Origin of the sequence: Flintibacter sp. HCN-6482, assembly GCF_037892565.1 — a bacterium.
Taxonomy (GTDB): domain Bacteria; phylum Bacillota; class Clostridia; order Oscillospirales; family Oscillospiraceae; genus Lawsonibacter; species Lawsonibacter aceti.
The window spans coordinates 575565-800794 of sequence record NZ_JBBKBK010000002.1 but is presented as its reverse complement, the minus strand read 5'-3'; the positions used below and the strand labels follow the sequence as shown (position 1 = coordinate 800794).

Here is a 225230-nt window from a genome sequence, read left to right as displayed (position 1 = left end):
AACGCTGGTGGACTGCGGCGGAGAGGGACAGCGAGACCCAGGGGATGTGGCCGCCGACTACATCCAGGCCCAGGGAATGGCCCGGCTGGATCTGCTGGTAGTGTCCCATTACCACACCGACCACGCTAACGGCATCCCCCAGCTGCTGCGCCGGATCCCCGTAGGGACAATTGCCCTGCCCGACGTGGAAGAGGGCGATCCGCTGCGGGAGGAGATCATCTCTCTGGCCCAGGAGCGGGGAATCGAGCTGTATTTTGTCCGCCAGGATACCAATTTTGACCTGGGTGAGGGGCGCTCCATAGAGATCTTTCCACCTGTGGGCCAGGGTGGGCAGACAAACGAGCTGGGACTGACTGTGCTGGCCTCCTCCGGCGGCTTTGCGGCCCTCATCACCGGGGATATGAGCGGGGAGTCGGAGAAAGAGCTGCTGGCCCACGCGGACCTTCCAGACATTGACCTGCTGGTGGCGGGGCACCACGGCTCACGGGATTCCACTACAGGAGAGCTGCTGGAGCGGGTGCGGCCAGAGCTGGCTGTCATCTCTGCGGGGAAGGGGAACAGCTACGGACATCCCGCCCCGGAAACGCTGGAGCGTCTGGACGGGGTGGGAGCCCTGATTTACCGCACGGACCTCCAGGGGACTGTGGTGGTCCGGGCAGATGGGCACGCTCCCGCCGAGGGGTGAACCAAACAGAAGAACAGGAGGGTGCGCCATGCCGCCCAAGGGAAAGCCGGATACTGCCGGCTACGAGAAATTTTTAAAAGATCTGGAGAGCGGAATTTTCGGTCAGCTCTATCTCTTTCACGGGGAGGAGACATATCTTCGGGACCACTATTTGGGCCAGTTGAAGGACAAACTTCTGGCTGGTGGGATGGGGGCCTTTAACCTCCATGAGATCGCCCCCAAGGATATCTCCCCTCACGCCATGGAGGAGGCGGTGGACTGCCTGCCCATGATGGGGGAGCGGACTGTCGTGCTGGTGACGGATTTTGACCTGTCAAAAACAGGTGAGAAGGACCGGGAGGACTATATCCGCATTTTTTCGCAGCTGCCGGAATACTGCTGTGTCGTGCTGGTCTATGACTTAATTCCTTACAAGCTGGACGCCCGGACCAAGCTCGCCTCGGCCATAAAGGAGCACGGTACTGTGGTAAACTTTGTCCGGCAGGAGGAAAATGAGCTGGTAAAGTGGGTGACCCGCCGATTCCGTGCCCTGGGCAAGCGGATCGACAGCCGTCTGGCGTCGGAGCTTATCTTTCTGTGCGGCGATCTGATGCACAACCTGGTGGGCGAGATCGAGAAGGTCGGGGCCTATGCCAAGGGGGAGCAGATCACCCGGCAGGACATTGAGGCGGTGGCCACTCCCCAGTTGGATACCGTGGTCTTTCGCATGACCGATGCCATTGGGGAGAAGAATTTTGACCGGGCTGCGGGTGTGCTGGGGGAGCTGTACCAGATGCAGGAGACGCCCTATGTCATTATGGCTTCTCTGGGCAGACAGATGCGGCAGCTGTACTCGGCCAGGCTGGCTCTGGAGCAGGGGAAAGGGGCCTCCTATGTGGCGGACCTGTGGAAGCTGAAGCCGTACCCGGCCGACAAGCTGATGACAAGCGCCAGGCGGTTTTCCCTAAAGTGGTGCCGGAAGGCCGTGGTCCGCTGCGGTCAGACCGATCTGGCGATGAAGTCCACTGGACAGGACGGCAAGGAGCTGCTGACTACCCTTCTGTTGGAACTGGCCGATCCGGCCTGAGAAACGGGGGCAGAGAGATCCATGCTTCGTATCAGAGAGGCCATCGTGGTAGAGGGCCGGTATGACAAGAATACGCTTTCCCAGGTGGTGGATACCCTGATTTTGGAGACCGGCGGCTTCCGGATCTTCAAGGACCCGGACCAACTGGCTCTGCTTAGGCGGGCTGCGGAAAAACGGGGGCTTGTCGTCCTCACCGATTCCGACGGGGCGGGATTTGTCATTCGAAACCACATCAAAAGCGTGATTCCGGGCTCTCTGCTGAAGCACGCCTATATCCCGGATGTGTATGGCAAGGAGCGGCGGAAGCGCCAGCGAGGGAAAGAGGGCAAGCTGGGAGTGGAAGGGATGCCGCCCCAGGTTCTGGAACAGGTCCTCCGCCGAGCGGGGGCGACCTTTCTGGATGAGGGAGCGCGTTCGGAGGAGGCGGGGCCGCCGCTGACTAAAGCGGATCTGTTCGCTGCCGGGCTGTCCGGAGGGGCAGACAGCGGAGCCCGGCGGCTGGCCCTGCTGAAAAGGCTGGAGCTGCCGGAGCATATGTCCGCCAACGGACTGCTGGCCGTCCTCAACGGCTGTTACAGCCGGGGGGAGGCGCTGGAACTGTTGAATCAGAAGGAGTGACAAGGCTGTGACCTTTATAGGTCACAGCCTTGCTTTTTCTTTATTGCACCATCTCCGCCAGCAGGTCCAAGTGGTCGGACAGCTTCTCCACCCCGGCGTAGCAGAACACCGCCACCCGGCCGCCACGGCCCACCGCCGCCATCTGCCAGGGGTCGTCCTCCACGGTGGCCAGGATGACAAAATCGGTGCCCGGCCAGTCCACCTCCTCATAGCTCCAGTACAGGTTGACCAGACGGTAGAGATCCATCTGGGCCCGTGCCACCGGCTTGGCCAGAGGGGGGAGGGTGTGGAAATAGGTCATGTCCAGGTTGGGGGAGTAGGTGTACTCGCCACCGTGGGGATCGGGGGAAAAGGTGGACGGTTTTCTCCCCGGCTGGAGGGCGTCCAGATCCTGACTGACCTCGTACCACACCGGGGACAGCAGAGAGAAGTACCGCTGGGCTACATTCTCACTGCTCAACCCGGAGTTTTTCCGGTATACGGTCTCATAGGGGCCCAGTGGGACCTGTTCCAGATCGTACAGGGAGATATAGGGGGCTGTAAACTCCTCCACCGGTCGGAGGGTCAGCCGGCTGTCGCCAAACTGATTGTACAGAACAAGGGCCACTAAAATAGGGCCCAGCACCAGCGCGGCGATGTTCTCCCGGACAATCCGCCTGCTGGGCCCCGGTGACGGGGGCGGCGGAAGCCCATCCTTCAGGGCGTTGTAGGTGGAGAACAGGGCCTTGCGGTCCCGGCGGTCGATAGGGCGGGAGTAGAAAAATATACCGGCCAGAAAGAGCAGGAGAATCGGATCGAAGGCGTAAAGCAGGATCAGGGGCAGGCGGACGAAGTTGTCCGGCTGTACATCGTATTGATGGCCCAGGAACAGGGCGGCCAGGAACAGGATACCCAGCAGGCTCCACAGCACGATCTTCCGTCTGTGGTAGGAGCGAAGGCTGTTGGCCAGCCGGTCCAGGGAGAGCCCCTGGCTCTGGTAATCGGAAAACAGCTCGGGTGTATGGGGGTCCGTAGTGTAAAACAGGAAATAGGCCCGGCCCACCCGGAAGGCATATTCCCACCCGGCCTGCCGGTACAGCTCCAGCTTTTCCTGGGTAGGCTCCAGCCCCTCGCCGGCCCGGTTGGCGAAGGGGTCCAGCCGGAAGCGGGTGCCGGGTACGCCCCGGTCCTCGAAGGTGGCCCAGGAGCCCAGGTGGGTGGGGAACAGCCCCTGGTTTGCCTGGCCCTCCAGCCACTGCTCCAGTCCGGGGATATCATAAAGGGAAAAGGGGATGATTTTTCTGATGGTTGACATAAAATTCACTCCCGATCAGTTATATTATATCAGACGGACGGTCAGGGCCCTTTGCCCTCTGCCATTTTGATGATATCCTCCAGATGGCCGGACAACTCTCCGTGTCCGGTGTAGCGGACCAGGACGACCTTATCCCCTATGGCCACAGCGGCGGTTTGGAACAGGGTCCCCTCCTTGAGGGCCGTGGACAAAAAATTCACACGGGAATCAGAGTGTTTTGATATCTGCCAGGTCCCGCCCTCCGGATCGGTCCACCAGATATCTTCATCTAACCGCATAGCTTTGGACAGCAGTTCGTTGGCCAGGGGGACGGAGAGGAAGGACAGGGGGGCGGGGATGTCATACCAGTCGATCTGCATCCAGTTCAGCTTTCCAGCCAGATCCGGCTGTCCGGCCTGAAATACCTCCCACTGGTTCCAGCACAGCAGATAGTGGTTCTTTCGGCTGTAATTGAAGTAGTCCGATTGGTCGTGATTCTCCGTTTCATAAGGGCGGTAGCCCTTCCCCTCCACCTGCGCCAGAGAGAGGGGAGAGAAGTCCGACACCTGGCTGACGGGCCTCATGTCGCCCCCCAGGAAGGGCAGGATGTAACGGGGAAGGATCAGCAGGACGATCAGAAGGATGCATAGAGTGAAGGACAGCAGAGGGACGAGCCGCCGCCGGGAATAGGGGGAGTGGTGGTCCATCGGCTCACCCGCCTCCAGGCGGCGCGCCAGTCTGGACAGGTTCCGCACATCGGCCCAGGCGGCGGGCAGGGCGCACAGCTGGTACAGCGCAAAGAGGAGCAGGGGGACGGCGGAGGTGGTCAATAGATTGAGAATGGGAGTGTCGTTCAGCAGAAGGGCGGTCAAAACAACTGCCAGGACAAGAAATGCCACATTCCCCACAAAGCCCCGGCGGGCGGAACGGTACAGCCTTTTCCACCGCTGGCTCTGGAGCTTCGGATCAGTGTGGAGCTCCGGGGCGTCCAGGTCCTGAGTGGAAAAAATCAGCATGGAGTTGTCCACCGTGTCTATATAGTCCCAGCCGAAGTCCTGGTACAGCTCCAGCATAGAGCGGGGCAGGTCGTCATCCAGGCGGAGCCGGTAAGGTTCCAGGCGGTAGCGGGTCTTTTTTGCCGGGCCGGGGGTAAAGGTGCAGAACAGGGGGCGAAACTTCTTGAGATAGAGCCCCTGAAGGGCCATATCCTCCAGCCAGCTCTCCAATCCCTCCCCGTCTGCGGAAGACACCGGGGTGATCTTTCTGACATATTTCATAATAGGGCGCCTCCTTTTGATGCTTTCAGGGGTCCAGCTGGGCCAGGAACAGCTCCAGACATTCCGCCTGGTCGGGGACGCCCCGGCAGAGCAGGCGAAAGACCTGATTGCCCCGGCGGCCCAGGTAGATGTAGTTGGGGGGAGCGTCGTCGTATTGCAGGATTGTGTATTCCAGACTGTCCAGGCCGGGGAGAGCCACCGCCTGGAGGGGCTGGTGAACCGTGAGGACAGTGGGGTGGATGAACTGCTCCTGATTTTTCCGGAACTGCTCCGGCTCATGGGCCTCCTCCGTCCGCAGGGAGGAAAACAGCCACTCTGCCGCCCAGTCTGTCCTGGCTCGATAGAAGTCCACGGCGACGATGGCATTACCGCTGTATCCATCGGAGCGGACCTCTCCGGAACTCCACCAGTCGTACTGCTCCGGGCACAGGAGGGAGGCGGTTCTGGTGTTATACCGGGTCATCATCTGGGGAGTGTCCAGGGTGATGTCCGCCTCCCCGTGGAAGGCTTGCTCCAGGGTGACATGAGGGAAGGTCCACTCCTCCGGGCCGGACAGCTTATGGACGGACTGGGCGCTGACCACACCCACCAGAATGGGAAGGGGAAGGAGCAGAGCGGCAGCGCACCAGCCCGTCACCACCCAGGGGACCCGGTTCCGGCGGCCCTCCTTCAGAGGGATACCGTTGGCCAACTGCCGCCACATCCGCTTCCAGCGCTTCATCATATTCGTCTGAGGCAGCAGGGAGAGTATGGCCCAGCCGGCCAGCAGGATCATCAGGGTGAGGAAAATTTCCGTTTCCAGTACCACATACTGCCCCAGCATCCAGGGCTGGGTGGCGATTTTTACCAGAGTCTTGCGAAAGCAGAAAAGAAGCCATAGCACCAGCAGGAAACGGCGGCGCCGGATTCGGCGGATTAGGGGGGTGAGGGTTTCGCTCTGGGTCACCGGGTCGGTGTGGAGGGGCGGGGCGTCCGCTCGCTCTGTCCGGTAGACATAATACAGATTGGAGAGGGTGGTCACGTAGGTCCAGCCCGCCTCCCCATAGGCCGCATTGCGCTCCGGATCGATGCCGTAGAAGCCGGCGATTTCCAGACCAAAGCGGGCGCCGGGGGTTGGTTCTCCCCGTCGGAACCGGGCGGTTTCCGAGGACAGCTTTACCAGATGGAGCCCCTGGGCCGCCATGTCGGCCAGCCAGCGCTCCAGACCGGCCATGTCATAAATCTCCACAGGGATGATCTTCCGGACCAGCTTTTCTCTTTGTTTCATATGGATGACCTCCTTTGGAACAAGACGTCAAAGAGCTTCCAGCATTTCCGCAAACCGAGGGAGAAATTGGGTCAGATTCTTGGAGCCCTCGTACTCTACCCGCATGACGAGGCCGCCTTTGCGGAGGACGAGGTAATAGAAGTCGGGGTTTCGTTCGCTCTGATAATACCAGATCTCCTCCAGGCCGTGAGCGGGCTCCAGAGCCCGATAGTTCTCATGTCCGCCCCAGGCCCTCCACTCCCAGGCCCGCCGCTCCGCCACGGCGGGGAGGAGATAACGGGTAATGTTGATTTCCAGATGGGGGATGTCAGCCAGAGAGCCGCCGGAGCCAAAGACCCGGTTTGACTCCCACTGCCAGAAGAACCATTCCTCCGGTGTGAGGGGGGTGTCGCCGCGGGAGATGTAATCCATGTTGTACATGGTATGCCCGGCGGGTCGGAACTCCGGCCCCTCGATCTCAGTCATGGTGACAAAGTTGGAGTCGGCCAGGTCATAGGGGAAATAGCCGTGGGTAAAAAAGACGAATACGATCTCCACCGTCACCAGCGCCAGGGGCAGGATGGAGAGGGAGGTCAAAACACCGCCCAGCCGACGGCCGGGGGCAGGGGAGAGAGGCAGACCCTTTTGACTCCGCCGGTGGAGCCGCCAGAGGGTGAACAGGCCGAGCAGATAGGCCAGGTCCACCAGCAGAAGGCCCAGCAGGGCCAGCAGCCAGGGGAGGGGGCCGTCCGCCAGCGCCTCCGCCCAGAAGTAGCGGAGATCGGACAGAGAAAAGGCGTTGGAAAAAGGATATAGGAATTTGTATAACAGAAAATTGACGATTGCCAAACCTATGCCGCCCAACAGCTTCTGCTTGAAAAAGCGGCGGATGGCGTAGTCCAGCACATCGGGGTCTGTGTGGGCCTGGGCCGCCCGGTCGGCGGTGGCGAACACAAAGAAGTTTTTACGGAAGATGCCCAGATAGCTCCAGCCCGCCGCCCGGAACAGGTCAGTCAACTCCGGGTCCTCCTGGTCTGTCTTGTTGTGGGCGGGCTCCAGATGGAAGCGGAGGGGAGCGGGCTCCTGTCGGGCAAAGAGGGTCAGAGGGCCCGCCGTACAGTCAAACACCAGACCCTTGCCAGCCATTTTTTCCAGCCAGATTTCCAGCGCCGGGATATCATATCCACCCACGGGGCAAAGGCGAAAGACAGTGCCGCTCATGTTCTTCTCCTTTCTGATTCAACCAATATGTCTGCGTACAGGTCCAGCCAGCGCTCCAGCCCTTTGAAGTCGTACAGGCCGCAGGGAAGATGCTTCTTGATGCGCTTATTCATCGTTCTTCCTCCTCTCCGTCCAGAACACAGGCCCGAAGCCGGTCCAGCTCCTCATGATAGGCCTGCCGCCCCTGATCTGTCAGCCGGTAGGTGCGCTTTCGTCCATCGACCTCCGTTTCCTGAATAAAGCCCTCGTCCTGAAATTTAGCCAGCAGGGTATACAGCGTGCCGGGACCCAGCCGTACTCTGCCGCGGGTACGGCGCTCGACAAATTCAGTGATCTCGGTCCCGCACATATCCCGGCGGAGAAATGACATCAGGACATAAAACATGGGTTCGGTCAGAGGGCCTCTTTCCTTACCGGCCACAGTAACATCCCCTCTCAATATTGAAATGCGATATCGACTATCGATATTATATGGGAAAAGAAGAAAAATGTCAATGGGAGAGGGGAGGGAAAGACGGTTTTCCGCAAATTCTTTCAACCGAAATCTGACCGGTTTTTTCCGGTCAAGCACCTATAATAGAGTCTGTCGCCCGCCTTTGGACAGGCGGAACTGGAGAGAGGGGAGCGGTCCGGCGTGACGGTCATCTATGTGGATACCCTGTTTCTGCTCAATGGGATCATTGACTATCTGCTGCTGCTGGCCGCCGCCCGCCTAGCGGGGGAGCCACTGCGTCGGCTGCGCTTCGGAGCGGCGGCCGCTCTGGGTGGAGCCTATGCTGTGGCCATCTTTCTGCCGGGCATGGCGTTTCTGGCAGGTCCCTGGTGTAAGTTGGCCTCCTGCGTTTTGATGCTGGTGGTGGCCTACGGCGGGAGCCGGAGGCTACTCCGCCAGGGGCTCATCTTTGTGGCTCTGGCCTGCGCGTTGGGAGGTGGAGTAGTGGCCATCGGGCTGCTGGACGGCCGGAGCCTGAGTTTGGGGAGCGGAGTGTTTTATTCCTCCCTGGACCTGAAGATGGTGCTCCTCTCTGCTGCGGTCTGCTATGTGGTCCTCACAGCTGTCTTTCAACGAATTGGCAGGCATAATTCCTTGACAGGAGAACTCCTTCAGGCGAAACTGCGGCTTGGGAAACGGACGGCGGAGTTCACCGCCCTGGTGGATACTGGGAATACCCTGACAGACCCGGTGTCGGGACGGCCTGTGATGGTGGCGGAGGGAGACAGTGTGTCCGGTCTGTTTCCAGAGTGCCGCAGGCCGCGGGCGGCCGACCTTATGGATCCAGCCGGTGCTATGGCCAGGCTTGGAACCGGGGAGTGGAAGGGACGTTTTCGCCTGTTACCCTACCGTGCGGTAGGGGTGGACAGAGGACTGCTGTTGGCCTTGAAGGTGGACAGCCTGAATCTGGGTGGAAAGGAGCGTGGGCCGCTTCTGGTGGCCCTGTCCCCCACTCCTGTGTCAGACGGAGGAGGGTACCGGGCTTTGATCGGGCCCCTGGATGGAAAGGACGAGTGCACATGAGCATGAGAGAGATTATTTGGAAACTGCGGGACCGTTTGGAAAGCCTGCTGACTAGTCTGGGGCTGTCCCTGCCCGGCAAGGTGATGTATATAGGGGGGAGCGACACCCTGCCCGCCCCCTTGGAAAGAGAGGCGGAGGCGGAGCTCATCGCCCGGCTGGAGCGGGGAGACCGGGGGGCGAGAGACCTGCTCATTGAGCACAATCTCCGGCTGGTGGCCTATATCGCCCGCCGGTTTGAGAATACCGGCATCAATATTGAGGACCTCATCTCCATTGGGACCATTGGGCTCATTAAGGCGGTGGGCACCTACCAGCCGGCCAAAAGCATCAAATTGGCAACTTATGCCAGCCGCTGCATTGAAAATGAAATCCTGATGTATTTGAGAAAGACAGCGAATCAGAAGACAGAGCTGTCCTTTGACGAGCCCTTGAATACCGACTGGGACGGAAACGAGCTGCTGCTGTCCGACATTCTGGGGACCGATGGGGACCTGGTCATGCGGCCCATCGAGGCGGACGTGGACCGCCAGCTGCTGCGCCAGGCCATGGACCGGCTGGAGCCCCGGGAGAGGCAGATTATTACCATGCGCTTTGGGCTGGACGGCCGCCCAGAGCGGACACAGAAGGAGGTGGCGGACCAGCTGGGCATCTCACAGTCCTATATCTCACGGCTGGAGAAGCGGATCATCGCCCGGCTGAAGAAGGAGATCGTCCGCATGATGTGAGGGCAAACTGTACAGAAGCTGGCTGCTTATCGTTGACCATTTTTATAAATTGTGAAAAACCTCTGGTAAAAGTCGGAGAGATGTGGTATAGTAAGGCCGAGAAATATCCCAGGAGATCTGAGGGGCGGAAGACTTTGATTTCCTGGGATATGTTCTGCTTCGCGCAAATTATGACAGGAAGAGAGAAAGGGAGATGTCGTTATGTATGATGCGTTCGCGGGCTTAATCAGTCAGATCAGCGGTTTCATGTACAGTTACCTGTTGATCGTCATGCTGCTGGGCGTAGGCCTGTACTTCACCTTCCGGAGCAAGTTTGTCCAGCTGCGCCTGCTGCCGGAGTCGATTCGCGTGGTAGGAGAAAAGACGGGGGATCAGCACTCGGTTTCCGCATTTGAGGCGCTGATGGTATCCACAGCCAGCCGCGTGGGTACCGGAAATATTGTAGGTGTGGCCAATGCCATCGCCATCGGCGGCTATGGCGCCGTGTTCTGGATGTGGCTGATCGCCATTGTGGGAGGCGCGACTGCCTTTGTAGAGAGCACGCTGGCCCAGATCTATAAGAAAAAGGACCCGGAGGGCGGCAGCTATGGTGGTCCGTCCTACTACATTCAGGCGGCTCTTAAGAGCCGGGTGCTGGGCGTTGTCTTCGCCATCGCCCTCATCGCCACCTATGCCGGTGGTTTCAATATGCTGGCCTCCTACAACCTGATTAGCAGCTTTACCAGCTATGACTTCTACGCCAGTGCCGGCACCTTTACCCTGGGCGGCAAAGAGTACAGCGTTGTGGCCGTGGTGGGCGGCGTGATCCTGGCCATCCTGGTGGCCATCTGTGTACTGGGCGGCGGCAAGCGGATCGTCAAGGTTACCGGCGTTTTGGTCCCTGTCATGGGTGTGTTGTATATCCTGATGGCCCTGGTGGTCATGGTGATGAATCTGAATATGATCCCCAGTGTCCTGGGCCGCATTTTCAGCGAGGCATTTGATTTCGGAGCCATGTTCGGCGGTGCCGTGGGCTTTGGTTCCTCGGCCATCATGCAGGGCATTAAGCGTGGCCTGTACTCCAACGAGGCCGGTGTGGGTTCCGCCCCCAACGCCGCCGCGGCCGCTGACGTATCCCACCCCGTCAAGCAGGGATTGGTCCAGATGCTGTCCGTCTTTATTGACACCATCCTGGTCTGTACCGCCACGGCCATGATGTGCCTGTGTACCGGCATCGATATCAAGGGCGGACTGGAGGGTGCGCCCCTGGTCCAGGCGTCTCTGGCTACTACCTTCGGCGCGGTAGGCCCCTACTTTATCACCTTTGCGCTGCTGCTCTTCGCTTTCACTACCCTGCTGGGCAACTTGTTCTACTGTGAGGGCTGTTTGAACTACATCGCTAACCGCAAGCTGGGAAGCGTGCCGATGACTGTGTTCCGGCTTATCGCTTGCGGGCTGGTTTTTGTAGGGGCCCAGTTGTCCTTTGGCTTGGTCTGGGACCTGGCCGATGTGCTCATGGGCATTATGGCCATCATCAACCTGCCGGTCATTGTCATTTTGGGCCGTACAGCTATGCGGGCCCTTCAGGACTACATGGAACAGCGCAGGGCGGGCAAGAACCCTGTATTCAAAGCCTCCAGCATCGGCCTGAAGGAAAAAACTGATTTTTGGAACTGAATCTGGCAGGCTTTCTGCCAATAAAAGGCCCAGGGACGACGAATCGTCCCTGGGTCTTTTGAGTCGTAAAAGGATTTGACACAAGGGGGGGCAATCAGGTAAACTATATAAAAACATCATATCCAGTGGCCTCCGCTGTATAGGGGAGGTTGTGCAGATGAGGCGAAAGCTATGAAACGAAATACCCGAGTATCAACGGCGGTGATACGCCGCCTGCCCAGATACTACCGACAGCTCTCAGAGCTTCAGGAGTCCGGCGTTGTCCGGATATCCTCCAATGCCTTAGGGAAATCCATGGGACTGACCGCTTCTCAAATCCGCCAAGATTTGTTCTGCTTCGGTGGTTTTGGGCAGCAGGGCTATGGATATAAGGTGGACAGCCTGAAAGAGGAGATCGGTGATATTTTGGGCATTAATCAGGGCCATACCATTGTGGTGCTGGGGACCGGCAACCTAGGCCGGGCTATCATAGAAAATTTTAAATTTTCCAGTAACGGCTTTCAGCTTTTGGCCGCTTTTGACGTAAATGAGCGGGTGGTGGGGACCAGAATCGCTGGGGTGCCTGTCTATCATGCGGATTCCCTGGAGGCCTTTTTGGGGGAAAACCAAGTGAGCGTAGGCCTGCTGACAGTGCCCATCGCCGCTGCCCAGGAGATGGGGGACCGGCTGGTGGCCGCCGGAGTTCGCGGCATCTGGAATTTTACAAACTATGAGATATCCTGTGTTCGGGATGATGTGGTGGTGGAATCGGTCCATTTTTCTGACAGCCTTTTGGCTCTGAGCTACATGATTACCCAGCGGGAGGATCGGGAGGAAGAGAAGAAGGGGGAGCCACAATGAGAAGGCCTGTGATCGGCCTGCTGTGCGGTGTGATGCTGCTGGGTATGCTGGCCTGCGGCGCTTATGCCCTTTCGGGGGGCGACAGCCTGATCAGCCTCAGCTATCTGACCGGGACTTTTGTGCCAAAGGCTGTGTCTACTGGAAACGAAGCTGCGGAAAAAGCCTTACAGGGCACTTACGAGGAGAGCAAAAAAGGCCTCGATAACCTGCATCAGGGCTATCTGGCGCAACTGGCCGGCGAAGAGAGCGGCGCATACAGCGCCACGCTCCAGGCCAGAGATTGGTCGGATGGCGATGAGATGACACTGACCACTGGGGCTGGAGTCATGTTGATGAACGGAGCCGCCTCCGTTTCTCACGACGGGGCTTTCATAGATGTGACAGACGGAATAGAGCTGGCCTCCGGGGCCCGCCTGACCTCCGGACACCGCTACCTGGTGGGAGAGAATACTGTGGCCAGTGTAACGGTCCTGTCCGGGGCGGCCCAGTTGGGGCTCCAGGGCGTCTATGCCCTGGAAGACGGCAGAGAGGATCCGACGCCCTTCTATGATGTGTGCCAGACGGATTGGTACTACGCTCCCGTAGATTATGTGTACCGAAACACACTGTTTTCTGGGATGGACGAGCACCACTTTGGACCGAGTTCAGCTATGAACCGAGCTATGCTGATGACGGTGCTCTACCAGATGGCTGGAGCGCCGAAAGAGGAACTGGAGCGCGCCAGTGTCACCTTTGCCGACGTGCCGGAGAGTGCCTGGTATGCCCCTTATGTGAAGTGGGGCGCGGAGCAGGGAATTACAGCTGGAACAGGAGCAGACACCTTCAGCCCGGAGCAGCAAGTGACCCGCCAGCAGGTGGCGGCGCTGCTGTACAGCTTCACCACGAGTTACCTTGGGCTGGAAGCGGCTGAGGGGGCCGACCTGTCCGGGTATCAGGACCTGGGGCAGGCCAGCGACTGGGCTCATAATGCCCTGTCCTGGGCTGTGGCGGAGGGAATCATCAGCAGTTCTTCTGCCGACAGCCTGACGCTCAGTCCACAAAAGAGCGCTAACCGGGCTGAAGTGGCCACGATGCTGCGTGCCTTCGCGGAAAAAATTATCTGACATAGGCAGAACCCATCCGCCCCCTCCGCATATGATGAGATTGAGAGCGGCAAACAGCCCCTCTCAGAACTTCATATCAGGAGGTACTTCAAATGGGGTGCTGCAATAACGGTTGGGGCGGCGGAGGCTGCCTGTGGATCATCATTCTGATCATCATCCTGTTCTGCTGCGGCGGCTGGGGCAATAGCTGTGGCTGCAACAATGGCTGTGGCTGTAACAATAACAACGGCTGCGGCTGTGGCTGCTGACCAGGCGATCCAGATTGATCGGGAGGCGCGGACCTGAGAGGGCCCGCGCCTTTTTTATGGTCAACGCGGACAAGCCTGTGCCTGGGGTGCGGCTATGGAAGAGAAGGAAATGCCGGTGGGGTGAAATCCTTTGGGAGAGGGGGAAGAATGCTCGGGAAACAGGTCGTTTTTTTCGAAATCAATCTTGCAATTTTTCCATAAAAGGTGTATGATAAAGCCCGCAAGCAGAACCGACGGACTTGTTTTACAGGAGAAACGGGGTCCGGCGGGTTTTGTCGTGCGTCCGCTGAACTCGGACGCCGCGGGGCATGGGTATGATAGAGGGGCGGGGTCCCCCAGTGGTTTCCAGTTCCTGTCAGGAGGGAAGAGGGGGACCGTATAAAATGCGTGTCCAGGCTCCACAGTTCCAGCGATTGCAGTATAGGGAGGTCGAAATCTGAATGAGTAAATTTCTCAAACGTTCCGCGCAAGGTGCGGGAGTCCCTCATGAAAAAAGGACTTCCAACCTTGAAACGGTAGTGATGCCGCTGCCGTCTAAGATCGTTCTGTCCATGGGACAGCACATTGGCGCTCCGGCTGCCCCCGCCGTGGCCAAGGGCGATCAGGTGTATGTAGGTACCGTGGTAGGCAAGGCCGGAGGCTTCGTGTCCAGCGACATCCACTCCGGCGTATCCGGCACCGTGGACAGCATCGTCACCATTACCGCTCCCAATGGCGCGGCCCAGACCGCCGTGGTCATCATTCCAGACGGGGAGCAGAAGGTGGACCCCGCCGTGGCGCCCCCGGTGGTGACAGACCTAAAGTCTTTCCAGGACGCCATCCGGGCCAGTGGCCTGGTTGGACTGGGCGGAGCCGGCTTCCCCACTGCGGTCAAGCTGGCGCCTAAGAATCTGGATGAGATCGACACTCTGGTGATCAATGGCGCTGAGTGTGAGCCGTACATCACTTCTGACAACCGCTGCCTGATCGAGGACACCCACTTCATCCTGGGCGGTATCAAGGCAGTCATGAAGTATCTGGATATCAAAAAGTGCATCATCGGCATCGAGGGCAATAAGCCCCAGGCAATCGCTAAGATGAAGGATGCCATTGATATGCCCGGTGTCGAGGTCAAGGAGCTGCCCTGCCGCTATCCCCAGGGCGCTGAGAAAGTCCTGATTGAGAATTGCACCGGACGGGAAGTTCCCTTCCCCGGCCTGCCCTCTGACGTGGGGGTTATCGTCATGAACGTTACCTCTGTGGCCTTTGTGGGCAAGTATCTGGAGACCGGCATGCCTCTGGTCACCAAGCGCCTCACGGTGGACGGCGACATCGTCAAAGAGCCCAAGAACGTCGAGGTCATCATCGGCACTCCTGTCCAGGAGCTGCTGGATTTCTGCGGCGGCTTTACCGACGAGCCCGGCAAGGTGCTCTATGGTGGCCCTATGATGGGCAACTGCATCGCTGATCTGTCCCAGCCGGTCCTGAAAAACAACAACGCTGTTCTGGCCTTCTCCAAGAAGTGGGCCCACATCCCCAAGGCCACAAACTGCATCCACTGTGGCCGGTGTACCAACGCCTGCCCTCTGGGCCTGTCCGCCAAGGAGATCGTCCAGGCCTATAACGACGGCAACGTGGAACTGCTCCAGCAGCTCAACGCCGACCTGTGCATGAGCTGCGGCACTTGTTCCTTTGTCTGCCCCGCAAAGCGGCCTCTGGCACCCTCCATCGCCCTGGCCAAGATCATGATGAAGAATGGAGGTAAGAAGTGATGGCCAACAAACTGATTGTCACCGCCGCGCCCCATATCACCAGCGCGGACTCCACCCAGAAGATCATGCAGCGGGTCTGTATTGCCCTGGTGCCCACGCTGATCGCTTCTGTGTTTATTTTTGGAATTAATTCCCTTATCCTTACCGCTATCACCGTAGCCGCCTGTGTTTTCTTTGAGTGGGGCTACTGCAAGATGGTGGGCCGTGAGGTACCCATCGCTGATTTCTCCGCCGTCGTGACTGGCCTCCTGCTGGCCTTTAACCTGCCCGCCAGCCTGCCTTGGTGGATGGCTATCGTGGGTGCCTTTATCGCCATCGTTATCGTGAAGCAGCTCTTCGGCGGCATGGGCTACAACTTCGCCAATCCCGCCATTGTGGCCCGTATCGCTCTTGCGGTTGGCTTTGCCAGCCGTATGGCCAGCTACCCCAAGCCTGAGAATGGGATTGACGCTCTGGCCTCCGCTACTCCGCTGGCCGTTTTTGACCAGCTGGGCTCCAGTGAGTATGTGACTTTGCTGCTGGGCAATCACGGCGGCGTCCTGGGCGAGACCTGCGCCATCACGATTCTGATCGGCGGCATCTATCTAATCGCTACCAAGGTCATTAGCCCGGTCATCCCGGTTACTTATCTGGCCACTGTGGCCGTCCTGTCCCTGGTCGCTGGCCGGGACCCCATCGTGCAGCTGCTCTCTGGCGGCCTGATGCTGGGCGCCTTCTTTATGGCCACTGACTATGTCACTTCCCCTACCACCAACAAGGGCAAGATAATCTTCGGCCTGGGCCTGGGCATCATCACCTGCGCGATCCGCTTCCTGGGTACGATGAATGAGGGCGTGTCCTTCGCCATTCTGCTGATGAATCTGCTGGTCCCCTATATCGAGGTCAACACCCGTCAGGATAAGCTGGGTATCGCCAAGGTGAAAAAGGGAGGTGCCGCGAAATGAGCAACTGGAATCGCGTATTTAAGCCCATCGTGGTGCTGGTGGTCATCTGTATCATCGTCACCGGGGCTCTGGCCGCTACGAACAAGGTAACAAAGCCCATCATTGACGAGGCCATCCGTGTGGCACAGGAGCAGGCCAGGAAGGAGCTGCTGCCTGACGCGGATAACTTCACCAAGGTGGAGGGTGTCGCGGTGGAGAACGTGTCTGACATCTACACCGCGGATAATGGAGTGGGCACTGTGATTACTTGCTCTGCCAAGGGCTACGGTGGGACGGTCACTGTCATGGTGGCCTTCAATCCCGATGACACCATCAAGCAGATCAAGGTCACCGAAGCCGCCGAGACCAAGGGCATCGGCAGCAATGTGACGGAAAACAGCGAGTATCAGGCCAATTACAGCGGCCTGCCTGCCACTCAGGCCCTGGTCCTGGGTACCGATGTGGACGCCTATTCCGGCGCCACTATTTCCAGTCGTGCGGTGAACAACGCTGTGAACTCCGCCATCGACGCCTATAACCAGATTCCTTGAAAGGCGGTGAGTCAAGATGAGTAGTAATAATAAACTTCATATTTTAACCAACGGTTTTTTGAATGAGAACCCTGTTCTCCGGTTGGTCTTGGGTACCTGCCCCACTTTGGCCACCTCTACTATGGCCTCCAATGGCATCGGTATGGGTCTGGCGGCTACCTTTGTGCTGCTGTGCTCCAACGTGGTTATTTCCGCTCTGCGGAAGGTCATCCCTGACCAGGTCCGTATCCCCTGCTATATTACTGTTATCGCCGGTTTCGTGTCTGTGGTGCAGATGTTGGTCAAGGCATTCGTGCCCGATTTGGATAAGGCGCTGGGTGTGTATCTGCCCCTGATCGTGGTCAACTGCATCATCCTGGGTCGTGCCGAGATGTTCGCCTCCAAGAACGGCATCGTGGACTCCGCTCTGGACGGTATCGGCATGGGCATCGGCTTTACCATTACCCTGACTATCATGGGCTCTATCCGTGAGATCCTGGGTTCCGGTACTTGGATGGCCGGCCTGGGCAGCCTGATTCCCGCTCTGGGCGCCGATTTTGCCATCCAGGTGATCCCGGAGTCCATCGATACCTTCTCTCTGATGACCAGCGCTCCCGGCGGTTTCTTCGTCTTTGGTGTCATGATGGCCGCCGCCACCTGGCTGACCACCCGTCCTAAGAAGGCCGCCGCGCCCGCTCAGGTCGAGGAAGGGGGTAATGCGTAATGGAAATGGCTCTGAAATTGGCCAGCATCTTCTTTACCATGATCCTGGTTGACAACTACGTTCTTGCTAAGTTCCTGGGTATCTGCCCCTTCCTGGGCGTCTCCAAGAAGCTGGACAGCGCCGTAGGCATGTCCCTGGCCGTTACCTTCGTCATGGTGGTGGCCACTGCCGCCACTTGGCCTATCCAGATGCTCCTGCTGACCCCTGCCAGCGGGGCCTGGGACCTGGGTTATCTACAGACCATCGTGTTCATCCTGATCATCGCCATCTTGGTACAGCTGCTGGAGAACTTCCTGAAGAAGTTTGTTCCCGCTCTGTATAAGGCACTGGGCGTATATCTGCCCCTGATCACCACTAACTGCACCATCCTGGGCGTCACCATTTTGAACATCGACAACGGCTACAACTTCATTGAGTCCATCGTCTGCGCCGCCGGCGCCGGCATCGGCTTCCTGGTAGCTATGGTCTTGTTCTCCGGCGTCCGCCGCCGTGTGGAGCAGGCCGTGACTCCTGCCTGCTTTAAGGGCCTGCCCATCACTCTGGTGGCTGCTGCCATGACCTCCCTGTCCTTTATGGGCTTCGGCGGTATCGTGGAAGCCATCTTCCGTGTCTGATAGGAGGGGGAGAGTAATATGGATCCAATTATCCTTGCAATCATTGTCGTCACCGTGATCGGTTTGATCGGCGCGGTGATCCTGGTGGCCGCCTCTATCTTCATGTATGTCCCTGTGGACGAGCGTGTTGAAAAGATTACCGCCGTTTTAGCTGGCGCCAACTGCGGCGCTTGCGGATGTGCTGGCTGTGCCGACTACGCCAAGAGCATCGTGGAGGACGGCAACGCCATCAATAAGTGTACCCCCGGTGGGGCGAAGTCCCTGGCCGCCATTGCGGAGATCATGGGTGTGGAGGCCGGTTCCGCCACTCCCATGAAAGCGGTGGTCGCCTGTTCCGGCACCTGTGAAAAGACCTCCAAACGCTACGAGTTCGAGGGCATCCACAGCTGCCAGGCCGTCAAGGGCCTCTATGGCGGCGATGGTATGTGTAAGTATGGCTGTCTGGGCTATGGGGACTGTACCCGTGCCTGCGCCTTTGACGCCATTCACATCGTGGACGGAATCGCTAAGGTGGACCGTGAGAAGTGTGTGGGCTGTGGCGCCTGTGCCGCTGTCTGCCCCAATGCGGTCATCTCTATCATCCCCGAGCATAAGCGTAAGCCCGTGGTCCTGTGCCAGAATAAGGATAAAGGCGCCGATACCCGGAAGGCCTGTACTGCCGGCTGTATCGGCTGCATGAAGTGTGCCAAGGCCTGCCCCAAGGAGGCCATCACTGTGGAGAACAACCTGGCGCGCATCGACCAGGACAAGTGTATTGGCTGTCAGCTGTGTGTCAAGGAGTGCCCTGTGGGCGTCATCCATGTCCCGGCTGCCGAGTAATCATAAGAAAAGAGCCATCCCGTCCGGGATGGCTCTTTTTATAGGCTTCGGTCCTTTAACCAACTGGGCAGCGCCCTCGCTTTTACACTGGAAACAAGGCCCAGGGCGGCATACAGAGTGACAATGGAGGAACCGCCGTAGCTGATGAAGGGGAGCGTCAGTCCCATGACAGGCAGGACAAAGAGACACATTCCCACATTCAATATGATTTGGACCAGCAGCATCCCGGCGACACCGATACAGACATAGGCGTCAAAGGGAGAGCTGGCGTGGCGTCCCACCCAGAGGCACCGGAAGACCACGGCGCCTAAGATCAGCAGCAGGAGCAGACAGCCTGCCATCCCCAGTTCCTCACCGCACACAGCGAAGATGAAGTCGTTGTACCGCTCGGGGAGGGCATCGCTGTTGGAGGCGTGGGTCTGGATGCCCTGGAGATAGCCCTGACCGAAGAGTTGACCCGAACCAATGGCCAGGATAGAGCGGCTCTGTTGATAGCCCTTTCCTAACGGGTCCAGGTCGTGGTCCAAGACCACCCGGAAGCGCATAATCCGGTAGTCGGTCCATAGGCTGGTCTCGGGCAGGACAAAGAGCCACAGAATGACTACCGCGGTCAGCAGGCCACCGCCCACAAGGAGAAACCACCGCAATTTGACGCCTGAGGCCCAGGCCATAAACACGAAGATCATCATATAGATGACGCACATTCCCATATCTCCACAGACAACGGCAATCAATCCCAGCATAAATACTGTGTGACCGCCGATTTGGATGAGAGAGGGGAGGGAACTAATGTCGCGGCCTTCCTCTTGAATCTGGGTGATCTGTAGCGAGAGGAGAAGGATGAAGGGCAGCTTGACGATCTCGTTTGGCTGAATATCCACCGGAAAACCGGGGATAGACAGCCAGTTTACATTTCCCATTCCATGGTCTGTCCCGAGGGGAGTGAGGAGCAGGAGGATAAACAGGACATTGAAGGCCAACAGCAGCCGCCAGTTTTTTTCGGTGAACAGCCGGAAATCCACAAGGGTTAGCAGCATATAGGCCACCACGCCCAGAAAAATAGCAGCTGTCTGCACCAGCATGAACCGTATAAACCGGTCATTGTCCAGATATTGAGTAGCTGAGTAGATTAGCAGCAGACCGTATCCGCTGGCTAAAAGGGCGAAAAACAGGAGCATCCGGTCTCCCTTTTTAAAAAATTCTCGAATAGGGGAAAAGAGAAGGGACAATGCCTCACCTCCTGCCAAATAATGTGACAATATATTCTAGCACATTTTAGTGGAAACGCAAACCATATCATGGTATAATCTTTTTTGTATGTGAAAATTTTTTGTGAACAGGGAGAGGTAAGCAATGGCAGAGCAGTTCGTGTCCAATTCAGAGGAGGAAACCGAGGCCCTGGGCCGTCGGCTGGGCGAGATACTGGACCAGAGCACTGTGGTGGCGTTTACCGGTGACCTGGGCGCGGGAAAGACCGCGTTTGCAAGAGGGCTGGCCAAAGGACTTGACATTCCGGACCGAGTGACCAGTCCTACCTTTACCATCGTAAACGAGTACGAGGGGGGGCGCCTTCCGTTGTTTCATTTTGATATGTACCGGTTGTCCTCTGCCGACGAGCTGTTCGACATCGGTTGGGAGGACTACCTGGCCCGAGGCGGCGTGTGTGCCGTGGAGTGGAGCGAGAATGTAAAAGAGGCTCTGGATCGTCACACCATATGGGTCGAGATCCGCCGGGGAGAGAGCCAGGACCAGCGTGTCATCCAGATCAAGGGGGTGGACCTTTGAATATCTTAGCGTTGGAATCCTCTGCCACGGCCTGTTCGGTGGCCCTGTGCAGAGATGGTGAGCTGGTGGCCCAGTCCTTCCAGAATAGCGGCCTCACCCACAGCAGGACGCTGCTGCCAATGGTACACGATCTGCTGAAGAACTGTGGAGAGAGTTTGGACAAGGTTGATGTGATTGCCGTAGCGGCCGGGCCTGGTTCATTCACGGGGCTTCGCATTGGGGTGGCTACGGCCAAAGGACTAGCCTGGGGCGAGGACAAGGACTGCGCTCCCTGCTCTACCCTGGAGTCTATGGCCTGGCCGCTGGCCCATATGGAGGGCGAGCTTATCGTCTGTGCCATGGATGCCCGGCGTGATCAGGTATACAACGCCCTATTTTTGGCGGAGGGAGACAAGCTGAGGCGGCTGTCTCCGGACCGGGCCATCTCCTTGGAGGAACTGGGAGAAGAACTGAAAAATTACAACAATTCGAAAATTGTCGTTGGAGATGGAGCCAAACTGTGCTATAATATCTTGACGGAAGCTGGTCTGACATTAAAATTGGCACCCCGGTATCTGAGAATGCAGTGCGCCTGGGGTGTGGCACGAGCGGCGGAGGAGTTAGCGGCTCAGGGCGCCCTGGTCAAGGGGCGGGAACTAGAGCCGGCATACCACCGACTTTCCCAAGCGGAACGGGAGCGTTTAGAGCGGGAACGTCAGACCAAAAAATAAAATGAAGGGGATCCTGCCAATGTTTAATGAGAAAGTACATATTCTAGACCACCCTCTGCTGCAGCACAAGGTAGCTATTCTCCGGGACGAAAAGACCGGCGTTAAGGAGTTCAGAGAGATCGTATCCGAGATCGCGGCTCTGGAATGCTACGAGGCCACAAGAGACCTGCCCCTGGAGGACGTGGAGATCAAGACGCCCATCGCTACCGGCACCTTTAAGCAACTGGCCGGGAAGAAGCTGGCCATCGTGCCTATTCTGCGGGCCGGTCTTGGAATGGTGGATGGTATCCTGGATTTGATCCCCTCCGCCAAGGTGGGCCACATCGGCCTGTACCGTGACCCTGAAACCCATCAGCCTGTGGAGTATTACTGCAAGATGCCCTCTGACATCGCGGAGCGTGACGTGATCATTCTCGACCCCATGCTGGCTACCGGCGGCTCTGCCTCTGCGGCGATCACATTTATCAAGGGATACGGCTGTAAGCATATCAAGCTAATGAACATTATCGCGGCGCCCGAGGGTATTGCGGTCATTCAGAAGGATCACCCTGACGTGGAAATCTATGTGGCCGCGGTAGACGAGAAGCTAAATGACCACGCCTATATCGTGCCAGGACTGGGCGATGCCGGCGACCGTATTTTTGGAACAAAATAAAGATAGTCCGTTAGATTCAGAATGAATGGGGATAACGGATATTTAACGGCTGATAAACAAGGCTTGACCTTGCTAAATTGCCGGAAACAGTAAGATCAACAAAGGACGCAAGCGGTGTTTCCGTTTGCGTCCTTTTGTCCCTCTATAAAGACAGATGGAAAAGAAACTTTGGAGAGAGAAGCGCAATATATGATCCTTTTCGCCAAGAGATACCACGCTTTTTTCAAGGCCTGTCTTGTGTATTTGGTCCAGGTGTGCTAAAATAATCCATTAGTGTATAAAATGTCATAAGTATGTCTACTGACCAAATGAGGTGTTTGATATGAAGATCGTGGTACTGGCCGGCGGCCTGAGTCCGGAGCGGAACGTATCCCTGTCCTCCGGTTCCAAGGTGTGCCAGGCCCTGCGGGACCGGGGACATCAGGTGGCCCTGGTGGACCTGTTTTTTGGGCTGGAGGATTGGAGCGGCAGTGAAGAAGAGCTGTACTCAGCCCCGATCCCGGAGAAATTCAAGAGGGTAGCTCGGCAGGCCCCTGACCTGAACCAGGTGCGGGCCAGCAGAAAGGATCAGGGCCCCTCCGCGATTGGCCGAGGTGTGCTGGAGCTATGCGCCCATGCGGATGTGGTCTATCTGGCCCTCCACGGGACCTGTGGCGAGGATGGTCGGATCCAGGCCGCTCTGGATCTGCTGGGAGTCCCCTATACCGGCTCCGGCTGTCTGGGCTCGGCTATTGCGATGGATAAGGATCTGACCAAGCGGCTGGTAGCCGATAGGGTAACCACGCCCAGTTGGAGGACCGTCACGGTCACGAAAGAGAATATTGGGGCACTGGTTGAGGAGACTTGCCTGCCTGTGGTGGTCAAACCCATCGCCAGCGGTTCCTCCATTGGCGTCTATATTGCCCATGACAGGGAAGAACTGGAGAAGGCGCTGTATGACAGCCTGAAACTGGGCGGCCGAACAGTTTTGGAACAGTACATTCAAGGCCGTGAGATCCAGGTGGCAGTATTGGATGGAAAGGCCCTGCCCTCCATTGAGATCATTCCCAAAGAAGGCTTTTACGACTATGAGAACAAATACCAGCCTGGTGCGGCAGAGGAGATCTGCCCCGCCCATATTCCAGAGGAGTGGGAGAAAAAAGTAGGAGAGGCGGCCCTGGCTGTGTTCCAGACTATCGGGCTGGCGGTATATGCTAGAGCCGATTTTATTGTCACGGAGGACGGTACTCCCTATTTTCTGGAGATCAATACACTTCCTGGCATGACGCCAACCAGTCTGGTCCCCCAGGAGGCGGCCGCTGTGGGGATCGATTATCCCTCATTGTGTGAGATCATTATCCAGAGATCTCTGGAAGCCAGAAAGGAAGGAATGTGATGGAAACCATCACTTTGGGCCAGCTGCTGGAGGCAGTGGGTGGAACGTTGCTGGGTGAATTTCAGGACCGGGAGGCCCTGATCCAACGTGTAGATACAGACAGCCGGAATATCCATGAGGGAGCCCTGTTTATCCCGCTGATCGGCGAGCGATTTGACGGGCACGCCTACATTAATGCCGCGCTGGAGGGAGGGGCAGTGGGCTGTATTACAGCCCGGGAACGAGAGAATTATCTGCCTGGAAAGTTCTATGTCAAGGTTTCCAATACCCAGAAGGCCCTGCGTGATCTGGCGGCATGGTACAAGGGAAGATTTGATATCCCATTTGTAGCCATTACCGGCAGTGTTGGCAAGACAACCGCGAAGGATATGGTGGCCGCTGTATTGGGTACAAAGTATAAGGTGCTGAAGACTGAAGGGAACTTCAACAACAATGTGGGACTGCCCCTTACCCTGTTGCGGCTCACCGGGGAGCATCAGATTTGTGTCCTGGAAATGGGCATGGACAAGGCCGGGGAGATTGACTATTTGGCAGAGATTGTCAAGCCGGACGTGGGAATCATCACCAATATCGGAGATGCCCACATTGAGCGCCTGGGCAGCCGGGAAAATATTTTTAAGGCAAAGTGTGAGCTTCTGCCTCATGTAAAGGGAAATGGTCTGCTGGTATTGAACGGAGATGATGAGCTGTTGTCCACTCTCCGGGGGCACACTACTGTGCCGGCGGTCTTTTACGGCAAAGAGGAGGGACTGGAATATCAGGCCCATATCACAGGAGGCGACAGCGTCAGCCATATTCTCTGTCGGCTGACCACGCCGGCTATGGACCGGGAAGTCCGCATCCCAGCACTGGGAGAACATATGATTTATCCCACGCTGGCCGCCACCGCTGTGGCAGAGCGATTTGGGCTGACTGCCGACGAGATCGAGCAGGGGCTGACCCAGTTTGTACCGACCCGCATGCGGATGAATGTCCTGCGCCGGGGGGAAGGAATTACCATTTTGGACGACACCTATAATGCCAATCCCCAGTCCATGCGGGCGGCTGTCAGCGTGCTGGCGGACAGTCTGGGGGAGTGGAAGGTGGCTGTGCTGGGTGATATGCTGGAGCTGGGCCCCTTTTCCCCCGCCCTCCACAGCGGCGTAGGCGAGTGTCTGGGCCGGGCTGGGATCCAATGCCTTGTGGCGGTGGGAGAGGAATCGGAGCATATTGCCCAGGGCGCCAGGGACTCTGGAGTTCCTCTGGTGTATCACTGCGCGGACAAAGAGGCGGCGAAAGTGGTGCTAGAGGAGCTGATCCGTCCCAACAGCACCTTCCTGGTCAAAGCGTCCAGGGGGATGAAGCTGGAGGACCTGACAGCCTTCCTGTTGGAGCATACCAAAGAAGCGTAGCATAGAGTTCTACCAAACCGAATCGGTCTGGTGGAGCGGAAATAGATAAACTAAGAGGATGTTATGATCGACATTTCGGTATCTAACCTGGTCAAGGAGTTTGAGGTTGGAAAGAAAATTTTAGATGGGCTCACCTTTCAGGTGGACTCAGGAGAGCGGGTAGGCCTGCTGGGCCCGAATGGGTGCGGCAAGACTACCCTGCTCCGCATCCTGACAGGCGTGGTGGACTGCGACGAGGGAGAGGTGGTCACTGCCCCTGGGAAGCGGATAGGACTCATCTCCCAAATTCCGGTCTATCCAGTGGGATACCGGGTGGAGGATGTGCTAGACACCGCGTTTCAATCTCTGCGCGACATGGAGGAGGAGATGGCTTCCATCGCCCAAAGAATGGCGGCCGGAGACCATGATCCTGCCCTGCTGGCCCGCTATGACAGGTTGAGCGCCTCGTTTCAGACAGGCGGCGGCTATGAGATGGATACCGCGAAAAATAAGGTGTGTAACGGCCTGTCCATTCCACGGGCGATGCGGGAGCAGCCCTTTGACAAGCTGTCCGGAGGGGAAAAGACCAGGGTAAACCTGGCCAGACTGATTCTGGAGGATACAGACATCCTCCTGTTGGATGAGCCCACCAACCACCTTGACCTACGGGCCACCGAGTGGTTGGAGGAGTACCTGGAAAAATTCAAGGGTACGGTCCTGGCTGTATCTCATGACCGCTATTTTCTGGATTCCGTGGTGGACCGGGTCATCGAGATCAAAGAGGGAAAGGCGGAGTTTTATTCTGGAAACTATTCCTTCTACGCGGTGGAAAAGGAGCGGCGCTATGAGGAGCAGCTCAGGCAGTATGAGAAGGAGCAGGCCAAGATCGAGCAGTTGGAGAAGGCTGCCCAGCAGCTGCGTATCTGGGCCTATTCGGGCAACGACAAGATATTCAAACGGGCCCAGTCCATGGAGAAGCGCATCGAGCGGATGCGTACCACCGACCGCCCCAAGAAGGAGCGGAAAATGGAGGTCCGCTTTGGGGAACGGGAGTTTCGAGGGGATGAGGTGCTGTCCATCAAAGGGCTGGAAAAGTCCTTTGGGGAGCGAAGGCTGTTTTCTGATGTAAATCTGGAAGTGGAGGGCGGCGAGCGCGTTGCTCTGCTGGGGGACAATGGAACCGGAAAATCTACCCTCATTAAAATTTTAATGGGGGAGGAGACGCCCGACGGCGGAAAGCTCCGCCTGGGCCCCACGGTACGGATTGGCTACCTTCCCCAGATCATCCATTTCAGCCACCCGGAGCGCAACCTGGTGGATACCATGATTTACGATTTGGACTGTACTGCTCAGACCGCCCGGAATCGATTGGCCGCCTTCAAATTCCGAGGGGAGGACGTGTTCAAGCCCGTGTCCGCCCTGTCCGGCGGGGAACAGTCACGGCTGCGGCTGTGCATGCTGATGGACTCCAAGATTAATCTGCTGATCCTGGACGAGCCCACCAACCATCTGGATATCCAGAGCCGGGAGTGGATCGAGGAGGCGGTGGAGGAATACGAGGGAAATCTTCTTTTTGTGTCCCACGACCGCTATTTTATCGACCGATTTGCCACCCGTATCTGGATGCTGGAGGGCGGCCGCATTACCGATTTTAAGGGCAGCTATCAGGAATTCCAGGCCGTCAGGCAGCGGCAGAAGCAGTCTGGTCAGGCAGCCCCGCACCATGCTCCAGTTCCAGAGGAGGGGGCAAAAGAGGAGAAACCCAAGCGGACAGGGGGCACCAAGGAACTGGAAAAGCAGGTCAACGCCGCGGAGCGTGCCGTAGCCAAGGCTGAGGAGAGGATGTACGACCTGTCCATTCAGATCGAGGAGGCCGCCGACGACTATTTGAAGCTCCAGGAGCTGTATGAACAGCGGGAGGCCTTGGAAGAGGAGATCTTGAAGCTGTACGGGACCTGGGAAGGTCTGTCCGCACAGCTGGAGGAGGCCAGGGGATGAGGGCGAGAAGGTCCAAAATAGAGGTAGCCAGTTACAAGGGCAAGCGTTTTGGTCTTGCCTTCAAAGTGATATTGGCTCTGATGCTGGCCGGAGCGCTCACTTTTGCCGCTCTGTTGGGGGCGGTTCTCTCCGGGGCCTATGACCACATCAGCGGCGAACCACAGGTGATGATCGTCCTGGGCTGCCAGGTGAAGGAGGACGGGCCCTCCATTCTTCTCCGAGATCGGTTGGATGAGGCCCTGAACTATTTGGAGGACCACCCTGATTTGACGGTGGTAGTTTCCGGCGGCCAGGGTCCAGACGAGCCTACAAGCGAGGCCCAGGCGATGGCGGACTATCTGATCGCCAATGGAGTGGACGGGGAAAAGGTTCTGTTGGAAACGGCTTCTCATAATACGGCCCAAAACTTTGCTTATTCCAAAAAGCAAATGGATGAGGCCCAGATAGATTACTCTGACGGGATTTTGGTCGTATCCAATGGGTTCCACCTGACTCGGGCCAGAATGCTGGCCCAGCGAGCGGGTTTTGAGGAGGTATATACTTTGGCCGCGCCTACCAGCCATCTGCCTTCTAGGTTGCATATGTATATCCGGGAGCCTCTGGCCCTGGTAAAGTCTTTTGTGTTTGACCGATAAGGAGTGACCTCATGCTGGACAAGCTTACCGCCATTGAGGCGAAATACAGCCAGATCGAGGCGCGGCTGGCCGCGCCGGAAACCTATGACGATCCGGCCAAGGTGGCGAAACTGAATAAGGAGCAGTCGGAGCTCCAGCCTCTGGTGGAGACCTTCCGTACCTATCGGCGGACCCTAGAGGCCCGGGACCAGGCTCGAGAACTGATGTCGGATTCTGAGATGAAGGAACTGGCCCAGGAGGAATATTCTCAGGCGATGGAGGACATCCCAAAGCTGGAAAGGGAGCTGCAGATATTGCTCCTCCCAAAGGATCCCAACGATGACAAAAACGTTATTGTGGAAATACGGGCCGGGGTAGGCGGAGAGGAGGCCGCCCTCTTTGCCCACTCCCTCTATCGGATGTACTCCATGTATGCCGAGAGCCAGCGATGGCACTGTGAGGTGGACTCGGCCAGTGAGACAGAGCTTGGAGGCATAAAGGAAATAACCTTTACGATTGAGGGGACAGGCGCTTTTTCCCGCCTGAAGTTCGAGAGTGGCGTTCACCGGGTCCAGCGGGTGCCCGAGACCGAGTCTGGAGGACGGGTCCATACCTCCACGGTGACAGTAGCGGTCCTGCCGGAGATGGAAAGTGCGGATGTGCGACTGAATCCGGCGGACATCGAAATGCAGGTTTTCCGCTCCTCCGGGGCCGGGGGCCAGCATGTGAACAAGACCTCCTCCGCTGTCCGCCTGATTCACAAGCCGACGGGGACCGTGGTGGAGTGTCAGCAGGAGCGCAGCCAGTTCCAAAATCGGGACAAGGCCATGCGTATCCTGGCTTCCCGACTGTATGAGGCCGAGCAAGAGAAGATATCCTCCGAATATACGGCACAGCGGCGCAGCCAGGTGGGCTCCGGCATGCGGAACGAGCGCATCCGTACCTACAATTTTCCCCAGGGCCGTGTTACGGACCACCGCATTGGGCTGACCCTCTATAAGATAGACAGCGTGATGGACGGCGGCCTGGACGAGCTGATCGATGCGCTGGCCGCCGCGGACCAGGCAGAAAAATTGAAACAACAAGAGTAGAAAGCAGGAGATAGGACTATGGAACTGTATATTCACTATACCAGCCTTCCCCAGGATAAGGAGCTACCCGATGTGGTGGAGGAACTAAACGAGGTGCTGGAGGAGGGCGGCGTCGTGTGCGGAGGGGAAGACGGCCGCATCGATCTGGAACTGGAGGATGAGAGGCACAACCCTAAATATGCCCAGATGGCGGTGAAGGCCTATCTCCAGCGGGCCGCGTTTGATAAAAATACCACCGTGGAGATCGGCGGCATGGAGATCGGCATTTACGAATGAGGAGCGAGCCATGTTTCACAATGTGATCTTTGATCTGGATGGTACGTTGCTGGATACTATTGACGACCTGGCTGACGCGGGCAACTACGTCTGCCGCCTCCATGGCTGGCCCACCTATACAGTGGAGGAGTACAAGCGGTTCGTGGGAAACGGGATGGCCAAACTGGTGGCCCGTTTTGTTCCGGAGGAGTGGCGCACCCCGGAGGGGGTGGCGGCTATCCTGGAGGAGTTTATGCCCTACTACGATGCCCATAAGGAGGACAAGACCGCACCCTATGCCGGACTTCCAGAGGTGGTCCGGATGCTGAAGGAGGCGGGCGTTTCTATGTCCGTACTGACCAACAAGGCGGACGAACTGGCAGGACCTGTGGTGGAAAGCTACTATCCGGGTGTCTTTTCTATCGTCCAGGGAGCCATTCCCGGTTATGAGCCCAAGCCGGACCCTGCCCTGCTCCAAAGGCTTATGGAGCGGATGGGAGCAGAGAGGGGAAATACCCTGTTCGTTGGGGACAGCAACGTGGATATCCGTACCGCAAAAAACGGTGGCCTGACCAGTTGTGGTGTCCTGTGGGGATTCCGTGGACGGGAGGAGCTGGAGAAAGAAGGAGCAGATCAGTTGGTTGAGGAACCTCAGGAGTTACTGGAAGTGATTCTCGGCCATGGATAAAACGATTTTGGAGACAGAGCGGCTCCTCCTCCGGGAGATGGGGGACAAAGACTTCCCGGCGCTGTGCCGGATGCTCCAGGACCCAGCGGTGATGTATGCCTACGAGCACGCCTTTTCAGATGAGGAGGCCTGGGAGTGGTTGCGCCGCCAGCAAGAGCGTTATGCTAGAGATGGGATTGGCCTGTGGGCGGCGGTGGAAAAGTCCAGTGGTAAAATGGTGGGCCAGTGTGGCCTGACTTGGCAGGACCGAGGCCAGGGAGACTTGGTAATGGAGGTTGGCTATCTATTGGAAAAAGCCGTCTGGCACAGGGGATATGCCACGGAGGCGGCCCAGGCGTGCCGGAACTATGCCTTCCAGAAGTTGGGCCAGAGAGAGGTTTTTTCCATCATCCGGGACAATAACTTGCCTTCTCAGGAGGTAGCCAGACGAAATGGTATGGAAATCCGGGGACAGTTTATCAAGCATTACTATGGAATAGACATGCCGCATCTGATCTTTTCGGTCAGACGGAAGGCTGAGGATGAGGAGTTTTTGCATTGAACACCCAACTGTTAAACGAGAAGAATATCCAACAGGCCGCCGCTATCCTTCGGGATGGGGGATTGGTTGGGATTCCCACAGAGACCGTATATGGCCTGGGCGCCAATGGACTGAATCCCCAGGCAGTGGCCCGTATTTTTCAGGCCAAGGGGCGGCCCCAGGATAATCCTCTGATTTTACATATTCCATCGATAGACCATCTGGACCGGTATTGCAAGGGGATTCCCCTTACAGCCTATCGGTTAGCAGAACGTTTCTGGCCAGGCCCGCTGACCATGATTCTCGCCCGGCGGGATGTAGTGCCGGATGTGGTCACCGCCGGCCTGGACACGGTGGGAATGCGTTGCCCCGCTCACGCTCTATGCCGGGCTATCCTCAGAGATGCGGATGTCCCCGTGGCCGCACCCTCAGGGAATACCTCTGGGCGGCCCAGTCCCACCTCCGCCGCCCATATGTGGGAGGATATGGATGGAAAGATTGATGCCATTGTAGACGGCGGTCCCTGTGCTGTGGGGGTGGAGTCCACCATTGTGGACTTGTCCTGTGACTCGCCCCGGCTGCTGCGGCCGGGGGGCGTCACCCTGGAGCAACTTGAGGCTGTCCTGGGGGATGTGGAAGTAGACCCTGCGGTGACCCGCTTGATGGGGGCGGGGGAGAAACCCCGCGCCCCCGGCATGAAGTACCGCCACTACGCCCCTAAGGCGCCAGTGACGGTAGTGGCGGGGGAGCCGTCCAAAAGTGCTGGGTACATACTGGACCATGCCGCCCCGGAGGACGGGATCATCTGTTTTGACGAGTTTGTGCCCCTGTTCACGAAACGGCACGAGATGAGGCCTGTCATGAACCTGGGCCCCTCTGTGGATAAGGCGGAGCAGGCCCGGCACATCTTCGACGCCCTGCGTTCCTTTGACCATACAGCGGTGAAGGCCATCTGGGCCCAATGCCCTGACGCTGCGGGCATCGGACTGGCTATCGCCAACCGTCTGAACAAGGCGGCCGGCTTCCATATCATTGAAGTGTAAGAGAAAGGTAACTTTATTTTATGCAATCTCAAATCATCAACAAAATTCCCATACTACGGAGCCTTGAGAGTCACATTACCAGCGGCCCCGCAGCCATGGATGTGATTGCGTCCCTGCGCTATGAAACGGGGGCCAGCGCTGTTGTGTTATACAAGGACTGTCTGGACGAGTCCTTCTTCCGCCTGTCCTCCAAGCTGGCTGGGGAGGTCTTACAGAAATTTGTCAATTACAAAATGCGTCTGGCCATTGTAGGCGATTTCTCCCATTACACCAGCAAGCCGTTGCGGGATTTCATTTGTGAAAGCAACAAGGGCAGTCAGGTAGGCTTCTGGCCTACTGAGGAGGAGGCCCTGGCATGGTTAAACAGATGACCGTTCTAGGCATCACCGGCCCCACTGGAGCGGGTAAGACAACCCTTCTGAAAGAGGTGGAGAAGCTAGGCGGTGCGGTCATTGACTGCGATGCCGTGTACCACGATCTGCTGGAAAGGGATGGTGCCTTACGGCATAGCTTGGAGAAAACCTTTGGGCCGCTCCGGGATGAGAGTGGAACAATCGACCGAAAGAAGCTGGGTACCATCGTCTTTGGCGACCCGGAGAAGCTGCGACAGCTCAATATCATTGCTCAAACCGCCACAGTGAGGCGCACCCAGGAATTGCTGGAGGGATACCGCCGCAAGGGGATAGCTCTGGCCGCCATCGATGCCATCGCCCTGCTGGAGAGTCCGCTGGCCAAGCTCTGTGACGTTACCCTGGCGGTGGTCGCACCCGCGGAGATACGGGTAAAACGGATCATGGATCGGGAGGGCATCACGGAGGAGTACGCCTGGTTACGGGTAAAGGCCCAGAAGAGTGACGAATATTTTGTGAAAGGGTGCGACCGCACCTTGGTGAACGACTGTGACCAGGTGGAGGAATTTGCCCTCCAGGCCAAGGCGTTGGTAGAATCGATTTTGCAGGAACACATACAATAGAGGTACAAAGGAGGTTTTCCCAATGGATGAAAAAAAAGAACTGACACGGGGCGAGCAGCTGCGCCGGGCCCTGACCTATCAGAAGAAAAACGGCTATGACCGGTTACAGACCGGTGAGCTGGAGGCCATAGAGGCTTACTGTTCCGGATACAAGCAGTTTCTGGACGGAGGCAAGACCGAGCGGGAGTGTGTGGACCGTACCATTGCACTGGCGGAGACCGCCGGCTTCCGTCCCTATGTCCGTGGCATGGAGCTCAAGCCTGGGGACAAGGTGTACCAGTCCAACCGGGGCAAGGCTGTTATGCTGGCCGTTATCGGCCGAAAAGATCTGGACCAGGGCGTCAACATCGGTGCGGCTCATATCGACTCCCCCCGGCTGGATCTTAAGCAGAACCCTGTGTATGAGGCGGAGGAGCTGGCCTTTTTCAAGACCCACTACTACGGCGGCATCCGCAAGTACCAGTGGGTGACCATTCCTCTGGAGCTCCATGGGGTGGTGGCCTTGAAGGGCGGTAATGTGGTCCGGGTATCCGTAGGAAACGGAGAGGGTGACCCCCTGTTTACCATTGACGACCTGCTTCCCCACTTGGGGGCAGAGCAATCTAAAAAAACCCTGGGAGAGGCCATTCCCGGTGAGAGCCTGAATATTCTGATAGGCAGCCGCCCCCTGGCTGATGACGAGGGCAGTGACCGGGTGAAGGTGGCTGTGCTGGAGCTGCTCAACCGGAAGTACGGCATCGTTGAGGAGGATTTTATTTCCGCCGAACTGTGCGCTGTCCCTGCCTTCCGGGCCTCTGATATCGGCTTTGACCGCTCCATGATCGGAGCCTACGGCCACGACGACCGGGTGTGCGCCTATGCGGCCCTGGCCGCCCTGCTCCAGTTGGATACCCCGGAGCGTACAGCGGTCTGTATGCTGGCTGACAAGGAAGAAATAGGCTCTGAAGGAGTTACGGGCATGAAGTCTGCCTCCTTTGACACCTTTATGGCGGACCTGTGCGCCGCCCAGGGGGTGCTGCCCAGAGCCTGCTATGAAAAATCCTTCTGCCTGTCCGCCGATGTGACGGCGGCCTATGACCCCAACTTTGCCGATGTATATGAAAAGCGCAACAGCGCCTTTGTGAACTACGGTATGGGGCTCTGCAAGTATACCGGAGCCCGAGGTAAGTCCGGCGCCTCTGACGCCTCCGCCGAGCTGGTGGCTTATGTCCGAAAGGTGTTGGACGGTGCCGGTGTGGCTTGGCAGATGGCCGAGCTGGGCAAGGTGGATGCCGGCGGCGGTGGGACCGTGGCCGCCTATATGGCGGAGCGGAACATCGACACCCTAGATGCCGGGGTTCCTGTCTTGTCCATGCACTCTCCCTTTGAAACGGTTGGAAAACTGGATTGTTATATGACCTATAAAGGCATGAAGGCCGTCTTCGAGGCCTGTTAGCCCCAAAAAGCAGATGAAAAAGACAGGGACCGCCCTCTGGCGGTCCCTGTCCTGTCCTAAGGAGGTATCTATGAAATTGGATGAAAAAGCCTGGATGGCCCAATTTTGCCAAGCGGTGAAAGACGAGTTTGGAGGCCGGATCGTCTGTATCGGACTGCAAGGCAGCCGTGGGCGAGGTGAGGAGAGGGAAGACAGCGATATCGACATGGTAGTCGTACTGGACCGGGTGGAGCTGGAGGACTTGGACAGGTATCGCCGGGTAGTGGCTAACCTGCCCTGCCGGGAGCTGCTTTGTGGCTTCGTATCTGGAAAGGAAGAGCTGCTGGCCTGGGAACCGGGCGACCTGTTCCAGTTTTATCACGACACAGCCCCTGTTGTGGGAGATTTGGAATTTTTACGGGGGACATTCGCCAGAGAGGACGCCAGTCGGGCAGTCCATACTGGCCTGTGCAATTTATACCACGGCTGTGTCCATAATTATCTTCACGAGCGAGATGAGGCGCTGCTGGCCGCGCTTTATAAATCCGCCGCTTTCACCCTTCAGGCGATATATTGGCTGAAAACCGGGGTGTACGTCAAAAAACATCGAGAGCTGTGGCTGGAGCTAACTGGAGAGGAGCGGTCAGTGCTGGAGCGGGTTCTGGCGTTCCGGGCCGGAGAGGGGCCTGATCTGGAAAAAGACAGCGCCCTCCTGCTTCAATGGGCGGGAGCAACATTGCGAGAGGGCGTGAAGCAGTACTAGACAGCCCTAAAAATGGATCTGCTCATTACGAGTGAACTGTGTTGCCATCGTGCCTGGGTTGTTTTGCCCGGTCTGGCAGTTATCAAAAAGGACAAGGCTCCTATTCCGGAAGGGAGACAGCAAGGCTAAGTGAGCTGCCTGAAGCGGCAACGCTGAGGGAAACCTCCCCATTATAAAAGAGCTCTCCAAGCGCAACCGCATTTTCCGTGGCAATACCAAGGGTATCATGTACGCTCTGAAACCCGGCTTCCTGGACCGCTTGGAGGTAGGCGTCAACCTCGGCCTCACCAATATCATCCAGATAGACCGCAAAGATTTGATAGCCGGCTGAGTTGCCCTCGGAGACGGCGGTCACGGTGCCAGAGGAAGGTTTGGGTATGGATTGGGTAAAGCGGTTGTCCGGCCATTGATCGGCGGGAGTCAAGGTGGGAGGGGAAGTGGCGCTGCCAACAGTCTGTTGGCCACAGGCGGCCAGCAACAGGATGGCCAGCGTCGATAAGGGGACAAGTATGGCTCGTATCCAATTTCTCATTTCAATTTCCTTTCTAATTTCCAGACTCGGAAGGCCAGAATAATACAGAGGACCAGAAGCAAAGTGGGCAGCCCGACGGACAGCCAGGTGGGAAGGGGTGCGGAGGACACAAAAATAGAGGTGGGGCCATCCACCCCGCCGATGTGTCCCATGTGGGAAGTCCCTGTGGCAAAAAGCTTAGATCCCGTGAAGAATAACTCCAAGGCAAGCGCCAGTTGAGTCAGAGGGCCAACAGCGCATATTGCCGCGATGGAGGTCAGCAGCCAACGCAGCAGCTTCAGATACCGGCGGGCGGTGATCCTCTGGGACTGGTCCATAGCCTGAGAAACAACAGCCTCCGCTTCGGCAGCTGTCAAGCTGTCCCTGGGGTCTTTTTCTCCTCGTATCAGTTCCACAAGTGAGATGCCGAGGGCCTGGGCCAGAGGTTCCAGAAGCTTTACGTCAGGAAACCCCTTTCCAGTCTCCCATTTGGACACGGCCTTGTCTGTGACATTGAGCCGGTCTGCCAACTCTTTCTGGGTCAGGCCCTGTTCTTTCCTCAACTGGGCCACAAAGGCCCCAAAGCGTATGTTATCCATGGGATGACCTCCTTGATCTTTCTCTATTATGAGCATTGCCGCCGCAAAAAGCAACCTACGAAAAGTAGAGAAGCGGTTTTTGACTAAGAAAGGCTCTTCCAGTACAACCTAGAAAGGAGTTTTCATAGGAGGGGTGCTTATTATGGATGAATCTCAAGAGAAAGAGGAACAGCAGACGAGCGAACCCATCATACAGCCAATCATAGATCTGGGGTCCTCCCTGATTCAGACGGACAAAGGGACCATCTACGTGCTGACTATCGTGGGACAGATCGAGGGCCACCAGATGCTGCCCCCCAGCAGCAAGAGTACGAAGTACGAGCATGTTCTCCCTCTGCTGGCCACAGTGGAGGAGAGCCCCCAGATAGATGGACTGCTCATCTTACTGAATAACGGCGGGGGAGATGTGGAGGCTGGGCTGGCCATCTCGGAACTTATCGCCTCTATGTCTAAGCCGACCGTTTCCCTTGTGCTGGGCGGGAGCCACTCGATCGGGGTTCCGCTGGCGGTTTCGGCCAAACGGTCTTTCATTGCGCCCTCGGCTGCTATGACGATCCACCCAGTTCGGCTCAACGGCTTGGTCATCGGTGTACCCCAGACGTTCTATTATTTTGAACGCATTCAGGATCGTATCACACAATTTATCACCGCCAACAGCGGGATCAAGCGGGAGGCGCTGACCAAACTGATGCTTCAGACAGGGGAACTGGCCGCCGACGTAGGCAGTGTGATCTACGGCGAGGAGGCGGTGGAACTTGGGCTGATTGACCAGATTGGCGGGCTGTCTGACGCGCTGTCCTGCCTGCATGGGATGATAGAGGATAGAAAGCAAGCAATAGAAACAGGCGGGCGGGAGTGATCCCGCCCGTTTACATAATGCAAATGAAAAAGACTGGAATTTCCTGTCCTGTTGTGTTAATATAGTATCAGTGATTTTATTGGCTTCTTGCCATTTAGGGGGTAAATACAGTGACCTATCCTATGTCCGCTATTCTGGGGTTTGTCCAGGGTGTAGCCGAGTTCCTGCCTATCTCCAGCTCTGGGCACCTGACCTTGTTTCAGCATTTTTTTGGCCTGGCGGAGCCAGATAATTTGTTCAACGTGCTGCTCCACTTTGCCACTCTGCTGGCTGTGTGCATCTACTACTTCCAGGATGTAGTGGAAATGATCGTTGAGTTTTTTCGAGGGATCGCGGCTCTTTTTTCCCGCCATCCTTCTCATGGGAATCCACCGGAGGCGCGCCGGCTGGTCCTCCTGGTCATCGTCGGTACGCTGCCGCTCTTTGCGGTGCTGCTGATCAAAAATAAGGTGGAGGCTCTTGGATCCAATCCTTATTTTGTCAGCTGTGCTCTGCTGGTGACAGGCTGTATCCTCTTCTGTTCTGACCGAATGGCGGGCGGAAGGAAGAACGCCCGAAATGCCACCCTGAAGGACGTATTGCTGGTGGGCGTGGCCCAGGGCTTTGCCACCATCCCAGGGCTGTCCCGCTCCGGTTGTACCATCTCCGCCGGTATGGCCAGAGGATTCGACCGCAAATTTGCCGTGCGCTACTCTTTCCTTATGTCTCTGCCCGCGGTGCTGGGCGCGACGATCCTGGAGGTCAAAGACGTGCTGGAGATGGAAGGCGGTCTGCCGGAAGGGAGACTACCCATATACCTGATGGGTATGGTCATCGCCGGCGTGGTGGGCTATTTCTCCATCGGACTGGTCAACCTGTTGGCATCCAAGGGCAAGTTTGGCGCGTTTGCCTACTATTGCTGGGGCGCCGGCCTGCTCTCTCTGGTCCTATGCGCCATGGGGTGGACGCTAACGTCGGGTACGATCTGATTTTCCTGGAAAGGTAGGAACCCTTAAGAATGGCAACGACACAAAAGAGATCCGGAGGGGGACGGTCGGCCTCCTCCGGCGGAAAACGGACTACTTCAGCGGCAAGATCCAAGCCAGCGGCCAAGAGTAGCCGTGCCGACATTTCCTCCCACCGCCCGTTCCGGCGTGAGGTAGGGGCGGTGGTCTGCCTGCTCCTGGCGATCTTCTCCTCCTTTGGATACTTCAAAATGGAGGCGATCTTCATCACCTTCTTTGTGGGGCTGGTCAAGGGACTGGTAGGCTATGGCTTTTGGCTGGTCCCTCCCGCCTTGCTTTTGGGAGCCTATATCCTGGCGTTCCACCGTGGACGGCCGGTCCGTCTAAGGCTGACCTGCGCCCTCCTCCTGCCCCTGATGGTGGCGGGCGTATTCCATGGTATGCTGTCAGATCCGCTTCCTTGGAACGGTGCGCTGGTCAAGGAGTTGTGGAACAGCGGCGAGGCGATGAGATCCGGTGGTGTGCTGGCCGGTGTGCTGGCCCAGGCCTGTGTATCCCTGTTTACCAGCTTGGGCTCCACGATCATCTTTGCCATGGGAGCGATTCTGATGGGACTGGCCGCCTTTGACCGTTCTCTGGTGGATGTGGCGGACTGGGTCTTTAACCGGCCGAAATATGAATATGAGCCAGAGCCGGAGCAGCCACGCCGGAGCCGGACTGAGGAGCGCCAGGGAGAGAGGGCGGCGGAATCGCTGTCCCAGACCCGGACGCGCCGCTCTGAAATCGATATCCCTGTGGATGAGGGACCGTTGGTGGGGAAAGAACCGCCGGCCCCCCAGGAGAAGAAACGGCTGGGATTTTTTGACCGCAAGGCCCGTGTGCCTGCCCCCGACCAACTGCTGAAGGGGTCTACAGAGCAGGAGAGCGTTCCCCCGACAGCAGAGCCCGAGGCTGTAGAGGAACAGCCGCCTGCCCCCGCGGCAGAGCGGCCCCGGCCGATCCCGGTGGTCCCGCCGGTCACTGTGGCGCCGCCGTCCGTACCAGAGGAGCGGCCTGCGGTGCCGCCCACTCCACGGAAGGACGAGCAGCCACAAAAGGTGACCCGCCAGGAGGCGGAAGAAGCGGCAGTTCAGGTGGCACAGGATATCCAGGAAACCATGGACCAGGGCAGCCCGCCTTACCAGTATCCGCCTCTATCCCTGCTCACTGAGGGGACAGGAGATATTGGTGGCGAGGCGCTGGTGGAGCTCAACGCCAACAGGCAGCGCCTCGCTGATACGATCCACTCCTTTGGAATCGACGCCAACATCGTCAACGTGACAAGGGGCCCCTCTGTGACCCGGTATGAGCTGGAACTGGACCAGGGAGTCCGGCTGAACAAGCTGACCAATCTGGCGGACGATATCGCCTTGGCGTTGGGCGCAACAGGGGTCCGCATCGCCCCAATCCCAGACCAGATATCCATGGTCGGGATTGAGGTGCCTAATAAGCTGGTTTCCCCGGTCAATATCCACTCGGTCATCGGCTCTACCGCCTTCACAAACAGCGCCTCTAAGGTATCCTTTGCCGTGGGCAAGGACATTGGAGGAAACTGTATCGTCGGAAACATCGCCAAGATGCCCCACCTGCTCATTGCGGGTACGACAGGCTCCGGTAAGTCGGTGTGTACCAATTCTCTGATCATCTCCCTGTTGTATAAGGCCACTCCAGAGGAAGTCCGTCTGATCATGGTGGATCCCAAGATGGTAGAGCTGGGCATCTACAACGGGATCCCCCATCTGTTGATTCCCGTGGTCACAGATCCCAAGAAAGCGGCGGGCGCCCTTCAATGGGCAGTCACGGAAATGATGAAGCGATACCGCTCCTTTGCCGAAGTTGGCGTGCGGGACCTGGCTTCGTACAATGCTAAGGCCGCAAAGACCGAGGGAATGGAAAAAATGCCCCAGATTGTGGTCATCATCGACGAGCTGGCCGACCTGATGCTAGTGGCGGCGAAGGAAGTGGAGGAGTCTATCTGCCGGGTGGCTCAGATGGGCCGTGCCAGCGGTATGCACCTGATTATTGCCACCCAGCGCCCCTCTGCTGACGTCATCACTGGTCTGATGAAGGCCAATATACCAAGTCGGATCGCCTTTGCCGTGGCCTCCAGCCTGGAGTCACGCATTATTTTGGACATTACTGGCGCAGAAAAGCTGGTCGGCCGGGGGGATATGCTCTATTTCCCGCTGGGCGCCGGGAAGCCAACCCGTGTACAGGGTTGCCTGATTAGCGACCAGGAGGTCGCTTCCGTAGTAGAGTTTGTCAAACGCAGCGGCTCCGCCCAGTATGATGACAACGTCATGCAGGAGATCGAGCAGCACGCCGCCGAGAAGGAGAAGGGAACAAAAGGTGTAGGCGGCTCCGCTCCGGATGAGGTCAGTGATGAGTATGACGAGCTCATCGATGCGGCGGCGGAGGTTGTGGTGGAAACAGGGATGGCCTCTGTTTCCATGCTCCAGCGCCGACTGAAGCTGGGCTATGCCCGTGCTGCCCGCCTGGTGGACCAGCTGGAGGAAAAGGGGATTGTAGGTCCCTTTGAGGGCAGCAAACCCCGCCAGGTTTTGATCACTAAGGAGCAGTGGCAGGAGCTGAAGTATCGGCAGGGGGTCGGGGCGCCTCCTCCTCAGACAGAAGCGGAAATACCAGATCGAACCGATTTAGACAGCACCCAGGTCAATCCGCCCTTTGACGTGGAGGAGTCTCTGGACCGAGCGGAAGAGGATACCCTATAACCCAGGATACGGACAGCAGACCGGATGACAGGCGGTGGACTGAATAGAGGGAGTGGGAGAGATGGAACCATCGAAAAAGCGGGCGGTCCGGCTGTTTACCCTGGTGATTGCCCTTACCGCTTTGGCCAATGGCCTGGGAAGCAGTATTTTTTCCAATTATTTTAATGAGGTCTATCATATCGATTCGATCCAGCGCGGATTCATTGAGATCCCCAGGGAGAGCCCCGGGGTACTGTGCATGGCACTGGTGGCGGCGCTGGGATCTCTGGGCAGCCTGTGGATGTCGGTAGTGGCGCAGCTGCTGCTGTTGACCGGTTTGGTTGTCATGGGTCTGTTTAGCCCCAGCTATGGGGTGATGCTGGTTTTCCTGTTTATCCATTCCTTGGGAATGCACCTGTTCATGCCTTTGAATGACGCCATCTCCATGGATCTGGCGGAAAAGGGGAAAGTGGGGACAGCCTTTGGAAAGTTCAAAGGAGTCAACACATTCTTTTCCATGGCGGCGGCGCTGATGGTCTTTTTAGGATTCCGGTTCGGCGTGTTCCACTTTGGGGAGGGCTTTATCCTGCCCTTTGCCATTGGGGCGGCGGCCACAGCGGCAGCGGTAGTATTGCTGGCCCGGATGGCAGTTAGTATACCTCGGCAGAGCGGCCATGTGAAAAGTCATAAACTTTTATTCCGGCGTGCCTATATGCCCTATTACATGGTTACTTTGGCCTACGGCTGCCAGAAGCGAATCAAAATTGTCTTTGCGCCATGGGTCATCATCAACCTGCTGGGTCAGGGGGCGGATACGGTCGCCCTGCTAACCATTGTGGTCCACTTTGTGGGGACCTGGTTTGCTCCCCTGATTGGCCGCCTGCTGGACCGGATGGGGGTGCGCAGGATGCTCTGGCTGGAGGCCGGGTATATTGTCCTGTCATTCACTGCTATGGGCCTGCTGGCGGGGCAACTGGCTGGTGGAGCTTTCTCTTCCGGCGGCTGGCAGACCTGGCTGGTGTTCGCGGCCTATATCCTCTGTGTCCTGTTTGAGCAGTTCAATATGGTCCATTCTTTCATGATGCGTTCCATGGCATTGGACCCGGGGGAGGTGACCCAGACACTGTCTGTGGGACTCAGTGTAGACCATGTGATGGCCATTGTCGCCTCGCCCATCATGGGGCTGATCTGGGAGGGCTGGGGAGTACAGTACGTCTTTTATCTGGCGGCGCTGTCCGCCATCCTGCAGCTGGCTGCAGCCGGTATGGTGGGAAAAACGGAGCTGTCTAGGGTATAAATATTTCATTTTTATTAAATTTGCCTTGTGCCCCTTTACAGGAGCGACTTTTTAGAGTAGACTATTATTAGGTTTTTAGACAGGAGGTGCCCAGAATGGAAGAAATGGATTTTACCAGAAAATTTAGTCTGGGGGACCAGCGGGACCTGGAGATCAAGGCCATCTTGGCCTCTGTCTATCAGGCGTTGCAGGAGAAGGGGTATAACCCCATTAACCAGATTGTGGGCTATATTTTGTCTGAGGACCCCACCTATATTACCAACCACAACAATGCCAGAGCTTTAATCCGCAAAGTGGACCGGGATGAGCTGCTCCAGACCTTGGTCAAATATTATCTGACACACTGATGACCGCACAGCGGCCCGCCGACTGGCGGGCCGCTTTTTTGATAGAAAAGGAGGGGGCATGATGAAGGACTTTTATAGAACCTATCCTCAAGTAGCGTTATGTGGCCTGAACTGCCTGCTCTGCCCTATGAACATCGGAGGCTGGTGTCCCGGATGTGGCGGGGGAGAGGGAAATCAGAGCTGTCCCCGTGCCCAGTGTGCCCGGGAGCGAAATATCGGTGATTTCTGTTACCGCTGTGAACAATACCCCTGTGAACTCTATGAGGGGATGGGGGACTATGATTCTTTTGTGCCCACACGGCGCAGGGGCGCGGACCTGGACAGAGTCCGTGAACTGGGGCCGGAAACCTATGTGCGGGAGCTGGAGGAGAAGCGGGCTATTTTGGAACTGCTAGTAGGGGAATGGAACGACGGACGGAAGAAAAGCTTTTACACCACAGCGGTCTACCTGTTGGAGCTGGATGACCTGCGCCATGCTGTCCAGCAAGTGACTTCCCTTTCCACAAAAGAGATGTCTGAAAAGGAGCGTGCGGCCTGTATGACACAGGCCCTTCAGAAAATCGCAGAGCAGCAGGGGTTAGTACTGAAGCTGAATAAAAAACAAAAGAGAAGAAGTAGAGGGAAGCATTTATGAATATTTTGGTGAGCTACTGTTTTTTAGGGGAACCCTGTCGGTATGACGGCTGCAGCCGTCTGGACCGCCAAGTCATCGAACTGCACAAAGCGGGACATACGCTGGTCCCGGTGTGTCCTGAGGTGCTAGGAGGTCTGGACACTCCCAGGGCGCCGGCCGAGGTGCAGGCGGATGGTAGGGTCATCACCGAAGATGGAGAGGATGTCACCGACGCATATCGGGCGGGGGCAGAGGCGGCCCTTAAAATCGCAAGAGAGCATAGCTGCACGGTGGCGGTGCTCAAAGCCAGATCTCCGTCCTGTGGCTGCGGCGAAATCTATGACGGCAGCTTTACCCACACCATCAAGGCCGGATGGGGCGTCACGGCCCGTCTGTTGGCAGAGGCGGGCCTTCGGGTCATGGACGAGGAAAATTTGGAGAGTTGGCTATATGATCCGACGGCGTGGCCATCTGAGATGTAACTGTATCGTACATCAGAGCAAAATCCATCGAAAAGGGTCAGACGATAAAAAATTTAAGGGCCATTGACCCCGTATGAAACCCTCCGCCCCGGAGATACTGGAAACACAGTATCACTGGGGCGGGAGGTTTTTATATGCAGCACAAGGTGGAAATTTGCGGTGTTAATACATCAAAGTTAAAGGTGCTGAAAAACGAGGAGACCCGTGCGCTGCTGTTGAAAGCGAAGGAGGGAGACCAGCAGGCCAGAGAGGAACTGATATCGGGGAATTTACGCTTGGTCCTGTCTGTGATACAGCGATTTTCCAACCGGGGCGAGAATGCTGATGACCTATTTCAGGTGGGCTGCATTGGGCTGATGAAGGCTATCGATAACTTCAACACGGACCTGGATGTTAAGTTTTCCACCTATGGAGTGCCTATGATCATCGGAGAGATTCGCCGCTACTTGCGGGACAACAGCACTATGCGGGTATCCAGAGCGATGCGGGATACGGCCTACAAGGTGTTGCAGGCCAAGGAGGCCTATATCGCTCAACACCAGAAAGAGCCCACAGTGGAGGAGATCGCCAACATCCTGGACATCAAACGGGAGGAGGTGGTCTTTGCGCTGGACGCAATTTTAGAGCCTGTGTCTCTCTATGAGCCAGTGTACTCCGACAGTGGGGATACCATATGTGTGATGGACCAGGTCAGGGACAGCAAAAATACAGATGAGATGTGGTTGGAGCGCATCGCACTGAAGGAAGCGGTGTCACACCTGTCTGAACGGGAGAAAAAGATTTTGTCTATGCGTTTTTTTCAGGGCAAAACTCAGATGGAGGTGTCTGCCGAGATCGGGATCTCGCAGGCGCAGGTATCTAGGCTGGAAAAGAATGCATTAAGGCAGATACGGAAAGAGATGTAAAGAGGCCGCCTGACAGATCCTGTCAGGCGGCCTCTTAAAAACAGTTGTGGAGAAAATACGTTTAGACAGTGGCGGGGTTGAGTACGTCGTTTTTACGCATGACCCATTCACGCCAAATAAAGATACCCAGGAACAGGGCGGCTACCAGGATGCCCAGCGGGTAGGCCAAGGTGGTGGACATATTCAGACATTCAGGAGCCTGGACAAAGTAGGTCACAGAGACAGCGGACATAAAGGTAGCGGGTAAAGCAGCCATGAAACAGGCTACAGGGGGGAAGCCGTTGCGATGCAGATAGACGGCGCCAGCCCACAGGACCATCATAGCCAGGGTCTGATTGGACCAAGAGAAGTACTTCCAGAGAGTAGCGAAGTCACCCCACTGGGTGATCAGGGCTCCTATGCCCAGCACAGGGACAGACAGGAGCAGACGGTTCTTCCAATTGCCCTGATCGATTTTGAACCAGTCGGCGATGGTCAACCGGGCGGAGCGGAAAGCGGTGTCGCCGGAAGTGATGGGACAGGCGATGACACCCAGCAGGGCCAAGACACCACCGACAGGGCCCATCATAGAGGAACAGATGTTCTCAACGACAACGGACTGACCACCAGCCAGCGCCTCGTTCAGAGCAGCCACATTGCCATAGAAGGTGACACCGGCAGCGGCCCAGACCAGAGCGATAGCGCCCTCAGCGACCATGGCGCCGTAAAATACCTTCCGCCCCTCTTTCTCAGAGGTCATGCAGCGGGCGACCATGGGGGACTGGGTAGCGTGGAAGCCGGAGATAGCGCCGCAGGCCACAGTGACAAACATCTGGGCCCAGATAGGAGTGTTGGTGGGGTGCCCCATCCCTTCCACGCCGATATACTGCCACATTTCAGGCATCGCGGCGCGGTAAGAGGGGTCGATTAGCATTACACCCATGAGGCCAAGGGCCATGATGATGAGGCAGGCCCCGAAGATGGGGTACAACTTGCCAATGACCTTGTCAATGGGCAGGAAGGTGGCGATAAAGTAGTAAATCAGCACGACAGCCAGCCAGAAGTTGGCATCCAGTGTTTCAGGAGTCAGAATAGCCAAAAGCTGGGCGGGGTTCTTGGAGAAGTTGACGCCGACCAGGATTAGCAGGACTACCGAGAAGACACGCATGACCTGCAGCATGAATTTGCCTAAGTAGATGCCCACGATTTCAGAGATGGAGGCGCCGTCGTGGCGCTCGCTCATCATGCCGGACAGGAAGTCGTGGACACCGCCGCCCAGGATAGTACCAAAGACGATCCACAAATAGACACGGGGCCCCCAGCAAGCGCCGGCCAGGGCACCAAAAATAGGGCCAAGACCTGCGATGTTCAAAAGCTGGATCAGGAACAGACGCCAAGTTTTCATTGGGGTGTAGTCCACGCCGTCCGGATGGGCGACCGCCGGGGTCTGACGGTCATCCACACGGAACACCCGCTCAATGAGACGGCTGTACAGTGCGAATCCCACCACAAGGACTACGAGGGAGATCAGGAACGTGATCATAAATTTCTCCTCCTCTTAATTTGCTTTTCCATGACGAAAGACATGAAAAAGGCCTTTATTTTCCACTAAAGGTCTGGGAAGCAAAGGAAACTTTGAGCTATCCCTTAAAAGGCGGCTTCATTATATCACGCTTCTTGAGAAAATCAACCCCCAAATCGAAATTTTTACTAAAATTTTGTGAACGAGGATTTTGTGAAAAAAGTGGGTCAACAGCGGACTTAGCCAAGAGCCACATCCAGGATCATCATAATGAGAAACCCTGCCATGACGCCTAGAGTGCCGGTATGTCCCCCTTCGGTGAGATTAGCTTCTGGGATGAGCTCCTCCACCACGACATAGAGCATGGCGCCGGCGGCAAAGGAGAGCAGCCACGGGAGCAGAGGCTGGATCGCCCCGGCAGCCAGTACAGTGAGCAGGGCAAAGATAGGCTCCACCACGCCGGAGGCCGCCCCGATGAGAAAAGCCTTTCTACGGCCCATTCCCTCCTGATGCAGGGGCAGGGAGATAGCGGCCCCTTCCGGAAAATTTTGGATGCCAATTCCCATGGCGAGGGCGGTAGCAGCGGGTAGGAGGGAGGGATCGCCACTGTGGGCAGCCAAAGCAAAGGAGATGCCGACCGCCATCCCCTCCGGGATGTTGTGCAGTGTTACGGCCAGTACCAGGAGGGCGGTGCGGCGGCGGGAGGTTTCGCCCTCTTTGCAGTGGAAGGATTCCGGTGTGAAGTGGGGGAGCAGATAGTCCATGGACAAAAGGAAAACGATGCCAAGGACAGATCCACCAGCGGCGGGCAGCCAACCGGGCATTCCCATGGCCTCCGCCTCCTCAATGGCTGGGATGAGCAGGGACCACATGCTGGCGGCAATCATCACGCCAGCGGCAAATCCAAGTAGGACGCGCTGAAGAGAGCGAGAGGACTGCTTGCGGAACAGAAAGACCATAGCGGCGCCGGAAGCGGTCATCAGGGCAGTGAACCCAGTTCCGCCGGCAGCCCATAAAAGTGCTTGTGTCACGATGTAATTTCCCTTTCTGAAAACGGCGGCGCGATGTCCGGAGCCGGTCCGCGCCTGTGCGGGTGCTTCCAGAATAGGCTATGCGCCGGATCAGAGAGGGGTGAGCCGGGTGACTGATATTCACCCGGCGCTCTATTCAAAAGACCGCCAGAAACACCTTGGCCATCCAGTAGCCGATGGCCATACAGCCAGGAAAGGTAAGGGCCCAGGCGAGAGCGATTTTGCCGGCAACGGACCAGTCCACAACACCGCCCCCCGCTGCTCCCACACCGAGCAGAGCGGCTGTGCGGGTATGGGTAGTTGAGACGGGAAGGCCCAGCAGAGTGGCGGTCATGAGGCAGAAAATATTGCCCAAATCGGCAGACAGCCCTTCTCGCGGGCCAATCGACACCATTTCACGCCCGACTGTTTCGATGATGCGCCTGCCCCCCATAAGGGTACCGGCGGCCATAAAGCCAGCACACAAAATCATAAGCCAGATAGGGATGAGAAAGGTCTGTTCATCTCCGCGACCCTGGGCCAATGCCGTCCCCAAGAGAAATACACCGAGAAACTTTTGACCATCTTGGGCACCGTGAAGAAAGGCAGTTCCTGCGGCTCCGGGAAGCTGGGCCAAAAGAAATGTATGGTTGGAAGCCTTTACATGTTTTAAGGCACTCTGAAACAACTGTCCAGCCCAGAATCCGGCGGCAGTGGACAGAATCAGACCGAGGAGAACCTTGGCCCAACTGTCCCAGCGGATACAGGAGAAGCCACCCTCCAGAGCCACCGCGGCGCCAGAGATACCAGCAATCAAGGCGTGGCTCTCACTGGTAGGAATGCCAAGTAGCCAGGCAGCCGCGGCCCAGAGCACGATGGCGGCCATGGCGGCACACAAAGCGGTAAGAGCCGCGCGGGAGCCGCCGCCAAAGCTGGCGATAGAATAGACGGTCTCCGCCACAGAAGTAGAGACAGCGGTGACACAAAGCACTCCCAGAAAGTTGCATACAGCCGCCAGCAGGACAGCCAAAGGGAAGGGGAGTGCTCCAGTCACCACTACCCCGGCGATGGCATTGGGTGCGTCGGTCCACCCGTTGACCAGCAGTACCGCGAGGGTGAGGAGAACAATCAGTGCCAGAGCTGGATCGCCCGTCAACTGGTCGAGGAAAGCAAAAAAAGACAGGGGCATGGGTTCACCTCCATGCCCCTGTTGTATGCTACTCCTCCTCCAGATATGACCGGGAGCCTCCAGGCGGGGGCGCATGGCCGCTGCCGCCGGCGGCCTGGGTGGAGGAGGCATGGGAGATGGAAGATTTTCCGTACTTGGCCCGAATGCTATCCATTGTTTCCTCCAGCTTTTCCAGCCGCTCTCTCTTTTTGTCCTGGCCGAAGGCCAACAGATCCAGCTGGGCCGAGACCTCCTCCTCCGGGACCAGAGAGAGTGCTGTTACAGTGAGGGCTCGGACGGGATGATCCATATTCCAGCAGCTTTTGGCCAATCCCATGGCGGCTTGACTGATTTCTCGGGCCAGATTGCTGGGGGAGTCCAGCCGCTGCTGCCGGATGATATCCCGAAAGGCAGGGTCCCGTATGGCAAGTGAAATACCATTACATTTCATGTGATACCGACGAAGGCGGGCAGCCACTTGGTCCGAAAGGCGGGTGATCCCAGCCTGTATATCTTCCTGCCCCCGCAGATCGTGAGAAAAGGTGAGACCATTGCCCACTGACTTCGGCGGGACGTACTGGGCGGCGGGTGTGACGGGGGAGCGGTCCTCCCCACTGGCAAAGTCATGGAGCTGGGCGCCATTTTTACCCAGCAGAAGAAAAAGTTGCTCCCGATCAAAGCGAGCCAGGTCGCCGATGGTGTGGATATCAAAGCGATCAAAAGTCCGGGAGGCGGCCCGCCCGACATAGAGCAGGTCGGTGACCGGCAGAGGCCATACAATCTGTTTAAAATTTTCCCGGGTGATGAGCGTGGTAGCATCTGGCTTTTTGTAATCGCTGCCTAATTTGGCAAAGACCTTGTTGAAGGACACTCCCACAGAGATGGTCAGCCCAAAGTTGCCCCGCACATGCTCTCTAAGCTGGTCCGCCAGCGCCTCCGGATCCCCGCCGAAGAGATGGAGGGTACCAGTGACATCCAGCCAGCTCTCATCGATCCCAAAGGACTCTACCAGGTCGGTGTAGTCCTGATATACCCGGTTGATCTGCCTGGATAGCTCACGGTATCGGTCATGGTGGGCGGGAAGAAGGACCAGTTCGGGGCATTTTTTTCTGGCCTGCCAGATGGTTTCAGCGGTCTTGACGCCAAAAAGCTTGGCGGGCTCATTTTTTGCCAGGATGATGCCGTGGCGGCTGTTCGGGTCTCCGCATACCGCCACCGGCAGGTGACGCAACTCCGGATGGTCCAGCAGCTCTACCGAGGCGTAAAAGCTATTTAAATCACAGTGAAAGATGACCCGTTCCACCGGACAGCGCCTCCTTTTCATTCAATAAAAAAATTATATTCCAGGCCAAGAAAAAAGTCAAACTAATGTTCGAATTTTCTTGACAGGAAAGGGGAGAGACTGGTAGGATAAGAAAAAAGGAGGGGAGAGGACATGGAATATATACCGGCTAAACATCTGCTCCATAGAAATAGAGGTACGGAGTGGTTTGGTACCGACCATACCATGAATATTTACCGTGGATGTTGTCATGGCTGCCTCTACTGTGACAGCCGAAGCAGCTGTTATCAAAATCCAGATTTTGATACCGTGAAAGCAAAGGCTGGGGCCCTCACTATTTTGCGGGATGACCTGGCCCGAAAGACGCGTCCGGCATTTATCAGTATGGGTTCCATGAGCGACCCCTATAACCCCTTCGAGGAGGAGCTGGAACTGACCCGTCATGCCCTAGAGTTGATAGACGCCTACGGATGTGGGGTGGCGGCTGCCACAAAAAGTGATCTGATCGTCCGGGATATCGACCTGTATCAGTTCATTCAGCGCCATTCCCCAGTGATCTGTAAACTGACGGTGACTACGACAGACGACGCGCTGGCAGCCAAGATCGAGCCGGGGGCTCCCTCACCCAGCCGCCGTTTGGCGGCGCTGAAGGAGCTGGCGGGAGCGGGGATCTTTTCCGGTGTCCTGCTTATGCCGGTCCTGCCCTGGCTGGAGGACAGCGTAGAAAATGTGCTGTCGGTGGCGGAGGCGGCTGCCGAGGCGGGAGCACGATTCGTCTATCCGGCCTTCGGTGTGACCATGCGGGATGGGCAGAGGGAGCATTTTCTAAACGGACTGGACCGGGCTTTTCCAGAACAGGGGCTGGGGGAGAAATACCGCCAGCGGTATGGAAACCGGTATACCTGCTCCAGTCCCAGAGCGGGGAAGTTGTGGGAACGATTTTCCAAACGCTGCGGGGAGCTGGGGCTGTTGTGTGAGATGCGCTCTATCATTTCCGCTGCCACCCGTGGATATCAGGATCGGCAGCTCACCTTTTTTGACTGATTTTTCCCCCGGTTGCCGGTTGGTTGCTGGACTTTCTCCTTCTGGTCTGCTACTATTTGACCAAGGAGGTGGGAAGAATGCCATTGGGAGAACGCCTGAAAGCACTGCGGAACCAAATCGGTTTTTCTCAGGAGATGGTGGCGGAGCGAGTGGGCGTGAGCCGCCAAGCGGTGACCAAATGGGAGTCAGGGCAGACGATACCCACCGGTGAGAATCTGGCCGCGTTGGCGGAGCTGTACGCCATCTCACTGGACGAGCTGATGGAGGACCGCTCCGGCTGGGTAAAAGATGGGGAGGACAACCCTATCCTGCGGGAAAACAGAACTGTGATGGCTATTTCTGCCCAACTGGGCGCACTCTATGCCTGTGTCTGGACATTACAGGATATGCCGCATGGAGAGCAGCTTGGGGGCGGCTACCTTTTGCCCCTGTTCGGAAATATCGTGATGTTGGCACTGTGCTCTATGTGGATGGTGTGGAACCTGTCCTTTGAGCTGGATTTGGACCGGCGGCGGAACAATTTGAAAATTGAGTTGCGCTATATGCTGGCACAGCTCCTTTTGACCGTCTTAAGCTTCTATTTTCATCTGGGCTTGGCCGGATTCCTGCTGTCTATAGCCATTCTGCTTTTTTATCTGCGTGTGATAAATCCCCGATATATGGGGAGAAAGCTGTGGTGGAAGAAACCAAAAAGAGCGGTCTGTAAGATGAAAAAGGGCTCAAGGGATGGCTCTTAATTGAGGTCCATCCCTTGAGCTTTTTTTGTTTTACCAACCAGGAACAAGCCAGCGCACAGGGCGGTAAAGGGAGCGACTGTTACCAGACCGAAGGAGCCGATGACGGTATGGATCATCTCGGCGGCTACATACTTATAGTTCAAAATATTGGAGATCGGCGTGCCTTGGGCCATAAATACCATCAGCAGTGCCACATAGCCACCGGAGTAGGCGAACAGCAAAGTGGTGGTCATGGTCCCCATGGCCGCTCTGCCTACGTTCATCCCGGATTTGGCCGCCTCCCACCAACTAAGGTCAGGTCGTTTCTCCACGACTTCGTGGACTGCGGAGGTGATATCTACGCTCAAATCCATGATCGCTCCGGAGGCCCCGATAAAAATGGAAGCCATGAAGATCCGGGTCAGATCCAGATGCTGATAGCCGGCATAGAGCAAACTTTCCGAGTAGGACATGACCGCCCCGTGGACCTGAAATAGGTCAGTGAACAGGATGCCCATGATACAGGTGACCAGAACACCAAGAGCGGAACCAGATGAGGCGGCCCAGCATCTCCGGTCGAAACCATAGACCAGGGCGATGATAAGCAGAGTGAGGGCCAGTGTTATGGCAAGGCCGACCCAGATAGGGTCCCAGCCTTTGAGATAGAGCGGGACCATCACCTTCCATATCATCAAGACAGTAAGGAGAAAGGAAAGCACAGCCCTTAGACCAGTCTTTCCCGCAAAGAGGACCAGCAGGAGGACAAATAGTCCGCCCATCAATAATTCCCAGGGCATCCGGTAGTGATCGATCATAGATACACTGAGGATCTGCTCCCCTTGGAAATTGATACGGACCAGAGCCTTATCACCGACAGAAAAGATCTTATCCTGTTCCAGAGAGCCGTTCAGGGTGTTTTTTCCCTCTACCGTCTGCCCTTTGAACTGTCCTCCTAGTACCTCAAGCTGACAGCGCTGCTCGCCGGACCGGACGAGCCCGGTATCAATAACGGTTGACTCATCGGTAGACAGTACCAGAGCCGGCTGAATATCAGATTCCTGAAAAACGATGTTATCCTCATATCCCGTGGGCAGGGCGAGCAGGACAACGGTGAGAAGAAGGCATACCCATACAGGGGCATGGTAACGAAGAAAATCAGCTTTCATCTGCTTTAACATATAGTGTTGCTCCTTGAAGAGAGAATATCACTGGGAAGTACCCGTATCTGGAGGGGGAGTGGAGGAGGAGAAGAAAAATGAAAACAAATTCGCCCGGTGAAAGGCGGATATCCGAAAGCTGCGGGGGTACCACCAAATGAAAATGCAGGGGTAAGCCCGCTCCAGTTGGATCGACTGGAGCGGGCCGTTGATATCGTGTTCTCAAGAGAGGGTTACCGAACCGCCAGCATCTGGGCCAGCTTATCGTAGATTGCAGTGTTGTCGTAGTAGCCCTTGAAGAGTTCGGCGTTGACACCATCCGCAAATACCGCCACGGGGAGTCCGGTGTGGCTGTACGAGGTAAAGGAAATACCGGATTTGTTGTTGAGGATGTGGGTGATGGTGACGGACAATGGTTCATAGGTGCCGTAGGCCACATATTCCTCCTGGTCGGCCATGCCGGTATCCTTCTCGTTGACAGATTTCTCATAGGCGGTCTTCAGCAGGCCCAGCTCATAGTCGGTGAGCACCAGACGATCGCCCGCCTCACCGTTGACTTTCAGGCCAAAAAGCGTTTCAATGTCCTTCAGAACAGTTTCAAAGGGAGTCTTATTCGCTTTGTAAGCGGCCACATAATCGCTGTCATACTTGGCATAGGAAATAGTTTGGCTGTTGAGCTGGCTGAGATAGGTGTCGTAATCAGTCCCGGCGAATCCAATGGACAAGCCGCCGGTCTCATGGTCTCCTGTGACCAGAATCAAAGTTTCTTCGGCGTGGTCCTTGGCGAAGTCGATGGCTACCTGTACCGCGTCGGCCAGGGCCAGGGTGTCATGAATCGAGGCGGCGGCATCGTTGGCATGGCAGGCCCAGTCGATTTTGCCCCCTTCGCACATCATGAAAAAGCCTTTGTCGTTGTCCAGTACCTGGATACCCTTTTTTACATAGTCTGCCAGGGACCACATATCGTCAGTCCTGTCCAGCTCATAGGCCATGGCGTCAGAGTCGGCCAGATGCTCATCCACGATGATAACGGGGCCGGAAGTGACCTGCTCCGCTTCCGCCTGAGTTTTTACCACAGTATAACCTGCCTCTTTGGCCAAATCATACAGGTTGTCCTTATCACCGTCTGCTCCGTCTGGCTTCAACAGGGCGCCGCCGGCAAAGTAATCAAATCCTGAGTCTATCAGCTCCAGACCGATTTCATAATAGCTGTTGCGGCTGGCCTGATGGGCATAGAAGGCGGCTGGGGTGGCGTGATTCAGATTGACAGAAGAAATGACGCCCACCTTCATACCAAGCTGCTCATGGACCTTTTCCGAAATGGTCTCATAAGAGATGGTAGCAGTTTCATCCACATTGATAGACCCAGAATAGGTCTTATGGCCGGTAGCAATGGATGTGGCTGTGGAGGCAGAATCAGGGGCGAAGGAGTTAGAGTCATAGGTCACAGCAGAGCCAGCTACGTCAAAGCCCATAAAATTCAGAGCGACAGGACCGTCCAGAATCGCGCCCTGGTTGTCATCCAGACTGGGCTCGGCCAGCAGGTAATCAGGATCGGCCATGGAGCCTAGATAGTCGGATGCGGCCTGGAACTGTGGATAGCTCATTCCATCACCAATAAACAGAAAGACATATTTCGGAAATTTTAAGGCTTCAGCAGTGGTCGACATGGGAGCGACCTGCGTGACCCCACTGGTTTGTACTGGGCTGCCTGCGGCATCCCTTGAAGATGTGCCGGAGCAGCCAGCCAAAGACAAAGCTGCCATGGCCAGCGCCAACGCGGCGGAAAAAAATCGTTTCATACTGTTTTCCTCCTGACTGTTTACACTTATTCTTGACATTGGGGACAGGTCTATTCTAAGGTCCGCCTGTTAAAACGGCTACAGCCTTTGGGTGAAAGATAGGTAAAAAGATAGATATGAAAAAACAGCGCGCTGCCAAGAAGCAGCGCGCTGTTGCTGTATCTTACATCATAACGCTCCCTTTGAGGAATGGGAAACGGAAAGAGGGGATCATCTTTTCTTCTTGGCCTTTCCGGAGAGATCATCCATATCTACCCGCCACACGGACGTGACAGAGAGGCTGTGCTGGATAGCGGCATTGAAAAGGCCCTCTGTCATATACTGTGGGGTGAGCTTCTGGCAGAGAGCCCGCAAGCCGTCGATCTTTTCCTGATCGTCCTCCACCAAAACTACAGTCCCGGTAACGATGGCGGACTGAAAATAGGTGGTATAGTTGTTGGGCGCCTCAAAATTGGGGTCGTCCTGGGCTACAAAGGTAATACATATGCGGGGACATCGTTTCAACAGCTCCACCTTGCGCCCCTCACGGGCACAATGAAAATAGAGGCTGTTACCCACACGGACAAAGGAGAGGGGAAGACAGTAGGGAGTATCCTCCCCGGTTGTCAGAGCGGCTACCCCGTGGGTGCAGCGGTCAATAACGGACAGACAAAAGTCCCGGTCCTGTGCGCGGTCTGCTCTTCTCATGATGACATTTTCTCCTTTACGAGTTTTGTGATCCATTCCGCTGGGTCAACAGTTGAATGATCTGCCGATAAAAGTCTGTGGGCTCATCCTGAAAGCACTGGGCCATGGTGTCCGCCTGTTTCCGTTCTGGGACCAGCAGCTCCAGATGGAGAAGCGGTGTGGTTTCATCATTGAAGTCAAGCTTGAGCGTACAGGTCCCGTCTTGATTCTCCGACACCTGGGAGCGGACCTGGGCTTCTCGGCGGAGAGCTTCGTTGACCTTGACCAGATTCTCGTCACAATGCATTCGGACCGAGTAGGGGAGGCTGCTCTCACAGATCTGACTGTTTCGCACCCCCTTTTCGGTGATAGAATAGCGGTCGCCTTCTTTGGACAACTGGCCGGTCTCCACCATATGTTCCACAGCCTTGGTCAGAGAAAAGTAGTCCACGCCCGCGTCGCACAGGGCCAGCTCCAGAAGCTGAAGAAAGGTAATGGGCCCGGCAGTCCGGGCCATGATATACAGAACTAAGAACTTCAGATCCAGCTCATTTTGAATAAAGCCGATGGGGGCCATGGTGTCCACTCCTTTTGCAAGAGGCATTAAGGTACACTCCATTATACCCGATTCAGAGGAAAGCCGCAAGAGTGGGATAGAAAAGAGATGGAGCCGCACAAAATACGGAGCGCCTCATAAGATGGAATGTAAGCGAAACCCAAAGGGGCGGCTTTGACCGTCCTTACCATCCAAATCTAGGAGGGAACCATATGCCAGAAAAGGTCGTGCCCGGCCCCGTCTGCGAAGACCGCAGTATCCGGGAGGCCGTGTGCATACACACGAAAAAAATCTTTGACTCCTGCAAAGACAAAGATTGTATTGAAGACATCCGCGTCTATCCTACCAGAAGTTCTCAGGCGGTCATCGACCGGGCCCAGTCGGTAAAAGCGGGGACTGCTGAACTACTGTATGCGTACATCGATGTGGAGCCCATCAATTTCAACCGGGGCTTCTATACGGTAGATGTGCGGTACTTCTACCGCATCACTGCTGACGCCTTCGTGGGAGCCGCCCGCCCGGTGGAAGTGACCGGGCTGGCCATCTTTGACAAGCGGGTTGTCCTCTTCGGAAGTGAGGGAAGCTCCAAGATATTCTCGACTGGAGTAGTAGGAGAAGGGCCAGAAATCCAAAACCTGCCTCAAACTAATCTGCCCAGCGCGGTAGTAGAGGCGGTAGACCCCATTATCCTAAACCTGAAGTTGATGGACGCCTGTAACTGCCACTGCTGCGACAATAGTTATCTGGATATCCCACCCGCTATTACCGCTGTCTTCCAAGAGGATCTGATCGTAGACGGCGATATACACAGAATGTTCGTAACACTGGGCCAGTTCTCCATCATCCGCTTGGAGCGGGATACCCAGCTTCTGATCCCAGTCTATGACTACTGCCTGCCGGAGAAGGAGTGCACCTGTGGCTGCGGCTGCGAGTGCCAGGAGGACCCCTGCGAGATGTTCCGTAAGGTTCAGTTCCCCTTCAACGAATTTTTCCCACCCAACAGCATCCAGAGCAAGGGGAATACCACCTATCAAGAGGTACGCTCCGGCTGTTGTAGCTAAAGCGGCAGGGTGCCGATAAAAAGGGCCGCCGCCACTCCAAACAGGAGGGCGGCGGCTCTTCCGCCTTTTTATTCTCACATCAGAGGAGCAAAGATACGCAGGATGCTGCGGTAGAGCTGGAGCAGGATGTTCAAATGTTTGAACCTTCGTGGAGTAATTGGCTCTGAACAGGTCAACGTCCGTTCAAAGTCCGCGCGGATATCTCGGATACAGGGCGCTTCGCACAACCAGACACCGTCCTCAAAGTGAAGAAACAGGCTGCGATAGTCCAGATTGACGGTGCCAACGGTAGCAAAACGGTCGTCTACCACAAAGTTTTTGGCGTGGATAAAGCCGGGGGTATACTCATAAATCTCTACTCCCGCATCCAGCAGAGGGGGATAGTGGGCTCGGGTCACCTCAAAAACGTAGCGTTTGTCCGGGATATGGGGCGTGATGATTTTTACGTTTACCCCTGACTTGGCGGCGTTGCACAGGGCGGTGTTGGTCGCCACATCTACCACCAGATAGGGGGTGGTGATATAGATGTAGTTTTTGGCCTTGGAGATCATATTGAGATAGACGGCCTGTCCCACCGCCTCACGGTCCAGAGGGGTATCCGTGTAGGGCTGTACATAGCCGGTCCAGGGCCGGACAGGAGAGGCCGGGGGACGAAACCGGTCAAAATTTTCATCCCAGCCACAGCAGTAATCCCATAGGGTCAAAAACATGACGGCCATAGACCAGACCGCGTCTCCCTCCAATAGGATCGCGCTGTCCTTCCAGTGCCCGAATCGCTTACGAATGTTGATATACTCATCAGCCAGATTGAGTCCACCGGTGAAGCCAACCTTCCCATCAATTACCATCAGCTTCCGATGGTCCCGGTTGTTCAGACGGAGGGACATCACCGGCAGGAAGCGATTAAATACCCGGCACTGGATTCCCTTCTTCATTAACACCTGGTCATAGTCCCGGGGAAGGGTGAACATACAGCCCATATCATCATACATCACACGCACTTCAACGCCCTGGGCCGCTTTTCGTTCCAGGATGGCCAGGATGCTGTCCCAAAAAATACCGGGCTGTATAATGAAGTATTCCAGAAAAATATAGTGCTCCGCCTTTTCCAACTCCTCCAGCATACGCGGAAAGGCCTGGTCCCCCAGAGGGAAGTATTCTGTTTCTGTATTCGTGTAGGAGGGACAGGCGGCGTATTGCTCCATATAGTGGGCCTGGCTGGCGGCGTCGCCGCCAAGGGAGATAAGGTCGTCGGACTTAAAGTCATCTTGTAGGGCAAGGGCGGATTTTTTCAAGATTCCCTGCATCCGCTTTTGCGTCCGGCGGGGGATGGTGCCTCCCCCCACCAGCAGGTAAAAGATACCGCCAAACACAGGAAAGGGCAGAATCAGGATCAGCCAGGCAATTTTGTAGCCAGGCTCCATCCTGCTGCAGATGATAGCTAAGGCGGCTAGGATGCTGATCACGATACAGCACCAATAGAAGGACTCTGTATATTCGGAGAAAACGACTACCATAATGACTAGCGTGGCAAACTGGGCCAGCAGGGCCAGACAGACAAAAACAGAGCGGTGAAACAGAATATAGAGCAGCTTTTTCACTTGACAGCCTTACCTCCTTTACGGCTAAAAATCAGTTTACAGGAAATATCTCACAGTGGAGAGTTCCATCCTTGATCTCAATAAACCCATAGCTGGAACGACTGGAACCCGGATTCATGACCCAAAGCCCGTCCTCCAGCTGATGGCACAGGGAGCGGTGGGTATGCCCAAAAAGAAGCACATCGACTTGAGCTGCTTTGGCGTCGGAAATTGCGTGGCTATATCCACTTTTTACACCCCACAGGTGGCCGTGGGAGAGAAGAAACTGTTTGCCGGCCAGAGTGATCTGGCGTTTCAGAGGCTCGGTAGTCCAGCCATCACAGTTACCGGGCACACGACAGATCGGGAGGCGCGGATAGATATCCGCCAGCATTTCAGCGTCCTGGAGCAGATCTCCCAGGTGAATGACCTGGTCTGGGAGATGTCTGTCAATGGCTGAATACATCCCGGACATGGACCGGTGGGAGTCGGAAAACACGAGAATTTTCAAATTTGTCACCTTACCATTCTAGCCGCATATACTGGAATGAAATCAAATCGGGAGTGAGCGATTGTGAATTTAAAACAGGGTCAAGACAATCTGAAAAAAGGGACTACTGCCGCTGATCTGGTGAAAAACCGTGAAGTGATCTCCAAACTGGCTAAATCCAGCGATGCCCAAAAGCTGATGTCGATTTTGAACCAGCAGGGAGGGGTGAAGGAGGCGGCCAAAGCGGCCGCTGACGGGGACCCCAGCGCCTTGATGTCTATGATGGACCGGCTGATGAGGAGCCAGGAGGGGGCGGAACTGGTAGATAGAATCGGACGCAAGGCAAAAGAGGCAGGGCTGGAATAGGAGAAACCACAGCCGGGTAGAAAGGTGGCGAGACCGTGGCCGAATTTGAGGAAAAATTGAACTCGATCCTGGGGAATGAAAAGGCCATGGGGCAGATCATGGCTCTAGCCCGGTCGTTATCAGGGGAGAACGGGCCCCAGGGGAATGGGACACAGAGCGCGGAAGAGGTCCCCGCCCAGTCTCCGGAACAGAGCGGCCCGTCCGATGGATCCTGGGACCTGTCCTCGCTGCTGGGGCAGATAGACCCGCGGATGCTCCAGATAGGGGTGCAGGTGCTGCGGGAGTATCAGAGTACCGATGATAGAAACGCGGCTCTGCTATCCGCGTTGCGCCCATTTTTACGAGAAGAACGGCGGGCCCGGCTGGACCGAGCCCAGCAGATAGCACGCATGACCCGCCTGATCCGGGTGGCCCTGACCGCTATGGGCAGGAAGGAGGAGGAGGGGAGTGTATAACCGCTACATATCAGAGGACACCCCTTATGTCCCTATCCAGGAGGCCGAGCACCCCCAAGGAGGGGGCAGATCCAACAGCGGAACAAAGGGCCATGGTCCGGCCTCCACAGGGGGCTTCAGGTTTTCCTCTCTATTTTCCGGAAAGGAGGGGCTGGGCGCTCTATTGGGCGGAAAAGAGGGGGCGGGAAGCCTCTTTTCATCTGGAGACGGCAGCGGGGGGCTATCCGGGCTATTGAAAGCCCTGAAGTTAGAAGACATCGACCCGGGGGATATCCTTCTGCTGCTTATCATCCTGTTTCTTTTGGTGGAAGGAGACGATCTGGAACTGGTGATAGCCCTGGGGCTGGTCCTGCTCATGGGACTTGGAGATCGGGAAGGTGAAGATTGAGGTATCAGGATGGGACGGCCTCCGGCCGTCCCATATTTTACCTGGTATATAATATGTCACCATTGGGCAGAGCGAAGGAGGCCTCCGCTGGACAGGGAGATATAACAGTGCCGTAGGAGGTCATCTGATAGACGAGCGCCCCCTCCTTTTCCAGCTCCGCGCAAATCAAAAGGCCGCTCTCCACGCTGACCCAGTATCTCTCCTGATAGGCAGGGTCTTCACGGGCCACTTCTACATAGACACAAGGAACTCCCTCACGAAGCTCATAGCCGGCGTGGGTGATCTCATCAGGATCTAATTCGGTCACGACCTCATAGGTCGGGATCCGCTGTGTCAAATCATGGGACAGGCTGTCCGCGGGAGTGGACTCCCAGCGGGAGGAGCCCTCATACCAGTAATAAAGAGTGCCATCCCCCACCAGATCGTGCCTGACCGCACCGGAGGGAAGCACCTGTCTGCTGTGGGACCAGCCGCCGTCTACCCAAGTCTGTACCGGAATAGAGGAGGAACCACCGTCCCAGAAGGTCGTGATGGTGAGTTCTCGGTAATAGCTGTCTTTGCGGGACAGAGTCCGAATCACGCTGCCAACAGTCTGAGGTGTGACCTCCACCGCCTGGTATTGTTCTAGACCAGTTTGAGGACCGCTGACATCGCCAGTCTGTCCGTCGCCGTTCACATTGGGCAGGACGACCGACGGAGTATTGAGGGCAAAAAGATTGCGCCCAAAACTGGTGAACATAGCAGCTACGATGAGGACGATCACAGTGATTGCGATTAAAAGACGATTTTTAGGTTCCACGTCCTCACCTCCAAGATTTTTTGGGATTAATAGAGCAGATGAGTCAAAACAGACTCAAATCAAAAATTCGTCCGGAGGCTCCTTGCGCTGGCCGAAGTGCCACTGGATAGCGTCCACAATCCGGCGGCAGGCCTGGCCATCTCCATAGGGATTGACGGCATGGGCCATCGCAGCGTAGGCGTCTGGGTTTTCCAGAAGTTCCTCGGCCATCGCTGTGATGCGGCTGTAATCCACGCCGGCCAGTCTAGCCGTGCCCGCCTTAACGGCTTCAGGTCGCTCGGTCTCCCGGCGGAGGACAAGAACGGGCTTACCAAGAGCGGGAGCCTCCTCCTGAAGACCGCCGGAGTCAGTCATGACCATATAACACCGGGCCATCAGATTGTGCATCTCCTCCACATTTAAGGGGGGGATCAGGTGGGCGTTTTCAACACCGTCTAGATGCCGATGGGCGCACTCCTGGACCACAGGGGAGAGGTGGACAGGGTAGACCAGAGATACCTCGGGATGAGTCCGGGCAATATAGGCCAGAGCAGCCATGATATCCTCCATGGGCTGACCATAGTTTTCCCTCCGATGGCAGGTAACTAATACAACTTTTCGTTTTTCATACTCCAACTGGTCAAGGAGCCTTTCTGTAAAGGAAAAATCCTTTTTCACTGTAGTTTGAAGGGCATCAATGACCGTGTTACCTGTGAGAAAAATCCCGTTGGTAATATTTTCACGGGTTAGGTTGTCCCGGTTTGACACAGTGGGACAAAAGTGCAGATCGGCGATAGATCCCACCATTTTTCGGTTCATTTCTTCTGGAAAGGGAGACCACTTGTCATAGGTTCGAAGGCCGGCCTCCACGTGGCCTACTGGTATCTTGTGATAGAACGCGGCCAGAGCCCCCGCAAAGGTAGTGGAAGTATCCCCGTGGACCAGTACAAGGTCAGGCTTCGCCTCCTCCAGCACCTGCTCCATGCCCAGCAGGCATTTAGAGGTGATAGTGGATAAGGTCTGTCGGGGCTCCATGATATTCAAGTCGTAGTCAGGTTTTAACCGAAAAATATCCAGTACAGAGTCCAACATTTCCCGGTGTTGAGCTGTGACACAGCACAGAGCGTCTATGCCGGGGCGCTTCGATAGCTCCAGGGCCAGAGGGGCCATTTTGATGGCCTCTGGCCGGGTGCCGAAGATCGTCATAACTTTCAGGTCGCTCATTTTTCAGACTGGTCCTCCTCACCAAAGAAGTTGTCGTTGCCAGAAATCTGTGTCTTGTGATGCCTTCCTGGGTCCTGAGGCGTATGCCTCCCGTCATTGTGTGTCAGAAACAGGCCGGCAGCCAGACCGCCGGCCGCGCAAAGCGCGACCAGAAACAGCATGGCTTTGAATACCCCACTGGTGGTCAGCACTACGGCGGACAGGCCTAGGATTGCACTGATGATATAGAGCACAGCGACTGCCTGCTTTTGGGAAAAGCCCATGTCGATCAGCCGATGGTGGATGTGCCCACGGTCTGGAGTCATAGGGGACTGCCCCTTGGATACCCGACGGAGGATTGCGAAACAGGTGTCAAAAATGGGCAGACCAAGCATGAGGAATGGGACCGCAAAGGAGATGATCATGTGGAACTTGAACAGCCCCTGAATGGACACAGAGGCCAGGATAAAGCCCAAAAAGGTTGACCCGGTGTCCCCCATAAAGATTTTGGCGGGATTCAGGTTATAGGGCAGGAAGCCGATGCAGGCGCCGGCCAGGGCGGCCATCAGAAGGGCCACATCCGGCTCAGATACAGTCAAAGCGATGACCAGCAGAGTCATGGAGCTGATGGTGGAAACTCCGCAAGCCAGTCCGTCCAGACCGTCAATCAGATTGACGGCGTTTGTGATGCCCACGATCCACAATACAGAGATGGGGATAGACAGCCATCCCAGCTCCCAGTAAGGCTCGCTGCTGAAAATATTAGGGTTGGAGAGGAACTCGATCTTATTCCCCGCCCACACGGCGACAAGGGCAGCGGCGATCTGTACCAAGAATTTAGGTTTGGCGGGGAGGGCATAGATGTCGTCAAAAATTCCTAGTATGACGATGATGACACCGCCTAAAAGCATTCCCCGCAACTGCTCCGTCAGCGGGACAAATAGGAGGACGCTGAGCATGAAGCCAAAAAAGATGGCCAGTCCACCCATACGGGGGATCGGGTGGTCATGCATCCTCCGCCCGTCCTTTGGGATATCCACCGCACCGACACGAAAGGCCAGCGATTTCACAACAGGAGTGGCAATCAGAGATACCACCGCGGCGGTTAGCAGGGCGGCCAAAGCCATCCCCACCACAGAAAGTTGAATCGGCATATCAAATCCTCTTTTGCGTTTTTCTGACCAGCTTTGCCCTTCGGGCCAAGCCGCAGAGGTAGATGAAGTGGCAAAATAGAGTCAGCGGGCCACAAAGCCTACCTTTTTATAGACCTTACGAAGCGTCTTGTTCGCTACATAGGATGCCTTCTGGGCCCCTTCGGTGTAGACCTTCTCCAGATAAGCCTTATCCGCCAAAATGTGGGTAGCCTCCTCCCGGATGGGGCGCAGGCACTCCACGACTGCCTCGCCCACAGCGGGCTTGAATTTGCCATAGCCTAGGCCGTCAAACTCGGCCTCAATCTCCTCAAAGGTCTTACCAGTGACGGCGGAATAAATGTTCATCAGGTTGGCCACTCCTGGCTTGTGCTCCGGGTCGAAATGGACGCATCGCTCCGTGTCGCTGTCGGTGATAGCCCGCTTGAACTTTCTGGCGATGTCCTCCGGCTTCTCCATCAGGAAGACACAGCCCTCTGGGATGGACTTAGACATCTTGGAATCAGGAGTAGTCAGTCCCATAATACGGGCACCGGCCTTCGGGATATAGGGCTCCGGCATTTTGAATACATCACCGTAAATCCCGTTGAAACGCTGGACAATGTTCCGGGTCAGCTCCACGTGCTGCTTCTGATCCTCTCCAACGGGGACAAAGTCGGGCTGGTAGAGGAGAATATCGGCCGCCATGAGAGCGGGATAGGTGAACAAACCGCCGTTGATGTTGTCCTTATGCTTGGCGGATTTGTCCTTGAACTGAGTCATCCGGGACAGCTCGCCAAACATGGTGTAGCAGTTGAGTACCCAGCCCAGCTCCGCGTGGGCAGGGACATGAGACTGGATGAAGAGAGTGTTTTTTTCAGGATCCAGGCCGCAGGCGATGTACTGGGCCAGCTGCTCCAGCGTGCGGCGCCGCAGGGCGGCGGGGTCCTGCCGGACGGTGATGGTGTGCATATCTGCCATAAAATAGTAGCAGTCGAACTCCTCGGCCCGGGCGGCCCAATTTTTGATGGCACCCAGGTAGTTACCCAGGTGCAGATCTCCGCTGGGCTGGATGCCGGAGAGCATTACTTTTTTTTCGTCCATCTGGTGTTGCTCCTTTATTTTAGGGCACAGAGGATAAGCGCCCATATAATATCATTTTATTTTAACACTTTATAAAAAGAATGGCAATAAAAGATTGAACGAAGAGGGATGATTTCCTTGTAGATGTTTTATTTCTGTGATAGACTTTTTCTGGAAAGAAAAATATTGGAATCGTTTTCTTCTGATACCGGCACATCCCATTTTTTCACTATGATTCAGCAAGGGGGGAGAGGAGTGTCGTGGTTTGTTTATATCCTCCGCTGTGGAGATGGGACACTGTATACTGGGATCACCGACGACGTAGACCGCCGCCTAGCCGCTCACCGGGCGGGCAGAGGGGCCAAATATACCAGGGGGAGAGGCCCGCTAGAGCTATGCTACACAGAGGCGCAGCCAGACAAGCCTGCCGCCCTGCGCCGGGAGCTGGCGCTCAAAAAACTGCGCCGGGAACAGAAAGAGAAATTAATCCAAACATGGCACAGGAGCGCCAGATAACTGGCGCTCCTGTGTGACTTATGCCTTGGGCTGTGTGATAATAGCGGTGAGGCCATCGGCTCCGCCGATGACGCCGATCTGCTCACTGTCCAAAGGGCTGAAAGATGAGACCGCGGGCTGGGGAATAGTGTCGGTGGGGCTATCAGCTTCACCGATGACGCGAAAAATGGTCAGGGAATAGCCGTCCAGAATACTGCTTTGGCTCCCCTCGGCGGCCACCGCGTGGTCAATGGTGACCAGGTCCCCAACATTCAAGGTGACTACCTCACGGTTTTGAGCGGCGGAGATGGAGTAAAACACGTCCTCTCCCTCCAGACGGACGAAATAGTAGGTGTTGCCCTCCAGCACAGCACTCCGAATTTCTGCCACAATGCCGCTGACCTGCGTCTGGGGAAGCTCTTCCGCCTGTGTTACTCCCTTTTCGGTGAGCTGACGGATATAGGCCTGCTCACAGGCGGTGACTGAGTTTCCAGTAGCCACGATATCATATCGGGCCACATTGACCATAGCGTAACTCTTTACCAAACTGGCTGCGTCCTTAAGGGGGATGAAATAGGTGGGCTCTCCAGCGATGTTCAGCAGCAGGGGGAAGGTAGCCTCATATCCCAAGTCCTGGACCACGCCCTGTGCAGAAGCCATGGCGGCATACTCTGTAGCGCCGGGAGCATCATAAAATTTGGTCTCCTTGGTCCTCTGGTTACTGAGCAGGAAGCCTAGGTTGGACTGGTCAGCGTTTGCGGAAGTAATACCAGTATACACATACACGTCATCGTTGAGAGCGATATAGTTATATCCCTCGGTGGTGACAGTCACACCCCGCTGGCCCAGAATGGAATTGATGAAGCCGTTGACCAGGGTTCCATGGTAATCGTACTGCTCCATGATCAGGGCGGGGGTATACACATTGTCTACCCAGGTTGGGACTTCGCTGATGTCGTAATAGACGCTCTCCCCGGTAATGGCGTCGCACAGTACGGCCCCCTGGATATCCCGGCCACCGAACAGACCGATGGTCTTGACCACTCGGGGAGCGATCCACCAGGGGTGTCCATCCTCGTCAATCTCAAATTGGGGGGTGTCAAAGAGAAAAGTGGGGTACTGGAAACGGAGATGGCGCATGATGTTCCGGTTCAGGGGCTCGGAGAAGGAGTACTTCATGCCCTCAGTCAAGCGAGTAACTGTGGCCTCCTGGGTGACCATGTCTACCAATACATAGGCGGGCAGGCCCTCGCTCCGGTTGGTAAACCACTTGATGAGATCAGCGTAGGCGATAGGAGCCACCCGGACAGGCCGCCCCTGGTAGTTGATCTGGGTGGAGTCATTGGAGTATTCAAACTGACTGACCATATCGCTGAGTGTACCCATCTGACGGTCGCCCAGATACTCGGCGGACTCCCGATCTAGAGTGGGGATCTTATCAAAAGAGATTTGGCTGATGTCTTCCGTGAACTTACCATCCTCTACTGTGAGCAGATCCCGGTAAGAGGACGCGCGGAAGATGGGCAGGGAAATGATCTGCCCCACCAGCGCGACCGCCAATACCACCACGAACAGGATGCCGACCGGAAGACAGCGGCTTTTGACAAACCGGACCCACTCCTTCAGCTTTTCAGCCGGGGTGCGTACCACGTTGTCTCTGGGGGCACCGGACAGCAAAAACACACAGATCACATAGACGACACATAGAAGGGCGAGGAAGGTGTAAAAATCACTGGACTGGGGATTGATGGCAGGCAGACTGACATAAAAGTAGAGGAAGCCAACCACCGCTGTGATGACCAGACTGAGAAGGGTGCGCCCAAAGCCTGTTTTGAGGAAAGGGGACCCAGACCGTTCTTTTTTCAAATTAATTCTCCTTTTATCATAGTTCTGATGGTGCTGAAAAAATATCATAATATATCATAGACGATTTTTTAAAAAAAAGCAATCAAGAGCGCATTAAAATTGGATAAAAACGGAACCGCTGGAAGAAATGAGAAAATAAAAAAACAGGGTTGACTTTTACGCAACGTCAACTGATACAATGCAGAGCAAGGAGGGAAAGCGATGGAATATTCGATTCAGGAAATGTCGAAGCTGGCTGGCGTGACCACCCGCGCGCTGCGCTGGTACGACAAGATCGGCCTGCTGAAGCCGAGCCGTACCGCTGAGAGCGGATACCGTTATTATGGCCCGGCTGAGGTGGACCGACTCCAGGATATCCTGTATTACCGTGCCCTCGGGGTGGAGCTGGCGCGGATACGGGAAAGTCTGGACGACCCCTCCTTCGACCGATTGTCTGCCCTGCGGAGCCATCTGTCCACGTTGATGGCAGAAAGGGCCAGAATCGAAAAGCTGATAGGTTCTGTAAAGGAAACTATCCTGTCATTGGAAAGGAATGATGTTATGATGGATGAACAGAAATTTCAGGCTTTTAAGCGGCGTGCCGTAGAGGAAAATGAGAAAAGATATGGGGCGGAGATCCGCCAAACATACGGTGACCAGGAGATGGACCAGGCCAATGCGTCTGTGATGGGGCTGACACAAGAGCAGTATCGTCAGTGGGAGTCTCTCGGTCAGGAGATACGCTCCAAACTTCGGCAGGCAGTAGAAATGGGTGACGCCCCATCGGGAGAGAAAGGGGAGGAGCTGGCGGCTCTCCATCGCCGCTGGCTTACGATCTCCGGAAATCAGTATGATGTGGACAGGCATAAGGGACTGGCCGAATTATATGTGGCAGATGAGCGGTTTACCGCTTACTATGACAGAGAGACAGATGGATGTGCACAGTTCCTGCGAGATGCCATCCTGCATTGGGCAGGTAAGCTGTAAGGAGAAGGAGGCGGGCGCCCGATCTGTTCGGGGCCCGCCTCCTTAAAAAATCCTTGACAAAAGCAGGTTACAGTTGTAGACTTATAAAGGGTTACAAGTGTAGACTGCTTTAGGAGGTAGGTACCATGCAGGACATAGCGGCCAAAATATCAGATTCAGAGCTGGAAGTGTTAGAGGTGCTCTGGGAGGCAGAGGAGGCCCTGCCCATCGCGCCCATACGAAAGCGGCTGGAGGAGCGCCGTGGCTGGGACAGCTCTACAATCAAGACTCTTTTGCGCCGCCTGTGCGAGAAAGGGGCGGTAGAGGCCAGAAGGAGAGAGTCCTTTTATTATCGCCCTGTCTTGAATAGGGAGGATTATCAGCGGTGGTCTACCCGCTCTCTGATTCAGAGGGTTTACCGGGGAAGTGCCAAAGATTTGGTGGCCAGCCTGGTGCGGGGAGATCAGCTGACCGATCAGGACTTAGATGAGCTGAGGGCTCTGCTGGACCGGGAGGGGAGCCATGGCTGATCACTTGCTGCTGCTGATGTCGCTGGCCCTTTCAGGAAGCCTGATGGCTGTGACAGTGGCATTTTTCCGCACCCTGTTAAAGAAACGAACCCCGAGAGCCTTTTGGTATTATCTGTGGCTATTGGCACTGCTCCGGTTCCTGTGCCCTCTGGGTACCCAGCAGAGCCTGAGTGACCGGCTGATGGAGCGGCCGGCGGAGCTTTGGGTGACGGTTTCTGAAGCAGAGGAGGGGCGGCCTGTTCCAGAAAAGGAAGGGGCCATCACGATTGCTGGAGAGGGAGATAAATCGGAAACGAAATTTTGGCCTTATGTACTGGCTGCCCTTTGGGGCTTAGGCGCTATCACCGCGCTGGCGGCCCGCTATTTTGGCTGCCGCCGCCTCCGGCAAGAGCTGGACAGAACGGCTTACCCAGCAGACGAATGGGAACAGGCGGTCTATCGGCAGTTGGCTGGCAGGCGAAAGGACGTCCCACTCCTCTTGCGGACAGGGGGAGTCGAAAGCCCTGTACTGATCGGCCTATTCCGCCCCATCATTTACCTTCCAGAGGAGAAGCTGGAACGACGCGCCCTGCTCTATGCCCTCTCCCATGAGCTGGTCCACTGGCGGCGCCGGGACCTGGCCTATAAACATCTGGTGGTATTGGTGACCTCGCTGTACTGGTTTGATCCAGTTGTCTGGCTGATGGCAAGGGCCATAGACAGGGATAGCGAGCTGTCTTGTGACCAGGAGGTGGTCAAAAATATGTCCCTGCACCAGCGGACGAACTATGGAAGGACGCTATTGTGGGCGGCGGAGCGCCAGGGCAGGGGAGTGCGTCCTCTCTCTGCACCCTTTGGAAGTCAAAAAAATTGTTTGAGAGAAAGGATTGAGGCGATTATGAAGGTAAGAAAAACATCAAAGCTGACAAAAGCGGCCCTTTGGGTGGTGACAGCCGCCGCAGCGATCTCTTTTGTAGTGGTAGGGGCCTACGCGGGCGGAGAGCGTACCTCCTCCGCGGCGGAACCGACTGTAGTACAGGGGCCTGTGCCGTCGGAGGAGGTGTCCGTCCCTGCCGAGTTGTCCTGGCCCTTTGAAGGGGGGCAAGAGGTCAAGATCAGTGCCCTGTTTGAAGGCAGAGTCCACCCAATTACCGGGAAGCGATCGGAGCATATGGGGATCGACTTCGTTTTGGAGAAGGAGACCCCCGTGCTGGCTGCCGCTCAGGGCACAGTGACCGAGGTGGGCTATAACACGGAGTACGGCAATTATGTGGAGCTCTCCCACGGCGGAGGTCTAAGCACCAAATACGCCCATCTTGTGTCTGGCGATTTCTTCCAGGAGGGCGATCAGGTCACAGCTGGTCAACAGATCGGGGCGGTGGGAAAAACAGGAAAAAGCACCGGATACCACCTCCATTTTGAAACGATGCTGGATGGAGTTTGGGTAGACCCTATGGACTATTTCCCAGAGGCGAGGGTGACCAACGGGGCGGCATAGGAAAGAAAATTGAAAGCTGAACCATCTGCGGGGCCGTTTTTCGGCCCCGTATTTTTAAAAATGAAACAAAATAGAGAAAACCCTTGAAAAGGGCTGGAATAGCGGCTATGATAAAAAAGTTGTGTGTTTTATTATTGAGGAGGAGAAAAGATGACTGATTTAAAACCCCAGCTTTTTCGATGTCTAAAGGGCTATTCCAAAGATCGGTTTTTGAAAGACCTGACCGCAGGAGTGATCGTCGCCATTATTGCCCTGCCGCTCTCCATTGCTTTGGCTCTGGCTTCTGGTGTATCTCCAGAACAGGGCCTCTATACAGCTATTGTGGCTGGATTCTTGATTTCTGCCTTGGGCGGGAGTAAAGTGCAGATCGCAGGTCCCACCGCGGCCTTTGCCACCATTGTAGCAGGTATCGTGGCCCGCAGCGGAATGGCTGGACTGGCTACGGCTACTTTGCTGGCCGGCGTCATGCTGGTACTGATGGGGATTCTTCATATGGGCAGTATGATTAAGTTTATTCCTTACACTATTACAATCGGATTTACTGCCGGTATTGCAGTCACAATCGTCATTGGCCAGCTAAAGGATTTCTTTGGGTTGACCTTTCAGCAGGCCCCTGTGGAAACGATGGAAAAGCTGGAAGAAGTGGTTCGAACCTTCCATACCGTCAACCCGGCTGCCATGGCGGTTGGGATACTGTCCCTGTCGATCCTGCTCCTCTGGCCTAGGGTTTCGAAAAGGATACCTGCCTCACTGATCGCGGTACTGTTGACGGCGGCGGTGGTTGGACTGCTGGATCTGCCGGTCAATACGATTGGCGATCTCTATGTCATTTCCAGTGCGCTGCCTGCGTTCCAAATGCCCGATTTGTCCTATGAGACAGTGTCCGCGGTCCTGCCGGACGCCTTCACCATCGCTGTGCTGGCGGCCATCGAATCTCTGCTGTCCGCAGTTGTGGCAGATGAGATGATCGGCTCACGGCACAATTCCAATATGGAACTGGTGGCCCAGGGGGTAGGAAATAGCGCCTCGGCCCTGTTCGGAGGAATTCCGGCGACCGGTGCCATCGCGCGTACCGCCGCCAACATCAAAAACGGCGGCACATCCCCTGTGGCCGGCATGGTACACGCTCTGGTGCTGCTTCTGGTTCTGGTCCTTCTGATGCCTTACGCGGCGCTGATTCCGATGCCCTGCATAGCGGCCATCCTATTCCAGGTGGCCTACAATATGAGTGGCTGGCGTACTGTACTGAAGGTAGCAAAGACTTCACCCAAAAGTGACATCGCGGTTTTGGTCCTCACTTTTATCCTCACAGTAGCCTTTGATCTGGTGGTGGCCATTGGGGTGGGGCTGTCCCTGGCCTGCCTGCTGTTTATGAAGCGTATGGCCGACGTAGCGGTTGTCAAGGAGTGGGAGTATGTGGAGGACACGGGAGATGAACAGGGCCGCCTGAAGCCTGTACCGGCCTATGTCATGGTATATGAGATCAGCGGTCCCATGTTTTTCGGCGCCGCCGATAAAATCCCACATATGGAGCGGGACAATGGATGTCGGGTTCTGATTTTGCGGATGCGGTCAGTCCCCGCTATGGATATCACAGCCTTGAATGGTCTGCGCCGCCTTTATGACGAGTGTGTAAGAAAAAATATTAATGTAGTATTTTCCCATGTGAACGAACAGCCCATGTCAGTCTTTCGAAAATCTGGTATGTATGATTTGGTAGGAGCGGAAAATTTCCAGCCGAATATCGATGTAGCGCTGGAACGAGCTATCTCAATAGGGGGTATGCCTGTATGAGAAAGGTTATCCTCTATATTGCCGTGAGCTTAGACGGTTTCATCGCAGACCGCCAGGGAGGGGTGGACTGGCTGGAACGGGCATCCAATGGTGAGGAGGACAGCGGCTATGACGAGTTTATCCAAAAGGTCGATACTGTTCTCATGGGATATAAGACCTACCATCAGGTGACCACACAGCTCTCTCCAGATCAGTGGCCCTATCAGGGGTTGACGACCTATGTATTGACCCACCGCCATCTGGACGATCAAAAAGGCATCCATTTTTTTAACGGGCCGTTGGATCAACTGTTAGACTGTTTGAAGGAAGAAAAGGGGAAGAATATCTGGTTGTGCGGAGGGGCAGAGCTGGTCCGCCAGGCGGCAGAGGCCGACCAAATCGACCAGATTCGTTTGACCATCCTGCCTGTCCTGCTGGGGGGCGGAATCCGCTTGTTCGGAGAGCGGGAGGAGAGTACCTTCCTGCATCTGACTGACTGTTGCAGGCGGGGAGAAATGGTAGAATGTATCTATGACAGAAGGTAAACAGAACAGGACAGGGAGGGAAAACTGATGGGTTTCCCTCCCTGTCAAATTTGACAGGTTTTTTTCAGGGCTTCTATATCCCATACGAAGATGGTGCTGTAGCCCAGTTCAATGATGCCCTGCCGAGCCAACTGGTTCAGAACGCGGCTCACGGTCACTCGGCTGGCAGATACAGAGGAGGCGATGTCCTCCTGTGTACAGCGGACCGGGCCGCCGGTGGGGGAGAGTGACAGCAGATATCGGGCGATCCGCCATTGGGCCGGGCGGAAGGCCATCTGGTCCAGTTGAGTAGAGAGCAGACGCACAGTTCTGGCAAGATATTTCATCATAGCCAGGGCCAGTTCTGGGTCCTTTTCAATCTCCTCGGTGACCAGCTCCCGGTCAATCGCCACGATCTCACAGCTTGTGAGGGCCACAGCAGAGGATACTCGCGGCAGCTCGTCAAAAAAGGAGGCCTCTCCAAATAGGCTGCCAGGGCCGTAGACATTGAGCGCCCGCTCCGCGCCGTCCTCTGACTGGATGAAGCTGCGCACTTGCCCCTCCTTCAGATAGTAGAAGCAGGTGGCCTCGGTCCCCTGAAGATAGATCAGATAGCCCGGTGAGCACCGGATTGGGGGACGCCCCTGGGCAAAAGGCGCCCAGATGTGAGCGGGAAAGTCCAAATCAAAGGCATTCATATAGCGTATCGCTCCTGATTATCAACTGATATCGAGACAGATTAGAGTTCGTCCTGATAGGGAGGGGAGAAGAGGTCACATTCCAACCAGTTTCCTGACAGTGTTTGCCGTTCGGATGGTCAGTTTTCTACTAATAGCGGCGCTGGCGGTCTTGGGCCACCAATTTGTTTTCTGATAGTCCTTCCGGCTAAATGACCAGAAGATAGCTTCTTTATAGTTCTGAATCTGTTCCAGTCCTTCTCTGGGCGTCCCAATCTCGTCCAATACCTGGGAAAAGACAGCCGGCGGCATAATAAAGATCAGGTTATCGTATATCCCTTCTCGTCCGGCGCCCCACCAAGCGGGGGCGTTTTGCAGGATATCCTCCAGATCCTGCCTTAAGATGACAAAGACCGGTATGTCAAAACCAAATTTGACTTTTATCATGCTCTCAATCTGACTGGCTAATTCCTCTCTGCCGTTCTGGTCGCTAGAAAAGAGGACATTTCCACTATTTAGGTATGTTTTGACCGCTCCAAAGCCCAGATTTTCAAAATCTGTTTTTAGTTCCGCCATGGGAATTTTATTTTTGCCGCCGAGATTGACGCCCCTTAAAAAAGCGATGTACAGATTCATTGAATCAAGCTCCTATCTGATTGCCTATATTTTTATCTGAGTGTTTCTGACCGGATCATTTCACATTGACAGTGAAAGAAATGGAGGATCTCATTTTTAGAGAACGGCCAGCAAGGTTCTTCACCATACTCATCTTGGAAAAAATCGATCATTTCTTCGCTGGTCATTGGAGATAGGCTCGCCTTATAGCCGCGCCAAAACTCAAGTTGGATTTCCTGCCAATCCTTATAATTCTTCTTGCTTATAAGGATACAATCTTCCAAGTAGATCAGTGTTGCCCTATTTTTGCCCATCCTGCTCACTCCTGAAAATGGCATTTGGCATTTTGGGCTGCCAACGGCTCCCGTCTAAAAGAGGAAAATCAATTTTTGATTTAATTGTAACATAGTTTACATTCTTTTTCAAATCTGTTTGCTACCATATCGTTAACAACGGCAAGGAGGTAAATTTTATGGGAATGACCATGACACAGAAGATACTGGCCAAACACGCTGGACTGGAACAGGTGGAAGTAGGGCAGCTCATTGAGGCCAAGCTGGATATGGTGCTGGGGAATGACATCACCACTCCTGTGGCTATTACCGAGTTTGAAAAGGCCGGATTTACCCAGGTCTTTAACAAAGATAAGATCACCATTGTCCTGGACCACTACACCCCCTGCAAGGACATCAAGTCGGCCCAGCTGTGCAAGCAGGCCAGAGAATTTGCGCATAAGCACCAGATCACAAACTTTTTCGATGTGGGCCAGATGGGCGTGGAGCATGCTCTGCTCCCAGAAAAAGGCCTGTGTGCCCCCGGTGAGATCATCGTAGGGGCCGACTCCCACACCTGTACATACGGAGCTCTGGGAGCCTTCTCCACCGGCATCGGCTCCACCGACATGGCTGCCGCCATGGCCACGGGACTGCTGTGGTTCAAGGTGCCCTCCGCCATCAAGGTCACATTGAAGGGCAAGCTGCAGCCCCATGTGTCCGGCAAGGATGTCATCCTCCATCTTATCGGGACCATCGGAGTGGATGGAGCTCTGTATCAGTCCCTAGAGTTCACGGGCGAGGGAGTATCTTCCCTGACCATGGACGACCGTTTCACCATTTCCAACATGGCCATTGAGGCAGGGGGCAAGAACGGTATTTTCCCAGTAGACGAGAGGACCATGGAGTATATTAATGGCCGTGTGAACCGCCCCTGTGAGGCATTTTGCGCCGACTCCGACGCCGTATACGAGCGCGAGGTGGTCATTGACCTCGACCAGTTGGAGCCTACTGTGGCTATGCCGCATCTGCCGGAAAATACCAAGGTGGTCAGCGAGGTGGCTGGGCTGCCCATTGACCAGGTGGTCATTGGCTCCTGCACCAACGGACGTATCCAGGATCTGCGCATCGCCGCCGCTATCATGAAGGGGAAAAAGGTGGCCGCAAATGTCCGGTGTGTTGTTATCCCCGCCACACAGGAGATCATCCTTCAGGCCATGAAGGAGGGACTCATTGAAACCTTTATCCAGGCCGGGGCAGCTGTATCCACCCCAACCTGCGGCCCCTGTCTTGGTGGTCATATGGGCGTCATGGCGGAGGGAGAGCGTACCGTTTCCACCACCAACCGCAACTTCGTGGGCCGCATGGGCCATGTGACCAGCGAGGTCATCCTGGCCTCTCCCGCTGTGGCCGCCGCCTCCGCCATCGCCGGGTGTGTAGCCGATCCACGCAAGTAAAAAGCAAAGCCTTTTATTGAGGTTTGCATTAAAATTTAGAAGTTAGGGATCACCAGGGAGCACACAGCTTGGTAAAACCTGCCTTGAGCTTCTGGAGCGAAAGGACACCATGTGTTTCTCATTCTTAACTCCTAACGACAACGGACTCCTTTGACTTTGAACAGAAAGGAACAACTCCTATGAAAGTATATAAATACGGCGCCAACGTGGACACCGACGTGATCATCCCCGCCCGGCATTTGAACGACCCCAGCCCCGCCGCTTTGGCCTCCCATTGTATGGAGGACATCGACGCTGGATTCGCGTCCTCTGTCCAGCCCGGCGACATTATCGTAGCCGGTCCCAACTTCGGCTGCGGCTCCAGCCGGGAGCACGCCCCTCTGGCCATCAAATCCTGCAAAGTAAAATGTGTCATCGCCCCCTCCTTTGCCCGTATCTTCTACCGCAACGCCATCAACATCGGGCTGCCTATCGTGGAGTGCGCCCAGGCGGCGGAGGAGATCCAGGCCGGGGACCAGGTGGACGTGGACTTTGCCACCGGAGTCATCACCGATCAGACCACCGGCAAGACTTATCAGGCCGCCCCCTTCCCGGAGTTTATTGAAGGGATCATCCGGAGCGGCGGACTGCTCAACTCACTGAAGGAGCGGGGGGTAGCGAAATGAACTTTAAGATCGCCCTGATCCGGGGCGACGGCATCGGCCCAGAGGTGGTTGGCGAGGCCGTCAAAGTCATGGAGGCCGTAGGCAAGAAATTTGGCCACAGCTTCTCCTTTGAGGATGTGCTGATGGGTGGCTGCGCCATCGACGCGGTGGGCAAGAGCTACCCCGAAGGCACCGCCGAGAAGTGCAAGGCCTGTGACGCTGTGCTGTTAGGCGCGGTGGGCGGCCCCAAGTGGGGCCACGCCTCCGACCCGGAGAAGCGGCCGGAGACCGCCCTGCTGTCTATTCGCAAAGACCTGGGGCTGTATGCCAACCTACGCCCCGCCGCCCTGCGCCCCGCCCTGGCGGACGCCTGCCCCCTGAAGAAAGAGACGGCGGAAAAGGGCATCGATCTGATGATGGTGCGGGAATTGACAGGCGGCATCTATTTTGGCAAGCGGGAGCGGTATCAGACTGAGGACAGGGGTGAGGAGGCATCTGACCGGATGGCCTACTCCCAGATGGAGATCGAGCGTATCGGACGCCGGGCTTTTGAGCTGGCCCGCCTGCGCCGCCACAAGGTATCCAGTGTAGATAAGGCCAATGTGTTGGAGACCTCCCGCCTGTGGCGGTCTATCATGCACCGTCTTTCAGAGGAGTACTCTGATGTAGAATATGAGGATGTACTGGTAGACAATGCCGCCATGCAGTTGGTGAAGGACCCCAGCCAGTTTGACGTGGTGGTCACAGAAAATATGTTTGGTGACATCCTTTCCGACGAGGCATCTATGGTCACCGGCTCCATCGGACTGCTGCCTTCTGCATCCATCGGTGATACTGCCCCCGGCCTATATGAGCCGATTCATGGCTCTGCCCCGGATATCGCCGGTCAAGATAAGGCTAATCCAATCGCAACGATCCTTTCTGTGGGGATGATGTTCCGCTATTCCTTCCATCTTCCGCATGAGGCTGATGCTATCGAACAGGCGGTAGATGCCGTGCTGGCTGAGGGCTGGCGGACCCAGGATATTGCGAAGTCGGGAGAGCAGACCATTGGCACGGTTCAGATGGGAGAGCTAATCCGAAGGAAACTATAAAAATAGAAGAAAGAGATCTGGTTCGCCAGGTCTCTTTTTGTTTCTCTTTCCCGGAGGCAATTAGTAGAAATTGCAAAATTAATTTTTTTCTCTTGCATTTTGGATCGTAATCGAATATAATATGCGTTGCAAAAATTGGGCCTCAGAATGAGAGGTTGAAGGAGGACACATGATATGAAGGAACTGTCTAAGATCGCCCTGGCAGTGGAGCCCTCTACTACTATGGCCATCGACGCTATGTTTAAGCAGATGAAGGCGGAGGGGCAGAATGTCATCGGCTTTGGTGCTGGAGAGCCTGACTTCCCCACCCCTGATTATATTAAGGAGGCTGGTATCCAGGCCATTCGGAACAACGAAACGAAATATACCCCTGCAGCCGGCACCATTGAGCTGCGCAAGGCTGTCTGCCAGCGGCTGAAGGAGGACTGCGGTGTAGACTATGAATATACCCAGATCGCTGTGTCTAACGGCGCGAAGCCCTGTGTCTATGTGGCCCTCCGCGCGCTTGTCAATCCAGGGGATGAGGTCATCTTGCCCGCTCCCTACTGGGTCAGTTATATCGAGCTGATCCGTATGGTGGGCGGTGTTCCGGTTGTGGTAGAGGCTACCGAGGCAGAGAATTTCAAGATTACGCCAGAGAAGCTGGCCGCCGCCATCACCCCAAAGACCAAATGTATGATCCTTAACAACCCATCAAACCCCACTGGCATGATGTATAGCCGCCAGGAGCTGGAGGCCATCTCTAAGGTCTGTGTGGAGCAGGATATTTATGTCATCTCTGACGAAATCTACTACGGGCTGGTCTATGACGGCGGACAGTTTGTCAGCCTGGCTGCCTTAGGCGAGGATATTAAAGAGCGCACCCTGCTGATTAACGGCGTGTCCAAGTCCTATGCCATGACCGGCTGGCGAATTGGCTATGTGGCTGCCCCCGCCAAGATTGCAAAGGTCATCGCCAATTTCCTCAGCCATTCCACTGGCTCCCCCTGCTCTATCTCTCAGAAAGCCTCGGCTCTCGCACTCTCCGCTTCTCAAGACTCCATTGAGGAGATGCGCAAGGCCTTTGAGGAGCGGCGCAACTATATGGTGGAACGGATGAATCAGATTGAGGGGGTCAGCTGCATCAAGCCTGAGGGCGCTTTCTATGTGATGATGAACATTGAGAAGCTCATTGGAAAAGAGCTCCATGGTACGGTGATTAAAGACTCTGATGACTTCGGAAACCTCTTCCTGAAGTACGGGAAGGTGGCGGTTGTCCCCGGGACCGGCTTTGCGGCGCCGAATTTTGTCCGCTGGTCCTATGCCACCTCTATGGAGAACATCAAAGAGGGACTGGACCGTCTGGAGCGATTCCTGGCGGGAGAGACAATCTGAATACGATGAAAAATGGCCGTCCCTATGGGCGGCCATTTTCAATCATTAAAGTTTTGTGAAACTTTTAAGAAAGAGTAGCGGGGGAGAAGAAAATACGATATAATGAAAACAACAGCAATCAAGAAGAAAGCGGGTGGGCTTGTTTGAAGAGAGAGAAGTACGGGCCATTTATCGCGGCGGGAGTCACGGCCTTTTGTGTGGTGACCGCGGCAATTTTACTGTTTTTCCTGATCTTCAACGCCGCCTCGGTCCGTGCTTTTTTCACGACCTTATCACATATCCTGCGCCCTATTTTTATGGGGATGATACTGGCCTTTCTGTTGCTGCCAATCCAAAGGCATATCCTCCAGTTTATGTTGGCCATGACACCAAATCAGAAGCTGAAAAACAAGAACGATGTCCGGTTTTTATCTATAATATCCATCGTCTTGAGTCTGCTGGTTGCCTTTATCCTGCTGTATCTGCTGCTGGCCATGGTAATTCCCCAGGTATATGACAGCATCGTCGGATTGGTCATGGCTTTCCCAGAGTACATTGAGAGCGCCCAGGTGTGGTTGTTAACCTTCCTGGAGGACAATCCAGAGATACAGTCCGCTATCATGCCTATCTATAACTCGGCGGCCACCTCTCTGGAGCAGTGGCTCTCCTCAGATATCCTGCCCAATTTAGAGTCGGTGTCCTCCACGCTGGACTGGCTGCGAGCTACGGTCCTACCGAACATTACCGGAGTTGTGTCCGGTGTATCCGCTATTTTGTTGGCTGCCTTACTGCTGATCAAGGACCTGTTGATTGCCATCATTGTTTCTGTCTATCTCCTTGTTCGGAAGGACACGTTTGCTGCTCAGAGTAAGAAGATTGTTTACAGTATCTTCCGTACAGACCACGCTGATTTGATTGTGTCTGAAACGAGAGAAGCCTACCGCATCATGAGTGGGTTTATTAATGGAAAGCTGTTGGATTCTCTCATTATCGGAATTATTTGTCTGGCCTGTTGTAATCTCTTTCACTTTCCCTATCCGGCTTTGGTTGCGACCATCATTGGTGTGACCAATGTGATTCCCTTTTTTGGTCCATTCATTGGAGCGATTCCCTGTATCCTGCTGATCTTTATCATCGATCCCATCCAGAGCATATATTTTGCCATTTTTGTTTTAGTGCTTCAGCAGTTTGACGGAAATATCCTGGGTCCTAAGATCTTGGGTGAGTCTACCGGGTTGGCCTCTTTCTGGGTCTTGTTTTCTATTATTCTGTTTGGCGGACTGTTTGGTTTTGCTGGGATGGTGCTGGGAGTGCCAGTATTTGCTATGATCTACAGTATAATCAGGCGGCTGGTCTGCTATGGCCTGCGCCGTCATAAGCTGCCAACTGAAACAGAGGTGTATATGGGGCGTACAGGCCCCATGTCCCTGCCAAATGGTCATAAGGAATAAAAAATCAGCCCCGGAGAGCAGCTCCGGGGCTGATTATATTTTAGATTACATATCAGTGGTCAGCACTTTCTTCAGATGGGCGAAGCGGGGGAGGGAATGTTCCTTGGGAGCGTCAGTTTCGCCTTGGATTAGGGGGAGTACATAATCGATGAAGGGCTGCTCCACGCCGTTTCCGGCCTCGTTGATCCACTCACGGGGGACCTTCTTCTCGAAGTTAGCCACGATGTCCAATGGCTCCAGAGAGGTCTGGCACTGATAGCCGCCTTCACGGGTGCATTTGAAGGCCACCATCTTATCGGTTGTGCCGGCCACAGCGGCTTCAACAGCAGCGGAGCCAGCCTGCCAGGCTTCTTCGACATCGGTCTTGGAGGCGGCGTGGGAGGCACAACGCTGCAGCAGAGAGAGCTCGATTCCCCGGACCTTGGCGCCAGTGTGCTTCTTGATGACATCAGCCAGCATTACGGCCAGGCCGCCCAACTGAGCGTGGCCGAAGCCGTCGGTGGCAGAGGTTTCCGCCTCAGACACGAACCGGCCATCGGCGTAGTGGATACCCTCGGATACAGCGACCATGCACTTGCCGGTCTTATCATAGATGCTCTTGACATCGGCGATGAACCGGTCCATATCGAAGTCCACTTCGGGCAGGTAGACAAGGTCGGGACCACAGCCGGCGAGGGAAGCCAGAGCGGCCGAACCGGCCAGCCAGCCGGCGTGACGGCCCATGATTTCAATGACAGTGACCATGCCAGTGTCATAGACGTGGGCGTCCTGCCAGACCTCGGCGCAGGAGGTGGCGATATACTTGGCGGCAGAGGCGAAGCCGGGGCAGTGGTCTGTGCCGTTCAGGTCGTTATCAATTGTCTTGGGCACGCCCATGATGCGGCACTCATAGCCTACCTTCTGCATATACTTAGAAATCTTATTGCAGGTATCCATAGAGTCATTGCCGCCATTGTAGAAGAAGTAGCGGACGTTGTACTTCTGGAAAATCTCAAGGATCCGCTTGTAATCAGTGTCATCCTTGTCGGGGTCAGCCAGCTTGTAGCGGCAGGAGCCCAAAGCGGAAGAGGGGGTATACTTTAGAAGATCCAGTTCAGCGGGATCCTCCTGGGACATATCATACAGCTTGTCCTCCAGTACACCTTTGATGCCATGGGCAGCACCGAGAACACGGGTAATGCAATCGGACTTCAAAGCGGTCTGGATGACGCCCTGAGCGCTGGCGTTGATGACAGCGGTGGGGCCGCCAGACTGGCCAATGATACAAGCTCCGGTCAGTTTCTCCATGTTTGCTTCCTCCTTAAATATAAAAATACGTGGAAAAATGATTTAACTCAGAAATTCTCTTCTAAATTCTAGCACAGATACTTGTAATTATCAACTGTTAATGGTACAATAAGGATTACCAAATTCAAAGGAGATGGTAATTATGCCATTGGTTACTACTACAGAAATGTTCAAGAAAGCCTATGATGGCGGTTACGCAATCGGTGCTTTCAACGTCAATAACATGGAGATCGTTCAGGGCATTACCGAAGCTGCCAAGGAAGTCAATGCTCCCCTGATCCTCCAGGTCTCCAAAGGGGCCCGGGCTTATGCGAACCACACCTATCTGATGAAGCTGGTGGAGGCTGCTGTGATTGAGACCGGCCTGCCCATCTGCCTGCATCTGGATCATGGCGACAGCTTTGAGACCTGTAAGTCCTGTATTGACGGCGGCTTTACCTCCGTTATGATCGACGCCAGCTCCAAGCCCTTTGCCGAGAATATTGAGATCACCAAGAAAGTGGTGGAGTACGCCCATGACCACGGCGTGGTGGTTGAGGCGGAGCTGGGCGCTCTGGCTGGCGTTGAGGACGAAGTGAATGTGTCTGCTGAGGCCTCCCATTATACCCGCCCCGAAGAGGTGGAAGAGTTTGTGTCCAAGACTGGCTGTGACTCTTTGGCCATTGCTATCGGCACCAGTCACGGCGCTTATAAGTTCACCGCCGCTCAGTGCACCCGTAACGAGAAGGGCGAACTGGTGCCTCCACCCCTGCGATTTGACATCTTGGATGAAGTTGTGAAGCGCCTGCCCGGCTTCCCCATTGTGCTTCATGGCTCCTCTTCCGTGCCGCAGGAGTTTGTCAAGATGATTAATGAGAACGGCGGAAAGATGCCCGATGCCGTCGGTATTCCTGAGGAGCAGCTCCGTCAGGCCGCCCGTGGCGCTGTGTGTAAGATCAATATTGACTCCGACCTGCGTCTGGCCATGACTGGAACCATCCGCAAGTTCATGGCTGAACACCCTGATAAGTTTGATCCCCGTGAGTATCTAAAGCCTGCCCGTGCCGCTATCCAGGCTATGGTTAAGCATAAGCTGATTGATGTTTTGGGCTGCGACGGTAAGGCCTGATAATTTTCAAAAAGCAACGACTCCGGCCCCAGATCCGCTACGGCGGGTCTGGGGCCCTTTTCTGATCTCTCTGCATAAGATGAGAGAAGGGGGGGAGGAAGAATGCTAAAAATCATACCTTATGACCGTTTTGCTGGAGTTTCCTATGCGCACCGCTGGGCCTATGAAAGAAACCCTAAATATATGAATTTCGATGAATTAGGAGGGGATTGTACTAACTTTGCTTCCCAGTGCCTCTATGCCGGGGCTGGGGTCATGAACTTCACACCCACCTTTGGCTGGTACTACAACAGCGGGAAAGACAGGGCTCCGGCGTGGACAGGGGTACCTTATTTTTTTAACTTTTTAACGAGGAAGCAAAAGACACCCGGTCCATTTGGGAGAGAGGTCCTGCTGGAGCAGGTGGAACCGGGCGATTTTATCCAGCTTCGTTTCTCCGGACATCAGGAATTTAGCCATAATCCAATCGTGGTAGAGATAAAAAGAGAGAATGGGCCGGGCTCTATTCTTGTGGCCGCGCATAGTCAGGACACGGATTTTCGTCCCTTGAGCACCTATCCTTATGTACAGCTAAGATGTATCCATATCTTAGGTACATATCAATGGGGATGAAAGATACCATTAAAAAGCACCCAAAGTAGATACTTTGGGTGCTTTTTTAATGCTTCTTTGAATTGCGATGGCTTAGTTTCCTCAACCAAATCACCACTCCGGCCAGCAGAAGAACGATAACAAGAGTCAAAGCCGAACTAATAGTAGACATCATATCATAGGTGAGAAAAGGAAGAACTTCAATGGAGAAATTCTGTATGATAATGACACCATTCTCGGTAATGGTCTGAGTAAACATTTGATTCTGCAGCATACAAACAGCAGATTCCACCAGAGCGATAATGCCAGCAATAGCATAGATGAGGCGCAGAGGGAGGCGGACTCGCATCTGATCTTCCTCTGAAATATCAAAAAAACGGTACATCTGTCCAGAACCTTTAATTGAAACATAAAACAAATAAAAAGCAACGATTAATTGAAAGGAATCAAGGAATGCGGTAGGCATGGGTTCCTCCTAAAATACTGTTTAGCGAAATGAAAGTTAACAACAATAATAATATATTGCGGACCAATGATTGTCAACTGATTTAGATGCCACTTCACTTTGAATAAAAATTGAACTGCCTACAGACTCATAGGGTAATGCAAGAATGCAGCCACTAAATTTCATTATAATATGACTGAGTTTCAATTACAATAATTTTATCTTTACGACTTAAACAAATTTTAGCTACAAATTTGACATATCATACAAAAAGAATAAATATAGAAATGTTAGCGTTGACATTTTGCATGTACTGATATTAAAATAAACAACAAGAATTTGATTCCATAATAAGAGATAATATTTCATAATATGAAAAAACGATATTAAAGAGAAGTCTCTCTTTAGTATAATATTTGATCAAACAGGAGGAAAACAATGAAAAAGGTTCTTGCATTTGCGATGGCTTTGGCGATGGTGTTTTCCATGGCCGGCTGTGGAAACGGTAGTAATAGCGGCTCTACCAACAGCGGCGGAGATGAGGTAGAAACATTAAAAATTGGCGTTGTTTGCCCCATTTCTGGTGTCTCTGCTATTGCTGGAAAGTACATTACGAATGGTGTCGAAGTTGTAGAGAACGAGCTAGGCGGTAAGATCGACATTAAGGGCAAAGAGTATAACATCGAGTTCATTTACATGGACAATGAGGCATCCGAGGAAAAAACAACAAATGTGTTTCAGAAATTAATTGAGGAAGAAAAGGTTATTGCTATAGTCGGCCCTGATATGTCCAAATGCGCATTGGCTGCTGGTCCGATTGCTCAGAATGCCAAATGCCCCATCGTTACTACCTTTGCGACTAACACTGCGGTTACTGAGGTAGGCGACTATATTTTCCGGGCCTGCTTTATTGATCCTTTCCAAGGGCAGATGGCTGCCCAGTATATCTGGGAGTCCGGATATGAGACTGCCAGCATTATGTTCAACAACGCTGATGCCTATGCGACTGGACTGAAGGACGCATTTATTGAAAGCTATGAAGCGCTGGGCGGTCAGATCTTGGCTATCGAAGAGTATTCCGGCTCTGATGTTAAGGACTATAACGTTCAGTTGACGAAGCTGGCCGCTGCCAATGCAGAGAGTGTATTTTTCCCCAACCTGCTGAGTGAGCTCGGCCTCCAGATCCAGCAGGCCCGCTCCGCTGGCATCACTTGCCCCATTATCTGTGGTGACTCTGCTGATACTCCTGAAGTCGGACAGGTGGCTGGTGCTGCTGTGGATGGCGTAGCCTATGTTTCCGCTTTTTCTGCTGAGTCTACCGATCCCGCTGCTGTTGAGTTTGTGGAGAAGTACACTGCCCTGCATCCCGATGAGCAACCCAATTCCAATGCTGAACTGGCTTATGAAGCTACTATGATGGTTCTCTATGCGTTGCAGAATGCAGAAGAGCTGACCCGCGATGGTGTCCGTGACGCTCTGGCTTCTATTGAGAATCTTCAACTGCCCTCTGGTCCTATGACGATGGGTGAGGATCGTAACCCCATTAAGGGTGGCGTGGTTATGCAGTATGATGCTGATGGTGTTTCCCATTATGTTTCTTCCATCAATCCTAGCTGATTTCTTTTGGATTTTTCATCGATGACATAGGGCAGCAATTCTTTCTTAGGCATAACTGAATGTGCCGGCTGCGTTTGATACCAGCCGGCACATTTCTTTCTTAGTAAATCCATTTTTTAGACATGATAGGAGGCGTTCCTGTGGCTACGATCCTACAATACTTAGTTTACGGCTTGCAATTGGGCAGCGTATATGCGTTGCTTGCATTGGGCTATACCATGGTCTATGGGATTGTTGGCATGATCAATTTTGCTCATGGTGACTTTTTGATGATTGGTGCATTGGGCACCTATTTTATTGCTCAACTTTTCTCCAGCTATCAGATTGATGGAACATTCCCAATGCTTATTGTAGGGATTATCATATTGATTGCTATGCTGGGCACTGGCGGAATCGCTGTAGCGACTGAGGCGATCGCTTACAGACCTCTGCGCAATAAACCAAGAATGATCGCGTTGATCACAGCTGTAGGTGTCTCCATGTTTTTGGAGAACTTTCCAAGGGCCTTACCTTTTATTGGCCCGAATCCTCGCTCCTTCCCCACACTATTTGCGCCCAAAACCTTTAATGTTTTAGGGGCGTCTATCACTTCGACCCAGATTATCATGATCATATTGGCTGCTGTTACTATGATGGCACTATATTTCATGGTGAATGGCACAAAGATCGGTGGACAGATGAGGGCCGTCAGTATGGACAAGGATGCAGCTTCTTTGATGGGTATCAATGTCAACCGCGTCATTTCCATCACATTCTTCGTAGGCGGCGCTCTGGCCGCAGTGTCTGGTATTTGCTATGCCAGTGCCTATCCTCAGGTTGATGTGTATATGGGTTCCTGGCTGGGCAATATGTCATTTGTCGCAGCCGTTCTGGGTGGTATCGGTGATATTAGGGGGGCCATGTTGGGGGGCTTTATCCTTGGGATCGCCCAAATATTTGCTACCGCTTTGAACTCTACCTTCGGCTATGCTGTCGGATTCATTATTTTGATTGTTATCCTTTTGGTCAAGCCTGCCGGTATCATGGGCAAGCTGGTCATAGAGAAAGTTTAAGGAGGGGTGATCTTTATGAATATAAAGAAATTGATTAAGTCGATTTACCCCGCCTTAATTGTTGTCCTTTTATATGTAGTTGTAACGGTCCTGCGCTCTGTGGGTATCCTAAATGGCTATTATATTCAAGTCATGATGTTTGCCGGCATCAACATTATGATGACAGCCAGTCTGAACTTGGTCAATGGCTTTACTGGACAGTTCTGTATTGGCCACGCTGGCTTTATGTCCCTAGGTGCTTATGGGGCCGCGGTCATTACCACCATGGTATTTGATGGTAAGAATATTCCGGTAGTTGCCCAGGTCCCTGTCTTTTTGTTAGGCCTACTGGTAGGAGGGTGTGTGGCTGCCTTGGTAGGAGTGCTGATTGGGATGCCCTCCCTAAAGCTAAAGGGGGACTATTTGGCCATTGTTACTCTGGCCTTTGGTGAAATTGTCCGCGCTATCCTTCGTCTGATCCAGCCGATTGGCGGAGCCAGAGGCATGATTGGCATTCCAAATTACTCCAATTTTGCCTGGATCTTATTCTTTATGGCGTTGACGTTATATCTATTGCGTAACCTTATCTATTCTCCCTACGGCCGCGCCTTTATCGCAATTCGGGACAATGAGATTGCTGCAGATGCCATGGGCATCAATACTACCCGCTACAAGATCACATCGTTCTGTATCGCTGCCTTTATTGCCGGCGTAGCAGGCGGCCTGTATGCTCATGTGCTAGCCTTCATTCAGCCGGACTCCTTTAGCTTTACAAAGAGCTCCGATTTCTTGGTCTACTTGTATGCCGGGGGTTCCGGATCTCTGACTGGTTCTATTTTGGGCGCCACACTGTTGACCATCCTGCCTGAGGTTCTCCGCTTTTTGGCCGACTGGCGCCTGGCGGTGTATGCGGCTATTCTGGTCATTGTGATGCTCTATCGCTCAGAGGGGCTTTGTGGTGGCAAGGAAGTTCCCTTTATGCGTATTTCTCGTGCGTCCCTGTACGAGACTCCGCTGTTTGGCTCAAAGAAGGATAAAGAGCCTGCGGGTGTCTCTAAGTCCTGAGAAGGGAGAAGTGGTGATATGAGTCTTCTTGAGGTCAAAAACCTCTCTATCATGTTCGGTGGGCTTTGCGCCGTGGATAATTTTAATTTGGAAGTTGAAAAGGGCGAATTAATTGCCATTATTGGGCCAAACGGCGCGGGAAAGACAACCGTATTTAATATGCTGACCGGTATTTACAAACCCACCACCGGTACCATTAAGCTAGATGGGGTGGATATGGTAGGGCTTAAACCCTATCAGTTTGCGCGACAGGGGATTACCCGAACTTTCCAGAACATCCGCCTGTTCTCTAATGCCAGTGTGGCGGACAATGTAAAGATGGCCCATACTATGCATAACGACCAGAATCTAGCCAAATGTTTTTTGCGTACACCGGGCATGGTGAAGAGCGAAAGGGAGCTGGATGAGAAGGTCATGGGTCTGTTAGACCGTCTGGGACTGGCCGACAAAGCAAATTTACTAGCAAAAAATCTGCCCTATGGCGATCAGCGCCGTCTGGAAATTGCACGTGCCCTGATGACGGATCCCAAGATCCTGTTGTTGGATGAGCCAGTAGCTGGTATGATTACCACTGAACTGGAGGATATGGCGAACCTGGTAGCACAGATTCGCAAGGACTTTGGTGTGACTATCATTTTGATCGAGCACCACATGAACTTTGTAATGCCTATTGCGGACCGCATCAAAGTCTTAGACTTTGGTAAGACCATAGCTGAAGGGGTGCCCGCCGAAGTGCAGGCCAATCCGAAGGTTATCGAGGCATACTTAGGAGGAGGCTATCAGAATGTCGCTACTTGAGATTCGGGATCTTCATGTGTCCTATGGAGCCATTAATGCGGTACAAGGCGTTTCCTTCTCGATGGAAAAAGGGGAGATTGTGGCGTTGATTGGGTCCAATGGCGCTGGAAAGTCCACCATTCTGCGCACCATCTCTGGTCTGGAGCACGCAAAAAGCGGGTCAATTCTGTTTCAGGGAACAGAATTGACCAAGATGAAGCCCCATAAGATTGTAGAACAGGGCATTGCCCATGTGCCAGAAGGCCGCCGGGTATTTTCGAAGATGTCCGTCACTGAAAACCTGACTATGGGAGCCAATCTGATAAAAGATAGAGCTTTCATAAAAGATGGTCTGGAACGGGTATTTACTATCTTTCCACGACTGAAGGAGCGTGAAAAGCAGCAGGCTGGGACACTTTCTGGAGGTGAGCAGCAGATGCTGGCGTTAGGCCGGGCCTTGATGACCAACGGAAGCCTGTTAATGCTAGACGAGCCTTCCATGGGGCTGGCTCCTATTGTTGTAGAAGATATTTTTCGCGTCATCAGGCAAATTAATGAAACTGGCACTAGCATCTTGCTCATCGAACAGAACGCCTTTTTAGCTCTGAATACGGCCTCCCACGCTTATGTGCTGGAGACGGGGAAAATTACCATGCAAGGTGCCTCTCAGGATTTGCTAGCTGATGAGCGTGTGAAGGCAGCCTATCTGGGTGCCTAAGCATATACAACAAACTGATTTGTAGGAGTGAATGAACGATGCAGTTGTCAAATTTGGCCCAAAATCTGGGTGGATCAGTCATTCGGGAGATGTTCAATGAGGCCTTGAAAATGGAGGATACTATCAGCTTTACAGTTGGCGAGCCGGACTTTATCACTCCGCGCCCCATCATTGAAGAGGCATGCCGATGCTGGGAGTCCGGTATGACTCACTATACCCCGAACAGTGGCGTGTTGGAACTGCGCCAAGCGATTGCGGAGTACCATGCCAATGATCTGAAGCCTGATCCCACAAACCAGATTATGGTGTCCTGCGGTGCCACTGAGGCGATCCAGATGGCTTTGTTCACCTTGGTAAATCCCGGTGATGAAGTCATCGTAATCACACCGGCCTGGCCTAATTATTTTGGACAGATTGGTATGGTGGGCGCCAGAATGATCTGTGTCCCAGCACGTGAGGAAAACGGATTTATCCCAGATCCTGATGACATCAAGGCCGCGATCACACCTAAAACAAAAGCTATCATTCTCAACTCACCCTCTAATCCTACCGGTGCGGTGATTGACAAGGATACTTGCAAAGCCCTGGCTGACCTGCTCCGCGAGCGGGATATCTTTATCATTGCCGATGAGATATACAGCCGGTTAGTTTATGATGATGCGGGCTATACCAGCATTACCTCCTTTGACGGAATCATGGAAAAGACTGTGTACATTAGCGGCTTCTCCAAAATGTTTGCCATGACTGGCTGGCGCCTTGGTTATGCGATCTCCCAGCCTGATATTATCCGTAACATGACTAAACTGCACGAGAACGGAGCTTCCTGTCTGCCGGCCCCCAGCCAGATTGCGGCCGCCTGTGGGCTACGTCAGTGCCAGTCTGAGATTGAGAATATGCGGCAGAGCTATCTTCGCCGCCGTGACCTGATCTGTTCACTGATTGACCAGACCCCTGGTCTGTCTATTAAAAAGCCAAAGGGTGCCTTCTATGCCTTTGTCAATGCCAAGGAACTGACAGAGTTCACCGGGATGAATTCCCGTGACTTGTGTATGGATCTACTGAAGAAGACCGGGGTCGTTACTGTCCCTGGATCCGGATTCGGTGACAGTGGGGAAGGATTCATCCGAATTACCTACGCCACCTCTGACGAAAATATTAAGAGGGGCTTTGAGCGCATCCAGGGCTATATTCAGGGCCTGGGATTTTGAATCTAAATCTATGATCAAATGAAGGGCAGGGGCCTTGTCTGGGGACAGGGCCTCTGCCTTTGTTTTGATTCCCTTGAATTTTATTTTGGAAAATGCTATGCTGGAATCAAGAAACTACAATGGAGCGGATAATGAATATGTTAGCCTATACTTTTTTGGAACAAGGAACATTCAAATTGTTGGAGAAAGAGAGACCAGTGATCTTGGATGACCGAGACGCGATCGTGCGGGTCACCTTAGCCAGCATTTGTACCAGTGACCTCCACATCAAGCATGGCTCTGTACCAAGAGCAGTGCCAGGTATTACGGTCGGCCATGAGATGGTGGGCGTAGTAGAGAAGGCTGGTCCTGCTGTATTATCAGTGAAGCCTGGTGACAGGGTCACCGTAAATGTAGAGACTTTCTGTGGGCACTGTTTTTTCTGCCAGCATGGCTGGGTGAATAACTGCATAGACCCAAATGGTGGCTGGGCCTTGGGCTGCCGCATCGATGGCGGGCAGGCAGAATATGTGAGAGTTCCCTATGCGGACCAGAGCTTGGATAAGATTCCTGATTCCGTGACTGACCGTCAGGCCCTTTTTGTAGGTGACATTCTGTCTACAGGTTATTGGGCGGCCCAGATATCAGATATCAGCCCTGATGACACTGTGCTTATCATCGGGGCCGGCCCGACAGGTATATGTACCTTACAGTGTGTTTTGTTAAAAAGTCCAAAACGTGTGATTGTATGTGAGCGGGAAGAACAGCGCCTCCAGTTTCTCCACCGTTACTATCCTCAGGTGCTGGCGACCACACCGGAAAAAGCACTGGACTATGTACGGCGAAACAGCGACCACGGCGGCGCGGATGTAGTGCTCGAGGTCGCTGGTGGAGCGGAAACCTTTCGTATGGCCTGGCAGTGTGCCAGACCCAATGGCACTGTGGCAGTAGTGGCGCTGTATGACGGTCCTCAGCAGCTGCCCTTGCCCGAAATGTACGGGAAAAATCTGACCTTCAAGACTGGTGGTGTGGATGGTTGCAGCTGTGCGGAGATATTAAAGCTGATCAAGGAGGGAATGCTGGACACCACGCCGTTAATCACCCATACCTTTCACCTAGAGGAGATCGAGGCGGCCTATGACCTCTTTGAACATCGGCGGGATAACGTGATAAAAGTGGCTATTGAGATGGGGGAGAAGTCCTAATGATCTTATATTTTTCCGGAACTGGAAACAGCCGTTATGCCGCTGAACTTTTGTCAGAGCAGTTGAATGAAGAACTCCTGGATCTAGGAAAACGAATCAAAAGTGGTGAAAAAAGCCAGATTTTTCTGCTAGACCTTTGGTTTTTGTAAGTTTTCCTTATATTTAAAATTAGAGACGTGTCACTGAATTTGTATCTTTCTATATATCCGTCAAGCTTCCAAACCAAATCTCATATCTTTTCCACTCTAGGACATACTACTTACTCTCGATACTGGAGGTGAAAAGAATGAGCTTGATCGTGTGCACTGATTCCTGTGTTTATCAGAAGGACGGATACTGTTCTCTCTACCGAGCCGCCTCCTCCGGGTTAACTTCTAGCTCCAGCTGTATTAATTTTGTTCCCTTAAGTAAAAAAGCTTTACAGCAACGTCGCCAGAGCCTCCCGAATACTGGAAACCCGGATCAACTCTAGTCCCTCCGGAGCAATTAGTTTGCCCTGGACACGCTTTGGAATCAGACATTTTGTAAAGCCTAGCCGCTGGACTTCGGACAGGCGTTGGCCTAACGCACTGACTGCCCGAAGTTCTCCGGTCAGCCCCACTTCCCCAATAGCAGCAAAATCATGAGGTACCGGTCTGTCCCGAAAACTGGAGGCCATAGCCAACACAACTGCTAAATCTGCCGCTGGTTCGTCTAATGTTAGCCCTCCAATGACATTTAGATAGCTGTCACAATTTCCCAGTAAAAGGCCGCCGCGTTTTTCCAGCACGGCCAGCAACAACATGGTGCGGTTATATTCGAAGCCATTGCTCACTCTTCTAGGATTTCCTAGGCTGCTGGGCACCACTAGGGCCTGGATCTCTGCCAGCACCGGGCGTACTCCCTCCATAACACAGGTAACACAGGTACCCGGAGCATCCATGGGACGGCCAGCTAACAGAGTTTCCGAGGGGTTTGGCACTTCACACAGTCCACCATCCTCCATCTCAAAAACACCAATCTCATTGGTCGCGCCAAAGCGGTTCTTGGCCGCCCTTAAAATGCGGTAGGCCATATGCCTCTCACCTTCAAAATAAAGGACACAGTCTACCATATGCTCCAGCACCTTAGGCCCGGCAATAAAGCCCTCTTTGTTCACATGTCCGATGACAAAAACAGTAATTCCCTCTCCCTTTGCAAGCTGCATCAACGCCAGTGTGCACTCCTTTACCTGGCTTACGCTTCCAGGGGCGGCATTCACATCCCCGTGGTATAAAGTCTGAATAGAATCCACAATGAGCACATCAGGCTGGAGATGATGAACTGAATCAATCATGTTCTCCAGATCGGTTTCCGCCAGCAGATGAAGCCCCTCCTCTGCCACGTTTAGCCTCTGCGCTCGGAGTTTGATCTGCCGTTCGGATTCCTCTCCTGATACATACAAAACTGTGGCAAACCGGCACAGATTATCGCAGATCTGCAGCATAAGTGTGGACTTTCCAATGCCAGGAGCACCGCCTATCAGAACCAGCGATCCCTTGACCGCACCGCCTCCCAGAACCCGGTCCAGCTCTCCCATTCCTGTACAAAATCTCAACTCATCTGTGATCTCCACATCTTTCATGAGTTTGGGACGGTGAACGGCCACGCCAGCCGCGGAACCTCTGGGATGGTTGATTCCTGCTTTTTTGACGGGCTTTTCCGTGGGTTGCTCTACCACCGTATTCCATGCGCCGCAGGCAGGACATTTCCCCTGCCATTTTGGCATCTCGTTCCCGCATTCTGTACAGTAAAAGAGAGTCTTTGCTTTCATCGTCCTGCTCCTTCTGGTGCCGAGTTTGATTTATTTTATTCTAGCAGGTTTTCGCCTTATTGTAAATCTGTACGGACAGTTTCTATCAGCTTTGAGAAGAGCCAGGCCCCCTAATAAAGGGGAGCCTGGCTGTTTTTTTAACCTCTAGCAGGAGTCCTGGGTTGTGCTTTGTCAAAGGCCGGGTTAGTAAGGTAGACGTTTCTTGCGTCCATCTTCTCTTTGCACAGGCGCAAACACTCGCCAAATCGCTGGAAGTGGACAATTTCCCGCTCTCGCAGAAAACGGATGACGTTGTTGACATCTGGGTCATCGGAAAGGCGGAGAATGTTATCATAGGTGAGGCGGGCCTTTTGCTCGGCCGCCAAGTCTTCAGTCAAGTCGGCAATGACATCGCCGGTAGATTGGATGGAGCCGGCGCTCCAAGGGAACCCGGAAGCGGCAGTAGGATAGACACCTGTGGTGTGGTCTACGAAATAAGGAGCAAAGGTTGGATTATTTCGCACATCTTCGTCGGTGAGGTTTCGAGTCAGTTGGTGAACGATGGCGGCTACCATCTCCATATGGCCCAGCTCCTCAGTGCCGATGTCCGTCAATACGCCTTTTGCCTCAGCATAAGGCATGGCATAACGCTGGGATAGATAGCGCATAGAGGCACCTAGTTCTCCATCTGGACCACCATATTGACTGATAATAAAAGCGGCCAACTTAGGATTTGGAGTGGCAATTTTTACTGGAAATTGAAGCTTCTTTTCATAAATAAACATTTACTTCACCTCATTCTGCTGGAAATTCCAAGGCCAGGGCTCCTGGAGCCAGTTGTATCGCTCTCCAGTCGCCGCCGCGGCTTTGGTCAGGGGTCCGAATTTGCTTTCGTAAGCGGCTTTGGCCGACTTTTCCATGGCGGCATACTGCTTGAAAAGGGTGAATGCCTCCGTATCGTCAGGATGGGTGTCAAGATAAATCCCAAGTTCTAGTACGACGAATTCCAGAGCCTGGAGCTCTACCAGCGGATTTGTGGGCAAAGTGGAACCTTCCACCTTCAAATGGAAGGGGAGGTTGAGGCCTGGAAAGAGTGTACCGTTGCTCAGAGCCTCACTTTGGGAATATTTATTGGGTCTATCCTGCTGAAATGGGACGTAAGGGACTGCCAGTCCTGCACAGGACGGCAGAGTACCATAATTATCAGGGCAGCTAGTCTGCAGGGGGCAGGAACTACCGATCTCTTGATTCAAAGGGATTCCCTCCTTGGTTGGATTTGAGGGGCGGATGGGCCCTCATCCCAGTGTATGGTCTGACCGGTAACGTGGTCCCTGGAGAAAAAGGGAGTCAAGGATGGAACTTTTGGGCTTTCTGGTTATCTTCTCTATTTCTTTACCAAGGAAGACAAGATTTGGTGGCCAAAATAAATTTTATTTTAAATAGGGAATATTGCTCTTGTCCGTCTCCATATGTTAGGTCGAGGTGGTCTTATGAGGCGGCGGATGTTATTGCTAGGATTGGCTATCGTGACAGTATTGTTTTTGCTGAACTGGTCGCTGCGCTTATGCATGGGGAGAATGGATAGAATAGCGTCATCTTCCTCTTTAGTAAATAGCCAGGCCAATCTGATTCTGGATGCCGGGCATGGTGGAGAAGATGGGGGTGCTGTCTCACTCACTGGTATGCCGGAAAGTCAGATTAATCTGGCAGTGGTATTGAGGATGCGGGATATTTTGGCCTTTTACGGAGTATCTCCCATGGTCCTTCGAGAAGAAGACATTTCCCTCCACGACAACAGTGCGGTTTCACTGCGTGAAAAGAAGGTATCTGATCTAAAAAATAGAGTGGCTGCTATTGAGGGACAAAGAAGCGCCACTCTGCTTAGTATCCATCAGAATACTTATCCGAATAATCGCTATCACGGCGCACAGGTATTCTATGCGCCCACAGAGGGCTCTAAGGAACTGGCGGAACATATTCAGGCGGTAGTCAAGGGGACACTCCAGCCAGAAAATGAGCGGTCGGTAAAACAAATTCCGGATACGGTCTATCTTATGAATCATATTAGTTGTCCAGCCGTCCTGGTGGAGTGTGGATTTTTAACGAATCCAGAAGAGGAGGCACAACTGTTGGATCCAGATTATCAGAAACAACTGGCCGCTGTTCTGGTGGGGGCCTGGCTGACCGCTCCATAAGAACACAACCACCAGCTTCGCTGGTGGTTGTCTCTATGCGGGCATAGCCCTTTATTCCTCACGGATGACACATCAAACGTGTAATTCAAATTCTGTCAGCCGGCTCTATCCACGCCGTTTTGATTCCTTAGTCCTTTCCTACCACCACTTTCTCTTTCTGCACCTCTATCACTCCTACTGAGTTACGATAAATTCCTGTTTTTTCCGTTAATCCCTCAAGGAATTAATACACGCCAGCCGCAGTGATGTGTTCTCATGACACAGTTTAATCGAACATAACCGTCTCAGCTAAGTCTAGATTGGTATTTGATATTTCTTGGTCTACAACAGATACCGGAGCATTACTCTTTACTCTTTCTGCTCCTGTGATATCCCATCCGCCGCCAGCAACGGTTTCGTTTGTGTTCACCATTACTTCCATACCACTATACATGAATCTTAACCAGCCTTCTGCGGTTATCGTGTCTTCTCCGAAGTACTCATAATCATCGACACCAATCAAGGAGAAGAAATCTTCAAAGGACATGTCATCTTCCATGTCTGGAAAAAGTACATTTGCTGTTGTGATGAAACCAGCGCATTTTAACTGGTCTTCATATTCGTTCATAGCCTTTTCAGCATCACCGCTCTGTGTTCCGAAAAAGTAGGAAACATATTCCGCCTCCGGATCCCCAAAACATATAGCAGCACAATCCGGGAATCCATCTAATCTTACAATAAATTCGCCTTCGGGATACTCATTTCTTAATTCACTAAGTGTTTTTCCAATGTCATTAAAAAATTCAGGTGTTTGGTCGCTAGGGGTTGCAGGTACGCAAGCGGAAAATGCGAATGATACAAGCAAACATATGGTCACAATAACTACGTTTCTTTTCATATTAACCTCCGTTCAGCGATATCATACTGCTCTAAATGTAACATTTTTGAGGAATTTCTTGGAGCAAATCGGCAGACAAAATGATGTATTGTTTTATAAATTATAATAAGAAGCACAACAAAAAGCAAGGATTTGGAATGTTGTTCCCAATCCCCCAATTCTTGCTAATCAAAGTACATTTTCAGCAGAAATGATAAATCCGAACACATTCATCACTTAGAGAATGTAGTTCGGATTATCATTGTTTGCAGAGGACTGTTAATATCGATATTTTCCGACGGTGAAAAATACCGCCCGCAGGGCGGCCACCAGCTGCGAGCCCAGCGGAGCGGGTCGCAGTTGGAAAGGAGGAACAAGGGAGCGGGCAGATGACGCCTTTTTTCCCCAGCATAAAAAGATGTCGGAGCAAAGTGGACTTTGCTCCGACGTGGTCCTCCTAATAATTACATATCCGAACGATGACAATCTTCCAAAAGGTAAGTATTATATCCTTTGGGGACAGGGCAGTAGGTAGCACGATCAAATTAAGACAGAGTCCTGGTCCTGGTCCTGGTCCTGGCCCTGCTCCCAGAGATACAAGCCTTTTTCGAGAGCGAGGAAGGACAGCGGGAGTTTGCAGAGTGGAAAGCGCAACAAGAACAAGACAAGGAAAAACAGGACTAAAGCACAAGGCGGGAACATCTGTCACGATGCTCCCGCCTTGTTATTAACTCTCATTAGATGCTTTTCGTCCAAATAGAACAAAAATATATGGAGGCAATATCCAGGCAATTATGGCAGAAATCCAAACATTTTGAGTAACTTGGAATAGCAGACTTGAAATAAAACTATCCCACTCTGTTAACTCGGCAAAATACAGAGAAAACATTCCTTGCATTTTATAAGCAATTAAGCCAAATACAATATTGAGGACAACCAAGACAGACGCAGAGTAAAAAAGTTCTCTGTGCGTCATCTTACGAAAAAAGAAAAATCCACCAATCGTAACAACAATTATAAACAGTACAATATTAAGAATTAACCATCGTGTACTATCTGTGGATATTGACCCGTCTGGCAATGTTACTATTGTCCATCTTCCCAAAAAACGGACCTCCAGTTGAAAACATATCCAACTTGCTACAATGCAATATAGAGGAACTTTCCACCATGATTTCTTCATGCTATGCGCCTCCTTTGGATCAGTTTCTGTGATTATATCACCGATTTTGTTGAAAAGCAATGGCAGGAATTTTCTTCCTGCCATTGTCTGCTAAATTACATTTTCAAAAGAAATGATAAATCCGAACACATTACCCACTTGGATAATGTAGTTCGGATTATCATTGTTTGGTACGAGTGGCGATACAGAACTTTTTGAAAAACCCAGTAATATCAATGGTTTTCGGGCATCCGAACAGAAAAATATCTTGTATATCCCCCCACATTAGGGCGACTGTTTTAAGGCAGCCGCCCTTTTTTACGCCTAAAATTTAGTGTGCCAATTAGGGGCGAAAATCCCTCTATTTTCTTCCTGTGCTGCCTGTTGGAAAGCAGGCGCAGGTGATTTGTCCTTCGGGTATCCGTTGGATACAGAGGTCATCTTTTCCCCGAAAACGAACACTTTTCCAGATCGCCGGAGGGAGGTGAGATTATGGCGGTATTTCGCATTGAGAAAACCCGCGACTACACGGTGATGGCAAACCATCATCTGCGGAACACGGCACTGTCGCTGAAAGCGAAGGGGCTGCTGTCCCTCATGCTATCCTTGCCGGAGGATTGGGACTACACCACCAAAGGCCTTGCCCGGATATGCCGGGATGGAGTGGACAGCATTTGTGCTACGGTTCGGGAGCTGGAAGATGCGGGGTATATTATCCGTGAAAGAGTCCGTAACGCCAACGGGCGGCTCGGCAGCATCGAGTACACGATCCTGGAGCAGCCCAGGCCACCGGAACCTAAACCGGGAAAACCTGAACGGGAAAATCCAGTTCAGGTAAAACCAGTCTTGGATTCTCCTGTCTTGGGAAAACCTGAACAGGAAAACCCCGCACAATTAAATACTAAAGGATCAAGTAACCAAATATCAAATACTGATTCATCAAGTACGGAAGGATCAAATCCTATCCAATCAAGCCTCCAAACCCCCGCAGGGGCCAAACGGACCGGACGGGACTGGATGCGGGAGCGAGAGAACTATCGGGAACTGATTTTGGAGAATATCGAGTATGACTATCTATGCCGGGATGACCGGCTGGATCGGGATGTGCTGAATGAGTTGGTGGAGCTCATGGTGGATACCGTCTGTTCCCGCAGGGAGACGATCCGCATTGCCGGAGACGACTATCCGGCGGAGGTGGTCAAATCCCGGTTCCTGAAGCTGAATAGTTCTCACATCGAGTATGTGTTGGACCGTATGCGGGAGAACACCACCTATGTCCGTAACATCAAGAAATATTTGCTGGCTGCCCTGTATAACGCCCCGGCCACCATCGACAGCTACTATGCGTCCCTGGTGAACCACGATCTGTACGGCAGCGGAGAAAGGAGGTAATCACTCATGCAGGAAGAAGTCACCCAGCGCACCGTTGCCCTCTGTGTGGAGGCCACCAAGCTCTCCGCCGGGATGCTGCAACAGGCCATGAAAAAAGTGCTGGACGAGATGCAGAAGGGCGTGACCGGCCACAAGACCAAGCTGCACCACGGCAAGCAGACCCTCCGGCAGCTTATGAAGCACAATACCGGCGTTTCAAACATCGAGATCACCGACCAGAACATCCGGGCCTTTTCCGCCACCGCCAAGAAGTACGGCATTGACTTCGCGCTGAAAAAGGACACCAGCGGCGATATACCCCGCTACCTGGTGTTCTTCAAGGGCCGGGATGCCGACGTTATCACGGCGGCCTTTCGGGAGTTCTCCGCAAAGAACCTGGAGAAAGAGAAAAAGCCCTCCATCCGCAAGGAGCTGGAGCAGGCAAAGCAGCAGGCCAAAGCACAGCACCGCCAGCGGGAGAAGGTCAAGACCAAAGACCGGGGTGTGGAATTATGACGGTTGACTGGAAGAAAAAGCTGCTCCCCAACCTCCCGTATCTGCTGTTCGTGTATCTCTTTGACAAGCTCTGCCAGGCGGTGCGCCTTGCGCCCGGCCTTGACGCCTCTGAAAAGTTCCTGCATTTGAGCCAGGGCTTTACGGAGGCGTTTTCTTCTGGGCTACCAAGTCTGCATCCGCTGGACCTGCTGGCGGGCATCGCCGGGGCGGTCATCGTCCGGCTGGCGGTGTACGCCAAGAGCAAGAATACAAAGAAATATCGCAAGGGCATTGAGTACGGCAGCGCCCGGTGGGGCACGGCGGCCGACATTGCCCCCTATGTCGATCCGGTCCCTGACCGCAACATCCCTTTGACCCAGACGGAAAAGCTCACCATGTCCAGCCGCCCGAAAAATCCCAAGTACGCCCGGAACAAGAACATCCTGGTCATCGGCGGCAGCGGCAGCGGCAAGACCCGTTTCTTCGTCAAGCCCTCCCTCATGCAGATGCACAGTTCCTATGTGGTCACCGATCCCAAAGGGCAGCTTTTGTCCGAGGTGGGGACCATGCTGCGGCGGGGCGCCCCCAAGCTGGACGAGAACGGAAAGCCCATGCTGGACGCCCACGGAAAGGTCATCTATGAGCCGTACCGCATCAAGGTCCTCAACACCATCAACTTCAAAAAAAGCATGAAATACAACCCCTTCGCCTACATCCGCAGCGAAAAGGATATTTTGAAGCTGGTGAACGTCATCATTGCCAACACCAAAGGCGACGGGGAAAAATCCTCCGAAGATTTTTGGGTGAAGGCTGAGCGGCTTTTGTACTGCGCCCTGATCGGTTACATCTGGTACGAGGCGGAGCCGGAGGAAAAGAACTTCCTCACGCTGCTGGAGCTCATCAACGCATCCGAGGCCAGAGAGGACGACGAGGAATTTCAAAGTCCCGTTGACCTGCTCTTTGCAAAGCTGGAGAAGGAGCACCCGGACCACTTCGCTGTGAAGCAGTACCGCAAATTCAAGCTGGCTGCCGGCAAGACCCTGAAATCCATCCTGATTAGCTGCGGAGCCCGCCTTGCCCCCTTCGATATTGCGGAGCTGCGGGAGATCATGTCGGACGATGAACTGGAGCTGGATACCTTGGGCGACCGGAAAACGGCGCTGTTCCTCATTATGAGCGACACGGACACCACCTTCAACTTCGTCATCGCCATGCTGCAAAGCCAGCTGTTCAATCTCCTTTGCGACAAGGCGGACGATGTGTACGGCGGCAGGCTGCCCGTCCATGTGCGGTGCCTCCTGGACGAGTTCGCCAATATCGGGCAGATACCCAACTTTGATAAGCTGATCGCCACCATCCGGAGCCGGGAAATCTCGGCTTCTATTATTTTGCAGTCCCAAAGTCAGTTAAAGACCATCTACAAGGACGCCGCGGATACCATTGTGGGCAACTGCGACACCACCTTGTTTTTGGGAGGCAAAGAGAAATCCACCCTGAAAGAAATCTCGGAGCTGCTGGGCAAGGAGACCATCGACAGCTTCAATCAATCCGAGAACCGGGGCAGCCAGGTTTCTCACGGCCTCAACTATCAGAAATTAGGAAAGGAGCTGATGACTCAGGACGAGATCGCGGTGATGGACGGAGGCAAGTGTATCTTGCAGCTTCGAGGGGTGCGGCCGTTTTTCAGCGATAAGTTTGATATAACGAAGCATCCCCGCTACAAGTACCTTGCCGACTCCGACAAGAAAAACACCTTTAACATTGAACGGTACATGAAACGCAGACCGGCTATTGTGAAGCCGGACGAGCCTTTCGATCTGTACGAATTGAAAGCCACCGACCTTCAACCCAACAATTCAACTGAACGAAAGGAAATGTGAATATGAGCTTTTTTACCAACGCTATCGACGTTTTGCAGACTCTGGTCATCGCCCTGGGCGGCGGCCTGTGCGTATGGGGCGGCATCAACCTTCTGGAAGGTTACGGCCAGGACAACCCTGCCTCCAAGAGCCAGGGCATCAAGCAGCTCATGGCGGGCGGAGGCGTTGCCCTCATCGGCATCACCCTGATCCCCCTGCTGTCCGGTCTGCTGTCCACCACCTGATGTTTCTCCAAACCCGGCGGGGGCTTTCGCTTTGCAGCGGGAGCCCCCGCAAAGGAGGTGATCTCCCTTGATATTGGATATGATCCAGGAGTGGTTCAAGGAACTGCTCATTGACGGTATCATTTCAAACCTGACCGGGATGTTTGATACCCTGAACACAAAGGTGGGCGAGATCGCCGGGGAGGTCGGCATGACGCCCGCCGCCTGGAACAGCAGCATCTTCAACATGATCCGCAATCTCTCGGAGACGGTGATCGTCCCCATCGCGGGCATCATCCTCACCTTCGTCATGTGCTACGAGCTGATCCAGCTCATCATCGAGAAAAACAACCTTCACGACTTTGACACTTGGATTTTCTTCAAGTGGATTTTTAAGACCTTCTGTGCGGTGCTGATCGTCACGAATACCTGGAACATCGTCATGGCGGTGTTCGATGTGGCGCAGAATGTGGTCAGCCAGTCAGCGGGGGTCATCATCTCGGACGCGGGCATCGACATCTCCGGTGTGGTTGGCAATCTGGAGACCCAGCTTGCCGACTGGAGCGTGGGCGCCTTGCTGGGGCTGTGGTTCCAGAGCGTGTTCGTGGGGCTGTGTACGCAGATACTTTCCATCTGCATCTTCCTGGTGATCTACGGCAGAATGATCGAGGTGTATTTGGTCACCTCAATAGGACCAATTCCCTTTGCCACGATGGTCAACCGTGAGTGGGGCTCCACCGGGCAGAACTACCTTCGCTCCCTGTTGGCCCTGGGCTTTCAGGCCTTCCTCATTATGATCTGCGTGGGCATCTATGCGGTGCTGGTGGAGGGCATCTCCACATCCGGCGACAACATATCCGCGGCTATCTGGGGGTGCATGGGCTATACGGTTCTGCTGTGCTACACCCTGTTCAAGACCGGCAGCCTTGCAAAATCTCTGTTCGGTGCCCACTAAAGGAGGTGTAAAACATTGGCTTATGTAACGATCCCGAAGGACCTGAGCCGGATACAGAGCAAGGTTCTGTTCGGGCTAACCAAACGACAAGTGATCTGTTTCGGAGCGGCGGCGCTGGTAGGCGTACCGCTTTTCTTTTTGGCAAAGGCGAGCCTGGGGACCACCACGGCGGCGCTGTGCATGATCCTGGTGATGCTGCCCTTTTTCCTGTTCGCCATGTACGAGAAGAACGGGCAGCCGCTGGAAGTGTTCCTGGGCCATCTGATCCAGAACAAATTCATCCGGCCGAAGGTGCGCATCTACCAGACCAACAATCTCTATTCCGCCCTGGTGCGGCAATCCCAATTGGAACAGGAGGTGAAAAAGATTGCAAGAAAAGAAAGTAAAGAAAAAGCTCACCCGTAATCAGCGCAAACAGATCGAGTCGGTGATCCGGCAGGCAAAGGGCGACGGGAAAGCCCATACGGTGCAGGACAGTATCCCGTTTCAGAATATGTTTCCCGACGGCTTGTGCAGGCTGGAGGGCGGCACCTTCTCCAAGACCATTGCCTTTGAGGATGTGAATTACCGCCTGGCAGGGCCGGAGGACCAGCGGAGCATCTTTGAAAGCCTCTGCGACTTCTACAACGGCTACGACCCCTCCATCGGCGTCCAGGTCACTTTGGACAGTCGCAGCGGAGGCAGCGCCGCCGATGAAATGTTCGGTATCACCAGGCAGGGCAACGACCTGGACCCCATCCGAGACGAGGCGGTGGACATCCTGCGGATGCAGTACAAACGGGGCAACAACGGCTATGTGAAAACCAAGTATGTCACCCTGACCATCGAGGCGGAGAACCTTCCCGCGGCGAGGGCCCGGTTTGCCCGCATTGAGACCGACACCCTCAACCGCTTCAAGGTCATGGGGGCGGCGGCTCATGTGCTGGACGGAAAGGAACGGCTGGAGCTGCTTTACAATATCCTCCACCCGGAAGGCGGGCAGTTCGCCTTTGAATGGGACTGGCTCCCGGCCAGCGGCCTTTCGGTGAAGGACTTCATTTCTCCGTCCTCCTTCCACTTCGGGGAGACCCGCACCTTCCGCATCGGCAGGCGATACGGGGCGGTGTCCTTCCTGCAAATTCTGGCGCCGGAGATGCACGACCGTATCCTCACCGACTTCATGGAGGCGGACGGAAATATTATGGTCACCATGCACATCCGGGGCATCAACCAGAACGAGGCCATCAAAATGGTAAAGCGGAAGATCACCGACCTGGACGCCATGAAGATACAGGAACAGAAGCGGGCGGTGCGCAGTGGCTACGATATGGACATACTCCCCAGCGACTTGTCTACTTATGGCGGTGCGGCAAAGGACCTTCTCACTGATCTGCAATCCCGTAACGAGAGAATGTTCAACATGACCTTTCTTGTGCTGCACACGGCGGAGACCCGGCAAAAGCTGGAGATCGCCGTGTCCCAGGCGGCCAGCGTCGCCCAGACCTACAACTGCCTCTTGACCCGGCTGGACTTCCAGCAGGAGGACGGGCTTATGAGCAGCCTTCCCCTGGGGCTCAATCGCATCAAGATCGAACGGAGCCTGACCACATCGGCTCTGGCGGTGTTCGTCCCCTTTGTCACCCAGGAGGTGTTCATGGGCGGCGACGCCATGTACTACGGCCTTAACGCCCTCTCCAACAACATGATCCTGCTGGACCGCAAACAATCCCGCTGTCCCAACGGCCTTGTGTTCGGCACCCCCGGCAGCGGCAAATCCATGAGCTGCAAGCGGGAAATCACCTTTATCATGCTGATGACCCAGGACAATGTCATCATCTGCGACCCGGAGGACGAGTATTCGCCCCTGGTGAAGCGGCTGGGCGGCCAGGTGATCCGACTGTCCCCGTCCAGCACCGACTATGTGAACCCCCTGGACATCAACCTCAACTACTCTGAGGAAGAAAACCCGCTGGCGCTGAAATCTGACTTCGTGCTGTCCTTCTGCGAGCTCATCATGGGCAGCAAGACCGGTCTGGAGGCCATCGAGAAAACCGTCATCGACCGGGCGGTGCAGATGATCTACCAGCCCTACTTTGCCGACCCCCGGCCGGATAATATGCCGATTTTGGGCGACCTGATGAACGCCCTGCTGTCCCAGCACATCCCGGAGGCTGACCGGGTGGCCCAGGCATTGGACCTCTATGTGAACGGTTCGCTGAACTTCTTCAACCACCGTACCACCGTGGACATCTCCAACCGTCTTGTCTGCTTTGACATCAAGGGCCTGGGCAAGAACCTGAAAAAGCCGGGGATGCTCATTGTCCAGGATGCGGTGTGGAACACCGTCACCATCAACCGTGCCATTGGCCGGTCCACCTGGTATTTCGTGGACGAGTTCCACCTTTTGCTGAAGGAGGAACAGACCGCGGCGTACAGCGCCGAGATTTGGAAACGGTTCAGAAAATGGGGCGGCATCCCCACCGGGGCGACCCAGAACCCCAAGGACCTGCTTTCCTCCCCGGAGATCGAAAATATCCTGGAGAACAGCGACTTCATCTATATGCTCAACCAGGCGGCAGGCGACCGGAAGATCCTGGCGGAGCGGCTGAACATTTCATCGGAGCAGCTTGCCTATGTGACCAACTCCGAGCCGGGCCACGGGCTGCTGTTCTTCAACAATGTCATCCTGCCCTTTGCGGATGACTTCCCGAAAGACACCGAGCTCTATAAATTGCTCACCACCAAGCCCAGCGAGGTTGCACACGAAACTGTGGACGACGAAAAGGAGGACCAGAATGGATAACAAGATGGCGGTTTTCAATAACCGCGAATTTGGCAGCATCCGAGTGATCGAAGAAAACGGCAATTATCTGTTTTGCGGATTTGATGTTGCGAAAGCCCTGGGATATGCAAAACCGAGGAACGCCATCAATACGCATTGTAAGGGGGCCCTGAAACGGGGCGCCCTTACAGAAGGAGGCGTACAGGAATTGACATTCATCCCGGAGGGTGATGTGTACCGCCTGATCGTTCATAGTCGGCTGCCTGGTGCGGAACGCTTTGAAAAATGGGTGTTCGACGAAGTTCTTCCCATGATCCGCAAGACGGGCGGGTACATGACTGCCTCCCTTCTGGAGCAGGCGGCGGAAAAGCCGGAAATACTGCTGGCCTTTGCCGACCAGCTTCTTGCCGAGCATGAGAAAAACCGGCAGCTCTCCGGCGAGGTGGAACGGCTGCGGCCGAAAGCAGATTTCTATGACGCCTTTGTCCATGAAGAAAACTGCACCAATATCCGGGCTACGGCGAAGGAACTGCAAATCGGGGAACGTGCGTTTTGCCGTTTCCTGATGGACGCGGGATTTCTGTACCGCTGCCCGGCCGGATACCTTCTGCCCTATGCCAAGCCCTCCAATAACGGATTATTCCGTGTGAAGGACTTCTGGAAATACGGGCATTTTGGACAGCAGACCTTGATTACGCCCCAGGGGAAGAATGTGATCCGTCTGCTGCTGGATGATGGGCAAATGCGGCTGGAATGGAAGGAAAGGATGGGATAAGGATATGGAACAGGAAAAGCTGTATGTCATCGAGGAAAAGACCTATGAGGCACATATCGACGAGGAAGTGCATCTCTACGGGCTGCTTCATCAGCTTGCCTTCCTTGCCGGAAAAATCAAGGACCGGGAGGATGTCGAGGCGTTCATTGCGGCGGCGAAGCGGTACGGCCAGATCGCCGATGACAAGTTTGATGCCTGGAACATTCCCGGCCGTTACCTGGTGTTCGGCGACAAGGCGGACCTTGCCGGGATGAAGGCGCGGGAGCTGTGCGAGCTGGACGCCTTCTATGTGGAGTGCGAGGACGACGAACCCGAACCGGGCAGCGGCCGCCAGGAGGAACACTATCTGATCCCCGGCAGCGGATTCCGGCTGCTGGTGAGCGAACTGCACATGTTCCTGGTAACCTGGTACAGCATCGCCAAGTGTCTGTCGCAGGCGCAGAACGAGAAGGATTTTCTCCGCCTGCAAAAGAAATACGGGAACTATGAAAAGACGCTGAACAGGCTGCGCCGCAAGCTGGGTCTTTCCGCTGACAGTAACTTTTGTCAGGATGAATTGGAGGCGGCGGTCATCAAGCGGTTCCGGGCAGAGCTGATCCCTGGGGAGCAGATCAGCCATGAATAAGCTCACCCATGTCAGCCTGTTTTCCGGCATCGGCGGGCTGGACCTGGCGGCAGAGGCGGCGGGCTTTGAAACGGTCTGTCAATGCGAGTGGGCGGACTATCCCTATTCCATCCTGCAAAAGCATTGGCCGGATGTGCCGAAGTTCCGGGACATCACCACATTCACGAAGGAGGCGTTTTTTGAGAAAACAGGACTTGAAACCATCACCATCCTCTCCGGCGGATTCCCGTGCCAGCCCTTCTCCACCGCAGGAAAACGGCGGGGCTTTGCGGATGAACGCTACCTGTGGCCGGAAATGTGCCGCGTTATTGCCGAACTGCGGCCCCGTTGGGTGCTTGGGGAAAATGTTGCTGGCTTCATCAATATGGGGCTCGACAAAACGATTTTTGACCTGGCAAAAGCGGGATACGCTGTTCTCCCATTCGTATTTCCGGCTTGCGGCGTCGGCGCATGGCATGAGCGCCAGCGAACTTTTATCGTCGCGGCTGATGTTTCCCACACCCCTTGCCTCCGACAAATCCACGGGGCGGGACGCTGCCAACCTGGATGTGTACCTGTCGGACAACGGGATATTCCGCAAGCGGAACAAGGACGGGACGATCTGGAGCCTGTCCCTGTCGGCGGCGGTGTTCTATCTGACCCCGGCGGCGTCGGAGGGCTACCGTTCCACCTTGAAACCGGCGGCCTTCCGGGACAAATCCCCGTCCTCCAACCTGTCGGCCCAGGTGATCCGGCAGGAGCAGCCCCTTTCCGAGAAAGCGGCGCTGAACCCGGACTGGGTGGAATGGCTCATGGGATTCCCCCCGAAATGGACGGACGCATCCTATGGCGTGCCGAGCCCGAAGGAGTCCCCCGCATGACCGAGGATACCGACAACCGGGCGCTGCGGCTGAAAACCCTGGGGAACGCGGTCTGCCCGCCTCAGGCTTATCCCATTTTCCAGTACATCGCCATGATCGAAACCGGGGCCTGTGTCAACATCTGCCCCTATGGAACAGGAGGTGACGCACCTTGAAAGAATGGAAAGCCTCCGCAAAGGAGGCGCAGAAGATGACCCGTGACGGGGCGGTATCCGTCAATCTGGTCACGGGCGAAACGACTTATCCCTCTGACCGGGCGCCAGAGCAGGACCATTCCGCCTCCGGCGACACGGCGGGCGCCGCTGGAAAAGCGGTGGACCGTGCAGAACTGCACCGGGAACAGGCAGCAGCCAAAAAGAAGCGCCGGAAACAGCGCAGAGCCTATCGGGAGGGCGAGGCGGCAGCAGGCCGCCCATCCTCCCGATTGCAGTTTTCCGAGGCGGACCAGGCCAAGCCGGAGCTGCAAGGGGCCATCCGCAAGTCGGACAAGGCGGCGGATCGTCTGGATGCCGCCAGGGACGCGATCCCCAATAAGAGTCCGGGAAAGCCCCATGCCAATCCGCTGTCCCGCCCCATCCAGGAGGCGGGGGCGGCCATCCACGGCAAGGTCCGGGAGGTGGAGCAGGAAAATTCCGGCGTCCAGTCGGGCCACTTGGGAGAACGCGGCATTGAGAAGGCTGTGGTCTACGGAAACCGCCGTGTCCAGAACTGGCGGGCGGAACGCAAGCTGAAACCCTGGCGGGACGCAGCAAAAGCGGAGCAGGCGGCGGTCAATGCCAATGCGGATTTCTACTATCGGAAAGCTATGGCGGAGAACCCCCAGCTTGCATCCAATCCCATCTCCCGCCTGTGGCAGAAACGGAAGCTGCAAAAGCAATATGCGGCGGCGTACCGGGCGGCGGGCAAGACCGCCCAGGCCGGGAAAACAGCGGAGGCCACGGCAAAGGCGGCCAAGAAAACCGCCCAGGAGTCCAAGCGCACCGCCCTTTTCCTGAAACGGCATTGGAAGGGCGCGCTGATCGTGGGCGGCATCGGCCTTCTGCTGGTGATGCTGCTGGGCTCCCTGCAATCCTGTTCCTCCATGTTCGGCGGCGGTGTATCCAACATCATGGCGTCCTCCTATCTCTCCGAGGACTCCGATATGCTGGCGGCGGAAGAAGCCTACTGCGCCAAAGAGGATGAATTGCGGGAGTACCTGGACACCTACGAGGCCACCCACGACTATGACGAGTATCACTTCGACCTGGATGAGATCGAGCATGACCCCTATGTGCTGATCTCCATTCTGTCGGCTCTCCATGATGGGGTGTTCACCATCGACCAGGTACAGGGAGACCTTCAAACCCTCTTTGACAAGCAATACATCCTCACCGAAACCGTGACCACGGAGACCCGCTATCGGACGGAAACAAGGACGGACAGCGAGGGCAATGAGTATGAGGTGGAAGTTCCGTACACCTGGTATATCTGTACCGTGACATTGGAGAACTTCGACCTGTCCCATGTCCCCGTTTACATGATGGGCGAGGAACAGCTTTCCTTGTACGCCACCTATATGTCCACCCTGGGCAACCGCCCCGACCTGTTCCCGTCCTCCGGGTATGTGAACAAGTACATCGACAACCCGCCCACCGCCTGGGAGATTCCCGCTGAATACCTGACGGACGAGCGGTTCAATACCCTTATCAGCGAGGCAGAAAAGTATTTGGGCTATCCCTATGTGTGGGGCGGCAGCAGCCCCAGCACCTCTTTTGATTGCAGCGGCTTCGTCAGCTATGTGCTGACCAACAGCGGCCTGTGCAATACCGGGCGGCTGGGCGCCCAGGGGCTCTACAACATTTCCACCCCAGTATCCGACCCCCAGCCCGGCGATCTGGTGTTCTTCGTGGGCACCTACGACACAACCGGCGTATCTCATGTAGGCATTTATGTGGGCGACGGGATGATGCTGCATTGCGGCGACCCCATCCAGTATTCCAACCTGAACACGAGCTACTGGCAGTCCCATTTCTACTCATACGGCAGACCGCCGTACAACTGATGGGAGGCGCAGTTATGCTTGAGTTGCGACCTGTATCTTTGAATGAGGCGAATACTTTTGTGGCAGAACATCACCGCCACCACAAGCCAGTGCGTGGACACAAGTTTTCCCTGGGCTGTATGGTAGGTGACCATCTTGTGGGTGTCGCCATCATTGGGCGGCCGGTCAGCCGCTATCTGGACGATGGGATGACCCTGGAGGTAAACCGGCTTTGCACGGATGGGACACGAAATGCTTGCAGTTTTCTTTATGGGGCAGCGGCACGAGCAGCCAAGACAATGGGATACAAAAAAATCCTCACTTACATTTTGGATACGGAAAGTGGAGCCAGCCTTCGGGCGGCAGGTTGGCAATGCGCTGGTTTGGCTGGTGGCAAAATGTGGACTGGCAAACGGCGACCTGCGGAACCTTTGTATCCAGCACAAATGAAATACCGATACGAAAAGGAGTTGAGTGGGAGGTGAAATACACATCAATATGGTTTCCTATGGGGGCGGCGCCAACAGCACCGCCCTTCTGATCGGGCTGCACCAGCACCGTATCCCGGTGGACCTGATCCTCTTTGCGGATACGGGGGCGGAGCATCCCCACACCTACGCCTATCTGGAGGTGATGGATGACTGGCTGAAGGACCACGGGATGCCGCCCATTACCAGAGTGTATAAGACCACCCGTGACGGGAAACGGCTGACGCTGGAGGATGAATGTCTGCAAAGTTGCAGCCTTCCATCCATTGCTTACGGCTTCAAGCGGTGTTCCCTGAAACACAAGATCGGGCCGCAGGAAAAGTTCTGCAACCATTATCCACCATGCCGCCGAACCTGGGAGGCGGGCAAACGGGTGGTCAAATTCATCGGCTACGACGCGGGCGAGGGCTACCGCAGCGACAAGGTGCTGCTGGGCGACCTGGCCGACCGAAAATACAGCAAGTGGTATCCCCTGATGGAATGGGGATGGACGCGGGACGATTGCATCCGGCAGATCGAGGCGGCAGGGCTGCCCCAGCCGGGAAAATCGTCCTGTTTTTTCTGTCCCAGCATGAAACCCGACGAGATCACCGCCCTGCGGGAGCAGCATCCCGATTTGTTTCGCCGCGCCCTGGCGTTGGAGGACAACGCCAGGCAAAATCTGAAAACGGTCAAGGGCCTGGGGCGGAACTATTCCTGGAGAGAACGATTTGGAAAGGAGTTTTGCACACATGGCAACGGTTGAAAAAATCCGCAAGGACATCGAAAAGACGAAGGAGAAGATTTCCGTCCAGCAGAAGCGCCTTCGGGAACTGGAGGCGCAGCTCACCGAGGAAGAAAACCTGGAGATCGTCCGCATGGTCAAGGCGGTGCGCATGGACAACAAGGAGCTGACCGCCTTCCTGAAGGCCTACGCCAGCGGCCTTATCACCCTGCCCGACGGGATGATGGAGGCGGAAGCAGCGGCGGACCCTGACGACGAGGATATGGAGGACAGCGACCATGAAGAATAAGAAAGTGATCCGGCTGTTTACGGCGATGCTGGCGGTGGTCCTGTGCATGACCGCTTTCTCCGTCACCGCCTTTGCGGGCGGCGGGGATGGCGACTATTACACCGGGGAGCCCGCCGAGACGACGCCGGACCCCACCGAGGAACCCGCCACCGGGGGCGTGGAGCCGGAAGGCCAGCCCCTTACCCCGGAAGGCAACGCTACGCTGGTGGACGATTATTACGGCGACAAACAGCTTATCACCGTGACCACGAAAGCGGGCAACTATTTTTACATCCTGATCGACCGGGCCAACGAGGACAAGGAAACGGCCGTTCACTTCTTGAACCAGGTGGACGAAGCCGACCTGATGGCGCTGATGGAAGATGGACAGGCGGAGGAAAAGCCCGCTGCTTGTACCTGCGCTGAGAAGTGCCAGGCCGGTGCGGTGAATACCGCCTGTCCGGTCTGTTCGGTGAATATGAGCGAGTGCGCTGGGAAAGCGCCGGAGGTGGAGCCGGAGCCCGAACCGGAGCCGGAGAAGGAGTCCGGCAGCGGCGGAGCCCTGGTGCTGATCCTGCTGCTGGCGGCCCTGGGCGGCGGCGGAGCCTTCGCCTACATCAAGTTCATCAAGCCCAAGCAGGGCGCAAAGGTCAGCGCCGATCCGGACGACTATGAGTTCGAGGACGAGGAATACGAAAACGAGGACGATCCTGAACAGAAAGAACAGGAGGACCAGAATTGAGCAAATTGGTGATCTGCGAAAAACCGAGTGTAGCAAAGAGTATCGCGTCGGCCCTGGGTGTCACATCCAGGGCCGATGGCTATTTTGAGGGCGGCGGCTGGCTGATTTCCTGGTGCATCGGGCATCTGGTGGGGCTGGCGGACGCGGCCGCCTATGATGACCGCTACAAAAAGTGGCGGTATGAGGACCTGCCCATCCTGCCCGACCCATTCCGCTATGTGGTGTCCGAGGAAAAGGCTGCACAGTTCCATATCTTGCAATCGCTGATGGAACGCCCCGATGTGACGGAGCTGGTCAACGCCTGCGACGCGGGGCGCGAAGGTGAATTGATTTTCCGGCTGGTCTATGAGGCCGCCGGATGTTCCAAGCCTTTCTCCCGCCTCTGGATTTCTTCGATGGAGGACGCGGCAATCCGGGAGGGATTTTCCGACCTGCGCCCCGGCGCGGACTATGACCCGCTGTATCAATCGGCACTTTGCCGCCAAAAGGCGGACTGGCTTGTTGGTATCAATGCCTCACGGCTCTTTTCGGTGTTGTATCATCGAACGTTAAATATTGGGCGGGTGCAGACACCCACCCTGGCGATGCTGGCCGACCGGGACGGTAAGATCGTCCTGTTCCGCAAGGAGAAATATCATCATGTGCGACTGGCGCTGGAGGGAGCCGAGGCGGTCAGCGACCGCATTGTTTCCCCGGAGGACGCCCAGGCCATCCGGGATGCCTGTGATGGTAAAAGAGCAACCTGTATATCCGTGGTGCGGGAGGAAAAGACGGAGAAGCCGCCCAAGCTGTACGACCTGACCACCTTGCAGCGGGAGGCAAACCGGGTGTTCGGCTACACGGCCAAGCAAACCCTGGACTACGCCCAGTCGCTCTATGAAAAGAAGCTGCTGACCTATCCCCGCACGGACAGCCGGTATCTGACGGTTGACATGGCGGAGACCGCCTCCGTGGTCCTGCATCTGGCGGCGCGGGTACCGCCCTTCGACACCTGCCCGGAGTTTTTTCCCGATGTTCTGGCGCTGGTGAACAACAAGGAGGTATCCGATCACCATGCCCTGATTCCCACCCTGGAACTGGAAAAGGCGGATGTCCCTGCGCTGCCTGTGGGCGAGCGCAATATTCTTCTGCTGGTCTGCTGCAAGCTGCTGTGTGCGGCGGCAGAGCCTTTCGTGTATGAGGCGGTCACGGCCACCTTTGACTGCGGCGGACATACCTTCACGGCAAAAGGAAAGCAGGTGCTTTCCCAGGGCTGGCGCGCCATCCAGGAGGTGTTCCGTTCCTCCCTGAAGGAGAAGCCGGAGGATGAAGATGCCGAGGGTGTTCTTCCCGCCTTGACCGAGGGGCAGGTCTTTGAGCCGGTCTCCGCCTCCGTCACCGAGCACTTCACTTCGCCCCCCAAGCCCTACACGGAGGACACCCTTCTGTCGGCCATGGAGAATGCGGGCAAGGAAGATATGCCGGACGAGGCAGAACGCAAGGGCCTGGGCACCCCGGCGACAAGGGCGGCCATCATTGAAAAGCTGGTGTCCGGCGGGTTCGTGGAGCGCAAGGGCAAGAACCTGATCCCTACAAAGGCAGGCGTTAACCTGGTCACGGTGCTGCCGGAGCTGCTGACCTCTCCCAAGCTCACAGCGGATTGGGAGCAGCGGTTGAACGAGGTGGCAAAGGGCCAGGCGTCGCCGGAGGACTTCATGGACGGGATCGAGGCAATGGCGGCGGAGCTGGTGCGGAAATACTCCCACATTTCCGAGGATGGGCAAAAGCTGTTCCAGCCGGAGAAAGAGACGGTGGGCCTCTGCCCCCGCTGCGGCAAGCCGGTCTATGAAGGCAAGAAGAATTTCGCCTGTTCGGACCGGGCCTGCCAGTTTGTCATGTGGAAGAATGACCGTTTCTGGACCAGCCGCCGCAAGGAAATGACCCGGAAGATGGCGGCCGACCTTCTGAAAAAAGGCCACACTTCCGTCAAGGGGATGTGGTCGGAGAAGAAAGGTTCCACCTATGACGCCGTGGTGATCCTGGACGATACCGGCGGCAAGTATGTCAATTTCAAGTTGGAGTTTCCCAAACGAAAGGATGGTGTGCATGGCAAAAAGTAAAACCGAGGTCAACTTCATGGAGCATTTGAAGCCGCTGCTCCCCGCAGGCGGTGACGCAAGCGAACTGGAGGCAGCGGCCCAGGCGCTTGCCGGACTTTCCCCGGAGGCCCGTGACCTCCTGGCCGCTGTCCAGGAGTCTCCCTTCCGACTGACCACCCTGGAGCAGTTCCGGGAGTTTCCCGCGAATACCGAGTATTTCATTCTGGAGCCCAACATCAGCAAGGTGGAGGATGTGGGCTGGCGCTATCTGGCGCAGCATTTGGATGTCCTTCTGCCCCCGGAGCTGCTGGACGCCATTGATCCCGTTCCTTTCGGCAACCACGCCATGCGGGAGGAACAAGGGTGCTTCACCAGTAAAGGGTATCTCACCCTTTCCGGCGACGAGTGGGAGCATGAGCGTCCCAGGGAGAGGCAGACGGAGAAAAAGCCCTCCATCAAGGAGCGGCTGGAGCAGAGCCGGAAGGAATGTGCCAATCAGAGCAAGGCGCAGCCCCATCGGGAAAAGTCTGCGCCGGAACTGTAAGGAGGTGTCGTTATGCCCCATTATGACTATGACAAAGATTATCCCTTTGCCGCTTTCATCACCAACCTGGGCAAATATAACGAGGGCGCCCTTGTGGGCGAATGGGTGAAGTTCCCCACCACGGCGGAGGAACTGAAAAAGGTCTTTGAGCGTATCGGGATCGGTGCGAAGGACGACTTCGGGCAGACCTATGAGGAATGGTTCATCACGGACTACGACTGCTATGTGGACGGCCTCTATGACCTGCTGGGTGAGTATGCAAACCTGGACGAGCTGAACTACCTGGCTTCCAAACTGGATGATATGAGCCAGGATGAATATGAGCGGTTTCAGGCGGCTATGGAGATCGGCGATCACACGGGCAGCATCCAGGAGCTTATCAACCTGACGGAAAACCTGGACTGTTACGATGTTTACCCCGACATCCATGACCACGATGATCTGGGCCGGTATTATATCGAGGAACTGGACGCCATGCAGGTGCCGGAGCATCTGCGCAATTACATCGACTATGAAGCCTACGGGCGGGACATCGCCCTGGAGGAAAGCGGCCAGTTCACCGACCTGGGCTATGTGCGGGATACCGGGGACAGCTTCCATGAGTATTACGATGGTGAGCGCGGTAGCATCCCGGAGGAATACCGGGTAATGACCTTCCAGGATGACATCCCCGAAGAAGAAATTTCGGAATGGGCCATGGACCTTGCCTACGATATGGACGAGTTTTTCCGGCAGCATGATCCGCAGTATGCCGCCGAACACCCGGAGGAACACGCGGCGAAGGAAGAAATCTACGAAAATCTGATGGCCGGGCGTATCTCTGCCCTGGCCGAGAAGCTGGCCGCCCTGGGGCAGACCCAGGAGGACTATCTTCCTTCGGAGATTGAGAAATTCAAGGATGCCACCGGCTATGAGGAATTTCTGGATGTGGACCCGCAGGCGATTCGGGAGGCTATTGAAAACCCGGATCAATCCCATGTGGACGAAATGCTATCCTTTGCGGAGCAGGCAAACCGGGAGTATGAGGCGGAGTTGTACGGCCAGCCAGCAGCGCCCAGCCCAGATGACCGGGAAACCGGCGAGACGGTGCGGACCCCCAGGGGCACCTTCCATGTGACGGATATAAGCCGGGAACAGATGGAGGCGGCTGGATACGGTTTCCACCACGAGTCCGAGGATGGGAAGTATCTCATCATGGCCAACGGCAGCCGTGCCTTTGCCATCCCCAGCGGAGCCGCCCCCGAACATACCGCGCCGGAGAAGCTGACCGTCCTGGTGGTGGAGCCCATGAAGGAACCCTATGTGAAGGAGATCGCCCCCGGACTCCATGCGCTGCAAGCGGAGGTGGGTGGCGATATTGCCGCCTCCTATCCCTTTGACGATCCGGTGGGGCTGGTACTGAACGATGAAGGCAAGCTCATTGGTCTGGACCTGAACCGTTCCCTCCGGGACGAGCATGGGGAGATTTACGACATTGTGGCAGGCACCTTCCTGGTGGTGGGCCTGGGGCCGGAGAGTTTTGCGTCCCTGCCCCCGGACATGATCCAGAAGTACACCGAGCAATTCAAGCGGCCGGAGCTGTTCGCCAGCATCAACGGGCAGATCGTGTCCGTTCCCGTGGAGCCGGAAAACCCGCTACGCACAGCGGAAATGACCCTGGAGGATGACTACGGCATGATCGACGGGATCATCAACAACGGCCACCGTGGTGAGGAATTGGAGAAAGCCCAGGCCGAGGCGCGCAGGACCACGCCGGAGAAAAAGCCTTCCATCCGGGAGCGACTGGAGGACGCAAAACGGGAGTGCGCGGAACGGAAAAGCCTGGACAAGCCTGCCCCGCAGAAGAAGCTCCCGGAGCTGGGCGACTTATGAGCCGGAGCAAGAAATGGCGTCTGGAATGGGCGTTCTTCCTGGGCGAGAACGGCAGACGCCAGTATAACAAGCTATGCAAGGGCTGTGTCCATCCCTGCAAGCAGAGTTTCCGGGCGGTGGTGGTGTCCTGTCCGCACTATCTTTCCAGCCGTTCCAAAAAGTGCGGGAATTAGGGTTCAAAACAGGCGAAGAAACAGCCTGTGGTGGCTTTTCCGTGTAGGGGCAGTATGATTTCCCATGTGGGGCGGCAGGGCGTTTCTGCATAGGAAAAACGCCGGATTTTCACCTTTTATCAAGCAAAATGGGAGCGTCAACATCGGATGCAGTTATCCGAGGTTGGCGCTCCCATTCTTTTTTTGTTCTGGCTGCGTCGCAGTCGATCAGTCATCCTCTAACAGCTTGGAGGGCGGGATTTTCAGCACTTGGGCGATCTTGAACAATGTTTCAAGAGATACGCCACGAACCGTACCTGTTCCTTCTACCTGACCAACGAAGTTGACACTTTTCCCAATCCTCTCCGCAAGGACCTCCTGTGTCAGCCCCGCCTTTTTCCTGTAATATGCGATCTTCAAGCCCAGAGTGATATAGCGTTCTGGAAACTCCGTCTGCATAATATCACCTCCTGATATTATGCTACCAACAAAGCAGGTAAATTATAATTGAAACGAATTAGAGGATTATTTACTTTAAGTCAATGTATGTATATAATGAGAAGTGGATTATTTACTTTGTTGGAGAGGCTGGCTTGAAAATGGCGAAGATAGAACCGTGAACATATTTACCGTTAGTTTTTTTGGACACCGGATCATCCCGGCATTTCGTGAGGCGGAGGATCGTGTGGAGGCGCTGGTTCATGCGCTGCTTTTGGAAAAGGAGTATGTGGAGTTCCTGGTCGGACGGGACGGAGATTTTGACCAGATCGTTTCCTCCGCTGTCAAACGCCAGCAGCGGCTTGTTCGGGATGACAACAGTTCCTTGATTTGGATACTGCCATATCCCACGGCGGAGCTGCGCAACAATATGGAAAACTTTGAAACCTATTATGATGAAATCGAGATATGCGGCAGCGCGGCCAGCAGCCATCCAAAAGGCGCTTTTCAAATTCGCAACCGGCAGATGGTGAAGCGAAGCGATCTCGTTGTATTCTATGTGGACCATACAGGCGGCGGAGCTTATCAGACCATGCGCTATGCGCAGAAAGAAAAAAAGAATATACTAAATCTTGCTGGGGAAGGATACGGAGAAAAAGAATGAGCGCCATCATCTTTCGGTGATGGCGCTCATTTTCAGTAGCAGTAGTAGGCGCTGTGGGAATGTGTGTAAACGGTCAAAGGGGCGGAGCTGTGGGAAACAGTGTTTGCGGGCTGTGGGAAAGCTGGCAGCTTTTCCATCGTGCCGTGAATATCTGTTTTCCATCGGTGAAGCGGCCGTTTTCCACATTTCCATAGTGCTATTCTGGGATATAGGAAGTCCCTCTTGTTATGAACAATCGATAGATGGTCAAGGGAATATACCAGGCAGCCACCAGCAGTCGCCAGACCAGGACGAAACCGCCGATCACTCCGCCAATAATAAAGTTCAGCAGAAACAACGGAAGGGCGGTTCCCAAAGAGCCGCTGGGCACGATCCAGGCAAACATCCGTGGGATACCAAAAGGCAGGCCGCAAAGGATGAACAGCCATACATAGTCGGTGACGCCATCTTTTGTGCAGGCGGATTTGAAAATGCAGTACAGCAAAGCCGCCACCGCCACGGGCAGCACGCTCTTTTTGAAAAACTCTTTGATTACTTCGGATTTCGTCACAGTCAGCACCTCCATTCCTGGTTCCATTATATCAGCCGGATAACCATGCGCCCAGGGGTTTGGCAAAGACTGTAAAAAGCGCCCAATCCCCGTTACTCCAAGTCGTTGCTCCGCTGCCGCTGCTGTTCCTGTTCCTTCGGCCTTTCCAGTAGGGTGTCCACATTCTGGCGGAGGGTGTCATACTCCTTTTCCTCCCGCCGTATCTTCCGAAGTTCCGTTTGCAGGGCGGTCTTGCGGGCGGAGAGTCCGTCCAGTTCTGCTTTCAGCTTATCGGAGGAAGGAAGTTTGGTGAGTCCGGCCTTCTTGATCTCCCTGGCTGCCGCCTCGAATAAGATAATCTCGCTCTCAAAGCCGCGCAGGAATTTTTCCTTGTCCTTTGATGCCTTGTATCGGTCATAGACAGGTTTCAGCTTGCGATAAGTGTCGATCTGCTTTCCCAGAAGGGCAAGGTCGGCAATCCGTTGTTCCGTATCCCGCAGGTTTTCCCTGGTACGGATGGATGCGGCGGCAACGGCGTCGCACCGTTCCACCAATTCCTCATAGCTGCCGATGCCGTGTTCGGTAAGAAAGTTCATGGTGGCGGCCGCCCGTTTCAGATTCTCGATGGTCGCCCATCGCTGGTATCCGGCACTCTGCTGGGCCTTGATATTGTTCTGAATGTCAATGAGCAGGCTGACCTTCCCGCTGCGCTGTTGGGGCTGTCTGGAGGGCCTGGGACCTCCGGCAATGCGGGAGGCAACGGCTTCTTCCGTGTAATCGGCGCCCAGGGTTTTGAGCCGGGTGAACCTCTCCTGGTCCGGCGCCCTGGCGGAGATATACTTTCCCCGCTTGATTTCGTACCCTTCCCGCTGCAACCGGGCAAGCAAATCTTCCAGGCTGGAGGACACGGGGATCAGCCGGTCGATGGCAGCTTTCAGCTTTGCCTTGTAGCTGGTGCCGTTCTGTGCGGCCTGATGCTCAATGTAGCTCTTACCCTTATCCCGGCCAGGGACGATGACGGACAAGCCGTGTTCTTTGCACAGCCGGTCGCTGGCCCGGCGTATCTCGTGATAGCTGCGCTTGTTGGAATGGTAGTGCTTGTGGTCGGTGAAGCTGACCGCATTGAAAATCAAATGATTATGGACGTGGTCCTTGTCAATGTGAGTGGTGAGGACAAATTCATATTTGCCGCCCAGGACCTCCCGTGCCAGTTCCATGCCGATCCGGTGGGCTTCCTCTGGCATGACCTCCCCAGGTTCAAAGGCTTGGATCAGGTGACGGCCCAGGTGTGTGCCCTTGTCGATGGAATGGCGGCGTGTCCATTCAAATTCAATGTCGGCGGTCTCGGCGGCGCAGCCGAAGGAGGACACCAACAGCTTCCCATCCGTCTTGTCAGGATTGCAGATATAGTCAATCGCAGCTTTCAGCGTTGACTTAATAGGATGCGTCTTTGTAACTGCCATATCTGATCCAGCCTTTCCCGGATTTCCTCCATGTCGGCCTGATAGGTGGGGCCTCCGGCGTTGACCCGCTTGGCAATCTGATTGATGTTCCGGCCAATGGCGGACAGAAGTTTGTTCATCTCCTTAATGTCCCTGGTGTCCACCTGGATGATATATCCGTCAATCGCCATCTTCCGCAGGTAGGCGCCGATCCGCTTTGTCTGGAGCTGGGCCATCTTCTGTTCCATCAGTTCCTTTTCCTCGGCGGTCACATAGAACTTCACCTGGATATTTCGTTTTCGGTTTGCCATCGTGGTATCTCGCCTCTTTTCGTATCAGGGTTTGGGATGTTCCCAACATGCATTTTTCGGGTTTAGGGGGAGGGTTCCCTAAAGCCAAAAATCGCAAGCGGGTACTCGCTTGCTGTGCTTGCTATCTACTCCATACCCTCACAGAAAGGAGGTATTTGTTGCGTGTTTCCTTGATTTTGGACACTAAAAAAAGATTGCAGCGCATGGCGGCTGCAATCTCCCAATTTCCTATATTGTGAGGTTAGTCCTCTGCTTGTTCGACTTCCGTTATCTCCCTTGCCGTTGCGGTTACAATCCGTATGCCTTTATCGCTCATACCGTCCAGCAGCGCGTCAAGCTGCCGCCGCCCGGTGGATTTCTCCGCGTCGCTGTTCGGGAAGAAAAATTGATCGACGGAAATATGATACCGGGTTACAAGGTCATAGAACACCTGTAAACTCGGCTGTTGTCCCTTGTTCTCGATATTCGCAAGGTAGCGCGGGGAAATATATAACTCGTCGCTTACCTTTTTGCGGCTCTCGCCGTATTCATTTCTCGCGGCTTTTATAGCTGCCCCGAAAGCCTTAAAGTCGTACAATGGTACGGGTCTTTTTGCCATTTTCATTCACCCTGTTACATTTTACAGTTCACCTTTCTTTTTGGATATGTCCACACAATTCATATCATTAGGTTAAATACTTCCTGTTGTGTATTGACAGTAGACTGATTTTCTGATAAAATAAAATTTATGTAAAAGGAGGCGGCGTTTATGTTGCATAGCATGCGTATTAGATAAGCATTGAAAAAAAGGATTTTCCCATTTTCAACATGGGCTTTTTTGTCATGCTTATTTTGCGGATGCTATACAAAAAACTAACGACGTATAGATATAGTATAGACATAGTGCAAGCTATGCCTTAGTTTTGTTGTACTGCTCTGTGCATTATAAATGCAGGTCAATGCTCATGTTGAGGATTGACCTGCATTTTTTTGTGTAAAAAGGACGAGTGAAATATAATGCTTAAAAAATATTGGATAAAATGTCCGATTTGTAACGGAAAGACGAGAGTTCAAGTATTTCATAATACTGTATTAAAAGATTTTCCTCTTTTCTGCCCTAAATGCAAATTGACGCATATCATTGATGTAGAAAAATTAGAGATTGTAATCAAAAATACAGAAAAACAAACTTTTATTATTTAGAAGAAAGGATATAAAAATGAAACGTTTACCTAAATATACGCCTGCGGAAGTACGGAATGATCCATACGGATTTACTTACAAAGAAATGTCGGAAGTTATTGGCGAGAATGAAGCAAAAGCCTTATATGAAGAATTATATAAGCAATTACCACGCAAAAAAAATCTATCAATGTTGGTAAAAAATATTTGCAAAAGCAGTGATACTGAAAAGTATGTTTACGAACTGAAAGACAACAAATACATTGAAACGGTTTTTATCAAGCGGCGAGATGGTGGAACTGTTTGCGTGAGCACACAAGTCGGTTGTCCTGTTGGTTGTATTTTTTGTGAGTCCGGGCGAAATGGCTTTGTTCGTAATCTAACATCGTCAGAAATCGTACAACAGATTATATTGTTGCGTCGAAAAGTAAACCGTATCGTTTTTATGGGTATGGGAGAGCCTTTATTCAATTATGACAACTTGATAAAAGCAATCCATATTCTCCGAGATAGATATGGGCTCAACTTTCCAACCGACGGCATTACCATATCAACAGTTGGTCCGGTCGATCAATTAAAAAAATTGCGCGAGGAACATCTTAAAATTCAGTTGACAATATCTTTACACGCAGCAACACAATCTGCAAGAAATCGTATTATTCCTCACATGCGCATATATGCTATTGAAGATGTTGTTAAGCAAGCCTTATCCTATTCTGAAAGGCATAATCGCAAAATTGTCTTTGCGTATTTGCTTTTACCGGGTATAAATGACCGGCCCTCAGATGTAAGACAACTTGCAAAATGGTTTCGGGGCAAAAAAGTTATGATTAACGTGTTACAATACAACCCAACAAGCAATTCAAGAATTAAAGCACCACAGAAACGGGAAATAGTTGCATTCAAACATCAATTAGAGCAAGCAGGACTTGAAGTTACTATGAGAGTTTCTCATGGCAGAGAGATTAACGCGGCTTGTGGACAGTTAGCTAACACATATAATAAATTCAAAAAAAAATGATTAAAAGTGCCAGACGCATAGACGCAGAGCCGATAACGCATTAGGTCAAAAAACCTATGTGTTATCGGCTTTTTTATTTAATATTGCGCAAAAGCCGCTGTTCCCTATTATAGAATGGATTGCGGGTAGTGTATTAAAGTCGCCCTTTTTTAAGGATACGGCGGTATCGGGGAGGTATCGCCGTGTCCATTTTTATTTACTGTAACCCGCCTAATGCTTTGCGGTCAAAAAAAGCTATGCTCCGCAAGCGGGATATTCCGGCTATGAATGTGAACTGTCAATACATTTAGCTACTGCTTACATTTCCTTTGCGCCCGTCCGCGTCTTGCGGACGGGCGCATTTTGCTTTTTTCAACTTTTTTCTGAAAAGCGCACTCAAGAGCCATCTCCCGAACGGGTACGGAGCGAAAGGGGCAGAGAGGACAAGCCCTTAACTCCCGTCCTCTACTCCACGCGGGAAGGAGGTGAACTCTATGGAGCTATCTTCTTCCGACAAGGAAAGAATACAACATCAGTACGACGCATTAGCAAAGAAAACTTTGGTCGGCGAAGCGAAAAGCCACCGCCGCACTCTTGCGAAACGCGCAGCACGCGAAGTTACTTTTTCGGATTTGAGCGAAAGCGAACTCGCGCAGCTTTTCACAACGGACGAATACGAAAGCGATTATTTCCGTTTTCAAGTGTCCGGCTTTGATGTACTCGTCAAAAATGAACTGCTTGCCGAAGCCCTTAACGCTTTGCCCGAAAGGAAACGCGACATTATCCTTTTGTCCTACTTCTTGGATATGAGCGACGCGGAAATTGGCGAACTGCTGAATGTTGTACGCACGACGGTTTTCCGGCACAGGAAATCCGCGCTTGCGAAAATCAAACAGTATTTGGAGGGAAAAGCAGATGATGAATACCGTTAGGAAGTCTGAAAATCTGTTGCCGTTCCCTGTCATTTCCGCAGCGGCAAACGGCGACACAACCGCCATGTGCGCGATCTTGAAGCACTACGAGGGTTACATAGCGAAACTTTGTACCCGCACGCTGAAAGACGACGCGGGCAATACCTATTCCTATGTGGACGAGGAAATGCGTAACAGGCTGCAAGTGCGCCTTATTACCCGCACCCTTGCTTTTCATGTAGGATAATCTTTTAGCCCATGCGGGGAGCGTGTCCCCTTTCCACGCTTCCCGTTATGGGCTATTTGTCGTTCCGCAAAAGCATATCGGAAGCGGTATGCTTTTACAGGCTGACAAAGCCTTATTGTCCCTTGACAAAGAAAGCCTTCGGGCAGCATAAGGCAGACGGATACGATCTGTCTGTATGGAGCCGGTCGGCCGGTGCGCCATGACCCTGTTGCAAGTCCGCAGGACGGGACCCCTACCAAACAGGTGAGCGACAAAACCAGGCCGCGAAACAGGTGTGGCGGCCTGTGGGCGAGGATGCACAGACAGGATAATGAGACTCCCGCGTTGAACGCCCTCAAAGCATTGCGCGGCGCACCCATCAGTATGGGCCGGGGTGAGATTCCCGTGGAGCTGCAACCGAAGGAAGTGCCTTTGGCCGGCCAGCAGCCGTCCGTTTTTTGCCTCTTTCGTTTTCGACTATACGCAAATGAAAGGGGATTATTATGCAAGATCGTAATTCTGTTTCAATCGGTAAAAAGCCGCAGGAAAACCCTTTGAAAGAAAAAACGACCTATCGCTTCGGCAATAGGTCGTTTGTCGTAGAGTCTGTTTTCAAAGAGGAAAGCCCGGATACCTTGGGCAGTGTCCTCCTTCGATTGATGAAGGCCGAAAATGAGAAAATGTAAACTTTCCATACTCGGCTGACACGGGCAGAGGACAGCGGTATAATTGTATAGGGAATACAAGATATGCGCTGTTCGGCTGTCCAGAAAGGAGGACTTATGAGACAGTCGAATAACAAAAAATCCCGTGATGTGACCGCTTTCCTCTACGAGCGGCTTTCCCGTGACGATAATCTGGAAGGTGAGAGTTACAGCATCGGAAATCAAAAAAAGCTGCTAACCAAAGTGGCGAAAGAGAAAGGCTACACCAACCTGGTCCATTTCCTGGACGATGGCATTTCCGGCGTCACGATGGACCGCCCTGGTTTTGTGGAGATGATCCAGCAACTTGAGCAGGGACGGGCCGCCGCAGTATTTGTCAAAGACCTTTCCCGCCTGGGCCGTAACTACATCGAGGTCGGCAGGCTGACCGAGGAATTTTTCCCGGAGCATGACATTCGCCTGGTGGCGGTATCCGATAACATCGACACCGCCGAAGGTGAGAATGAGTTAGCGCCGATCCGCAACCTGTTCAATGAGTGGTATGCCCGCGACATCAGCAAGAAGCGGCGTATCAGCAACAAGATCAAGGGAAATGCGGGCGAGCCGATGGGTCAGCCTCCCTACGGATACATCAAAGACCCCAACAATCCGAAACGATGGATCGTAGATGACGAAGCCGCCCAAGTGGTTCGACGGATTTACAGCATGACCCTGGAGGGCTACGGGACGGAACAGATTGCAGCCCAGCTTGAAAAGGACGAAATCCTTACCCCGCGTGCCTATTGGCTAAAGAAGGGTATCAAGCGGCCCGGAAAGGGCAAGCAGCAGCCCGCTACTAAGTGGAACAGTTCCACCGTGACCAAAATTCTGTCTTTGCAGGAGTATTGCGGCGACATTCTCAACTTCAAGACCTATTCTAAATCCTACAAGAACAAAAAGAGGTTGGAGAATGACCGTGAAAATTGGGTCATCTTCAAGGACGTCCACGAGCCGATTATCGAGCGGTCCGTATTTGAGCAGGTGCAACAGAAGCGGGGAAAAATCCGCAAGCGTCGCACCAACGAAGGCGAGCACAACATGTTCTCTGGTCTGCTGGTCTGTGCCGACTGCGGCAGCAATCTTCACTTCCACTTCAATCAGGGAAACCCAGAGATCAAGTATTTCAACTGCTCCAACTATAAGGGCAACCGTGGGAGCTGTACTTCTACCCACTATGTCCGAGTAGATTTTCTGGAACAGGTGGTGCTTGGTGAAATCCGGCGCCTGACGAAGTTCGCCAGCCTCTATGAGGACGAATTTCTGAAAGCGGTGATCGGACACTCCCAGCAAGCGGCAGAGACCGACCGCAAGCTGAAGGAGAAGGAATTGAAAGCCCTGCTTGCCCGTGACGAGGAACTGGACGGGCTGTTTGAACGCATCTATGAGGACAATGTTTCCGGCAAGCTCTCCGATGACCGTTTTGCGAAAATGTCCGGACGGTATGAGGACGAGCAAAAGGAACTGGCGGAGAAAATCAAAAAGCTCCGCTCCGAAATCGAGAAGCAGAGCAGCCAGGCTATGACCACGGATATGTTCATCTCTTTGGTGCGAAAGTACACCCGTGCACGCAAGCTCACGCCCCGGATGCTCAACGAGTTGGTTGAGAAGATCGAAGTTTACAATGCGGAGAAAATTGATGGTGTATGGGAGCAGCGGCTTCGCATCCATTATAACTGCGTGGGAGAAATCACAATCCCTAAAATGCTGCCCCTGCCCATCCCTGATGTGACCGTCAATACCCGAAAGGGCGTGTTCGTCAACTACATCCCAGCCGAAATCGCCGGATGAAAACAACAAAAAAAGACGAGTGTTCTTACAGCTTTTCAAATGCTATAAGAACACTCGCCATGGTCCGAGTGGCGGGATTTGAACCCACGGTCTCTTGGACCCGAACCAAGCGCGATACCAAGCTTCGCCACACCCGGAGTTCTAACTGCTATATTATAAAATCTTTCATCAAAGATGTCAAGTGTAATATCCAAAACCGCTTCAGAATAGACTGACCTATCACCGATATCTGAAAAGGGAGGGGCCAGGATGTATCGCGCCGCACACACTGCCCGAAAAAATATCCATTTCTCACCTACCGGAGCAGGCCGGCATAGTAGAGGATCCAGCAGCCAGGAGAGGACACGTCTACGTCAGCTGTTGGTCTGTGTCGTCCTATTCCTAACCGTATTTTTAGGGAAGGGAATTTTCCCAGCCAAACTGCTTCAGGTGCGGGACGATATCGTTCAGCTTATCACCTATAATATAGATTTTAAAGCTGCTTTTTCCAAACTTGGTACCACGATTGGGGGGGAAGGCACGCTGCTGGACCAACTTGGTGAATTTTGCGTAGAAGTATTCGGCGGTTCTTCTAGTTCCGACGTAGATCCACAGCAGGCAGGAAATTTGTATGATTCCTCCCAATCAAAGATTGTGCTCCTGACAGGGGGCAGACAGGATCCGGAGGAATTGACCCAGAACCTATTTTCCTCCGATCTCCCAAAGCTGGATATTTCCTTTGATACGGAGCCTGTGGAACAGTCGGAGCAGCCAGCGGCAGTGGAGGAGCCAGCCGTGGTGCCGGCCGCGGGTACGCTGCTCCTCAAATCTGATTATAGTGGGAAGGAACTGCCCAATAATTATACCATGGATAAGCTCTCACTGGGAGATCTCGAAACAGTCACCCCTGTTCTTGGCCATTTAAATTCTGTCTATGGATACCGGGACCACCCTATTAATGGTGTGTATCAGTTTCACGGCGGCGTGGATATTGGTGGACAGACAGGCGATCCGATCAGCGCCTTTGCCACCGGCACGGTGGAGTATGTCGGCCAAGACGACTCCTATGGGCTCTATCTCCAACTGGACCATGGAAATGGCGTCAAATCATTCTATGCTCATTGTAACAAGGTCTGTGTCAGTAAGGGACAGTCTGTGGCTGTGGGGGAGAAGATTGCGGAGGTGGGCTCATCCGGTGCCGCCACTGGGCCACACCTGCATTTGGAACTTAAATTCAATAAAACTCATCTGGATCCAATTTACTATATCCAGGTCCTGGAAAACTAATGCGCATTGGAAAGTTGGAAGTAACAGCGCCCTTTTTCCTCATGTTGGCGTGGCTCAACTACCTGGACCGGCAGGGGCTGGTCCCGCTGTGCGTGTTGGCCTGCTGTTTCCATGAGCTGGGGCATCTCCTGTCGATACGGCTGTTGAGTGGAGATATCAAGCTAATCCGCCTTACAGCTGTTGGAGCGGAAATGGTACTGTGTAGGCCGATGGGATATGGCCAGGAGATGGTGGCGGCTCTAGCGGGACCGGGCGTGAATCTGCTGCTGGCTGTCCTCTGCTGCCGCTGGAGCTGGGGAACACTTTTCGCCGGGTTGAATCTGGCTCTAGGCTGTTTTAATCTTTTGCCGGTCGGGAGGCTGGACGGCGGCCGTTTTTTACATGGATTGCTGGCTGTCTTTTGTGGCCTGAATGTGGCAGAGCAAATTGGAGCCTTGCTGGACGGATGTCTGGTAGGCTCGCTGCTTCTGGCGGGGGCGCTGCTGGCCTGGAAAAACGGAAATATCACCCTGTTATCTGTTGGGCTGTGGCTGCTGGCTGTTTTTTCCAAAGGAAAAAAGAGGGGAAATAGGGCTTGCCTTATAGATAAGAAAAAGGTAAAATTATATTGATTCGCTCCTAGGCGTTTCAACTGGAGGATCAATATGAATCGCACACTAGAGCATATCTTACCCAAAGTACAAAAGCCCGCCCGCTATACTGGCGGCGAGTATAACGCAGTGGTCAAAGAGAAGTGTTCTGTGACCACTCGTTTCGCGCTTTGTTTTCCGGATACCTATGAGATTGGGATGTCCAATTTGGGATGCCGCATTTTATATGGCGTCATGAATCAGAGGCCCGATGTGTGGTGCGAGCGCTGCTATGCCCCCTGGGGCGATATGGAAGAGGAAATGCGCCGGGAGGGACTGCTCCTCTATGGGCTGGAGAGCGGGGATCCCATCGCAGACTTTCATATCATCGGCTTTTCTCTTGGGTATGAGATGGCCTACTCCAATGTTTTGAATATGTTGGATCTGGCGGGACTGCCGCTCCGATCCGCGGACCGGAAAGGTCTTACTCCGCTTGTGGTAGCTGGTGGCACCTGCTGTTATAATCCTGAACCGTTGGCCCCTTTTATTGACTTCTTCGTCCTTGGCGAAGGGGAGGAGGTCACTCTGGAGTACATAGACCTGTACCAAAGGGCCCAGGAGGAAGGATGGTCTAAAGAGGAGCTTCTACAGGAAGCGGCTCGTATCCCTGGTATCTATGTCCCCTCGCTTTATGAGGTAACTTACCATGAGGACGGACGGGTGGCAGCCATCACTCCAAAGGAGGGCGCCCCCGCCACCGTGACAAAACGGATCATCCAGGACATGGACAAAGCCTATTTCCCAGTAAAGACCATCATTCCCTCCACCGAGATCGTCCACGACCGGGTGATGCTGGAGCTGTTTCGGGGATGTATCCGGGGCTGCCGCTTCTGCCAGGCTGGATATGCCTATCGCCCTGTCCGAAGCCGCAGCCCAGAACTGCTGGCCAGATATGGGAAGGAAGCCTGCGAGGACTCCGGCTATCAGGAGATGACACTGTCCAGCCTGTCCTCCACGGATTATCCCTGTCTGCTGCAGTTGTGTGATGACCTGCTGGATTACTGCGCCCCACGGGATATTGGCCTGTCTCTGCCCTCCCTGCGGGCGGATACCTTCTCCATGAATCTGATGGAGCGGCTCCAGCGGGTCCGAAAGGGCGGATTGACTTTCGCTCCGGAGGCTGGGACCCAGCGCCTAAGAGACGCCATCAACAAAAATCTCCGGGAGGAGGACCTTCTCCAGTCCTGCCGCACCGCCTTTTCCGGCGGTTGGAGTGGAGTAAAGCTGTATTTTATGCTGGGACTGCCCACAGAAACAGATGAGGATGTCCTGGGCATCGCCGACCTAGCCCGTAAGGTCTATTTTACCTGGCGGGAGTGCACTCCAAACAAGGCCCGTGGAGTACGAATCACGGTATCCACCTCCTGGTTCGTTCCAAAGCCGCACACCGCCTTCCAGTGGGAGGCCCAAATCCCGGTAGAGGAGTACCAGCGCCGGGTGGATTTGTTGCGGGATGCGCTGAAGCGGGACAAGTCGATCACTTACAACTGGCACGACCCCCAGACCAGCTATCTGGAGGCCATTTTCTCCAGGGGAGACCGCCGTTTAGCCGATGTATTGGAATGGGCCTGGGAGCATGGAGCCAAATTTGACGCCTGGAGCGAATATTTCGATTACCAGCGATGGATGGACGCTCTGTCCGCCTGTGGGCTGGATGGGGACTTCTATGCCCACCGGGTCCGGGAAAAGGACGAGCTATTCCCCTGGGCAGTACCAAGCGTCGGGGTCAGTCGGGAATTCCTGTGGCGGGAGCGGGAGCTTTGCTACCAGTCTGTCACCACTCCAGACTGCCGGTCACGCTGCTCGGCCTGTGGGGCCAACAAAATGCTGACAGGAGGTAGGACCTGTGGCTGACCGCCTGCTATTTTCCAAAACAGGGAGAGCCAAATATATCTCTCATCTGGATCTGATGCGCACCTTTCAGCGTGCTTTCGCTCGCGCCAAGATCCCGATCAAGCATACAGAAGGGTTTAATCCACATCCCTTTGTTTCCATTGCGCTGCCCCTCTCGGTGGGCTACTCCAGCCAGTGTGAAATACTGGAGTTTGGACTGATGGAGGGGACCGGCAGGGAAGAGGTGCCGGGCAGATTGACCGCCGCCATGCCGGAGGGGATCGTGGTCCATCAGTGCTATCCAGCACAGCGAAAACTCAAGGAGTTGGCCTATGTCAACTACATCATGAATCTGGAATATCCGGCAGGCCGTCCCCAGGAGACAGAGTCTGCCATGCGGGAGCTGCTGGGCCGCGACAGTTTGATTATGCAAAAGAAATCTAACAAAGCCAAAAAGGGATATACAGAAGTGGATCTCATTCCTTTGATCCGCGGCTGGAATCTGGAATGTCAGAGCGACACTATGACGCTAGATGCGGTACTGTCAGCCCAGAATCCCGGCCTGAACCCCGAACTTATCCACAGCGCCTTTTGCCAGGAATATCCCCAATTCCGGCCAGACATGGTTACCTTCCACCGCCGAGAGGTACTGGACAAAGATGGAACTCCCTTCCGCTGAAGGGGCACAATACACAGGAGGAGAATACCCATGGAGGAGAAGAAGCAACATACACTGACCTGGACAGTCACAGACGATATGACCGCCAAGCGCATCGGAACCGCCGGCGCCAAGATCCTTTCCACCCCCAATATGCTGGCCCTGATGGAAGGGGCCGCTCTGGAATTGGCCCGTGAATTTTTGGACGATGGGATGACCACCGTAGGCGCGGAAGCGCACGTCAAGCATTTGGCCCCTACACCCGTTGGGATGAAGGTGTGGGCTACCGCCACCCTCCGGGAAATCGAGCGCCGGAAGATGTGGTTTGACATCGAAGTGTTTGACGAGAAGGGCAAATGTGGTGAGGGTTGGCATCTGCGTATCATGGTGCCTGACAAAGACCGGAGTCAGGTCCAGTGACGCTGGCATTGTATCCGAAAGGCCTTGGGATCTCCTGACTTCAATTACACCTATATTGTCTATGGAAAGTATTGCGAACTTTGAAAGCAATTGTACCAAAGGAGGTTAAACAATGAAAAATTGGGTATTTCTTTTAGGTATGATCACTTTATCCATTTCTATTATAATTTTTGGCGTTCTTTTGTCTCAAGCAATTGAACGGGCAGGATCTGGTTTGGATAGTTCGCTTTCTTATTTTGCAGAGTTGTTGCGTGGCACACTTCTTACCATTTCCGAAAGAAATTGACGGTGCAATTTCTGTAATCTATATAGATTGGACGATCTCCTGAGAAAACAGCTTGTCAAGGCCTATAAAGAGTGATATAATATTTGCGCTCATTACACAAGAAGGGAACGATATTACCATGTCCGGACATTCCAAGTGGCACAATATACAGAAGACCAAGGGTGCGGCCGACGCCAAGCGCTCCCAAATTTTTACCAAGATTGCCCGTGAAATGATCGTAGCAGTCAAGACCGGGGGCAGCGGTGATCCCGCCAACAACTCCCGTCTGGCCACCGTCATTGCCAAGGCCAAGGCGGCCAATATGCCCAACGATAATATCAAGCGGACCATCGACAAGGCGCTGGGCTCCGGCAATACCGACAGCTTTGAGAACGTGACCTATGAGGGCTACGGCCCCAATGGCGTCGCCGTGATCATCGAGGCGCTGACCGACAACCGCAACCGCACCGCCCCTGAGGTGCGCCACCTGCTGGACAAGTATGGCAAGGGCTTGGGCGCCACTGGTTGTGTATCCTGGTCCTTTGACCGCAAGGGTGTCATTGTCATCGAGTCGGAAGACCTAGACGAGGATACTGTTATGATGGATGCTCTGGAGGCCGGTGCCGACGATATGCAGGCTGACGACGAGGTATTTGAGGTCTATACTGATCCCGATGCCTTCGCCGCTGTGACCGAAACTCTGGAGAAGAAAGGCTATGTCTTCTTGGAGGCTGGAGTCCAGATGGTCCCCCAGAACTATGTCAAGCTTACCGCTGAGGACGATATCAAAAATATGGAGAAGCTGATCGATCTCCTGGAGGAAAATGATGATGTCCAGGCTGTGTATCACAACTGGGACCAGGACTGATTCTTCTCATAAGAAAAGGGCCCTGGAGCGCAAAACCGCTCCAGGGCCCTTTTTTGTTACTCGTCATAGATGATAATGCAGAACTGACTGGTGCCAGTATAGGTATCATACTTTGTAACAGAAGATGAAATTTCCATAAAATAAACTCCTAATTTCTTGGTCCCAAAGTCTAATTCAAAAATGAACGTACATTGATTCATTGATAGGTTTTATGTAAGAATATCAATCAAATCATTTTTTTAGATTGGCTGGGTATTATCTGTTCATTCAAGTCCAATAAAATACTGTTCATCCATATGGACGCAAAAAATTCTGTGATGTTACATTTCATCATTAAATAATCCTTGAATGTAAAAAAGAATCGTATAACAGCTAAAGTTGCCTTCAGCTATTTCATGTTTCTGAGTATTTCTTATAGTATTCATACTATTATTCTCAGTTCCGACCAGGAATACTAAGACGAATTGGGATAAAATAAAAAATACAGCGTCCCTGCCCTCTGACTGGAACGCTGTATCGCAAGCAGGCCTGTAAGCCGGGTTCTGTCTTTTAAGACAGCCATCTATCTCGATGCGTCGTTGCCGACGCACTCAAGCCGCCTCCATGGAACGGCCGGGCCAGCCTGTTGTCCCTCCACGGCGTTGCTCCGGATAGAGTTTACAGCGATGGGCGCTTCCACGCCATCGGGTGAGCTCTTACCTCACCTTTCCACCCTTACCCCGTTCAAGGAGAACGAGGCGGTATATCTCTGTTGCACTTTTCCTAGGGTCGCCCCCGGCGGGTGTTACCCGTTATCCTTGCCCTGTGGAGCCCGGACTTTCCTCACAGATGGGCCTTTCGCCCCATCCGCGCGGCTGTCCAGCCTGCTTGACTGGTCTATCATACAGGAAAACGGAGTGTATGTCAAATGGTTTCCTGGACTGGAAACTTCCAAGCATATGGAGCCGCTCACAGTTTCGATTGAATTTTTTTGCCCGGTATGTTAATATAAAGTGCTGGGAAAGAAAAACTTGGAAGGAGGACGTTTCAGTGTCCACCATTACTGAATATCTTGAGTCCCTCCATGGCTATTCCATCGCTGTCATTGGTATGGGAGTCAGCAATACCCCTCTGATTCGAATGTTCCTTCGGGCTGGTCTGAAGGTCACGGTCTGTGATAAGGCGCCCCGGGAACGGGTGGAGGAGCAGGCCGCGGAATTGGAGAGCCTGGGGGCTAAACTTCATCTGGGACCTGGTTATCTGGACCGGTTGGCGCGGTTCGACCTTATTTTCCGAACGCCCGGCCTCAGTCCCAATACCCCTGAACTGCGGGAGGCGGCCGAGAGGGGGAGCATCGTTACCTCTGAAATGGAGCTCTTTTTTCAGATGTGTCCCTGTAAGATCATCGGTGTCACTGGCAGCGACGGAAAGACCACGACCACAACGCTGATCAGTGAGTTTCTAAAAGAAGCTGGGTATAATGTCTATGTGGGGGGTAATATCGGCAAACCACTTCTCCCGGATGTCGCCGGTATGACCCCGGAGGATATGGTCGTGGTGGAGCTGTCCTCTTTTCAACTGATGTCTATGGGGCAGAGCCCCAATGTGGCGGTCTTTACCAATCTTTCCCCCAACCATCTGGACTATCATCACACCATGGAGGAATATACCGCCGCTAAGATTAATATTTTCCGGTACCAGGAGCCGGGTGACCGTGCAATATTCAACTACGATAACGATATTACACGTGCCCTGTCCAAACAGGCCCCGACCGCCGTCATGCTGTTCAGCAGAAAGCAGAGTTTGGAAGAGGGAGTCTATCTCCGGGATGGCGCTATCTGGCTGACCAATGAAATCGGCAGCCGTGAGGTGCTCCCCCTGGCTGACATCCAAATTCCTGGTGTCCACAATATCGAAAATTATATGGCGGCCATTGCGGCTGTGGATGGCTTAGTGCCAGACAAAAAGGTTCGGGCCGTTGCACAGCGATTCACCGGTGTCGAACATCGTATTGAGTTGGTCCGTGAATTGGATGGCGTAAAGTATTACAATGATTCTATCGGTACCAGCCCTACCCGCACCATGGCCTGCCTGGATTCCTTCAATCAAAAGCTCATTTTGATCGCGGGAGGATATGATAAGGGAGTCCCCTTTACGCAGCTAGGCGTGGAGATTATAAAGAAGGTAAAAACGTTGATTTTGACGGGTGATACCGCCCCTGCCATACGAAAGGCTGTGGAAGAAGCGGAGGGCTACAGGGACAGCGGGCTAAAACTGATTGAAACTGAGGATTTGTCCGCCGCTGTGGCCGCGGCTCAGGGGGCCGCAGTCGCGGGTGATGTGGTGGTTCTATCTCCCGCCTGTGCCGCGTTTGACCGATTTAAAAATTTTATGGAGCGCGGACGAATATTTAAAGAGCTTGTCAACGCGCTCTGATGCGGAGGAATAGGCTTGGATTATAGAATCATTTTGCCGCAGCTGTGTGCCCTAGCGGGCCCTAGCGGCTTTGAGCGGGCGGTAGCGGAGGCTGCCGCCCAGCTTCTGGCCCCCTGGATGGACGCAGTACAGATCCAAAAAATGGGCAGTGTAGTAGGCGTCCGGCGGTGTGGAAAAGAAAATGCACCTAGACTTGTACTGGATGCCCACTTAGATGAGATCGGTTTTATCATTACCGGACATGAGGACGGTTTCCTCCGTTTTGCATCCTTGGGCGGTGTAGATCCTCGGATGCTTCCAGACCGGGAAGTAACCATTCTCACCGATCCTCCCATGCTGGGTGTGGTAGCCTGCCTGCCGCCCCATGTGCAGAGTAGAGAGGACATGGACAAGTCCCAGCCCATTCAGGAACTGTTTATCGACATCGGACAGAGTAAGGAAAATGCCAAAAAACTGGTCCCCGTTGGCACGCCGGCCGTATATCACACCAGCTGTGTGCCACTGGGGGAGGATCTGATATGCGGAAAATCACTGGATGACCGGGCCTGTTTTGCCATTTTGCTGGACACTGTCCAGCGTCTGGCGGGAGAAGATCTGGATGTGGACGTATATGTAGTAGGCTCCACACAGGAGGAAACGCATAGTACCGGCGCTATTACCGCCGCTTATGGCATCATCCCTGATCTGTGTGTGGCAGTGGACGTGACACACGGAGACAGCCCGGATGCCTCTAAAGATAAGACGTTCCGGCTGGGAGGGGGCCCTGTCATTGGGCTTGGCCCAAACTGTGCCCGCTGGATGTCCCAGAGGCTGCGGGACAAGGCGCGGGAGCTGGATATGGACTTCCAGCTGGAAGTCATGGCTGGTCACAGCGGTACTAACGGATGGCCCCTTCAGGTGAGCCGGGAAGGTGTGGCTACCGCCGTCCTATCCCTACCACTGCGGTATATGCATACCCCAGTGGAAACTGTCAACTGCCGGGATCTAGAAGCGACGGCCGAGCTTCTGGCCGCCTTTATTCGGGGTATTGGGAGGGAGGTCCCCAGCTATGCTTGAGCTACTGAAGGAACTGTGCCGACTCAACGGCGTTTCTGGGGCAGAGGACCCGGTCCGAAACTTTATCCAGACACAGGCACAGCCATATGCCGACTCCCTGCGCAGCGACGCGCTAGGAAATCTGATCGTTTTTAAGCGTGGAAAGAAGTCTACCGGAAATAAGCTCCTTCTCGCCGCCCACATGGATGAGGTGGGCGTGATTGTTACAAGGATTACGGAGGAAGGCTTTCTAAAATTTGATTTTGTTGGTGGTGTCGACCGCCGTGTGGCCATTGGTAAGCCGGTGGTCCTGGGCGAAAATGAGATTCCTGGACTGATTGGACTAAAGGCCATCCACCTGGTGAGCAGGGAGGAGGAGGAGAAGGTCCCAAAGACCGACGCCCTCTATATCGATATCGGAGCGAAGGATAGGGAAGAGGCAGAGAAGCTGGTCCCGCCTGGCACCTACGGCTCCTTTGTTGGCCCACCCCAGGAGTTTGGACAGGGCTTCTTGAAGGCCAAGGCCATTGATGACCGGATTGGCTGTGCGATTATGCTGGAGCTGTTGAAGGAGGATCTGCCCCTGGATGTGACCTTTGCCTTCACTGCTCAGGAGGAAGTAGGCACCCGTGGAGCCTTTGGGACTGCCTTCTCGGTGTCGCCGGAGGTGGCGCTGGTGCTGGAAACCACGACCGCTGCCGATCTGCCAGGGGTAGAGGGAGCGCGCCGAGTATGTGCCCCAGGCAAGGGGCCTGTAATCTCCTATATGGACGGCGCTACCATCTATGATCGGGACCTTTTTGAGAATCTGCGCCGCTTGGCGGAGGAGCACGGGATTCCCTGGCAGACCAAGGAATATATTGCCGGAGGCAACGACGCCCGCACCATTCAGCGATCCAGATCCGGTGTCCGGGTAGCCGCTCTGTCCGCCGCGGTACGCTACCTTCATGCGCCGGCCACGGTCGGCAGTTTGGCCGACTTTGAAAATATGTGGAAGCTGACCCGACTGTTTCTGGCCGATCAGGCGGCACAGCTTTGATGGGAGGACAATAGGTAATTCATATGGAACTGTTTGAATTGATACAGACGTTAAGCTCTGCCCACGGCCCCTCTGGGGATGAGGCCGATATTAGGAATATCCTCTCCGAATTGGCTTCTCCCATGGCCGATGAGGTGGCCTGGGACACCATGGGAAATCTCATCGTTCACCGGAAGGGACCCGGCTCGAAGGTAATGCTTGCCGCCCATATGGACTCCATCGGTTTTATCGTAACTCACATCGAGAAGGAGGGATTCCTCCGAATGGGGAAGCTGGGGGGGATTAGCCCCAAGGAGGCTGTCTATACCCCCATTCGTTTCAAAAACGGTGTCCGGGGCGTGGTCGTACCAGAGGAAAAAGCCGATTTTGGCAAGCTGAAGCTAGATGAATGTTATATTGATATCGGAGCCAGGGACGAGGAGCAGGCGAAAAAACTGGTCCAGGTGGGAGATACGGCAGTGTATGACTCCCCCTGCTTTCTCCAGGGCAGCGGCGTAATCTCTCCCTATTTGGATAACCGCATCTCCTGCGCGGTCCTGCTAGCTGTGCTGGAGCGTATCCAGACCAGTGTTAACGACCTGTACTTCGTCTTTACCTCCCAGGAAGAGGTGGGGCTGCGGGGCGCTAAGACCGCCGCCTGGGCTGTTGATCCGGACTGGGCCATTGCCGTAGATGTCACTGATGTAGATGACACCCCTGGATCAAAGCGGTCAGGCACTGTTCAGTTGGGCAAGGGAGCGGCTGTCAAGGTAATGGACTCCTCTATCATCTGCCACCCAGAAGTGGTAGCGAAGCTGGAGGGACTCGCGCAGGTACAGGGGATCTCTGTCCAAAGGGATATTATGCGCGGCGGCGGTACTGACGCTGGCGCCATTCATACCACCCGCCTGGGGGTAAAAACCGGAGGGATCTCTGTGCCCTGTCGGTATATCCATACCCCTGTTGAGATGGCCGACCTTGGAGATGCGGAAGCCTGCATAAAACTGGTGGAAGCCTTCGCCCAGACTGCGTTGAATGTATAACAAGAGACAAAAAAGATTGGACTGACAAATAAAATGCCTTTACAGTTAAGCGATAAAGTGCGTGCCCTGGGTGATCAGGCCCAGAGGGAGCTGGTTGATGAATTTTCCCGCATCGATACCATAGCCCAGGAAAATACCCAGCGGGTGCTGGCTGCCTTTCAAGACCACCGGGTGGCGGATAGCTATTTTGCCGGCACCACCGGCTACGGCTATGATGACCTTGGCCGGGACAAGCTGGATGAGATCTATGCCGATCTTTTTGGCACAGAGGCCGCTCTTGTCCGGATACAGTTCGTCAACGGTACCCATGCCATCGCCTCCGCTCTTTTTGGCGCTCTGAAGTCTGGCGATGTGCTAGTTTCCGCTGTCGGGGCCCCCTATGATACCCTTTTAGGTGTCATAGGTACAGCGGAAAAGGGTCACGGATCTCTAAAGGACTACGGCGTGGAATATCGTCAAGTGGAGCTGGTAGACGACGCCCCAGACTTGGAGGGGATTGCCCGGATGGCGGCCGATCCCAAGGTAAAAGCGGTGCTGATCCAGCGATCAAAAGGGTATTCTACTCGAGCCTCCCTCTCTGTGGCGGAGATTGGAGAGATGTGTGCTATCATCAAAAGGGCGAATCCCAATGCCGCCATTTTGGTGGACAACTGCTATGGTGAATTTGTAGAAACTCTGGAGCCGACCCATGTAGGGGCCGACCTAGTAGTAGGCTCCCTGATTAAAAATCCCGGCGGCGGACTGGCACCCACTGGAGGCTATATCGCTGGCCGCCGCGATCTGGTAGAGGGGGCGGCCCAACGGCTTACAGTTCCAGGAATCGGTGGGGAGTGCGGCTGTACTCTGGGCCAGAACCGTCTGCTTTACCAGGGACTGTTTTTGGCCCCTCACACCGTGGCTCAGGCTGTTAAAACGGCTGTTTTTGGCGCAAAAGTAATGGAACTGCTGGGCTATGAAACAGAGCCACACTCCAGTGCTGTCCGTCACGATATCATCCAAATGATTCATATGCGGGAACCGGAAGCCCTCAAAAAATTTTGTAAGGGCATCCAGTTCGGCGCGCCTGTGGACTCCTATGTGACCCCGGAACCCTGGGATATGCCCGGTTATGACAGCCAAGTCATTATGGCTGCTGGCGCCTTTATTCAGGGAGCCTCCATCGAACTGTCCGCTGATGCCCCCATGCGTCCGCCCTATACGGTGTATCTCCAGGGCGGCCTGACCTTCGAGTCGGGCAGACTGGGGATCCTGCTGGCCGTCCAAGAGCTCCTTGGCTCAGATTAGCCGGTTCCCAGGGAATAGGCCAAGCCGGAAATTACATATCTTCTCCCTATGGGGGGTGAGGATATGGTCATGGGTCCTTTACGGCGTGAATTATACCGAAAAATACACGGCGGCCTATTTTATAGATCGGCCGGCAGGGGAGTGGGACGGTCCTATTCATTTCCAGTTCACGTCCCGCGTTGGCTGGTCACACTTGGCGTCGCTTTGCTCCTATCTTTCTCTATCATCAGTTTCTTGGAGTCCAGGATAAAGCCCGTTATAGCGGCGGCGGCTACTACCCAGATTCAAAATCAATTAACAGGCCTGATCGAGCGATCTGTTGTAGAAGATCTGGCACAGCGCCAACTGGGATATGGCGATCTAGTTACGATACAGCGTGAGGAAAGCGGTGCGATTACCTCACTTTCCACGGATATGGCATCTATGAACCAGCTCAGGGCATATCTGGTTAATCAAATCCTAGAAGAATTAGATGGTATCGATGTTTCAACCATTCAGATCCCAATAGGGAGCCTCTTTGATTCTGAGCTACTCTGGGCGGCTGGACCCTCGCTTCATGTCAGGGCTATGTCCGTAGGAACTGTCCAAGCGGAGTTTGAGAGCGAATTTTCGGAGGCGGGAGTCAACCAGACTCGTCACCGGATCTGGCTCCATCTCTCCATTCCCGCCACAGTCCTGCTGGCAGGCAGTGCCATAGAAGTGCCGCTGGATACAGAGCTTTGTGTTGCGGAAACAGTGATCGTTGGACAGGTACCCAACACCTATCTCAGCTTGGATGGGATATCAGGCCATTAAACGGAGTTTTACAGATGAGTCTTTGGGAAACAATACAATGGTATTGGGGTAATATCTTGGATTACGGTCTGCAGATGCTTCCCTGTATGCTGATCGGAGTATTCGGATTTCTTCTGTTCCTGCCGTCCCGCAAAAGAAGACTGGCCAGTCTTGGGCTGTCAAGCAGCAGCGGGAGAGAGGCTGTTCTGCTCCTTTTTGTCATGTTTTGCGCTGGATTGGCCTCTGTAACTCTTTTTCCTGCTAATTTCTGGAGCTTGAATCGATGGTACTGGGTCCTGCATGGAATGGAGCCTCTATTTCCGCCTGTCGATTGGCAGATCCAGTGGGATACTTTACAGCTTACCCCCTTTCAAGAGATCATTCGGGCCTTTCGCGGGCCATGGGTCATGTTTTTAATGGTCGCGAATATCGGTATCTTCTGCCCTATTGGTTTTTTCCCTGCTCTGCTGTGGCGGGGCTGGCGGTGGTGGAAATCCGCTCTGGTTGGTCTTTGCACCTCTGTTTTTATTGAATTTGTCCAGTTTTTCATTGGGCGCAGTAGCGATGTGGATGATGTAATCCTCAATACTGCGGGCACTCTGGTGGGATTCTGGATCTTCTGGCTGATAAATGCCCTGCTGCCACAGCTGACCATTAAATTTCAGTGCACCACAAAGGAGTTACCTGGATATGGATGAATTGAAGGAGCTCGAGGTACTACGCCATGAGCTGATACAGGCCGGTTTGGAGTATTATGTGTATGATGCGCCAACCATGTCTGACTATGAATATGACCACAAATTGCGCCGTCTTGAGGAGCTGGAGGCAGCCCACCCAGAGGCAATAACTCCTGACTCCCCCACCCAGAGGGTGGGTGGGAAGGCACTGGAGGCGTTTTCTCAAGTAGAGCACCGGGTCCCCCTGGAGTCGCTCCAGGATGTCTTTGATTTTGAAGAACTGAAGGCTTTTGACATCCGGGTCCGAGGAGTGGTCCCGGATGCCCATTATGTAGTGGAGCCTAAGGTGGATGGACTTTCTGTCGCGCTGGAATATGAAAATGGTCTCTTTGTCCGTGGGGCAACACGGGGAGATGGCCGGGTAGGGGAGGATGTCACAGAAAATTTGAGGACGATCCGCTCTATCCCTATGCGTCTGCCGGATATGCCGGCTCACCTGATTGTCCGCGGTGAGGTATTCATGCCTAAACAGGTTTTTCATGCGCTCAATGAGGAACGTGAGCGCAGGGGAGAGCCTCTTTTTGCCAATCCAAGAAATGCCGCCGCTGGCTCGCTCCGCCAGTTAGACCCCAAAATTGCCGCATCTCGGAGGCTTGACATACTAGTATTTAACATCCAGTGGATTGAGGGGGCCGCTCTGTCCACACATCTGGAGACACTGGAATACTTGAAACGCAATAACTTCAAGGTGATTCCGCATTACAGCTGTCAACAGATGGAACAGGTGATGGACCATATCGCAGAGATTGGAGAGAACCGTGATTCCTTCCAGTTCGATATTGACGGAGCGGTCGTAAAGGTAAATAGCCTGTCAGATAGAGAACGCCTAGGTTCCACCGCAAAATTTCCCCGCTGGGCCGCTGCCTATAAGTACCCGCCTGAAGTCAAGCCCTCCAAAGTGACGGATATTTTAGTCCAGGTAGGGCGAACTGGGGTACTGACACCCAAAGCAGTACTGGAGCCGGTCCGGCTCGCCGGTACTACGGTGACCAGCGCGACTCTGCATAATCAGGATTTTATTTCGGAAAAGGATATTCGCATTGGCGACACAGTTCTGGTTCGGAAAGCAGGGGAGATCATACCAGAGGTTCTGTCTGTCGTTATGGAGCAGCGTCCGGAAGGAACACGCCCCTACTTTTTGCCATCTGTCTGTCCGGTGTGCGGGGCTCCGGTGGAACGAGATGAGGATGGGGCCCATATCCGTTGTACTGGATCCGAATGTCCAGCGCAGCTGCTTCGCAATCTAGCCCATTTTGCCAGCCGGGATGCCATGGATATCGATGGTATGGGTATCGCAGTGGTGGAGAACCTTGTTGGGGCCGGCCTAGTCAAGACCCCAGGTGATCTCTACTTTCTTCATGAGGAAGATATCGCAAAGCTGGACCGGATGGGTAAAAAATCAGCTCAAAATCTTATTTCAGCGATTGAGAACTCTAAATCCCAGGACCTGTCCCGACTGATCTACGCCTTCGGTATCCGTCAGGTGGGCCAGAAGGCCGGAAAAGTATTGGCTGCCCACTTCAAGACCCTAGATGCTTTGGAAACGGCTACGTTAGAGGAGCTCACCGCCATTGATGATATTGGAGAGATTACAGCACACAGCTTGTTGGAGTGGATGTCCAGCCCTCAAAGCCGACATTTGATCTCTCGTCTGCGGGAGGCAGGCGTCAATATGACGGCAACTGATCAGGGAGATGACCAGCGCTTCGCTGGTATGATTTTTGTTTTGACAGGGGCGCTGGAACGCTTTACCCGGGATGAGGCCACTGAATTGATCGAAGCAAGAGGTGGAAAGGCCGCCAGTTCTGTATCTAAAAAGACCACCTATGTAGTAGCAGGGGAGTCCGCCGGATCAAAACTGCGCAAAGCACAGGAGCTAGGAATCCAAATCTTGACAGAGGATGATTTTTCAGCACTTCTGAAATAATACTTTGATGATTTAAAGGCCCTCAACTTACTGTTTGGGGGCCTTTCTTTCATTATTAGTTTTTTACTATTGTGCAGTTCCATTTTCTTTAGCATATGGTATAATTATTCTATCGAGAGGGGAGGCGTTATTTGTGAAAACAGGATATCTGTATATTGCTATTGCGGTAGTCATGTTCAGCTCCTTTGAGGTGGTATTGAAATTTATTGCTGGAGAACTGAACCCTGTCCAGTTGACCTTTGCTCGTTTTGTTATTGGCTTTCTCTTCCTATTACCTTTGGCCCTGCATACACTTCGAAAGAGGAAAAAGAGGCTTGATACGAAAACTCTTGCTTATTTTGCCCTTTTAGGGTTCACTGGGATATCTCTGAGCATGACAATTCTCCATCTAGCTGTCGAGTATACCAGTTCCTCGGTCACTGCGGTCCTCTTCAGTTGTAATCCGGTATTCGTGACCTTCCTGGCCTTCTTTCTGCTCCATGAGCCCATTAAAAAACGTCATGTGGCAGCCCTTATTTTTGAAATCATCGGGACTCTGGCGATCATCAATCCATTCCACAGCAACCTGAATATGTTGGGGGTATCGTTGGCGTTGCTATCTACCCTGTTGTTTTCTCTGTACGGGGTTATGGGAAAGCGGAAGTGTGCTGAGTATGGCGGTGTGGTCGTGACCTGCTTTAGTTTCCTATTTGGAAGCCTCATCGTACTTCTTTTTATCGTCCTATCTCACATTCCGGCTGTGGCGGCGGCGATCACCTCGGCTGGTCTGCCAAATTTCGCCAACATTCCTATCCTGGCCGGTTATACCATAGAAAATCTCCCCTATGTGCTCTATGTTTCTGCCGGTGTAGCAGGTATCGGGTTCTGCTCCTACTTTTTGGCTATGGAATATCAGCCAGCTAGTGTAGTTTCCCTAGTATACTTTTTTAAGCCCGCTCTGTCACCGATACTGGCTTGGTGGCTCCATAGGGAAGATATCCCGGGAAATATGCTGCTTGGTATCCTTTTGATTGTCGTTGGCTCTCTGTGTTCCATCATCCCAGGTATTTTGGAAGCCAAACGCCCGACTGTATCACATTAAATAATAAAAAGGCCTCCAAGAAAAAACTTGGAGGTCTTTTTTATATTAGTTTGTTTCCATGTTCATCAAATCCATTTTTTAACAGCAAATCTACTAGAAAGGCGGACAAACAAAAAAATACCATCTGACCGGCCAGAAGCCACAAAATAAAATTGAGATACTGGTCCCGAAAAAACCACATCAGCAGAGCGGTCACCAACCCAAGTACGATGCCAAGACGAATCCAGAGCTTTGAGCAATGGCGATGTGCAAAGCTCCAAGTTTCTTCACTGCGTGTAGACAACGCTGTACGGTAGGCCAACCCCTTGCTGTCCATTTTGGGCGGGGATACTTTCCATATGATTCCCACACACAGAATAAGGATAGGGGGGAGCATGGTCAGAATAAAGCAGGCAGCGTACATGTATCAAACCTCTTTCTTTTGATTTTTCGTCTTTGTTCGAGATACTCGGCCAAGGGGATTGGCCCTGGCTGCGGTACGAAGATCATCACTATCTACATGGGTATAAATCTGGGTAGTATTGAGATTATCGTGCCCCAAAACTTCCTGGAGGGTACGTACATCTACACCGTTTTGAAGCATAAGGGTAGCCGCTGTATGGCGCAGTTTATGCGCTGAATACTGGCTACTGTCCAGCCCTGCAGCTAATAGATGCTTTTTGACCAGTTTATGGACTGCCGCTCTGGATATCCGACGCCTATTTTGCAACGTGACAAATAACGCCTTTTGATCGACTAACGTCAACATGCTTCGCTCAGTTATCCAATCCTGAAGCGCCTGTTGACAAGCTTCATTCAAATAGAGCATCCGCTCTTTATTTCCTTTTCCCAAAACACGCAGTTGATCGCCTCGAACATCTGTTACATTTAAGCCTACCAACTCAGAAATACGCAATCCACAGTTTAGGAACAAAGTAAGAATACAATAATCACGACTAGAGTTTTTTCCAGCCACTGAATCCAGAAGCTCTATGCTTTCATCAAGATTCAGATATCTTGGGAGTGATTTGCGTAGCCTAGGTGAGTCCAAATCTTGCACAGGATTCTCTCTTAACAGCTTGGCCTTATTAGTCAAGTATTTATAAAAGGAGCGGATTGTAGCGACTTTTCGAGCTCTTGACGTAGCTGTAAGTGAGCGATCTTGGGAGAGAAAACTCATAAAATCATAGACATCGCTTAATGTGATGCTGTGGACCAGAGATAGGTCGACATCATCAATCATGATACTGTCAAATGGAACATCCTTAGATATAAGATTTTTTTTCTGTTTAATATAGCGAAAGAAACTACGCAGATCCAGAAAATATTCATCTATTGTGCGACTGGAATGTCCTTGGATAGTTTCATGATAGACAAGAAAATCTCTGATTAGTGCGGGAGCTTCAGTTCGATAATCCATATTCCCCTCCTTTTAGGTCAACAAAATTTTTATTTTGTTGACCTATTATCTTAAAAAAATAAAGGACCGAGGAGGTCAACAAAATAGACGGTTATTGTTGGACCAAGAGGCGACTGCTTAAGATGGTCCGAACCCTTATTCCTTCCCTTTTGAATAATCTAGCTTAAATATAATCACAAAAAAGGAAGAAAGTCAAGCATTATTTTTTGTTTTATTTATAAGTATTATACTTAGTATGTTAGCTGGATTTAGTTATTCGATGAATTGACCGTTAATGTGTATTTATTCCTTGAAGGATTTATAGAAAAATAATGATTGCTAAATAAGTAAACCAGGAGGGAACAGCATTTCAGATGTCCCCTCCTTTATCATGCGTGTTTGTATTATTTAGACTTTAGACTGTTGCCGTGCTTTCCACTCTGCAAACTCTTGTTTCCAGGTTATCAGTGGCCGTATTTTTGGCAGAGATACTGGATGGCGCGCCGGTAGCCCTCGAAGCCCAGTCCGATAAAGGACTCCTCGCAGGCCATGCCCGCATAGGAGATTTGCCGAAATGGTTCCCGGCTGTTCACATCGGAGAGATGGACCTCTACCGCCGGCAGCGCCACCGCCTTTAGGGCATCCAAAATAGCTACGCTGGTATGGGTATAGGCGGCTGGGTTGATTACGATACCGTGCATTCTGCCATAGGCAGATTGAATTTTATCCACAATCGCTCCCTCATGATTGGATTGGAACAACTCCACAGACACCCCACTCTCCTGGGCTGCCGCCTGGATAAATCGTTCCAAGGCGGCAAAACTCTGGTCGCCGTAAATGTTCGGCTCCCGGATACCTAACAGATTCAAGTTTGGACCATTGATTACAAGTAGATTCATAACTCCAGCCTCCTGATGATCTCGTCCGCTGTTTCCTCTACCGTACCTTGGTTGTCAACCGTAAGGTCAGCCAACTGACTATATAGAGGTGCGCGCTGCCGGTAGAGCTCCTCCAGAGAATGGAACTGGGATACCGGACGCCCATCCGTGGGGAGCAGTTCCAAGTCCCGGCGGAGATAAATAACTGTGGAATTTTGGCGGATAGGGTCCCAGTTCTCACGTTTGGTGACGATTCCGCCGCCGCAGGCAATGACTTTACCTGACTGCTTGGCCAGCTGACAGAGGGCCTGATGCTCCCTGCTTCGGAAGCTCTCCTCCCCTTCCCAGGAAAATATCTCCGGAATAGAACAACCACTGTTGGCAACGATATGCTGGTCAATATCTTCCAGGGGCCGCCCCAGACGGCGGGCCAGCGCCTGCCCTATCGTAGTCTTTCCGCAGCCCGGCATCCCAATCAGAAGAAGATTGAGAGTCTGACGTTCAATACAGGCGGTGATTTCCGCCACCCTGCTGTCCTGAATCGTTTGGCCTAAAAACCGCTCCGCTGCCGTTTTGGCCTGGGCTACCAGCATTCCTAAGCCATTGGCCCAGAGCATTCCTCGTCTAGCACCATCCAACAGGAACCGGGTCCGGCTTGGGTTGTAAATGAGGTCAAAGACCTGGCCGCAATGTGGAAATTGCGCCAAGTCCACAGGAGAAGCCTCTACATTGGGATACATCCCCACTGGCGTAGCGTTCACAATCAGTTCCGCATCCTGGTGCCGCTCCAGATTTTCGTAATTGTCCGGTCCTTTGCGGGATATCCCTACGGCCTGCCCAACGCCTAAATCCGAAAGGACCGCATGGACAGTAAGCGAGGCTCCTCCACTTCCAAGTACAAGCGCTTTTTTTCCTCTTATCTGGGCCCCGGCTGAACGAAGCAGATACAAGAAACCGTCATAATCGGTATTATCCCCATACAGTGTCCCATCAGGTCCCTTGATAATGGTATTGACACTGCCGATCCGCTGGGCCGCAGGGGAAAGCTGGTCACAGAATCTCATCGCTGTTTTTTTGTAGGGAATCGTCACATTGAGTCCGCGAAACTGCCCTTGACGCAGGAAGGGCCCCACCTGTTCTGGAGACAGCTCCACTAGTTGGTAATCATAGCCCCCCAACTGCCGATGGATTGCTGGGGAGAAGCTGTGAGCAAGATGCTCCCCCAGTAGTCCAAATTCCAGATGACGCGGGACCATCAGCAGATGACCTCGTTATAGGTCCCAAGGTAGCGGAAGTACTCGCTCTCCTCATCCAGATCTTGGAACAGACGTTCCATCTCCGGGGCGTATACAGAGCACTCCAGATCGAAGTAGAACATGAACTCAAATTCCCGGTCCGGAAGCGGGCGGCTCTCCAGCTTGCGAAGGTTGATCCCCAGAGCATAAAATTTGGACAGTACATGGTAGAGCGAGCCTGGTCTATGGGGCAGGGTCATCATCAGCGAGGTACGGTCCGCTCCGGGATATATTTCAGGGATTTTTGAGATACAAATGAACCGGGTATAGTTGTTATCCTGGTCCTGAACATTGGTCTGAACCAGATTGAGACCATACTCCTCGCCACAGAAGCGAGAGGAGATAGCGGCAACATCGGTACGGTCAGATTGTGCCACCATACGGGCGGCCACCGCAGTATTTTCTACCATGGTCACTTTGATGTTCTTCATTCCAGCCAGATAGTCCGCGCACTGGCTGATCGCCTGCTCATGGGAGAACACCTCTCGAATGTCACCCAGCTTCGTCCCGTGCTTGGCAAGCAGATTGTGGCTGACCTTCAGGCGGACAGAGCGGACAATGGAAAAGTTGTGCTGGATCATCAGATCATATATCGCGTTGACGGAACCGGCGGTACTGTTTTCGATGGGCAGTATTCCATATTGGCACATGCCGCTCTCCACCGCTTTGAATACATGATCGAAGGTATCAAAATAGAGGATCGTAGGAGATTTAAAGATGCTGTCGCAGGCCATCTGGGAGTAGGCGCCCTCTATCCCCTGGCAGGCCACGGTGGCCCGCTGGGGAAAGAGCGCCGGGGTCTCAGCCAAGGCCGTCCGGATGGTTTCATAGACCTGGGACTTCACCCCGCCACACTGGTTCTGATAGGAGCGGCCCACCGCCAGGATGGCACGAAATACAGACTCTGTGTAATCGGCCAGCTCCTCACCAGCCTCCGCCCCTACCTTGGCCAGCAGCACCCGTTCTCTGCCGGCATCTAAGGTGGGCAGTCCGTTTTTCCTTTTGTATAGAGCTACATCTCTGGAGACAGCCATCCGCTGTTTCAGCAGGTCTACCAGTTGGCTGTCAATGTGGTCAATTCGCTCCCTTAAGTCATTCAGATTGTGCTCCATGGGAAATCTCCTCCTAAATTTTTATCCTAGATATGGTCGGTATTTTGATTCAGCAGGGCGTCCAGTACGACGGCGGCAGCGACAGCCTCTACCACTGGCACCGCCCGGGGTACGATACAAGGGTCATGGCGGCCGGTGATGTGAAGCTCCTCCTCTGTGTGGGTAGAAAGGCGGACCGTACGCTGAGACTGGGCGATAGAGGGGGTAGGTTTAAAGGCAACTCGGAACAGGATAGGCATCCCATTTGATATCCCACCCAGTATTCCACCGGCATGATTTGTTTCAGTCCGGATAGCCCCATCCTCCAAAATAAATGGGTCGTTGTTCTCTGATCCCCGCAGGTTGGCGGACTGAAAGCCGGTGCCAAACTCCACGCCCTTTACAGCCGGGATGGCGAACAGGGCCGCGGCCAGTTGGCTCTCCAGGCCCTGAAACATGGGAGAGCCTACCCCGGCCGGCAGCCCGGTGACCATGCACTCTACAACACCCCCTACCGAGTCCCCTTCCCTCTGCGCCTGGAGGATGACCGCACGCATCGGCTCCTCCACATTGGGGTCTAGGACTGGGAATGAGGCCGCCTGAACCCGCCGCAGCACTTCTGTCTGTTCTCCCAGTGGGTCAAATGGCTTATCTTCTATCTGTGCGATAAAACGAATATGGGCCCCAATGGCAATCCCGCGTCGGGACAGGAGCTGGGCGCAGATGCCGCCGGCGATACAAAGGGGGGCTGTGAGCCGCCCAGAAAAGTGTCCGCCGCCCCGCACATCCTGATGGCCACCATATTTGATCTGGGCAGTAAAGTCTGCATGTGCGGGGCGCGGCTTATCGCATAGGTCATTGTAATCCTGGGACCGAATATTGGTGTTCTCGATGATAGCGGTCAGAGGCGCTCCACAGGTCTCTCCCTCCAGCAAACCACACAGAATACGAGGGATATCTCCCTCCTTTCGAGCGGTAGCGGTAGTGTCCCATCCAGGGGCGCGACGATGGAGAAAGCGTTGGAGTCCCTCCAGATCCACGCTCTCGCCGGCTGGCAGTCCATCCACTGTCACGCCGATCACCTGGGAATGGGACTGCCCAAAGATAGAGATATGGATATGCTTACCGAAGTACGAGGCCATGTATATTCCCTCCTAACACTTGAAAATGCTCCCAGAAATTGGGGTAGGACTTGTTTACGCACTCCGCACCTAAGATAGTTACTGGCTTCTGGCAAGTCTGGGCGGACACAGCGGCCATCATTGCAATGCGGTGATCGTTTTGGCTGTCAACCATTTCGCCTCCCATCAGGCTGTCCCGGCCCCGGATGGTAAGGCTGTCCTCCCCTTCCCTAATATCCGCTCCTAAAGCAATCAGAGCTGCCGTTACTGAATTGAGGCGGTCACTCTCCTTCATTCTAAGCCGCCCAGCGTTATTAAAGCGGCAGGTCCCTTTCCGTACCGCGGCCATTGCGGCCAGAGGGGGTACAAGATCAGGGTACTGGGACACGTCCAAATCCACATCACCTGGCCGCGCCAGTTTCCAGTAGAAGGAGGCCACAGCCTTGTCTCCCTGGGCGGAGGTGGGGTTCAACCCCTGAATCGTAATCTGTCCACCCAGAAAATTGGCGGCGTACCAAAAGGCTGCCTGGGACCAATCGGATTCCACAGTATAATCCATCGCCTTGTAAGCAGTCTTTCCTGTGATGTGAAAATACTTTATAGTATTGTGAAGCTCGGTCACTGTTACCCCTGCGCCTGCCAGGGTATCCAAAGTCATGGCGAGGTAATCCCGGCCCTCTATGTGGGTAGTAGGTACAATGCGTGATATCCCTGACACCAGAGGTAGAGCATAGAGAAGACCTGTAAAAAATTGGCTGGACACATTTCCGGGTAGCTCGTAGTCCCCTGCCTTCAGTTGTCCAAGGACTGTCAATGTATCCCCCTCCCTGTTCCAGGAGATCCCCTTTTCACGGAACAGGTGGATGTAAGGCTCCTGGGGCCGCTCCATCAGCCGGCCCCGGCCGGTAAATATCCCGCCTCCTGCTACCGCCAAGGCAATCGGGATGAGAAAGCGCAAGGTAGAGCCCGACTCTCCACAGTCAAAGTGTGGCAACTCCTTTCCCGGCTGGAAGATCCCCCCCATACCGGTCACCTCTAAGGTCCGCTCCCCCTTCCGCTCCCAATGTGCCCCCAGGGCACCGATACAACTCAGGGTAGCGAGGATATCCTGGGAAATGGCCACATTCTCCAGCCTGCTCCTGCCCCTGGCCAGGGCAGCGGCCAGAATGACCCGGTGTGTCTGACTCTTACTGGGTGGCGGAGTTACCCTGCCCTGTAGTTTGTTTGGAACAATGGTCACATCCATAAGCTCATCTCCCGTACATACACTTCAGCAGTCCCAGCAGCTCATCCCGAGCCATCTTTCGGTGTACCGCCTGCCCCAGCTTTTCCAGGACGATGAGGGATATGTGGTCCCCGGCGTTCTTCTTATCTAGTCCTACCGCCTCTGTCATAGTCTCCCAGGGGCAGGGAATGTCCAAGGGTAAGTCAAATTTTTTCAGAAGCTCCTGAATGCACTCCACCGTTTCCGGTGGCGTGACGCCCAGCTCTACGCCAAGTTGGGCGGCCCAGTTCATGCCAGCGGCCACTCCCTGCCCGTGAGTCCAGGTTTCATAATGTCCGGCCAGCTCAAAGGCATGGCCGACAGTGTGTCCAAAGTTCAGTAGCTGGCGCAAGCCGGTGTCCCGCTCGTCCTCTACAACCACCCGGCGCTTCAAGTCGCAGCAGGTATAGACTACATCTACAATGCGCTCCATCACTCTCACCCGGCTCCCGCACCGATTCAGGAGTTCAAACAACTTCCGGTCCAAGATACAGCCGTATTTGATGACCTCGGCCATGCCGTCGGAGAAGGTCCTGTCAGGCAGGGTATCCAGGCAGCCTGGATCGATGATTACCAGGCTGGGCTGCCAGAAGGCTCCTGCTAGATTCTTGCCAGCCCGCAGATCAATGGCCACTTTTCCGCCTACGGAGGAATCGACCTGGGACAGCAGGGTGGTAGGGATCTGGACATAATCTACCCCGCGTAACAGGGTGGCTGCCGCAAAGCCCGCCAAGTCCCCCACTACGCCGCCCCCAAGAGCTACCACAGCATCCGTGCGGGTCATACCAAAGGCCATCATCTTTTCCCAAAGGATAACAAGCTGCTCCGCGCTTTTTGACGCCTCCCCAGCAGGGATGGTAAGGCATTGAATCTGAAAGCCCATCTGCTCCAGGCTGTCTGCCGTCCGCGCCAAATACAGGGGCAGAACTCTGCTGTCGGTGACGATTGTCAGCTTCCGGGCGTTGGGGATCGCCTGACGGCACAGTACACCAGCCTGGTCCAGAGATCCCCGCCCAATCTTGATCTCATAGGGCCGGGAGGTATTGACGGCCAATGTTTTCATAGTCAGACCTCCTGGGCCGCCGCCCGAATGGCATAGACGGCCTTGACCACATCCTCAAACTGCTCTGGACGAAGGGACTGGGCCCCGTCGCATAGAGCGCGTGGAGGGTCATTGTGGACCTCGATGATCAGGCCATCCGCCCCGCAGGCCGCCGCCGCCATAGCCATGGGTTTGACATAGCGGGCCACACCAGTTGCGTGGCTGGGATCCACGATGACAGGCAGGTGGGTCAGCTCATGGAGCACGGTCACGGCGGACAGATCCAGTGTGTTCCGGGTCGCTGTTTCGAAGGTCCGAATCCCCCGCTCACAAAGAATGATGTTTTCGTTGCCGCTAGCCATAATATATTCTGCGCTCATCAGTAGCTCCTTGATGGTATTGGCCAGACCGCGTTTGATGAGGATCGGCTTCTGGGTCTTTCCCAGTTCCTTGAGTAGCTCGAAATTCTGCATATTCCGAGCACCAACCTGAATCACGTCCACGTCCTCGAACAACGGCAGGTGGTTGGCGTTCATGATCTCGGTGACAATAGGCAATCCAGTCTCCCTCTTCGCTTCCAACAGCAATTCGATGCCATCCGCCTTCAATCCCTGGAAATCATAGGGAGAGGTCCGGGGTTTGAAGGCTCCACCCCGGAGCATGGTGGCCCCAGCGGCCTTGACGCTTTTAGCCACGGAAATGATTTGCTCCTCGCTCTCCACCGAGCAAGGGCCGGCGATCATAACAAAGTTGCCGTGCCCCACCTTGACGTGCTCCTGGCCTACTTGGATAATGGAGTCCAGGGGATGGAATTTCCGGTTGGCGCTTTTGAAGGGTTCCGACACACGCTTGACTCCCTCTACAATATCCAGCCCACTGACCAAGCCCTCGTCTAGCTTGCTGGTATCTCCAATCACACCGATAATTGTCGAGTAGTCCCCGGTAGAAACATGGGTTCGGAGGTCCTGGGCCTCGATCCACTGAATCAGATCCCGGATTCGCTCTTCCTTTGCGTTCTGCTTAATGATGATAACCATGATGCGCTTCCTTCCTTTCCTCTGCGCTCTCCACCGGGTCATAAAAAATGACCTGCGGTGAAGCGTTTGTTCACCGCAGGTCATTCAATGTTCCAACACTCCACCTAAATTGCGGAGGGGAGCCGTCTGTTTGCAGCAAAAAACACTTTTACCTTTTTTGCACGAAAGCCAAAAAAGTAAAAGTAGCTAAAGAAGTAAGCTGCAAACTGCTTCATAAAAGCGTGGCTCCTTTCCTCAAAATGTATATTGGTTATTTTTATGGTAGCACTGGTCATTCCGTCTGTCAATTCAAAAAATATATTATTTTTTACAAACAATTTTATTATACTGTCAAAATTATATTCAAATAATACAATTCAGAGTATCAAGACGATTGTATTGACCGATAGAATACTCAGGTCGCAGGATATCCGTTAGCAGTCGCCCGTCCTCCTGCTTTACTCTATTTTTACTGTCTATTCAACAATCACTCCTGAGCTTGACTGTGTTGGTGGCGATCTTCTGCCGGAACATCTGGTCGTGCTCTACAAAAAGCAAGGTAGGCTGAAAGTCCAGAAGCAGGTCCTCGATTTGAATGCGGGAAAACAGGTCGATATAGTTCAGCGGCTCGTCCCAGATATAGAGGTGGGCGCTTTGACACAGGCTGACCGCCAATAACACCTTTTTCTTTTGACCCTCGCTGTATCCGGACATATCCCGTTCAAACAGAGCACGGGAGAAATCCAATTTTCGTAAGACAGTGAAAAACCTCGTCAGATCTATCCCCTGTCTTTCCGCCCATTCTAAAGGGCTGCCCTTCAGATGGTCCGTTTTTTGGGAGACATAGGATATCTTCAATCCAGACGCCCGCCAGAGTGTTCCGATATGGGACAGATTCTCCCCCAGGACAGCCCTGAGCAGACTCGTCTTTCCGCTTCCGTTTCCCCCATCCAAACATATCCGATCACCACGTTTTAGTGTAAAGCTAACTCCCTTGCAAGCAGGACTTTCCTCATAACAAACCGCAAAATTGCGCAGCTCCAGGATTCGCTCACTGTGATAGTCCAGCGGTGTTAGCTTCAAGCTGTCCGCACACTCTACATCCCGGAGCAGGGCAGACTTTTCCTGGATGGCGCTCCGCTGCCTGGCCTCAAGGGTTTTGGCCCGCTTCATCATTTTAGCTGATTTATGGCCGATAAATCCACGGTCTACCCGCAGTCCTGAATTCTTACTGTTAAATTTGCTCTGTTCCGTCCGCTCCGACCAATCGGATGCCCGGCGGGCTGCCTGTTCCAGTCGCCGGATATCCCCTTTCAGCTTCTCATTTCGCTCCTGCTCTCCCCTGTCCCGGGCCTCTTTTTCCTGAAACCAGGTAGAAAAATCTCCACGCATCAGTTCCGGGCCTGTCTGGTTCAGCGCCAGCACATGGTCGATACAGTGATCCAGGAAAGCTCGGTCGTGGGAAACCAGCAAAAAACCCCGGCGCGTATTTTTCAGATAAGCGGCTACCAGTTCCCTTCCCTGGACATCTAAATGGTTGGTGGGCTCGTCCAGCATGGGATAGCTGTCCTCGTCAAGGAAAATGGCGGCCAGAGCGGCTCGTGTCTGTTCTCCCCCGCTTAGACTGTGAAACGGCCGGTCCAGTAGATCTTCCCCCAGTCCAAGGCGTGAAAACTCCCTGATTAACCGCCACTCGTCCACATCCTCCATCCCATCTAACAAGACCTGCCGGGTAGGAAGGTCCATGTGGAGCACCGGTTTTGGATAGCGGCGGCATCGTCCAGGGAGAATGATCTGGCCCACGCCCTCCAATTCTCCCTCTAACAGGCGAAGCAGCGTGGTCTTGCCCCTGCCGTTGCGGCCTACCAGCCCCAGTCTCCAGTTGGTGTCTAGCTGCAGGTCCAACCCTTCAAATACCGGCGTATAGTCGCCCTCGTAGGTAAATCCAAGGTCTTGTATCATGATTTGTGACATAAGACATTCCTCCTGTCGTATCAAAAGTAAAAGCCGCAAGAGGGTATTCCTCTCGCGGCAGACAACGACAGAAAGACAGCCGGAAATTCCGATGTCATTCCTCCTGTTTGACCGAAAGCAGGTACGAATCCCTCTTACGCCGGGTACGACAGACCAGGGCCACAGAGGTGGCCCAAAGTTGTCATACCATATTCAGCAAGAGAGATTGCGCATTTTCCCGCCTCCGTTTCTTTCATATCGCGCCTATCATAGCACAGGAAAAAATTGATGTCAATAGAGTGGAAAAAGCTCCTTTTTATTGTATTGGACATCCCAAGCAGGGGGTATTTATGGCTTCGGAAGCCGCTGATGCTATCTGTAAACCGCCCAAACATCTGCATCCTCTCTGCAATCAGCTTCGTCAACTTTTCTTAACATTCTTTTTCAATCTTGCTGAAGACAGTACGGATTTGTGTGGTGCTATCCGACCACCTCATCGTACACTGTCCGCACCAGCGGTATTCGTAAATCTACTACTTGATATATCCATTCCCAGGTCTGCGTCTGGCCCTTTTCGCAGATTGAAAGTCGGTCATAATTTTTGCTGGAGGCTCCAAAGATGTGTCTAGCAGTTTCGCTTTCCCTGCTATGATTTTTTCTGTTATACTGTGTCAGTTTACAAATATCTATGTGTGGTACGCATTACAATTTCAGCTAGTAATCAGGTATTACCACCATAAAAAAGAGACCTCACGCAGCAGGGTGCGCACTGCACAGGACGCCATGCGGTCTGTCAACCCTATCGTACTCTCAGATTTATACACAGCAGGATCCTCCCTCCAAACTATAATATAAACCAGTTAGACTAGGACCCCCCAGCTATACTTGGGAGTTCCTATTGTTCAGACAGTGGGATTCAAGTTTTTTATCTTTGGACGAGAGGAGTTATTCACCAAATCCGCTATCAATGAGGGCTACCAGGGTATCCACAGCCTCCTGTTCATCCGGACCATCACCGCAAATCTGTACACGCTCGCCACAGGCAAGTCCCTGTGTCAGAAGTGTGACTATGGACTTGGCGTTGTTCATCTTGGGCGGCTCGCCTACTGTCCGCTGGATGGTCAGGCGGGAAGCATATTGTAAGGCACACTTAACAAATTCCGAAGCAGGGCGGGCGTGTAACCCGGTTTCATTCCGGATGGTAGTTTCCTTTTCATACATGATACTTTCTCCTTTCAAGGCTTGCTTTTCAATCTCTCTAGTCGTTCTTTTACTTCTGCCTCTGTGGTCAAGACACAGATATCCCGTGCACACTGCTCCGCCTGCCACAGGTCTAGGTTGCACACCAGCTCCTTCACCATCGCCACGGAGGACGCACCCACAGACAGGGTCCTGAGCCCCATGCCCAGCAAGGCAGTCACTGCCAGTGGGTCACTGCCCATTTCACCGCATACGGAAATCTGCTTCCCGGCATCGTTGAAGGCCTGGATTGCAAATCTCAGCAGCCGCATCAGCGCTGGATGGAAAGGGCGGTAATACTGACTGACCACGGGGTTCACGCGGTCCACCGCCAGCGTATACTGGGTCAGATCATTGGTTCCGATGCTGGCAAAGTCTACCTCTTTTGCGACTTGGTCAGCCAGAAGAGCCAGCGAGGGTATCTCAATCATCACACCTACCGACATCTTCTGGTCCCACTGCTCTCCCCTAGACTGGAGCTGCTCCTTGGCCCGTTCAAGCAGAGCCTTCGCCTGGCGGATGTCCTCAATGCCTCCTACCATGGGGAACATCAACTTCAACCTTCCGTGGGCCGAGGCCCGCAGGATGGCCCGAAGTTGGGTCAGGAACATATCCGGGTGGTCAAAGCACAGCCGCACAGCCCGGTTGCCTAAGAACGGATTCAATTCCTTTGGCAGATCCAGGCAGGGAGCCTCTTTGTCGCCACCGATGTCCAGAGTACGTACAGTCACTGGTGCGGGGGCGAACACCTCAAAGACTCGGCGATAATAACGATATTGTTCCTCCTCGTCTGGAATCTCCTGTCGGTCCATGTAGAGAAACTCCGTTCGGAACAAGCCAACACCATCTACAAAGGCAGCACACTGCAATTCCTTGTCATCAACCGCACCCACATTGACCATCACCTGAACCCGCTCACCATTGAGTAGGGTCGGCTGTACCTTCCGGTAGGTTTCCTCCCGTTCCCGTGCGGCATGGAACTCAACCTGTTTGGCCCGGAAGTTGGACAGCTCATTCTTAGAGGGTTGGACAATCAGTGCTCCCTCCAGCGTGTCGACCAGCACCAGCTGACCGTCTTTCACAATCTGGCAGATATCAGTCACACCAGCTAGGGCAGGGATGCCATAACTGCGAGCAATGATAGAACTATGGGAGGTGATACCGCCTACCTCTGTAACGATGGCCAGGACCTGGGAGGGGTCTAGTGCGGCAGTGTCGGATGGAAGCAAATCATGGGCAAACAGTACCACGGGTTCTAACAGTCCAGCCAGACCTTTATCCGTCCGGCCCTCCAGACAGCGCAACAACCGCAGGCGCACGTCCGCCATGTCCGCAGCCCGTTCGGAAATGATGGAGTTGGGTGACATGCGCAGGACCTCAGCATACTGGGAATACACTTGGTCCACCGCCCAGGAGGCTCCACAGTCCTCAGAGCGGATCAGCATTTCAATCTCCTCCGTCATCACGATGTCATCCAGAATGCCCATGTGAGCTTGGAATATCTTTGCCCGCTCCGGATCTCGGGCCGTCATGTTCGTACAGAGCTGTTCCAGCTCTGTACGAGCCGCACGGTGGGCCGCCTGATATCGCTCCATCTCATCTTGCGGCTCTCCCTTTGAAACCTGGACCACATTTGGCACATAGGGCGCATAAAGGAAGGCCGTTCCCTCCACCAATCCTCTCGATGTTGCTATACCGGGATATCTCATCTTGATCACTCCAATGGTCTATGAATTCTGCGTTACTCGGATACGCCGATTCGATAACTGCGCTGGAACAGCCCGCCGGCGTCTAAGGCAGTCACCCGTGCCTTTTGGTCGATCTCTCCCGGTTTCTCCCCACACAACGCGTTGATGCCGCACCAGGGCTCCAGGCAGAGGAATTCAGCCTGTTCCACGGTATGGGGGTCGGTCCAGACGGCCACTACCGGGAAATCCGGGAAATCGACCCACAGGGCATAGTTCTTCTTCTCACACTGTAGTGCGACACGAGTAAGGCCCGTGTCTTCCAGGATGAGTGCATCCCGCTCCATCAATTTGGGCGAGAGGGGAAGCACTGTACCTTTCGGGGCTACAAGTTCCTTCTCCTCCGTAAGGTAACGTCCCTTTACCCGGCGTGTTTCCACCAAAATAGGTTTGTCAAATACTAACTGGTAGTCGCTCAAGCTGGTACCGGGTAGCAACCGGAAACCCGGATGGGCACCGATGGAAAAATACATGGTTTTATTATCCAGATTTTTTATGTTCCAAGTGACATGAATTCCATTTTTTTCCAGTTGATAGCTGATTTCTAAGACAAAGTGGAAGGGGAAATATCTCCAGCTCTCCTCACTGTCTCGCAGGGCAAAGGCGGCGGACTCATCTTTCCTGTCCAGCAACTCAAAGTCCATGTCCCGGGCAAAGCCGTGGGCGGGGGCTGGGTACTTTACCCCTCCATGTACATAGACCTCACCGGCCAAACCGCCAATGTTTGGGAAAAGAACCGGTGAGCTACGCTTCCAGCTCCCATTCCCGTTCCACAAATACTCCCGACTGGTCTTTTTGCTGTACAGCCGCTTTAGTTCGGCCCCATGTTGGGCAATCTGAGCAATCAAGGCCCCGTTCTCAATGGTAATCAAATTCATGGATCCGCACCTCTTTTGCTTTTTGATGATTTGTATGTTAAACTAATTATATATTTCTTCTATATTTAAATACACGGAGGCCATTATGGACAAAACAACAAAGAAAAATTTTCAGGCGAGAGAGTACATCATGAATATTATCCTCTCTTCACCAATCGGAACAAAATTGCCGTCTGAGCGGGAGCTGATGTCCCACCTCAACTTTTCACGGCCCACCATCCAGCACGCCATCGACGACCTGTTACTGGACGGCTACCTCTATCGAGTAAAGCGGCAGGGGACCTTTATCGCAAACAATTTCCGCAGTACCAACCTCAACCGTATTTCCAGCTTCAACGAGGCGGCCAGAGAACTAGGCGTTCAGCCCGACACGGAGCTGTTAGACCAGGCGATTGTCCCCGCCAACGAGTATATGGCGACAAAGCTGGACTGCCCTATGGGAACGATCATCCACTTCTTCCTTCGGCTGCGGAAGCACGCCGGGATACCCGTGATACTGGAATACTCTTACTTCACTGATTTTGCTGTCTCCAACATCACGAAGACCGACGTGACCCGGTCGATCTACCGGTATATCGAGCAGATTAAGGGCCTGTCTATTGGTTCAAGCAGTGTTACCATTGAGGCGGTCCTGCCTGAGGCGGAAATCGCCGAACTCCTCGAGGTTCCTAATAATGAACCGTTGTTGCAGTTAGAGCGCTCCTCCCGGCTCCAGGATGGGCACACCTTTGAATATACTAATAGCTTTGTAGTCTCACGATACAATAAATTTTCTGTTACTTCAGTACGCCGTGGATAGAATTAAGTTGGCCTATCACAGGGAGATGGTTCTCTATGATAGGCCTTTTTAATCGTTATCCAGGCCTTTAACCAGATAATCTGCAGCGGAGAGATACGCACGCTCCTGTGTGGTCAGCTTTCCCTTACTTTCCAGTACCCGCTTTGCCTCATAGCAGTCCCGATATTGAAACCCGGCGTCCAGTGCGTAGCCGGAGGCAATAGACCACCCTTTTACCCGGTAGGCCTCTAGGATGGTGCCATCCTTTTTAGCGATGAGCACGGCCACCCGCACCCCCGCCAGAGACTTGGCGATGGCGACACTGCTCGCCGGCCCCCGCACTTTCAACTGGACTAGCTCCTTGTTTAGCCGGATTTGCTGAGGCACGGCCAGCATCCGCGCTAAAAATATCATCAGAATTAGGGCAATGGCAAGAAAAGCCAGCTCTTTTCTCATACGTATCTCTCCCTATTCAGCAGTAGAACCGGATGGTGTCTCCTACCCGGACCTCGGGCAGGGGTTTCTCCTCCACATGAATCACGCCAGGAAGAACCGGGGCCTTCTTTCCATCAAAGTGCAGGGTGCAGTGTCCCAGAAGCCTAAAGGTTTCCATAGCCTTATGTCCGATGGCGGTTACCTGGTAGGTATGTCCGCCGAAGTCCAGGATATCTCCGGGGGCAACGTCCCGGTTCACCTGGGGCATGGTAATCTGGACACTGTACTCCTCCAGACCGTTGCCGGCCTGATTGCCGAAGAGGATTAGGATATGGTCCTCCACAAAATCAAGCGCACCCTGGCCCATGCCGGTAATCCTAGTCTCACAAATATTTTCCATGGAAGCTCCTCCGCAATCAGAACAGGAACATACCGATGACGATTGCCAGACCGACCTCCACAGGGGCGATAATGAATTTGCTGTAAAGGCAAGCAGGTACGGCAATCTCAACGGTTTCTGGTTCGGCTTCAGTAAGGGACATTCCCACAGGGATAAAGTCGGAACCACAAGGCTGGTGAATGGCGAACACAGCAGGCAGTGCCATGGCCAGTGGGATATCGCCGGTGGCAATCAGGCCGCCGATGAGGGTGCCAATGATGGAGGCGATGACGGCACCTGGACCGATTATGGGGGAAATCAGGGGGAACGTGATAATCAGCGACATAATGAGCAGACCGATGCTGGAACTGGCAAGACCGCTCAGGCCGTTGGCGATGATATTGCCCAGACCGGTGGTCAAGATGAGGGTAGACACGGTGGCAATGAGGATCATAAAGGGAATGATGGTGGACAAAACGATTTTGAATGAGCGCTTGGCAGACTCAAAGATGATCATGACGAATTTGCCGATGGCAGAAGAAATCGTAATCGCCAGATTTCCAATCGCGTTCATAAATATTACCCCTCTTTCGATTCAATATTTCTCGGCGTCACGCCAGAGACATAGATACCGGCCTTGACAAAGGCGGCAAAAGGACCACTGGGACCAGCAGGGTTGACGTTGATTGTCTTCAGCCCTTTCTTGGGAAACATACCAAGGCGGAGAGTACCTCCGCAGTTGACGATGACGCAGGCGGTTTCCTTATCGGGGATGACCTTGCGGAAACCGTCCACCGCCTCACCGCCGGTGATCTCGGCGATCTTCTTAGCCACGGGATGGATGCCCGTCCCGGTCATAGAGACAATCTTGTTGCGCTCCCCTTCGACGGAGATTTCCAGCGGGGTGCCAAAACCGCCGCTGCCCTTGGATACAATAGCGATGCTCATAAGAGTCTTTCTCCTTTCACTTACAGTCAGCGTCAAATCAGGTCATATCTTCTGTATAAACCTTTTCGGCTTTGTTCTTTTCAATTTGATTGAAATCCACGCCCTGGCGCTTGGCAAGGAACATAGTCATTTTCTCTACCACAAGTCCGATGAAACTGGAGGTGCAGAAGGCTAGGGCGAAGGTAGCTACAGCAAGGGTGGCGCCAGCCCGCTCGCCAGCGATGGTGACCACGCCGTTAAAGATGCCCAGCCAGACGAACAGCTCACCGGGATTAACGTGGGGGAACAGGCACATCATGGGTGCCATGTTGGTGCGGGTACAGACCTCCTGATAGCCGGGCTTGTACTTCTCGGGCAGATATTTGCCGAAGGTAAAGGATGCAGGGCTACCCACCATAAAGTTTGCCAAGTAGGGTAAGAGGGTATAGCGGGCGAAGAAATTTTTGGTCAGCTTACGGGAGGCGGAGTCGAACCGGTCCTCACCAATGAGGGCCACGATGGCATTCAGCACTGTCAGGGCGATCAGGGCTAAAGGGACGATACTGGCAGCAGTCCCCATAAAAGATTCACCAGCGGCTGAAAAAAAGCCTGTTATACCCTGGGCGATACTTACGATGAAATCCATGTTGTTTCCTCCTTTTACATCCTATATTTTTGTTTTCACTGGCAGGAATCATATTGGGCGGCCAACTCCACCTGGTGTCTGTTACGCAGATAGTCGGCGTAGGCGTCCGCCTTGGCCTGGCAAATCTCCTGGCACAGAGCCATATACCGCTGGGTAGTCAACTCCGGCAAATCCAACTCTGCTTTCCGGACAGTCCGGGCGGCCTGCTCCGCCTTAGCGGCCTGCTCCATAGCAGCTTGGTGATCGGCCCTGCCAGCTCGCACCCGCTGGATAATTTTATCCAGCCGGGCCTTCTCACCAGCGCAGACCTGTGCATCGGCCCCTGAGGCCGGGATCTGACACTGCTCCTCCAATGTACCATAGATGTCCGTATAGTACTTGTCCAGTGCGGTCAGGACCCAATCCTTAGTAATAGGCTTGGCGCTGATGATGGTGTACCGATAGGCAATCTCGTCGATATATGCCTTTAGGTCGGCCAAACAGTCATACAAGGTGATGGGCGCGATTTTGTAGTTGGTCCGGGGGTTGATAGCCAGGTCGGCCAGGGAGATGTCCAGCCCCAGCCGTTGAATCATGGACAGCGCCCGCTCATGCTCGTTCTCCTGGAGCAGAGACATAAAGTACACAGAAAGGGCAACCACCTGTCCATGAGTCAGTTCAGTACCTGCCACATTCTCGAAATGGTCGAACATACCGTGCTCACTGGCACTTTCCCACATGGTGTGCTGCATGATCCAGCTCTGCTCGGCAATCCAGTGATAGGCCCGGGCCAGGAACATGGCGCCTGCTTTCCGTCCATTACGGATATCGTCAGCGTGCTCAGCCAACAGGGAGAGCAACTCCTTGGCACCCTCACACACGTCCTGGGAGAAGGGTTTCTCCAGTATGGTGGTTTCCCGGTGATCAATGGGGTCGGGAACAGACATTCCCCGGGCTACCAGGCTGTTGATCCGCCAGTCAAAGGTGGCAGTCAGGATAGATAGCAAATCTCCGGCACCGGCAATATTCAGCTCCCGAAGCATGTTCCACTGTCGGCCTGCGGTTGCGGAATCCTCACCACCCGCCTGAGCCCGCTGGAGCAGCTTAGATCCGGTAATAACATCCAGGTCAATACAAATAGCCTGGGGCAGACCGTAGAACTTATATACCACGTTGTACGCCCCTGACTTGTAGGGGTCCTTCATCCGGATGGCCGCCTTGTAGCAAAAGGAGGCGTTAACGGAAAGAGCTGTAGGCACGCTGTACAGGGGGGCGTGAATAATGTTCTCGGCAAAATACTTTCCCGCATCACTGGCTACGCCGCCGCCCAGGGCGACCACTGCTTCAAAGGTCCTGTCAGCTAGGCTCGCCGTCTGCTGTACCAAATGTTTAGGCAGAGAAGCGTCCTTCTGCTGATGGGCTACCGTGCCGTCATATAGCGTCTGGATAGCGCACAGAGTGTCCTCCTTGGTGTCGGTTACGTAGATGCAGGTATAGTTGGTGCCTTCCAGCTGGTCTAGCGTAGCCAGATAGGCACCGGGGGCGGTAACCAGCAAATAGTTGTTAATCTTCTGCTCTTTCAAAAAGTCTGAAATGGGCTGATACTTGATGTGGAACACCTGATCCTTGGCCTTGACCAACGGGCGGATGGGCAGGAGGGGCAGCTCACAGGCAGATGCCACGGTTTGACGCCGCTCCAATTCCGCAAGGCGCGCTTGAGATAGGCCCCCACAGCCCGCATAATATTTTTCCATAATACACCTGACTCCTTCTGACTCAAATAAGCGGGTAAATCAACCCTTGATGCCACACTTGTCGGCCAGCGCCCGGTCGATGACAATGGTAGCGTCCCTGTGTAGCTTCAAAACGGAGACGGGAAGGTCAGAGGAGACACTGTCATCGGCAAAGAGCTTAGAGATGACGGGTTGCTTACTATCTCCAGTGGCAATCAGGATAATCTTACTGGCCTTCATAATATCGCCCACGCCCATAGTGATGGACTTAGTTGGCACATCGGCGGGGGAGTCGAAGTAGCGGGAATTGGCCTGAATGGTGCTCTCGTCCAGTTCCTCAATGTGGACGCCGGCAGTGAGGACAGCGCTGGGCTCATTGAAGCCTATATGTCCGCTGACGCCAACGCCCAGTAACTGGAAGTCCAGCAGTTTGTCGCCATACAGCTTTTGGTTGAAGGTCTTAATCTCGGCCTGGGGGTCATTCAAGCCACTAGCCACATAGGTGTTCTCCTTCTTAATGTTCACATGGTCAAAGAACCAGTTGTCCATGCACTTGCGGTAGCTGACTGGATTGTCAGGGCTCATCCCCAGATACTCGTCCAGGTTTACAGTGGTCACATTGGAGAAGTCTACCTTGCCGTCCTGATAGGCTTTGACCAAGTGGGGATATACCTGCTCAGCGGTGCCGCCAGTGGCCAGTCCCAACTTGGCAACGGGGTTAGCATTGACCAGAGAGACCATTTCCTGTGCTACATATTTGCAGGACTCCTCATAGCTGTTGGTAATAATCAGTTTCATATTAAGTTCGCTCCTTTACTTGTAAGATTTTTTATTCTTCAGATATGACTGCTACTTATATTGTGCTGATGGTTTTATTGTAGGATGCTGGACATATCCAGGGCAAGTATCCACGAACTTTTGTTTTTTCTTTGTTGGAATCGCCAGTTAATAGAGTTTTATTTTGGAAATTTTCAACATAAAAAAACTATTCTTTTGATGTATTAAATAAAATAGGCCACTATATTTTGTCGTTTTTGTCATTCCGTTATCCGAAGTACGTTGCCCTCTTTCCACCATGGATATATCCAGAGCAGTTTAGAGAAGGCAATCCAAACAGTAAAAAGGAGTTGTTACTATTTTTGAAATGTGTTACAATATGGGCGATATATTGGGGGGATGATATTTATGACACAAAACAAGTATGTCATTTTTGATATGGATGGCGTCCTGTTCGATACGGAGGCCCTTACCATCCGCATATGGGAGCAGATCGCAGAGGAATATTCTATCCCTCATGTAACGGAGGTCTGCCATCTTTGCGTCGGTATTAACGCCGTAGAGACGGAGCGAATTTTCGAGGAGCATTACGGAGATCGTTTACCAATTCACGATATCCGCAAGGAGGTTGCCCATCGTTTCCGACATATTCTGCAAACGGAAGGCCCACCTCCTAAACCTTATGCCGACCAGATCCTTCCTTTTCTAAAGGGCAAGGGGTATTTGCTGGCCGTTGCATCCAGCACAGTCTCCCATATCGTTCACCAGAACCTGACCACGGTAGGCTTTATCCAGTATTTTGACCAAATCATTGATGGCGATATGGTCCAGCGAAGCAAACCTTACCCAGATATCTTTCTCAAAGCCTGCGAAGCACTGAGATGCACTCCGGCGGACGCCTATGTCATTGAAGATTCTTTTCATGGTATCCGAGCCGCCCATGCCGCCGGAACTACTCCTCTAATGGTCCCGGATCTGTTTCAGCCTAATGAGGAGATCCGCAAACTGTGCCACGCAGTTTTTTCCGACTTGGGAGAAGTCCAGACATTCTTTAAAAATATGTGAATCTTCCCACTTCGGAGCAAACTCCATATTGTTTGCTCCGAATTTCGATAAAAGTCGGAGCACGCTCATTTCATTTATTATCCTTGTTATATATAGTCCATCTCCAAGGGCCAGCTTGACGTGCGATTACCCGGCCACAAGACGGTTCTAGAAAGGCTCCAACCACACTCCCTTACAGTTTTTACCAATCAGTTAGATTCCGCCAGACGCTTGATATAAAACAAGGTTACAAGGCGTTTTGTAGATACAGCATCAAGTCTCACATCTGGAGGTTTTGCTCATGGTTTGTGTCGGTATTGGCCATGTAGGACTTGAGACCCAAATAGGACAAGAGCATAGCCAAGATTAACTAGCCCAAAGGGGAAAGGAAAAAAAAAGCCAGGAACTAAACAGTTCCTGGCTTTCACGCTCTAGGGTGGGCTTTGAGATAGACATCTTTGAGCTTTTGGTTCAGCAGTTTGGAATATATCTGAGTGGATGAGATGTCGGCGTGGCCCAGCATCTCCTGGATGGAGCGCAAATCAGCGCCGTTCTCTAGCAGGTGTGCCGCAAAAGAGTGCCGCAGGGTATGTGGAGTGATGTCCTTTTGGATTCCAGCCTTCTCCTGGTAATATTTGATGAGTTTCCAGAAACCCTGACGGCTCATCCGTTCCCCGTTCATATTGACAAAAAGGGCGGTCTCTTCCACATCCTCCACCAACTGGGGACGGACATTATGTACATATTCGCTCAGTGCACGAATGGCGGTCTGGTACAGAGGAATGATTCGCTCCTTCCCCTTACTGTAGCATTTAAGTACCCCGCCCGGAAGATTGAGATCATCCAAATCCAGGTCGATCAGCTCACTGACCCGGATGCCGGTGGCATACAACAGCTCCAGCATAGCTCGGTCCCGGTAACCCTTCAAATCTGTACAATCAGGCTGCTCTAAAAACAGCTCGACTTCCTTTCCAGTCAGAACTTGGGGCAGTTTACGCTCCACCTTGGCCGGGGCCACCCCCTTGGCCGGATTACGGTCCACTTTCCCAAGGGCGATCAGACAGTTATAAAAAGATTTGATAGACGCCACAGAGCGGGTTACCGTGGCGGGAGACTTCCCTTTTCGTACCAAGGATTTGGTGAACCCCTCTACATCTTTGGGTAACACCTCAGTCAAGGACACACCGCTATCCTCCATAGACTGAGCGAATTGATGAACGTCACGGACATAGGAACTGACCGTGTTTGCCGAGGCGTGTTTTTCAGTTTTCAAATAGTCCTCATACACTGTCAAAAGCTCAGACACGTTCCTATGCTCCCCTACAATGATTTTACAACACAACACGGGCAGCTGCCCGAAGAAGAACTGGGATCACATGGTATTCTACTAGGCCACACAAAAGGATCAGGATGAAGCTGACTGTCAGCTTTCCCCAATAGACTGGCGCGAAGGGTAGTGCGTCGCGCCCATCACCAAGGCCACGCAAAAGCAGCTTGCGCGAACCATTCAGCCCTTGGACGCCAGAGAGAAAAAGAGCCGGTCCCCACAACAGCGCTGGCAAGCCAAACAAAAACAGGGCGGGCAGCAAGCCAGAAGATCCGAATACACGGCAGAAGCAGGCCACAGAAAAAGCGAAGAAAAAACCCCGCACCCCAAAAAGTAACGGCAGACCCACCACACCGATCCCAGTAAGGCCGAGCAAAAAAACAGCAAGCAGGTACCGAAGCTCCTCCCACAAGCCGGACCAAAAGTTATGAAAGAGGGCACCATCTCTGACCAGCCCCAGGTAATCCCGCAGATAGTCACACAGCTCCTGTCCACCCTGCCCGTCTGCCAGACTGGCAAAGATGGAACCGCAAAGTCCCCCCAATAAAAAGAAACCTGATAAAATAGCCAAGGGGACCCATTGTTCCGACGGCAAGTCCCATTTTTTTCGTTCCCTCTTTCCCATCGCTGTCACCTCAAGATAACCTTATGAGAAGGGGGAAAAAAATAGACATGGAAAGCTCAAAATAAGGCCCACCATTTTCTATATTCTTAATATAGCCTCTTCTTCCGCTTCGCGCAAGTGTTTTCGGTCATATTTTCAAGAAATATTTTTTCTGCTCCAGTTTTATGTAAATTGCGTTATGTAAATTTAAAAACCAAAAACGAAGTGAGGCGCTAAAGTGGCGCCTCACTTCACAAAATGCAGTACATAAAACACGCCGCCGGCACTATATGTTGAAATTCATTTAGATTCCCCTAGACTGCACTCAATACAATCTGTATTATTACAATTCGTATTTCTTTTGCTTCCCATACCGGCTTCAATGGCGTTCAGAGCGATGGCACATTCCAGCCGCTTGCGTTCCATCTGGCAGGCTACATCATTCGATTTTGTTATGTCGCCATTGACAAGCAGGTTAGATGCGGAACAGCCGCCGCTGCAATAGAAACGGGCCCAGCACTCCCGGCAGGCCGGGCGGGTATAGATGTTCTGCTGTGCAAAGGTTCCGGAGATATCCATATCAAAGGAGCCATCGAACACGTTGCCCATACGGTACTCCTCCTTCCCTACGAACTGGTGGCAGGGATAGATATCTCCATCAGGCGTAATGGCCACATACTCACAGCCAGCGCCACAGCCGCGCAGACGCTTAATCACGCAGGGCCCCTGGGCCAGATCTACATTGAAATGGAAAAAGTTGATGTCTGGCCGCTCCATCAACTGGCCGGCCAATTTCTCATATTCCGCTTCTACCTTTTCCAAGTCCTCCTCTTTAATGGCGAAAGGATCATCCAGCGGTCCGCTGGCGGGCTCTACCGATACATGACGGAAACCCAGATCCCCCATGTGGAGAACATCCTGAGAAAAGTCCAAGTTATCCCGTGTAAAGGTCCCACGAACATAGTAATCCTTGGTTCCACGGCCGGCCACCAATTTTTGGAATTTTGGAACGATGACCTCATAGCTCCCCTTCCCGTTCACAGTAGGCCGCATCCGGTCGTTGACAGGCTGACGACCGTCCAGAGACAGGACAACATTGGACATCTCCCGGTTGATATATTCTATCGTCTCATCATTGAGCAGGACACCGTTGGTCGTAATCGTAAAGCGAAATACCTTGTTGTGCTCTTTTTCCAGGGAACGGGCGTATTCCACAGTGCGCTTCACCGTATCCATCGCCATGAGAGGCTCCCCGCCAAAGAAATCAATCTCGATATTTCTACGCTTTCCGGATTTTGCCACGACCCAGTCGATGGCCCTTTTGGCCGTTTCAAAGTCCATGGTCATCCGATGGCCAGTGCCGAAGTCGCCTGTCGAGGCAAAACAATATTTGCACCGCAGGTTACAGTCATGAGATACATGGAGACAAAGCGCCTTGACCACTGCCGACTTGGGCAGGGCCATAGCGGCCTCCGGATCGATGTATTCGTCATCAGAAAAGAGAAGGCCCTGGTCCTGAAGACCTCTCAGCTCCTCCCAAGCCTCGGATAGCTCCTGTGGATCATATTGGTCCAACTGCTCCGCCAGTTTTTGGGGCAGCCTCTCTCCCATTGGCCCTTCAATCAAAGAGAGCAAGTCAAAGCTCAACTTATCCAACACGTGGACCGCGCCACTGTTCACATCAGCGGCCAGATACTGGCCGAGCGCCGTAAAGGTATGTACCATATCGAACTTCCTTCCTCGATTTCCCTATCGATATCATTTGGACGGAGAAATAGACATGAAAAAGGGCAGGCTGACGCCCACCCTTTTCAGGTATGTTGAGAACTTACTTATTCTCGCACTTCTGATTGGCAACAGTGCAGGAAGTCTTGCAGGCAGACTGGCAAGAAGTCTGGCACTCGCCGCAGCCGCCCTTGGCGGCACTGGCCTTCAAAGTGGCCCCGTTGAGGGTCTGGATATGCTTCATTGGTATCTCCTCCTGAATCGCTTAGTGCAACAATTATACCACAGTTTTTCTCTGGACGCAAGTCCGGCAGTTCCTTTGGTGGAAAACTGAAGCTGGGCAATATCGCTGCTATCAAGTGGTATTGTAGCATAGCGAACCGGATATTTCAATCATCTTTTCCGCTTTTTCTTGGGCTTTCTTCCCAGTATACCGGCTATCGCTCCCCCACACAGGCAGGCGCAGAGTATGCCAGCTCCCCCCTGCTCTAACGATGCGGTATCATAGGCCAGAAGGCCTGCCGTCAGCAGAAGCAGGAACAGGATTGCTCCTACTCCTGTCCCCACTAGCAAAGATTTGGAGCGGATCCTTTTGATGCTGTATATCCCGCCAACAGCCCCGCCTAAGACACAGACCGCTAGTACCGCTCCCTGAGCCCACTGTTCCCGCAGGACTCCTGTTGAAATGAGCAAGGCGCACAGCAGAAGTGCTAGCACGGCCGAAAAACCGGCGAGCACCCCACCCTTGAGCAGTTCACACATACTGTTGACCCACTGTTCGCCCGATTCCTCTTGCCGTCTTTCCCTCTTTTTCATAACACAATGCCCTCCCCGCGGTCTTCTGTTTTCACGAAAACCTATGCGAGAAGGGCATATAGTATGTCTATTTTCTGTGATTACTTCTGCTCCGCAGCAGCGGCAGAGGAGTTCTTAGTGGAAACAGCCCACTTGGTGAACTCGATGCGGACGCGATCAGCCCCGGTCTCAATCACGATGGTATTCTCCTTCACAGAACAGATGGTGCCGATGATACCGCCGATGGTAGTAATCTCATCGCCGACAGTCAGCGAATTGCGGAGGTTCTGAGCCTCCTTCTTCCGCTTGTTCTCGGGGCGGATCATAAAGAAGTAGAGCATTGCGAACATTAAGGCCATCAGTATTAAGGTTTCCAAAATTCGTTCCCTCCAAAGTTGTTGTCAGCTGTTTCCAGTCAGACGCATTAGTGCTATTATAGCGGGTTTTTTTCCTGTTGGCAAGTCCTTTTGTCAAATTCGAGGACTACATTCCTGGGTCTGCTGCGGGTCTGTCCAGCTTTCCAGAAAATTTCTGTCGGAATGCCTCAAATCGTCCCTGATCCAGTGCCTCGCGGATGCGGAGCATCAATTCGTTATAGAAATGGAGATTGTGGAGCACTGCCAGACGCATAGCCAGCATCTCCCCGGCCGTCAGCAGGTGCCGGAGATAGGCTCGGGAAAAGGAGCGGCAGACCGGGCAGTTACAGGTGGGATCAATGGGACGGGAATCCAGCTTGTACTTCTCATTTTTGATATTTATGGTGCCCTCCCAGGTATACAGCTTTCCATGGCGGGCGTTTCGTGCCGGCATAACACAGTCAAAAAAATCCACGCCGCGGGCTACTCCCTCAATGATATTGGAGGGGGTTCCCACTCCCATCAGATACCTAGGTTTCTCTTTCGGCATATGGGGCTCCACCGCTTCGATAATATCATACATGGTCTGTGTGGGCTCCCCTACAGCCAGACCGCCGATGGCGTAACCGTCACAGTCCAGTTTGGCGATCTCATCCATGTGCCATTTCCGCAGGTCTGCATAGGTCCCACCCTGGTTGATGCCAAATAGCATTTGGCCGGGATTGACGCAGCCAGGCGCCTCATTGAGCTTTCTGTGCTCCACTGCACAGCGATCCAGCCATCGTGCTGTCCGCTCGCAGGAGGCCTTGACATAGTCGTAAGGCGCCGGGTTTTCCACACACTCATCAAAGGCCATGGCGATATCACTGCCCAGATTGGATTGGATCCGCATGGACTCCTCCGGTCCCATAAAGATCCGCTTTCCATCAATGTGGGAGGCGAAGGTAACGCCTTCCTCTGTGATCTTCCGCAGTCCGGACAGAGAGAACACCTGGAATCCTCCGCTGTCAGTGAGCATGGGGCCATCCCAATCCATAAATTTGTGGAGTCCACCCATCTGTCGGACTACATCGTCACCCGGACGCAGGTGGAGATGATAGGTATTAGACAACTCGATCTGACAGCCGATTTCTTTCAGGTCGTGGGCGGACACCGCCCCTTTGATCGCTCCGCAGGTGCCGACATTCATAAAAACAGGAGTCTGCACAGTTCCATGGGGGCAGGTAAATACTCCCCGGCGGGCCTTCACCTCGGTTTTTAGTAATTGAAACATAGATTTCTCCTTAAAGTGTGTGATACCAGCGACTTCATTCCGCCTTACGCGCTGGCTGCAGCTGGCTGTCTTGGGTCCCGGTCCTTCGCGCCGGTTAGCGCCTCCAACTGCTGGAGTCACGCTTCGGGATCCAAAACATTTCTGATTTTTTTGGAACACTCCTTCCGATCCCATCGCTCGAAGCTGCTCTGTAGCGGATATTACCGCCCCCTCTAGGCCGACCACGAGAGCCTGACCGATATTGGACAAGTCTATCAGCCATGACGCGCTTTCTAAGAAATGAACATGGCGTCTCCGAAGCTAAAAAAGCGGTATTTCTCTTTCACCGCCTCTTGATAGGCGTTCAGTACATGTTCGCGGCCCGCCAGAGCGGATACCAACATGATAAGGGTGGACTGAGGTAGGTGAAAATTTGTGACCAGCGCGTCCAACACCTTGAAGCGATACCCAGGATAGATAAAGATATTTGTCCATCCAGACCGCTGTGTCATGGTGCCGTCCTCCGCCGCAAAGCTCTCAATGGTGCGGCAGGAAGTGGTACCCACACAAATCACCCTGCCTCCATTTCTTTTGGTTTCATTGATGATGTCCGCGGTTTCCTGAGATATCATGCAAAACTCAGAATGCATCTCATGGTCGCGGATGTCCTCCGCTTTGACAGGCCGAAAGGTACCAAGGCCGACATGGAGCGTAACGTAGCATACCTTCACACCCATTTCCTGGATATTATCCAGCAGTTCCGGAGTAAAATGCAGTCCGGCGGTGGGCGCTGCGGCGGATCCTACGACTTTAGAATAGACCGTTTGATAACGCTCCTGGTTCTCCAGCTCGGCCTTGATATAGGGCGGCAGGGGCATTTTCCCCAATTCCTCTAATATTTCAAGAAAAATTCCCTGGTAGTGGAACTGGACCAGCCGCTTGCCGTCCTCCAGCTCCCGTTCAATCGTTGCAGTCAGCTGCCCTTGTCCAAATATTATCTGGGCGCCTGTCCTAAGTTTTTTTCCTGGACGGACTAAGCATTCCCAGCACCCCTCGCCCCGGTCCACCAGCAGCAATACCTCACAGGTCCCTCCCGTGGGTCGGTGCCCGATCAGACGAGCGGGCAGCACTCTGGAGTCATTGAGGACTAGGCAATCTCCGGGGCGCAGGAAGTCCGGCAGATCATAAAAGTGGTGATGTCCGACTGCTCCTGTGTTCTTGTCCAGTGTCAGCAGCCGGGAGGAATCACGCCGCTCTAGAGGAGTCTGAGCGATCAGCTCTTCTGGCAGTTCAAAATTGAAATCAGAGGTCTTCAAAACAGTTTACGCCTTTCTCTTCTTTTAATAGGTGCCCACTTGGACGCCAGGAAAATAAAATTTCAGTATCTCGTCATAGTCAAACCCTTCGCGGGCCATGGCGTTGGCACCAAATTGGCTCATTCCCAATTGGTGCCCCCAGCCCGCTCCGTCAAATACATAAGTATCTCCAGAGACGGTCACTGTGCCGCCTCCCACATTGGTCCCGGAGGCACCGGTATTCCCCTCCGACAGCGAGCTAATCTTTCCAGAACCGGAGATCACATACAGATCGCTTCCAGCTCCAGATACCGAACCGGTACCAGAAATCACATATACATCGTCCGTACCACTCAGTGTACCGGAACCATTGACCGCATAGCTTCCAGATCCGTTTCCGGCTGGCTGGCTGGCCATCTTTCCATTTACTGTAAACCGGATCGACTTAACACCAAAATTTCCTCGGATACCCATATCTATGCCGCCAGAGGATGCACTTGGCTTGAACGTGTTGCTGTTCCCATTTTTCCAGTGTACCTGAAGTCGAATGACGTTTCCCATCTCAGAGTAGGTCAGTTCTAGGTAATCGATGGAAGTACCAACCCCAAAGCCGTTGCTCTGAAGTTTACTGGTCAGCTCCTCTGAGGTATAGGTAACCGTCCAGGGAGAATAGGGATTTAAGTCGTCTACTAGGGATTCGTAAGGATCTATCACACCCTTCAGGTAGGGATGGGTGTTGACTGTATCCGTCCCCCAGACATTCTTTGCGTCCTCTGTGGCTCCGCCCGCGCTGGAGGAATATACGGTCTCTGCCAATTTTCCGTTATAGAGAACCACCTGGCCCGCTGTTTCCTCTACCGCCTGGTCGCTTACCTCACTGGGGCCGGAGTTGGAACGTCCATCTCCGCAACCATGGTATGCCTGACATTCCGTACTGCCACATACGTCAAATCCGTAGCTCTGGTGCCGGCCCATGTTCCTCAGAACATAAGTCCTGGCACAGGTGGCTTGGGCCTTCAGGGCCTCCAAGGGCCAGGTGCGGCCCATCTCATAACAGACCACACCCTTTACATAGTCCTCCAGCTCCACCACATTGACTACCGAGATATTTCCTCCATTGAGGCGCTGATAAAGAAAGCCACCTCGGTATTTATAATTGGAGAACCAAGTCCTGACATCCTCTGCTCCGGTCACGTCTGGCAGGATCGCCAGGATACCACCTGTTCCCTGGTCAAATTGAAACAGGATATGATCCGTCCCTGTTTCCACAATACTCATTCCGTAGGAAGTAGTCCCTACAACGGTCCCCTCCCCTAAGGTATCGATTGCGTCCAGCGCCTCGCCCTTTGAGAGATAGGCTCCCACCCGAACCTGGTATTCTCCATCTATCCAGGCCACGAAGCCATCCTCATAGTCTTCCGCGTCCCGCCGTGCGTCCTCGTAGTCTCCATACCCGCTATCGATCAAAATATGATAGCAGCCCACCGCGATATTGCTGGTAATGGAGGAGGAGTAGGTAGTCTTGCCCAACGAGGCGTCCCGTCCATAGTAGAGGTTTTGTGTCTTAAGCACCGCCACCTGGTCAATGTCCTTCTCCGTCCGTCCCAGCTCAACGAAATCCATATTCCCGTCATAGTAGCCGAAGCGGAAACCGGCGCCATACCCTGTATTATTTTGGAGGTGAGCGGCCTCCAGTTCTCCCGTTTCTATGTACTGGTACGAGGATGCCAGCCCTACACGGATCATAACCTCACCGTCACTGTTGGTTCTTACGGCCCATCCGGTGGGGACTGCCAGGGTTATTGCAAGTACAGCGGCGGCAAGCCGCATCCAATTTCTCCTCATGGTCTGCTCCATTTCTCCACTTCTGCGGTTTTGTACTATTGACACCGACCTTCAAACGTGATAGGATAGGGTCAAATTCTGCAAGATAGAGGTGCGGCTACATCAGTAGACATGGCCAGGGAGCCGGTTCCCGCTGATCCATGTTCAAAGGGGACGCCGCCGAAGAGCTGCTCTTCCGGTCAAGAGTTTGCTCTGGTCGTCTGGTTAACAGCCAGCCGACTGTCATCAGGGTCAGGCTGATGGAGAGCTGTCTGCTTTTGTGAATATTTTGCCGGTCGAGCAATTTGCTCTTAGTCGACATTATAGTACAAAATCAGCCGCTTGAAAAGCCGCTGATTTATTTTTTTCTTTCCCCTGGTCGACTCATCTATGTTCAGACTTTGTCATACCCTTATATAAGAGAGATTTGGAGGTTGCTTTACATGGAAAAGTATAAAGTAGGTATCATTGGCGGAACCGGTATGGTTGGTCAGCGTTTCATCACACTGATGGAGGGTCATCCCTGGTTCCAGCTTACAGTTATCGCAGCCAGCCCCCGTTCTGCTGGAAAGACCTATGAGCAGGCTGTCTCCGGACGTTGGGCCATGGAGAAACCCATTCCTGAAGAGGCCAAGGGCTTGGTTGTCATGGATGCTCAGGCCGACGTGGAGAAAATCGCCGGTCTGGTAGACTTCGTATTCTGTGCTGTTGATATGAAGAAGGATGAAATCCGCGCTTTGGAGGAGCGGTACGCCAAAGCCGAGTGTCCCGTGGTCTCCAACAACTCCGCCCACCGTTGGACCGATGACGTGCCCATGGTGGTCCCCGAGATGAATCCTCAGCATATTGAGATCATCCCCGCACAGCGCCGCCGCCTAGGTACCAAACGCGGCTTTATCGCCGTCAAGTCCAACTGCTCTATCCAGTCTTATGCTCCCGCCATCACCCCCCTGCTGAAGTACGGTGTGGAAAAGGTCCTGGTCTGTACCTATCAGGCCATCTCTGGCGCCGGCAAGACCTTTGAACGTTGGCCCGAAATGGTCGATAACCTGATCCCTTATATCGGTGGCGAGGAGGAAAAGAGCGAGCAGGAGCCGTTGAAGATCTGGGGACGCATCGAGAACGATAAATTTGTCAAGGCGGATGGCCCCTCCATCACCGCCCAGTGTCTGCGCGTCCCAGTATCCGACGGACACACCGCCGCCGTATTTATCAAGTTTTCCGGTGAAAAGCCCTCCATCGAGCAGATCAAGTTAGACTGGGCCAATTTCAAGGGCAGAGCCCAGGAGCTGGAGCTTCCCTCCGCGCCCAAGCAGTTTATCCATTACTTCGAGGAGCCAGACCGTCCCCAGGCCAAGCTGGACCGTGAGCTGGAAGGCGGAATGGCGGTTTCCATGGGGCGGCTCCGTGAGGACACACAGTATGACTATAAATTCGTGGGCCTGTCCCACAATACCCTGCGGGGTGCTGCAGGCGGCGCTGTCCTGTTGGCCGAGCTGCTGTGCGCCGAGGGCTATATCGATCATATGTGAGCCAGGAGGTCACCCTCCTTACTTCCCGCATTTGAAGAAAGGGTGTATTGTTTATGAGAAGTCCTGTTTTTACCGGTTCCTGTCCCGCGCTGGTCACTCCCTTTGACCAAAACGGCAGCATCAACTACGACGCCTTCGGAAAGCTGATCGACGACCAGATCGCCGCCGGCGTGGATGCGGTGTGTGTCTGCGGCACCACTGGTGAGTCCGCTACCATGTCTATTCGTGAGCACATTGCTGCCGTGGAATTTTGTGTCAAGCGGGTAGATCACCGTGTCAAGGTCATCGCTGGTTCCGGCAGCAACGACACCTCTGCCGCCGTCTACCTGTCCCAGCACGCACAGGATTCCGGTGCAGATGCCCTGCTCCACGTCACCCCCTATTATAACAAGGCAAGCCAGACCGGTCTGATCAAGCACTATGAGTATATTTCCGACCGGACTGACCTTCCCATCATCCTGTATAATGTTCCCAGCCGCACCGGCGTATCCTTTACTGCCGACACCTATAAGGTGCTGTCCGAAAATCCCAAGATCAACGGTGTCAAGGAGGCCAGTGGCAATTTCTCCCTCCTGGCCCATACCCGGTATCTGTGCCCTGACGACTTCTATATCTGGTCCGGCAATGATGACCAAGTGGTCCCTATGATGGCGCTGGGAGCCAAAGGCGTCATCTCTGTGGCCTCTAACATCATCCCTGAGGTCATGGTACAGATGAGCCACTGGTGTCTGGACAATGACTTCGAATCCGCAGCTAAACTCCAAATCGAATATATGGATCTAATCGACGCCCTGTTCTGTGAGGTCAATCCCATCCCCGTCAAGGCGGCTATGAATCTAATGGGGATGGAGGCTGGTTCACTTCGGCTGCCTCTGTGCGATATCTCTGACAAGAATCTGGCCGTACTCCGCACCTCGATGGAGCGGATGGGCCTGCTGAAGTAAGGAGCGTCCACACGTGCTAAAGATAATCATTTCCGGCTGTAATGGTCATATGGGCCGGGTGGTGACCTCTCTCTGTGAGGCAGATCCCCAGGTCCAGGTCGTCGCTGGCTTTGATGTACTAGGCGCCAGTGACCGAGAATTTCCGGTGTACTCCTCCCCTGCCCAATTTCATGGAGAAGCGGATGCTGTCATTGATTTTTCCTCTCCGGCCGCGCTGGATGGTCTGTTGTCCTTTGCCAGGGATACCCGAATTCCCATGATTTTGGCTACCACCGGATATACTCCTGAGCAAGTCGCTCAAATTGGTGCGGCCGCTCTAGAAGTTCCAATCTTCCGCTCGGCTAATATGTCCCTTGGCATCAATGTACTGCTTGAGTTGGTCAAGAAGGCTTCCACAGTATTGGGAGACAGCTATGATATCGAGATCATCGAGCGGCACCACCGCCGCAAGGTAGATGCCCCTTCGGGAACTGCCCTTATGATTGCGGACGCTGCCGCCTCCGCCTGTGGGCATGAAACCGAATACGTCTTTGACCGACACTCCGTCCGTCAACCACGGGATAAAAAGGAGATTGGCATCTCTGCTGTACGTGGAGGCACCATTGTGGGAGAGCATGAGATCATTTTTGCCGGCCACGATGAAGTAATGGAGATCCGTCATATCGCCCATTCCCGTGAGATTTTTGCCAAAGGGGCTCTTGAAGCCGCAAAATTCATGGCCACAGTGGATGCTCCGGGCCTGTACGATATGAGTATGCTAGTCAAATAAGTCCATCAAAAACGCTCGGACGCCGATGTGGCGATCCGAGCGTTTTTGATGGGGCAAGAAAAAGGACGCCCGATTGGGCGCCCTTTTTTCTTGGCAGATATCAGCCCTGCTGCTCACGCATCTTGGCGAAGCAGTCGCTGCAGTAAACGGGACGGTCAGACTTGGGCTCGAAAGGAACCTTAGCCTCACCACCACAGGCAGCGCACACCGCGGTAAAATACTCACGGGGGCCGCGAGCAGCGTTCTTGCGGGCATCACGGCAGGCCTTGCAGCGCTGGGGCTCGTTCTGGAAGCCGCGCTCGGCATAGAACTCCTGCTCACCAGCGGTGAAGGTGAACTCGTTGCCACACTCTTTACATACCAGGATCTTGTCTTCGTACATGGACTTTCCCTCTCTTTGACTCGTTGCCCAAATCAATTCGCTTGGGCGATTGTAATATGCGATCAGCTCACGCTGGATACGCCGGGGATAAAATCACCGCGCCATTTTGCGGCGAATGCGTTGGATGGCGTTGTCTACCGACTTTTGGGAGCGGTCTACCTGCTTTGCAATCTCTCCACAGGAGAGGCCGTTTAAATAGAGCGGCAAAATATTGGCTTCAAGCTCAGACAACTGGCCCTTCAGAGCATCTAGCCGCTCTTTCAGTTCCTCCCTGCCGATGATGACGTCCTCCGGGCTTTCCACGATGGAAAACAGTTGCGCGTTGGTCCCGTCAAAAAGAGGGGGTTCAAAAGAGATGCTGTGATTCAATGGGGAATGCTTGCCGCCTTGGGCGGCGCGGACAGCAGTAATCAGACGGCTTCGGATACAGATTTCAGCATAAGTGCGAAAAGCTGTGTCCCGCCGGAAATCAAAGCCACGGATGGCAGTCAGTAGGCCCAACATACCTTCCTGGATCAGGTCCTCGCTATCACCGCCTGCTAAGAACAGAGGGCGGGCACAAGCACGTACCAGCTGACCATATCGAAGGACCAATTCATCCTCCGCCTCACGGCAGCCATTGGAAATCTGCTGACATAATTCCTCATCGGACAAACTCTGGAATCGCGTTACTTCCATATCAATAGGATGGCTCTTAATCATAATAAACAAAATCAACGGATTTGTCAAGCCCTTGGCAGAAATATTTTGTCAAAACCTCCAAGCTCGACCATATCCGATTCATCTTTTATAGTTGGGGGATCAGATCTGCCAGCCGTTGGGCAGCCGCCTGGGCAATGTCCTCTGTCTTGGCCTCCACCATCACCCGCATCAGGGCCTCGGTTCCTGATGGGCGGACCAGCACCCGGCCCTCGCCGTTTAGGGCGCTCTCCTCCTGCTGGACAGCCTGGGCCAGTAACGGGCTGGCCATCGCCGACTTTTTTACATCGTTATCCGTGACCGGAACATTGATAAGCACCTGTGGGAAACGGGGACAGCATCCAAACAGCTCCGAAGCCCTTTTTCCACTCTCCTTCAGCAGGGCCAACATCTGTAACGCAGTCAACTGGCCGTCGCCAGTAGTTGCGTACTCCAGGAAAATCATGTGGCCAGACTGCTCGCCGCCTAGACGGTACCCCTTTTCCAGCATCCGCTCTAGAACATTCCGATCGCCTACCGCAGTACATTCCAGGTCCATACCTTTTTCCTTGCTGTAAAGATGTAGGCCCAGATTGGACATGACAGTGGCCACGATGGCATTCCCAGGCAGCTTTCCCTTGGCTTTCATATCCAGTCCACAGGCGGCCATGATTTGATCCCCGTCGATGAGATTTCCCATCTCATCGACCGCCAGACAGCGGTCCGCGTCCCCATCAAAGGCGATGCCAATGTCGTAGCCGCCTGCCTTGACCATAGCGGCCAATCCATCAATATGGGTAGAGCCGCACTTTTCGTTGATATTGATTCCATCCGGGTCGGCGTTGATGACATCGGTACGCAGCTTAGAGAAGCGGTCAAACAGCCGCGCGGCAGTGGTAGAGGCCGCTCCGTTGGCACAGTCTACAAGGATACGCAGGCCACCCAGGGTGGAGTCTATAGTGCTCTCCAGGTGGTCGATGTAGTCCTCGCTGGCCTTGGGGGCCACATAGCTCACCTTGCCAATATCGCCACCTGTTTTCATAGGGACATTGTTGTGGCCAAAGAGGACAATATCCTCGATTTTTTCCTCCAGTTCATCGGACAGCTTGAAGCCCTGGCCGTTGAAAATCTTGATGCCGTTGTGCTCAAATGGATTGTGACTGGCGGAGATAACGATGCCAGCGTCCGCCCCCTCGTCCACAGTCACCCAGGCCACGCCTGGGGTGGGAAGAGTGCCCAAGTCCAGCACATCGGCCCCAGCAGTGCACAGCCCAGCGATGAGGGAGCCTTTCAGCAGATCCCCGGAGATTCGGGTATCCTTCCCGATGGTAACCAGAGGCTTCTCCCCCGGTTTTTTGTCCTTGGACAGCACAATAGCGGCAGCCAGTCCTACTTTATACGCCAAATCGGCATCAAGCCCGGCGTTGACTACGCCGCGGATTCCGTCAGTCCCAAATAATTTACCCATAAATTCGCACCTCTATCATACAAAATGTGTCAAGTCAGAATGTCAGTTGATCCAGCTGGTCCACGGCTGCCGCTCCCGCGACAGGCAGTCCTAAATGTCGATAGGCTTTTTCCGTGACGCACCGCCCTCTTGGGGTACGGGTGAGGAAGCCAAGCTGCATCAGATAGGGCTCATAAACGTCCTCTAGGGTAACAGCCTCCTCGTTGATGGTAGCGGCCAGAGTTTCTAACCCCACTGGTCCCCCCCGATAGTTTTCAATAATGGAGCGAAGCATCCGGTGATCGATGGAATCCAGCCCCAGGTAGTCGATCTCCAGGGCGGTGAGGGCTTCATCAGCCACCTTCTTGGTGATGACACCGCCAGCCCTCACCTGGGCGAAGTCCCGTACCCGGCGGAGCATCCGGTTGGCGATGCGAGGGGTTCCACGGCTGCGGCGCGCGATCTCCATGGCCCCGTCGGCTTCAATGGGCACCTCCAAGATGCCGGCGGATCGGGTAACGATCAACGCCAGTTCCGCCGGGGTATAGAGTTCAAGCCTTAATGTCACACCGAACCGGTCCCGCAGCGGGGCAGACAGTTGGCCAGCCCTGGTAGTAGCCCCGATCAAGGTAAACTTGGGCAGGTCCAAGCGGATAGAGTTGGCTGATGGGCCCTTGCCGATGATGATGTCGATGGCATAGTCCTCCATGGCCGGGTACAGAACCTCCTCCACCGAGCGGTTAAGGCGGTGGATCTCATCCACGAAAAGAATGTCGTTCTCATTCAGGTTGGTGAGCAGGGCGGCCAGGTCCCCAGCCTTTTCAATGGCGGGGCCGGAGGTAATACGCACATTGACTCCCATCTCGTTGGCGATGATACCGCTAAGGGTAGTCTTTCCTAATCCGGGTGGTCCGTGGAGAAGCACATGGTCCAGGGGCTCATGGCGCATCTTGGCCGCTTGGATGAACACCTCCAGGTTTCCCTTTGCCTTCTCCTGGCCGATATACTCCCGGAGGGTTCTGGGCCGAAGGGAATACTCCCCCTCGTCCTCCCTGGTGAGAGAGGTGGTCACCAGCGGTTCACCCGGCTCCTCACGGTCAAATTCTATGTTGGAAAAATCGATTGCCATGGGTTCACTTCCTGTTTGATTTTAGAGCTTTTCTACCAGTTCCCGGAGGGTATCTAAAAAGGCCTTCTCCCCCCAGGTGTTGAGCTTCAAAAACATGGCCTGGCTGCCGCCAGAGGTAATGGCGGACAGGAACAGCTCATCCCCATCCCCTGCCAAGGTCATGGCCAGGGACACTCGGTTACCACCGCCGAAGCTGTACCGCTCGTACACCCGTACACAGCAGCGCACTCCGGCGGACTGGAAATAACTCTCATCCTCAAAGCTTGCCGACATGCTGGCGTTCAAAATGCCTTCGTGGATATACCGCAAGGTGTCGTCAAAGTCCCCATGAAGCCTTGCTTCATACTTGGCCATAGCGTTTCACCTCAATCTCTTTTTTGAAATCAGTCCGCCCACACAATGGTACAAGGTACCTTGCGTCATATCGGGCCTTCACTACCTCGGAACTCAAGTCCGGCGCTCATCCCTTCATCATCTTTTTCAGGGCCTGCTTGATAATCTCCTCCAGCGCCAGGCTGTCCAAATCGATTCCCTTCAAAGCCAGATTGATCTCTCCCTGGGAATAGCCCAGTACCGCCAGAGCGGCGGACGCCTCTGACAGCTTATTCTCCGGGATGACGGTGATGCCCGTTCCGCCATAGGCCTCTCCCTTGGCAGAAATGGTCTGTCCTTTGGCCAGTTTATCTTTTAATTCCAAAATCACCCTCTGGGCAATTTTTTTGCCGATTCCTTGGGCGCAGGTAAGGGCCTTTTCGTCCCCAGTAATGATAGACAGCGCCAAATTGGCCGGTGTACTGGCAGACAGAATGGACAGCGCCGCCTTGGGCCCCACGCCGGACACAGAGATAAGATGCTGAAACAGGTTCAGCTCCTCCTGGGTGGCGAAGCCGTAGAGCTCCATGGCATCCTCACGGACATTCAGGTATGTAAAAAGTTTTCCCTTGTTTCCTTTTTTCAGCGCTGACAAGGTGTAGCTGGTGGTACGGCAGGCAAACCCTACCCCGCCGCAATCAATCACGGCCAGGTAGGGCTCAATATGGGCCACCGTGCCGCTGAGATAGTAAAACATAAGTTCCTCCGCATACCGCCTTTTGGGCGGTGTTTATTCTTTTAGCAAATACCGTATTTCCCCGGTATAGTAGATCTCCAGTTTAAATTCTAATATGTGGTCCTGCAGATTCAGAAAACCGCTCAACATGGTCAGCCGAAAGCCATAGCTCTCGTCCATAATGTCCAGAGTACCGTCGGAATGCTCCAGCAGGAAGGTCTCCAGGGTCATTTTTTTGCCAGTAAAAGCTCCACAGTTGCCGCACAGGACGTCCTGGTACTCTATTATGTAGATGTAAGAGGAGTCCCAGTCCACCCCGGTGAGCTCCACATCCCCATCCACCTGTCCATAGGGGGCGGCGGTGCACACATAGCCGTACTGGGTCACCAGACGCAGGGTATCCTTCTCCGCCTGCAGTTCCATAATATGGGCGTCATGGAGGCTGTACTCCGGTTCTGAAGCGGGCTTTTTGACGATCATCCTCATCCCATTACCTCGTATCGTACTTTTTGGGGTCAAAGACCCGCTCAGTGTTCAGCAGAGATGTGGCCGCCCGGCTGTGGCAGATGGCGATGGCCAGGGCGTCGGCGGCATCGTCAGGCCGCGGGATCTCCTTCATGTTGAGAAGCCGCTGGGTCATGAGCATGACCTGCCGCTTGTCCGCCCCTCCGTAGCCAGCGACAGCTTGTTTCACCTGCATAGGGGTGTACTCAAAGACGGGCACGCCCAGCTTCTCCGCGGCCAGCAAAATAACTCCCCGTCCATGGGCTACGGCAATGCCAGTGGTAATATTTTTGGTAAAAAACAGTTCCTCCACGGCCATCTCGTCCGGATGAAAGGTGTGGATCAGCTCCTCCATATCGTCAGATATCTGACAAAGGCGGCGGGACAGAGGGAGCCCCGGCGGTGTGGTGATGACACCATATTGGAGCAGAGCGTTCCTGCCCCGATCAGCCCGAATGAGGCCAAAGCCAATGGTAGCGACCCCAGGGTCGATGCCTAAGACGACCATAATTCCCTCCGTGTCCATATCAATACATTGTAATGATAACATACTTTTGTTAGAATTGGAAGTTGGAAATAAACTTTGTTTTTATAGGTGGTCGTCACAGGACTTCAGGGGCTTGCGATCTATCCGTCTAAAAATATTTCTTAAGGCGGTGACATTTGGCCTTCCAGAGTTGAGTTATGGTAGAAAGGAGGTTTTGCCGATGGACGCTAAACCACTGCGCACGGGCGGCCAAGTGGAGGATATCCTGGTCCGCTATCAAAATACGGTATACGGTCTGGCTCTGGCTAGGACCGGCAGCCGAGCAGACGCAGAGGATGTATTTCAGGAGGTCTTTCTCGCTTACTTCCAATCAAACAAAGCTTTTCGAGATGAGGAACATCAAAAGGCATGGCTGCTTCGGACCACGATCAATTTCTGCCGGCGGGTCACCTCCTCCAGTTGGAGGAAAAGGACGGTCCCTCTTTCCCAGCGGGAAGACAGGCCTCTTCCCTTCCAGTCCGCGGAAGAAAACTCCGTGTGGCAGGCTGTGATGGAGCTGGAGGAGTCCCTCCGTGTCCCCATCTACCTCTTTTATTTTCAGGGGCTGACCACACAGGAAATCGCCCGCGCTCTGTCTATCCGTCCTGGTGCGGTCCGAATGCGGTTGTCCCGTGGTCGGGAGAGGCTGCGCCAGACTCTGAAAGGAGATTATTTCGATGAATAAGAATCTGTTTTGCTCCATGCAGAGAAAACTGATACCCAGCCAACAGGCAGTGGACCAACTGAAAGAGCGGCTTGTCCAATCCGCTCCCGCCGGACGGCAGCCCATCCCCTGGAAGTATGGGGCGCTGGCTGCCTGCGCCGCTTTATTGATCGCCGCGTATCCCATTTATCACACACTCTCCCCCACACTTCATCCTGTGTTGGATGGTGGTCAGGGCGGATATGGCACCTATGAGATAGCCAACGAGGATGCCTATGGCGAAATCGGGACAGAGCTGCCCCGGCTTAACATCTGGGATACCCAGGCACCATCCCAAGCCAGCGCGCACAGCTACGCCGCTGGAGAGGGGGTAAACCGAGAGGTTACTCAGTCCGACTTGGAGACCCTGCTGGGCGGCTTTATTCCCCAGGTATTGGGGTGGGAGGGGTTTGACCAGCTCTCCGGTATGTTAGCCTTCGGACCGGGGCACGGCGACCCCTTGGACACGCTGTTTTATGGTCACTTCTATGCCGACTGCGACTGGGGTAAGCTGACCCTAATGGTAGGAGGTCTAGGCACCAAGGTCTCTCCTGATGCCATTGGCCGCCCGGAGGGCTATCCGGGGGATGCCCTCACAGTCATCGAGGGTATCGAGGTCTTGGCAGCCCGATTCACCGATCTGGACGGCACAAACTATGGAGAGGTGTCCTTTACCACTAGGGACGGTTACAGCGTTTTTTACGCGGTAAACACTCCATCCCCGGAGCAGACGGAGGAACTTCTCGCCCGGCTGGTTCAGCTTGCGGTGTTGGAGGACGGCCTATCCCCTGAGGCTCTGGCCCCCGACCCTGACGCCTATGCCCAGGGCAGAGGAGAAACCGACCCCATGGAATCCAAAGACGCGGCCGCGCCGCCTCCTCTAGCCGGGGTATCTGCCTGGCAGAGTCAGCCTTGGTTCGGTGGATACTATTATGACAATGACACTGGCCGGTACGTCATCGTGCAGGTAGAGGGTCAGCCGCTCCCTGACCTGGACTTCGGAAACGCCGTCTTTGTCCCTGGAAAATATTCTTACACCTGCCTCAGCGGGCTGATGGACCAGCTCAACGAGCTTGTCCGTACTGACCCAGTGTGCAAGGCTGTCATGTCTGGCTGGTGGATCAATGAGATCGACAACCGTATCGACCTGACCATCACAGAGGAAGATCCCCATCTGCTGGCCATTCTGGCCCAGCTGGACCCGGAGGGGGACGCTGTCCAGGTCTCTCTGGGCGGTTTTGCTGCTACAGACGAGGATGTGTCCGTATCCTATCAGGTCCTTCCCAGCGACCTTCCAGGCAGCCTACGAGACGGAGATCCGGCAGGCTGCCCCACTTCGGAGGAACCAATGGCCATCGAACCTACCGAGCCACAGGACGGTGGGGAAGTCAGTCAGCCGGCCCGTGAGGATTTAGCGCAGGAGCCCTTCTGTAATCAGACTGCCTCCTCCTACTCCGGCAGCATACCTTCAGGCGCACGGGCGGCGAATACCGGGTCCTATGAGCCCCAGGCTTGACAATCCCTTTCGGGCGAGATACCATGAATACAGCTTATGAGAAAAGGAGCGTGTCGATATGGACGCCCAACGGTGTATTTTGACCCGGCGCAGCGTGCGCCAGTTTGCTGACCGGCCGGTCAGCCGCGAGCTGCTGGAGAAAGTCGTTTCTCTGGCCTCCTATGCCCCAAGCTGGAAAAACACTCAGATCAGCCGCTATATCGCCATCGAGGATCCGGCCACACGGGAAACCATCGCTTCGGAGTACTGTCTGCCAGGGGCTAACAACCCCACCATTATCCGTGCTTGTCCCCTGCTTGTGGCCCAGACCTTCGTGAAGGCACGCAGCGGCTATGAGCGGGACGGCAGCTTTACCACAGACCGAGAGGCCGGTTGGCAGTATTACGACTGCGGTATCGCAGCCCAGACCTTCTGCTTGGCCGCTCATGAATTAGGGCTAGGTACCGTCATCATGGGAATCTTTGACCGGAAGAGGCTTCAAGCCTATCTAGAGGTGCCAGAGGATCAAGAGCTGATGGCCCTCATCGCGGTCGGCTGGCCAGGAGGGGCCGAGCTGACTGCTCCAAAGCGGAAGGACGTAGACATTCTGCTCTCCTATCGATAAATTGAGACAAAAAGCTCCCCAGTGCTAATTTAGCACCGGGGAGCTTTTTTTACCGTCTGCGATTTCCCAGGAAACGAAGGAGATATAAAAACAGGTTCAGGAAATCCAGATAAAGCTGCAAAGCGGAGAAGATAGACGCCTTGGCCAGCATGTCGGGATAGCTGGCATAATATTGATAGAAAGCCTTGATCTTCTGCGTGTCATAGGCGGTATAGGCCAGGAACACCGCGATGCCGAACAGGCAGGCCACCCGGTCGAACATTACCAGTCCAGGGATAAACATGGATAAAAGGCCAAAGGCGATGAGGAAAAGCAGCCCAAAAAACAGAAACGGCCGCAAATTGGACATGTCCCTGCGTGTCAAAAAGCCGTAGGCAGACAGGGCGCCAAAATAAAGCCCCGTGAGCAGGAAACTCCAAATGACTGACTCTATCTCATAGACAAACAGGTAGATGGAAAGTGTAAAACCAAACAGGACGGAGAACAGAACGAATATCAGAACAGCCGTGCTGACCCGCATCCGCTCGATCCTTCGAGCCATGGTAAAAGATAAAATCATTGTAGCCACCAGAGCCAGCAGATGGAGATAGGGGACAGAAACCAAAGCATAGATGGTGAAATAGGACATCCGGCAGGCCAGCGCCGTACCAAAGGTGATTAATAGGCCCAGCATCACCCACAGGAAGGTCTTGGCTGTATACTGACCAAGGGGCTCAACATAACCGCTTGCGTAGCTGCGGTCAAATTCATTGGGATCAAAACTCAATGGAAACACTCCTTTCAGGTCTCATGATCGCTGACATGGAATTGTTTTAAGTTGCCGATCTTGGTGCTGCGGCGATCCAGCTCCTCCATGACCGCCTCCAACGGGATATCCTGTTGGACCATCATAACAGTCAGATGATAGAGAAGATCGGAAATCTCCCCCACCGTTTCCTCCTGCCTGCCGTTCTTGGCGGCAATAATGGTTTCCGAACACTCCTCCCCTACTTTTTTCAATATCTTATCCAGGCCCTTTTCTAACAAATAGCAGGTGTAAGAACCCTCTTGCGGTTGCGCTCTCCGGCTCTCTATCACCCGGTATAGCTGGGCCAAAGTATCATTCATCCTTATCGCTCCCATCCTAGGACAGTTTTCCCTCATTGAAAAAGGATACACTGTGTTTTTATTATATCTCGATTTCCCGGAAAAAGCAACTGTGTGCTCCGGTGTGGCAGGTAGGTCCATCTGGAATGCACAGGTAAAGCAGGGTATCGGTGTCACAGTCTGTCATAATGCGCTTCACATGGAGAAAGTTGCCGGAAGTGCTCCCCTTGTTCCAGAGCTCCTGCCGGCTTCGGCTCCAGAACCAAGCCGTCCCCGTTTCCAGTGTCAGCTCCACCGCTTTTCTATTCGTGAAACCCAGCATCAGGACATCCTTGGTGTCCACATGCTGAATAATCACCGGAATCAGCTCTGACTTTTGAAAAAGGAGGTCTAAATCAAACATATCCATCACCTCACCGGGATATTCTTGCCCCGGAGAAAATCCTTGACCTGGGGCACCGTCAGCTCGCCAAAATGAAACAGGGAAGCCGCCAGGGCCGCGTCGCAGCCTGTTTCCTGGAAAACCTGAGCAAAATGCTCCAGAGTGCCGCAGCCGCCGGAGGCGATCACCGGGATCGATACCGCCTGAGTGACCGCACGGGTCATTTCCAGGTCAAAGCCGGCCTTGGTGCCGTCCGCATCCATGGATGTAAGGAGGATCTCCCCCGCGCCCAGAGCTTCCCCCTGTTGAGCCCACTCCACAGCGTCCAGGCCAGTCGGAGTCCGGCCTCCGGCGGTGACCACCTCAAAGGTGCCGTCGGTCCGCTTGCGGGCATCGATGGCCAAAACGACACATTGGGAGCCAAAGCGTTCCGCGGCTCTGGAAATCAGAGTCGGGTCCTCAACCGCAGCCGAATTCACAGATATCTTATCCGCTCCCGCCCGGAGCAGACGCTGGAAATCCTCCAGCGTGCGGATCCCGCCGCCAACGGTCAGCGGAACAAAGACCTGGCTGGCTGTGCGCTCCACCACATCAGCCACCGTATCCCTTTTGTCGCTGGTGGCAGTGATGTCCAAAAAGACGATCTCGTCCGCCCCCTGATCCGAGTAAAATTTGGCCAGCGCCACCGGATCGCCCGCGTCCCGGATGTTGACAAAGTTGACTCCCTTCACCACCCGTCCGTCACTGACATCGAGGCAGGGAATGATTCGTTTGGCTAACATGACAGTCCCTCCAAAAATCGATTGATGGCCCTCTGGTCGTTCAGAACCACCGTCTTGTGGGGATACCGCAAGGCAACCGCTCTATAAAAAGCTCGGTTCCGCCCCTTCCACAGCAGCCAGGCAAGGAATTCCGGGTCCAACTTTTCCAGGCAACCTTCCGCCATATCCTCCCGAGTGCGGCCGTGGTAGATAACATATCTTTTGACCGACCTTACCAGACAGGAAAAGCGGTTCAAAAGTAGGATTATAACACAGTCCGCCTCTTCCAGTCTTCGTTCTTGGAGAAAGGCACTATAATTTCCATCTATAACCCAGCTCTCTTGGGACATAAACTGTTCCACCTGGGACAGGGCTTCTCCCCTGTCCCGTTCTATCCATCCAGCCTCAAACTGCACCTGGTCCAGATGAAGGACAGGACAGCCGTACCGCTTCCCCAACTCCCGGGATAACGTGGACTTTCCGGCCCCGCTGTATCCCAGGACCGCAATCTTCATTCCTGTGTGCCTCCGTCCGCCACCGCCCGCGCCAGATCAATCGTTCCGGCGTAGTACGCCTTGCCAATGATAGCGCCGTACAGTCCCATGGCGGCTAGTACACGGATATCTCCGTTATTCGATACGCCGCCGGAGGCCACGATATGGCAACCGACGGTCCTCTGCAGCTCCTCCAGTCTTCCAAAGTTGGGGCCGGACAGAGTCCCATCTGTCTCAATATCTGTAAAGATGATCGTCCTTACACCGAGCTTCTCCATGGACCGCGCAAATTCCAGGTAATCCAGGCCAGAGTCCTCTACCCAGCCGGCGGTCTTGACCCGTCCGTCTTTGGTATCGACGCCCACCGCGATCTTATCTCCCCATCGTTTCACAGCGTCGGATACCAGTTGGGGATGGGTGACAGCGGCGGAACCGATGACGGCCCGAGATACGCCCAGGTCAAAGACCTCCTCCAGATCCGACATAGAGCGGATTCCCCCGCCCAGTTCGACATGAAGCCCCACATCTGACACCGCTTGGACGATCTCTCCATTTTTTCTGGTTCCATCTCTGGCTCCATCCAAATCCACAATATGGACCCAGCGAGTTCCAGCGCGCAAAAAGGCCCGTGCCGTCTCCACCGGATCTCTTGCCACCTGGTGGACTGTATCAAAATCCCCCTTGTAGAGTCGGACAACCTTTCTGTCTTTCAAATCGATGGCGGGAAGTATCTGCATAGGACCGCTCCTCCTTTGATTCAGATAAAAGCGGGACGGGGCCACTCGTCCCGCCCCAGCTTATTTAGCCATTCCCAAACACATAGCCGTAAAAATCATTCTCTATGACCAACGCTGTGCTGTCCAGCTTATATTGTACTAGCTTCTTCATGGCGGACACATAGTCCTCCTGTTCCTCTGCGGTCATGGAGACTCCCGCAGCCGGGGTAAAGGTACTGGTATAGCGGTCATAGAACCCCCGATCTGACCTCCAGCACTTGGAGGAAAAGACCACCAATCCCTCGTTGTCTGACAGAATATCGCTTCCGTCCAGCATCCGTGAGTCGTACTCCAGCCCCAGAAGATTGGACACCGTAGGCAGGATATCCACCTGGCAGCACACCTTATCTACCTCTACAGGCTCCTCCATGCTGGCCGACCACAGGATCAGGGAATTTCTGTATACGTCAAAATTGATGTTGCCCTCCTTCAGATACTCCAGGTCCTCTGAGCTTCCAAAGGATTCACCCGCCAGCTCCTCCAGTGTCGCTACATCGAAGTAAGGGATATGGTCGGGGGCAGCAACAATCAAGGTAGAGTCCAGCTTGCCCGCCTCCTCCAGCCGCTGGATGAGATACTCCAAAGCCCGATCCACTTCAATCACGGTGGCCACATAGTTCTTGGTGGTATCGCTGTAAGGCAACGGGTCCACAAGATCTCTGTACTGATTGGCCACACGGTTGTTGGAGTATGGCATGTGGCCGCTGATGGTCAGATAGTACACATGGAAGGGCGCCTCGCTATTGAGATAGTTGTCGATGCTGGCTTGGATCATATACTTGTCCCGCTGGGGCCACAGCAGCTTGCCGCTTTCGGACAGCTCCAAATTGTCAAAGCCCATGCCGAACTGTCGCCAATCGTAGCCCAGGTTAGGATGAGACTTCTCCCGGTTATACATATTGGAGTTGGGGTGATAGCCCTGGACCAGGTATCCCTCCCGTCCCAACTGCTGGGCCAGGGAGAAGTACAGGTTGGTCCCCAGGTCCCCGGTCCGGGGCAGGGTGGCCGGATTCCCGTTTTTCGGGTATAGTCCTAGCAAGTTCTGACACTCGCCGCCGGAGGTGCTGGTAAAATGGAGGGCGGTATAGAAGTTGTTGAATACAAAGCCCTCGTGGGTCAGCTTATAGAGTGTAGGGGTCAGCTCCGGGTCAATAGCGTAGCCAGAGAAACCTTCCAGTGTCAGGAAAATCACGTTATAGCCCTCGAACATCCCGGTATATTCATTCTTTCTGGTGGGAGTCACGCTGTTGAAATAGTTGGCTAACCACTGGATGTCCTGATTCGTAGCCGTTTCCGCAATTTGGGACAGGTCCACATCCATCACGTTGGGTGATGTGTCGATGACCGGCTCCGGGTCCTCTAGATTCTGGGAGGAGCCGCCCTCTTCCGAGGAGGAACTGCCTCCCAAGTCGCCCAGACCACTAAAGTCCGCGTCTAATGTGTTGTCCGCCGGGAAAAAGAGGTGCTTCACATCCAGTCTCAGCGATGTCAACATACCGAGCTGCTCTACTTGGTCATCCATATTGGTGTCCATGCGGTACAGCTGCTTCGGAGTCAAATCCCCCTTCCAGGGCAGATGGACCATACCCAGGCCAAGCAGATGAAAAATTACCGCCCCGGCCAACACTACCCCGGAAAAACGGATATCAAATCGTCCAAAGCCCAGTAGGCGCCCCCCAAAGGCGATGATCAAAATCGCCGGAAGGAAAAGCAGAAAAATGATGGGAATGGAGCGCACTAGGGTAGATACGATCACGTCGGCGTAGTCAATGAGCCGATTTCCCGCCGCCATTTTCACAGCGCTGAACCCATAATAAGTGGTCAAAATCTTTTTTGCGATAATCTCCACCACATAAATCAGAGAAAACAGGAACGCCAGCACTTTGGTGATAATACAGTTGGCCAGCCGAGAGAACGGCAGGGTAAATGCGGCCACAAAAAGGCCTCCCGCCAGGCTGAACACCAGATAAATAGGCAAGTACCCTAAATAATTGCCCATATAAATATGAAGCACCAGCTCCAAATAGAGGATCTGGAGGGGAAAGAACATCACTCGCCCCAAAGTCTGCCCAGAGCCGGACCCTGTTCGGCTAGACCGGCGCTCCTGATAAATGCGTTTACCACTGTAAGGACGGGACATGGGAAATTACCCCCTGGAAATTCAATAGGTTCAGCGGGTTAAACCCGCAAAATTTTGTAAGATAGCCAGCCCGGTCTCTCCGCTCTTTTCCGGGTGGAACTGACAGCCAAAAAAGTTCCCGTTTTGGACGGCGGCAATCACAGGGACCCCATATTGGGACACAGCACTAACCTGGTCTGGATCTGTGTGCTGTGCGGAGAAGGAATGGACAAAATATACATAGCTGCCCTCATCTACCCCTTCAAACAACGGGGATCGATTAGGAAATGTCAGGCTGTTCCAGCCGATATGGGGCAGTTTTTCTTCCGTGGGGATCCTGGCACAGACTCCTTTTATGACACCCAGACCTGGGCAGGGTCTGACCTCCTCTCCCCTGTCCAACAGCAGCTGCATTCCAAGGCAGATCCCCAGCACAGGCTTTTTACGGCCCTGTTTCACCACAGACTGATCCAAGCCTGTGGCCCTTAGTTTGTCTGCCGCATCCGGAAAGGCACCCACTCCAGGCAGGACGATGGCCTGAGCCAGCTCCAACTCGTCCGGGTCTCCGGTAATTTTCGTTTCTATTCCCAGATAGGCAAAGGCGTTGGATACGCTTTTCAGGTTGCCTACACCATAATCTACAACAGCGATATAGCTCATAACTAGTCTCTCTCCCGGCTTACAGCAGCCCCTTAGTGGACACCACCTGAGCCCCTTCCACTCTGATGGCCTCTTTGACGGCCAGTCCCAAGGACTTGAACAGCCCTTCTGTGATATGGTGGGCATTGGACCCGTAATGGCACTTCTGGTGCAGTGTCAGCCCACCGTTCATCGCTAAGGCACGCATAAACTCGACCGTCAAACAGGAGTCGTAGCCACCGATCATCCCCTGGGGTATCTCCGCGTCAAAAACCAGGAAGGGCCGGTTAGAAAAATCCAGGGCGGTAAAGCACAGGGCTTCATCCATGGGAACAAAGGCAGCGCCAAAACGCCGGATGCCCGTTTTTTCCCCAAGCGCCTGCTTCAGTGCCTGGCCCAAGACGATCCCCGTGTCCTCTACCGTGTGGTGTCCATCCACATGAAGGTCGCCCTCTACCTCCAGTTCCAAACCCCAGCCGGCATAGAAGGCCAGGGCGGTGAGCATATGATCAAAAAAGCCGATTCTTGTTTTTATTTCAATTTTTCCGCCTTCTAAGGTCAACTTGACCTGTATATTTGTCTCCTTTGTCACACGGGAAATTTCAGCCGTCCGCACAGCACGACCCCTCCCTCTATGTTCTATTCTGATTCGCTTCTCGGGACTTTGTCCCGGCAGTTTTTTAGTCAAGAAGATTAAGTGTAGTAGCGGATGTCTATCCACCGCGGTTTTACCCCCGCCTAATCTCAGGCTCCCCTTCCTCAAACCTCACACGGATCGAGTTGGCATGGGCGGTAAGCTTTTCTGTCTGGGCCAACGTCATGATCTCAGAAGAAATAGGTGCCAGACTGGACCGGTCAAACTGAATAACACTCATTGTTTTCAAAAAGCTGTCAACGCTCAGTGGGGAGAAGAACCTGGCCGTCCCACTGGTAGGAAGCACATGGTCAGGTCCCGCCAGATAATCACCCAGGGGCTCCGGACTGTAGGCCCCCAGGAATACGGCTCCAGCGTTTTTGACGCGGGGCAGCAGCTCCCGTGGCTGGCAGGTCATGATCTCCAGGTGCTCCGGCGCGATTTCATTGGCCAGCTCCACACACCAGTCCAGATTCGGGCAGACGATGGCGCAGCCGAAATCCCGCAGAGACGCCTCCATGATCTCAGACCGCTCCAGATAGCCGGTCTGGCGGATGATCTCTCGGTCCACGCTTCGAGCTAACTCCATGCTGTCCGTCAACAGTACCGCGGATGCTAGTTTATCATGTTCCGCCTGACTTAGCAAGTCCGCCGCCACATATTTCCCATCGGCAGAACCGTCAGCAATAATCAACACCTCAGAGGGGCCGGCCACCATATCGATATCCAGCGTACCATAGGCCATCCGCTTTGCCGCGGCGACAAAGGCATTGCCAGGGCCCACCAGTTTATCCACCTTGGGAATAAAGCCGGCGCCATAGGTCAAAGCGGCCACAGCCTGGGCCCCACCCACAGCGATAACCCGGTCCACTCCGGCAATCTTGGCAGCAGCCAGAACGCCGTCATTCAGATTATCTGTAGGAGGAGTCACCATAATAATCTCCTCCACACCAGCCACCTTGGCGGGAATGGCGTTCATCAGTACGGAGCTGGGGTAGGCGGCTGTTCCACCGGGAACATAGATTCCAACCCTGGTCAGTCCCCGGACGATCCTCCCAACAGTCCCACCGTCCGGAGAGGTCCACTCCACTGTTTTGGTCAATAATCGCTGATTATAGTCACGGATATTGTCCGCCGCATGTTCCAGGGCAGATATCAACTCCGGCGGGCAGCTCTGATAGGCCTGTTCCAGCCTCTCATTAGGTACCTCATAGGGCATCCGGTGGTCAAACTCCCTGGTATATCGCTCTACTGCCGGCAGGCCTTCTTCCTTTACATTCTCCATAATGGAGGAGACAGCCAGTTCTATCGCTTTGTTCTTTTGGGCAGCCCGGGCCCGCATGGCCTCCAACTGCTCACGCTCTCGCCGTCCATCCGCTTCGATAATAGTAATCATAGCTCTTTCTCCAATCCAGTCTCACATTTGGCAATCAAATCGTTGATCTGACCCTTATAGAGCTTCATACTGGCCGTGTTGATGATAAGGCGGGCGGATACATCAGCCACTGTCTCAATGGGCTCCAGGCCGTTTGCCTTTAAGGTAGCCCCGGTCTCCACGATGTCCACGATGGCGTCAGTTAGGTCCAGGAGCGGGGCCAGCTCCACACTGCCCTCAATCTTGATGATATCTACATCCATCCCTTTCTTCTCAAAAAAGGCCCGTGTCACCTCAGGATATTTGGAGGCCACCCGGCGGGTCTTATACGTCCCATAAAAATCGCTGCCTGACTTCACTGCCAAAGCAAAGCGGCACCGTCCAAAGCCCAGGTCCAGGACCTCATAAAAGCTGCCGCCCTTCTCCAGAATGGTATCCTTTCCCACGATGCCCAGATCGCATACCCCATGCTCCACATAGGTAATAACGTCTGGAGCCTTGGCCAGCACGGCATCCAGTGGATAGTTAGGCAGCGAGTGGATAAGCCGGCGGCCCGGGTCCCGGATGGGTCCGCAATCCAGCCCGACCCGTTCAAACAGTTCCACAGACTGGTCCAGAAGCCGCCCCTTTGTGATTGCGATTCGCAGCCGTTCGCTCATACCAGCACTCTCCTCTCTCCGTCCTTATCAAAGACTAGCACCATCTCCGCCCCCTTCTCCCGTGCCATATTTCTGCTGGACTCCAAGGTACGGCAGGGGGACAGCTCACAGGTGCCGGCGGGGCGCCCGTCCACAGCCTCCAATGCCTGGGATAGGTAGCCGGGCTCATAATGGACCACCGCCCGAAGCTGGGGCAGCGCGGTCTCCGGCAGGGTACGGGCCACGGCATCCACATCCACCGCAAAGCCAGTGGCCTGGGCCTCACGGCCAAATATCTCTACCAGCGCGTCATACCGGCCGCCTGACAGTACCGCGTCACCGGCCCCCTCTACATAGCCCCGAAAAACGACACCAGTATAGTAGTCGATCTGGTGGACCATCCCAAGGTCAAAACGGACATACTGTCCGTATCCAGCGGCGGACAGCTCGTCATAGAGGGCATGGAGATAGTCCACCGCCTCTGTTTTCCCCGCCAGCCTCTCCGCTTCGGCCAGGACCTCTGTCCCGCCGAAGAGTCGGGACAGCCGCTCCAGCGCGGCACAAGCCGGGTTACCTCTATAAGGAGATAAAAAGGCGTTCAGTGCCGCAAAATTTTTTCCCTCTACCAGGGTGCGTATCTCCTCCTCCTGGCCATCGTCCAGGTCCAGACGGGCGGCCAGGTCCCGGAAAAAGCCGGCGTGTCCCAACTCCACATGGAAGCGGGGCGCTCCACAAGACCGCAGGGAGTCAATGGCGGTAACGATGATTTCCAGATCAGCTTTCAACCCTTTGGCTCCAATAAGCTCAACACCACACTGGGGAATCTCCCGGCTGCTGCCGTTGTGGGCAGGGTTGGCCCGGTAAACCTTCTGGTCGTAGTACAGCCTCTGGGGCAGCGCCATAGAGCGGAGCTTTGTGGCAGCCACACGGGCGATTGGAGTGGTTGAGTCTGGCCGCATCACACAAATTTTTCCACTTGGATCCCCGACTTTTAACATCCGCTCCTGGGGAATCGCACTGCCAGACAGCGCAAATAGATCATAGTACTCTGTTTCCGGTGTAGAAACCTCTAAGTAGCCTCGCTGCCGAAACAAGCGGATCAGACGGCTCTGGACTTGGCGGCGCTCCTGGCACTCCGAGAAAAGACGGTCCCTCGTTCCCTCTGGCGTATTGACTGTCAGCTTCATGGTATCGCTCCCTCTGTCTGGTGAGAAGCTTCCTTCTCAAATTCTTTACCACGCTAATATACTACTATACTAAAAATATGTCAAGAAAAATAAAAAGTAGGGCGCTTAACGCGCCCTGCTGACACAGCCGGTTCAGCCCTTCCAAAAGGTATTCCAATATCCCATCACGAAAATGAACAGCACAATCAGCGGCAGGACATAGGTGACATAGAAGCGAGTAGCGGCCGGAAAACGCAGTCCGCTGCCGGCGTTGGCCTCGGCAAGGAAGGCGTCCCAGCCCCATCCCCGTTTGGAGACGCAGAACAATAGGTAGAGCAGCGAACCTAGGGGCAGAATGTTCTGGGACACTAAAAAGTCCTCTATACCAGAGATATCCATTCCAAGGGGCCGGAAAGCTGCCCACAGGTTAGAGCCCAGCACACAGGGCATGGACAGGATCAAGACCCAGATAAAATTGACCAGCACAGCTTTTTTCCGGCTCCATCCCTTGTCCATACAAAAGGAGATGATATTCTCAAAGATAGCAATGATGGTGGACAAAGCCGCAAAGGACAGGAATAGGAAAAAGAGAGCTCCCCACAGCCGCCCCATTGGCATATGGTCAAAAATATTGGGCAGGGTAACAAAAACCAGAGAGGGCCCCTCTCCGGTGGGGACTCCAAAGGCGGAGCAGGCCGGGAAGATGATTAGCCCGGCTACAAAAGCTACGCAGGTATCCAGTACGCCGATCCGCAGAGCCTCCCCGGTCAAGCGGTGCTCTTTGCCGATGTAACTCCCAAAAATGGCGATGGCGCCAATTCCAAGCGACAGGGTAAAGAATGCCTGCCCCATAGCGGCAAAGATCGCCTCACCCAAAATCCAATTTCCTTGGGCGTCATACATCAAATTCCGAAAATTGGGCTGAAGATAAAACTTCAGCCCCTCCCCCGCTCCCTCCAGAGTGATGGAGTTGACCGCCAGCACTAGCATAAGCGCCAGCAGGCACAGCATCATGACCTTGTTAACTCGCTCCACTCCATTCCGCAGCCCCTGGGCACACACCAGCATTCCGATACATACCACGATCACCATATATATGGTCATAATGCCGGGGCGGGCCTGCATCTGGCTGAATTGCTCTGCCACGCCGGCGGCATCCAAACCCATAAAATCGCCCCGTAGCATTTTGAAAAAGTAGTAGAGCAACCACCCAGCTATGACCGTGTAGAACATCATCAGTAAATAGTTGCCCGCAAAACCGAGATAGCTGTACCAATGCCATTTGGAACCGGCCGGCTCCAGAACGTGGAAGGACAAGGCCATGCTCCTCTGGCTGGCCCGGCCGACCGCCAGCTCCGTCACCATGACGGGCAGTCCAAGAATGACCAAAAACAGCAAATAGATCAGGACGAAGGCCGCACCTCCGTACTTTCCTGTGATGTAGGGGAATCTCCATACATTCCCTAGCCCAATCGCGCACCCGGCTGAAATCAAAATAAATCCCAAGCGGGACGAAAAGCTTTCTCTCTCGTCCATGGCTCCTGCCTCCTAAAATTTGTCTGATTATCCATAACACAGTGACTACATTGTACCGAAACTCTCCAGCCAGGTCAACTCAATGACTTATGTTTGCCCGATTTTTCTTTTCAGAAAAAGACCTTCTGTGAAAAATATCCATTCCCTCCCGCTGGATATTCTGATATACTTGATTCTATCTAGAGGGAAAAAGGAGGGATACCATGGCGAAAAAAACTTATACCGTCCAGGATCGGGAGGATATTCGGGAGCAGCTGCTGGATCTGGGACAGCGTTCTTTTTCCCAAAAGGGATATCGTGAGGCCTCTCTAAAGGAGATCTATGAGGCCGTCGGGATATCCAAAGCGTTTTTCTATACCTTCTTTCCCTCTAAAGAGGCTCTAGCAATTCAAGTGCTTCGTCGTCAGCGGACGAAGATGCTGGAGCGGGCCCGGAAGGTGGCACAGGAGAGCGCCTCTTGGAGAGGCAGTCTGGAGGCTGTGTTTGACCTGTTCTTCCACGGCGACCGGCATGGCGTATTTGTATTGGAGTTAGATGATCTCCCCCATCTGTGCCGCCATATGTCCCAGCATGAATTGCAGGATTTCGAAATGGGACTTACTCAATTTTATCAGGCGCTTTTGGAACTTTGGAACATCCCCGTCACCGCTGGTCAGTGTCATCTGATCCAGAACATGGTCAATACGCTCTTACTCAGCTATCATTCCCATCTATACTCCTCCTTTCCCTTCCATCCTGGTGTCGATGAGGAAACGGTGTCCCTCCAGATTCGGCTGATCATCGACTATTTAGAGGGAATTTATCGAAACGCATAACTCGACTTCGGGCCCGGCAGAGTCGCTGGGCTTTGTCTTGACAAATAGACCTTCTGTTATTATACTGCATTTATAAATACTTTTTTACAAAAAAGTATTTATAAATTGAAGAATAGAAAGAGGTTTTCTCATGGGACTGTTTGGCAAGCTATTCAAAGGGCCTGAAGTTGATCAGGAGAAAAGTGAAAACAACAAGAAAAAAATGCGTGCTCTTTTTGACCAGGTAGTGGAAAACGGGGCACAGTATAAACTGCTGGCCTGCTACACGGAGGATGTACGCCGGTTCAATTATGGTCTGGTCCACGGCAGCAAAAGCACCATCGCCAGTCTGATCGTGGGATGGAAGGAGGAGGATCCAACTGTGGTCATCCTTCCCACTGTGCCGGACTTGTCCGGTTGCGGTGACCCTCTAGTCTATAAAAAGTCCGAAATTGAAAAGGCGTATCGGGAAAAAATGCTGGATAGCCTTGTGATCTATCCCGATAAAAAGGGGTATACGGCACTCAAAACATTCAGCTGGCTGGATGACGAAAATTTGTATATCTATGTAGACCAGGAACAGGAGGAAAAAGACTTCCGCGACTTCTTCCTCAACGTTTACGCTACCAAATAAGGTATGGAGCATCTGATTTTATTTGGCGGCCTGTTAGCTGTCCTGCTTCTGATCCTTGTCGTGGGAAATCTCTGGTTCCATCTGGTAGAGGGGGCACTAGCACGAATCAAAGAGCTCTTCCTTCCGCAAAAGAGAGAAAACTGGCATACTTTTTCAGACCATGAAGAAAAGAAGTAAAAAGGCCCGCCCCGCTTTCAGCGGGGCGGGTCTCTATTTTCCTTCTGGTCCCTTACAGTGTCAACGATGGGGCGGTATAGGTCCGGCCGGCCATCTCGCTGTTCAGCGCATACAGGCTTTTAGCATCGTCGCCAAAGAGCCTCATCTTCTTGATCATATCCTCAGCTGTCTTTTCTTCTTCGCCTTGCTCCTTAACAAACCAATCCAGGAACTGCATGGTCCGGAAATCCTTGGCGGAATAGGCAGCCTCATAAATCGTGTGGATCAGGCTGGTAACATATCTCTCATGCTCAAGCCCCAGTTCCAGCACCTGCAATTTGTCCTTCAACTCCTTGTCAGGCTTGGCAATAGCCTCCAGGGTGACCTTCTCACCATTATTCTGCAGGTACTGCAGCATCAGTACGGCGTGGTCTCTCTCTTCCTGGGCCTGGATCATATACCAGTTGGCGAAGCCGTCCAGCCCCACCTCCTCATAGTACACAGAGAAGTCCAGATACAGATAGGCGGAGTAAAACTCCTTATTGATCTGGTCATTGATGAGTTCCGCAACTTTTTTATCCAACATAAAAATGACCCTTTCTTTGCATGATTACCCCTTATGAGGCAGATGTATCCTATCACAGCAGGTAAACTTTTACAAGTCCCTTTCTTCCCCTTCCCTGGAAAAGAAGATCGGCCAGTCAAATGCTCTAACCAAATAGAGAAAACAAATCTATTTGGCTGGTTTCCGGCATATCTCCGAAGGCTCCGGCCTCCTTCAGCATCTCAATGTGTGTCTTGGACACTTTGGGGCAGGCCGCTGTCACCTCTTCAATGGAGATAAAATGCCGGTCCCTGGCCTGCTCCGCCAGAGAGATGGCCGCTGTTTCCCCCAGTCCAGCCACAGACACAAATGGAGGAATCAGAGTTCCCTTTTCCTCATCCATAGCGAAATGGATGGCCTGGGATTTATACAGGTCCAGCCGCTCGAAATGGAAGCCCCGGAGATAGAATTCATAACAGACCTCCAGGGTGATAAGCATATCCTGCTCCACCGCTGTGGCCTCCTTATCCTTGGCGATGATCTCTCTCATCTTCTTTTGGCACACATCCATGCCCCGGCACATAAACTTCTCGTCAAAAGCCTTGGCCCGGATGGAGAAGAAGGCCGCGTAGAAAGCCAAAGGGCGGTGGGCCTTAAACCAGGCGATGCGAAACGCCATCATCACATAAGCTACTGCGTGAGCCTTCGGAAAGAGGTAAGCAATCTTTTTACAGGAGTTGATGTACCAATCAGGGACGCCCGCCGCCCGCATCTCCTCCTCCGCTCCTTCGGGCAGGCCCCGGCCCTTTCGGACCGACTCCATGATCTTGAACGAGCGCTTGGGCGGCATCCCCTTGGAGATAAGGAACAGCATAATGTCATCACGACAGCCTACGCACTCCGACACGCCGCCCGTACCGCTCATGATAATATCCCTGGCATTGCCCAGCCATACATCCGTACCGTGGGTAAAGCCGGAGATCCGAAGCAGCATATCAAATTGGGTAGGTTGCGTTTCCTCCAGCACCCCACGAGTAAATCTGGTGTTGAACTCCGGAACGGCTACGGCACCAGTGGGCCCCAATACCTTGTCGTTCTCAAACCCAAGGACCTTGGATGAGGTAAACAGTGACATGGTGTCTGGATCATCCAGCGGGATCTCCCTGGCATTCACCCCCGTCAGATCCTCCAGCATACGCACCATCGTCGGGTCATCGTGTCCAAGCATATCCAGCTTGAGCAGGTTGGACTCCATGGAGTGGTATTCAAAGTGGGTCGTGATGATGTCACTGTTCGGGTCGTCCGCAGGATGCTGGACGGGACAGAAGTCATAGATCTCCTTATCCTGGGGAATGACCACCATTCCGCCCGGATGCTGTCCGGTGGTGCGTTTGACGCCGGTGCAGCCGATGGCCAGCCGGTTCTCTTCCGCCTTTGAAACACTCTTTCCTTTTTCCTCAAAATATTTTTTTACATAACCAAAAGCGGTCTTCTCTGCAACGGTCCCGATGGTGCCCGCCCGGAACACATGGGTCTGACCAAAGAGCTCAAAGGTATACTTGTGGGCGCTGGACTGGTACTCGCCGGAGAAATTCAGGTCGATATCTGGGACCTTGTCGCCGCCGAACCCCAGGAAGGTCTCGAAGGGGATGTTGAAGCCGTCCTTGACATATTTTGTCCCGCAAACGGGACAGACAGCGTCCGGCATGTCCACTCCGCAGCCATAGAGGTGAGCGGGATCCTGGGCATAATCAAAGTCAGAATGCTTGCACTTGGGGCAGCGGTAGTGGGCTGGCAGGGAGTTGACCTCGGTAATACCGGACATGAAGGCGACCAAAGAGGAGCCCACCGATCCCCGTGAGCCTACCAGATAGCCATGCTCCAAGGAGTTTTGAACCAACTTTTGGGCGGACATATAGATGACGTCATACTTACACCGAATAATGTCTCCCAGCTCGGCGTTGATCCGGTCCACCACGATTTGGGGCGGCTCCTCTCCATAGAGCTCATGGGCCTTCCCCCAGACCAGACGGGTCAGCTCTCCATCAGAGTCCTCAAGCTTGGGGGCGAACAGCCCCTTTGGGAGCGGTTCGATGGGGTCACACCAGTTGGCGATCAGATTGGTGTTTTCCACCACCACCTGATGAGCCTTCTCTTTTCCAAGATAGGAAAACTCCTTCAGCATCTCGTCCGTAGTCTTGAAATAGATTGGCAAGGCCTCGTCGGCGTCCTCAAACCCCTTAGAGGCCAGCAGGATGTGCCGATATATCTCGTCCTCTGGGTCCAGGAAGTGGACATCGCCGGTGGCGCAGACTGGTTTCCCCAGCTCCTCCCCCAGCTTGACGATGGTACGGTTGAAGTCCCGTAGCTCCTCCTCAGTGCGGACCATCCCCTTACGAAGCATGAACATATTATTGCAGATCGGCTGTATCTCCAGATAGTCATACCAGGAGGCAATACGCTTCAGCTCTTCCCAGCTCTTCCCGTCCACCACGGCCCGGAACAGCTCTCCCGCCTCGCAGGCCGAACCGATGATAAGCCCCTCCCGATTCTCCTCGATAAGAGATTTGGGTATGATAGGGACTCGCTTAAAGTGCTCTAAGTAGGACAGGGAGATCAACTTGTATAGATTGCGAAGGCCGGTCTGATTCTTAGCTAGAACAATCAGGTGCTTTGGCTGGCGCTTGGCTCTGCCGCCCTTGCGCAGCTTGGGCATGTAGCCGTTGATCTGGTTAAGGTTATCAAGGCCGGCTTCCTCCAGCATTTCAAAAAAGTGGGGCAGCATATAGGCCACCGTGGCTGCGTCATCGCTGGCCCGATGGTGGTTAAAGGCCGGGAGATGCAGATGCTCCGCCACAATATTCAGCTTGTGCTTGTTCAGCTCCGGCAACAGATTCTGGGCCAGGATCAGGCTGTCAATGGAGGGATTGTGAAAGGGGATGCCATATCGCTGACACCCCTCTGCGAGAAAGCCCATGTCGAACTCGGCGTTGTGTGCAGCCAGAGGACGGTCACCGGCAAACTCCAAAAAGGCACGAAGTGCCGCCTCCTGGGATGGGGCTCCTACCAGCATTTCATCCGTGATTCCGGTCAGATTGATAATGTCGGCAGACAGGATACGGCCTGGTGAAACAAAGGTATTGAAGGTATCGGTGATCTCGCCGTTCTTCAGCACCACGGCGCCAATCTCAATAATGACCTCATATTTTTTATGAAATCCGGTGGTTTCCAGGTCAAAGCATACGATCTCTTCCTCAAATCCCTGGTCCGGTGTCCCATGGATGGCCACCCGGTCGTCCACGTCGTTGACAAAATAGGCCTCTACGCCATAGAGCAGCTTGATCTTTTTGGCCGAATGCCAGGCGTCTGGGAAAGAGTGGGCCACACCGTGGTCGGTGATAGCGATGGCAGGATGTCCCCAGGCCTCAGCCCGTTTGACCACATTTTTGTCCGGCCCCAGCTTTGGTCCCACAGAGGTCAGCGCATCCATGGAGGACATGGTAGTATGCAGGTGGAGCTCCACCCGCTTCTCCGGTGCTGTATCCTCCTTCATTTTCTTTTCCACAGCGGTAACGGCCACAGGTTCCAGCACCATATCACCATAAAACCGGTCCATGTTCAGCCGGCCCTGGACCTTGACGTGCATCCCTTTTTTGATCCCATCCACCAGCGGTTTTCCCTCATCGCCTGGAAAAAATTTATTGACGCGGATAGAGCCGGTATAGTCGGTCATATCAAAGGCGACTACCCAGGCTCCCCGCTTTTTCAGCTCCCGGTTATCCACAGCAAAGACATCGCCTTCCACCACCACTGTACCCATGTCCAGCTCCAGGTCCCCCATAGGGGTGGGAGCTTTGGTGATAGTCTTGCCGAAGATCGCTTTGCCGGTGCTCTTCTTCTCCCCCTTAGGAGCAGAAGGGCCTGAGGGCTTTACGCCGGCCCGCTTCAAGGCTGCCTGCCGAATGGCCTCGGTGCGTGCGAAGGGATCCTCGTCGCCGCGGGGTTCGCATCCTTCGCTTCCGGCTGTTGGCGAAAGCTCACTTACTTCGCCGCTCCTCTTCTCCAAACCGGACCCGCTTCTCTGGGCTCCAGTTTGGGATACGGAGTTGTCTGCCGGAGCTGCCGCCTCGATTTTCACACTGCCCAGGCCATAGGCTCTGCACACCGCCTCCTCCGCCTGGGCTATTAGGTTCGGCCCCGCGCCTTCCGCTCTCTCCACCAATATTTTAGCGCTTCGGCTGCCTTTGTCGATGGCGGCGGATACGATCAGCCAGCCCTCCACGCCGTTGGACAGCTCGGTCCACTGGCGCAGGGCGGCAAACATCTCTAAAAAAGGTATCTTCTGGGACATTGGTGCTCGATTCTCCTTGCGCTTCTTACCTGGAACGCCCTCACCGCGCCCAGTCCATCTGTTTTTATAGTGTATCGATCAGTGCAAACAGCTCGTCCACCAACTGATCCTGTGGGACCTTTTTGACGATCTGCCCCTTTTTGAAGAGCAGGCCTTCCCCCTGTCCTCCCGCAATCCCACAGTCGGCGGCGGAGGCTTCCCCAGGACCGTTGACTACGCAGCCCATGACCGCTACGGTGATCGGCTTATCCACCGCCTTCAGACGCTCCTCCACCTCCCCAGCCAGGGAGATCAAATCGATACGAGTACGACCGCAGGTGGGGCAGGAAACCAGTTCCGCTCCCTCTCTTCGGATGCCTGCCGCCTTCAGGATATCCCGTGCGGCCATGACCTCCTGTACCGGGTCGGCGGACAGGGACACCCGCATCGTATCACCGATGCCCAAAGCCAGCAGCCCACCTATTCCAATGGCCGACTTTAGAGTGCCCATACGGACCGTGCCCGCCTCAGTTACTCCAATATGTAAAGGGTAATCACTTTTCAGACTCATAAGCTGATAGGCTTTCATAGTAGTGGGGACACTGGAGGACTTCAGGGACACGCAGATATCATCAAAGTCAAATCGGTTCAGCAACCGAATATGGCCGAAGGCAGATTCCACCATCGCCTCTGGGCACACCTTGCCGTATTTGGCCAGAATATCCTTCTCCAGCGAGCCGCCGTTTACCCCGATGCGAATCGGGATGTTCCTCTGGCGGCAGGCATCGGCCACCGCCTTTACACGGTCCTCACTCCCGATATTTCCGGGATTGATCCGGACCTTGTCGGCGCCGGCCGCAATGGCTTCCAGAGCCAGCCTATAATCAAAGTGGATATCCACCACCACAGGCAGCGGACTGCGCTCCTTGATTTTTCCTACCGCATGGGCCGCCGCCTGGTCAGGGACAGCCACCCGGACGATATCGCACCCGGCGGTAGCCAGAGCCCGTATCTGGGAGAGAGTGGCATCCACATCATCTGCACGGGTATTGGTCATAGACTGGATGGAAACCGGCGCCCCGCCGCCTACAGGTACGCCTCCTACATGGATCTGTCTGGTCATGTCACAAATCCTCCCTTTCCGGACACTTCTTATCTTCCGAACAGCTTGCCCACATCACTTAGGGTGACCACCAGCATCAGGCACATCAGCGCAGCCAGACCGGCCATGTGGACGTATCCCTCGTACCTGGGATCTATTCTCTTTCGGAACAGTCTATAAAGCACGGTGTTAAGCAACAGGAAAAACACTCTCCCGCCGTCCAACGCTGGCAGCGGCAGAAGATTCATGACCGCGAGATTGACCGCGATGAGGGCCGCAAAATAGGTCAGGCTGTAAAAGGCCGCATAGGCAGACGTAGCCGAGCTCCCCACTTCCGTCATGGTATCCACGATGCCGACAGGTCCGGACAGGTCGCGGACTCCCACAGATCCTGAAATCAGGTCCCCCAGACTGATCCACACCAGGCGGACAAAGTCCAGGGACATATTCCAGGCGTATTGCACCTTTCCAAATCCGGACAGAGGCGCAGCCTCCGAAGCCACCAGGATTCCGCGGCGGTTTGTGGTCACTCCTTCTTCGTCGGTACGCTCCTGACGGGGCAGATAGAGGCCGTCCAGTCGCACCGTCTGCCCGTCGCGCTCCACTACGATGTCTAGCGTATCCCCCGCCCGCTCCAGATACATCTGGGCATTGCCGTAAACCAGGATTCGGTGACCGTCAATAGACAGAAACCGATCCCCTGGCAGGAGCCCGCATTCTTCAGTTCCATAGCCGGGGGTAGAACCTCCGTAGGTTTCCACAAGGACAGCCTGCTGTGGAACATAGAGAATCAGGATCAGAAGCAGTCCAGTGAGAAAATTCATTGCGGCTCCGGCGCACAGAATGACCATTTTCTTCCAACTGGCCGCCTTTCCAAAGGCCCGCGGATCAACGGAGTCATCGTCCTCCCCCTCCATGGCACAGTATCCGCCAATAGGAAGGATACGGACGCTGTAAAGGGTGTCACCCCGCTGCTTTTTCCAGATAGCTGGGCCCATCCCCACAGAAAACTCGTTGACCTTTACCCCCAGCAGCTTTGCCGTGGCGAAATGGCCCAATTCATGGGTGGCGATCAGGACGCCGAAAATCAGAATTGCGACGATGATATAGAGCATAGAACCTCCAAAAAAGGTAAAATCAATCAATGGCCTCTCGCGCTGCCCGGTCAGCCTCTAGGACGTCGTCTAACCCAGGCTCCCGAACTACTGGTACCCGCTCCATGGCCAAGGCCACCTTCTCAGCGATCTCCAGGAATCCGATCTTCCCAGCCAGAAACTGGGACACCGCCTCCTCGTTAGCGCCGTTGAGGATGGCGCCGGCTGTTCCCCCTGTTTCGGCTGCCTCCATCGCCAGCTTTAGGCACCGGAAAGTATCTGTATCCGGTGTCCCGAAAGTCATTGACCCACAGTTCCACAGGTCCAGTGGGACAGCCGGACCGGGCGTCCGCTTAGGCCATGTCAGGGCATATTGGATGGGCAGACGCATATCTGGCGCGCCAAGCTGGGCAATCATGGCATTATCACAGTATTCCACCAGCGAGTGGATAATACTCTCCCGGTGGATCAGGACAGAAATTTTCTCCGGTGGCATCCGATATAGGTGCATAGCCTCAATAAATTCCAGCCCTTTATTCATCAGGGTGGCCGAATCCACAGTGATCTTCGCCCCCATTGACCAGTTTGGATGCTGTAAAGCGTCTTTCCTAGTCATCCCCTGTAATTCAGCCCTTTTTTTGCCATAGAAAGGTCCGCCGGAGCAGGTGAGGATCAGCCGTTTGACCTCTCCCCTGTCCCTGTTGCCCTCCAGACATTGGAATAGGGCGGAGTGCTCTGAATCCACAGGTATAATCTGGGCCCCATAGTCCCGAGCCTCCTCCAGTACAAGCTGGCCGGCACATACCAGCGTCTCTTTGTTGGCCAGAGCGATCCGCTTCCCCTCACGAATCGCGGCCAAGGTGGGACGCAGACCGATCATTCCCACCACAGCGGTAATGACAGTGTCAGCGCTGGAAAGGGAAGCTGCCTCCAGAATGCCCTCCATACCACCTAACACCCTGACGTTCGTATCGGCAAGTTTGACCCGCAGATCGCCGGCCGCTCTCTCGTCCATCAGAACAGCAAGCTCAGGCCGGTATCGGCGCGCCTGCTCCTCCAGCAGTTTCACACTGGAATTGGCTGTAAGCGCCACCGCCTCCATACCGCAGGCGGAAATCACCTCCAGAGACTGCCGCCCGATGGAGCCTGTGGAGCCTAAGATTGTGATTCGTTTACTCATATTAAAATACCCTCAAAATCAAAACGGCAAGGCACACAACAATCCCGGTCAGAAGGGAGGCAATCACTGTGTGCGGGTCCCACTGTTTCTTCTGTGCCGGGGTCTTATAGCACGCGGCAGCTCCAGAGAATATGGCAACGAAGATTGCCAGCCAAAGAAACCAGGGCAAACCGGCAAATTCCAAGTTTATCCTCCTTACAACGCCAAGTACACGAAGTTCGCCCGACCAAAATTTTCTTTACCTCTTTTCTTTTCTAAAAGAGAGGAAATTAGAAGGCCGGAATCAGCTCCACTAAAATCAACAGCATGGGTGCGGCGAAGATCATAGAGTCAAACCGGTCCAGCATCCCTCCATGTCCTGGAAGCAGAGTCCCATAATCCTTGATGCCGAACTGCCGCTTTACCAAAGAAAAAGACAGGTCACCCAACTCAGTAATAGCGCTTCCCAGTATCCCATAGAGCGCCATGATGTGAAGTTCCACAGACAAGCCTGCGAATTGCCGCAGAAGCAGGCCGTAACCCAGGAGGAACAGACCTCCGGTCAGCAGTCCTCCAATATAGCCTTCCACAGATTTATTAGGGCTGACCTTGGTGACACCCCGGTGTTTCCCAAGAAATACGCCCGCAAAATAGGCTCCGATGTCGGTAGTAAAGGCGCAGAGCACAGGCAGCAGCACTAAAAATCTGCCGTTCTCCATCATTTTGAGGGGTATCAGTGAGGACAGAAACAGGGGAACAGCGATGCCCCCAAAGAGGCAGACAACAATCTCACTGAATTTGATCTCTCGCTCTGTGCCGTACTGGCGGACAGCAAAGAAAAAGGCCACAGCCATCAATGCGAGAGAAACCGCCCGGATATACCAACCACCATAGCCCCACCGCCAGCATCCAAAGGGAATCATAGCCGCAGCGATGGCAGTAAAAATATACAGTCCATTATGGTGAGCTACCTGTGTCGCCCGCAGCAGTTCAAAAGAGGCAAGGGCCAAAATAAAGGCCAGCATCACGACCAAATAGATTGGCGGCAGGAAGAATAGCACGCTTAGAAAAAGGGGGGCCAGTACCACCCCGACACAAATACGTTTCAGCAAATCACACACCTCCAAACCGACGATCTCTATTCTGATACGCCGCAATAGCCTTGTGGAGCTCAACCTTAGAAAAGTCAGGCCAGAGTACATCAGTGAAGTAAAACTCCGAATAGGCAGACTGCCACAGGAGAAAATTGGACAGCCTCAGCTCCCCACTGGGGCGGATGACCAGATCCGGGTCCGGGACTCCTCTGGAAAAAAGGTATCGTCCAAACTGCTCTTGTGTCAGATGGTTCGGGTCCGCCTTTCCCTCCAGGCAATCTTTGGCATAGTCCATGGCCCCCCTAAGTAGCTCGTCTCGCCCCCCGTAATTCAGGCAGATATTGACCTGGCAGCCCTCGTAGTGGCGGGATATCTCTCTTGTCCGCTCACACAGCTGTCGAAGCTCAGGGGTCAGAGGGGAAAGATCTCCAAAAAATTCCATTTTTACTCTATCCCGCTCCATCTGCCCGATGGCCTCCAAAAGATATTTCTTCAACAGGCCCATGATGGCAGATACCTCATCCGGAGGCCGCTTCCAATTCTCCGTAGAAAAGGCATAAACTGTAAGGTATTCCAGTCCAATCTCCTTGCAGTAGGTGGCTATGGTACGGAAATTCTCTGCGCCGGCGGCGTGGCCGGCTGTACGCGGCATTCCTCGTTTTTTTGCCCAGCGACCATTTCCGTCCATGATAATCGCGATATGCCGGGGCAGCCGCTTCAGGTCCACCGCTGGCGCTCTATCCGCTTTTGATCTGAAAAAATCCATAAATTGATATCCTATCCGCACAAATGCAGAATGCAGAAGAAAAAATCATTCCGCATTCTGCATTGTGCATTTTCAGTTCATTAAACTGCCATCAGTTCGGCTTCCTTTTTGGCTGTCAGGTCATCGATATCCTTGCATCGCTTATCTGTCAGGTCCTGCAGCTCCTTCTCCATGGATTTCTGGTCGTCCTCGGTGAGCTCGCCGTTCTTCTTCATCTTTTTGAAATCTTCCATGGCGTCCCGGCGAATATTACGGACGGCCACCTTGCCCTCCTCGCCGTACTTGCGGACCTGTTTACCCAGTTCTTTACGGCGCTCCTCCGTGAGCTGGGGAAAAGCTAATCGAATCACACGCCCGTCATTCTGGGGGTTAATGCCCAGGTCAGAGGTCTGAATTGCCTTTTCAATCGCCCTAAGCAGGGTGGCATCCCAAGGCTGGATCACCAGGGTCCGGGGATCGGGAGAGGACACGGCAGCCACCTGATTCAGCGGCGTGGGCGTTCCATAGTACTCTACCATGATCCGATCCAGCACGCCGGCATTGGCGCGGCCCGCCCGGACAGAGGCAAAATTGGACTTGACTACCTCGATGGTTTTGAGCATCTTATCATCGTATACCTTATTCTCTGGACTCATGGTCTTAACTTCCTTTCCTTGTTCCATTTCTCTGTTCAGGGCTCATCCGCCCACAATAGTACCGATCTTCTCCCCCATAACTACTCGGAGGATATTCTCCGGGTCCTTGAGTGCAAAGAGCAAAACAGGGATCTTATTGTCCATAGACAGAGATGTAGCAGTGGAGTCCATCACCTTCAGATGCTGGGCTAGCACATCGTCATAGGTGATGGCGTCATACTTGACCGCACTGGGGTCCACCTTGGGGTCTGCGGAATAGACGCCGTCGATATTCTTGGCCAGCAGGATGACATCGGCGTCGATCTCCGCGGCACGAAGGACCGCCGCAGTATCGGTAGAAAAGAAGGGATTTCCAGTGCCGCAGCCGAAGATGACCACTCTGCCCTTCTCCAGATGGCGGATGGCACGGGATCGGATATAGGGCTCTGCCACGGACCGCATCTCGATTGCCGTTTGGACCCGAACTGGCACCCCCTTTTGCTCCAGCACATCTGCGACCGCCAAGGCGTTGATGGTCGTAGCCAGCATACCCATATGATCAGCGCGGACCCGCTCCATCTGGTCGCCGCCGTCTTTTACTCCGCGCCAGAAGTTTCCGCCGCCGACGACCACGCCTACCTGGACACCAAGCTCCACACACTTCTTCACTACATCACAGACACTGCCGATCACATGAAAATCCAGGCCGCGGGAAGCTTCGCCAGCCAGGGCCTCACCGCTGATTTTCAGCAGGACTCTTTTATATTTGGGCTGCTCCATAGGAACCACTCCTCGTGTTTCATTTTTTCTATTTTAATATAATTCTTTCCATTTGCATAGAGGGAAAGACAAAGTTTTTGAAAATATCTTTTTGTTCATGGCGGCCCCTAATCACGCTTGCAGCCCGGTCTCCTGCTCTGCTATAAAAATTCCTTGCCTTTTTCTTTGTTGCGCCCCATAATAAAGCTTGAGGTGACACCATGGAAAGTCTGTTTTGCTGTCCTCTCTGCTTAGGAAACTTGGAGCGAAGCGAGGGACGATACCACTGCTCTTCCGGACACAGCTTCGATGTGGCGTCGGCCGGCTATACTCATCTCTTGCCCGCCAACCGCAAGCACTCCAAGAATCCCGGTGACGACAAAGAGATGGTGGCCGCTCGTGCGGCCTTTTTGGAGCGCGGGCACTATGCCCCGCTGCTGTCTGCCCTGTGCGCCGCCGTGCTAGACCAGGTGACCGCCTCCTCCCCTGTCCTGCTGGACAGCGGCTGCGGCGAGGGCTATTATACCGCCGGACTGCACAATGCCCTTACTCACTCCGGGCGGCAGCCCAGAACAGCCGGCATCGATATCTCCAAATTCGCCCTGCGCCGTGCGGCCAAGCGGATTCCCCAGGGGGAGTTCGCCGTAGCTTCAGTCTACCGGCTTCCCCTTGCCGCCCGGAGCGTAGACCTAGTAACAAATATCTTCTCCCCGTTGGCGGCGGAGGAGTTTGCTCGGGTGCTTCGGCCTGGTGGACTATTCTGCTACGTGGTCCCCTCAGCCCGTCATCTTTGGGAAATGAAAGAGATCCTATACCCCGTCCCCTATGAAAATCCTGTAAAGCGGGAAGACTATCCAGGCTTTGATTGGGTTGGGGCGGAACAGGTTCGCTATGGTCTCCACTTGGATCGCCCTGAGGATATTATGGCACTGTTCCGCATGACCCCCTATGCCTGGAAAACACCCCGTGAGGGCATAGAACGGTTGAGCTCACTAAGCCAGATTGACACACAGATTGGATTTGACATCCACCTGTATCGCAGAGAGTAAAGGAGCGTTATATGTATCATCCTGTCCTATGGGCGGCCTTTGGCACCGGAATTACCTGTCTGTCCACGGTTCTTGGCTCCGCCACTGTTCTATTTGTCCGGGGTAAGACTACCCCCACCCTTCAGCGGATGTTTTTGGGCTTCGCGGCCGGGGTAATGGTGGCCGCCTCAGTATTCAGCCTGCTCCTGCCCGCTATCGAGGAGGCGGAGGCCGCTGGCGGGGTTGGGTGGCTCCCAGCAGCAGGAGGCTTTATTCTGGGGGTGCTGTTCCTGTGGGGACTAGACTCCCTTCTCCCCCACCTACATCCGGAGTCAGACGCTCCAGAGGGTCTCCCTTCCTCCTGGCGGCGGACCACCCTGATGGTGCTGGCTGTCACCCTCCACAACATCCCAGAGGGAATGGCGGTAGGCCTTTCCTTCGCCCTGGCCGCCCAGAGTGACGGCGGAAGCCTGTCTGCCGCCATGGCGTTGGCGGTGGGCATTGGCCTTCAGAATTTTCCGGAGGGCGCCGCTATCTCCCTCCCCCTTCGTCAGGAGGGGATCAGCACCGGCCGAGCCTTTCTGTATGGCGCTCTTTCCGGAGTGGTAGAACCTATTTTCGGCATTTCAGTGGTTTTGGCCGCGGGAACCATCACCCCCTTTATGCCCTGGCTGCTCTCCTTCGCCGCCGGCACCATGATGTATGTAGTCACAGAGGAGCTCATCCCGGAGGCGCATTTGGGAGAGCACTCCAATACCGGCACGATGAGCGTGATGTTTGGCTTTGTCGTAATGATGATCTTAGACATCGCACTGGGATAGAAAAGCTTATAATTTTTATATGTCAACGCCCGTCCATCTACTTTCGTCAGATGGGCGGGCGTCTCTGTTTCCTGGGGTAGATTGAACACTGTTACGTCGGCCCATTAGGGAACGTTTCAGAGGGGGCTCCCACTTCTGCCTTGTTCAGCTCAACTTCTCCAGCCCCAGCTTCAGCCGGCGAATCGTTTCCTCCCGACCGAGGATCTGGCAGATCTCTACCGCTCCTCCAGGTGTCACCGCCTTGCCGGCGGCGGCGATGCGAATGGGCCACATCAAGGTGGCGTTCTTGACCTGCAGCCCCTCCGCCAGACCGACCAGGCTGTCGTGGATCATCTCCTGGTTCCATACAGGGATAGCCTCAAGCATGGGGATAGCCGCGTGGAGCATATTCCGGCAGACACCGGGATCGGTTTTTGATTTCTTGTTGGTAAACAGCGCCACATCATACTCTGGCAGAGCATCAAAGAAGTCCACCTTTTCGGGAATGTCTATCAGTTTCTCGCATCTGGCCTGAAGCAGGGCCGCCACGGCTTCTGCCGAGATATCCGGGTTCTTCACCCCCTGGCGGATATAGGGCTCCGCCGCCCGAGCAAATGCTTCGGGGGACATGGCCCTGATATACAGGGCGTTGAAATGGGTCAGCTTCTCTATATCGAAGATGGCCGGGGACTTGGACATCCCCCCAAGATCAAAGGCCCGTGCCAGCTCTTCCAGGGAGAATACTTCCTGTTCGGCCAGTTCTCCTCTGGGCGACCAGCCTAACAGGGCCACATAGTTCAAAATGGCCTCGGTCAGGAACCCCTGGGCCTTCAAATCCTCATAGGAGGGGTCTCCGTGGCGCTTAGACATCTTGTTCTGGGCGTCCCGCATGACAGGTGAGCAGTGGACATAGGTGGGAATGTCCCAGCCAAAGCCCCGGTACAACAGGTCATATTTTGGGGCGGAGGACAGGTACTCGCTCCCACGGACCACATGAGTAATGCCCATTAGGTGGTCGTCGATGACATTGGCGAAGTTGTAGGTGGGCATCCCATCCCTCTTGATGAGCACCTGGTCGTCCAGCGTGTCGTTCTCTACGGTGATATCGCCAAAGATGGCATCGTGGAAGGTGGTGCTCCCACCATGAGGGATCTTCTGCCGGATGACATAGGGCTGCCCGGCGGCCACACGGGCCTCCGCCTCCTCTTTGCTCAAGGAGCGGCAGGGGTCATCGGACCGGTCAAAATCACCGGAGTCCTCCTCCGACTCGCACTTCTCGCAGAAGCAGTAGTAGGCGTGCCCCCGCTCCACCAGTAGCCTTGCATATTTTCCGTAGGTATCCCTTCGCTCTGACTGGATATAGGGAGCCACAGGGCCACCCACATCCGGGCCCTCGTCATGATCCAGCCCGCACTCGGCCAGAGTCTTATAAATGACCTCGGTGGCTCCATCCACCAGGCGGCCCTGATCGGTGTCCTCAATACGCAGGATGAAGGTTCCGCCGGCGTTCCGGGCGATCAGCCAGGTATAAAGGGCTGTTCGCAGATTACCCACGTGCATATATCCTGTGGGAGAGGGGGCAAATCGGGTGCGTACCTTCCCTTTGGGGATTTTAGCCTCCATCTCCTCAAAATAGTTTCTATCCAGTTCCATATCTTGTTTCCCTCCGTCGCAGCGGTCATACCGCTTTCTCGCCAAGTGGTCTGCCGTTATTATATTGGATTTTTTTGCTCTTGGCAAGTGGTCAAGGACTCTGGCGCACCAGATACTCCCGTTTTTCATAGAATGGAGAAAAAACGGAGGTATCTCTATGCCCATTATCTATCTCTCCCCCTCCACCCAGGAGTGGAATTACTTTGTCACTGGCGGCACGGAAGAGCAGTACATGAACCAACTGGCTGACCTGATGGTACCCTATCTGGATGCCTCAGGTATCCGGTATGTCCGCAATACCCCTGATATGACCGCCGCCTCGTCCATTGCCGCCTCTAATGCCGGAAATTTTGACCTGCACCTGGCTCTTCACTCCAATGCCGCGCCGGAAGGACAGTATGGCACCGCACGGGGCTCCCTGATCTTCTACTATCCCGGCAGTGTCCAGGGAGAAAAGGCGGCACAAATCGTGGCTGATGGTTTGAAAGCGATCTATCCGGTCCCTAATCTGGTACAGACAGTTCCCACCACCTCCATTGGTGAGGTGCGCCGGGTCCGGGCTCCCTCTGTTTTCATTGAGCTGGCATTCCATGACAACCTGGAGGACGCAAACTGGATCATCGACAACTTGGGCGCCATCGCCCGCAATATTGTTCTCTCCCTCACTGAATATTTCCAGATTCCCTTTTTTGAATCAGAAAACCGCCATCCCGGCGTAGTAGATGTCACTTATGGTTACTTGAATATCCGCTCCCGTCCCACTACCCAGGCCCCTGTGATCGCCCAAGCGCCGGACGGAGCTCCCATCACCATCATCAATCAGTGGGATGGCTGGTATTTGGTCAACTATCAGGGCTCTATCGGTTACGCTAAGGACGATTTTGTAACACTGAATTAGCTTTTTCCTAAGAAAGGAGGCTTTCCTATGGATATCCATGTAGTCAAGTCCGGAGATACTCTCTATTCCATCGCCCTCCAGCATGGCGTGCCCATGTCACAGCTAATCCTTGATAATCAGCTGCCGGAGCCGGACCGCCTGGTCGTAGGGCAGGCCATCGTAATCCAATACCCGGAACAGACCTACACGGTCCAGGCGGGCGATACTCTTTTTTCCATCGCTGCCGCGCACCAGACTACTGTGCGCCAGTTGCTGCGCGATAACCCGGCGCTGGGCGGCGGGGACCGGATCTTCCCCGGTCAGGTCTTGATTCTCTCCTACCGTCAGACGAGGGAGGGCACCTTATCTGTCAACGGATACGCCTATCCCCATATCGACCGTGGACTGCTCCAGCGCACGCTCCCCTTCCTCTCCGATTTGACGCCCTTTACCTATCGATTTACAAACCAAGGGGCACTCATTCAGCTAGACGACCAGTATATGATCGATGCCGCCCAGTATATGGGAGTTCGGCCTGTCTTGCATCTCTCCAACCTTGATGACACTGAGGGAGCTTTTTCCCAGGATCTGGCCCACATTGCCCTCACAGACCAGCAGGTCCAGACTAGGCTGATCCATGAAATACTGGGAACTTTGCACAGCCTTGGCTATCAGGGACTGGATGTGGACTTTGAAAATGTGGCCGCCCAAGACGCTCAGGCTTATGCCCAGTTCATCAGCCGCCTCCGTGAAGCCCTATCTCCGCACAACATCCCTGTCCTAGTGGCCCTCACAGCCAAGACCTCACGGGATCAGCCCGGTTCTCTCTACGAGGGCCATGATTACCGCCTGCTGGCCCAGGCGGCGGACTATGTTCTGCTGATGACCTATGAGTGGGGCTACTCTTATGGACCTCCTATGGCCATAGCGCCTATCCGAAACGTACGTCAGGTGATAGAATACGCGCTAACGGAGATGAAAGCAGAACAGATCTTTTTGGGTATCCCCAACTACGGCTACGATTGGCTGCTCCCCTATCAGCAGGGGCGGCGCGCGCCCTCCATTTCTAACCAGGAGGCAGTCCAACTGGCGATCCGCCATTACGCCGCCATCCGCTATGATCAGGAGGCTCAGTCCCCCTGGTTCCGGTATGTGGATGGAAGTGGGCAGGAACACGAGGTCTGGTTCGAGGACGCCAGGAGCATCAAGGCCAAGCTCGCCCTGACTCAGGAATACGGTCTCTATGGAGTGGGGTATTGGAACCTGATGCGGCCCTTCCCGCAGAACTGGGTAGTCCTCAATTCCCTGTACCACATCCGGGAAGAGCTTTCATCGGGGACTGGATTTTTTTCCTCCTCTGCTGTATAATAGGCATTGATTTATACAAAGGAGGACGTTTTCATGTCTGTCACGATTGGAATGAAAGGCAGTGCAGAGGCCCTTGTCTGTGAAAGCAACACAGCTCAGGCGGCCGGCTCCGGCACGCTGCCTGTCTTCGCCACCCCGTGGATGTGTGCTTTGATGGAACGGGCATCTTGGACCGCCGTGGCCCCCGGACTAGAGGAGGGGGAGAGTACCGTAGGAACTAAGCTGGACGTCTCCCATGACTCCGCCACGCCCTTAGGTCTGAAGGTGTGGGCTGAAAGCGAGGTCACTGAAGTGGACGGCAAGCGCATCCTTTTTCAGGTAACCGCCTACGATGAGAGAGGGCCCATTGGGAAGGGCACCCATGAGCGGTTCATTATCACGGACCGGCGTTTTCTGGATAAGGCCGCCCGGAAGCTGGAGGGCTGAGTCCATGTCTATCGAGAAGGTCAGAGCCTACTTCCGTCCCTTGGGGCGGGAACAGGATATCCTGGAGTTCCCGGTATCCAGCGCGACAGTGGATCTGGCCGCACAGGCGGTCGGTGTTATTCCCGCCCGGATCGCCAAGACGCTCTCTTTCCTGGTGGACGGAGCGTGTGTTCTGGTGGTCACCGCTGGAGACGCAAAAATCGACAACAGCAAATTCAAGGCTTTCTTCCATACCAAGGCCAAAATGCTGACTCCGGAACAGGTGTCCCAGCTCACCGGACACACGGTCGGCGGCGTCTGCCCCTTCGCCAACCCTCCGGGGGTGAAAACTTATCTGGATATTTCTCTCCGCCGGTTTCAGAGCATCTTCCCTGCCGCCGGCAGCTCCAACTCCGCCATTGAGCTGACCTGCCCGGAGTTGGAGGAATATTCCGGCAGTCTGGAGTGGATCGATATCTGCAAGGGCTGGCAAGAGGAATCCTAAACCATTTCACTTCCCCACAGCATGAAAAAACAGCGGACCCGACGTTTGTCGGGTCCGCTGTTTTTATGTAACTGTTCCAAGGCTCAACCAAAGTAGGAGGCGCCGTTGATGTTGACGTCCTCACCAGAAATATAGGAGGCCTCGTCAGAAGCCAGCCACACAATGGTATTAGCCACCTCACGGGCAGTGCCGGCGCGGCCCATAGCCTGCTTGGCGCGGGACTCCTTCTCCGCCTCATCAGAGAGTTCAGCACGGATATCAGTGGCAATCAGACCGGGACACACACAGTTGACGGTGATCATATCCTTGTACCGCTTGCACAGTTCCATGGCTTGGGCACGGGCAAAGGCTATGATGCCAGCCTTCGCAGCGCAGTAGTGAGCGCCGCCGTACACACCGCCGCCGCACTTGGCGGAAACGGAGGAAGTATTGACAATACGGCCATAGCTGTTTTTGACCATGTAGGGCACGACTAGCTTGGAGCACAGGAAGGTACCCACCAGGTTAACGTTCATAATGCGCATAAAGTCATCCTTGGTCATATCAGCGATGGCGACGGGCTGGGTGATACCGGCGTTGTTGCATAGCACATCGATACGGCCGTACTTGGCAAACACAGCCTCAAACATAGCGGTAACAGAGTCAGCATCGGTAACGTTGACGCTGACGGCCATGGAATCACAGCCAAATTCCGTCTTCAGGTCGTCGGCGTTCTTCTGGGCACCCTCCAGATTCATATCAGCGACCACGACGTTACAACCCTTCTCGGTCAGAGCGCGGGTGATCTCCCGGCCAATCCCGTGTGGAGAGCCGGAGCCGGTAACAATGGCGACCTTACCTTCAAAATCCATGATGATTTCCTCCTGTTCAGCTTTTTTGATACTCCACAGTCCGAGCCCATGGAGCGGTTACACAGGGAATCTCTCCCCCGGTTCCCTTCAGCTCATGAGTATCATATCATTTAAATTATGAAATTTCAATCATTATATTTGTAAAATATTGAAATAATATTTCATTTATAAACACAAAGAAATTTGTAGGTTGCCGCCGCTTCTCTGGGGACAATGGACCGATATGAGGCTGTCATCCTTGACTTTACATCGAAAAGCAGTATAATTTCACTATACTGACCATGTCTTGACAGAAATAAGCCGGATAACAGGAGTTTTATTCATGGAAGAATCCTTGCTTTATATCCAGCGCATCAAAGCTATGTATCAATCGCGGACCTTCTCCAAATCTGACCGCCTGATTGCCGACTATATCCTAGCGCATCCGACCTGTGTTGCCTCCACCACGGCTGCCGAGCTGGGAGAGGTCACCGGGACGAGCTCTGCAACGGTGGTCCGTTTCTGCCGGAAGCTGGGGTTTTCCGGTCTTGTTGATTTGAAAATGAGCATGGCCTATCGCTATGCCAACGGTGAAAACATCATCATGGACCTGGACCGAGGGGATAATGTCCATCAGATCAAGCAGAAGGTCATCAGCTTTACCAAAATGGTGGCAGACCATTTGATGGAAAGTCTGGATGATCAGGCCCTGGCCTGCGCGGCCCAGGAGATTCTCAGGGCAGAACAACTGGTTATCGTTGGCGAGGGGGGCTCTGGCACCATTTGTAGAGCTGCTTACGACATCTTTCTAAAGCTGGCGATCCAATGCCGCTATGTATCAGATCCCCTCTTTCAAGCCATGGAGATCGGGTCTATGAAGCAGACAGATGTACTGCTCCTAATCGTCAACTCTGGCCGTACAGCCAACATGGTCCAAAATGCCCAACTGGCCCATGCCTGCGGGATCAAGACCATCGGCATCGTCGGTTCCTCCAATTCTCCCATCTCACAGTATTTGGACATTGAGATCCGGACAAGCCTTTTCCGCAGCGACTACTTCAGCGATTTGGCTGCTGCCAGGACCTGCGAGTTGACCGCCATCTCCATTCTCCATTCTATCATCGCTCTGTCCTGTGACGAGGCGCGGCTGGCAAAAGGACAGCGGATCGCCGCTTTCATGGAGAAAAAAAGACTGCCAAATAGCTGACCCACCGCAGGATGCTACAAATATAATAAGGCGGCCGCCCCTGTGGGGCGGCCGCCTTATTATATTTGAATATTGACACGTTATTGCTCAGAAGTCTACAACAACCTTGACCACAGGTTCCGGTCGCTTATCGGCCCACTCCATGGCATCGTGGAACTCCTCGACAGGGAACCGCTTGGTGATAAAGCCATCTAACTTGATATCACCCTCATTGATTCCGTCAATAACTTCCTTAAAGTCATCAGCGGTGTACATATTGGAACCGCACAGCTTCAGCTCCTTGATCTGGATCAAGTCAAAGGGAGCCTGTACATTGGCCATAATGGCAATTTCAGAAATGATGCCACCGCGCTTCGTGATCTCAGCGGCCTGCTGCACACAGGGCGCATTTCCGAAGGCCAAGAAGGTCATGTCCACGCCATAGCCATCCGTTTCTTCCAAAACACGGTCCAAAACCGGGTCCTTCATCGAATTCAGCACCAAATCGGCGCCCATTTCCTTGGCCTTCTCCAGATTGAAGTCCACCACATCAATGGCGATGATCTTCTTCGGATTGAATCTCTTTGCACTGAGCAGAACACCAAGCCCAATGGTGCCACAACCAATGATGGCGATAACGCTATCCTCATTGACCTTATGCTCTCGGACTGCGTGCATACCAACAGCCAAAGGCTCAATCAGCGCGCCTTGGTCAAAGCTGACGTTCTCCCCCAGGGGGATCACGCATCCCTCAGGAGCTACAATATACTCACCGAAGGAGCCGCTCCAGTAATAAGCGCCCAATATTTTTTTATCCTGGCACAGATTATATTTACCGGCCTTACAGAGCTCACAGTGACCGCAACCGTACTGGGGCTCTGCGGTAACACGGTCGCCAACCTTAAACTTCGTGACGGCGCTGCCAACTTCACAGACCTCACCCGCAAACTCATGTCCGGAAACCAGGGGGGGAACACGCCAAGCGTGTTTTCCATGGTAAGCATGGACCTCGGACCCACAGATACCAGTCACCTTGACCTTAATTTTTACATCAGTAGGGTTGTTGATCTGCGGTTCTTCAGTCTCTTTAAAATAGGCGACTTCCGGCTTTTCGATAAAACCAGCTCTCATGACCACGCTACCCCTCTCTTACCAATTCTCAGCCTGGGCGACAATGTTCTCAACAGTGATGCCGTTGATTGCCAGCAGGCGCTCATAGGGGGCAGACTGGCCGAACTGATCCTGGATGCCGACGCGCTTGACCTGGCCCTTGCCCATCTCGGCCACGACCTCGCAGACAGCGCCGCCCAGGCCGTTGATGATGTTGTGGTCCTCCACTGTGATAATCTTACCGATGTCGTTGACACAAGCCTTGACCGCCTCTACGTCCAGAGGCTTGATGGTGTGCATATCCAGCACTCGGGCGGAGATTCCCTTGCCAGCCAGCACCTCGGCGGCCTCCAGAGCCAGACGGACGGTGTCGCCGTTGGCGATGATGGCCACATCCTTGCCGTCCTTCAGCAGGTTGGCCTTGCCAATCTCAAAGGTGGTGTTCTCGTCATAGATGACGGGGATCGCGTCACGGGTAAAGCGCAGGTAGCAGGGGCCATTCATCTCCGCCGCCGCGGCCACCAGCTTGCGGGCGGACCAGTAGTCAGCCGGCATAATGACCGTCATGTTGGGCAGGGTGCGCAGAACACCCATATCCTCGATACACTGATGGGAAGCGCCGTCATTGGCGGGGGTAACGCCGCCGTGAGAGCAGGCGATCTTCACATTCAGGTTGGGATAGCAGATCTCCTGACGGATCTGCTCGCACATACGCAGGGAGCCGAACACAGCATAGGTAACCACGAAGGGGATCTTGCCGCAGGTAGCCAAGCCGGCTGCCAGACCGGCTCCGTTCTGCTCCGCGATGCCCACGTTCACATGCTGCTCCGGATAGGCCTTAGCAAAAGCGGTGGTTTTGCAAGACTTTCCGATGTCTACGTCTACTACATAGATGTCCTTATTGTTCTTTCCGAGCTCAACCAGCTCGTCCCCCAGGCCATCGCGGGTAGCGATCAACTTTTTATCCATCTCAGATACCCTCCTCAAGCTCACGCATAGCCTGCTGATACTGCTCATCATTGGGAGCCATACCGTGCCAAGCCAGTTGATTCTCCATGTAAGACACACCCTTGCCCTTTACGGTGTGGGCATTGATGAACTTAGGTCTTCCATCCTTGGCAGCATGGATCTTATCAAAGGTCTCCATGATCTGCTCCATATTGTGGCCATCGATCTCATAGGTGTCATAGCCGAAGGCGTCAAACTTCTTAGTCAGATCCAGCTGAGGCATAATTTCATCTGTGGTGCCATCGATCTGCAGGCCATTGTTGTCGATGATGACCACCAGATTGTCCAGATGATACCGGTAGGCAGCCATCACTGCCTCCCAAATCTGGCCCTCATCAGCCTCGCCGTCGCCTACGACAGCGTAGACCATGTAGTCTTTATGATCGCGCTTCCCAGCCAGAGCCATACCCACGGCGCAGGACAACCCCTGTCCAAGAGAGCCGGTAGAGATGTCGATGCCAGGACACTTGTTCATAGAGGGATGGCCCTGGAGCTTGGAACCCTCCTTCCGCAAGGTGTGCAGGTCTTCCTCTGGGAAGAAACCCAGCAGACCCAGCGCGGAATACTGGATGGGGCATACATGGCCCTTTGACAGCACAAAGCGGTCACGGTCTGCCCACCTTGGATTCTTGGGGTCCACATTCATTTCACGGAAGTAGAGACAGGCCACGATATCAGCGATGGACAGAGACCCTCCTGGATGACCAGACTGTGCCTCGTAGATCATGGTCACAGCAGTTTTCCGGAGCTGCTTGGCGTACTCTTTTAGCTCCTTTGCACTAATGTTTTTCATGACTTCACCTCATAAAATTATTTCATTTGAGCAGAACACCCAATGTCCTAACATGGGATGTTTTTGGGGAAAAAAATTTGTTTCTTCCCTGCCTCTCTCCCCTGCCGGCACACCCAATCGTGTACCGGCAGAGAAGCTTGGCAGATCAGAACAACGGTTTAACCCAACAAGTTGGGAAGCGTCATAGGAATGAAGGGCAGGTAAGTCGTCAGCAACAAGGCTATGATGGATGCCACCACAAAGGGCAACACCGACTTTGACATTCTCTTCAAGCTGATATCAGCGATACCGCAACCCACATACAAATTGACGCCCACAGGAGGAGTAACCAGGCCAATCGCCAGGTTCATGACCATGATACAGCCCAGGTGTACGCCGTCGATACCCAGAGCCTCAGCAACAGGGTACAGGATGGGGACGATAATATACATGGCGGAGTTTGCGTCGATGAAGCAGCCGGCAATCAGCAGGATGATGTTGACGATCAACAGGAAGATGTACTTATTGCCCGCGGAAACCTGGATCAGCAGGTTGCTCGCATCAGCAGCCACACCAGTCACGGTCAGCACCCAAGCGAAGAGGCTGGCTGTACCGACGATAAACATGACCACGGCGGTCTGAGATACAGAATCACGCAAGATGGGCATGATGTCCTTCAGGGAAAGAGTACGGTAGATAAATAGACCGACAATCAGGCCATACAGAGCGGAAACAGCAGCAGCCTCAGTAGGGGTGAAGATACCACCATAGATACCGCCCAAGATGATGACAGGCATCAACAGACCCCAGAAAGCCTCCTTAAAGGCTGCCCAGCGTTCTTTCCCATTGGCCTTCGGCAACAGGACCAACTCACGGCCCCGGCTGACAAACTGCATGGCGAACACAAGGAAAATACCCATCAGGATACCGGGGACGATACCGGAGGCGAACAGAGAGCCCACAGACTTGCCGGTAACGGAGCCGTAGATGACGAAGGTGATAGACGGCGGGATGATGATGCCGATGGCACCGGCGGTAGACATCAAGGCGGCAGAATCGCCCTTATCATAGCCAGCCTTCACCATAGCGGGAATCAGGATCATGCCCAGAGCAGCCACTGTGGCGGGGCCGGAGCCGGAGATGGCAGCAAAGAAGCAAGCCACGATGACGCAGACCAGAGCCATACCGCTCTTTCGATGGCCCACCAGGGTCCGGCAAAAATCAATCAGCCGGGCGGAGATCCCGCTCTTTTCCATGACGTTGCCGCCCAAGATAAAGAAGGGAATGGCCAGCAGTACAAACTTACCCGTAGAAGAGTAGAGGTTGCTGGGGATCATAGAGAAGGGCAGATTCTCAGCAATCAGAGCGGCCACGCTGGAGATTCCCAGTGAAAGTCCAATCGGCACATTGAGGAGCAGAAGGACAAAGAAGGAGCCGAACAGAATCAGTGAAACCATAGCTTACTTCTCCTCCTTCTTCACCAAATGGGTAATGAACAGCTGAATATAACGGATGACCAGCACGCCACCACTGATGGGTACAAACATGCCAAACATCCACTCAGGCCACTGCATACCAGCGGTAAGCTGACCCAAAACGTACTCCTGCTTGGCCATGAAGAAACCAAACCAGAGAATGAGGACACCAAAGATAATCCCCATCAAGTCGCCCAGCAGAGTGCAAAACTTCTGCCCTTTCGCTGGGAAAAAATCGGTCAGAACAGTCAAGCCAAGGTGCGCGCCACGCTTGGCGGCCACAGCGGCGCCGGTCAGGCTTAGGATGATAAGACCCAGACAGGTCAGCTCCTCAACAAAGGGCATAGAAGCCTTCAGCACATACCGGGCAACTACGTTGACACAGGTCAACAGCATCATGACGAGCAGGATGATCGCACAGATGTTGTCTTCCAACAGTGAGAAAAACTTTTTCATTTGTGGTCCCTGCCTCCTTAATTACTTAGAAAACTCTGGAATCACTCGATGCCAAAGGCAGCGCAAGCATCCGCACCGTAGATCTCCTTGTACTCGTCAATGACAGGCTGAACAACAGCGGTAAACTCAGCCACATCTTCGTCGGTGAACTCGTAGATCTCACAGCCGTTCTCCTCGGCAAACTTAGTCTTCAGGTCCGCCTCCTCGGCGATGAGGGTCTGGTTCATTTCCTTGCAGGCCTCCTCCACACACTCGCGGATCAAAGCCTGGGTATCAGCGTTCAGCTTGTTGAAATTGTTGGAATTGGCCATCCAAGTAAACGCCTCGTACACATGGTTGGAAATGGAGATGTACTTCTGGACCTCCTGGACGTTGCCGGAGTTGATGGTACCAAGGCTATTATCATGGCCGTCGATGGTGCCCTGCTGCAGAGCAGTAAAGACCTCACTCCAGCTCATGGCCTGGGGGCTAGCGCCAAAGGCGGTATAAAAAGCGGAGAAGAAGTCACCGCCGGGCACACGGATCTTCAGTCCCTTCAGGTCATCAGGATCCTGGATGGGATGCTTGCTATTGGTCATAGCTTTAAAGCCGTTGTGGACAGCGCCCAGATAAGTGATGCCTTTCTCAGCCAGAACAGAGCTCAGGAACTCACCGCCCTCGCCAAAGAAAGCGTCCTCCGCCTCCTGATAGTCGGCAAAAATCCAGGGCAGAGTGCTTACCATCATTCGGTTATCCAGGTTGGCGATGATGGAGGTGGAATGGATGTCGATATCCACAGTACCGTCGGCCAGCAGTTCCAGGCCCTTGCTCATATTGCCGCTAGCCAGCTGGTCATTGGGGAATACATCAACAGTGACCAGTCCGCCGGACTTCTCCTCAATCTTCTCGGCAAACAGCTTGGCAGTACGGGTGTCGTTGCCCAGGTCCGTACCGTTACAGCTCAAACGCAGGGTCACTTTATCATACTGAGGTCCAGAAGCGGTACCCCCATTGCTGCCAGTGCTATTTGTGTTTGTGTCATTGCCACTGCCGCATCCAGCCAGCAGGGACAGCGCCATGGCAGAAGCCATAGCCAAAGCTAAAATTTTCTTCTTCATGTGTTTCCCTCCAAAAAATGTGTTTCCCTTTCCTCATTCTTCCATCCGCTGAAGCGACCGCTTTTAGTAGATTTGACAGCAAACTTCCGAACATAGGATGTTACGACCATCATAATAGACTATCTTTTAGGGAAAGTCAATGTCCTTTTTTTCAACTCGGGCAACTTCGTTGAACTAACTAATTTTTAAATCTAAAGCTGTATAATTTCACCAAAGCAGGCTTTCTGAGTTAATTTCTGGACATTTTCGCTTTTTATTTCAATCTTTTCGGAATGTCAGACAAAAAAAGAGGTCCAGGCCAAAAGCCGGACCTCTTTCCTTTGGTACGAATCGAAACACTGTACCCTATTGATCCTTATAAACTCCACGCCAATAGAAGTAGCTGTCATTGATTGCCTGATACAATTCTTCCATATTTGTACCAGCCAACTTATCCAGCAGATTTTTGTGCGTATCGATCAGGTACTGCCTGTCCCCTTTCTGAATGACTGTTTCAATAGTCTTTAGTCGAGATGCCTTGGTCAGCTCCACGATATTACTATGTACAATCATGATGGCAGCGTTCTCGGTGGACCGGGCCAGCTCATCATGAAACTCGATATCGGCGTCGGCAATCTTCTGAAAATCCGGGGGATCCTCCATCAAATAGCCTCTTAGTTTCTCATACTTCTGGTAAAGCACCTTCCATTGTTCCTCTGAAATGCGCTTTTCCAGCAGCATCTGCATAATACCGTTCTCCACCACTTCACGCAGACCAATCAACTCATTAAAAGAGCTCCCACTGCGCAGAATGATGCTGTATACCATTGGATTGAGTACCTTGGGAGAAAACCCGTCACATACATAGGTCCCTTCGGCCCGTCGAATCGTCAATACGCCATAGGCGACTAAAATACGAACCGCTTCACGCACTGTATTTCGCCCGACGCCAAATTTCCGGACCAGTTCCGACTCCACTGGGATCTGGTCGCCAGGTTTTAACTCTCCACTGATAATCGCTTCGGTCAGTCTGGACACCACAATATCCACCATCGATTTACTTGCAATCGGCGCAAGATAGTTTTTGTCCAGCTCCTTCATATAATCACCCGCGTCTGCTTTAATAATTATATCCTTACGATACCCCATTCTATGATATAATTTCTTTTACATTATACCTTCAAATTTTTTATAATACAAGAGCTAATTCCGAAAGGATTTCGCTCAATCTATTTTGTGCTAAAAATTTTCTTTTCTGTTGTTTTAACTTGAAACACCCAGAAGCGGGTCTTTTGTCTCTTTTAGAAAAATCGCGCCTCTCCGGCAGATCTGCCGGGGAGGCGCGGGCTATATCCTTCATTCTCACTACAGGATGATGCAGATCAACCCTCCAGATCCCTCGTTGATGATACGCTGGAGGGTCTCCCTTAACTTGGTCCGGGCATCCTCAGGCATCCGTTTGATCTTGGAATTTAGATCCTCATTGACCAGCTCATGGAGAGACTTTCCAAAAATATTGGCCTCCCAGATCTTGCTGGAATCACCCTCATATTCCTGAAGGAGATAGTTAATCATATCCTCGCTCTGCTTCTCTCCCCCTACGATGGGCGAGACCTCTGTTTCAATATCTGCTCGGATCATATGAATGGAGGGGGCGCTGGCTTTCAGACGTACCCCGTATCGTCCTCCCTGCTTGACGATTTCAGGCTCCTCCAGCACGAGGGAGTCAATAGAGGGCACCACAATTCCGTATCCCGTCTGCTCCACCTGCTCTAAGGCGTCCGATACTTTGTCGTAGGCGCATTTCACCTTGGCCAGTTCTGTCAGCAGGGCCATCAGATCTCCGTCATCCCCTACCTGGAAGCCAGACTGCTGGGACAGTGTAGCGTAGAATAGGCTACGGGGCAAGTCCAGTGTGGCCGCGGACAGCCCTGTGCCCAAATCGATTGAGGTGATCCGCGCTCCACTTACCACTTCGCAGTTCTGGAATGAGGAGACGGCCTGCTCCACGTCCCGTATCCGGCGCAGTTCACTGGTCCCCTCCCGGATGGCGCTGTATAGCTCCGCTTTGATGGGATGCTCCTGGGGCAGGGCATCCACCCAAGGCGGAAGAAACAGGTCCAGCTCCTTAATGGGGAACTCATAGAGGACGCCCTTGAGTAGATCGTTGATCTCCTCTTGGCTCAGTTCCAGGCAGTTGACCGCTACACAGGTAACGTCGTACCGTTGCGCGATATCCGCCCGGATGGCTTGGGCACGGTCAGATTCCGGATAGGCGGAGTTGAGCAGTACAACAAAGGGCTTGCCCAGCTCCTTCAGTTCGGAGATGACCCGTTCCTCAGGCTCTAAATAATCCTCCCGCTGGATGTCGGTGATCGTCCCATCTGTTGTGATTACGATGCCAATCGTGGAGTGCTCTGAAATCACTTTTCGGGTACCGATCTCCGCGGCCTCAGCCATAGGGATCTCATGGTCAAACCAAGGAGTGGTGACCATGCGCTCATTCTCCCCCTCTAGCTGGCCCACGGCCCCACTGACCATATAGCCTACGCAGTCGATCAGCCGGACCTGAAAGGCAGCTCCCCCCTCTACCTGGACAGAGACGGCCTCCTCGGGGACGAACTTTGGCTCGGCGGTCATGATGGTGCGGCCGGAGCCGCTCTGAGGCAACTCATCCCGTGCCCGTTCCCTCCGGTATACATTCTCGATATTGGGAATCACCAGAGTCTCCATGAACCGCTTGATAAAGGTGGATTTTCCTGTACGAACCGGCCCCACGACGCCGATGTAGATATCCCCTTCGGTCCGCAGGGCAATATCCTCGTAGATTTTGCGATCTTCCACTGCAATTCCTCCTTCGGCTCTTTGGTCAGCCGGTAGTTTCCATACAATCTATGAGGATAAGCTGTATAATATAACAGCAGGAAACCTCTTTTCCATAAAAACATAGAGAGGATGGCCGCAGAGCGCATCCATCCTCCCTATTCTCTATGTCCGGAGCACAAGCACTCCTTTCACCGGGTACTGGGAATCAACAGCATGATACCAGTGGGCAGTGTGCCCTCTTCCAACTCATTGGCCTGCAGTATCTCTTGGGTAGTTGTGCCGTAGGCCTTGGCAATATCCCAGATATCCTCTCCGGGGGCAGCCAGCCTCAGCACCACAGAGGGTCTAACGCCGCTGCTGCACCGTGCCTCCCCAAGTCTGGCGC

Annotated in this window: 235 protein-coding genes, 1 tRNA gene, 1 other RNA gene, 1 pseudogene and 1 riboswitch (2 of these 239 cut by a window edge); of the genes and pseudogenes, 128 read left to right on the top strand and 110 right to left on the bottom strand. The window is 54.0% G+C overall.

Annotated features, from left to right (window positions below; all coding sequences use genetic code 11):
• The 3 genes in view from WKS99_RS08955 to WKS99_RS08945 are tightly spaced (at most 28 nt apart) and all read left to right on the top strand, a layout consistent with a single transcriptional unit that may run on beyond the window.
• Positions 1 to 685 carry the end of a DNA internalization-related competence protein ComEC/Rec2 gene (locus WKS99_RS08955; RefSeq protein WP_340405769.1) on the top strand. 1634 nt of this gene lie to the left of the window's left edge, so the window shows 685 of its 2319 coding nt (coding positions 1635-2319); its start codon lies off the left edge, out of view; its stop codon occupies positions 683 to 685.
• A gap of 28 nt (positions 686 to 713) precedes the next feature.
• On the top strand, positions 714 to 1751 hold the full coding sequence (gene holA / locus WKS99_RS08950) for a DNA polymerase III subunit delta (RefSeq protein WP_340405768.1): 1038 nt from the start codon (positions 714 to 716) through the stop codon (positions 1749 to 1751).
• 21 nt (positions 1752 to 1772) lie between these two features.
• Positions 1773 to 2369 (top strand): toprim domain-containing protein, encoded by a 597-nt coding sequence (locus WKS99_RS08945; protein WP_340405767.1) that lies wholly within the window; start codon positions 1773 to 1775, stop codon positions 2367 to 2369.
• Positions 2370 to 2409: 40 nt separating this feature from the next.
• On the opposite strand, the gene WKS99_RS08940 is transcribed toward WKS99_RS08945, so the two are convergent.
• The 5 genes from WKS99_RS08940 to WKS99_RS08920 form a co-directional block, all read right to left on the bottom strand.
• The gene (locus WKS99_RS08940) at positions 2410 to 3663 is read right to left on the bottom strand and encodes a DUF2812 domain-containing protein (RefSeq protein ID WP_147571917.1); all 1254 of its coding nucleotides are present in this window, start codon (positions 3661 to 3663) and stop codon (positions 2410 to 2412) included.
• 41 nt (positions 3664 to 3704) lie between these two features.
• On the bottom strand, positions 3705 to 4919 hold the full coding sequence (locus tag WKS99_RS08935; RefSeq protein WP_340405766.1) for a DUF2812 domain-containing protein: 1215 nt from the start codon (positions 4917 to 4919) through the stop codon (positions 3705 to 3707).
• Between the two features lie 25 nt (positions 4920 to 4944).
• Positions 4945 to 6186: a DUF2812 domain-containing protein gene (locus WKS99_RS08930; protein ID WP_340405765.1), complete on the bottom strand. Its 1242-nt coding sequence runs from the start codon at positions 6184 to 6186 to the stop codon at positions 4945 to 4947.
• 27 nt (positions 6187 to 6213) lie between these two features.
• On the bottom strand, positions 6214 to 7386 hold the full coding sequence (locus WKS99_RS08925; RefSeq protein WP_340405764.1) for a DUF2812 domain-containing protein: 1173 nt from the start codon (positions 7384 to 7386) through the stop codon (positions 6214 to 6216).
• Positions 7387 to 7495: 109 nt separating this feature from the next.
• Positions 7496 to 7807 carry a PadR family transcriptional regulator gene (locus WKS99_RS08920; RefSeq protein WP_262670281.1) on the bottom strand — a complete coding sequence of 104 codons (312 nt, stop codon included), beginning with the start codon at positions 7805 to 7807 and terminating at the stop codon, positions 7496 to 7498.
• 213 nt (positions 7808 to 8020) lie between these two features.
• Between WKS99_RS08920 and WKS99_RS08915 the strand changes: the two genes are divergently transcribed.
• The 12 genes from WKS99_RS08915 (at position 8021) to WKS99_RS08860 (ending at position 18835) form a co-directional block, all read left to right on the top strand.
• The gene (locus WKS99_RS08915; RefSeq protein WP_186852632.1) at positions 8021 to 8902 is read left to right on the top strand and encodes a sigma-E processing peptidase SpoIIGA; all 882 of its coding nucleotides are present in this window, start codon (positions 8021 to 8023) and stop codon (positions 8900 to 8902) included.
• Entirely contained in the window at positions 8899 to 9627 is a 729-nt protein-coding gene (gene sigE, locus WKS99_RS08910; protein WP_207721928.1) for an RNA polymerase sporulation sigma factor SigE, read from the top strand. The genes WKS99_RS08915 and sigE overlap by 4 nt, the downstream gene beginning before the upstream one ends.
• 201 nt (positions 9628 to 9828) lie before the next feature.
• On the top strand, positions 9829 to 11283 hold the full coding sequence (locus tag WKS99_RS08905; protein WP_147571912.1) for an alanine/glycine:cation symporter family protein: 1455 nt from the start codon (positions 9829 to 9831) through the stop codon (positions 11281 to 11283).
• A gap of 171 nt (positions 11284 to 11454) precedes the next feature.
• Entirely contained in the window at positions 11455 to 12123 is a 669-nt protein-coding gene (locus WKS99_RS08900; RefSeq protein ID WP_147571911.1) for a redox-sensing transcriptional repressor Rex, read from the top strand.
• Complete coding sequence (locus WKS99_RS08895) at positions 12120 to 13226, top strand: S-layer homology domain-containing protein (RefSeq protein WP_186852630.1); 1107 nt, start codon at positions 12120 to 12122, stop codon at positions 13224 to 13226. The genes WKS99_RS08900 and WKS99_RS08895 overlap by 4 nt, the downstream gene beginning before the upstream one ends.
• A 92-nt stretch (positions 13227 to 13318) precedes the next feature.
• Complete coding sequence (locus tag WKS99_RS08890; RefSeq protein ID WP_186852629.1) at positions 13319 to 13474, top strand: hypothetical protein; 156 nt, start codon at positions 13319 to 13321, stop codon at positions 13472 to 13474.
• A gap of 440 nt (positions 13475 to 13914) precedes the next feature.
• Positions 13915 to 15225: an electron transport complex subunit RsxC gene (rsxC, locus tag WKS99_RS08885; protein ID WP_340405763.1), complete on the top strand. Its 1311-nt coding sequence runs from the start codon at positions 13915 to 13917 to the stop codon at positions 15223 to 15225.
• Positions 15225 to 16169 carry an RnfABCDGE type electron transport complex subunit D gene (locus tag WKS99_RS08880; protein WP_147571908.1) on the top strand — a complete coding sequence of 315 codons (945 nt, stop codon included), beginning with the start codon at positions 15225 to 15227 and terminating at the stop codon, positions 16167 to 16169. Before rsxC ends, WKS99_RS08880 begins: the two co-directional genes overlap by 1 nt.
• Positions 16166 to 16699 carry an FMN-binding protein gene (locus WKS99_RS08875; RefSeq protein WP_186852628.1) on the top strand — a complete coding sequence of 178 codons (534 nt, stop codon included), beginning with the start codon at positions 16166 to 16168 and terminating at the stop codon, positions 16697 to 16699. Before WKS99_RS08880 ends, WKS99_RS08875 begins: the two co-directional genes overlap by 4 nt.
• 16 nt (positions 16700 to 16715) lie before the next feature.
• Positions 16716 to 17402, top strand: coding sequence for an electron transport complex subunit RsxE (rsxE, locus tag WKS99_RS08870; protein WP_147571906.1), 687 nt, complete (start codon positions 16716 to 16718; stop codon positions 17400 to 17402).
• A 5-nt stretch (positions 17403 to 17407) separates the two neighbouring features.
• Positions 17408 to 18016 (top strand): electron transport complex protein RnfA, encoded by a 609-nt coding sequence (locus tag WKS99_RS08865; RefSeq protein WP_262670290.1) that lies wholly within the window; start codon positions 17408 to 17410, stop codon positions 18014 to 18016.
• A gap of 18 nt (positions 18017 to 18034) precedes the next feature.
• Entirely contained in the window at positions 18035 to 18835 is an 801-nt protein-coding gene (locus WKS99_RS08860; RefSeq protein WP_186852627.1) for an RnfABCDGE type electron transport complex subunit B, read from the top strand.
• A gap of 38 nt (positions 18836 to 18873) precedes the next feature.
• Here the strand turns inward: WKS99_RS08860 and WKS99_RS08855 are convergent, their stop codons facing one another.
• Entirely contained in the window at positions 18874 to 20064 is a 1191-nt protein-coding gene (locus WKS99_RS08855) for an FtsW/RodA/SpoVE family cell cycle protein (protein WP_340405762.1), read from the bottom strand.
• 124 nt (positions 20065 to 20188) lie between these two features.
• On the opposite strand from WKS99_RS08855, the gene tsaE reads away from it, so the two are divergent.
• The 16 genes from tsaE (at position 20189) to WKS99_RS08775 (ending at position 34089) form a co-directional block, all read left to right on the top strand.
• Positions 20189 to 20620: a tRNA (adenosine(37)-N6)-threonylcarbamoyltransferase complex ATPase subunit type 1 TsaE gene (tsaE, locus tag WKS99_RS08850; protein ID WP_147571902.1), complete on the top strand. Its 432-nt coding sequence runs from the start codon at positions 20189 to 20191 to the stop codon at positions 20618 to 20620.
• Positions 20617 to 21330, top strand: coding sequence for a tRNA (adenosine(37)-N6)-threonylcarbamoyltransferase complex dimerization subunit type 1 TsaB (gene tsaB / locus WKS99_RS08845; RefSeq protein WP_340405761.1), 714 nt, complete (start codon positions 20617 to 20619; stop codon positions 21328 to 21330). Before tsaE ends, tsaB begins: the two co-directional genes overlap by 4 nt.
• A 19-nt stretch (positions 21331 to 21349) precedes the next feature.
• A complete protein-coding gene (gene upp / locus WKS99_RS08840; protein WP_147571900.1) occupies positions 21350 to 21985 on the top strand; it encodes a uracil phosphoribosyltransferase in 636 nt (211 codons plus the stop codon).
• 322 nt (positions 21986 to 22307) lie between these two features.
• Positions 22308 to 23360 (top strand): D-alanine--D-alanine ligase, encoded by a 1053-nt coding sequence (locus WKS99_RS08835; RefSeq protein ID WP_147571899.1) that lies wholly within the window; start codon positions 22308 to 22310, stop codon positions 23358 to 23360.
• A complete protein-coding gene (locus WKS99_RS08830; protein ID WP_186852624.1) occupies positions 23360 to 24751 on the top strand; it encodes a UDP-N-acetylmuramoyl-tripeptide--D-alanyl-D-alanine ligase in 1392 nt (463 codons plus the stop codon). Before WKS99_RS08835 ends, WKS99_RS08830 begins: the two co-directional genes overlap by 1 nt.
• Before the next feature lie 63 nt (positions 24752 to 24814).
• Positions 24815 to 26728 (top strand): ribosomal protection-like ABC-F family protein, encoded by a 1914-nt coding sequence (abc-f, locus tag WKS99_RS08825; protein ID WP_340405760.1) that lies wholly within the window; start codon positions 24815 to 24817, stop codon positions 26726 to 26728.
• Positions 26725 to 27363: a YdcF family protein gene (locus tag WKS99_RS08820; protein WP_340405759.1), complete on the top strand. Its 639-nt coding sequence runs from the start codon at positions 26725 to 26727 to the stop codon at positions 27361 to 27363. Before abc-f (WKS99_RS08825) ends, WKS99_RS08820 begins: the two co-directional genes overlap by 4 nt.
• 11 nt (positions 27364 to 27374) lie before the next feature.
• The gene (gene prfA / locus WKS99_RS08815; protein WP_340405758.1) at positions 27375 to 28433 is read left to right on the top strand and encodes a peptide chain release factor 1; all 1059 of its coding nucleotides are present in this window, start codon (positions 27375 to 27377) and stop codon (positions 28431 to 28433) included.
• Between the two features lie 18 nt (positions 28434 to 28451).
• Positions 28452 to 28709 carry a hypothetical protein gene (locus WKS99_RS08810; RefSeq protein ID WP_147571894.1) on the top strand — a complete coding sequence of 86 codons (258 nt, stop codon included), beginning with the start codon at positions 28452 to 28454 and terminating at the stop codon, positions 28707 to 28709.
• A gap of 10 nt (positions 28710 to 28719) precedes the next feature.
• A complete protein-coding gene (locus tag WKS99_RS08805) occupies positions 28720 to 29376 on the top strand; it encodes an HAD family hydrolase (protein WP_262670276.1) in 657 nt (218 codons plus the stop codon).
• The gene (locus WKS99_RS08800; RefSeq protein WP_186852621.1) at positions 29369 to 29917 is read left to right on the top strand and encodes a GNAT family N-acetyltransferase; all 549 of its coding nucleotides are present in this window, start codon (positions 29369 to 29371) and stop codon (positions 29915 to 29917) included. The genes WKS99_RS08805 and WKS99_RS08800 overlap by 8 nt, the downstream gene beginning before the upstream one ends.
• Complete coding sequence (locus WKS99_RS08795) at positions 29914 to 30939, top strand: L-threonylcarbamoyladenylate synthase (RefSeq protein ID WP_340405757.1); 1026 nt, start codon at positions 29914 to 29916, stop codon at positions 30937 to 30939. The genes WKS99_RS08800 and WKS99_RS08795 overlap by 4 nt, the downstream gene beginning before the upstream one ends.
• A gap of 20 nt (positions 30940 to 30959) precedes the next feature.
• On the top strand, positions 30960 to 31310 hold the full coding sequence (locus WKS99_RS08790) for a DUF4180 domain-containing protein (protein ID WP_186852619.1): 351 nt from the start codon (positions 30960 to 30962) through the stop codon (positions 31308 to 31310).
• The gene (gene coaE, locus WKS99_RS08785; RefSeq protein ID WP_340405756.1) at positions 31295 to 31912 is read left to right on the top strand and encodes a dephospho-CoA kinase; all 618 of its coding nucleotides are present in this window, start codon (positions 31295 to 31297) and stop codon (positions 31910 to 31912) included. Before WKS99_RS08790 ends, coaE begins: the two co-directional genes overlap by 16 nt.
• 22 nt (positions 31913 to 31934) lie before the next feature.
• Entirely contained in the window at positions 31935 to 33347 is a 1413-nt protein-coding gene (locus WKS99_RS08780) for an aminopeptidase (RefSeq protein ID WP_262670272.1), read from the top strand.
• Positions 33348 to 33417: 70 nt separating this feature from the next.
• The gene (locus tag WKS99_RS08775) at positions 33418 to 34089 is read left to right on the top strand and encodes a nucleotidyltransferase domain-containing protein (RefSeq protein WP_240287593.1); all 672 of its coding nucleotides are present in this window, start codon (positions 33418 to 33420) and stop codon (positions 34087 to 34089) included.
• A gap of 100 nt (positions 34090 to 34189) precedes the next feature.
• Here the strand turns inward: WKS99_RS08775 and WKS99_RS08770 are convergent, their stop codons facing one another.
• Both WKS99_RS08770 and WKS99_RS08765 read right to left on the bottom strand, forming a co-directional pair.
• On the bottom strand, positions 34190 to 34621 hold the full coding sequence (locus WKS99_RS08770; protein ID WP_340405755.1) for a hypothetical protein: 432 nt from the start codon (positions 34619 to 34621) through the stop codon (positions 34190 to 34192).
• Positions 34618 to 35199: a helix-turn-helix domain-containing protein gene (locus WKS99_RS08765; RefSeq protein WP_340405754.1), complete on the bottom strand. Its 582-nt coding sequence runs from the start codon at positions 35197 to 35199 to the stop codon at positions 34618 to 34620. The genes WKS99_RS08770 and WKS99_RS08765 overlap by 4 nt, the downstream gene beginning before the upstream one ends.
• 142 nt (positions 35200 to 35341) lie before the next feature.
• On the opposite strand from WKS99_RS08765, the gene WKS99_RS08760 reads away from it, so the two are divergent.
• The 8 genes from WKS99_RS08760 to sigG all read left to right on the top strand — a co-directional run bounded on the left by WKS99_RS08760 (position 35342) and on the right by sigG (position 43396).
• On the top strand, positions 35342 to 36058 hold the full coding sequence (locus WKS99_RS08760) for a ClpP family protease (RefSeq protein WP_147571884.1): 717 nt from the start codon (positions 35342 to 35344) through the stop codon (positions 36056 to 36058).
• Positions 36059 to 36168: 110 nt separating this feature from the next.
• On the top strand, positions 36169 to 37026 hold the full coding sequence (locus WKS99_RS08755) for an undecaprenyl-diphosphate phosphatase (RefSeq protein WP_240287599.1): 858 nt from the start codon (positions 36169 to 36171) through the stop codon (positions 37024 to 37026).
• A gap of 29 nt (positions 37027 to 37055) precedes the next feature.
• On the top strand, positions 37056 to 39773 hold the full coding sequence (locus tag WKS99_RS08750; RefSeq protein ID WP_340405753.1) for an FtsK/SpoIIIE family DNA translocase: 2718 nt from the start codon (positions 37056 to 37058) through the stop codon (positions 39771 to 39773).
• A gap of 61 nt (positions 39774 to 39834) precedes the next feature.
• Positions 39835 to 41049 carry an MFS transporter gene (locus WKS99_RS08745; RefSeq protein WP_147571882.1) on the top strand — a complete coding sequence of 405 codons (1215 nt, stop codon included), beginning with the start codon at positions 39835 to 39837 and terminating at the stop codon, positions 41047 to 41049.
• A gap of 95 nt (positions 41050 to 41144) precedes the next feature.
• Complete coding sequence (locus tag WKS99_RS08740; protein WP_147571881.1) at positions 41145 to 41396, top strand: IreB family regulatory phosphoprotein; 252 nt, start codon at positions 41145 to 41147, stop codon at positions 41394 to 41396.
• A 61-nt stretch (positions 41397 to 41457) separates the two neighbouring features.
• Complete coding sequence (locus tag WKS99_RS08735; RefSeq protein ID WP_340405752.1) at positions 41458 to 42030, top strand: DUF3795 domain-containing protein; 573 nt, start codon at positions 41458 to 41460, stop codon at positions 42028 to 42030.
• Positions 42027 to 42491, top strand: a complete 465-nt coding sequence (locus WKS99_RS08730; protein WP_147571879.1) for a DUF523 domain-containing protein — start codon at positions 42027 to 42029, stop codon at positions 42489 to 42491. The genes WKS99_RS08735 and WKS99_RS08730 overlap by 4 nt, the downstream gene beginning before the upstream one ends.
• Before the next feature lie 134 nt (positions 42492 to 42625).
• The gene (gene sigG, locus WKS99_RS08725) at positions 42626 to 43396 is read left to right on the top strand and encodes an RNA polymerase sporulation sigma factor SigG (protein WP_340405751.1); all 771 of its coding nucleotides are present in this window, start codon (positions 42626 to 42628) and stop codon (positions 43394 to 43396) included.
• Between the two features lie 61 nt (positions 43397 to 43457).
• On the opposite strand, the gene WKS99_RS08720 is transcribed toward sigG, so the two are convergent.
• The 4 genes from WKS99_RS08720 to dinB all read right to left on the bottom strand — a co-directional run bounded on the left by WKS99_RS08720 (position 43458) and on the right by dinB (position 48378).
• Positions 43458 to 44918, bottom strand: a complete 1461-nt coding sequence (locus WKS99_RS08720) for a carbon starvation CstA family protein (protein ID WP_147571877.1) — start codon at positions 44916 to 44918, stop codon at positions 43458 to 43460.
• A gap of 218 nt (positions 44919 to 45136) precedes the next feature.
• Positions 45137 to 45877 carry a ZIP family metal transporter gene (locus WKS99_RS08715; protein WP_186852660.1) on the bottom strand — a complete coding sequence of 247 codons (741 nt, stop codon included), beginning with the start codon at positions 45875 to 45877 and terminating at the stop codon, positions 45137 to 45139.
• A 187-nt stretch (positions 45878 to 46064) separates the two neighbouring features.
• Positions 46065 to 47096, bottom strand: coding sequence for an inorganic phosphate transporter (locus tag WKS99_RS08710; protein ID WP_240287607.1), 1032 nt, complete (start codon positions 47094 to 47096; stop codon positions 46065 to 46067).
• Positions 47097 to 47124: 28 nt separating this feature from the next.
• Positions 47125 to 48378: a DNA polymerase IV gene (dinB, locus tag WKS99_RS08705; protein ID WP_147571875.1), complete on the bottom strand. Its 1254-nt coding sequence runs from the start codon at positions 48376 to 48378 to the stop codon at positions 47125 to 47127.
• A gap of 132 nt (positions 48379 to 48510) precedes the next feature.
• Here dinB and WKS99_RS08700 point away from each other — a divergent pair, with 132 nt between their 5' ends.
• Both WKS99_RS08700 and WKS99_RS08695 read left to right on the top strand, forming a co-directional pair.
• The gene (locus WKS99_RS08700; protein WP_240287609.1) at positions 48511 to 49401 is read left to right on the top strand and encodes an SPL family radical SAM protein; all 891 of its coding nucleotides are present in this window, start codon (positions 48511 to 48513) and stop codon (positions 49399 to 49401) included.
• Between the two features lie 77 nt (positions 49402 to 49478).
• On the top strand, positions 49479 to 50138 hold the full coding sequence (locus WKS99_RS08695) for a helix-turn-helix domain-containing protein (RefSeq protein WP_340405750.1): 660 nt from the start codon (positions 49479 to 49481) through the stop codon (positions 50136 to 50138).
• Here WKS99_RS08695 and WKS99_RS08690 read toward each other — a convergent pair.
• From WKS99_RS08690 to WKS99_RS08675, 4 genes are all read right to left on the bottom strand, one after another.
• A complete protein-coding gene (locus WKS99_RS08690; RefSeq protein ID WP_240287613.1) occupies positions 50135 to 51295 on the bottom strand; it encodes a YibE/F family protein in 1161 nt (386 codons plus the stop codon). The two genes, WKS99_RS08695 and WKS99_RS08690, sit on opposite strands and share 4 nt — an antisense overlap.
• A gap of 212 nt (positions 51296 to 51507) precedes the next feature.
• Positions 51508 to 53076: an alkaline phosphatase gene (locus WKS99_RS08685; RefSeq protein WP_340405749.1), complete on the bottom strand. Its 1569-nt coding sequence runs from the start codon at positions 53074 to 53076 to the stop codon at positions 51508 to 51510.
• 210 nt (positions 53077 to 53286) lie between these two features.
• Positions 53287 to 53763 carry a pyridoxamine 5'-phosphate oxidase family protein gene (locus WKS99_RS08680; protein ID WP_340405748.1) on the bottom strand — a complete coding sequence of 159 codons (477 nt, stop codon included), beginning with the start codon at positions 53761 to 53763 and terminating at the stop codon, positions 53287 to 53289.
• A 16-nt stretch (positions 53764 to 53779) separates the two neighbouring features.
• A complete protein-coding gene (locus WKS99_RS08675) occupies positions 53780 to 54346 on the bottom strand; it encodes a DUF4364 family protein (protein WP_186852607.1) in 567 nt (188 codons plus the stop codon).
• Positions 54347 to 54510: 164 nt separating this feature from the next.
• Between WKS99_RS08675 and WKS99_RS08670 the strand changes: the two genes are divergently transcribed.
• A complete protein-coding gene (locus tag WKS99_RS08670) occupies positions 54511 to 55359 on the top strand; it encodes a hypothetical protein (protein ID WP_186852606.1) in 849 nt (282 codons plus the stop codon).
• A 74-nt stretch (positions 55360 to 55433) separates the two neighbouring features.
• Here the strand turns inward: WKS99_RS08670 and cls are convergent, their stop codons facing one another.
• Positions 55434 to 56960, bottom strand: coding sequence for a cardiolipin synthase (cls, locus tag WKS99_RS08665; protein ID WP_240287619.1), 1527 nt, complete (start codon positions 56958 to 56960; stop codon positions 55434 to 55436).
• A gap of 31 nt (positions 56961 to 56991) precedes the next feature.
• The gene (locus WKS99_RS13510; RefSeq protein WP_366460873.1) at positions 56992 to 57405 is read right to left on the bottom strand and encodes a metallophosphoesterase family protein; all 414 of its coding nucleotides are present in this window, start codon (positions 57403 to 57405) and stop codon (positions 56992 to 56994) included.
• A gap of 108 nt (positions 57406 to 57513) precedes the next feature.
• On the opposite strand from WKS99_RS13510, the gene WKS99_RS08655 reads away from it, so the two are divergent.
• The 3 genes from WKS99_RS08655 to WKS99_RS08645 are packed head-to-tail and all read left to right on the top strand — an operon-like array spanning position 57514 to position 58638.
• Positions 57514 to 57795, top strand: coding sequence for a hypothetical protein (locus WKS99_RS08655; RefSeq protein ID WP_240287623.1), 282 nt, complete (start codon positions 57514 to 57516; stop codon positions 57793 to 57795).
• Positions 57796 to 57830: 35 nt separating this feature from the next.
• Positions 57831 to 58250 (top strand): hypothetical protein, encoded by a 420-nt coding sequence (locus tag WKS99_RS08650; protein WP_240287625.1) that lies wholly within the window; start codon positions 57831 to 57833, stop codon positions 58248 to 58250.
• On the top strand, positions 58243 to 58638 hold the full coding sequence (locus WKS99_RS08645; RefSeq protein WP_147571823.1) for a hypothetical protein: 396 nt from the start codon (positions 58243 to 58245) through the stop codon (positions 58636 to 58638). The genes WKS99_RS08650 and WKS99_RS08645 overlap by 8 nt, the downstream gene beginning before the upstream one ends.
• A gap of 37 nt (positions 58639 to 58675) precedes the next feature.
• Here WKS99_RS08645 and WKS99_RS08640 read toward each other — a convergent pair whose 3' ends face one another.
• From WKS99_RS08640 to trpS, 4 genes are all read right to left on the bottom strand, one after another.
• The gene (locus tag WKS99_RS08640; RefSeq protein ID WP_147571822.1) at positions 58676 to 59437 is read right to left on the bottom strand and encodes a hypothetical protein; all 762 of its coding nucleotides are present in this window, start codon (positions 59435 to 59437) and stop codon (positions 58676 to 58678) included.
• Positions 59438 to 59491: 54 nt separating this feature from the next.
• The gene (wecB, locus tag WKS99_RS08635) at positions 59492 to 60640 is read right to left on the bottom strand and encodes a non-hydrolyzing UDP-N-acetylglucosamine 2-epimerase (RefSeq protein WP_340405747.1); all 1149 of its coding nucleotides are present in this window, start codon (positions 60638 to 60640) and stop codon (positions 59492 to 59494) included.
• Positions 60637 to 61773 (bottom strand): MraY family glycosyltransferase, encoded by a 1137-nt coding sequence (locus WKS99_RS08630; RefSeq protein WP_147571820.1) that lies wholly within the window; start codon positions 61771 to 61773, stop codon positions 60637 to 60639. The genes wecB and WKS99_RS08630 overlap by 4 nt, the downstream gene beginning before the upstream one ends.
• Before the next feature lie 81 nt (positions 61774 to 61854).
• Positions 61855 to 62853 (bottom strand): tryptophan--tRNA ligase, encoded by a 999-nt coding sequence (gene trpS, locus WKS99_RS08625; protein ID WP_147571819.1) that lies wholly within the window; start codon positions 62851 to 62853, stop codon positions 61855 to 61857.
• Between the two features lie 234 nt (positions 62854 to 63087).
• Here trpS and WKS99_RS08620 point away from each other — a divergent pair, with 234 nt between their 5' ends.
• Entirely contained in the window at positions 63088 to 63348 is a 261-nt protein-coding gene (locus WKS99_RS08620; RefSeq protein WP_147571818.1) for a GIY-YIG nuclease family protein, read from the top strand.
• 18 nt (positions 63349 to 63366) lie between these two features.
• On the opposite strand, the gene WKS99_RS08615 is transcribed toward WKS99_RS08620, so the two are convergent.
• Positions 63367 to 65193 (bottom strand): CvpA family protein, encoded by a 1827-nt coding sequence (locus tag WKS99_RS08615; protein ID WP_340405746.1) that lies wholly within the window; start codon positions 65191 to 65193, stop codon positions 63367 to 63369.
• Positions 65194 to 65394: 201 nt separating this feature from the next.
• On the opposite strand from WKS99_RS08615, the gene WKS99_RS08610 reads away from it, so the two are divergent.
• The 5 genes from WKS99_RS08610 (at position 65395) to WKS99_RS08590 (ending at position 70463) form a co-directional block, all read left to right on the top strand.
• Positions 65395 to 66159 carry a MerR family transcriptional regulator gene (locus WKS99_RS08610; RefSeq protein ID WP_240287631.1) on the top strand — a complete coding sequence of 255 codons (765 nt, stop codon included), beginning with the start codon at positions 65395 to 65397 and terminating at the stop codon, positions 66157 to 66159.
• A gap of 125 nt (positions 66160 to 66284) precedes the next feature.
• The gene (locus WKS99_RS08605) at positions 66285 to 66668 is read left to right on the top strand and encodes a BlaI/MecI/CopY family transcriptional regulator (RefSeq protein ID WP_147571816.1); all 384 of its coding nucleotides are present in this window, start codon (positions 66285 to 66287) and stop codon (positions 66666 to 66668) included.
• Positions 66661 to 68145, top strand: coding sequence for a M23/M56 family metallopeptidase (locus tag WKS99_RS08600; RefSeq protein WP_340405745.1), 1485 nt, complete (start codon positions 66661 to 66663; stop codon positions 68143 to 68145). Before WKS99_RS08605 ends, WKS99_RS08600 begins: the two co-directional genes overlap by 8 nt.
• Before the next feature lie 150 nt (positions 68146 to 68295).
• Positions 68296 to 69939: a SulP family inorganic anion transporter gene (locus WKS99_RS08595; RefSeq protein ID WP_240287635.1), complete on the top strand. Its 1644-nt coding sequence runs from the start codon at positions 68296 to 68298 to the stop codon at positions 69937 to 69939.
• Positions 69936 to 70463, top strand: a complete 528-nt coding sequence (locus WKS99_RS08590; protein WP_186852602.1) for a dihydrofolate reductase family protein — start codon at positions 69936 to 69938, stop codon at positions 70461 to 70463. The genes WKS99_RS08595 and WKS99_RS08590 overlap by 4 nt, the downstream gene beginning before the upstream one ends.
• A gap of 44 nt (positions 70464 to 70507) precedes the next feature.
• Here the strand turns inward: WKS99_RS08590 and WKS99_RS08585 are convergent, their stop codons facing one another.
• Entirely contained in the window at positions 70508 to 71140 is a 633-nt protein-coding gene (locus WKS99_RS08585; protein WP_147571812.1) for a Crp/Fnr family transcriptional regulator, read from the bottom strand.
• Between the two features lie 75 nt (positions 71141 to 71215).
• On the bottom strand, positions 71216 to 71755 hold the full coding sequence (locus WKS99_RS08580; protein WP_340405744.1) for a DUF1697 domain-containing protein: 540 nt from the start codon (positions 71753 to 71755) through the stop codon (positions 71216 to 71218).
• Between the two features lie 451 nt (positions 71756 to 72206).
• Here WKS99_RS08580 and leuC point away from each other — a divergent pair, with 451 nt between their 5' ends.
• The 5 genes from leuC (at position 72207) to WKS99_RS08555 (ending at position 78005) form a co-directional block, all read left to right on the top strand.
• Entirely contained in the window at positions 72207 to 73463 is a 1257-nt protein-coding gene (leuC, locus tag WKS99_RS08575) for a 3-isopropylmalate dehydratase large subunit (RefSeq protein ID WP_147571810.1), read from the top strand.
• A gap of 179 nt (positions 73464 to 73642) precedes the next feature.
• The gene (locus tag WKS99_RS08570; RefSeq protein WP_147571809.1) at positions 73643 to 74128 is read left to right on the top strand and encodes a 3-isopropylmalate dehydratase small subunit; all 486 of its coding nucleotides are present in this window, start codon (positions 73643 to 73645) and stop codon (positions 74126 to 74128) included.
• On the top strand, positions 74125 to 75201 hold the full coding sequence (leuB, locus tag WKS99_RS08565; protein ID WP_147571808.1) for a 3-isopropylmalate dehydrogenase: 1077 nt from the start codon (positions 74125 to 74127) through the stop codon (positions 75199 to 75201). The genes WKS99_RS08570 and leuB overlap by 4 nt, the downstream gene beginning before the upstream one ends.
• 174 nt (positions 75202 to 75375) lie before the next feature.
• Positions 75376 to 76575, top strand: coding sequence for a pyridoxal phosphate-dependent aminotransferase (locus WKS99_RS08560; RefSeq protein WP_147571807.1), 1200 nt, complete (start codon positions 75376 to 75378; stop codon positions 76573 to 76575).
• 143 nt (positions 76576 to 76718) lie between these two features.
• Positions 76719 to 78005 carry an AI-2E family transporter gene (locus WKS99_RS08555; protein ID WP_186852598.1) on the top strand — a complete coding sequence of 429 codons (1287 nt, stop codon included), beginning with the start codon at positions 76719 to 76721 and terminating at the stop codon, positions 78003 to 78005.
• Positions 78006 to 78050: 45 nt separating this feature from the next.
• On the opposite strand, the gene WKS99_RS08550 is transcribed toward WKS99_RS08555, so the two are convergent.
• A complete protein-coding gene (locus WKS99_RS08550) occupies positions 78051 to 79292 on the bottom strand; it encodes a 6-phosphofructokinase (RefSeq protein WP_240287642.1) in 1242 nt (413 codons plus the stop codon).
• 142 nt (positions 79293 to 79434) lie between these two features.
• Here WKS99_RS08550 and fba point away from each other — a divergent pair, with 142 nt between their 5' ends.
• The gene (fba, locus tag WKS99_RS08545; RefSeq protein WP_147571804.1) at positions 79435 to 80400 is read left to right on the top strand and encodes a class II fructose-1,6-bisphosphate aldolase; all 966 of its coding nucleotides are present in this window, start codon (positions 79435 to 79437) and stop codon (positions 80398 to 80400) included.
• 102 nt (positions 80401 to 80502) lie between these two features.
• Complete coding sequence (locus WKS99_RS08540; RefSeq protein WP_186852596.1) at positions 80503 to 81012, top strand: amidase domain-containing protein; 510 nt, start codon at positions 80503 to 80505, stop codon at positions 81010 to 81012.
• Positions 81013 to 81058: 46 nt separating this feature from the next.
• Here WKS99_RS08540 and WKS99_RS08535 read toward each other — a convergent pair whose 3' ends face one another.
• Positions 81059 to 81457 (bottom strand): hypothetical protein, encoded by a 399-nt coding sequence (locus WKS99_RS08535; protein ID WP_186852595.1) that lies wholly within the window; start codon positions 81455 to 81457, stop codon positions 81059 to 81061.
• Positions 81458 to 81874: 417 nt separating this feature from the next.
• On the opposite strand from WKS99_RS08535, the gene WKS99_RS08530 reads away from it, so the two are divergent.
• The 8 genes from WKS99_RS08530 to WKS99_RS08495 all read left to right on the top strand — a co-directional run bounded on the left by WKS99_RS08530 (position 81875) and on the right by WKS99_RS08495 (position 89185).
• Entirely contained in the window at positions 81875 to 83053 is a 1179-nt protein-coding gene (locus WKS99_RS08530; protein WP_186852594.1) for an ABC transporter substrate-binding protein, read from the top strand.
• A gap of 140 nt (positions 83054 to 83193) precedes the next feature.
• Positions 83194 to 84105 carry a branched-chain amino acid ABC transporter permease gene (locus WKS99_RS08525; protein WP_340405743.1) on the top strand — a complete coding sequence of 304 codons (912 nt, stop codon included), beginning with the start codon at positions 83194 to 83196 and terminating at the stop codon, positions 84103 to 84105.
• 15 nt (positions 84106 to 84120) lie between these two features.
• Complete coding sequence (locus tag WKS99_RS08520) at positions 84121 to 85149, top strand: branched-chain amino acid ABC transporter permease (RefSeq protein WP_207721925.1); 1029 nt, start codon at positions 84121 to 84123, stop codon at positions 85147 to 85149.
• Between the two features lie 18 nt (positions 85150 to 85167).
• The gene (locus WKS99_RS08515; protein ID WP_186852592.1) at positions 85168 to 85947 is read left to right on the top strand and encodes an ABC transporter ATP-binding protein; all 780 of its coding nucleotides are present in this window, start codon (positions 85168 to 85170) and stop codon (positions 85945 to 85947) included.
• Entirely contained in the window at positions 85934 to 86644 is a 711-nt protein-coding gene (locus WKS99_RS08510) for an ABC transporter ATP-binding protein (protein ID WP_186852591.1), read from the top strand. Before WKS99_RS08515 ends, WKS99_RS08510 begins: the two co-directional genes overlap by 14 nt.
• Positions 86645 to 86682: 38 nt before the next feature.
• Positions 86683 to 87852, top strand: coding sequence for a pyridoxal phosphate-dependent aminotransferase (locus WKS99_RS08505; protein ID WP_240287646.1), 1170 nt, complete (start codon positions 86683 to 86685; stop codon positions 87850 to 87852).
• A 176-nt stretch (positions 87853 to 88028) separates the two neighbouring features.
• Positions 88029 to 89036, top strand: coding sequence for an alcohol dehydrogenase (locus tag WKS99_RS08500; RefSeq protein WP_374740183.1), 1008 nt, complete (start codon positions 88029 to 88031; stop codon positions 89034 to 89036).
• Positions 89036 to 89185 carry a flavodoxin family protein gene (locus tag WKS99_RS08495; RefSeq protein ID WP_147571797.1) on the top strand — a complete coding sequence of 50 codons (150 nt, stop codon included), beginning with the start codon at positions 89036 to 89038 and terminating at the stop codon, positions 89183 to 89185. The genes WKS99_RS08500 and WKS99_RS08495 overlap by 1 nt, the downstream gene beginning before the upstream one ends.
• Before the next feature lie 269 nt (positions 89186 to 89454).
• On the opposite strand, the gene radA is transcribed toward WKS99_RS08495, so the two are convergent.
• From radA to WKS99_RS08480, 3 genes are all read right to left on the bottom strand, one after another.
• Positions 89455 to 90828, bottom strand: a complete 1374-nt coding sequence (gene radA / locus WKS99_RS08490; RefSeq protein WP_340405742.1) for a DNA repair protein RadA — start codon at positions 90826 to 90828, stop codon at positions 89455 to 89457.
• Positions 90829 to 90965: 137 nt separating this feature from the next.
• On the bottom strand, positions 90966 to 91592 hold the full coding sequence (locus tag WKS99_RS08485) for a manganese catalase family protein (RefSeq protein ID WP_147571795.1): 627 nt from the start codon (positions 91590 to 91592) through the stop codon (positions 90966 to 90968).
• Positions 91593 to 92060 (bottom strand): spore coat protein CotJB, encoded by a 468-nt coding sequence (locus tag WKS99_RS08480; RefSeq protein ID WP_240287650.1) that lies wholly within the window; start codon positions 92058 to 92060, stop codon positions 91593 to 91595.
• Between the two features lie 249 nt (positions 92061 to 92309).
• Between WKS99_RS08480 and WKS99_RS08475 the strand changes: the two genes are divergently transcribed.
• Positions 92310 to 93002: an N-acetylmuramoyl-L-alanine amidase gene (locus WKS99_RS08475; protein ID WP_186852587.1), complete on the top strand. Its 693-nt coding sequence runs from the start codon at positions 92310 to 92312 to the stop codon at positions 93000 to 93002.
• Between the two features lie 265 nt (positions 93003 to 93267).
• Here the strand turns inward: WKS99_RS08475 and WKS99_RS08470 are convergent, their stop codons facing one another.
• A complete protein-coding gene (locus tag WKS99_RS08470; RefSeq protein WP_340405741.1) occupies positions 93268 to 93879 on the bottom strand; it encodes a hypothetical protein in 612 nt (203 codons plus the stop codon).
• 706 nt (positions 93880 to 94585) lie between these two features.
• Positions 94586 to 95041 carry a hypothetical protein gene (locus tag WKS99_RS08465; protein WP_186852586.1) on the bottom strand — a complete coding sequence of 152 codons (456 nt, stop codon included), beginning with the start codon at positions 95039 to 95041 and terminating at the stop codon, positions 94586 to 94588.
• 471 nt (positions 95042 to 95512) lie between these two features.
• Here WKS99_RS08465 and WKS99_RS08460 point away from each other — a divergent pair, with 471 nt between their 5' ends.
• The 21 genes and pseudogenes from WKS99_RS08460 to WKS99_RS08370 all read left to right on the top strand — a co-directional run bounded on the left by WKS99_RS08460 (position 95513) and on the right by WKS99_RS08370 (position 113854).
• Positions 95513 to 96412 (top strand): DUF6017 domain-containing protein, encoded by a 900-nt coding sequence (locus tag WKS99_RS08460; RefSeq protein ID WP_340405740.1) that lies wholly within the window; start codon positions 95513 to 95515, stop codon positions 96410 to 96412.
• Between the two features lie 6 nt (positions 96413 to 96418).
• The gene (locus WKS99_RS08455) at positions 96419 to 96907 is read left to right on the top strand and encodes a PcfB family protein (RefSeq protein ID WP_340405739.1); all 489 of its coding nucleotides are present in this window, start codon (positions 96419 to 96421) and stop codon (positions 96905 to 96907) included.
• Positions 96904 to 98766 carry a VirD4-like conjugal transfer protein, CD1115 family gene (locus WKS99_RS08450; protein WP_340405738.1) on the top strand — a complete coding sequence of 621 codons (1863 nt, stop codon included), beginning with the start codon at positions 96904 to 96906 and terminating at the stop codon, positions 98764 to 98766. Before WKS99_RS08455 ends, WKS99_RS08450 begins: the two co-directional genes overlap by 4 nt.
• A 2-nt stretch (positions 98767 to 98768) precedes the next feature.
• Positions 98769 to 98990: a Maff2 family mobile element protein gene (locus tag WKS99_RS08445; RefSeq protein WP_087374121.1), complete on the top strand. Its 222-nt coding sequence runs from the start codon at positions 98769 to 98771 to the stop codon at positions 98988 to 98990.
• A gap of 79 nt (positions 98991 to 99069) precedes the next feature.
• A complete protein-coding gene (locus tag WKS99_RS08440) occupies positions 99070 to 99924 on the top strand; it encodes a VirB6/TrbL-like conjugal transfer protein, CD1112 family (RefSeq protein WP_118235807.1) in 855 nt (284 codons plus the stop codon).
• A 15-nt stretch (positions 99925 to 99939) separates the two neighbouring features.
• A complete protein-coding gene (locus WKS99_RS08435) occupies positions 99940 to 100329 on the top strand; it encodes a PrgI family protein (RefSeq protein ID WP_340405737.1) in 390 nt (129 codons plus the stop codon).
• On the top strand, positions 100292 to 102706 hold the full coding sequence (locus WKS99_RS08430; protein ID WP_445297949.1) for a VirB4-like conjugal transfer ATPase, CD1110 family: 2415 nt from the start codon (positions 100292 to 100294) through the stop codon (positions 102704 to 102706). The genes WKS99_RS08435 and WKS99_RS08430 overlap by 38 nt, the downstream gene beginning before the upstream one ends.
• On the top strand, positions 102699 to 103460 hold the full coding sequence (locus tag WKS99_RS08425) for a BRO family protein (RefSeq protein WP_117515655.1): 762 nt from the start codon (positions 102699 to 102701) through the stop codon (positions 103458 to 103460). The genes WKS99_RS08430 and WKS99_RS08425 overlap by 8 nt, the downstream gene beginning before the upstream one ends.
• A gap of 4 nt (positions 103461 to 103464) precedes the next feature.
• Complete coding sequence (locus WKS99_RS08420; RefSeq protein ID WP_118251418.1) at positions 103465 to 104085, top strand: hypothetical protein; 621 nt, start codon at positions 103465 to 103467, stop codon at positions 104083 to 104085.
• Positions 104078 to 104527 (top strand): annotated as a pseudogene (locus WKS99_RS13505) (DNA cytosine methyltransferase); the annotation flags it as partial. The gene WKS99_RS08420 and the pseudogene WKS99_RS13505, both read left to right, overlap by 8 nt.
• Positions 104528 to 104573: 46 nt before the next feature.
• On the top strand, positions 104574 to 104945 hold the full coding sequence (locus WKS99_RS13500; protein ID WP_297041871.1) for a hypothetical protein: 372 nt from the start codon (positions 104574 to 104576) through the stop codon (positions 104943 to 104945).
• A complete protein-coding gene (locus WKS99_RS13495; RefSeq protein WP_243423658.1) occupies positions 104942 to 105100 on the top strand; it encodes a hypothetical protein in 159 nt (52 codons plus the stop codon). Before WKS99_RS13500 ends, WKS99_RS13495 begins: the two co-directional genes overlap by 4 nt.
• The gene (locus WKS99_RS08410) at positions 105097 to 106986 is read left to right on the top strand and encodes a C40 family peptidase (RefSeq protein WP_340405736.1); all 1890 of its coding nucleotides are present in this window, start codon (positions 105097 to 105099) and stop codon (positions 106984 to 106986) included. The genes WKS99_RS13495 and WKS99_RS08410 overlap by 4 nt, the downstream gene beginning before the upstream one ends.
• A 14-nt stretch (positions 106987 to 107000) precedes the next feature.
• Complete coding sequence (locus WKS99_RS08405; RefSeq protein WP_340405735.1) at positions 107001 to 107450, top strand: XF1762 family protein; 450 nt, start codon at positions 107001 to 107003, stop codon at positions 107448 to 107450.
• A gap of 7 nt (positions 107451 to 107457) precedes the next feature.
• Positions 107458 to 108198, top strand: a complete 741-nt coding sequence (locus WKS99_RS08400) for a phosphoadenosine phosphosulfate reductase (protein WP_340405809.1) — start codon at positions 107458 to 107460, stop codon at positions 108196 to 108198.
• On the top strand, positions 108185 to 108466 hold the full coding sequence (locus WKS99_RS08395) for a DUF4315 family protein (protein ID WP_340405734.1): 282 nt from the start codon (positions 108185 to 108187) through the stop codon (positions 108464 to 108466). Before WKS99_RS08400 ends, WKS99_RS08395 begins: the two co-directional genes overlap by 14 nt.
• Entirely contained in the window at positions 108456 to 109187 is a 732-nt protein-coding gene (locus tag WKS99_RS08390) for a DUF4366 domain-containing protein (protein WP_340405733.1), read from the top strand. The genes WKS99_RS08395 and WKS99_RS08390 overlap by 11 nt, the downstream gene beginning before the upstream one ends.
• The gene (locus WKS99_RS08385; RefSeq protein WP_340405732.1) at positions 109184 to 111286 is read left to right on the top strand and encodes a DNA topoisomerase 3; all 2103 of its coding nucleotides are present in this window, start codon (positions 109184 to 109186) and stop codon (positions 111284 to 111286) included. The genes WKS99_RS08390 and WKS99_RS08385 overlap by 4 nt, the downstream gene beginning before the upstream one ends.
• The gene (locus WKS99_RS08380) at positions 111273 to 111809 is read left to right on the top strand and encodes a hypothetical protein (protein WP_340405731.1); all 537 of its coding nucleotides are present in this window, start codon (positions 111273 to 111275) and stop codon (positions 111807 to 111809) included. The genes WKS99_RS08385 and WKS99_RS08380 overlap by 14 nt, the downstream gene beginning before the upstream one ends.
• A 12-nt stretch (positions 111810 to 111821) precedes the next feature.
• Entirely contained in the window at positions 111822 to 113681 is a 1860-nt protein-coding gene (locus WKS99_RS08375) for an antirestriction protein ArdA (protein ID WP_340405730.1), read from the top strand.
• Positions 113678 to 113854 carry a hypothetical protein gene (locus WKS99_RS08370; protein ID WP_340405729.1) on the top strand — a complete coding sequence of 59 codons (177 nt, stop codon included), beginning with the start codon at positions 113678 to 113680 and terminating at the stop codon, positions 113852 to 113854. The genes WKS99_RS08375 and WKS99_RS08370 overlap by 4 nt, the downstream gene beginning before the upstream one ends.
• Positions 113855 to 114061: 207 nt before the next feature.
• On the opposite strand, the gene WKS99_RS08365 is transcribed toward WKS99_RS08370, so the two are convergent.
• The gene (locus WKS99_RS08365; RefSeq protein ID WP_333635383.1) at positions 114062 to 114292 is read right to left on the bottom strand and encodes a helix-turn-helix domain-containing protein; all 231 of its coding nucleotides are present in this window, start codon (positions 114290 to 114292) and stop codon (positions 114062 to 114064) included.
• A gap of 103 nt (positions 114293 to 114395) precedes the next feature.
• Between WKS99_RS08365 and WKS99_RS08360 the strand changes: the two genes are divergently transcribed.
• A complete protein-coding gene (locus WKS99_RS08360) occupies positions 114396 to 114935 on the top strand; it encodes a hypothetical protein (RefSeq protein WP_340405728.1) in 540 nt (179 codons plus the stop codon).
• A gap of 196 nt (positions 114936 to 115131) precedes the next feature.
• On the opposite strand, the gene WKS99_RS08355 is transcribed toward WKS99_RS08360, so the two are convergent.
• The 4 genes from WKS99_RS08355 to WKS99_RS08340 form a co-directional block, all read right to left on the bottom strand.
• Positions 115132 to 115485, bottom strand: coding sequence for a DUF6050 family protein (locus tag WKS99_RS08355; RefSeq protein ID WP_340405727.1), 354 nt, complete (start codon positions 115483 to 115485; stop codon positions 115132 to 115134).
• A gap of 92 nt (positions 115486 to 115577) precedes the next feature.
• The gene (locus tag WKS99_RS08350) at positions 115578 to 116927 is read right to left on the bottom strand and encodes a relaxase/mobilization nuclease domain-containing protein (RefSeq protein ID WP_340405726.1); all 1350 of its coding nucleotides are present in this window, start codon (positions 116925 to 116927) and stop codon (positions 115578 to 115580) included.
• Positions 116888 to 117217: a plasmid mobilization protein gene (locus WKS99_RS08345; RefSeq protein ID WP_117515670.1), complete on the bottom strand. Its 330-nt coding sequence runs from the start codon at positions 117215 to 117217 to the stop codon at positions 116888 to 116890. Before WKS99_RS08345 ends, WKS99_RS08350 begins: the two co-directional genes overlap by 40 nt.
• A gap of 241 nt (positions 117218 to 117458) precedes the next feature.
• On the bottom strand, positions 117459 to 117815 hold the full coding sequence (locus WKS99_RS08340; RefSeq protein ID WP_340405725.1) for a helix-turn-helix transcriptional regulator: 357 nt from the start codon (positions 117813 to 117815) through the stop codon (positions 117459 to 117461).
• A 398-nt stretch (positions 117816 to 118213) separates the two neighbouring features.
• Here WKS99_RS08340 and WKS99_RS08335 point away from each other — a divergent pair, with 398 nt between their 5' ends.
• The 6 genes from WKS99_RS08335 (at position 118214) to WKS99_RS08310 (ending at position 123007) form a co-directional block, all read left to right on the top strand.
• The gene (locus tag WKS99_RS08335; protein WP_003431289.1) at positions 118214 to 118399 is read left to right on the top strand and encodes a cysteine-rich KTR domain-containing protein; all 186 of its coding nucleotides are present in this window, start codon (positions 118214 to 118216) and stop codon (positions 118397 to 118399) included.
• Positions 118400 to 118415: 16 nt separating this feature from the next.
• Positions 118416 to 119399 (top strand): 23S rRNA (adenine(2503)-C(2))-methyltransferase RlmN, encoded by a 984-nt coding sequence (rlmN, locus tag WKS99_RS08330; protein ID WP_002584956.1) that lies wholly within the window; start codon positions 118416 to 118418, stop codon positions 119397 to 119399.
• Positions 119400 to 119872: 473 nt separating this feature from the next.
• Complete coding sequence (locus WKS99_RS08325; protein ID WP_002604474.1) at positions 119873 to 120310, top strand: sigma-70 family RNA polymerase sigma factor; 438 nt, start codon at positions 119873 to 119875, stop codon at positions 120308 to 120310.
• Positions 120294 to 120536 (top strand): helix-turn-helix domain-containing protein, encoded by a 243-nt coding sequence (locus WKS99_RS08320; RefSeq protein ID WP_002604473.1) that lies wholly within the window; start codon positions 120294 to 120296, stop codon positions 120534 to 120536. Before WKS99_RS08325 ends, WKS99_RS08320 begins: the two co-directional genes overlap by 17 nt.
• 482 nt (positions 120537 to 121018) lie before the next feature.
• Complete coding sequence (locus tag WKS99_RS08315) at positions 121019 to 121201, top strand: hypothetical protein (RefSeq protein ID WP_340405724.1); 183 nt, start codon at positions 121019 to 121021, stop codon at positions 121199 to 121201.
• Between the two features lie 96 nt (positions 121202 to 121297).
• Positions 121298 to 123007: a recombinase family protein gene (locus WKS99_RS08310; RefSeq protein ID WP_333635430.1), complete on the top strand. Its 1710-nt coding sequence runs from the start codon at positions 121298 to 121300 to the stop codon at positions 123005 to 123007.
• Positions 123008 to 123067: 60 nt separating this feature from the next.
• On the opposite strand, the gene WKS99_RS08305 is transcribed toward WKS99_RS08310, so the two are convergent.
• Positions 123068 to 123144, bottom strand: a tRNA-Pro gene (locus WKS99_RS08305).
• A gap of 112 nt (positions 123145 to 123256) precedes the next feature.
• Between WKS99_RS08305 and WKS99_RS08300 the strand changes: the two genes are divergently transcribed.
• The 7 genes from WKS99_RS08300 (at position 123257) to WKS99_RS08270 (ending at position 128946) form a co-directional block, all read left to right on the top strand.
• On the top strand, positions 123257 to 124273 hold the full coding sequence (locus tag WKS99_RS08300) for a M23 family metallopeptidase (protein WP_340405723.1): 1017 nt from the start codon (positions 123257 to 123259) through the stop codon (positions 124271 to 124273).
• Positions 124273 to 124884 carry a peptidase M50 gene (locus WKS99_RS08295; protein ID WP_340405722.1) on the top strand — a complete coding sequence of 204 codons (612 nt, stop codon included), beginning with the start codon at positions 124273 to 124275 and terminating at the stop codon, positions 124882 to 124884. Before WKS99_RS08300 ends, WKS99_RS08295 begins: the two co-directional genes overlap by 1 nt.
• A 33-nt stretch (positions 124885 to 124917) precedes the next feature.
• Entirely contained in the window at positions 124918 to 126756 is a 1839-nt protein-coding gene (locus WKS99_RS08290) for a TIGR03960 family B12-binding radical SAM protein (protein ID WP_147571789.1), read from the top strand.
• Complete coding sequence (locus WKS99_RS08285; protein WP_147571788.1) at positions 126749 to 127414, top strand: TIGR03936 family radical SAM-associated protein; 666 nt, start codon at positions 126749 to 126751, stop codon at positions 127412 to 127414. The genes WKS99_RS08290 and WKS99_RS08285 overlap by 8 nt, the downstream gene beginning before the upstream one ends.
• Before the next feature lie 30 nt (positions 127415 to 127444).
• Complete coding sequence (locus WKS99_RS08280; RefSeq protein ID WP_147571787.1) at positions 127445 to 127813, top strand: thioesterase family protein; 369 nt, start codon at positions 127445 to 127447, stop codon at positions 127811 to 127813.
• Between the two features lie 112 nt (positions 127814 to 127925).
• A complete protein-coding gene (locus WKS99_RS08275; protein ID WP_186852582.1) occupies positions 127926 to 128099 on the top strand; it encodes a hypothetical protein in 174 nt (57 codons plus the stop codon).
• A 118-nt stretch (positions 128100 to 128217) separates the two neighbouring features.
• Entirely contained in the window at positions 128218 to 128946 is a 729-nt protein-coding gene (locus tag WKS99_RS08270; RefSeq protein ID WP_240287672.1) for a YebC/PmpR family DNA-binding transcriptional regulator, read from the top strand.
• A gap of 515 nt (positions 128947 to 129461) precedes the next feature.
• On the opposite strand, the gene rnpB is transcribed toward WKS99_RS08270, so the two are convergent.
• Positions 129462 to 129816, bottom strand: an RNA gene (gene rnpB, locus WKS99_RS08265) — RNase P RNA component class A.
• 159 nt (positions 129817 to 129975) lie between these two features.
• Here rnpB and murD point away from each other — a divergent pair.
• The 9 genes from murD (at position 129976) to WKS99_RS08220 (ending at position 140260) form a co-directional block, all read left to right on the top strand.
• Positions 129976 to 131361, top strand: coding sequence for a UDP-N-acetylmuramoyl-L-alanine--D-glutamate ligase (gene murD / locus WKS99_RS08260; RefSeq protein ID WP_240287670.1), 1386 nt, complete (start codon positions 129976 to 129978; stop codon positions 131359 to 131361).
• Between the two features lie 15 nt (positions 131362 to 131376).
• The gene (locus WKS99_RS08255; RefSeq protein WP_340405721.1) at positions 131377 to 132417 is read left to right on the top strand and encodes a M42 family peptidase; all 1041 of its coding nucleotides are present in this window, start codon (positions 131377 to 131379) and stop codon (positions 132415 to 132417) included.
• Positions 132410 to 133435, top strand: coding sequence for a M42 family metallopeptidase (locus WKS99_RS08250; protein WP_240287665.1), 1026 nt, complete (start codon positions 132410 to 132412; stop codon positions 133433 to 133435). The genes WKS99_RS08255 and WKS99_RS08250 overlap by 8 nt, the downstream gene beginning before the upstream one ends.
• 23 nt (positions 133436 to 133458) lie before the next feature.
• Positions 133459 to 134457 carry a M42 family metallopeptidase gene (locus WKS99_RS08245; protein WP_340405720.1) on the top strand — a complete coding sequence of 333 codons (999 nt, stop codon included), beginning with the start codon at positions 133459 to 133461 and terminating at the stop codon, positions 134455 to 134457.
• A 33-nt stretch (positions 134458 to 134490) separates the two neighbouring features.
• Positions 134491 to 135741: a methionine gamma-lyase family protein gene (locus WKS99_RS08240; protein WP_340405719.1), complete on the top strand. Its 1251-nt coding sequence runs from the start codon at positions 134491 to 134493 to the stop codon at positions 135739 to 135741.
• A gap of 63 nt (positions 135742 to 135804) precedes the next feature.
• On the top strand, positions 135805 to 136536 hold the full coding sequence (gene yunB, locus WKS99_RS08235) for a sporulation protein YunB (RefSeq protein WP_147571780.1): 732 nt from the start codon (positions 135805 to 135807) through the stop codon (positions 136534 to 136536).
• Between the two features lie 14 nt (positions 136537 to 136550).
• Positions 136551 to 137213 (top strand): VanZ family protein, encoded by a 663-nt coding sequence (locus tag WKS99_RS08230; protein ID WP_317246519.1) that lies wholly within the window; start codon positions 136551 to 136553, stop codon positions 137211 to 137213.
• Positions 137206 to 139179, top strand: a complete 1974-nt coding sequence (ligA, locus tag WKS99_RS08225; RefSeq protein WP_340405718.1) for an NAD-dependent DNA ligase LigA — start codon at positions 137206 to 137208, stop codon at positions 139177 to 139179. Before WKS99_RS08230 ends, ligA begins: the two co-directional genes overlap by 8 nt.
• Before the next feature lie 133 nt (positions 139180 to 139312).
• On the top strand, positions 139313 to 140260 hold the full coding sequence (locus WKS99_RS08220) for a DMT family transporter (protein WP_262670329.1): 948 nt from the start codon (positions 139313 to 139315) through the stop codon (positions 140258 to 140260).
• 40 nt (positions 140261 to 140300) lie between these two features.
• Here the strand turns inward: WKS99_RS08220 and WKS99_RS08215 are convergent, their stop codons facing one another.
• The 13 genes from WKS99_RS08215 to WKS99_RS08155 form a co-directional block, all read right to left on the bottom strand.
• The gene (locus WKS99_RS08215; RefSeq protein ID WP_147571776.1) at positions 140301 to 140663 is read right to left on the bottom strand and encodes an SdpI family protein; all 363 of its coding nucleotides are present in this window, start codon (positions 140661 to 140663) and stop codon (positions 140301 to 140303) included.
• 3 nt (positions 140664 to 140666) lie between these two features.
• Complete coding sequence (locus WKS99_RS08210; protein WP_147571775.1) at positions 140667 to 141659, bottom strand: tyrosine recombinase XerC; 993 nt, start codon at positions 141657 to 141659, stop codon at positions 140667 to 140669.
• Positions 141660 to 142102: 443 nt separating this feature from the next.
• Positions 142103 to 142537, bottom strand: coding sequence for a type II 3-dehydroquinate dehydratase (gene aroQ / locus WKS99_RS08205; RefSeq protein ID WP_340405717.1), 435 nt, complete (start codon positions 142535 to 142537; stop codon positions 142103 to 142105).
• Positions 142534 to 143772, bottom strand: a complete 1239-nt coding sequence (locus WKS99_RS08200; protein WP_340405716.1) for a shikimate kinase — start codon at positions 143770 to 143772, stop codon at positions 142534 to 142536. The genes aroQ and WKS99_RS08200 overlap by 4 nt, the downstream gene beginning before the upstream one ends.
• Positions 143772 to 144923, bottom strand: coding sequence for a prephenate dehydratase (gene pheA, locus WKS99_RS08195; RefSeq protein ID WP_240287686.1), 1152 nt, complete (start codon positions 144921 to 144923; stop codon positions 143772 to 143774). The genes WKS99_RS08200 and pheA overlap by 1 nt, the downstream gene beginning before the upstream one ends.
• 26 nt (positions 144924 to 144949) lie before the next feature.
• Positions 144950 to 146044, bottom strand: coding sequence for a chorismate synthase (gene aroC, locus WKS99_RS08190; RefSeq protein WP_340405715.1), 1095 nt, complete (start codon positions 146042 to 146044; stop codon positions 144950 to 144952).
• The gene (gene aroA / locus WKS99_RS08185) at positions 146025 to 147269 is read right to left on the bottom strand and encodes a 3-phosphoshikimate 1-carboxyvinyltransferase (RefSeq protein WP_147571772.1); all 1245 of its coding nucleotides are present in this window, start codon (positions 147267 to 147269) and stop codon (positions 146025 to 146027) included. The genes aroC and aroA overlap by 20 nt, the downstream gene beginning before the upstream one ends.
• Before the next feature lie 4 nt (positions 147270 to 147273).
• Positions 147274 to 148350: a 3-dehydroquinate synthase gene (gene aroB, locus WKS99_RS08180; protein WP_340405714.1), complete on the bottom strand. Its 1077-nt coding sequence runs from the start codon at positions 148348 to 148350 to the stop codon at positions 147274 to 147276.
• A 2-nt stretch (positions 148351 to 148352) separates the two neighbouring features.
• On the bottom strand, positions 148353 to 149366 hold the full coding sequence (gene aroF / locus WKS99_RS08175) for a 3-deoxy-7-phosphoheptulonate synthase (protein ID WP_240287690.1): 1014 nt from the start codon (positions 149364 to 149366) through the stop codon (positions 148353 to 148355).
• A gap of 459 nt (positions 149367 to 149825) precedes the next feature.
• Positions 149826 to 151319, bottom strand: coding sequence for a ribosomal protection-like ABC-F family protein (gene abc-f, locus WKS99_RS08170; RefSeq protein ID WP_340405713.1), 1494 nt, complete (start codon positions 151317 to 151319; stop codon positions 149826 to 149828).
• A gap of 924 nt (positions 151320 to 152243) precedes the next feature.
• A complete protein-coding gene (locus WKS99_RS08165) occupies positions 152244 to 152519 on the bottom strand; it encodes an HPr family phosphocarrier protein (protein WP_340405712.1) in 276 nt (91 codons plus the stop codon).
• Positions 152520 to 152533: 14 nt separating this feature from the next.
• Entirely contained in the window at positions 152534 to 154246 is a 1713-nt protein-coding gene (ptsP, locus tag WKS99_RS08160; protein WP_340405711.1) for a phosphoenolpyruvate--protein phosphotransferase, read from the bottom strand.
• A gap of 32 nt (positions 154247 to 154278) precedes the next feature.
• Positions 154279 to 155160: an aldose 1-epimerase family protein gene (locus WKS99_RS08155; protein ID WP_186852565.1), complete on the bottom strand. Its 882-nt coding sequence runs from the start codon at positions 155158 to 155160 to the stop codon at positions 154279 to 154281.
• Positions 155161 to 155245: 85 nt separating this feature from the next.
• Between WKS99_RS08155 and WKS99_RS08150 the strand changes: the two genes are divergently transcribed.
• The gene (locus WKS99_RS08150; RefSeq protein ID WP_186852564.1) at positions 155246 to 155959 is read left to right on the top strand and encodes a GntR family transcriptional regulator; all 714 of its coding nucleotides are present in this window, start codon (positions 155246 to 155248) and stop codon (positions 155957 to 155959) included.
• A 48-nt stretch (positions 155960 to 156007) separates the two neighbouring features.
• Here WKS99_RS08150 and WKS99_RS08145 read toward each other — a convergent pair whose 3' ends face one another.
• From WKS99_RS08145 to WKS99_RS08115, 7 genes are read right to left on the bottom strand one after another with little or no spacing between them, the layout of a single operon-like run.
• Entirely contained in the window at positions 156008 to 156394 is a 387-nt protein-coding gene (locus WKS99_RS08145; protein WP_262670319.1) for a transcriptional regulator GutM, read from the bottom strand.
• A gap of 16 nt (positions 156395 to 156410) precedes the next feature.
• Positions 156411 to 156773 carry a PTS glucitol/sorbitol transporter subunit IIA gene (locus WKS99_RS08140; RefSeq protein ID WP_186852562.1) on the bottom strand — a complete coding sequence of 121 codons (363 nt, stop codon included), beginning with the start codon at positions 156771 to 156773 and terminating at the stop codon, positions 156411 to 156413.
• A gap of 16 nt (positions 156774 to 156789) precedes the next feature.
• Positions 156790 to 157326 carry a PTS glucitol/sorbitol transporter subunit IIB gene (locus tag WKS99_RS08135; protein ID WP_186852561.1) on the bottom strand — a complete coding sequence of 179 codons (537 nt, stop codon included), beginning with the start codon at positions 157324 to 157326 and terminating at the stop codon, positions 156790 to 156792.
• A 5-nt stretch (positions 157327 to 157331) separates the two neighbouring features.
• Positions 157332 to 157700 carry a PTS sorbitol transporter gene (locus WKS99_RS08130; RefSeq protein ID WP_186852560.1) on the bottom strand — a complete coding sequence of 123 codons (369 nt, stop codon included), beginning with the start codon at positions 157698 to 157700 and terminating at the stop codon, positions 157332 to 157334.
• 37 nt (positions 157701 to 157737) lie between these two features.
• Positions 157738 to 158325 carry a PTS glucitol/sorbitol transporter subunit IIC gene (srlA, locus tag WKS99_RS08125; protein WP_186852559.1) on the bottom strand — a complete coding sequence of 196 codons (588 nt, stop codon included), beginning with the start codon at positions 158323 to 158325 and terminating at the stop codon, positions 157738 to 157740.
• Positions 158326 to 158360: 35 nt separating this feature from the next.
• Positions 158361 to 160058 (bottom strand): iron-containing alcohol dehydrogenase, encoded by a 1698-nt coding sequence (locus WKS99_RS08120; RefSeq protein ID WP_262670317.1) that lies wholly within the window; start codon positions 160056 to 160058, stop codon positions 158361 to 158363.
• A gap of 39 nt (positions 160059 to 160097) precedes the next feature.
• Positions 160098 to 160835 (bottom strand): glucosamine-6-phosphate deaminase, encoded by a 738-nt coding sequence (locus WKS99_RS08115; protein ID WP_186852557.1) that lies wholly within the window; start codon positions 160833 to 160835, stop codon positions 160098 to 160100.
• 387 nt (positions 160836 to 161222) lie between these two features.
• Here WKS99_RS08115 and WKS99_RS08110 point away from each other — a divergent pair, with 387 nt between their 5' ends.
• Positions 161223 to 161879, top strand: a complete 657-nt coding sequence (locus WKS99_RS08110) for an HAD family hydrolase (protein WP_186852556.1) — start codon at positions 161223 to 161225, stop codon at positions 161877 to 161879.
• 403 nt (positions 161880 to 162282) lie between these two features.
• Here the strand turns inward: WKS99_RS08110 and xerD are convergent, their stop codons facing one another.
• The 9 genes from xerD to WKS99_RS08065 form a co-directional block, all read right to left on the bottom strand.
• Positions 162283 to 163164, bottom strand: a complete 882-nt coding sequence (gene xerD / locus WKS99_RS08105; protein ID WP_147571768.1) for a site-specific tyrosine recombinase XerD — start codon at positions 163162 to 163164, stop codon at positions 162283 to 162285.
• Between the two features lie 25 nt (positions 163165 to 163189).
• On the bottom strand, positions 163190 to 163810 hold the full coding sequence (locus WKS99_RS08100; protein WP_147571767.1) for a stage II sporulation protein M: 621 nt from the start codon (positions 163808 to 163810) through the stop codon (positions 163190 to 163192).
• 279 nt (positions 163811 to 164089) lie between these two features.
• Positions 164090 to 165514 carry a thioether cross-link-forming SCIFF peptide maturase gene (scfB, locus tag WKS99_RS08095; protein WP_340405710.1) on the bottom strand — a complete coding sequence of 475 codons (1425 nt, stop codon included), beginning with the start codon at positions 165512 to 165514 and terminating at the stop codon, positions 164090 to 164092.
• A 103-nt stretch (positions 165515 to 165617) separates the two neighbouring features.
• Entirely contained in the window at positions 165618 to 165758 is a 141-nt protein-coding gene (gene scfA, locus WKS99_RS08090; RefSeq protein WP_087393998.1) for a six-cysteine ranthipeptide SCIFF, read from the bottom strand.
• A 149-nt stretch (positions 165759 to 165907) separates the two neighbouring features.
• Positions 165908 to 166330 carry a TIGR04086 family membrane protein gene (locus WKS99_RS08085; RefSeq protein ID WP_147571765.1) on the bottom strand — a complete coding sequence of 141 codons (423 nt, stop codon included), beginning with the start codon at positions 166328 to 166330 and terminating at the stop codon, positions 165908 to 165910.
• Positions 166331 to 166410: 80 nt separating this feature from the next.
• Positions 166411 to 166686: a preprotein translocase subunit YajC gene (yajC, locus tag WKS99_RS08080; protein WP_147571764.1), complete on the bottom strand. Its 276-nt coding sequence runs from the start codon at positions 166684 to 166686 to the stop codon at positions 166411 to 166413.
• Between the two features lie 106 nt (positions 166687 to 166792).
• Positions 166793 to 167938, bottom strand: a complete 1146-nt coding sequence (gene tgt, locus WKS99_RS08075) for a tRNA guanosine(34) transglycosylase Tgt (RefSeq protein WP_340405709.1) — start codon at positions 167936 to 167938, stop codon at positions 166793 to 166795.
• A 272-nt stretch (positions 167939 to 168210) separates the two neighbouring features.
• Positions 168211 to 169233, bottom strand: coding sequence for a tRNA preQ1(34) S-adenosylmethionine ribosyltransferase-isomerase QueA (queA, locus tag WKS99_RS08070; protein ID WP_147571762.1), 1023 nt, complete (start codon positions 169231 to 169233; stop codon positions 168211 to 168213).
• A 24-nt stretch (positions 169234 to 169257) separates the two neighbouring features.
• Positions 169258 to 171069, bottom strand: a complete 1812-nt coding sequence (locus WKS99_RS08065; RefSeq protein WP_340405708.1) for a SpoIID/LytB domain-containing protein — start codon at positions 171067 to 171069, stop codon at positions 169258 to 169260.
• A 66-nt stretch (positions 171070 to 171135) separates the two neighbouring features.
• A riboswitch (Lysine riboswitch) is annotated at positions 171136 to 171315 on the top strand.
• Positions 171316 to 171479: 164 nt separating this feature from the next.
• Between WKS99_RS08065 and asd the strand changes: the two genes are divergently transcribed.
• From asd to dapB, 3 genes are read left to right on the top strand one after another with little or no spacing between them, the layout of a single operon-like run.
• Positions 171480 to 172568 carry an aspartate-semialdehyde dehydrogenase gene (asd, locus tag WKS99_RS08060; RefSeq protein ID WP_340405707.1) on the top strand — a complete coding sequence of 363 codons (1089 nt, stop codon included), beginning with the start codon at positions 171480 to 171482 and terminating at the stop codon, positions 172566 to 172568.
• A 53-nt stretch (positions 172569 to 172621) separates the two neighbouring features.
• Complete coding sequence (gene dapA, locus WKS99_RS08055) at positions 172622 to 173512, top strand: 4-hydroxy-tetrahydrodipicolinate synthase (protein WP_147571759.1); 891 nt, start codon at positions 172622 to 172624, stop codon at positions 173510 to 173512.
• Positions 173513 to 173525: 13 nt separating this feature from the next.
• Positions 173526 to 174281 (top strand): 4-hydroxy-tetrahydrodipicolinate reductase, encoded by a 756-nt coding sequence (dapB, locus tag WKS99_RS08050; RefSeq protein WP_147571758.1) that lies wholly within the window; start codon positions 173526 to 173528, stop codon positions 174279 to 174281.
• A gap of 100 nt (positions 174282 to 174381) precedes the next feature.
• Here dapB and WKS99_RS08045 read toward each other — a convergent pair whose 3' ends face one another.
• From WKS99_RS08045 to ruvC, 8 genes are all read right to left on the bottom strand, one after another.
• Positions 174382 to 174663 carry a zinc-ribbon domain containing protein gene (locus tag WKS99_RS08045; protein ID WP_147571757.1) on the bottom strand — a complete coding sequence of 94 codons (282 nt, stop codon included), beginning with the start codon at positions 174661 to 174663 and terminating at the stop codon, positions 174382 to 174384.
• A 93-nt stretch (positions 174664 to 174756) separates the two neighbouring features.
• Positions 174757 to 175341, bottom strand: coding sequence for a sigma-70 family RNA polymerase sigma factor (locus tag WKS99_RS08040; protein WP_340405706.1), 585 nt, complete (start codon positions 175339 to 175341; stop codon positions 174757 to 174759).
• Positions 175342 to 175450: 109 nt separating this feature from the next.
• The gene (gene glmM, locus WKS99_RS08035; RefSeq protein WP_340405705.1) at positions 175451 to 176809 is read right to left on the bottom strand and encodes a phosphoglucosamine mutase; all 1359 of its coding nucleotides are present in this window, start codon (positions 176807 to 176809) and stop codon (positions 175451 to 175453) included.
• A gap of 34 nt (positions 176810 to 176843) precedes the next feature.
• Positions 176844 to 177917, bottom strand: a complete 1074-nt coding sequence (ruvB, locus tag WKS99_RS08030; protein WP_340405704.1) for a Holliday junction branch migration DNA helicase RuvB — start codon at positions 177915 to 177917, stop codon at positions 176844 to 176846.
• A 21-nt stretch (positions 177918 to 177938) separates the two neighbouring features.
• Positions 177939 to 178271, bottom strand: a complete 333-nt coding sequence (locus WKS99_RS08025) for a DUF6054 family protein (protein WP_340405703.1) — start codon at positions 178269 to 178271, stop codon at positions 177939 to 177941.
• Between the two features lie 106 nt (positions 178272 to 178377).
• Entirely contained in the window at positions 178378 to 178986 is a 609-nt protein-coding gene (gene ruvA / locus WKS99_RS08020; protein WP_147571753.1) for a Holliday junction branch migration protein RuvA, read from the bottom strand.
• Positions 178987 to 179019: 33 nt separating this feature from the next.
• Complete coding sequence (locus WKS99_RS08015; protein WP_147571752.1) at positions 179020 to 179451, bottom strand: hypothetical protein; 432 nt, start codon at positions 179449 to 179451, stop codon at positions 179020 to 179022.
• A gap of 4 nt (positions 179452 to 179455) precedes the next feature.
• Complete coding sequence (gene ruvC, locus WKS99_RS08010) at positions 179456 to 179977, bottom strand: crossover junction endodeoxyribonuclease RuvC (RefSeq protein WP_147572012.1); 522 nt, start codon at positions 179975 to 179977, stop codon at positions 179456 to 179458.
• Between the two features lie 199 nt (positions 179978 to 180176).
• Here ruvC and WKS99_RS08005 point away from each other — a divergent pair, with 199 nt between their 5' ends.
• Genes WKS99_RS08005 through WKS99_RS07995 form a run of 3 tightly spaced genes read left to right on the top strand, consistent with a single transcriptional unit; the run spans position 180177 to position 182818 of the window.
• Entirely contained in the window at positions 180177 to 180680 is a 504-nt protein-coding gene (locus WKS99_RS08005; protein ID WP_147571749.1) for an RNA polymerase sigma factor, read from the top strand.
• Entirely contained in the window at positions 180673 to 182214 is a 1542-nt protein-coding gene (locus WKS99_RS08000; protein ID WP_340405702.1) for a hypothetical protein, read from the top strand. The genes WKS99_RS08005 and WKS99_RS08000 overlap by 8 nt, the downstream gene beginning before the upstream one ends.
• Positions 182215 to 182272: 58 nt before the next feature.
• Positions 182273 to 182818: a nitroreductase family protein gene (locus tag WKS99_RS07995; RefSeq protein WP_186852546.1), complete on the top strand. Its 546-nt coding sequence runs from the start codon at positions 182273 to 182275 to the stop codon at positions 182816 to 182818.
• Positions 182819 to 182867: 49 nt separating this feature from the next.
• On the opposite strand, the gene WKS99_RS07990 is transcribed toward WKS99_RS07995, so the two are convergent.
• The 13 genes from WKS99_RS07990 to WKS99_RS07930 form a co-directional block, all read right to left on the bottom strand.
• On the bottom strand, positions 182868 to 183584 hold the full coding sequence (locus tag WKS99_RS07990) for a Bax inhibitor-1/YccA family protein (protein ID WP_147571746.1): 717 nt from the start codon (positions 183582 to 183584) through the stop codon (positions 182868 to 182870).
• Between the two features lie 14 nt (positions 183585 to 183598).
• On the bottom strand, positions 183599 to 183925 hold the full coding sequence (gene hisE / locus WKS99_RS07985; RefSeq protein WP_147571745.1) for a phosphoribosyl-ATP diphosphatase: 327 nt from the start codon (positions 183923 to 183925) through the stop codon (positions 183599 to 183601).
• Between the two features lie 61 nt (positions 183926 to 183986).
• Positions 183987 to 184307 carry a phosphoribosyl-AMP cyclohydrolase gene (gene hisI / locus WKS99_RS07980; RefSeq protein ID WP_147571744.1) on the bottom strand — a complete coding sequence of 107 codons (321 nt, stop codon included), beginning with the start codon at positions 184305 to 184307 and terminating at the stop codon, positions 183987 to 183989.
• Positions 184308 to 184312: 5 nt separating this feature from the next.
• Positions 184313 to 185068 (bottom strand): imidazole glycerol phosphate synthase subunit HisF, encoded by a 756-nt coding sequence (gene hisF / locus WKS99_RS07975; protein ID WP_340405701.1) that lies wholly within the window; start codon positions 185066 to 185068, stop codon positions 184313 to 184315.
• Positions 185062 to 185562 carry a DNA topology modulation protein FlaR gene (locus tag WKS99_RS07970; protein ID WP_147571742.1) on the bottom strand — a complete coding sequence of 167 codons (501 nt, stop codon included), beginning with the start codon at positions 185560 to 185562 and terminating at the stop codon, positions 185062 to 185064. The genes hisF and WKS99_RS07970 overlap by 7 nt, the downstream gene beginning before the upstream one ends.
• A complete protein-coding gene (hisA, locus tag WKS99_RS07965) occupies positions 185559 to 186278 on the bottom strand; it encodes a 1-(5-phosphoribosyl)-5-[(5-phosphoribosylamino)methylideneamino]imidazole-4-carboxamide isomerase (RefSeq protein ID WP_147571741.1) in 720 nt (239 codons plus the stop codon). Before hisA ends, WKS99_RS07970 begins: the two co-directional genes overlap by 4 nt.
• Before the next feature lie 64 nt (positions 186279 to 186342).
• Positions 186343 to 188253 (bottom strand): LTA synthase family protein, encoded by a 1911-nt coding sequence (locus WKS99_RS07960; protein ID WP_340405700.1) that lies wholly within the window; start codon positions 188251 to 188253, stop codon positions 186343 to 186345.
• Positions 188254 to 188487: 234 nt separating this feature from the next.
• Positions 188488 to 189096: an imidazole glycerol phosphate synthase subunit HisH gene (hisH, locus tag WKS99_RS07955; protein WP_147571739.1), complete on the bottom strand. Its 609-nt coding sequence runs from the start codon at positions 189094 to 189096 to the stop codon at positions 188488 to 188490.
• Between the two features lie 19 nt (positions 189097 to 189115).
• Positions 189116 to 189691 carry an imidazoleglycerol-phosphate dehydratase HisB gene (hisB, locus tag WKS99_RS07950; protein ID WP_340405699.1) on the bottom strand — a complete coding sequence of 192 codons (576 nt, stop codon included), beginning with the start codon at positions 189689 to 189691 and terminating at the stop codon, positions 189116 to 189118.
• Between the two features lie 112 nt (positions 189692 to 189803).
• Positions 189804 to 191105, bottom strand: a complete 1302-nt coding sequence (hisD, locus tag WKS99_RS07945) for a histidinol dehydrogenase (protein ID WP_147571737.1) — start codon at positions 191103 to 191105, stop codon at positions 189804 to 189806.
• Positions 191102 to 191743 carry an ATP phosphoribosyltransferase gene (gene hisG, locus WKS99_RS07940; protein WP_147571736.1) on the bottom strand — a complete coding sequence of 214 codons (642 nt, stop codon included), beginning with the start codon at positions 191741 to 191743 and terminating at the stop codon, positions 191102 to 191104. The genes hisD and hisG overlap by 4 nt, the downstream gene beginning before the upstream one ends.
• The gene (gene hisZ / locus WKS99_RS07935; RefSeq protein WP_147571735.1) at positions 191740 to 192909 is read right to left on the bottom strand and encodes an ATP phosphoribosyltransferase regulatory subunit; all 1170 of its coding nucleotides are present in this window, start codon (positions 192907 to 192909) and stop codon (positions 191740 to 191742) included. The genes hisG and hisZ overlap by 4 nt, the downstream gene beginning before the upstream one ends.
• 132 nt (positions 192910 to 193041) lie before the next feature.
• Positions 193042 to 194424: a sodium-dependent transporter gene (locus WKS99_RS07930; protein WP_340405698.1), complete on the bottom strand. Its 1383-nt coding sequence runs from the start codon at positions 194422 to 194424 to the stop codon at positions 193042 to 193044.
• 203 nt (positions 194425 to 194627) lie between these two features.
• Here WKS99_RS07930 and WKS99_RS07925 point away from each other — a divergent pair, with 203 nt between their 5' ends.
• Positions 194628 to 195239, top strand: a complete 612-nt coding sequence (locus WKS99_RS07925; RefSeq protein WP_340405697.1) for a TetR/AcrR family transcriptional regulator — start codon at positions 194628 to 194630, stop codon at positions 195237 to 195239.
• Positions 195240 to 195369: 130 nt separating this feature from the next.
• The gene (locus WKS99_RS07920; protein WP_147571732.1) at positions 195370 to 195852 is read left to right on the top strand and encodes a hypothetical protein; all 483 of its coding nucleotides are present in this window, start codon (positions 195370 to 195372) and stop codon (positions 195850 to 195852) included.
• A 229-nt stretch (positions 195853 to 196081) separates the two neighbouring features.
• Here WKS99_RS07920 and WKS99_RS07915 read toward each other — a convergent pair whose 3' ends face one another.
• The 10 genes from WKS99_RS07915 to pyrH all read right to left on the bottom strand — a co-directional run bounded on the left by WKS99_RS07915 (position 196082) and on the right by pyrH (position 207491).
• Positions 196082 to 196594 (bottom strand): ferritin, encoded by a 513-nt coding sequence (locus tag WKS99_RS07915; RefSeq protein ID WP_186852534.1) that lies wholly within the window; start codon positions 196592 to 196594, stop codon positions 196082 to 196084.
• A gap of 124 nt (positions 196595 to 196718) precedes the next feature.
• Positions 196719 to 200903, bottom strand: coding sequence for a PolC-type DNA polymerase III (locus WKS99_RS07910; protein ID WP_340405696.1), 4185 nt, complete (start codon positions 200901 to 200903; stop codon positions 196719 to 196721).
• 64 nt (positions 200904 to 200967) lie between these two features.
• The gene (ispG, locus tag WKS99_RS07905) at positions 200968 to 202005 is read right to left on the bottom strand and encodes a flavodoxin-dependent (E)-4-hydroxy-3-methylbut-2-enyl-diphosphate synthase (RefSeq protein ID WP_340405695.1); all 1038 of its coding nucleotides are present in this window, start codon (positions 202003 to 202005) and stop codon (positions 200968 to 200970) included.
• Between the two features lie 29 nt (positions 202006 to 202034).
• On the bottom strand, positions 202035 to 203099 hold the full coding sequence (locus tag WKS99_RS07900; RefSeq protein WP_186852531.1) for a M50 family metallopeptidase: 1065 nt from the start codon (positions 203097 to 203099) through the stop codon (positions 202035 to 202037).
• A 22-nt stretch (positions 203100 to 203121) separates the two neighbouring features.
• Positions 203122 to 204258 (bottom strand): 1-deoxy-D-xylulose-5-phosphate reductoisomerase, encoded by a 1137-nt coding sequence (locus tag WKS99_RS07895; RefSeq protein WP_340405694.1) that lies wholly within the window; start codon positions 204256 to 204258, stop codon positions 203122 to 203124.
• Position 204259: 1 nt separating this feature from the next.
• Positions 204260 to 204442, bottom strand: a complete 183-nt coding sequence (locus WKS99_RS07890; RefSeq protein WP_147571726.1) for a hypothetical protein — start codon at positions 204440 to 204442, stop codon at positions 204260 to 204262.
• Positions 204443 to 204527: 85 nt separating this feature from the next.
• Positions 204528 to 205349 (bottom strand): phosphatidate cytidylyltransferase, encoded by an 822-nt coding sequence (locus WKS99_RS07885; protein ID WP_186852530.1) that lies wholly within the window; start codon positions 205347 to 205349, stop codon positions 204528 to 204530.
• Position 205350: 1 nt separating this feature from the next.
• Positions 205351 to 206097, bottom strand: coding sequence for an isoprenyl transferase (locus WKS99_RS07880; protein WP_262670293.1), 747 nt, complete (start codon positions 206095 to 206097; stop codon positions 205351 to 205353).
• 80 nt (positions 206098 to 206177) lie between these two features.
• Complete coding sequence (gene frr / locus WKS99_RS07875) at positions 206178 to 206732, bottom strand: ribosome recycling factor (RefSeq protein WP_147572011.1); 555 nt, start codon at positions 206730 to 206732, stop codon at positions 206178 to 206180.
• Between the two features lie 42 nt (positions 206733 to 206774).
• Positions 206775 to 207491, bottom strand: a complete 717-nt coding sequence (pyrH, locus tag WKS99_RS07870) for a UMP kinase (RefSeq protein WP_147571723.1) — start codon at positions 207489 to 207491, stop codon at positions 206775 to 206777.
• Between the two features lie 200 nt (positions 207492 to 207691).
• Between pyrH and WKS99_RS07865 the strand changes: the two genes are divergently transcribed.
• Positions 207692 to 208519 (top strand): putative RNA methyltransferase, encoded by an 828-nt coding sequence (locus WKS99_RS07865; RefSeq protein ID WP_147571722.1) that lies wholly within the window; start codon positions 207692 to 207694, stop codon positions 208517 to 208519.
• Positions 208520 to 208530: 11 nt separating this feature from the next.
• Positions 208531 to 209319, top strand: a complete 789-nt coding sequence (locus WKS99_RS07860; RefSeq protein ID WP_147571721.1) for a ZIP family metal transporter — start codon at positions 208531 to 208533, stop codon at positions 209317 to 209319.
• Positions 209320 to 209463: 144 nt separating this feature from the next.
• Here the strand turns inward: WKS99_RS07860 and gltX are convergent, their stop codons facing one another.
• Complete coding sequence (gene gltX, locus WKS99_RS07855; protein ID WP_147571720.1) at positions 209464 to 210951, bottom strand: glutamate--tRNA ligase; 1488 nt, start codon at positions 210949 to 210951, stop codon at positions 209464 to 209466.
• Between the two features lie 157 nt (positions 210952 to 211108).
• Between gltX and WKS99_RS07850 the strand changes: the two genes are divergently transcribed.
• The 4 genes from WKS99_RS07850 to WKS99_RS07835 are packed head-to-tail and all read left to right on the top strand — an operon-like array spanning position 211109 to position 214106.
• Entirely contained in the window at positions 211109 to 211849 is a 741-nt protein-coding gene (locus tag WKS99_RS07850; RefSeq protein WP_147571719.1) for an SH3 domain-containing protein, read from the top strand.
• 27 nt (positions 211850 to 211876) lie between these two features.
• A complete protein-coding gene (locus tag WKS99_RS07845) occupies positions 211877 to 213196 on the top strand; it encodes a LysM peptidoglycan-binding domain-containing protein (RefSeq protein ID WP_340405693.1) in 1320 nt (439 codons plus the stop codon).
• A 33-nt stretch (positions 213197 to 213229) separates the two neighbouring features.
• A complete protein-coding gene (locus tag WKS99_RS07840) occupies positions 213230 to 213622 on the top strand; it encodes a thioesterase family protein (protein WP_340405692.1) in 393 nt (130 codons plus the stop codon).
• A 4-nt stretch (positions 213623 to 213626) separates the two neighbouring features.
• Positions 213627 to 214106, top strand: coding sequence for a YbaK/EbsC family protein (locus tag WKS99_RS07835; protein ID WP_340405691.1), 480 nt, complete (start codon positions 213627 to 213629; stop codon positions 214104 to 214106).
• 83 nt (positions 214107 to 214189) lie between these two features.
• On the opposite strand, the gene WKS99_RS07830 is transcribed toward WKS99_RS07835, so the two are convergent.
• The gene (locus WKS99_RS07830; RefSeq protein ID WP_340405690.1) at positions 214190 to 214957 is read right to left on the bottom strand and encodes an SDR family NAD(P)-dependent oxidoreductase; all 768 of its coding nucleotides are present in this window, start codon (positions 214955 to 214957) and stop codon (positions 214190 to 214192) included.
• Between the two features lie 322 nt (positions 214958 to 215279).
• Between WKS99_RS07830 and WKS99_RS07825 the strand changes: the two genes are divergently transcribed.
• A complete protein-coding gene (locus WKS99_RS07825) occupies positions 215280 to 216143 on the top strand; it encodes a MurR/RpiR family transcriptional regulator (RefSeq protein ID WP_147571714.1) in 864 nt (287 codons plus the stop codon).
• A gap of 87 nt (positions 216144 to 216230) precedes the next feature.
• Here WKS99_RS07825 and WKS99_RS07820 read toward each other — a convergent pair whose 3' ends face one another.
• The 9 genes from WKS99_RS07820 to WKS99_RS07780 all read right to left on the bottom strand — a co-directional run.
• Complete coding sequence (locus WKS99_RS07820) at positions 216231 to 217253, bottom strand: zinc-dependent alcohol dehydrogenase (protein ID WP_147572283.1); 1023 nt, start codon at positions 217251 to 217253, stop codon at positions 216231 to 216233.
• An 18-nt stretch (positions 217254 to 217271) separates the two neighbouring features.
• Positions 217272 to 218201 carry a transketolase family protein gene (locus tag WKS99_RS07815; RefSeq protein WP_186852524.1) on the bottom strand — a complete coding sequence of 310 codons (930 nt, stop codon included), beginning with the start codon at positions 218199 to 218201 and terminating at the stop codon, positions 217272 to 217274.
• A gap of 1 nt (position 218202) precedes the next feature.
• Positions 218203 to 219033: a transketolase gene (locus WKS99_RS07810; RefSeq protein ID WP_186852523.1), complete on the bottom strand. Its 831-nt coding sequence runs from the start codon at positions 219031 to 219033 to the stop codon at positions 218203 to 218205.
• 158 nt (positions 219034 to 219191) lie between these two features.
• A complete protein-coding gene (locus WKS99_RS07805) occupies positions 219192 to 220469 on the bottom strand; it encodes a TRAP transporter large permease (RefSeq protein WP_147572281.1) in 1278 nt (425 codons plus the stop codon).
• A 3-nt stretch (positions 220470 to 220472) separates the two neighbouring features.
• Positions 220473 to 220943, bottom strand: a complete 471-nt coding sequence (locus WKS99_RS07800; protein WP_147572280.1) for a TRAP transporter small permease — start codon at positions 220941 to 220943, stop codon at positions 220473 to 220475.
• Between the two features lie 41 nt (positions 220944 to 220984).
• Entirely contained in the window at positions 220985 to 222040 is a 1056-nt protein-coding gene (locus WKS99_RS07795; protein WP_147572279.1) for a DctP family TRAP transporter solute-binding subunit, read from the bottom strand.
• Between the two features lie 345 nt (positions 222041 to 222385).
• Positions 222386 to 223120, bottom strand: a complete 735-nt coding sequence (locus WKS99_RS07790; protein WP_243200953.1) for a FadR/GntR family transcriptional regulator — start codon at positions 223118 to 223120, stop codon at positions 222386 to 222388.
• A 264-nt stretch (positions 223121 to 223384) separates the two neighbouring features.
• Positions 223385 to 224863 carry a stage IV sporulation protein A gene (gene spoIVA / locus WKS99_RS07785; RefSeq protein WP_186852521.1) on the bottom strand — a complete coding sequence of 493 codons (1479 nt, stop codon included), beginning with the start codon at positions 224861 to 224863 and terminating at the stop codon, positions 223385 to 223387.
• 170 nt (positions 224864 to 225033) lie between these two features.
• Positions 225034 to 225230 carry the end of a DUF3794 and LysM peptidoglycan-binding domain-containing protein gene (locus WKS99_RS07780; RefSeq protein WP_240287741.1) on the bottom strand. Its footprint extends 1333 nt past the window's final position, so the window shows 197 of its 1530 coding nt (coding positions 1334-1530); its start codon lies off the right edge, out of view; its stop codon occupies positions 225034 to 225036.

Excerpts from the sequence above, each read along its gene's own strand:
- abc-f (WP_340405713.1), bottom strand. The coding sequence starts at position 151,319 with ATGTCACAAATCATGATACAAGACCTTGGATTTACCTACGAGGGCGAC.
- WKS99_RS08145 (WP_262670319.1), bottom strand. The coding sequence starts at position 156,394 with ATGAGAAAAGAGCTGGCTTTTCTTGCCATTGCCCTAATTCTGATGATA.
- WKS99_RS08445 (WP_087374121.1), top strand. The coding sequence starts at position 98,769 with ATGAGCTTTTTTACCAACGCTATCGACGTTTTGCAGACTCTGGTCATC.
- gltX (WP_147571720.1), bottom strand. The coding sequence starts at position 210,951 with ATGGAACTGGATAGAAACTATTTTGAGGAGATGGAGGCTAAAATCCCC.
- WKS99_RS08005 (WP_147571749.1), top strand. The coding sequence starts at position 180,177 with ATGGACGCTAAACCACTGCGCACGGGCGGCCAAGTGGAGGATATCCTG.
- WKS99_RS08540 (WP_186852596.1), top strand. The coding sequence starts at position 80,503 with ATGCTAAAAATCATACCTTATGACCGTTTTGCTGGAGTTTCCTATGCG.
- WKS99_RS08345 (WP_117515670.1), bottom strand. The coding sequence starts at position 117,217 with ATGGCAAACCGAAAACGAAATATCCAGGTGAAGTTCTATGTGACCGCC.
- scfB (WP_340405710.1), bottom strand. The coding sequence starts at position 165,514 with ATGGTACATACCTTTACGGCGCTCGGCCAGTATCTGGCCGCTGATGTG.
- WKS99_RS08895 (WP_186852630.1), top strand. The coding sequence starts at position 12,120 with ATGAGAAGGCCTGTGATCGGCCTGCTGTGCGGTGTGATGCTGCTGGGT.
- ligA (WP_340405718.1), top strand. The coding sequence starts at position 137,206 with ATGGATGAATTGAAGGAGCTCGAGGTACTACGCCATGAGCTGATACAG.
- rlmN (WP_002584956.1), top strand. The coding sequence starts at position 118,416 with ATGAAACGTTTACCTAAATATACGCCTGCGGAAGTACGGAATGATCCA.
- sigG (WP_340405751.1), top strand. The coding sequence starts at position 42,626 with ATGCAGCACAAGGTGGAAATTTGCGGTGTTAATACATCAAAGTTAAAG.
- WKS99_RS07880 (WP_262670293.1), bottom strand. The coding sequence starts at position 206,097 with ATGGATTTTTTCAGATCAAAAGCGGATAGAGCGCCAGCGGTGGACCTG.
- WKS99_RS08900 (WP_147571911.1), top strand. The coding sequence starts at position 11,455 with ATGAAACGAAATACCCGAGTATCAACGGCGGTGATACGCCGCCTGCCC.
- WKS99_RS08930 (WP_340405765.1), bottom strand. The coding sequence starts at position 6,186 with ATGAAACAAAGAGAAAAGCTGGTCCGGAAGATCATCCCTGTGGAGATT.
- coaE (WP_340405756.1), top strand. The coding sequence starts at position 31,295 with ATGGTTAAACAGATGACCGTTCTAGGCATCACCGGCCCCACTGGAGCG.
- WKS99_RS08710 (WP_240287607.1), bottom strand. The coding sequence starts at position 47,096 with ATGCCCCTGTCTTTTTTTGCTTTCCTCGACCAGTTGACGGGCGATCCA.
- WKS99_RS08760 (WP_147571884.1), top strand. The coding sequence starts at position 35,342 with ATGGATGAATCTCAAGAGAAAGAGGAACAGCAGACGAGCGAACCCATC.
- WKS99_RS07970 (WP_147571742.1), bottom strand. The coding sequence starts at position 185,562 with ATGAAGATTGCGGTCCTGGGATACAGCGGGGCCGGAAAGTCCACGTTA.
- WKS99_RS08465 (WP_186852586.1), bottom strand. The coding sequence starts at position 95,041 with ATGAAGAAATCATGGTGGAAAGTTCCTCTATATTGCATTGTAGCAAGT.
- hisE (WP_147571745.1), bottom strand. The coding sequence starts at position 183,925 with ATGAATGATACTTTGGCCCAGCTATACCGGGTGATAGAGAGCCGGAGA.
- WKS99_RS07815 (WP_186852524.1), bottom strand. The coding sequence starts at position 218,201 with ATGGATAAAAAGTTGATCGCTACCCGCGATGGCCTGGGGGACGAGCTG.
- WKS99_RS07835 (WP_340405691.1), top strand. The coding sequence starts at position 213,627 with ATGTCTATCGAGAAGGTCAGAGCCTACTTCCGTCCCTTGGGGCGGGAA.
- WKS99_RS08395 (WP_340405734.1), top strand. The coding sequence starts at position 108,185 with ATGGCAACGGTTGAAAAAATCCGCAAGGACATCGAAAAGACGAAGGAG.
- hisH (WP_147571739.1), bottom strand. The coding sequence starts at position 189,096 with ATGAGCTATATCGCTGTTGTAGATTATGGTGTAGGCAACCTGAAAAGC.
- WKS99_RS08120 (WP_262670317.1), bottom strand. The coding sequence starts at position 160,058 with ATGGAAAAATATTATGCGGGCTGTGGGGGCCTATCTCAAGCGCGCCTT.
- WKS99_RS08460 (WP_340405740.1), top strand. The coding sequence starts at position 95,513 with ATGGCGGTATTTCGCATTGAGAAAACCCGCGACTACACGGTGATGGCA.
- ispG (WP_340405695.1), bottom strand. The coding sequence starts at position 202,005 with ATGACCAGACAGATCCATGTAGGAGGCGTACCTGTAGGCGGCGGGGCG.
- ruvC (WP_147572012.1), bottom strand. The coding sequence starts at position 179,977 with ATGGTCGTCTTAGGCATCGACCCTGGGGTCGCTACCATTGGCTTTGGC.
- WKS99_RS08865 (WP_262670290.1), top strand. The coding sequence starts at position 17,408 with ATGGCTCTGAAATTGGCCAGCATCTTCTTTACCATGATCCTGGTTGAC.
- WKS99_RS08715 (WP_186852660.1), bottom strand. The coding sequence starts at position 45,877 with ATGACCGCTTCCGGCGCCGCTATGGTCTTTCTGTTCCGCAAGCAGTCC.
- WKS99_RS08800 (WP_186852621.1), top strand. The coding sequence starts at position 29,369 with ATGGATAAAACGATTTTGGAGACAGAGCGGCTCCTCCTCCGGGAGATG.
- WKS99_RS08380 (WP_340405731.1), top strand. The coding sequence starts at position 111,273 with ATGGCAAAAAGTAAAACCGAGGTCAACTTCATGGAGCATTTGAAGCCG.
- WKS99_RS08375 (WP_340405730.1), top strand. The coding sequence starts at position 111,822 with ATGCCCCATTATGACTATGACAAAGATTATCCCTTTGCCGCTTTCATC.
- WKS99_RS07930 (WP_340405698.1), bottom strand. The coding sequence starts at position 194,424 with ATGGACGAGAGAGAAAGCTTTTCGTCCCGCTTGGGATTTATTTTGATT.
- ptsP (WP_340405711.1), bottom strand. The coding sequence starts at position 154,246 with ATGAGATATCCCGGTATAGCAACATCGAGAGGATTGGTGGAGGGAACG.
- WKS99_RS08515 (WP_186852592.1), top strand. The coding sequence starts at position 85,168 with ATGAGTCTTCTTGAGGTCAAAAACCTCTCTATCATGTTCGGTGGGCTT.
- WKS99_RS08340 (WP_340405725.1), bottom strand. The coding sequence starts at position 117,815 with ATGGCAAAAAGACCCGTACCATTGTACGACTTTAAGGCTTTCGGGGCA.
- WKS99_RS08880 (WP_147571908.1), top strand. The coding sequence starts at position 15,225 with ATGGCCAACAAACTGATTGTCACCGCCGCGCCCCATATCACCAGCGCG.
- WKS99_RS08580 (WP_340405744.1), bottom strand. The coding sequence starts at position 71,755 with ATGAATCTGTACATCGCTTTTTTAAGGGGCGTCAATCTCGGCGGCAAA.
- WKS99_RS08245 (WP_340405720.1), top strand. The coding sequence starts at position 133,459 with ATGGAACTGTTTGAATTGATACAGACGTTAAGCTCTGCCCACGGCCCC.
- WKS99_RS07840 (WP_340405692.1), top strand. The coding sequence starts at position 213,230 with ATGTCTGTCACGATTGGAATGAAAGGCAGTGCAGAGGCCCTTGTCTGT.
- WKS99_RS07850 (WP_147571719.1), top strand. The coding sequence starts at position 211,109 with ATGCCCATTATCTATCTCTCCCCCTCCACCCAGGAGTGGAATTACTTT.
- WKS99_RS08325 (WP_002604474.1), top strand. The coding sequence starts at position 119,873 with ATGGAGCTATCTTCTTCCGACAAGGAAAGAATACAACATCAGTACGAC.
- WKS99_RS08475 (WP_186852587.1), top strand. The coding sequence starts at position 92,310 with ATGTTATTGCTAGGATTGGCTATCGTGACAGTATTGTTTTTGCTGAAC.
- WKS99_RS07910 (WP_340405696.1), bottom strand. The coding sequence starts at position 200,903 with ATGTCCCAGAAGATACCTTTTTTAGAGATGTTTGCCGCCCTGCGCCAG.
- WKS99_RS08365 (WP_333635383.1), bottom strand. The coding sequence starts at position 114,292 with ATGCAGACGGAGTTTCCAGAACGCTATATCACTCTGGGCTTGAAGATC.
- WKS99_RS08560 (WP_147571807.1), top strand. The coding sequence starts at position 75,376 with ATGAAGGAACTGTCTAAGATCGCCCTGGCAGTGGAGCCCTCTACTACT.
- aroQ (WP_340405717.1), bottom strand. The coding sequence starts at position 142,537 with ATGAATCTACTTGTAATCAATGGTCCAAACTTGAATCTGTTAGGTATC.
- hisG (WP_147571736.1), bottom strand. The coding sequence starts at position 191,743 with ATGAGCGAACGGCTGCGAATCGCAATCACAAAGGGGCGGCTTCTGGAC.
- WKS99_RS08310 (WP_333635430.1), top strand. The coding sequence starts at position 121,298 with ATGAGACAGTCGAATAACAAAAAATCCCGTGATGTGACCGCTTTCCTC.
- WKS99_RS08135 (WP_186852561.1), bottom strand. The coding sequence starts at position 157,326 with ATGAACGCGATTGGAAATCTGGCGATTACGATTTCTTCTGCCATCGGC.
- WKS99_RS08835 (WP_147571899.1), top strand. The coding sequence starts at position 22,308 with ATGAAGATCGTGGTACTGGCCGGCGGCCTGAGTCCGGAGCGGAACGTA.
- WKS99_RS08405 (WP_340405735.1), top strand. The coding sequence starts at position 107,001 with ATGCTTGAGTTGCGACCTGTATCTTTGAATGAGGCGAATACTTTTGTG.
- WKS99_RS08720 (WP_147571877.1), bottom strand. The coding sequence starts at position 44,918 with ATGATCACGTTCCTGATCTCCCTCGTAGTCCTTGTGGTGGGATTCGCA.
- WKS99_RS08890 (WP_186852629.1), top strand. The coding sequence starts at position 13,319 with ATGGGGTGCTGCAATAACGGTTGGGGCGGCGGAGGCTGCCTGTGGATC.
- WKS99_RS08440 (WP_118235807.1), top strand. The coding sequence starts at position 99,070 with ATGATCCAGGAGTGGTTCAAGGAACTGCTCATTGACGGTATCATTTCA.
- WKS99_RS08550 (WP_240287642.1), bottom strand. The coding sequence starts at position 79,292 with ATGGAGAAACTGACCGGAGCTTGTATCATTGGCCAGTCTGGCGGCCCC.
- hisF (WP_340405701.1), bottom strand. The coding sequence starts at position 185,068 with ATGTTAGCCAAACGAATCATTCCCTGCCTCGATGTCAGTGACGGACGG.
- WKS99_RS08925 (WP_340405764.1), bottom strand. The coding sequence starts at position 7,386 with ATGAGCGGCACTGTCTTTCGCCTTTGCCCCGTGGGTGGATATGATATC.
- WKS99_RS07810 (WP_186852523.1), bottom strand. The coding sequence starts at position 219,033 with ATGAAAAACATTAGTGCAAAGGAGCTAAAAGAGTACGCCAAGCAGCTC.
- aroF (WP_240287690.1), bottom strand. The coding sequence starts at position 149,366 with ATGGTTATCATCATTAAGCAGAACGCAAAGGAAGAGCGAATCCGGGAT.
- wecB (WP_340405747.1), bottom strand. The coding sequence starts at position 60,640 with ATGAGCGACCTGAAAGTTATGACGATCTTCGGCACCCGGCCAGAGGCC.
- WKS99_RS08680 (WP_340405748.1), bottom strand. The coding sequence starts at position 53,763 with ATGAGAAGAGCAGACCGCGCACAGGACCGGGACTTTTGTCTGTCCGTT.
- WKS99_RS07865 (WP_147571722.1), top strand. The coding sequence starts at position 207,692 with ATGGAAAGTCTGTTTTGCTGTCCTCTCTGCTTAGGAAACTTGGAGCGA.
- WKS99_RS08150 (WP_186852564.1), top strand. The coding sequence starts at position 155,246 with ATGGACAAAACAACAAAGAAAAATTTTCAGGCGAGAGAGTACATCATG.
- WKS99_RS08115 (WP_186852557.1), bottom strand. The coding sequence starts at position 160,835 with ATGAAACTGATTATTACCAACAGCTATGAGGAGTCCTGCAAATATGTA.
- WKS99_RS07830 (WP_340405690.1), bottom strand. The coding sequence starts at position 214,957 with ATGGATTTTGAAGGTAAGGTCGCCATTGTTACCGGCTCCGGCTCTCCA.
- WKS99_RS08940 (WP_147571917.1), bottom strand. The coding sequence starts at position 3,663 with ATGTCAACCATCAGAAAAATCATCCCCTTTTCCCTTTATGATATCCCC.
- WKS99_RS07995 (WP_186852546.1), top strand. The coding sequence starts at position 182,273 with ATGGACGCCCAACGGTGTATTTTGACCCGGCGCAGCGTGCGCCAGTTT.
- leuC (WP_147571810.1), top strand. The coding sequence starts at position 72,207 with ATGGGAATGACCATGACACAGAAGATACTGGCCAAACACGCTGGACTG.
- WKS99_RS07900 (WP_186852531.1), bottom strand. The coding sequence starts at position 203,099 with ATGCTCTATATCATCGTCGCAATTCTGATTTTCGGCGTCCTGATCGCC.
- WKS99_RS08495 (WP_147571797.1), top strand. The coding sequence starts at position 89,036 with ATGATCTTATATTTTTCCGGAACTGGAAACAGCCGTTATGCCGCTGAA.
- WKS99_RS08530 (WP_186852594.1), top strand. The coding sequence starts at position 81,875 with ATGAAAAAGGTTCTTGCATTTGCGATGGCTTTGGCGATGGTGTTTTCC.
- pyrH (WP_147571723.1), bottom strand. The coding sequence starts at position 207,491 with ATGGAGCAGCCCAAATATAAAAGAGTCCTGCTGAAAATCAGCGGTGAG.
- WKS99_RS08765 (WP_340405754.1), bottom strand. The coding sequence starts at position 35,199 with ATGGATAACATACGCTTTGGGGCCTTTGTGGCCCAGTTGAGGAAAGAA.
- yunB (WP_147571780.1), top strand. The coding sequence starts at position 135,805 with ATGGTCATGGGTCCTTTACGGCGTGAATTATACCGAAAAATACACGGC.
- ruvB (WP_340405704.1), bottom strand. The coding sequence starts at position 177,917 with ATGGCAATCGATTTTTCCAACATAGAATTTGACCGTGAGGAGCCGGGT.
- WKS99_RS08610 (WP_240287631.1), top strand. The coding sequence starts at position 65,395 with ATGGAATATTCGATTCAGGAAATGTCGAAGCTGGCTGGCGTGACCACC.
- WKS99_RS08805 (WP_262670276.1), top strand. The coding sequence starts at position 28,720 with ATGTTTCACAATGTGATCTTTGATCTGGATGGTACGTTGCTGGATACT.
- aroB (WP_340405714.1), bottom strand. The coding sequence starts at position 148,350 with ATGAAAACATTGGCCGTCAATACCTCCCGGCCCTATGAGATCAAGATT.
- WKS99_RS08675 (WP_186852607.1), bottom strand. The coding sequence starts at position 54,346 with ATGCCTCTTGCAAAAGGAGTGGACACCATGGCCCCCATCGGCTTTATT.
- WKS99_RS07790 (WP_243200953.1), bottom strand. The coding sequence starts at position 223,120 with ATGAAGGAGCTGGACAAAAACTATCTTGCGCCGATTGCAAGTAAATCG.
- dapA (WP_147571759.1), top strand. The coding sequence starts at position 172,622 with ATGAGAAGTCCTGTTTTTACCGGTTCCTGTCCCGCGCTGGTCACTCCC.
- WKS99_RS08015 (WP_147571752.1), bottom strand. The coding sequence starts at position 179,451 with ATGAGGATGATCGTCAAAAAGCCCGCTTCAGAACCGGAGTACAGCCTC.
- WKS99_RS08510 (WP_186852591.1), top strand. The coding sequence starts at position 85,934 with ATGTCGCTACTTGAGATTCGGGATCTTCATGTGTCCTATGGAGCCATT.
- WKS99_RS08315 (WP_340405724.1), top strand. The coding sequence starts at position 121,019 with ATGCAAGATCGTAATTCTGTTTCAATCGGTAAAAAGCCGCAGGAAAAC.
- WKS99_RS08860 (WP_186852627.1), top strand. The coding sequence starts at position 18,035 with ATGGATCCAATTATCCTTGCAATCATTGTCGTCACCGTGATCGGTTTG.
- WKS99_RS08230 (WP_317246519.1), top strand. The coding sequence starts at position 136,551 with ATGAGTCTTTGGGAAACAATACAATGGTATTGGGGTAATATCTTGGAT.
- rsxC (WP_340405763.1), top strand. The coding sequence starts at position 13,915 with ATGAGTAAATTTCTCAAACGTTCCGCGCAAGGTGCGGGAGTCCCTCAT.
- WKS99_RS08945 (WP_340405767.1), top strand. The coding sequence starts at position 1,773 with ATGCTTCGTATCAGAGAGGCCATCGTGGTAGAGGGCCGGTATGACAAG.
- WKS99_RS08390 (WP_340405733.1), top strand. The coding sequence starts at position 108,456 with ATGAAGAATAAGAAAGTGATCCGGCTGTTTACGGCGATGCTGGCGGTG.
- WKS99_RS08320 (WP_002604473.1), top strand. The coding sequence starts at position 120,294 with ATGATGAATACCGTTAGGAAGTCTGAAAATCTGTTGCCGTTCCCTGTC.
- WKS99_RS08455 (WP_340405739.1), top strand. The coding sequence starts at position 96,419 with ATGCAGGAAGAAGTCACCCAGCGCACCGTTGCCCTCTGTGTGGAGGCC.
- leuB (WP_147571808.1), top strand. The coding sequence starts at position 74,125 with ATGAACTTTAAGATCGCCCTGATCCGGGGCGACGGCATCGGCCCAGAG.
- abc-f (WP_340405760.1), top strand. The coding sequence starts at position 24,815 with ATGATCGACATTTCGGTATCTAACCTGGTCAAGGAGTTTGAGGTTGGA.
- pheA (WP_240287686.1), bottom strand. The coding sequence starts at position 144,923 with ATGGAGCACAATCTGAATGACTTAAGGGAGCGAATTGACCACATTGAC.
- WKS99_RS07860 (WP_147571721.1), top strand. The coding sequence starts at position 208,531 with ATGTATCATCCTGTCCTATGGGCGGCCTTTGGCACCGGAATTACCTGT.
- WKS99_RS08730 (WP_147571879.1), top strand. The coding sequence starts at position 42,027 with ATGAATATTTTGGTGAGCTACTGTTTTTTAGGGGAACCCTGTCGGTAT.
- WKS99_RS07915 (WP_186852534.1), bottom strand. The coding sequence starts at position 196,594 with ATGTTGGATAAAAAAGTTGCGGAACTCATCAATGACCAGATCAATAAG.
- WKS99_RS08775 (WP_240287593.1), top strand. The coding sequence starts at position 33,418 with ATGAAATTGGATGAAAAAGCCTGGATGGCCCAATTTTGCCAAGCGGTG.
- hisA (WP_147571741.1), bottom strand. The coding sequence starts at position 186,278 with ATGCAGATACTTCCCGCCATCGATTTGAAAGACAGAAAGGTTGTCCGA.
- WKS99_RS08300 (WP_340405723.1), top strand. The coding sequence starts at position 123,257 with ATGTATCGCGCCGCACACACTGCCCGAAAAAATATCCATTTCTCACCT.
- fba (WP_147571804.1), top strand. The coding sequence starts at position 79,435 with ATGCCATTGGTTACTACTACAGAAATGTTCAAGAAAGCCTATGATGGC.
- WKS99_RS13495 (WP_243423658.1), top strand. The coding sequence starts at position 104,942 with ATGACCGAGGATACCGACAACCGGGCGCTGCGGCTGAAAACCCTGGGG.
- WKS99_RS08085 (WP_147571765.1), bottom strand. The coding sequence starts at position 166,330 with ATGAAAAAGAGGGAAAGACGGCAAGAGGAATCGGGCGAACAGTGGGTC.
- tgt (WP_340405709.1), bottom strand. The coding sequence starts at position 167,938 with ATGTTTCAATTACTAAAAACCGAGGTGAAGGCCCGCCGGGGAGTATTT.
- WKS99_RS08630 (WP_147571820.1), bottom strand. The coding sequence starts at position 61,773 with ATGCCGATTCAACTTTCTGTGGTGGGGATGGCTTTGGCCGCCCTGCTA.
- aroA (WP_147571772.1), bottom strand. The coding sequence starts at position 147,269 with ATGGATGTGACCATTGTTCCAAACAAACTACAGGGCAGGGTAACTCCG.
- WKS99_RS08595 (WP_240287635.1), top strand. The coding sequence starts at position 68,296 with ATGACTGATTTAAAACCCCAGCTTTTTCGATGTCTAAAGGGCTATTCC.
- WKS99_RS08810 (WP_147571894.1), top strand. The coding sequence starts at position 28,452 with ATGGAACTGTATATTCACTATACCAGCCTTCCCCAGGATAAGGAGCTA.
- WKS99_RS08165 (WP_340405712.1), bottom strand. The coding sequence starts at position 152,519 with ATGTATGAAAAGGAAACTACCATCCGGAATGAAACCGGGTTACACGCC.
- WKS99_RS08690 (WP_240287613.1), bottom strand. The coding sequence starts at position 51,295 with ATGTTAAAGCAGATGAAAGCTGATTTTCTTCGTTACCATGCCCCTGTA.
- WKS99_RS08420 (WP_118251418.1), top strand. The coding sequence starts at position 103,465 with ATGGAACAGGAAAAGCTGTATGTCATCGAGGAAAAGACCTATGAGGCA.
- WKS99_RS08820 (WP_340405759.1), top strand. The coding sequence starts at position 26,725 with ATGAGGGCGAGAAGGTCCAAAATAGAGGTAGCCAGTTACAAGGGCAAG.
- WKS99_RS08790 (WP_186852619.1), top strand. The coding sequence starts at position 30,960 with ATGCAATCTCAAATCATCAACAAAATTCCCATACTACGGAGCCTTGAG.
- rsxE (WP_147571906.1), top strand. The coding sequence starts at position 16,716 with ATGAGTAGTAATAATAAACTTCATATTTTAACCAACGGTTTTTTGAAT.
- WKS99_RS07920 (WP_147571732.1), top strand. The coding sequence starts at position 195,370 with ATGGGACTGTTTGGCAAGCTATTCAAAGGGCCTGAAGTTGATCAGGAG.
- WKS99_RS08520 (WP_207721925.1), top strand. The coding sequence starts at position 84,121 with ATGAATATAAAGAAATTGATTAAGTCGATTTACCCCGCCTTAATTGTT.
- hisD (WP_147571737.1), bottom strand. The coding sequence starts at position 191,105 with ATGATTACTATTATCGAAGCGGATGGACGGCGAGAGCGTGAGCAGTTG.
- WKS99_RS08685 (WP_340405749.1), bottom strand. The coding sequence starts at position 53,076 with ATGAAACGATTTTTTTCCGCCGCGTTGGCGCTGGCCATGGCAGCTTTG.
- WKS99_RS08045 (WP_147571757.1), bottom strand. The coding sequence starts at position 174,663 with ATGTACGAAGACAAGATCCTGGTATGTAAAGAGTGTGGCAACGAGTTC.
- WKS99_RS08780 (WP_262670272.1), top strand. The coding sequence starts at position 31,935 with ATGGATGAAAAAAAAGAACTGACACGGGGCGAGCAGCTGCGCCGGGCC.
- WKS99_RS08215 (WP_147571776.1), bottom strand. The coding sequence starts at position 140,663 with ATGTACGCTGCCTGCTTTATTCTGACCATGCTCCCCCCTATCCTTATT.
- WKS99_RS13500 (WP_297041871.1), top strand. The coding sequence starts at position 104,574 with ATGTTTCCCACACCCCTTGCCTCCGACAAATCCACGGGGCGGGACGCT.
- WKS99_RS08740 (WP_147571881.1), top strand. The coding sequence starts at position 41,145 with ATGGAAGAAATGGATTTTACCAGAAAATTTAGTCTGGGGGACCAGCGG.
- WKS99_RS08275 (WP_186852582.1), top strand. The coding sequence starts at position 127,926 with ATGAAAAATTGGGTATTTCTTTTAGGTATGATCACTTTATCCATTTCT.
- WKS99_RS08695 (WP_340405750.1), top strand. The coding sequence starts at position 49,479 with ATGCCATTGGGAGAACGCCTGAAAGCACTGCGGAACCAAATCGGTTTT.
- WKS99_RS07820 (WP_147572283.1), bottom strand. The coding sequence starts at position 217,253 with ATGAGAGCTGGTTTTATCGAAAAGCCGGAAGTCGCCTATTTTAAAGAG.
- WKS99_RS08770 (WP_340405755.1), bottom strand. The coding sequence starts at position 34,621 with ATGAGAAATTGGATACGAGCCATACTTGTCCCCTTATCGACGCTGGCC.
- WKS99_RS08335 (WP_003431289.1), top strand. The coding sequence starts at position 118,214 with ATGCTTAAAAAATATTGGATAAAATGTCCGATTTGTAACGGAAAGACG.
- prfA (WP_340405758.1), top strand. The coding sequence starts at position 27,375 with ATGCTGGACAAGCTTACCGCCATTGAGGCGAAATACAGCCAGATCGAG.
- holA (WP_340405768.1), top strand. The coding sequence starts at position 714 with ATGCCGCCCAAGGGAAAGCCGGATACTGCCGGCTACGAGAAATTTTTA.
- WKS99_RS08200 (WP_340405716.1), bottom strand. The coding sequence starts at position 143,772 with ATGGTCCCGCGTCATCTGGAATTTGGACTACTGGGGGAGCATCTTGCT.
- WKS99_RS08295 (WP_340405722.1), top strand. The coding sequence starts at position 124,273 with ATGCGCATTGGAAAGTTGGAAGTAACAGCGCCCTTTTTCCTCATGTTG.
- WKS99_RS08270 (WP_240287672.1), top strand. The coding sequence starts at position 128,218 with ATGTCCGGACATTCCAAGTGGCACAATATACAGAAGACCAAGGGTGCG.
- WKS99_RS07825 (WP_147571714.1), top strand. The coding sequence starts at position 215,280 with ATGGAAGAATCCTTGCTTTATATCCAGCGCATCAAAGCTATGTATCAA.
- WKS99_RS08935 (WP_340405766.1), bottom strand. The coding sequence starts at position 4,919 with ATGAAATATGTCAGAAAGATCACCCCGGTGTCTTCCGCAGACGGGGAG.
- WKS99_RS08485 (WP_147571795.1), bottom strand. The coding sequence starts at position 91,592 with ATGTTTATTTATGAAAAGAAGCTTCAATTTCCAGTAAAAATTGCCACT.
- WKS99_RS08700 (WP_240287609.1), top strand. The coding sequence starts at position 48,511 with ATGGAATATATACCGGCTAAACATCTGCTCCATAGAAATAGAGGTACG.
- upp (WP_147571900.1), top strand. The coding sequence starts at position 21,350 with ATGTTTAATGAGAAAGTACATATTCTAGACCACCCTCTGCTGCAGCAC.
- WKS99_RS08735 (WP_340405752.1), top strand. The coding sequence starts at position 41,458 with ATGAAGGACTTTTATAGAACCTATCCTCAAGTAGCGTTATGTGGCCTG.
- WKS99_RS08830 (WP_186852624.1), top strand. The coding sequence starts at position 23,360 with ATGGAAACCATCACTTTGGGCCAGCTGCTGGAGGCAGTGGGTGGAACG.
- WKS99_RS08100 (WP_147571767.1), bottom strand. The coding sequence starts at position 163,810 with ATGGGAAAGAGGGAACGAAAAAAATGGGACTTGCCGTCGGAACAATGG.
- sigE (WP_207721928.1), top strand. The coding sequence starts at position 8,899 with ATGAGCATGAGAGAGATTATTTGGAAACTGCGGGACCGTTTGGAAAGC.
- WKS99_RS08600 (WP_340405745.1), top strand. The coding sequence starts at position 66,661 with ATGGCTGATCACTTGCTGCTGCTGATGTCGCTGGCCCTTTCAGGAAGC.
- WKS99_RS08110 (WP_186852556.1), top strand. The coding sequence starts at position 161,223 with ATGACACAAAACAAGTATGTCATTTTTGATATGGATGGCGTCCTGTTC.
- WKS99_RS08450 (WP_340405738.1), top strand. The coding sequence starts at position 96,904 with ATGACGGTTGACTGGAAGAAAAAGCTGCTCCCCAACCTCCCGTATCTG.
- trpS (WP_147571819.1), bottom strand. The coding sequence starts at position 62,853 with ATGGACGAAAAAAAAGTAATGCTCTCCGGCATCCAGCCCAGCGGAGAT.
- WKS99_RS08505 (WP_240287646.1), top strand. The coding sequence starts at position 86,683 with ATGCAGTTGTCAAATTTGGCCCAAAATCTGGGTGGATCAGTCATTCGG.
- WKS99_RS08605 (WP_147571816.1), top strand. The coding sequence starts at position 66,285 with ATGCAGGACATAGCGGCCAAAATATCAGATTCAGAGCTGGAAGTGTTA.
- WKS99_RS08140 (WP_186852562.1), bottom strand. The coding sequence starts at position 156,773 with ATGGAAAATATTTGTGAGACTAGGATTACCGGCATGGGCCAGGGTGCG.
- WKS99_RS08280 (WP_147571787.1), top strand. The coding sequence starts at position 127,445 with ATGGAGGAGAAGAAGCAACATACACTGACCTGGACAGTCACAGACGAT.
- WKS99_RS07895 (WP_340405694.1), bottom strand. The coding sequence starts at position 204,258 with ATGAGTAAACGAATCACAATCTTAGGCTCCACAGGCTCCATCGGGCGG.
- WKS99_RS08370 (WP_340405729.1), top strand. The coding sequence starts at position 113,678 with ATGAGCCGGAGCAAGAAATGGCGTCTGGAATGGGCGTTCTTCCTGGGC.
- radA (WP_340405742.1), bottom strand. The coding sequence starts at position 90,828 with ATGAAAGCAAAGACTCTCTTTTACTGTACAGAATGCGGGAACGAGATG.
- WKS99_RS13510 (WP_366460873.1), bottom strand. The coding sequence starts at position 57,405 with ATGTATTCAGCCATTGACAGACATCTCCCAGACCAGGTCATTCACCTG.
- hisZ (WP_147571735.1), bottom strand. The coding sequence starts at position 192,909 with ATGAAGCTGACAGTCAATACGCCAGAGGGAACGAGGGACCGTCTTTTC.
- WKS99_RS08470 (WP_340405741.1), bottom strand. The coding sequence starts at position 93,879 with ATGAAAAGAAACGTAGTTATTGTGACCATATGTTTGCTTGTATCATTC.
- glmM (WP_340405705.1), bottom strand. The coding sequence starts at position 176,809 with ATGGGTAAATTATTTGGGACTGACGGAATCCGCGGCGTAGTCAACGCC.
- tsaE (WP_147571902.1), top strand. The coding sequence starts at position 20,189 with ATGGCAGAGCAGTTCGTGTCCAATTCAGAGGAGGAAACCGAGGCCCTG.
- WKS99_RS08570 (WP_147571809.1), top strand. The coding sequence starts at position 73,643 with ATGAAAGTATATAAATACGGCGCCAACGTGGACACCGACGTGATCATC.
- WKS99_RS08875 (WP_186852628.1), top strand. The coding sequence starts at position 16,166 with ATGAGCAACTGGAATCGCGTATTTAAGCCCATCGTGGTGCTGGTGGTC.
- WKS99_RS07845 (WP_340405693.1), top strand. The coding sequence starts at position 211,877 with ATGGATATCCATGTAGTCAAGTCCGGAGATACTCTCTATTCCATCGCC.
- WKS99_RS08025 (WP_340405703.1), bottom strand. The coding sequence starts at position 178,271 with ATGGCCAAGTATGAAGCAAGGCTTCATGGGGACTTTGACGACACCTTG.
- WKS99_RS08290 (WP_147571789.1), top strand. The coding sequence starts at position 124,918 with ATGAATCGCACACTAGAGCATATCTTACCCAAAGTACAAAAGCCCGCC.
- WKS99_RS08425 (WP_117515655.1), top strand. The coding sequence starts at position 102,699 with ATGGATAACAAGATGGCGGTTTTCAATAACCGCGAATTTGGCAGCATC.
- WKS99_RS08250 (WP_240287665.1), top strand. The coding sequence starts at position 132,410 with ATGCTTGAGCTACTGAAGGAACTGTGCCGACTCAACGGCGTTTCTGGG.
- WKS99_RS07800 (WP_147572280.1), bottom strand. The coding sequence starts at position 220,943 with ATGAAAAAGTTTTTCTCACTGTTGGAAGACAACATCTGTGCGATCATC.
- WKS99_RS08670 (WP_186852606.1), top strand. The coding sequence starts at position 54,511 with ATGCCAGAAAAGGTCGTGCCCGGCCCCGTCTGCGAAGACCGCAGTATC.
- WKS99_RS08745 (WP_147571882.1), top strand. The coding sequence starts at position 39,835 with ATGGAACCATCGAAAAAGCGGGCGGTCCGGCTGTTTACCCTGGTGATT.
- WKS99_RS08750 (WP_340405753.1), top strand. The coding sequence starts at position 37,056 with ATGGCAACGACACAAAAGAGATCCGGAGGGGGACGGTCGGCCTCCTCC.
- WKS99_RS08590 (WP_186852602.1), top strand. The coding sequence starts at position 69,936 with ATGAGAAAGGTTATCCTCTATATTGCCGTGAGCTTAGACGGTTTCATC.
- WKS99_RS08065 (WP_340405708.1), bottom strand. The coding sequence starts at position 171,069 with ATGGAGCAGACCATGAGGAGAAATTGGATGCGGCTTGCCGCCGCTGTA.
- WKS99_RS08585 (WP_147571812.1), bottom strand. The coding sequence starts at position 71,140 with ATGAATGCCTTTGATTTGGACTTTCCCGCTCACATCTGGGCGCCTTTT.
- WKS99_RS07795 (WP_147572279.1), bottom strand. The coding sequence starts at position 222,040 with ATGAAGAAGAAAATTTTAGCTTTGGCTATGGCTTCTGCCATGGCGCTG.
- WKS99_RS07805 (WP_147572281.1), bottom strand. The coding sequence starts at position 220,469 with ATGGTTTCACTGATTCTGTTCGGCTCCTTCTTTGTCCTTCTGCTCCTC.
- WKS99_RS07925 (WP_340405697.1), top strand. The coding sequence starts at position 194,628 with ATGGCGAAAAAAACTTATACCGTCCAGGATCGGGAGGATATTCGGGAG.
- frr (WP_147572011.1), bottom strand. The coding sequence starts at position 206,732 with ATGAGTCCAGAGAATAAGGTATACGATGATAAGATGCTCAAAACCATC.
- asd (WP_340405707.1), top strand. The coding sequence starts at position 171,480 with ATGGAAAAGTATAAAGTAGGTATCATTGGCGGAACCGGTATGGTTGGT.
- WKS99_RS08535 (WP_186852595.1), bottom strand. The coding sequence starts at position 81,457 with ATGCCTACCGCATTCCTTGATTCCTTTCAATTAATCGTTGCTTTTTAT.
- WKS99_RS08130 (WP_186852560.1), bottom strand. The coding sequence starts at position 157,700 with ATGAGCATCGCTATTGTATCCAAGGGCAGCGGCGGTTTTGGCACCCCG.
- WKS99_RS08040 (WP_340405706.1), bottom strand. The coding sequence starts at position 175,341 with ATGGAAGTAACGCGATTCCAGAGTTTGTCCGATGAGGAATTATGTCAG.
- aroC (WP_340405715.1), bottom strand. The coding sequence starts at position 146,044 with ATGGCCTCGTACTTCGGTAAGCATATCCATATCTCTATCTTTGGGCAG.
- WKS99_RS08350 (WP_340405726.1), bottom strand. The coding sequence starts at position 116,927 with ATGGCAGTTACAAAGACGCATCCTATTAAGTCAACGCTGAAAGCTGCG.
- hisI (WP_147571744.1), bottom strand. The coding sequence starts at position 184,307 with ATGTTTGATTTAGACCTCCTTTTTCAAAAGTCAGAGCTGATTCCGGTG.
- srlA (WP_186852559.1), bottom strand. The coding sequence starts at position 158,325 with ATGGATTTCATCGTAAGTATCGCCCAGGGTATAACAGGCTTTTTTTCA.
- WKS99_RS08155 (WP_186852565.1), bottom strand. The coding sequence starts at position 155,160 with ATGAATTTGATTACCATTGAGAACGGGGCCTTGATTGCTCAGATTGCC.
- WKS99_RS08240 (WP_340405719.1), top strand. The coding sequence starts at position 134,491 with ATGCCTTTACAGTTAAGCGATAAAGTGCGTGCCCTGGGTGATCAGGCC.
- scfA (WP_087393998.1), bottom strand. The coding sequence starts at position 165,758 with ATGAAGCATATCCAGACCCTCAACGGGGCCACTTTGAAGGCCAGTGCC.
- WKS99_RS08000 (WP_340405702.1), top strand. The coding sequence starts at position 180,673 with ATGAATAAGAATCTGTTTTGCTCCATGCAGAGAAAACTGATACCCAGC.
- ruvA (WP_147571753.1), bottom strand. The coding sequence starts at position 178,986 with ATGTTTTACTATCTCAGCGGCACGGTGGCCCATATTGAGCCCTACCTG.
- WKS99_RS08905 (WP_147571912.1), top strand. The coding sequence starts at position 9,829 with ATGTATGATGCGTTCGCGGGCTTAATCAGTCAGATCAGCGGTTTCATG.
- WKS99_RS08210 (WP_147571775.1), bottom strand. The coding sequence starts at position 141,659 with ATGGATTATCGAACTGAAGCTCCCGCACTAATCAGAGATTTTCTTGTC.